The sequence below is a fragment of the Flavobacterium salmonis genome (genome assembly GCF_903819435.1).
GTDB lineage: Bacteria > Bacteroidota > Bacteroidia > Flavobacteriales > Flavobacteriaceae > Flavobacterium > Flavobacterium chungangense.
Genome location: NZ_CAIJDP010000089.1, coordinates 1 through 230,686 on the forward strand (window position 1 = coordinate 1; position 230,686 = coordinate 230,686).

Annotated in this window: 191 protein-coding genes and 2 pseudogenes (1 of these 193 cut by a window edge); 87 read left to right on the forward strand and 106 right to left on the reverse strand. The window is 32.7% G+C overall.

Going from position 1 to position 230,686, the window contains the following annotated elements; translation table 11 throughout:
• Nucleotides 1–491: 491 nt before the first annotated feature.
• From FLACHUCJ7_RS22215 to FLACHUCJ7_RS22280, 14 genes are all read right to left on the reverse strand, one after another.
• Nucleotides 492–2,735 carry a DUF6055 domain-containing protein gene (locus tag FLACHUCJ7_RS22215; RefSeq protein ID WP_078229271.1) on the reverse strand — a complete coding sequence of 748 codons (2,244 nt, stop codon included), beginning with the start codon at nt 2,733–2,735 and terminating at the stop codon, nt 492–494.
• Nucleotides 2,736–2,926: 191 nt separating this feature from the next.
• The gene (locus FLACHUCJ7_RS22220) at nt 2,927–5,140 is read right to left on the reverse strand and encodes an alpha-galactosidase (protein ID WP_180910506.1); all 2,214 of its coding nucleotides are present in this window, start codon (nt 5,138–5,140) and stop codon (nt 2,927–2,929) included.
• A gap of 18 nt (nt 5,141–5,158) precedes the next feature.
• Nucleotides 5,159–6,370: a M24 family metallopeptidase gene (locus FLACHUCJ7_RS22225; protein ID WP_180910507.1), complete on the reverse strand. Its 1,212-nt coding sequence runs from the start codon at nt 6,368–6,370 to the stop codon at nt 5,159–5,161.
• Between the two features lie 45 nt (nt 6,371–6,415).
• Nucleotides 6,416–8,551: a family 43 glycosylhydrolase gene (locus FLACHUCJ7_RS22230; RefSeq protein WP_230408896.1), complete on the reverse strand. Its 2,136-nt coding sequence runs from the start codon at nt 8,549–8,551 to the stop codon at nt 6,416–6,418.
• 234 nt (nt 8,552–8,785) lie between these two features.
• Nucleotides 8,786–10,888, reverse strand: a complete 2,103-nt coding sequence (locus tag FLACHUCJ7_RS22235; RefSeq protein ID WP_180910510.1) for a beta-galactosidase — start codon at nt 10,886–10,888, stop codon at nt 8,786–8,788.
• 8 nt (nt 10,889–10,896) lie between these two features.
• Complete coding sequence (locus FLACHUCJ7_RS22240) at nt 10,897–13,587, reverse strand: DUF5695 domain-containing protein (RefSeq protein ID WP_180910512.1); 2,691 nt, start codon at nt 13,585–13,587, stop codon at nt 10,897–10,899.
• Between the two features lie 46 nt (nt 13,588–13,633).
• Nucleotides 13,634–15,328: a DUF885 family protein gene (locus FLACHUCJ7_RS22245; RefSeq protein WP_180910514.1), complete on the reverse strand. Its 1,695-nt coding sequence runs from the start codon at nt 15,326–15,328 to the stop codon at nt 13,634–13,636.
• Nucleotides 15,329–15,364: 36 nt separating this feature from the next.
• On the reverse strand, nt 15,365–18,424 hold the full coding sequence (locus FLACHUCJ7_RS22250) for a beta-L-arabinofuranosidase domain-containing protein (RefSeq protein WP_180910516.1): 3,060 nt from the start codon (nt 18,422–18,424) through the stop codon (nt 15,365–15,367).
• A gap of 59 nt (nt 18,425–18,483) precedes the next feature.
• Nucleotides 18,484–20,733, reverse strand: coding sequence for a S9 family peptidase (locus tag FLACHUCJ7_RS22255; RefSeq protein WP_180910518.1), 2,250 nt, complete (start codon nt 20,731–20,733; stop codon nt 18,484–18,486).
• Between the two features lie 190 nt (nt 20,734–20,923).
• A complete protein-coding gene (locus FLACHUCJ7_RS22260) occupies nt 20,924–22,333 on the reverse strand; it encodes an APC family permease (RefSeq protein WP_180910520.1) in 1,410 nt (469 codons plus the stop codon).
• A 155-nt stretch (nt 22,334–22,488) separates the two neighbouring features.
• A complete protein-coding gene (locus tag FLACHUCJ7_RS22265; protein ID WP_180910522.1) occupies nt 22,489–23,724 on the reverse strand; it encodes an NAD(P)/FAD-dependent oxidoreductase in 1,236 nt (411 codons plus the stop codon).
• 65 nt (nt 23,725–23,789) lie between these two features.
• Nucleotides 23,790–24,800: a 4-hydroxyproline epimerase gene (locus tag FLACHUCJ7_RS22270; RefSeq protein WP_180910523.1), complete on the reverse strand. Its 1,011-nt coding sequence runs from the start codon at nt 24,798–24,800 to the stop codon at nt 23,790–23,792.
• Between the two features lie 3 nt (nt 24,801–24,803).
• Nucleotides 24,804–26,372: an aldehyde dehydrogenase (NADP(+)) gene (locus FLACHUCJ7_RS22275; protein ID WP_180910525.1), complete on the reverse strand. Its 1,569-nt coding sequence runs from the start codon at nt 26,370–26,372 to the stop codon at nt 24,804–24,806.
• A gap of 20 nt (nt 26,373–26,392) precedes the next feature.
• Complete coding sequence (locus FLACHUCJ7_RS22280; protein ID WP_180910527.1) at nt 26,393–27,307, reverse strand: dihydrodipicolinate synthase family protein; 915 nt, start codon at nt 27,305–27,307, stop codon at nt 26,393–26,395.
• A 137-nt stretch (nt 27,308–27,444) separates the two neighbouring features.
• Here FLACHUCJ7_RS22280 and FLACHUCJ7_RS22285 point away from each other — a divergent pair, with 137 nt between their 5' ends.
• Nucleotides 27,445–28,287: an AraC family transcriptional regulator gene (locus FLACHUCJ7_RS22285; RefSeq protein ID WP_078229284.1), complete on the forward strand. Its 843-nt coding sequence runs from the start codon at nt 27,445–27,447 to the stop codon at nt 28,285–28,287.
• Nucleotides 28,288–28,342: 55 nt separating this feature from the next.
• Here FLACHUCJ7_RS22285 and FLACHUCJ7_RS22290 read toward each other — a convergent pair whose 3' ends face one another.
• The 3 genes from FLACHUCJ7_RS22290 to FLACHUCJ7_RS22300 form a co-directional block, all read right to left on the reverse strand.
• Nucleotides 28,343–29,932: a M61 family metallopeptidase gene (locus FLACHUCJ7_RS22290; RefSeq protein ID WP_180910529.1), complete on the reverse strand. Its 1,590-nt coding sequence runs from the start codon at nt 29,930–29,932 to the stop codon at nt 28,343–28,345.
• 96 nt (nt 29,933–30,028) lie between these two features.
• Complete coding sequence (locus FLACHUCJ7_RS22295; RefSeq protein WP_180910530.1) at nt 30,029–31,645, reverse strand: RagB/SusD family nutrient uptake outer membrane protein; 1,617 nt, start codon at nt 31,643–31,645, stop codon at nt 30,029–30,031.
• An 11-nt stretch (nt 31,646–31,656) separates the two neighbouring features.
• Entirely contained in the window at nt 31,657–34,653 is a 2,997-nt protein-coding gene (locus FLACHUCJ7_RS22300; RefSeq protein WP_219634157.1) for a SusC/RagA family TonB-linked outer membrane protein, read from the reverse strand.
• Nucleotides 34,654–34,931: 278 nt separating this feature from the next.
• Here FLACHUCJ7_RS22300 and FLACHUCJ7_RS22305 point away from each other — a divergent pair, with 278 nt between their 5' ends.
• Complete coding sequence (locus FLACHUCJ7_RS22305) at nt 34,932–35,093, forward strand: hypothetical protein (protein WP_180910532.1); 162 nt, start codon at nt 34,932–34,934, stop codon at nt 35,091–35,093.
• Between the two features lie 135 nt (nt 35,094–35,228).
• Here the strand turns inward: FLACHUCJ7_RS22305 and FLACHUCJ7_RS22310 are convergent, their stop codons facing one another.
• From FLACHUCJ7_RS22310 to FLACHUCJ7_RS22340, 7 genes are all read right to left on the reverse strand, one after another.
• Nucleotides 35,229–36,455: a DUF4998 domain-containing protein gene (locus tag FLACHUCJ7_RS22310; RefSeq protein ID WP_180910533.1), complete on the reverse strand. Its 1,227-nt coding sequence runs from the start codon at nt 36,453–36,455 to the stop codon at nt 35,229–35,231.
• A gap of 16 nt (nt 36,456–36,471) precedes the next feature.
• On the reverse strand, nt 36,472–37,686 hold the full coding sequence (locus tag FLACHUCJ7_RS22315; protein WP_180910535.1) for a DUF4959 domain-containing protein: 1,215 nt from the start codon (nt 37,684–37,686) through the stop codon (nt 36,472–36,474).
• A gap of 21 nt (nt 37,687–37,707) precedes the next feature.
• Nucleotides 37,708–39,681, reverse strand: coding sequence for a RagB/SusD family nutrient uptake outer membrane protein (locus FLACHUCJ7_RS22320; RefSeq protein ID WP_078229289.1), 1,974 nt, complete (start codon nt 39,679–39,681; stop codon nt 37,708–37,710).
• Nucleotides 39,682–39,693: 12 nt separating this feature from the next.
• A complete protein-coding gene (locus FLACHUCJ7_RS22325) occupies nt 39,694–42,933 on the reverse strand; it encodes a SusC/RagA family TonB-linked outer membrane protein (RefSeq protein WP_180910537.1) in 3,240 nt (1,079 codons plus the stop codon).
• A gap of 622 nt (nt 42,934–43,555) precedes the next feature.
• A complete protein-coding gene (locus FLACHUCJ7_RS22330) occupies nt 43,556–44,611 on the reverse strand; it encodes a cellulase family glycosylhydrolase (RefSeq protein ID WP_078229291.1) in 1,056 nt (351 codons plus the stop codon).
• 548 nt (nt 44,612–45,159) lie between these two features.
• Complete coding sequence (locus FLACHUCJ7_RS22335) at nt 45,160–45,849, reverse strand: SIMPL domain-containing protein (protein WP_180910539.1); 690 nt, start codon at nt 45,847–45,849, stop codon at nt 45,160–45,162.
• A 52-nt stretch (nt 45,850–45,901) separates the two neighbouring features.
• Nucleotides 45,902–46,540 carry a rhomboid family intramembrane serine protease gene (locus tag FLACHUCJ7_RS22340; protein ID WP_180910548.1) on the reverse strand — a complete coding sequence of 213 codons (639 nt, stop codon included), beginning with the start codon at nt 46,538–46,540 and terminating at the stop codon, nt 45,902–45,904.
• Between the two features lie 115 nt (nt 46,541–46,655).
• On the opposite strand from FLACHUCJ7_RS22340, the gene FLACHUCJ7_RS22345 reads away from it, so the two are divergent.
• A complete protein-coding gene (locus FLACHUCJ7_RS22345; protein ID WP_078229294.1) occupies nt 46,656–47,543 on the forward strand; it encodes a lysophospholipid acyltransferase family protein in 888 nt (295 codons plus the stop codon).
• Nucleotides 47,544–47,579: 36 nt separating this feature from the next.
• On the opposite strand, the gene FLACHUCJ7_RS22350 is transcribed toward FLACHUCJ7_RS22345, so the two are convergent.
• Together FLACHUCJ7_RS22350 and menD are read right to left on the reverse strand one after the other, a co-directional pair.
• A complete protein-coding gene (locus tag FLACHUCJ7_RS22350; protein WP_031456522.1) occupies nt 47,580–48,434 on the reverse strand; it encodes a CvfB family protein in 855 nt (284 codons plus the stop codon).
• An 82-nt stretch (nt 48,435–48,516) separates the two neighbouring features.
• The gene (gene menD / locus FLACHUCJ7_RS22355; protein ID WP_180910550.1) at nt 48,517–50,178 is read right to left on the reverse strand and encodes a 2-succinyl-5-enolpyruvyl-6-hydroxy-3-cyclohexene-1-carboxylic-acid synthase; all 1,662 of its coding nucleotides are present in this window, start codon (nt 50,176–50,178) and stop codon (nt 48,517–48,519) included.
• Nucleotides 50,179–50,354: 176 nt separating this feature from the next.
• Between menD and FLACHUCJ7_RS22360 the strand changes: the two genes are divergently transcribed.
• Together FLACHUCJ7_RS22360 and FLACHUCJ7_RS22365 are read left to right on the forward strand one after the other, a co-directional pair.
• Complete coding sequence (locus FLACHUCJ7_RS22360) at nt 50,355–50,852, forward strand: GNAT family N-acetyltransferase (RefSeq protein WP_078229296.1); 498 nt, start codon at nt 50,355–50,357, stop codon at nt 50,850–50,852.
• A gap of 70 nt (nt 50,853–50,922) precedes the next feature.
• The gene (locus tag FLACHUCJ7_RS22365; protein ID WP_078229297.1) at nt 50,923–51,870 is read left to right on the forward strand and encodes a tRNA dihydrouridine synthase; all 948 of its coding nucleotides are present in this window, start codon (nt 50,923–50,925) and stop codon (nt 51,868–51,870) included.
• A gap of 47 nt (nt 51,871–51,917) precedes the next feature.
• Here the strand turns inward: FLACHUCJ7_RS22365 and FLACHUCJ7_RS22370 are convergent, their stop codons facing one another.
• A complete protein-coding gene (locus FLACHUCJ7_RS22370; protein ID WP_078229298.1) occupies nt 51,918–52,502 on the reverse strand; it encodes a glutathione peroxidase in 585 nt (194 codons plus the stop codon).
• 704 nt (nt 52,503–53,206) lie between these two features.
• Here FLACHUCJ7_RS22370 and FLACHUCJ7_RS22375 point away from each other — a divergent pair.
• From FLACHUCJ7_RS22375 to FLACHUCJ7_RS22390, 4 genes and pseudogenes are all read left to right on the forward strand, one after another.
• Nucleotides 53,207–53,737, forward strand: a complete 531-nt coding sequence (locus FLACHUCJ7_RS22375) for an RNA polymerase sigma factor (RefSeq protein WP_031456527.1) — start codon at nt 53,207–53,209, stop codon at nt 53,735–53,737.
• The gene (locus FLACHUCJ7_RS22380) at nt 53,737–54,525 is read left to right on the forward strand and encodes an anti-sigma factor (RefSeq protein ID WP_078229300.1); all 789 of its coding nucleotides are present in this window, start codon (nt 53,737–53,739) and stop codon (nt 54,523–54,525) included. The genes FLACHUCJ7_RS22375 and FLACHUCJ7_RS22380 overlap by 1 nt, the downstream gene beginning before the upstream one ends.
• Before the next feature lie 105 nt (nt 54,526–54,630).
• Nucleotides 54,631–56,151 (forward strand): annotated as a pseudogene (locus FLACHUCJ7_RS22385) (IS1182 family transposase); the annotation flags it as partial.
• A 471-nt stretch (nt 56,152–56,622) separates the two neighbouring features.
• Nucleotides 56,623–57,996: a pectate lyase family protein gene (locus tag FLACHUCJ7_RS22390; RefSeq protein ID WP_180910560.1), complete on the forward strand. Its 1,374-nt coding sequence runs from the start codon at nt 56,623–56,625 to the stop codon at nt 57,994–57,996.
• 108 nt (nt 57,997–58,104) lie between these two features.
• On the opposite strand, the gene FLACHUCJ7_RS22395 is transcribed toward FLACHUCJ7_RS22390, so the two are convergent.
• The 13 genes from FLACHUCJ7_RS22395 to FLACHUCJ7_RS22455 form a co-directional block, all read right to left on the reverse strand.
• Nucleotides 58,105–59,277, reverse strand: a complete 1,173-nt coding sequence (locus FLACHUCJ7_RS22395; RefSeq protein WP_180910563.1) for a hypothetical protein — start codon at nt 59,275–59,277, stop codon at nt 58,105–58,107.
• A complete protein-coding gene (locus FLACHUCJ7_RS22400) occupies nt 59,274–60,269 on the reverse strand; it encodes a DUF2157 domain-containing protein (protein WP_180910565.1) in 996 nt (331 codons plus the stop codon). Before FLACHUCJ7_RS22400 ends, FLACHUCJ7_RS22395 begins: the two co-directional genes overlap by 4 nt.
• Nucleotides 60,270–60,401: 132 nt before the next feature.
• Nucleotides 60,402–61,682: an argininosuccinate lyase gene (gene argH / locus FLACHUCJ7_RS22405; protein WP_078229304.1), complete on the reverse strand. Its 1,281-nt coding sequence runs from the start codon at nt 61,680–61,682 to the stop codon at nt 60,402–60,404.
• A 231-nt stretch (nt 61,683–61,913) separates the two neighbouring features.
• Nucleotides 61,914–62,984 carry a M20 family metallo-hydrolase gene (locus FLACHUCJ7_RS22410; RefSeq protein ID WP_078229305.1) on the reverse strand — a complete coding sequence of 357 codons (1,071 nt, stop codon included), beginning with the start codon at nt 62,982–62,984 and terminating at the stop codon, nt 61,914–61,916.
• Between the two features lie 85 nt (nt 62,985–63,069).
• Nucleotides 63,070–63,843 (reverse strand): acetylglutamate kinase, encoded by a 774-nt coding sequence (gene argB / locus FLACHUCJ7_RS22415; RefSeq protein WP_180910567.1) that lies wholly within the window; start codon nt 63,841–63,843, stop codon nt 63,070–63,072.
• A gap of 80 nt (nt 63,844–63,923) precedes the next feature.
• Complete coding sequence (locus tag FLACHUCJ7_RS22420) at nt 63,924–64,871, reverse strand: N-acetylornithine carbamoyltransferase (protein ID WP_078229307.1); 948 nt, start codon at nt 64,869–64,871, stop codon at nt 63,924–63,926.
• 87 nt (nt 64,872–64,958) lie between these two features.
• Entirely contained in the window at nt 64,959–65,720 is a 762-nt protein-coding gene (gene proB, locus FLACHUCJ7_RS22425; protein ID WP_078229308.1) for a glutamate 5-kinase, read from the reverse strand.
• 168 nt (nt 65,721–65,888) lie between these two features.
• Nucleotides 65,889–67,085, reverse strand: coding sequence for a glutamate-5-semialdehyde dehydrogenase (locus FLACHUCJ7_RS22430; RefSeq protein ID WP_078229309.1), 1,197 nt, complete (start codon nt 67,083–67,085; stop codon nt 65,889–65,891).
• A 26-nt stretch (nt 67,086–67,111) separates the two neighbouring features.
• On the reverse strand, nt 67,112–68,251 hold the full coding sequence (locus FLACHUCJ7_RS22435) for an aspartate aminotransferase family protein (RefSeq protein ID WP_180910570.1): 1,140 nt from the start codon (nt 68,249–68,251) through the stop codon (nt 67,112–67,114).
• Nucleotides 68,252–68,337: 86 nt separating this feature from the next.
• Entirely contained in the window at nt 68,338–69,315 is a 978-nt protein-coding gene (gene argC / locus FLACHUCJ7_RS22440; protein ID WP_180910573.1) for an N-acetyl-gamma-glutamyl-phosphate reductase, read from the reverse strand.
• Nucleotides 69,308–70,501 carry an argininosuccinate synthase gene (locus FLACHUCJ7_RS22445; protein ID WP_180910575.1) on the reverse strand — a complete coding sequence of 398 codons (1,194 nt, stop codon included), beginning with the start codon at nt 70,499–70,501 and terminating at the stop codon, nt 69,308–69,310. Before FLACHUCJ7_RS22445 ends, argC begins: the two co-directional genes overlap by 8 nt.
• A gap of 54 nt (nt 70,502–70,555) precedes the next feature.
• Nucleotides 70,556–71,203: a GNAT family N-acetyltransferase gene (locus tag FLACHUCJ7_RS22450; RefSeq protein WP_180910578.1), complete on the reverse strand. Its 648-nt coding sequence runs from the start codon at nt 71,201–71,203 to the stop codon at nt 70,556–70,558.
• Nucleotides 71,204–71,669: 466 nt separating this feature from the next.
• Nucleotides 71,670–73,937: a M1 family metallopeptidase gene (locus tag FLACHUCJ7_RS22455; RefSeq protein ID WP_180910580.1), complete on the reverse strand. Its 2,268-nt coding sequence runs from the start codon at nt 73,935–73,937 to the stop codon at nt 71,670–71,672.
• A gap of 184 nt (nt 73,938–74,121) precedes the next feature.
• On the opposite strand from FLACHUCJ7_RS22455, the gene FLACHUCJ7_RS22460 reads away from it, so the two are divergent.
• On the forward strand, nt 74,122–74,976 hold the full coding sequence (locus tag FLACHUCJ7_RS22460; protein ID WP_180910582.1) for an aldose 1-epimerase family protein: 855 nt from the start codon (nt 74,122–74,124) through the stop codon (nt 74,974–74,976).
• Between the two features lie 62 nt (nt 74,977–75,038).
• Here the strand turns inward: FLACHUCJ7_RS22460 and FLACHUCJ7_RS22465 are convergent, their stop codons facing one another.
• The 5 genes from FLACHUCJ7_RS22465 to FLACHUCJ7_RS22485 form a co-directional block, all read right to left on the reverse strand.
• Nucleotides 75,039–75,881 (reverse strand): DUF2911 domain-containing protein, encoded by an 843-nt coding sequence (locus tag FLACHUCJ7_RS22465; RefSeq protein WP_180910583.1) that lies wholly within the window; start codon nt 75,879–75,881, stop codon nt 75,039–75,041.
• Nucleotides 75,882–75,954: 73 nt separating this feature from the next.
• Nucleotides 75,955–76,617, reverse strand: a complete 663-nt coding sequence (locus FLACHUCJ7_RS22470) for an HAD family hydrolase (RefSeq protein ID WP_180910585.1) — start codon at nt 76,615–76,617, stop codon at nt 75,955–75,957.
• A 22-nt stretch (nt 76,618–76,639) separates the two neighbouring features.
• Nucleotides 76,640–77,359, reverse strand: a complete 720-nt coding sequence (locus FLACHUCJ7_RS22475; protein ID WP_180910588.1) for a tRNA threonylcarbamoyladenosine dehydratase — start codon at nt 77,357–77,359, stop codon at nt 76,640–76,642.
• A 24-nt stretch (nt 77,360–77,383) separates the two neighbouring features.
• Entirely contained in the window at nt 77,384–78,040 is a 657-nt protein-coding gene (locus FLACHUCJ7_RS22480; RefSeq protein ID WP_180910590.1) for a TatD family hydrolase, read from the reverse strand.
• Nucleotides 78,040–78,639, reverse strand: a complete 600-nt coding sequence (locus FLACHUCJ7_RS22485) for a DUF1684 domain-containing protein (RefSeq protein WP_180910759.1) — start codon at nt 78,637–78,639, stop codon at nt 78,040–78,042. The genes FLACHUCJ7_RS22480 and FLACHUCJ7_RS22485 overlap by 1 nt, the downstream gene beginning before the upstream one ends.
• 382 nt (nt 78,640–79,021) lie before the next feature.
• Here FLACHUCJ7_RS22485 and FLACHUCJ7_RS22490 point away from each other — a divergent pair, with 382 nt between their 5' ends.
• The 4 genes from FLACHUCJ7_RS22490 (at nt 79,022) to FLACHUCJ7_RS22505 (ending at nt 82,433) form a co-directional block, all read left to right on the forward strand.
• A complete protein-coding gene (locus tag FLACHUCJ7_RS22490) occupies nt 79,022–79,924 on the forward strand; it encodes a right-handed parallel beta-helix repeat-containing protein (RefSeq protein WP_078229319.1) in 903 nt (300 codons plus the stop codon).
• Nucleotides 79,925–80,107: 183 nt separating this feature from the next.
• Nucleotides 80,108–80,479, forward strand: coding sequence for a BlaI/MecI/CopY family transcriptional regulator (locus FLACHUCJ7_RS22495; protein ID WP_031456550.1), 372 nt, complete (start codon nt 80,108–80,110; stop codon nt 80,477–80,479).
• Nucleotides 80,480–80,484: 5 nt separating this feature from the next.
• Nucleotides 80,485–82,212, forward strand: a complete 1,728-nt coding sequence (locus FLACHUCJ7_RS22500; protein ID WP_078229321.1) for a M56 family metallopeptidase — start codon at nt 80,485–80,487, stop codon at nt 82,210–82,212.
• Between the two features lie 80 nt (nt 82,213–82,292).
• Nucleotides 82,293–82,433: an SsrA-binding protein gene (locus FLACHUCJ7_RS22505; RefSeq protein ID WP_078229322.1), complete on the forward strand. Its 141-nt coding sequence runs from the start codon at nt 82,293–82,295 to the stop codon at nt 82,431–82,433.
• A gap of 1 nt (nt 82,434) precedes the next feature.
• Here the strand turns inward: FLACHUCJ7_RS22505 and FLACHUCJ7_RS22510 are convergent, their stop codons facing one another.
• The 4 genes from FLACHUCJ7_RS22510 to FLACHUCJ7_RS22525 form a co-directional block, all read right to left on the reverse strand.
• Nucleotides 82,435–82,950: a DinB family protein gene (locus FLACHUCJ7_RS22510; RefSeq protein WP_180910593.1), complete on the reverse strand. Its 516-nt coding sequence runs from the start codon at nt 82,948–82,950 to the stop codon at nt 82,435–82,437.
• 10 nt (nt 82,951–82,960) lie between these two features.
• Nucleotides 82,961–85,546, reverse strand: a complete 2,586-nt coding sequence (locus FLACHUCJ7_RS22515) for a phosphoenolpyruvate carboxylase (protein WP_078229323.1) — start codon at nt 85,544–85,546, stop codon at nt 82,961–82,963.
• Between the two features lie 90 nt (nt 85,547–85,636).
• Complete coding sequence (locus FLACHUCJ7_RS22520) at nt 85,637–86,116, reverse strand: Lrp/AsnC family transcriptional regulator (protein WP_007805990.1); 480 nt, start codon at nt 86,114–86,116, stop codon at nt 85,637–85,639.
• A gap of 77 nt (nt 86,117–86,193) precedes the next feature.
• Nucleotides 86,194–87,348: a M14 family metallopeptidase gene (locus tag FLACHUCJ7_RS22525; protein ID WP_180910596.1), complete on the reverse strand. Its 1,155-nt coding sequence runs from the start codon at nt 87,346–87,348 to the stop codon at nt 86,194–86,196.
• A gap of 312 nt (nt 87,349–87,660) precedes the next feature.
• On the opposite strand from FLACHUCJ7_RS22525, the gene FLACHUCJ7_RS22530 reads away from it, so the two are divergent.
• Nucleotides 87,661–88,098 (forward strand): helix-turn-helix domain-containing protein, encoded by a 438-nt coding sequence (locus FLACHUCJ7_RS22530; protein WP_180910599.1) that lies wholly within the window; start codon nt 87,661–87,663, stop codon nt 88,096–88,098.
• Between the two features lie 51 nt (nt 88,099–88,149).
• On the opposite strand, the gene FLACHUCJ7_RS22535 is transcribed toward FLACHUCJ7_RS22530, so the two are convergent.
• Nucleotides 88,150–88,701, reverse strand: a complete 552-nt coding sequence (locus FLACHUCJ7_RS22535) for a 1-acyl-sn-glycerol-3-phosphate acyltransferase (RefSeq protein WP_180910601.1) — start codon at nt 88,699–88,701, stop codon at nt 88,150–88,152.
• Between the two features lie 63 nt (nt 88,702–88,764).
• Here FLACHUCJ7_RS22535 and FLACHUCJ7_RS22540 point away from each other — a divergent pair, with 63 nt between their 5' ends.
• The 5 genes from FLACHUCJ7_RS22540 to FLACHUCJ7_RS22560 are packed head-to-tail and all read left to right on the forward strand — an operon-like array spanning nt 88,765 to nt 91,660.
• A complete protein-coding gene (locus FLACHUCJ7_RS22540) occupies nt 88,765–89,430 on the forward strand; it encodes a spermidine synthase (RefSeq protein ID WP_078229326.1) in 666 nt (221 codons plus the stop codon).
• 6 nt (nt 89,431–89,436) lie between these two features.
• Nucleotides 89,437–90,114, forward strand: coding sequence for a peptidoglycan DD-metalloendopeptidase family protein (locus tag FLACHUCJ7_RS22545; protein WP_078229327.1), 678 nt, complete (start codon nt 89,437–89,439; stop codon nt 90,112–90,114).
• 6 nt (nt 90,115–90,120) lie between these two features.
• Nucleotides 90,121–90,591 carry a hypothetical protein gene (locus FLACHUCJ7_RS22550; RefSeq protein WP_078229328.1) on the forward strand — a complete coding sequence of 157 codons (471 nt, stop codon included), beginning with the start codon at nt 90,121–90,123 and terminating at the stop codon, nt 90,589–90,591.
• 20 nt (nt 90,592–90,611) lie between these two features.
• A complete protein-coding gene (locus tag FLACHUCJ7_RS22555; protein WP_078229329.1) occupies nt 90,612–91,136 on the forward strand; it encodes a hypothetical protein in 525 nt (174 codons plus the stop codon).
• A 50-nt stretch (nt 91,137–91,186) separates the two neighbouring features.
• Nucleotides 91,187–91,660, forward strand: a complete 474-nt coding sequence (locus FLACHUCJ7_RS22560) for a nuclear transport factor 2 family protein (protein ID WP_180910603.1) — start codon at nt 91,187–91,189, stop codon at nt 91,658–91,660.
• Nucleotides 91,661–91,717: 57 nt separating this feature from the next.
• Here the strand turns inward: FLACHUCJ7_RS22560 and FLACHUCJ7_RS22565 are convergent, their stop codons facing one another.
• From FLACHUCJ7_RS22565 to FLACHUCJ7_RS22590, 6 genes are all read right to left on the reverse strand, one after another.
• The gene (locus FLACHUCJ7_RS22565) at nt 91,718–92,980 is read right to left on the reverse strand and encodes a nucleoside permease (RefSeq protein ID WP_180910604.1); all 1,263 of its coding nucleotides are present in this window, start codon (nt 92,978–92,980) and stop codon (nt 91,718–91,720) included.
• A gap of 64 nt (nt 92,981–93,044) precedes the next feature.
• Nucleotides 93,045–93,737: a (d)CMP kinase gene (gene cmk, locus FLACHUCJ7_RS22570; protein ID WP_180910606.1), complete on the reverse strand. Its 693-nt coding sequence runs from the start codon at nt 93,735–93,737 to the stop codon at nt 93,045–93,047.
• 34 nt (nt 93,738–93,771) lie between these two features.
• A complete protein-coding gene (locus FLACHUCJ7_RS22575) occupies nt 93,772–94,371 on the reverse strand; it encodes a murein L,D-transpeptidase catalytic domain-containing protein (RefSeq protein WP_078229332.1) in 600 nt (199 codons plus the stop codon).
• Nucleotides 94,372–94,380: 9 nt separating this feature from the next.
• The gene (gene porQ, locus FLACHUCJ7_RS22580) at nt 94,381–95,400 is read right to left on the reverse strand and encodes a type IX secretion system protein PorQ (protein WP_180910608.1); all 1,020 of its coding nucleotides are present in this window, start codon (nt 95,398–95,400) and stop codon (nt 94,381–94,383) included.
• A gap of 195 nt (nt 95,401–95,595) precedes the next feature.
• Entirely contained in the window at nt 95,596–96,696 is a 1,101-nt protein-coding gene (locus FLACHUCJ7_RS22585) for a BT_3928 family protein (protein WP_180910609.1), read from the reverse strand.
• A 58-nt stretch (nt 96,697–96,754) separates the two neighbouring features.
• A complete protein-coding gene (locus tag FLACHUCJ7_RS22590; protein WP_180910611.1) occupies nt 96,755–97,297 on the reverse strand; it encodes a DUF1599 domain-containing protein in 543 nt (180 codons plus the stop codon).
• Nucleotides 97,298–97,452: 155 nt separating this feature from the next.
• Here FLACHUCJ7_RS22590 and folP point away from each other — a divergent pair, with 155 nt between their 5' ends.
• Both folP and FLACHUCJ7_RS22600 read left to right on the forward strand, forming a co-directional pair.
• Nucleotides 97,453–98,274: a dihydropteroate synthase gene (folP, locus tag FLACHUCJ7_RS22595; RefSeq protein WP_078229335.1), complete on the forward strand. Its 822-nt coding sequence runs from the start codon at nt 97,453–97,455 to the stop codon at nt 98,272–98,274.
• Nucleotides 98,275–98,280: 6 nt separating this feature from the next.
• Entirely contained in the window at nt 98,281–98,907 is a 627-nt protein-coding gene (locus FLACHUCJ7_RS22600; RefSeq protein WP_180910612.1) for a hypothetical protein, read from the forward strand.
• Nucleotide 98,908: 1 nt separating this feature from the next.
• On the opposite strand, the gene FLACHUCJ7_RS22605 is transcribed toward FLACHUCJ7_RS22600, so the two are convergent.
• Complete coding sequence (locus tag FLACHUCJ7_RS22605) at nt 98,909–99,721, reverse strand: M48 family metallopeptidase (RefSeq protein ID WP_180910614.1); 813 nt, start codon at nt 99,719–99,721, stop codon at nt 98,909–98,911.
• A gap of 284 nt (nt 99,722–100,005) precedes the next feature.
• On the opposite strand from FLACHUCJ7_RS22605, the gene FLACHUCJ7_RS22610 reads away from it, so the two are divergent.
• On the forward strand, nt 100,006–102,207 hold the full coding sequence (locus FLACHUCJ7_RS22610) for a histidine kinase (protein ID WP_078229497.1): 2,202 nt from the start codon (nt 100,006–100,008) through the stop codon (nt 102,205–102,207).
• A gap of 18 nt (nt 102,208–102,225) precedes the next feature.
• Nucleotides 102,226–102,867 (forward strand): response regulator, encoded by a 642-nt coding sequence (locus FLACHUCJ7_RS22615; RefSeq protein ID WP_031456574.1) that lies wholly within the window; start codon nt 102,226–102,228, stop codon nt 102,865–102,867.
• A 34-nt stretch (nt 102,868–102,901) separates the two neighbouring features.
• Here the strand turns inward: FLACHUCJ7_RS22615 and FLACHUCJ7_RS22620 are convergent, their stop codons facing one another.
• The 14 genes from FLACHUCJ7_RS22620 to FLACHUCJ7_RS22685 form a co-directional block, all read right to left on the reverse strand.
• Complete coding sequence (locus FLACHUCJ7_RS22620) at nt 102,902–103,414, reverse strand: hypothetical protein (protein ID WP_145953339.1); 513 nt, start codon at nt 103,412–103,414, stop codon at nt 102,902–102,904.
• A gap of 148 nt (nt 103,415–103,562) precedes the next feature.
• A complete protein-coding gene (locus tag FLACHUCJ7_RS22625) occupies nt 103,563–104,225 on the reverse strand; it encodes a hypothetical protein (protein ID WP_180910616.1) in 663 nt (220 codons plus the stop codon).
• The gene (locus FLACHUCJ7_RS22630) at nt 104,226–104,618 is read right to left on the reverse strand and encodes a hypothetical protein (protein ID WP_078229341.1); all 393 of its coding nucleotides are present in this window, start codon (nt 104,616–104,618) and stop codon (nt 104,226–104,228) included.
• Nucleotides 104,619–104,809: 191 nt separating this feature from the next.
• A complete protein-coding gene (locus tag FLACHUCJ7_RS22635; protein WP_180910618.1) occupies nt 104,810–106,519 on the reverse strand; it encodes a leucine-rich repeat domain-containing protein in 1,710 nt (569 codons plus the stop codon).
• Nucleotides 106,520–106,758: 239 nt separating this feature from the next.
• The gene (locus FLACHUCJ7_RS22640) at nt 106,759–107,766 is read right to left on the reverse strand and encodes a hypothetical protein (RefSeq protein ID WP_180910620.1); all 1,008 of its coding nucleotides are present in this window, start codon (nt 107,764–107,766) and stop codon (nt 106,759–106,761) included.
• A gap of 16 nt (nt 107,767–107,782) precedes the next feature.
• Nucleotides 107,783–108,433, reverse strand: coding sequence for a hypothetical protein (locus tag FLACHUCJ7_RS22645; protein WP_180910621.1), 651 nt, complete (start codon nt 108,431–108,433; stop codon nt 107,783–107,785).
• A 68-nt stretch (nt 108,434–108,501) separates the two neighbouring features.
• Nucleotides 108,502–110,415: a tetratricopeptide repeat protein gene (locus tag FLACHUCJ7_RS22650; protein WP_180910622.1), complete on the reverse strand. Its 1,914-nt coding sequence runs from the start codon at nt 110,413–110,415 to the stop codon at nt 108,502–108,504.
• A gap of 3 nt (nt 110,416–110,418) precedes the next feature.
• Nucleotides 110,419–111,495, reverse strand: a complete 1,077-nt coding sequence (locus tag FLACHUCJ7_RS22655; RefSeq protein WP_180910623.1) for a hypothetical protein — start codon at nt 111,493–111,495, stop codon at nt 110,419–110,421.
• Between the two features lie 90 nt (nt 111,496–111,585).
• On the reverse strand, nt 111,586–112,737 hold the full coding sequence (locus FLACHUCJ7_RS22660) for a hypothetical protein (protein WP_180910624.1): 1,152 nt from the start codon (nt 112,735–112,737) through the stop codon (nt 111,586–111,588).
• A 4-nt stretch (nt 112,738–112,741) separates the two neighbouring features.
• Nucleotides 112,742–113,908: a hypothetical protein gene (locus FLACHUCJ7_RS22665; RefSeq protein ID WP_219634159.1), complete on the reverse strand. Its 1,167-nt coding sequence runs from the start codon at nt 113,906–113,908 to the stop codon at nt 112,742–112,744.
• Between the two features lie 82 nt (nt 113,909–113,990).
• Nucleotides 113,991–115,499: a leucine-rich repeat domain-containing protein gene (locus FLACHUCJ7_RS22670; RefSeq protein WP_180910626.1), complete on the reverse strand. Its 1,509-nt coding sequence runs from the start codon at nt 115,497–115,499 to the stop codon at nt 113,991–113,993.
• A 97-nt stretch (nt 115,500–115,596) separates the two neighbouring features.
• Nucleotides 115,597–117,474 carry a T9SS type A sorting domain-containing protein gene (locus FLACHUCJ7_RS22675; RefSeq protein ID WP_180910627.1) on the reverse strand — a complete coding sequence of 626 codons (1,878 nt, stop codon included), beginning with the start codon at nt 117,472–117,474 and terminating at the stop codon, nt 115,597–115,599.
• A gap of 281 nt (nt 117,475–117,755) precedes the next feature.
• Nucleotides 117,756–120,350, reverse strand: coding sequence for a T9SS type A sorting domain-containing protein (locus FLACHUCJ7_RS22680; RefSeq protein ID WP_180910628.1), 2,595 nt, complete (start codon nt 120,348–120,350; stop codon nt 117,756–117,758).
• Nucleotides 120,351–120,486: 136 nt separating this feature from the next.
• Entirely contained in the window at nt 120,487–122,676 is a 2,190-nt protein-coding gene (locus FLACHUCJ7_RS22685; protein WP_180910629.1) for a glutamine synthetase III family protein, read from the reverse strand.
• Between the two features lie 427 nt (nt 122,677–123,103).
• On the opposite strand from FLACHUCJ7_RS22685, the gene FLACHUCJ7_RS22690 reads away from it, so the two are divergent.
• Both FLACHUCJ7_RS22690 and FLACHUCJ7_RS22695 read left to right on the forward strand, forming a co-directional pair.
• Nucleotides 123,104–124,120 (forward strand): glutamine synthetase beta-grasp domain-containing protein, encoded by a 1,017-nt coding sequence (locus FLACHUCJ7_RS22690; protein WP_031456589.1) that lies wholly within the window; start codon nt 123,104–123,106, stop codon nt 124,118–124,120.
• A gap of 238 nt (nt 124,121–124,358) precedes the next feature.
• Nucleotides 124,359–125,327, forward strand: coding sequence for a TerC/Alx family metal homeostasis membrane protein (locus tag FLACHUCJ7_RS22695; RefSeq protein ID WP_180910630.1), 969 nt, complete (start codon nt 124,359–124,361; stop codon nt 125,325–125,327).
• A 73-nt stretch (nt 125,328–125,400) separates the two neighbouring features.
• Here the strand turns inward: FLACHUCJ7_RS22695 and FLACHUCJ7_RS22700 are convergent, their stop codons facing one another.
• The 3 genes from FLACHUCJ7_RS22700 to FLACHUCJ7_RS22710 form a co-directional block, all read right to left on the reverse strand.
• Nucleotides 125,401–125,919, reverse strand: a complete 519-nt coding sequence (locus tag FLACHUCJ7_RS22700) for a hypothetical protein (RefSeq protein ID WP_180910631.1) — start codon at nt 125,917–125,919, stop codon at nt 125,401–125,403.
• A 91-nt stretch (nt 125,920–126,010) separates the two neighbouring features.
• Entirely contained in the window at nt 126,011–126,877 is an 867-nt protein-coding gene (locus FLACHUCJ7_RS22705; protein ID WP_180910632.1) for an alpha/beta hydrolase, read from the reverse strand.
• Nucleotides 126,878–126,996: 119 nt separating this feature from the next.
• Nucleotides 126,997–127,869: an AraC family transcriptional regulator gene (locus FLACHUCJ7_RS22710; protein ID WP_031456594.1), complete on the reverse strand. Its 873-nt coding sequence runs from the start codon at nt 127,867–127,869 to the stop codon at nt 126,997–126,999.
• Between the two features lie 895 nt (nt 127,870–128,764).
• On the opposite strand from FLACHUCJ7_RS22710, the gene FLACHUCJ7_RS22715 reads away from it, so the two are divergent.
• The 4 genes from FLACHUCJ7_RS22715 (at nt 128,765) to FLACHUCJ7_RS22730 (ending at nt 131,680) form a co-directional block, all read left to right on the forward strand.
• Nucleotides 128,765–129,166 (forward strand): T9SS type A sorting domain-containing protein, encoded by a 402-nt coding sequence (locus tag FLACHUCJ7_RS22715; RefSeq protein WP_078229357.1) that lies wholly within the window; start codon nt 128,765–128,767, stop codon nt 129,164–129,166.
• 361 nt (nt 129,167–129,527) lie between these two features.
• The gene (locus tag FLACHUCJ7_RS22720) at nt 129,528–129,932 is read left to right on the forward strand and encodes a T9SS type A sorting domain-containing protein (RefSeq protein WP_031456596.1); all 405 of its coding nucleotides are present in this window, start codon (nt 129,528–129,530) and stop codon (nt 129,930–129,932) included.
• Between the two features lie 348 nt (nt 129,933–130,280).
• Nucleotides 130,281–130,682, forward strand: a complete 402-nt coding sequence (locus FLACHUCJ7_RS22725; protein ID WP_180910633.1) for a secretion protein — start codon at nt 130,281–130,283, stop codon at nt 130,680–130,682.
• A gap of 593 nt (nt 130,683–131,275) precedes the next feature.
• Nucleotides 131,276–131,680 carry a T9SS type A sorting domain-containing protein gene (locus FLACHUCJ7_RS22730; protein WP_180910634.1) on the forward strand — a complete coding sequence of 135 codons (405 nt, stop codon included), beginning with the start codon at nt 131,276–131,278 and terminating at the stop codon, nt 131,678–131,680.
• An 827-nt stretch (nt 131,681–132,507) separates the two neighbouring features.
• On the opposite strand, the gene FLACHUCJ7_RS22735 is transcribed toward FLACHUCJ7_RS22730, so the two are convergent.
• Entirely contained in the window at nt 132,508–133,002 is a 495-nt protein-coding gene (locus FLACHUCJ7_RS22735; protein ID WP_180910635.1) for a hypothetical protein, read from the reverse strand.
• Between the two features lie 164 nt (nt 133,003–133,166).
• Between FLACHUCJ7_RS22735 and FLACHUCJ7_RS22740 the strand changes: the two genes are divergently transcribed.
• A complete protein-coding gene (locus tag FLACHUCJ7_RS22740) occupies nt 133,167–133,547 on the forward strand; it encodes a flagellar motor protein MotB (RefSeq protein ID WP_180910636.1) in 381 nt (126 codons plus the stop codon).
• Between the two features lie 39 nt (nt 133,548–133,586).
• Here the strand turns inward: FLACHUCJ7_RS22740 and FLACHUCJ7_RS22745 are convergent, their stop codons facing one another.
• From FLACHUCJ7_RS22745 to FLACHUCJ7_RS22760, 4 genes are all read right to left on the reverse strand, one after another.
• On the reverse strand, nt 133,587–134,210 hold the full coding sequence (locus FLACHUCJ7_RS22745; RefSeq protein ID WP_180910637.1) for a murein L,D-transpeptidase catalytic domain-containing protein: 624 nt from the start codon (nt 134,208–134,210) through the stop codon (nt 133,587–133,589).
• 75 nt (nt 134,211–134,285) lie between these two features.
• A complete protein-coding gene (locus FLACHUCJ7_RS22750; RefSeq protein WP_180910638.1) occupies nt 134,286–134,945 on the reverse strand; it encodes a hypothetical protein in 660 nt (219 codons plus the stop codon).
• Between the two features lie 70 nt (nt 134,946–135,015).
• A complete protein-coding gene (locus tag FLACHUCJ7_RS22755) occupies nt 135,016–135,816 on the reverse strand; it encodes a hypothetical protein (protein WP_180910639.1) in 801 nt (266 codons plus the stop codon).
• 72 nt (nt 135,817–135,888) lie between these two features.
• On the reverse strand, nt 135,889–136,302 hold the full coding sequence (locus FLACHUCJ7_RS22760) for a helix-turn-helix domain-containing protein (RefSeq protein ID WP_078229364.1): 414 nt from the start codon (nt 136,300–136,302) through the stop codon (nt 135,889–135,891).
• A gap of 198 nt (nt 136,303–136,500) precedes the next feature.
• Here FLACHUCJ7_RS22760 and FLACHUCJ7_RS22765 point away from each other — a divergent pair, with 198 nt between their 5' ends.
• A complete protein-coding gene (locus FLACHUCJ7_RS22765) occupies nt 136,501–136,821 on the forward strand; it encodes a hypothetical protein (RefSeq protein WP_180910640.1) in 321 nt (106 codons plus the stop codon).
• Nucleotides 136,822–137,008: 187 nt separating this feature from the next.
• On the opposite strand, the gene FLACHUCJ7_RS22770 is transcribed toward FLACHUCJ7_RS22765, so the two are convergent.
• Both FLACHUCJ7_RS22770 and FLACHUCJ7_RS22775 read right to left on the reverse strand, forming a co-directional pair.
• Nucleotides 137,009–138,937, reverse strand: a complete 1,929-nt coding sequence (locus FLACHUCJ7_RS22770; protein ID WP_180910641.1) for an AAA family ATPase — start codon at nt 138,935–138,937, stop codon at nt 137,009–137,011.
• Nucleotides 138,938–139,218: 281 nt separating this feature from the next.
• A complete protein-coding gene (locus FLACHUCJ7_RS22775; RefSeq protein ID WP_180910642.1) occupies nt 139,219–139,488 on the reverse strand; it encodes a helix-turn-helix domain-containing protein in 270 nt (89 codons plus the stop codon).
• A gap of 106 nt (nt 139,489–139,594) precedes the next feature.
• On the opposite strand from FLACHUCJ7_RS22775, the gene FLACHUCJ7_RS22780 reads away from it, so the two are divergent.
• Entirely contained in the window at nt 139,595–141,040 is a 1,446-nt protein-coding gene (locus tag FLACHUCJ7_RS22780) for a hypothetical protein (RefSeq protein WP_180910643.1), read from the forward strand.
• A gap of 113 nt (nt 141,041–141,153) precedes the next feature.
• Here the strand turns inward: FLACHUCJ7_RS22780 and FLACHUCJ7_RS22785 are convergent, their stop codons facing one another.
• On the reverse strand, nt 141,154–141,717 hold the full coding sequence (locus tag FLACHUCJ7_RS22785; protein WP_180910644.1) for a tyrosine-type recombinase/integrase: 564 nt from the start codon (nt 141,715–141,717) through the stop codon (nt 141,154–141,156).
• 373 nt (nt 141,718–142,090) lie between these two features.
• Here FLACHUCJ7_RS22785 and FLACHUCJ7_RS22790 point away from each other — a divergent pair, with 373 nt between their 5' ends.
• A complete protein-coding gene (locus tag FLACHUCJ7_RS22790) occupies nt 142,091–143,146 on the forward strand; it encodes a tetratricopeptide repeat protein (RefSeq protein ID WP_180910645.1) in 1,056 nt (351 codons plus the stop codon).
• A 626-nt stretch (nt 143,147–143,772) separates the two neighbouring features.
• On the opposite strand, the gene FLACHUCJ7_RS22795 is transcribed toward FLACHUCJ7_RS22790, so the two are convergent.
• The 3 genes from FLACHUCJ7_RS22795 to FLACHUCJ7_RS22805 are packed head-to-tail and all read right to left on the reverse strand — an operon-like array spanning nt 143,773 to nt 144,701.
• A complete protein-coding gene (locus tag FLACHUCJ7_RS22795) occupies nt 143,773–143,928 on the reverse strand; it encodes a hypothetical protein (protein ID WP_180910646.1) in 156 nt (51 codons plus the stop codon).
• Nucleotides 143,921–144,121 (reverse strand): hypothetical protein, encoded by a 201-nt coding sequence (locus tag FLACHUCJ7_RS22800; RefSeq protein WP_180910647.1) that lies wholly within the window; start codon nt 144,119–144,121, stop codon nt 143,921–143,923. Before FLACHUCJ7_RS22800 ends, FLACHUCJ7_RS22795 begins: the two co-directional genes overlap by 8 nt.
• Nucleotides 144,122–144,128: 7 nt before the next feature.
• On the reverse strand, nt 144,129–144,701 hold the full coding sequence (locus FLACHUCJ7_RS22805; protein ID WP_180910648.1) for a hypothetical protein: 573 nt from the start codon (nt 144,699–144,701) through the stop codon (nt 144,129–144,131).
• Between the two features lie 299 nt (nt 144,702–145,000).
• On the opposite strand from FLACHUCJ7_RS22805, the gene FLACHUCJ7_RS22810 reads away from it, so the two are divergent.
• From FLACHUCJ7_RS22810 to FLACHUCJ7_RS22820, 3 genes are all read left to right on the forward strand, one after another.
• A complete protein-coding gene (locus tag FLACHUCJ7_RS22810) occupies nt 145,001–145,267 on the forward strand; it encodes a helix-turn-helix domain-containing protein (protein WP_230408897.1) in 267 nt (88 codons plus the stop codon).
• A 3-nt stretch (nt 145,268–145,270) separates the two neighbouring features.
• Nucleotides 145,271–146,305, forward strand: coding sequence for an AAA family ATPase (locus FLACHUCJ7_RS22815; RefSeq protein WP_180910650.1), 1,035 nt, complete (start codon nt 145,271–145,273; stop codon nt 146,303–146,305).
• A gap of 81 nt (nt 146,306–146,386) precedes the next feature.
• The gene (locus tag FLACHUCJ7_RS22820) at nt 146,387–147,280 is read left to right on the forward strand and encodes a DUF6371 domain-containing protein (protein ID WP_230408898.1); all 894 of its coding nucleotides are present in this window, start codon (nt 146,387–146,389) and stop codon (nt 147,278–147,280) included.
• Nucleotides 147,281–147,305: 25 nt separating this feature from the next.
• Here the strand turns inward: FLACHUCJ7_RS22820 and FLACHUCJ7_RS22825 are convergent, their stop codons facing one another.
• The 4 genes from FLACHUCJ7_RS22825 to FLACHUCJ7_RS22840 form a co-directional block, all read right to left on the reverse strand.
• Nucleotides 147,306–148,034, reverse strand: coding sequence for a hypothetical protein (locus FLACHUCJ7_RS22825; RefSeq protein WP_180910652.1), 729 nt, complete (start codon nt 148,032–148,034; stop codon nt 147,306–147,308).
• Nucleotides 148,031–149,290 (reverse strand): tyrosine-type recombinase/integrase, encoded by a 1,260-nt coding sequence (locus FLACHUCJ7_RS22830; RefSeq protein ID WP_180910653.1) that lies wholly within the window; start codon nt 149,288–149,290, stop codon nt 148,031–148,033. Before FLACHUCJ7_RS22830 ends, FLACHUCJ7_RS22825 begins: the two co-directional genes overlap by 4 nt.
• Before the next feature lie 161 nt (nt 149,291–149,451).
• A complete protein-coding gene (locus tag FLACHUCJ7_RS22835) occupies nt 149,452–152,892 on the reverse strand; it encodes a methylmalonyl-CoA mutase family protein (protein ID WP_180910654.1) in 3,441 nt (1,146 codons plus the stop codon).
• 197 nt (nt 152,893–153,089) lie between these two features.
• Nucleotides 153,090–153,659, reverse strand: a complete 570-nt coding sequence (locus FLACHUCJ7_RS22840; RefSeq protein WP_031456609.1) for a Crp/Fnr family transcriptional regulator — start codon at nt 153,657–153,659, stop codon at nt 153,090–153,092.
• Nucleotides 153,660–153,899: 240 nt separating this feature from the next.
• Between FLACHUCJ7_RS22840 and FLACHUCJ7_RS22845 the strand changes: the two genes are divergently transcribed.
• The 3 genes from FLACHUCJ7_RS22845 (at nt 153,900) to purU (ending at nt 156,849) form a co-directional block, all read left to right on the forward strand.
• Nucleotides 153,900–155,000, forward strand: coding sequence for a pectate lyase family protein (locus FLACHUCJ7_RS22845; RefSeq protein WP_180910655.1), 1,101 nt, complete (start codon nt 153,900–153,902; stop codon nt 154,998–155,000).
• Between the two features lie 248 nt (nt 155,001–155,248).
• Nucleotides 155,249–155,965 (forward strand): DUF4197 domain-containing protein, encoded by a 717-nt coding sequence (locus FLACHUCJ7_RS22850; protein ID WP_078229371.1) that lies wholly within the window; start codon nt 155,249–155,251, stop codon nt 155,963–155,965.
• 29 nt (nt 155,966–155,994) lie between these two features.
• Nucleotides 155,995–156,849 (forward strand): formyltetrahydrofolate deformylase, encoded by an 855-nt coding sequence (gene purU / locus FLACHUCJ7_RS22855; RefSeq protein ID WP_180910656.1) that lies wholly within the window; start codon nt 155,995–155,997, stop codon nt 156,847–156,849.
• Nucleotides 156,850–156,928: 79 nt separating this feature from the next.
• Here purU and FLACHUCJ7_RS22860 read toward each other — a convergent pair whose 3' ends face one another.
• Nucleotides 156,929–159,625 (reverse strand): SdiA-regulated domain-containing protein, encoded by a 2,697-nt coding sequence (locus tag FLACHUCJ7_RS22860; protein ID WP_180910657.1) that lies wholly within the window; start codon nt 159,623–159,625, stop codon nt 156,929–156,931.
• A gap of 187 nt (nt 159,626–159,812) precedes the next feature.
• The gene (locus FLACHUCJ7_RS22865) at nt 159,813–160,982 is read right to left on the reverse strand and encodes a proline dehydrogenase family protein (RefSeq protein ID WP_180910658.1); all 1,170 of its coding nucleotides are present in this window, start codon (nt 160,980–160,982) and stop codon (nt 159,813–159,815) included.
• Nucleotides 160,983–161,267: 285 nt separating this feature from the next.
• On the opposite strand from FLACHUCJ7_RS22865, the gene aroB reads away from it, so the two are divergent.
• The 5 genes from aroB to recQ all read left to right on the forward strand — a co-directional run bounded on the left by aroB (nt 161,268) and on the right by recQ (nt 167,769).
• Complete coding sequence (gene aroB / locus FLACHUCJ7_RS22870; RefSeq protein ID WP_180910659.1) at nt 161,268–162,335, forward strand: 3-dehydroquinate synthase; 1,068 nt, start codon at nt 161,268–161,270, stop codon at nt 162,333–162,335.
• Between the two features lie 294 nt (nt 162,336–162,629).
• Entirely contained in the window at nt 162,630–164,033 is a 1,404-nt protein-coding gene (locus FLACHUCJ7_RS22875; RefSeq protein WP_031457675.1) for a type III PLP-dependent enzyme domain-containing protein, read from the forward strand.
• Nucleotides 164,034–164,144: 111 nt separating this feature from the next.
• Nucleotides 164,145–165,113 (forward strand): deoxyhypusine synthase family protein, encoded by a 969-nt coding sequence (locus FLACHUCJ7_RS22880; RefSeq protein WP_031457674.1) that lies wholly within the window; start codon nt 164,145–164,147, stop codon nt 165,111–165,113.
• Nucleotides 165,114–165,120: 7 nt separating this feature from the next.
• Complete coding sequence (locus FLACHUCJ7_RS22885) at nt 165,121–165,525, forward strand: DNA primase (RefSeq protein ID WP_180910660.1); 405 nt, start codon at nt 165,121–165,123, stop codon at nt 165,523–165,525.
• 126 nt (nt 165,526–165,651) lie between these two features.
• A complete protein-coding gene (gene recQ, locus FLACHUCJ7_RS22890) occupies nt 165,652–167,769 on the forward strand; it encodes a DNA helicase RecQ (protein ID WP_180910661.1) in 2,118 nt (705 codons plus the stop codon).
• 55 nt (nt 167,770–167,824) lie between these two features.
• Here the strand turns inward: recQ and FLACHUCJ7_RS22895 are convergent, their stop codons facing one another.
• The 3 genes from FLACHUCJ7_RS22895 to lon all read right to left on the reverse strand — a co-directional run bounded on the left by FLACHUCJ7_RS22895 (nt 167,825) and on the right by lon (nt 171,759).
• Complete coding sequence (locus tag FLACHUCJ7_RS22895) at nt 167,825–168,247, reverse strand: SRPBCC family protein (RefSeq protein WP_180910662.1); 423 nt, start codon at nt 168,245–168,247, stop codon at nt 167,825–167,827.
• Nucleotides 168,248–168,319: 72 nt separating this feature from the next.
• Nucleotides 168,320–169,198 carry a helix-turn-helix domain-containing protein gene (locus FLACHUCJ7_RS22900; protein WP_180910663.1) on the reverse strand — a complete coding sequence of 293 codons (879 nt, stop codon included), beginning with the start codon at nt 169,196–169,198 and terminating at the stop codon, nt 168,320–168,322.
• Nucleotides 169,199–169,305: 107 nt separating this feature from the next.
• Nucleotides 169,306–171,759 (reverse strand): endopeptidase La, encoded by a 2,454-nt coding sequence (gene lon, locus FLACHUCJ7_RS22905; protein ID WP_180910664.1) that lies wholly within the window; start codon nt 171,757–171,759, stop codon nt 169,306–169,308.
• Between the two features lie 285 nt (nt 171,760–172,044).
• On the opposite strand from lon, the gene FLACHUCJ7_RS22910 reads away from it, so the two are divergent.
• The 4 genes from FLACHUCJ7_RS22910 to FLACHUCJ7_RS22925 all read left to right on the forward strand — a co-directional run bounded on the left by FLACHUCJ7_RS22910 (nt 172,045) and on the right by FLACHUCJ7_RS22925 (nt 175,225).
• The gene (locus tag FLACHUCJ7_RS22910) at nt 172,045–172,602 is read left to right on the forward strand and encodes an RNA polymerase sigma factor (RefSeq protein WP_180910665.1); all 558 of its coding nucleotides are present in this window, start codon (nt 172,045–172,047) and stop codon (nt 172,600–172,602) included.
• Nucleotides 172,599–173,135: an anti-sigma factor gene (locus tag FLACHUCJ7_RS22915; protein WP_078229382.1), complete on the forward strand. Its 537-nt coding sequence runs from the start codon at nt 172,599–172,601 to the stop codon at nt 173,133–173,135. Before FLACHUCJ7_RS22910 ends, FLACHUCJ7_RS22915 begins: the two co-directional genes overlap by 4 nt.
• A complete protein-coding gene (locus FLACHUCJ7_RS22920; protein ID WP_180910666.1) occupies nt 173,119–174,180 on the forward strand; it encodes a DUF4097 family beta strand repeat-containing protein in 1,062 nt (353 codons plus the stop codon). Before FLACHUCJ7_RS22915 ends, FLACHUCJ7_RS22920 begins: the two co-directional genes overlap by 17 nt.
• A gap of 157 nt (nt 174,181–174,337) precedes the next feature.
• Complete coding sequence (locus tag FLACHUCJ7_RS22925) at nt 174,338–175,225, forward strand: carbon-nitrogen hydrolase (RefSeq protein WP_031457665.1); 888 nt, start codon at nt 174,338–174,340, stop codon at nt 175,223–175,225.
• 71 nt (nt 175,226–175,296) lie between these two features.
• Here the strand turns inward: FLACHUCJ7_RS22925 and FLACHUCJ7_RS22930 are convergent, their stop codons facing one another.
• Nucleotides 175,297–176,559 carry an OmpA family protein gene (locus FLACHUCJ7_RS22930; RefSeq protein ID WP_180910667.1) on the reverse strand — a complete coding sequence of 421 codons (1,263 nt, stop codon included), beginning with the start codon at nt 176,557–176,559 and terminating at the stop codon, nt 175,297–175,299.
• Nucleotides 176,560–176,885: 326 nt separating this feature from the next.
• On the opposite strand from FLACHUCJ7_RS22930, the gene FLACHUCJ7_RS22935 reads away from it, so the two are divergent.
• Nucleotides 176,886–177,926: an agmatine deiminase family protein gene (locus FLACHUCJ7_RS22935; protein WP_180910668.1), complete on the forward strand. Its 1,041-nt coding sequence runs from the start codon at nt 176,886–176,888 to the stop codon at nt 177,924–177,926.
• 279 nt (nt 177,927–178,205) lie between these two features.
• On the opposite strand, the gene FLACHUCJ7_RS22940 is transcribed toward FLACHUCJ7_RS22935, so the two are convergent.
• Together FLACHUCJ7_RS22940 and fahA are read right to left on the reverse strand one after the other, a co-directional pair.
• Nucleotides 178,206–179,654 carry an IS1182 family transposase gene (locus tag FLACHUCJ7_RS22940; protein WP_180910669.1) on the reverse strand — a complete coding sequence of 483 codons (1,449 nt, stop codon included), beginning with the start codon at nt 179,652–179,654 and terminating at the stop codon, nt 178,206–178,208.
• A 167-nt stretch (nt 179,655–179,821) separates the two neighbouring features.
• Nucleotides 179,822–181,105: a fumarylacetoacetase gene (gene fahA / locus FLACHUCJ7_RS22945; RefSeq protein ID WP_078229387.1), complete on the reverse strand. Its 1,284-nt coding sequence runs from the start codon at nt 181,103–181,105 to the stop codon at nt 179,822–179,824.
• 108 nt (nt 181,106–181,213) lie between these two features.
• Here fahA and glyA point away from each other — a divergent pair, with 108 nt between their 5' ends.
• The 7 genes and pseudogenes from glyA to FLACHUCJ7_RS22980 all read left to right on the forward strand — a co-directional run bounded on the left by glyA (nt 181,214) and on the right by FLACHUCJ7_RS22980 (nt 187,635).
• The gene (gene glyA, locus FLACHUCJ7_RS22950; protein ID WP_180910670.1) at nt 181,214–182,488 is read left to right on the forward strand and encodes a serine hydroxymethyltransferase; all 1,275 of its coding nucleotides are present in this window, start codon (nt 181,214–181,216) and stop codon (nt 182,486–182,488) included.
• A 125-nt stretch (nt 182,489–182,613) separates the two neighbouring features.
• Nucleotides 182,614–183,207, forward strand: coding sequence for a tRNA-(ms[2]io[6]A)-hydroxylase (gene miaE, locus FLACHUCJ7_RS22955; RefSeq protein WP_031457660.1), 594 nt, complete (start codon nt 182,614–182,616; stop codon nt 183,205–183,207).
• A 121-nt stretch (nt 183,208–183,328) separates the two neighbouring features.
• Nucleotides 183,329–184,883 (forward strand): annotated as a pseudogene (gene porX, locus FLACHUCJ7_RS22960) (T9SS response regulator signal transducer PorX).
• A 63-nt stretch (nt 184,884–184,946) separates the two neighbouring features.
• A complete protein-coding gene (tsaE, locus tag FLACHUCJ7_RS22965; protein WP_078229389.1) occupies nt 184,947–185,354 on the forward strand; it encodes a tRNA (adenosine(37)-N6)-threonylcarbamoyltransferase complex ATPase subunit type 1 TsaE in 408 nt (135 codons plus the stop codon).
• A 113-nt stretch (nt 185,355–185,467) separates the two neighbouring features.
• On the forward strand, nt 185,468–185,941 hold the full coding sequence (locus FLACHUCJ7_RS22970; RefSeq protein ID WP_078229390.1) for a GNAT family N-acetyltransferase: 474 nt from the start codon (nt 185,468–185,470) through the stop codon (nt 185,939–185,941).
• Between the two features lie 83 nt (nt 185,942–186,024).
• Nucleotides 186,025–187,224 (forward strand): alanine dehydrogenase, encoded by a 1,200-nt coding sequence (locus FLACHUCJ7_RS22975; protein WP_180910671.1) that lies wholly within the window; start codon nt 186,025–186,027, stop codon nt 187,222–187,224.
• Nucleotides 187,225–187,260: 36 nt separating this feature from the next.
• Nucleotides 187,261–187,635 (forward strand): DUF4258 domain-containing protein, encoded by a 375-nt coding sequence (locus tag FLACHUCJ7_RS22980; protein ID WP_180910672.1) that lies wholly within the window; start codon nt 187,261–187,263, stop codon nt 187,633–187,635.
• Between the two features lie 251 nt (nt 187,636–187,886).
• Here FLACHUCJ7_RS22980 and ccsA read toward each other — a convergent pair whose 3' ends face one another.
• Nucleotides 187,887–191,171 carry a cytochrome c biogenesis protein CcsA gene (ccsA, locus tag FLACHUCJ7_RS22985; RefSeq protein ID WP_180910673.1) on the reverse strand — a complete coding sequence of 1,095 codons (3,285 nt, stop codon included), beginning with the start codon at nt 191,169–191,171 and terminating at the stop codon, nt 187,887–187,889.
• A 244-nt stretch (nt 191,172–191,415) separates the two neighbouring features.
• On the opposite strand from ccsA, the gene FLACHUCJ7_RS22990 reads away from it, so the two are divergent.
• The 8 genes from FLACHUCJ7_RS22990 to FLACHUCJ7_RS23025 all read left to right on the forward strand — a co-directional run bounded on the left by FLACHUCJ7_RS22990 (nt 191,416) and on the right by FLACHUCJ7_RS23025 (nt 198,616).
• Nucleotides 191,416–192,177 carry a Rossmann-like and DUF2520 domain-containing protein gene (locus FLACHUCJ7_RS22990; RefSeq protein ID WP_180910674.1) on the forward strand — a complete coding sequence of 254 codons (762 nt, stop codon included), beginning with the start codon at nt 191,416–191,418 and terminating at the stop codon, nt 192,175–192,177.
• Nucleotides 192,161–192,688, forward strand: a complete 528-nt coding sequence (locus FLACHUCJ7_RS22995; protein WP_078229394.1) for a KdsC family phosphatase — start codon at nt 192,161–192,163, stop codon at nt 192,686–192,688. Before FLACHUCJ7_RS22990 ends, FLACHUCJ7_RS22995 begins: the two co-directional genes overlap by 17 nt.
• Before the next feature lie 47 nt (nt 192,689–192,735).
• On the forward strand, nt 192,736–193,662 hold the full coding sequence (locus FLACHUCJ7_RS23000) for a geranylgeranylglycerol-phosphate geranylgeranyltransferase (protein ID WP_180910675.1): 927 nt from the start codon (nt 192,736–192,738) through the stop codon (nt 193,660–193,662).
• Nucleotides 193,655–194,239 (forward strand): Maf-like protein, encoded by a 585-nt coding sequence (locus tag FLACHUCJ7_RS23005; protein ID WP_180910676.1) that lies wholly within the window; start codon nt 193,655–193,657, stop codon nt 194,237–194,239. The genes FLACHUCJ7_RS23000 and FLACHUCJ7_RS23005 overlap by 8 nt, the downstream gene beginning before the upstream one ends.
• A 10-nt stretch (nt 194,240–194,249) precedes the next feature.
• Nucleotides 194,250–194,780 carry a mechanosensitive ion channel domain-containing protein gene (locus FLACHUCJ7_RS23010; RefSeq protein ID WP_180910677.1) on the forward strand — a complete coding sequence of 177 codons (531 nt, stop codon included), beginning with the start codon at nt 194,250–194,252 and terminating at the stop codon, nt 194,778–194,780.
• Nucleotides 194,781–194,885: 105 nt separating this feature from the next.
• Nucleotides 194,886–195,986, forward strand: coding sequence for an AI-2E family transporter (locus FLACHUCJ7_RS23015; RefSeq protein WP_180910678.1), 1,101 nt, complete (start codon nt 194,886–194,888; stop codon nt 195,984–195,986).
• Between the two features lie 73 nt (nt 195,987–196,059).
• Nucleotides 196,060–197,889 carry a BamA/TamA family outer membrane protein gene (locus FLACHUCJ7_RS23020; protein WP_180910679.1) on the forward strand — a complete coding sequence of 610 codons (1,830 nt, stop codon included), beginning with the start codon at nt 196,060–196,062 and terminating at the stop codon, nt 197,887–197,889.
• A gap of 196 nt (nt 197,890–198,085) precedes the next feature.
• Nucleotides 198,086–198,616, forward strand: a complete 531-nt coding sequence (locus FLACHUCJ7_RS23025) for a hypothetical protein (protein ID WP_078229400.1) — start codon at nt 198,086–198,088, stop codon at nt 198,614–198,616.
• A 183-nt stretch (nt 198,617–198,799) separates the two neighbouring features.
• On the opposite strand, the gene FLACHUCJ7_RS23030 is transcribed toward FLACHUCJ7_RS23025, so the two are convergent.
• Together FLACHUCJ7_RS23030 and gyrA are read right to left on the reverse strand one after the other, a co-directional pair.
• Nucleotides 198,800–200,068, reverse strand: coding sequence for a tetratricopeptide repeat protein (locus FLACHUCJ7_RS23030; protein ID WP_078229401.1), 1,269 nt, complete (start codon nt 200,066–200,068; stop codon nt 198,800–198,802).
• 46 nt (nt 200,069–200,114) lie between these two features.
• A complete protein-coding gene (gyrA, locus tag FLACHUCJ7_RS23035) occupies nt 200,115–202,757 on the reverse strand; it encodes a DNA gyrase subunit A (protein ID WP_180910680.1) in 2,643 nt (880 codons plus the stop codon).
• Between the two features lie 257 nt (nt 202,758–203,014).
• Here gyrA and FLACHUCJ7_RS23040 point away from each other — a divergent pair, with 257 nt between their 5' ends.
• From FLACHUCJ7_RS23040 to FLACHUCJ7_RS23050, 3 genes are all read left to right on the forward strand, one after another.
• A complete protein-coding gene (locus FLACHUCJ7_RS23040; protein ID WP_180910681.1) occupies nt 203,015–205,561 on the forward strand; it encodes an ATP-dependent Clp protease ATP-binding subunit in 2,547 nt (848 codons plus the stop codon).
• A 141-nt stretch (nt 205,562–205,702) separates the two neighbouring features.
• Nucleotides 205,703–207,070, forward strand: a complete 1,368-nt coding sequence (gene rimK / locus FLACHUCJ7_RS23045; protein WP_078229404.1) for a 30S ribosomal protein S6--L-glutamate ligase — start codon at nt 205,703–205,705, stop codon at nt 207,068–207,070.
• Nucleotides 207,071–207,173: 103 nt separating this feature from the next.
• Nucleotides 207,174–207,689, forward strand: coding sequence for a DUF421 domain-containing protein (locus FLACHUCJ7_RS23050; RefSeq protein WP_180910682.1), 516 nt, complete (start codon nt 207,174–207,176; stop codon nt 207,687–207,689).
• A gap of 65 nt (nt 207,690–207,754) precedes the next feature.
• Here the strand turns inward: FLACHUCJ7_RS23050 and FLACHUCJ7_RS23055 are convergent, their stop codons facing one another.
• Nucleotides 207,755–208,204 carry a hypothetical protein gene (locus FLACHUCJ7_RS23055; protein WP_031457282.1) on the reverse strand — a complete coding sequence of 150 codons (450 nt, stop codon included), beginning with the start codon at nt 208,202–208,204 and terminating at the stop codon, nt 207,755–207,757.
• A gap of 225 nt (nt 208,205–208,429) precedes the next feature.
• Complete coding sequence (locus tag FLACHUCJ7_RS23060; protein WP_180910683.1) at nt 208,430–209,779, reverse strand: DEAD/DEAH box helicase; 1,350 nt, start codon at nt 209,777–209,779, stop codon at nt 208,430–208,432.
• A gap of 369 nt (nt 209,780–210,148) precedes the next feature.
• On the opposite strand from FLACHUCJ7_RS23060, the gene FLACHUCJ7_RS23065 reads away from it, so the two are divergent.
• Nucleotides 210,149–210,586 (forward strand): hypothetical protein, encoded by a 438-nt coding sequence (locus FLACHUCJ7_RS23065; RefSeq protein ID WP_180910684.1) that lies wholly within the window; start codon nt 210,149–210,151, stop codon nt 210,584–210,586.
• A 128-nt stretch (nt 210,587–210,714) separates the two neighbouring features.
• On the opposite strand, the gene FLACHUCJ7_RS23070 is transcribed toward FLACHUCJ7_RS23065, so the two are convergent.
• The gene (locus tag FLACHUCJ7_RS23070) at nt 210,715–211,134 is read right to left on the reverse strand and encodes a helix-turn-helix domain-containing protein (protein ID WP_180910685.1); all 420 of its coding nucleotides are present in this window, start codon (nt 211,132–211,134) and stop codon (nt 210,715–210,717) included.
• 207 nt (nt 211,135–211,341) lie between these two features.
• On the opposite strand from FLACHUCJ7_RS23070, the gene FLACHUCJ7_RS23075 reads away from it, so the two are divergent.
• The 4 genes from FLACHUCJ7_RS23075 to FLACHUCJ7_RS23090 all read left to right on the forward strand — a co-directional run bounded on the left by FLACHUCJ7_RS23075 (nt 211,342) and on the right by FLACHUCJ7_RS23090 (nt 214,274).
• Nucleotides 211,342–211,686, forward strand: coding sequence for a cyclic-phosphate processing receiver domain-containing protein (locus FLACHUCJ7_RS23075; RefSeq protein WP_180910686.1), 345 nt, complete (start codon nt 211,342–211,344; stop codon nt 211,684–211,686).
• 12 nt (nt 211,687–211,698) lie between these two features.
• A complete protein-coding gene (locus FLACHUCJ7_RS23080) occupies nt 211,699–212,295 on the forward strand; it encodes a hypothetical protein (protein WP_180910687.1) in 597 nt (198 codons plus the stop codon).
• 132 nt (nt 212,296–212,427) lie between these two features.
• The gene (locus FLACHUCJ7_RS23085; protein WP_180910688.1) at nt 212,428–213,819 is read left to right on the forward strand and encodes an energy transducer TonB; all 1,392 of its coding nucleotides are present in this window, start codon (nt 212,428–212,430) and stop codon (nt 213,817–213,819) included.
• Nucleotides 213,819–214,274 carry a hypothetical protein gene (locus tag FLACHUCJ7_RS23090; protein WP_180910689.1) on the forward strand — a complete coding sequence of 152 codons (456 nt, stop codon included), beginning with the start codon at nt 213,819–213,821 and terminating at the stop codon, nt 214,272–214,274. The genes FLACHUCJ7_RS23085 and FLACHUCJ7_RS23090 overlap by 1 nt, the downstream gene beginning before the upstream one ends.
• A gap of 224 nt (nt 214,275–214,498) precedes the next feature.
• Here FLACHUCJ7_RS23090 and FLACHUCJ7_RS23095 read toward each other — a convergent pair whose 3' ends face one another.
• Complete coding sequence (locus FLACHUCJ7_RS23095) at nt 214,499–215,104, reverse strand: NUDIX hydrolase (RefSeq protein ID WP_180910690.1); 606 nt, start codon at nt 215,102–215,104, stop codon at nt 214,499–214,501.
• 7 nt (nt 215,105–215,111) lie between these two features.
• On the opposite strand from FLACHUCJ7_RS23095, the gene pyrE reads away from it, so the two are divergent.
• On the forward strand, nt 215,112–215,756 hold the full coding sequence (gene pyrE / locus FLACHUCJ7_RS23100) for an orotate phosphoribosyltransferase (RefSeq protein WP_078229411.1): 645 nt from the start codon (nt 215,112–215,114) through the stop codon (nt 215,754–215,756).
• Nucleotides 215,757–215,809: 53 nt separating this feature from the next.
• A complete protein-coding gene (locus tag FLACHUCJ7_RS23105; RefSeq protein WP_031457271.1) occupies nt 215,810–216,202 on the forward strand; it encodes a hypothetical protein in 393 nt (130 codons plus the stop codon).
• Nucleotides 216,203–216,312: 110 nt separating this feature from the next.
• Here FLACHUCJ7_RS23105 and FLACHUCJ7_RS23110 read toward each other — a convergent pair whose 3' ends face one another.
• Nucleotides 216,313–217,041, reverse strand: a complete 729-nt coding sequence (locus FLACHUCJ7_RS23110) for a biotin--[acetyl-CoA-carboxylase] ligase (RefSeq protein WP_078229412.1) — start codon at nt 217,039–217,041, stop codon at nt 216,313–216,315.
• 91 nt (nt 217,042–217,132) lie between these two features.
• Between FLACHUCJ7_RS23110 and rsfS the strand changes: the two genes are divergently transcribed.
• From rsfS to FLACHUCJ7_RS23145, 7 genes are all read left to right on the forward strand, one after another.
• Nucleotides 217,133–217,504, forward strand: a complete 372-nt coding sequence (gene rsfS, locus FLACHUCJ7_RS23115) for a ribosome silencing factor (RefSeq protein WP_007809313.1) — start codon at nt 217,133–217,135, stop codon at nt 217,502–217,504.
• A 15-nt stretch (nt 217,505–217,519) separates the two neighbouring features.
• A complete protein-coding gene (ftsH, locus tag FLACHUCJ7_RS23120; protein WP_078229413.1) occupies nt 217,520–219,445 on the forward strand; it encodes an ATP-dependent zinc metalloprotease FtsH in 1,926 nt (641 codons plus the stop codon).
• 113 nt (nt 219,446–219,558) lie between these two features.
• The gene (locus tag FLACHUCJ7_RS23125) at nt 219,559–220,164 is read left to right on the forward strand and encodes a lactate utilization protein B/C (RefSeq protein ID WP_180910691.1); all 606 of its coding nucleotides are present in this window, start codon (nt 219,559–219,561) and stop codon (nt 220,162–220,164) included.
• 1 nt (nt 220,165) lies between these two features.
• On the forward strand, nt 220,166–221,044 hold the full coding sequence (locus FLACHUCJ7_RS23130) for a phosphatidate cytidylyltransferase (RefSeq protein WP_180910692.1): 879 nt from the start codon (nt 220,166–220,168) through the stop codon (nt 221,042–221,044).
• Nucleotides 221,034–221,687 carry a phosphatidylserine decarboxylase family protein gene (locus FLACHUCJ7_RS23135; RefSeq protein WP_180910693.1) on the forward strand — a complete coding sequence of 218 codons (654 nt, stop codon included), beginning with the start codon at nt 221,034–221,036 and terminating at the stop codon, nt 221,685–221,687. Before FLACHUCJ7_RS23130 ends, FLACHUCJ7_RS23135 begins: the two co-directional genes overlap by 11 nt.
• Nucleotides 221,688–221,957: an acyl-CoA-binding protein gene (locus tag FLACHUCJ7_RS23140; protein ID WP_031457264.1), complete on the forward strand. Its 270-nt coding sequence runs from the start codon at nt 221,688–221,690 to the stop codon at nt 221,955–221,957.
• A gap of 7 nt (nt 221,958–221,964) precedes the next feature.
• The gene (locus tag FLACHUCJ7_RS23145) at nt 221,965–222,744 is read left to right on the forward strand and encodes a superoxide dismutase (RefSeq protein WP_180910694.1); all 780 of its coding nucleotides are present in this window, start codon (nt 221,965–221,967) and stop codon (nt 222,742–222,744) included.
• Nucleotides 222,745–222,825: 81 nt separating this feature from the next.
• On the opposite strand, the gene glmM is transcribed toward FLACHUCJ7_RS23145, so the two are convergent.
• Complete coding sequence (glmM, locus tag FLACHUCJ7_RS23150; RefSeq protein ID WP_078229418.1) at nt 222,826–224,214, reverse strand: phosphoglucosamine mutase; 1,389 nt, start codon at nt 224,212–224,214, stop codon at nt 222,826–222,828.
• A 205-nt stretch (nt 224,215–224,419) separates the two neighbouring features.
• Here glmM and FLACHUCJ7_RS23155 point away from each other — a divergent pair, with 205 nt between their 5' ends.
• The 5 genes from FLACHUCJ7_RS23155 to uvrA form a co-directional block, all read left to right on the forward strand.
• Entirely contained in the window at nt 224,420–225,004 is a 585-nt protein-coding gene (locus tag FLACHUCJ7_RS23155; protein WP_180910695.1) for an acyl carrier protein phosphodiesterase, read from the forward strand.
• 20 nt (nt 225,005–225,024) lie between these two features.
• Nucleotides 225,025–226,707 carry a gamma-glutamyltransferase gene (ggt, locus tag FLACHUCJ7_RS23160; RefSeq protein WP_180910696.1) on the forward strand — a complete coding sequence of 561 codons (1,683 nt, stop codon included), beginning with the start codon at nt 225,025–225,027 and terminating at the stop codon, nt 226,705–226,707.
• Nucleotides 226,708–226,792: 85 nt separating this feature from the next.
• The gene (locus tag FLACHUCJ7_RS23165) at nt 226,793–228,577 is read left to right on the forward strand and encodes a chloride channel protein (RefSeq protein ID WP_078229421.1); all 1,785 of its coding nucleotides are present in this window, start codon (nt 226,793–226,795) and stop codon (nt 228,575–228,577) included.
• 61 nt (nt 228,578–228,638) lie between these two features.
• A complete protein-coding gene (locus tag FLACHUCJ7_RS23170) occupies nt 228,639–229,592 on the forward strand; it encodes a Fic family protein (RefSeq protein WP_180910697.1) in 954 nt (317 codons plus the stop codon).
• 101 nt (nt 229,593–229,693) lie between these two features.
• On the forward strand, nt 229,694–230,686 hold the beginning of the coding sequence (gene uvrA, locus FLACHUCJ7_RS23175) for an excinuclease ABC subunit UvrA (RefSeq protein ID WP_180910698.1). 1,839 nt of this gene lie beyond the right edge of the window; 993 of the gene's 2,832 nt are visible here — the first part of the coding sequence; it begins with the start codon at nt 229,694–229,696; the stop codon falls past the right edge of the window.

A 230,686-nucleotide genomic window follows, 5' to 3' on the forward strand; every position in this document is an offset into this window, starting at 1 on the left:
TATTACTCTTATTCTTTTGCCCTAACATCTCTGTTAAAGCGGCTGTCAATTCAATATGTCTACGAACGTAATATTTATTATTCTTTTCGCCTATCGTTTGTCTCTCAAATCGGGTGCAAAAGTAGGCACTTTATTGAGATATCCAATACTTATTATCGGTTTTTTTTCAATATTTTTCATTTTTTTTTCTTAAACTACTGATAATATAAATTTTACATTTTTTAAAAATTTAATAAATAATAGGTTTTTTCTTATTTTAATTATTTTTTTAAATAAAATACAATTTTTAAAGTGGAATTTTAAGGGACATGCTTTCCTGTATTTTCTATTATTGAAATGCCATTACATACATGCTAATTGTAAAAACTTAAAATAACTAAGAACTTGTAATAATAAAACTTAAATAAAAAACAAAAAAGGCATCTACTGATAAGATGCCTTAATTTACAAGATAACAAATAAGTTAAAATTAACAGAGTATACTATTCTTGTTAGTTTTTAATAATTGACTTGTTTATAATCGAATTTCCGGTTTGAATACTTAGCAAGTAAACGCCTGAAATTAAATGACTACAATTATAAGAAAGATCAATTCTACCAATATCATATATTTTATCTGTGATTACGTCTAATTTACGTCCATTGATATCAAATAATGAAACAGTAACTTTTTCATGCTCTGTTTGCATAAAAGAAATAATAAGATTATCTCCTGTTGGATTTGGATAAATATTTAAACTCACATCAGAAGAAGGATCTTCATCCTGAGTTGCTTTTTTAGCGGTAACTGTAGTAACTGTACAATTTGGAGTTGTGCTAAATGCCATCGTCGCTGCCGAAAAATTGGTGAATGAAGCATTGATGTCAACGTTAGAAGTATCACTGGCACCTTTACCATCACAATCTGTTCTGCCATTTCTCCAGTAAGGAAATTGCAGATAAACACCCGAAGTTGAGCAGCTGCCAATCTCTGCATCTCCGCCAACTACAACTGAACTTCCAAAATTTCCGGCAAAAAGCATTGCATTTCCTTTAATATTAGCTGTATTTGAAACTGATCCTCCTTCCATCCAGGCGTTTCCTTCTACTATTGCACTATTTGATATAGTTGCATTGTAAACACAGGCATTTCCTCTTACAATAGCATTTCCATTTATTGTTCCTCCATCTACCATAGCATAATCTTCTATACGGGCATTTCCTGAAACAGTACCGGCTCTGACCACTGCATAAGGACCAACATAAACTGTCGATGCAACATTCGCATTATTGGACACCCATCCTCCCCCGTTAGTGTGTATGTGCCCATTTGTTTTAAGAAAACTTCTAAAATTAGCAGAAGGCTGAAATCCTTCGGGAGTTGCATTTGCAATTTTAAGCTCATAAGGATATCTTCTTTGTTTAGGATAACCTACATCCATATTGTAATTGACATGAACTTTAGGTGCTGCAAAAACTACAAGAAAAATATTTGCTTCTGTAGACGTATTAAGTGTAAAAGAAGCTTCACCATCTGTTTTGTACATTGGACTATAACGAGATATTGTCCCATCTGTCTTTGTGGTAACAAAACCATATCTCCATCCGGCCTGGGTAGTATTAACCTCTGTATGCCCTTTGAATTTAATGGTGACTTTCTTTTGGGTTCCACTGCAAGTTGGATATAGAGGAATAACATTCATACCATAATCCTGTGGAGCCCAGTCATTATTAGTATAAAATTGATCTGTGGTCCCTGTAACTTTAGTAAGAAGCGTATATTGTCTGCTGGTATAACGTGGCATATTGGTCTTTATACTATTGTACACGTTTCTAATTGTCTTTCCAAAATTACTGGTTGCATTTATTTGTGAATTCCATTGAATAGGATAGTCGAATGCAGGCTGTCTTTGAGCATATCCCCAGAGATAATCATCGAGTTGGTCCTGTGTAAAGCCTTTTAGTCGCTTAATTGTCTGAAGCGGGTGTTCTTCATTGATAGATTCTGCCCACATTCTTCTTGTAAAATCAAATCCTTCCTTTTCCTGAACATAATACATCAAGTGAAAGTTTGTGTAGTGATGTCTATTCGATGACCACATAAAATGTTTGGTCTGTATCCACCTGGTTAAAGTACCATCAATCTCTGCCCATTGGGGATAGGCCTGAGCTCTCATAAAATTGGCATGTCCTTCAAAAAATGGACCGCCCCAGTCATATCCTGCAAATGCAGTTCCGTTGCCCGGATTTTCCTGAATACGCATCATCATTTGCAGCGTATGCGCAAATTCATGCGATAATGCCCCTCCATCTCTGGTGGCTTCCGGATGTACAAACATAGCACCAATAGTATTACTAAATGAACTTGCCTGTGCAAATGCCTCTAATCGCGGATCTGTAGAATTCCAGGTATTCATCATCATGATAATGATTTTGTACTTGCCTAAGTTTGTCGTTGGGGCATTATTGACAAAATGCAAATCGGTTATAAAACGTTTAAAACTGGTTTCAAGCGTATCTGCCACAGATTTTGGGGTAAACCTTAATGCAGTATTAGAATAAGTAGCAGGATTGGTACCTACTTTATCTCCCCAATAGAGAACAAAATTGGTCGATTCATATTTTCTTGAGTTTGATACTTTATTGTAAAACTCATTATTGGGGTCGCTCCATTCTGTTGGAGTAAATAGGGTTTTCTGGGCTATTGCAAAATAACTGCACAGAAAAAGGGTAACTAGAAAGAAAAGTTTTTTCATGTTAACTAATTTTGTAGGTTAAGAACTTATGTTCTCTGCAAATGTAATATTAAATTATAAGTTTTGTAATACAATATTAACCATATTTAATACTATTTTACCTAATTAATATTCACATATCTATCTACTAAACAAGAACTTAACAAAAACAATAATACTTTAAAGCTAAAAAAACAAAAGATTCCTGAGAATTAATTCTTCAATTCAATATCAGTGATTTCCAAAATAACACTATATTCTGGTTTGGAAGAAGAAACTTTCAGTCCAATTTTCATCAGGAAATCACCAGAGTAAATAGCTGCAGATTCTTCAAATGTATTTTTACTTTGAGGCATTATATTAATCTCTTTTACAATATATTTCTTTGAAGAATCTAGTCCTTCTAGCCTTACTAAACTATAATTAGGATCTACAAGCGGATGCAAAGTATATGAAAAAAGCACCGAGCGGGTTTTATCTTCATTAACATACATTAGTACTGCCCTGCTGTCTTCATACGGTGATACCAATCGATATAAATCTCCCTGCCAGATTACAGGAGCTAATCTTTTGTAATTGGCAACTGCCTGTTGACAAAATTTTAATTCGTCTTCCCTAAGTCCGCCAACATGAATATCAAAACCTAATTTTCCCATCATAGCAACATCGGTTCTGAATTTAATAGACTGATTTCCCATTGAAGTAACGTGATTGCAGGTTGCCAAAGCGGGATAAAAATTCGAATATCCCCATTGAATTAAAATCCGATCGAAAGGATCTGTATTGTCGCTTGCCCAAAATTCTGTAAAATAGTTCAGTAGTCTGTAATCAACCCTTCCACCTCCGCCCGCACAAAGCATCATCGGAAGATTTGGATATTTATTTTTTATTCGATCCAAAACTTTATATAATCCTTTTGTATAGTCAATAAATAAATGCGATTGCTGATTTTTTAAATAATTAGAATAAGCGCTTGTCATCATTCGGTTGCAGTCCCATTTAAAAAAAGCAACCCCCGATTTGGTCTGCATAATATCATCAACTACCTTAAAGACAAAATCCTGCACTTTTGGATTGCATAAATCCAGAACCAACTGTGTCCTGTAGATACTTTTTTCACGATTGGGCAAACTTAAAACCCAATCCGAATGTTTTTCATACAGTTCGCTTTTTTCATTAATCATTTCGGGTTCAATCCAAATACCAAATTTGACATTGGTTTCTTTTGCCTTTTCCATCAGAAAACCAATTCCATCCCGCAATTTTGATTTTGTGGCTTCCCAATCTCCCAAACCAGAAACAGAACCACTTCTCGGATATTTATTCCCAAACCAGCCGTCATCGAGTAAAAACATATCAACGCCCAATGTTTTGGCATCTACAAACATGTTTGCTAATTTAGCCTGGTCAAAATCAAAAAAAGTAGTTTCCCAATTATTTAATAATGTCAAGCGTGGCTTTTCTCCGTCTTTCAATCCATATTTTCTAGCCCAGGCGTGTAAATTTCTGCTGGCTTGCCCCTTTCCTTTATTAGAAAATGTATAAATAAAGACTGGTGTTTTAAATACTTCCTGCGGTTTTAGATTGTATTCTGAAGCAAATTCATTTATCCCAGAAATGATTCGCAATTCGTTATTATTATCAATCTCAAAAGTATACTTAAAATTTCCTGACCATGCTATCGAACCTGCAATAACTTCTCCCGTTTTTTCTGTTGATTTTGAATTTAATGAAAGAAAAAAACTTGGTGCGGCAAACATATTGGTTCGGACTCCCAGTTTTGAATCGATAACTTTTGAGCCTCTTGTAAGCTGGCTTTCTTCCATTCGCATTTCTTCGACAACATCACTGTAAAATTGAGTCAGCCAATATTTATCAGCATCTAAATGCAAAGCTGATGATGCATAGTTATAAAGTGTCAGCACCTTTTTTTCATGATGCTGAATTTCTGTCCAGGACTCAATTACATTTTCTTTAGCAAATGTTTTATAATGAAGCGAAACATAAACAGGATACTGAGGATCTTTTAACTTAATAATGGTTTCTGCTGTATTTGAATCAATTTTATCTGTTGTATGATTTTGATATTCTAATTCTAAAGAAGGATTTCCGTCATTGTGCGTCATTCGAATAGCGGGTTCAAACAAATTATCAGTTCCAAAAGTCGGATATGCTAAATGCCGTAAATCAATTAGAGGATTTCCATCATTTATGGCAAACTTTTTTGTATTTTCTTTTGAGATAAATTCATACTCCTGATTATTATTAAGCTTTGAACCAAAATATGTTTGATACACTTTTTTGTTTTTACCTACTTTAAAAACCAAAGCAGCACTTTTAGTTTCAACACAAATCAAAGGGTTTTCTTGTGCGTGGCCTATGCAGTACACAATACTCAGAATTAAAAGTAATAAACGTTTCATCATTTATTTTAGATAATAAAATTAATACCCAAACGGATTGTCAACACTATGCATTGGAGTTGTAAACCATTTTGGTCCCTTTTCGGTCATGTAAAAATGATCTTCATGTCTAATTCCGAATTTACCCGGTATACAAATCATAGGCTCATTACTGACCACCATTCCTTCCAGCAGTTTTATCTTGCTACCGCGGACTAAATACGGGTATTCATGAATATCAAGTCCGGTGCCATGTCCTACTCTGTGTGGCAATCCGGGTAAATCATAATCAGGGCTTAATCCGGCTTCGGCCAATGTTTTACGGGCAGCATCATCTACAGATCCGCATTCAGTACCAATTTGTGCAGCTTCAAAAGCAGTTTGCTGTACCTTTTTTTCCAGATTCCAAATCGTTTTATATTCTTCTGAAGGAGTTCCAAAAACGTACGATCTTGTAATATCAGAAAGATAGCCTTCTAACCTGCAGCCTGTATCAACAATCACAGCCTGATTTTCTTTTAAAAGCTGAGGAACTGCTACTCCGTGAGGATATTGGGTATCATCACCAAACAAAATAATACAGAAGTAAGCTCCTGAAGTTATTCCTGCTTTTATATGTGCTTTATTTACAAAATCTGTCACTTCGCTTACGCTGATTCCGGGCCTTAAGATTCTGGCAGCGGCTCGTTGAACCTCCATTGTTATGTCTTTAGCTTTTTGAATGATAGCAATTTCGTTTTTAGATTTTTGCATTCGGCATGATGATGTAATGTTTTGTGCCGTTACAAAATCATAAACATTATTGGTTTTTGAAATTCCGTCAACTAAAAAATAAGCTGCCGATTCATCTATAGAAACAGTTCCGTTAGTCAAATTCTTTTTATTCAGTAATTTTCCGAATAAAACGTAGGGAGATTCATGTTCTTCCCAACAATTAATCGTTGATTCGACTTTCCTATATTTTTTAAAAGTCCCTTCCTCAAATTTTGGCACTATGTATTCTAAAGAACCGTCTTCAAAAAGTATTGCTCCAACCATTCGTTCAGAAGCACTCCAAAGTGTTCCTGTAAAATAATACAAATTTGTTCCCGCGTTAAGATACATTGCTTTAACAGAAAGTTGTTTCATTAAGTTTACCGCCTTTTTGATACGTTCCTGATATTCTTCTAATTGAATAGGTTGAACATCGAGTATTCTGTTTTCTATTTTTTCTAGTTCAATTGCAGCGCTTGAACCGCCTACACCTATTGTCATTTTTTTCTAATTTTACGTTAACCCGCTAAATTAATCAATCTTATTTTATTCTTTTTTAGGTTTTGTCTGGTTCATCATTTTTACTACTTCATCCTGATTTAAAGCATAATCATACATTCGTAATGAAGCGATAAATCCTGAAAAATTCTCTCCAATATCTGAAGCACCAATTATAATTTTAGCTTTATCGATGGCCGAAGATAAAAGCATATTTTGCGAATTATTTAAAACTCCGTCTACGTATACTTTCTCAACAACACCATCAAAAGTCAGAACCAGATAATGCCATTCATTTGCTTCAGGAAGTTTGTTGAATTTCATATCAAAATGTCCGTCTAAATGTACTCCTGCGCCATAAGGCCCACTGTTGTAAGTTAGGGCATTATATGAATTTGCCAGACCAAATTGGGCTCTGTCACACCATGAAGCCAGAATTTCTCCTTCTTTTGCTATTTCCGGATTTTTAACCCACGTTGCTACGGTATAAGAACCATTCCAGGCTAAGGATTTTGGCACTGATTTATCTAATGTAAGAGCACCTTTTTTGAAATTTAATGCTTTTATTCCTTCGGTTTTTTCTAAAAATACTTCTCCACTTTTACTGAATATTCCCCCAATAGTTCCTTTATTTTTTATAGTAGCAATTGGTGTTTTATCAGCAATAGTAGCAGCGTCAAGATCAACCAATAATTTCTTAGTGCTTTTTGCTGCAGAAACTGTATTGGATTCTTTGTTTTTTAAATTTAACGGAACATCAAATAAGGAGCTGTATACTTTTATATTCCAGACTGCAGCATAAAGCCCGGTTTTTTCGGTTCCTAAAACAGTCAGTTTTATATAACGAGTCGTTACATCATGATCATCAATCATTGGGCTGCCGGCTGTTTTATTTTTGGATTTATCCGCATATTGCAACCATTTTATTCCATTTAATGAATATTCTAATTTATATTGATAATAATAACTTGCAAATTCAAATTGGGTCATTACTCTTTTTACTTTTTTCTCTGAACCTAAATCTATAATTAAATGTTGTGGCGTTGAATTGTCGGCTGCTTTCCACATAGTGGCATTATTATCATCAGTCGCGTATGAAGTTTTATATTCATAATCGTATTGAGTCGATTTTAAATGATAAAACGACGAAGCCGCTGTTTTTGCTCCAAAAGCGATGTCTTCAGGAACCTCCGATTTTACCAAATCTTTTATTCCTCTACTTGAAGGAACAACCGTTTTGATTGTTGAATCGTTTTCAAATACCATCTTATCCATGCAAACCTGCCTGGCAAGTCCGCCTCTGGTCATTGGATAATCGTGTTTATGATAAACAATATAATAATCGTTATTCTCTTTCAAAACCGAATGATGTCCCGGGCCATGTACCGTTTGATCGTTATTGGTACTCAAAATCGGATTATTTTTTCCTGGAATAAAAGGTCCATATGGTGAATCAGAATATGAATAGCGAACATTGTAAGTTTCATCATGACAGGATGCACCGGAATACATTAAAATGTATTTTGATCCTTTTTTCATCATGTAAGCTGCTTCAAATGGTGCCGGGGTTTGTTCAAGTGGAATGTTGGTTGAGTTTTTCATTTTACTCATCGAGTCTTTATCTAATTCACCCACTGCATAACCTCCGTTATAATGCACCCATGTACCCCAATAACTGTAGATTTTACCATCTGTATCTGTAAAAAACTGTGCATCAAGAGATGGGAAATTTTCTCTCGGATAACCATTTGAAATTACCGGAACATCTTTTTCGCTTAATTTTTTCCATGGACCAACAGGAGAATCTGAAACATAACCGTAGATATTACAGCCAATTTCGCAATTTCCAAAATACAAATAATATTTTCCATTATCTCCTTCTATAATATCAGGAGCCCAAAAATTTGTAATTGACTGGGCTGAAAAGGATGGGATTTCCATGATATAATTATACCAGTTTTTAAAGTCTTTGCTATACCAGACCGTTGGAGCTCCAGATGCGAGCATTTCATTATCTGTTGTCGCATATATATAATAAATGTCTCCAAACTTTTTAATTGTAGGATCGGCAAACCAACCCGGTAAAATTGGATTTTTTGCTCCGGGGGCATTTACATCAACATCTTTTTGTGCAAAAATAGTTCCTGCAAATACAAAGATAATTAGGCTGTAAAATAGTTTCATTTTCAACATTTCATTGTATGAGTTAAATTGAATTAAATCTGTGGCTATATTTTATTCTCACTCTGATTTTGCAGATTCAGCGGATTTATTTTTAATGTTGTGATATAAAAAGACGCTTGCTTTTATAACTAAATATACCCCTGACTATGTTTGAGAAACGAGTTTTTTTTCAAACTGATGCATAAAATCTATACGCTGTGTGTTAGCAATTATTAGATTCCAAATAAGTCCTGTTTAATATTTCCAAACCAATACACCAGTGGTTTTTATTGAAGGATTTCCAATAAAAACTTTAGCGTTTTTTGGTAAATTGATATTATAAACCTTATCCGAATAATTAACTGCTATCCCAAAACCATCACGATAATCAACCATTATTCCTTCAGGATAATCTTCTATTGCAACATTTTGTTTTTGGTATAGTTTTCTTAAAACCTGTTTTTCCAGATCACCATTTTTAGAATCTACTCCAATATAGGTAACAGTTCCTTTTCCTAATTTGTGAGAAATAACGGCCGGTGTCCCTGCATAAAAATCACCTTCGTAGGTTGCCCAGATTTCGGTTTCTTTATTCGGTTTTAACAAATCTCCCCAACTTGTCCATCCAAATTCCTGATTATCAAGCTTTATTATTCCCGGAGATTGTGGCATTAGCAGATCGTACGATTCTATTTGAGAACCAATTAAATTCCACATGGGCTCATAAAATTTAGCTTCCCAAAGGTGTCCCTGACGATTTTGAATTCCGGACCGGCAACTCAAAACTAAATTCCCGCCATTTTTGGCATACAACGTTAGTTTATCAATCATTTTTTGATCAATCATCTGATAAGCGGGAACAATTAAAAATGGATAATTCATAAAATTCGTAGTATCACGAACAAAATCGGTCGGTGTACCAAAAGATTTTACTGCTTTGTAATATTTTAAAAAATGTCCAATAGTGTTCCACTCTTTTGTTTGCTTGTTCAATTCAATTCCCATGACATTATCACCATTGAACAGAATTCCTGTTTTACGTTTTAGATAATAATCCGGTAATGTTGCTTTTGCGTCGTATTTTTTTCGCAGCGTATCAATTTCTTTTATAAACTGCTTAAATTCTTCACCGCCCGGAGTTGGTGTAACACCATCTGTACCTACAATTCCATAGTGAAATTGCTCATACCCATACAATGGCGCACGATACCGATAGGTACATGCAAATTTACTTCCTCCCGCAAAAACGTGCCAGAGCCACATGCGTACACTTCCCGGTAACGGCTGCGGATTTATGCTTCCCCAGTTTACTTGTCCAGGCTGTAATTCCATACAGCCATACATACCTTTTAAGGGACGGAAAAAATCATTCGACATTCCGATAGCAGTATAATCGCCAAGGCGATACCCTCTTGAACCAATACCGGGACTTCCGCCATAAACTAAATAACGGGTGTAACAATCAAAGTCCAGTTCTTTACTCATCCCAACAAAACTTTCATTATAATTAGACCTGTAATTAGAAGTAATCCATTGGTCTTTACTTACAAACTGGCGTATAGTAACTGCCTGTTCATCCAGAAAAGTGGCTGTTTCCTCATCGGCAAAACGATAATGATCTAATTGCGAATGTAAATTCATTCCCCATTCTTTGTGCAATGGAATATTAATCTGAGTAAAATCACTGTACGTTCCGCTCCAGAAATTGTTTCCCCAAGCCTGATTTAAGGTGGCGATATTTTTATATTTCGCTTTAAGCCAATTGCGGTAACGCTGTTGTGCATCAGCACCATAATCCAGAAAACGCGACGGTTCGTTATCTACCTGCCAGCCTATTATATTTTTATTCTGTCCATACTTTTTTGCTAGTTGCTCAATCATCTTCATGGAATACGATCGATAATAATTGCTTGAAAATGAAGCGTGCTGCCTTGAACCATGATCAGTTTTGGTACCGTCCTCATAAGTAGCCAGGATATCCGGATGTTTGCGAACGAGCCATACGGGAGGCGTGGCTGTCGAGGTACACATCACAATTTTTAATTTATACTTTGTGGCAATTTCTACAGCTTTATCAAGCCATTTAAAATCATAAACACCTTCCTGAGGCTCTAATTCGGCCCATGCAAATTCACCAAAATGAGTAAACTCAAAACCCATTGCAGCAATATTTTTCAAATCACGATCCCATTGCGACGGATCCCAATGTTCCGGATAATAATATACTCCTACTGTGGTCAGGTCTTTTTTGGGAAAAAATTTGTCGAACTTTTGAGCCGTCAGATTTAAACTTAACAATAGGCCAAATACCGTAAATAGTATTTTTTTGAAAAAATGTTTTGGTGATCTTTGCTTCATTTGATACTCTATAATTTAATTTGAATGGCTTTGCTTTTTAAAGCGATTTTGTATGCGCCTCTTACTTTTTCGTAAGGTAATTTTACATCCTGATCCACTCTTAAATATGCATTTAGCGTGTATGCTGTTTTAGGATCTAAAGTAATACTCACTACCCCGGTTTTAGTATTGTAATTTACTTTATTAAAAGTTCCCGCATCCAATGTTAACCATAGTTTTTTGGGTGCAATAAATACTTTAGATTTTGCCGCAGTTGTAATGGTTACTTCAATCTCATCTTCTTTTTCTTTTAAGTTTCCTCCAAAAGCCAGCCATCCGTATTCTTTTTCATTGGTAATAAAAGTAGCTGTATTGACCGCATAACCAAAGAAACCGGATCCGTAATCTCCGGATAAATAATCGATTCTTAAAGTTTCTGGATAAGAATGAAATGCAGCCGCCCCGAAACCATCTTCTGTAATATTTGAAATTCCGCCTAGCAGTCCGCCGTAACCCACTTTTAGTAAATGAAAATCATCAGGTGTTTTTCTGAATTGTTCCAGCACAGGAATAGCATTCAAAGTCGACCCATAATGATGAATCTGACGTTCTACTCTTGATAATTTTCCTCCGTATAAAAAGTCCCAGTATCTGCGGGCGTTTCCGTTGTAAGCCCAGTGCGGCATTGTAGGCATGTAAGCTAAAATGGCGTCCAGAGTAACTTTTGCCTTATCGTTATATCCAAAATAATCCGACCACATATAAACTTCTTCCTGACCTGTAGAATCCCAAGGCATTTCACTTCCAAAAGGATAATTTAATGTTCTCCAATGGTCTGCTCTTTCTTTCATTTTTGCTTCCAGATTATTCGCCATTTCCGTATAACCTTCTGCTTTTAAATCTTTCAGAATCAGTAAAAAAACAGTGCCTTCCATTTGTCCAAACTGAGCGTAATAAGGTGCTAATGTGGTCATGGCGATACTGGTTTCGTACGCATTTTTCAAATACCATTCCCACGGATGATTTGTAACCAGACCTTCATGATATCTTGCTAAACGATACATCGTCCAGTGCGCCGCTGCAACATGTGGATAATTATAAGATCTTCCCGGATCATCAGAACCTTTTTTATCCCAGGCCGCCCATGTTTTATAATTTACATCTTTGCTGTAAGTTCCTTCCGGCATTAACTTTGGTTCGTAATAAAAGACACTTTTTTTGACTCCGTATTTAAGCGTATCCGCTGTATTATACTGAATTCCGCCCCATAGTGTTTTGTCGACAAACTGTTCCAGTTTCTGAATTTCTTCTTTATTTGGAGCAATTAATTCTTTCATCATAGCCCCCAGCCATCCGCCTGCTCCACCTTCGTCGCTTAAACCGGCAATCCAGACACGACTGTCCTGACTTACCTGTTTTTTGGTTTCATAATCATAAGAAATCACCGAAGGATTTCTGTGAAAAGGATCATTTTTTTCATCAAACCATTGTGCTGTGGTCAGGAAATGCCCAAAATCATTAATTACGTTTGTTTCTGATTTTATTATTTTATAATTAATCGTTTGCTCCAGTCCGTCTTCATAAATCACGGTTAATCTTGCTCTCCCCCATTTTTTTCCATGAATAGTGTATTGAAAATATCCGTTTTTCTTTTTTGATTTTTCTTTTACAACTAAAGCTCCTTCTGGTTCAATTTTAATAGATTTTACTGCCCTTTTGTATTTCATAAAAAGCTGCCCATCAACATCTTCTGGCAAAACATAACCCGGAACTCCAACAGCTACAGGACGTTGGTTTTGAATTAAGGATTTCTGAATATTTTCTATTTCGTCAACCAATACAAATCTCAAAGAAAAACTTTTAGACTCCCCGGCTTTTAATACTAATGAAGTAGGTGTATTCCATTGGTCGGCGTTTTTCCATTCCTGATCTGCGTACGCTTTACTGAAAGGCATCCATTCGTGGAAACCTTCAAAGACAATACTCCTTGGAGTTTCATCATCCAATAAAGGGCGATAAGCTTCAAAAGGCATATTTTCCTCAGGAAGTAATAACAATGCCGGTCCGTGACCGCTTAATCTTTTTACTTCCAGATAACCCGCATCTTTTCCAATATAAGGATCAAAAAATACATTGTGAAGGTGTGTTTCGTCTAATGTTTTTCCTTCCAGGATGTTATTAAAAATCATTGGAACTCCCAAAGCTCCTATTTCCTGAGTGGAATTTGATTTGTTTGTAATTTCGAAACGCAGAATTAAGTTTCCATCTTTTTCTTCATAAAAACGTTTTATGGTCAAAGGAATATCAGCAGGCAAAGTATTCGAAAGATCGGCTGCTGCCAGAACATTTCCCGAAGCATTTAAAGCCGTTACCGAGGCGCGTTTTACAGCCGTTGAATAGCTTTTCCAGCTTCCGTCTGCTGCTTTTATGCGGAGATTGATATCTCCCAATTGATACAAACCATCTTTATCGCGAATCGACAGTCGGTCTCCCGGTGTAAAATCAAAAGTTTTATCTGAAAGCGGAGATAAGGCTGCCACCGTTTGTGATGCTTTTACTAATTTCAATTCAAAAGCTTTTGTGTTCAGATTAATAAATCCCTTGTCTGTTTCCAGTGTTGATTTTTTTGCTTTAATCTTATCCCAATATTCCTGTGCCTGTACATTATCTGAAGCAATTAAGCAGCAAATCGTCAAAGCCAATACTTTTATTTTTTTCATAATTTGATATTTTAAAACCTGAATAAAAGCTATTCAGCATTACTTTTTATTTTTTAAAATCAGTCGAAAACTTCCAGTTTGTTTTATAATCTTCTGCCACAGGCAAATCCTCCAATAAAATCCGGAGCATCTCTACCGGCATGATATTCTCTTTTAAAACCCGGTCATGAAACTGTTTTTCTGTCCATCCTTTGACTAACAATTCATTTCTTAAAGCATAAAACTGCAAACCTCCAGTCATGTAGGCAACCTGGTATAATGGTGCATCTCCGCTGGCAAAAGAACGTCTTACTTCTGCTTCTGCGTTTGCATACTCATGACCTACTTCATTGACTAACAAATTAATACATTGCTGCGGGGTCATTTCTCCCAAATGATATTTTAATGAAAAAATGATTCGGGCACAACGGTGGATTCTCCAGAACAGCATGCCTAATTTTTGTTCGGGCGTTTGGGGAAATTCTTTGTTCCAAAGATTGATTTCCCAATACAAAGCCCAGCCTTCCATCCAGAAAGGAGTATCAAAAGGCTGACGATATGATTTGTAACGACTGTTCATGAAAAACTGCAGGTTATGTCCCGGAAGCAGTTCATGCTGTACTGTTCCAAAAGAAAAATTAGGATTGTTACCACGCATGCTCATCAATTTGTCTTTCTGATCCATATCTTCAGTTGGGTACGAAATACTGATCTCCCAGCCTCCGGTAAAAAAAGGATTCACTTTCTGACGTTCCGGAGTCATCATAATCATCTCCCAGGTTTCTTTTGTCAAATCAGGTAAGGTGATCAAATCGCGGTCTTCTATAAATTTTACCGATTGATTGTAGAGATTCGTAATGGCCTGTGGCTGCTCGCCTGCCGGAACATAAGTATCTTTAACGTGTTCCAGTGCCTTCTTCCAGTCATTCCCATAACCTAATTCTGTAGCTGCTTTGATCATTTCTTTTTTGCACCACTCAAACTGATTTTGCGCAGTCGCAATCAACTCTTCCGGAGAATATGGAATGTATTCGAATTCCAGACTTTTAATGATGGCTTCTCTGCCAATCGGTTTTCCAATAATCCCGCTTCCATCATCTTTTAAACTTGTTTTGGAATAATTGTTTCTTAAAAAATCTTCGTAAGCTTTTAGTTTTTCAGATAGTTTCTTATACGGTTTTTCCATCCACCAGGTAAAATCGGGATCATAACTGTAATAGAAATCATACCCTTCTTTTACTGATTTCTCAAATGAAGCTGCCGATTTTGCGGCTTTGTCTGCTGCAAACCAGTCTTTAAAGGGTTTATTTTTAAGCTGTTCTGTTTTTTTATCGATTGTAATTGCGGCAATATCAAATGCTTTGGCCAATTGACTGGCAACTGGGCGTTTTCCTCTTCTTCTTTCCTGAATAAAAAGATTGATATCTGCAGAAAAATCTAAAACTAAAGCTATTTCTTTATACGATTTGTATTCAATCTGCAAAAAATAATCTTCCCTGCTAATTAGATTTTTCAGTAACAGATAATCTACTTTTCCGTCTTTAGACAAATTTTTAAAATCAATACTTTTTACCTTTTTTTCCCACTCTCCGTAAAATTTAGAAAACCGCATATAATATTCTTCGGATTCCCTATTGGAATAAAAATTTTGCAGCGCTGTTTTGTCTGCCTGAAAAGTATTCACTACGTCGATAAGTTCACTGGAGAAGGAAGGTGTTACTATAAATAAAAATAATATCAGGCCTAGAATTAATTTTTTCATGCTTTAGTTTTGATGATTTTAAATGCTATTTTACTATTATTTTAAAGTCACATCCAGATAAACAGAATGACGTCCATAGGTTTCGTAAAATGGCTTGTACAGCGTTCCGTCGATTTTAAACTCTAATTTCGTCGGATCACCTTCTATTGTTTTTCCAATATTTTTTACATCTAATGTTACTTTGCGCCAGTCTTTTCTTGGTTCTGTTTCCTCCGCTGCGAGCAATATTGGTCCGTAAAACAAACTGGCGATATTCTGTTGATCCATTACGGGTTCTAAGTGAAAATCAAATGGCATTTGCAATTCGATTGTATCACCATCTTTCCATTTTTTATTTAGCCTGAGATAGCTTCCTGGCGTTGCTTTTATTTTTTCGGGTTTTCCATTTATCTTCACAAAAAATCCTTTATTTGCCCAATGTGGTACACGAACATTAATGGTAAAATTTCCATTTCCTTTTATAGTCAGTTGTGTATGATCTTCGTTTGGGAAAGAAGTTTTTTGCTCTATTGTAACATTCTTTTCTGTCCATTTTAATGTTGACGGAATATAAAGATTTACATAAAGCGCATCATTTGCAGCACTTTTAAAATAAATTGAATTCTGAAATTTCGTATTGCTTTCAATTGCTGTTCCGTTGCAGCAGGTAAAACCAGTCATGTGGGGATTTCCAAACTGTTTTAAAGCACCCGGCCTTAACGGAACATGATACGTATTTGCCGGACTATTTTCTGCAACCGAAGAAAGAATGTGATTGTAAAGTCCACGTTCGTAATAATCCATCAATTCTCCACGCTGATCGTACAAAAATAAGTCTCCGGTTAATTTAAGCATATTGTACGTAGCACAGGTTTCGTTTTGGCCTCCGGATGAAAAACCATTTTCATAAATCGTTGCCGGCTGGCTGATAAAACATTCTGCATTTGCAGGGTTTCGAGCTCCGGCTACTCCACCAATACTGTACATATAATCGTTTACGGTTTTGTTCCAAAAATTATCGGCAACATGGTAATAATCTGCAGTGTCTGAGTCACGGTACATTTCAAGCGCTCCCATAATCTGCGGAATATGCTGATTAGCATGTAATCCTCTAAAAGTATCTACATTTTTTGCCAGCCCATGTGAATGGTTAGCATCACCGTAAAATACTTTGATATTATCGAACAATTGGGCTACTTCTAAGTAATGAGAGTCTTTTGTAATCCTGTACAATCTTGCCATAGCTTCGTTCATTCCGCCAAATTCTCCTGCAATATATCGGTTCCACATACTGATAAGGGTTTCGGTTGGCAATTTTTTCATACGGGCATATACCCAGTCTCCCATTCCTTTGGCTGTTGCAAGTGCTTTTTCATTGCCGCTTACTTCATAGACATCCATCAATCCGGCAAGAATTTTATGAAGCGTATAATAAGGTGCCCAAATTTGGGTTTTCTGACCTCCATAAGTTGCTCCTTTTTCCAGCATGATAAATTGGTCCGGCGGATAGGCGCTAATAAATCCTTTTCCCCAATTTTGGTAATCTGTACGAATTGCTTCCGGACTCAAATCTGAATCATAAGTTGTTTTGCCCGGGCCAGGCGATACTTCTGTTGGATCTGCTATAAATTTCCCTCCGGCTTCTCTTGGATTTCCGGAAAGTTGTTCTAATTGATACAATGTGTTGACCATATATTCCATTTTTCCGGCAAAATTGGCCTGTAGTGTTTTATCATAACCGGTACTTGCATACGCCTGAGCAATTGCAGTCAGGTAATGTCCTGTTGCGTGTCCGCGCAATTTGGTTTCCTGTGTATCCCAAACACCAAGTGGTTCGGCTTCTTTGGGCTGTTCTTGTCCAAAAGCATTACGAAACATATACAAAAATGAATCCGGATCTGTTGTGGCCAGTGTTGTCAGGAACTTATCGCGATTTTCAATGAATTTGTTCTGGCTACCTTTAGAATCTTTATTTAAAACCACCTGATCTAATTTGAAAGTTTCCAGATTGCGATCCGGTGTTTTTGTTTCCTTGCCCTCTTTTACGCTTACAATCGCTTTTGGTTTTAAATCAGTCCCAGGAATAGTTCCGGTTATGATATATTGTCCACTTTTCAGTACCTGAGTGTTATCTTTTGGCGATGGCCAAATAACGCGAACTTCAGGACCTTGAATACCATTTTTATAAACTCCTTTTATATAACCCGGTAATCTTGGAAGTGATCCTACAACGGTTTGTGCTTTGACATCCGAAACACTTGTTAAAAATTGATTGTAAAGTTGAGGAGTTGTACTGGCAAACTTTGGCAAATCTGCTGTTTGTTCTTCCCCGGACTCCTCTTCTTCCTGGCCTTCTTTTAATGCATTGTTGTAAATTCTGGTAATTTGTTTGTCTGTCAAAGGAACTCTGTAAATTCTGAAATCGTGTAATTTTGCATTCAGATAAATGTTATCCTCTGCTAAATATTTTCCTATATAAAGCCTGTTTTTTTCGGCTGAATTGTAATCGAATAATTTTGCCAAATCTAATGCTGCATTCTTGGTTTCACATGCAAGTACGCCATTCACGTAAGTACTGATTGATTTTGACGGAAAATTGATTACAACTGTAACATGATTCCATTTCCCTGTTTCTAAAGCTTTTGCTGTTGATTTAAATTTAGCTCCCGATTCAGTTACGACTTCAGTCTGGATTCCATCTTCTTTTTCTGTTCCTGCCGATGCAAAAAACAAATGTGAATTGTTATTTTTTCCAAAGTCAAAAAATCGCTGCCCTTTTTGTGCAGAACGTAAATAAATCCATCCTGATATACTTAAAGATTCTTCACCTATTAATCCGTCAGCCGGAATTGAAACAAATGCTTTACTGTCTGCAGACAAAGAAAGTACGGTACCAAATTGATCGTCATTTACAAACTTTGCTTTTACATCCTGAATTTTACCGTGTAAATTATTCCGGGACCAGTCTTTAGCATCGCCAGCAAAAACATAGCGGGCAATTAGTCCCGTTTCTCCAATTCCGTCTAAAATCTGATCGCCGTTTTGTGCACGTATCGTTGTTGTACATGATGCCCAAAAACTGAATACGAAACAAATAAATAACTGATGTTTTTTCATCGTGAATTCTTTTTCTGTTGATTTACAAAATCTCTTTTTTTTTTCTTTTCAGAAATTTTCTACTTATAAATTTCTTCCCAGGCTGGCGGTATAACTCCTAATAAATGCTGTACAAAATAATCCCTGCGTTTGCGTTCACCAAAATCGCCTCCGGCAGAATGCCCCATTCCCGGAACTGTTACCAATTCAAAATTTTTATTGGCTTTGATTAAAGCATTTGCAAACTGCATGGTTGAAGCAGGATCTACATTATCGTCTAATTCTCCAAGAATCAACATTAAATTTCCGTTCAATTGTGCCGCATTAGCAGTATTCGAGCAAGCTTCATATTCTGGCCCAACCGGGTATCCCATCCATTGTTCGTTCCACCACATTTTATCCATTCGATTATCGTGACAGCCACAAGACGCTACGGCAACATCATAAAAATCAGAATTAAAGACCAAAGCAGCACCGGCATTTTGTCCTCCGGCTGATGTTCCGTGGATGCCTACTTTATCAATATTCATATAAGGATATTTGGCAGCAGCCGCTTTCATCCAGAGCTTTCTATCGGGAAAACCGGCATCTTTGAGGTTTTTATAACAAACATCATGAAAAGCTTTTGAACGGTTTGAAGTTCCCATTCCGTCAATCTGAACTACAATAAATCCTAATTCAGCCAAAGATGACATGGCCCAATAGTAGGATTGAAAATTCTTTGGAACAAATGAATCCTGAGGACCTGCATAAATGTATTCAATGACTGGATATTTACGATTTGAGTCAAAAGTCGTTGGACGTACAATTACGCCCCAAATATCGGTTTTACCGTCTCTTCCTTTGGCTGTAAAAACTTCCGGAGCTATCCATCCTGTTTTTTGTAATGCCGAAATATCTGCCTTTTGCATTTCTACAATCGTTTTTTGTGTATCGATGCTTTTCAAAACGGTAATCGGGGGTAAATCTACTCTTGAATACTGATCGACATAATATTTATAATCAGGTGAAAAAGTAACTTTATGATTGCCGTTTTCAGTCGTTAACCGGGTAAAGTTTTTGCCATTAAAATCGATTCGGCAAAATTGTAACAAATATGGGTCCTGATTGCTGTCTAAACCGCTGGCCGTAAAATAGATTTGTTTTTTCTCTTCATCGACTTTTAGTACTTCCCGAATGGGCCAGCTTCCTTTTGTAATTTGATTTTTGACTTTTCCCGTAAGGGCATCATACAAATACAAATGATTCCATCCATCACGTTCTGATGCCCAAATGATTTCATTGTTTTTTTTGATGTCGTAACGGTATCTTTTGCCGCTGTATTCTACAAATGTTGGACTTGTTTCTTCTATAATAACTTTAACTCTTCCGGTTGTTGCATTGACCTCCAAAACACGATACACCTGATGTCCTCTTTGATTGTATTCAAAAGTGAAAGCGCTGCTGTCGTCTTTCCATTCAATTCCAGAAATGTCATATTGCTCCTGAAATAAATCGGTTGCCACCGGAATTTGCTTTTTTGAAGCCACTACAAACAATTGCGGACTTTTAAAAGGCAGCTGATCACCCGGTTTTAAATAATCACGGGTTTGTAATTTTGGCTGAAACTGATCTTTTGGGCTTGATTCAACAAAATAGATTTTATGATCCTCGCCCGGACGTACTTTATAAGTCATAATAGTTTTGCTGTTTGGCGACCATTGCAAATATGACGAATAATAAAATCCTTTTGAACCGTCGTAACTCAGTTGGGTTTCTGTTTTTGTTTTTTTGTCTTTAATAAATAAATTATAGTTTTTTATAAACCCAACATACAAGGAATCCGGAGAACCAACAGGTTTATTGCCCAATTCATCAAAGTTATCTCCCCAATAATCCTCTTTTTTTAACGGCTTTTTATAGTCGCCGGTTTTGGTTAATTCACTCGTATTCAGATTATATAAAAATTTCAATGCTTCGGTTGTAAAAACTAATGTTGACAGGTTTTTATCAAATTCCAAATTTTCAATCGGAAGATCTTTATAATTTACTTCTTTACCTAAAATCTTTGATAATGACTGTGCTAATTTAGTATGATCAAAAGCTAATGCCTGCTTGTGATTTTTCGTATCAGCCAAAATAAATTCTTTTCCTTTCAATACATTATTACTGTACCATATGTAATCATTTCCAATCCAATGAAATTCTTTTGGTGTATGGATTACTTTGTTCTTAAATAAAGAATCGACGGCATTCGCTCTCTTGTACTCCTTTAACGTACCCTGAGCCTGAGCGATGAAACACCACGAAAGTGTTAAAAACACACTTATTTTTTTATTAGTTGTCTTCATAATTTTAATAATAATAAAAATATGTATTATTTATTGATGAATATGGGTTAATATTAGCACATAGTAAGATTATATTACCCATAGAAATAAGAATGTGATAAAAAACAGTTATTAAATACTAATTTGTATTGAAACGATAGACCTAACAGGTTTTAAAAACCTGTTAGGTCTCCACTAAACGTCAAATTAATTAGTAATTTTTTTCTTTTATCAAATAGTAAATCGGAATCCCAATTAGCATAATCAAAACACCCCATCCACAAGTAGAAAATTTTGTAAACAATAATGAAACACAGACTGCTGAGGCTATTATAATGTACAATAAAGGTAAAAAGGGATAGCCTAAAGCTTTATAAGGACGAACTGCATCGGGCATTTTTTTGCGGAGAATGATAATTCCGTAAATGGTCAGGATATAAAAGATAAGTACGATGATAATTACAAAGTCTAATAAATCACCGTATTTACCGGTAAGACACAATACAGAAGCCCATAAACATTGTGCCCAAAGTGCCCACGAAGGAACACTATTGCCATTAAGATGAGCTGCTTTTTTAAAAAACAAACCATCTTTTGCCATTGTATAATAGACTCTTGCTCCTGCCATAATCAATCCGTTGTTACAGGCGAATGTTGAAATCATAATCATGAGTGCAATAATCAGTGTTCCGATGTCTCCAAAAATATATTGAGCAGCCACCACCGCTACCCTGTCTGATTTTGCTCCGGCTACTTCGTTTAGCGGAATTACGGCAACGTACATTAAATTGGTCAATACATAAATTATAGTCACAATGAAAGTTCCTAAGAGCATGCTTAATCCCACATTGCGCTTTGGATTTTTAATTTCTCCGGCAATGAAGGTTACACCTGTCCAGGAATCGCTGGAAAACAAAGTTCCGACCATAGCTGCAGAAATTCCGGAAATTAAAGCTGAAGTACCAATTGGCATCCATGAACCTGATTCGGTATTAAACGCATGCGGTGTCCAGGCATCTGTCCAGTTGGCATTCCAAACAGAAGCTTTAGCGGCTAAAGTAAATCCGAAAATAATTAATCCTGAAATTGACAGAATTTTTATAATGGTTAAAATCGTTTGCAGAATTTTGCTGTTTTTTACACCCCGCGTATTCAGATAAGTTAGAAAAACGATCGTTATTATCGAAACAATCTGAGCAACATTAAGCTTGAAACTTCCTAGTTTATATAAGATATTTTCATCACTGACTGCGGGAATCAAATACGCTGCAAATTTAGAAAAGGCAACTCCCACTGCTGCAATTGTTCCGGTTTGTATAACGGCAAAAAAACTCCAGCCGTACAAAAACGCTATTAATTTATTGTAAGCCTCTTTTAAATACACATATTGTCCGCCTGCATTTGGAAACATGGCGCTTAATTCACCATAACTTACAGCGGCAATCATGGTAATTAATCCTGAAATCAGCCAGATTAAAACGAGCCACCCCGTAGAACCGACCTGTCTGGCAATATCAGCACTCACGATGAATATTCCTGAGCCAATCATGGAGCCTACTACAAGCATAGTTCCGTCTAAAAGGCCGAGTTCTTTTTTAAATTCTTCCTGGTTATTTGTCATTTTTGGTTTGTTTGTTTGGTTGTTTTTTGTTTAGGTATGCCGAATTCTATTTTTAAAATCTAAATCTGGTTATAATTTAGGTTTTTGAATCATAGTGTAAAAATGGTATGCAAAAAAAATCAGCTTCATTTTTGATTAAACATGAAGCTGACTTTTTAGAGTTGAAACATTTGAGTATTGACAGAAGTTGGCTTTTCAGAAATAATCTCGGCCACTATTTTTCCCGTTGCCGGAGCCAGACTTAATCCCATCATTGCATGTCCTGTTACTACTGTCAAATTTTTAAGTTTTTTATCCCTGGCTATAATTGGCATTCCCGAAGGTGTACAAGGTCTGAAGCCAAACCATGTATCTTCTTCTTTTGGCATTTCTATTTTTAAATCAGGATAGAAATCATTGATCGAATTTACAATTCCCTGTAACCTGTTTTGATTAATTTTGGTATCGTTAGTATGTGTAATTTCCATAGTTCCGCCAAAACGAATATCATTGTTCATAGGTGTAACAGCCACTTTTCCTTCACATAAAATACTTGGGATTGATGGCTTGTGATTCTGGTCTTTTAACGTAAAACTATATCCTTTTCCCGGCAAAATTGAAATATTGACATTCAGTTTCTTAGCAATATTAGGGCTCCAGGAACCGGTTGCCAAAACTATTTCATCTGTTGTAAAATTGCCTTTGTCGGTAATAATTTCTACAATAGTATTATTCTTTATAACAAAATCTATTACCCTTGTCTGCGAATGAATTTCTACACTCAGTATCTTCAGTTCGTCTTTTAAAAACTGCATAAACTTTTGCGGATAGATGTGTGCATCGCTTTTGTAATGAACACCGCCAATAACATTTGTAGCAGTTCCTTTCTCTAAATTTGAAACTTCCTCTTTGGAAATAAAATCAACTTCTAAACCTAAATCTTCTGCCAGCTTTCCTTCGTGATGAATTTCTTCTGCGGTTTTATCCGTTTTATAAAGCATCAAAAGCCCTTTTTCTTCATAGAAAAAAGAATTATTCTGTTTTGCCAGATCCTGATAGAGTTCCTTACTTAGAAGTGATAAATCACAAAGTGCGGGCATCGCTTTTTCTACATGTTTCAAATTGGCATGTTTGTAAAACTTTAAGCCCCAATTCATTAAATCCAAATTTAATCTGGGTTTTACATAGAACGGACTGTGGCTATCAAACATCCATTTTATTCCCTGTGCAATCATTCCAGGCTGAGCCAGTGGGATGATGTGCGACGGAACAATCATGCCTGCATTTCCGTAAGAACAGCCATCATTCATATCTGATTTATCAAAAACAACTACTTCATAACCTTCTTTAGCCAAATAATAAGCTGAACATAAGCCTATTATTCCTCCGCCAATTATACTTACTTTTTTCATTATTATTCTAAATTTAAAATTTGGCGATAAGATTTTTTTCAACCTTTGAATTATAGTTTATTTTTTTAAATCACCTGAAATCCAAATGCATACGGATCATCCTCTTCGTCAATGATAATATTGTTATAACCGTAGACTTTTGCCCAGCCCTGAATACTTGGCACAATGGCTTTTATATCTCCAATCTCGGTTTCTTCTTCGACTCGTCCAATAAACTTGCTTCCAATAAAACTTTCGTGAATATAATCTTCTCCCTTTTTAAGTTTTCCTTTGGCATGAAGCTGTGCAATTCTGGCTGAAGTTCCGGTTCCGCAAGGTGAGCGATCGATAGCTTTATCGCCATAAAACACGGCATTTCTGCCTGACGAAGCGGGATCGATTGGATAGCCTGTCCAGAGCATATGACTTACATCGCGAATCGTATCATTTTCAGGATGAATGAAAAGATTTGGGTATTTCTCGTTAATTCGTTTACGTACTTCCTGGCTGTATTGCACAATTTTTCCGGCTGTAAAATCCTGAATCCCTGAAAAATGAGGCTGTGGGTCTACAATGGCGTAATAATTTCCCCCGTAAGCCACATCAAAAACAATCTCGCCCAGTTCCGGACAATCAACTGTCAGACCTTCAGCTGCCAGATACGATTTTACGTTTGTCAAACGTACCCAGTCTACTTTCTTTCCCGTTTGCTGGTATTCAATCTGAACTAAACCTGCTGGTGCTTCCATTTTTATTTTACCGGGAATTTTAGGAACAACTAATCCTTCTTCGATAGCAATTGTGATGGTTCCAATGGTTCCGTGTCCACACATTGGCAGACAGCCTGAAGTTTCGATAAACAAAATTCCAAAATCATTTTCAGGATTGCTTGGCGGATACAAAATACTCCCGCTCATCATGTCATGTCCTCTCGGTTCAAACATAAGTCCTTTGCGAATCCAGTCATATTCTTTTAAGAAGTGCTGCCGTTTTTCGCTCATATTGTCTCCAACGAGATTTGGACCTCCACCGGCAACTACTCGCACGGGATTTCCACAAGTATGTGCATCAACGCAAAAAAAGGTTTTTCTGGGCATATATTAAATAGGATTCTGGGTTACTATATCATTTACTGTTCTGTTAATTCCTAAAAGGTTTTCATCCTGCAAAGCAACGGGCAATAATTTATTTGGCCAGTCCTGAAACGTAACCGGACGAACCCATCTTTTTACTGCCGTTAATCCTACCGAAGTAAATTTACTGTCAGAACTGGCAGGAAAAGGTCCGCTATGTGTCATTCCCGAGCAAACCTCAACTCCTGTGGGTACATTGTTAAAGATTAATCTACCTACCTTATTTTTAAGGTTTTGGATTACTTCTTTGAAATCTTTTAATTCACTTTCATCCGAATTTAAAATAGTACCGGTGAGCTGTCCTTCCAGATTTTCAATAATTGTATTCAATTGCTGAATATCATCACATTTAACAACCACAGAAAAAGGCCCAAAAACCTCCTTATGAAATGTTTTATTTTTTAAAAAGGTATTTCCATTTACCGTGATTACATTTTGCAGAGCATAGTTTGGCTTTACCTCTTTCTTTAAATTTGTCTGCTGCGTATAACCTTCCTGTCCAAGAACTTCTGATTTCAGGCTTTCATATTTAGCTTTAATATCGGGATGCAGCATACAGGCTGGCTCTAATTTGTCTGTCTCTAAAGCTAAAATAGTAATAAAATTCTCTAATTCATTACTATTTATTCCTAAAATAAGTCCAGGATTGGTGCAAAACTGACCTGTTCCTGCTACAATTGATGCAGCGTAGTTTTTAGCCCATTTTTCACTCTCCAGTTTTAAGGCCGATGGTAAAATTACCACTGGATTAATGCTTCCCATCTCTGCATAAACCGGAATCGGAACAGGTCTGTTGGCTGCAATTTTACAAAGAGCAGTTCCACCTGTAATACTTCCTGTAAAACCAACCGCTTTTACAGAGGAATGTTCAACTAAAGCTTTTCCTACCTCGATACCGCTGCTGTTTAGGTTCGAAAAAACACCATTTGGCATTCCGGTTCTTTGAGCTGCTTTGATAATTGCCGAAGATACCAACTCGCCCGTTCCCGCATGAAGTGGATGTGATTTTACAATGACCGGACAACCAGCAGCCAAAGCACTCGACGTATCACCACCAGCGGTCGAGAAAGCCAGCGGAAAATTACTGGCTCCAAAAACCACTACAGGCCCAAGTGGAATCTGCATTCTTCGAATATCAGGTTTGTCTTCTGTTTTGTTGATGATGGCTTCTACCCATGAGCCTTCTCTCAACATCGTAGCAAAGGCCCTCAACTGTCCGGTTGTTCTTCCGCGTTCCCCATTGGCTCTGCCAACAGGAAGTCCAGATTCCTGAATATAAGTCGTTAATAAATCATCCCCTAAAACTTCAATTTCATCAGCAATAGCTTCCAGAAAATCTGCTTTTTTTACGTCCACAATTGTTCCGTATGTTTTAAAAGCTTCTTCAGCTAAAGCTACAGCCTGAGTAATTTCGTCTTGGGTAGCTTCATAAAAAACAGTTTTATTCTCTGTATTTAGTTCCGGATTGATCGTCTTATAAGTCGTTTTACCTTTTGCGGAAAGCGTTTCTCCAATATAATTTTGTCCAGTAGTCATAGCTTACTTTTTACCTTTAGTTAAATGTTTTTGTAATCAGGCAAAATGGGTCTGTTTTTCATTGCAACATCGATAATAGTCAAAACGCGTTCTCTTTCAACTCCCTGCAATGGAAGTCTTGGAGCTCTTACGTTTTCTGTACCAAGTCCAGTGGCAACCTCAGCCAATTTGATGTTTTGTACCAATTGCGGAGAAATATCCAGTTCTAATAGTGGCATAAACCATCTGTAAATGGCTACCGCTTCCTCAATTCTTCCAGCTTTTACAAGTTTATAAATGGCCACAGTTTCTGCCGGATATGCTACTACTAAACCGGCAACCCAGCCATCTGCTCCTGTCACCAAACTTTCTAATGCCAGAGTATCAACACCACAAAGTACTTTTAAACGGTTTCCAAAACGGTTTATAATTCTTACTACATTGCTAATATCGCGCGTAGACTCTTTTACTGCCTGGATATTGTCTAATTTTAAAAGTTCTTCAAACATGTCCAGCGTTACCTCAATTTTATAATCTACAGGATTATTGTAAATCATAATCGGTAGCGATGTACTTTTTGCGATTTCCTTAAAATAAACAACCGTTTCGTAATCTGTAGCTTTATAGCGCATTGGAGGCAGTAACATCAAACCGTTTACACCTAATTCTTCGGCACGTTTGGCCAAAGTAATGGCTTCGCTGGTGGTCTGTTCTGCAATGTTTACAATAACCGGAATTTTTCCTGCTGTGATTCTTAACGTGTTGTTAATTAAAACCTCTTTTTCTTCTTTAGTCAATGTACTAGCTTCTCCAAGGGTTCCGCCAAGTATGATTCCGTTAACTCCAGCTTCAATTTGTGCTTTAATATTTTTTTCGAACATTACGAGGTCTAATTGACCTTCTTCTGTAAACTTAGTCGTTACAGCCGGCATTACGCCTTCCCAATTTATATTCATATTATAATTTTTATCAAAAATAAAACTTATAAAAAGAGACGTCTTTGTCATTATTAGCCGTTATCAGGACTATATTACCCCATCTATTGTATAATCTGATTTTTTTGATAATATTTACATAACTAAAAAACAATCCTTTGAAAATCTTACCTTTTAAAATCCCAAAAACCGAGAGAGAAGCACTCATATATCAAGAGGATATTGAACGTGTTTTCTATGATCAGCTGCACCAGCATGAAGAAATTCAGATCAGTTATATCGTGAAAGGTGCCGGAACACTGATTGTTGGAGATTCTATTAATGATTATAAAGAAGACGATGTTTTAATAATTGGTGAAAACGTACCGCATGTTTTCAGGAGTAATGTAGAAGCCAGCCCGGAGTCTGTAATGCTAACTTTATTTTTTACCAAAACTTCTTTCGGGAAAGATTTTTTCAGTCTGAATGATATGAGCAGTGTAGATGATTTTTTTAAGGAATCTGAATATGGAATGAAAATACTGTCGAACCACAAAAAAATCATCCATCATTTTGAGAAGCTGAAAAAGCAGAATAAATTACAGCGAATCGCCTCGTTTTTAAAAATTATAAACATTATTATTTCTTCTGAAAAAACACCGCTTTCTTCTTTTGTTTACAAAAAAAAATATACTGATGATGAAGGAAGAAGAATGAGTGCTGTTTTTGAATATGCTATTGAGTTTTACCATCAGAATATTACATTGGAAGAAGTGGCGGAGAAAGCCAATATGAGCAAAAATGCCTTTTGCAGATACTTTAAAAAACGTACTAATAAAACCTTCTTTCAGTTTTTGATTGAAATCAGAATTGAAAATGCGTGCAAATTACTGTACCATAAAAAAGACCTTTCGATTGCCTCCATATCTGAACTCTGCGGTTTTCAGGATATTGCCAACTTCAACAGGAAGTTTAAGGAACTAAAGGGAATTTCCCCTTCCCATTATCGCGCCCAATTTTAATTTTTTTAGCTTACAAACTCAGCAGTTTTTTTTCTAATCTTTCTAATCTGTGGCTTTAAATTTTAAAAATAGATTTTCTGATTTCTAATTGCAGTTCTGACGCTTCCGAAATTTTTTTGATTTCAAAACTTCTTTCGAAAAAATAATCTTTTTTAACTGAAGATTTTATCGGACTCAAATCGATTTGAAGTCCTGCGTATTTTAAATATTTTGGGTAATCTATTTCAGCCGTAGTGTCTACATAGTTTTTTATTTCAGCTAGAGATTTTCCTGCGATTTGTTCAGAAGTCTGCCAAAACTCGGCTTCGGTAAATCCTCTTCCTTTTTTTTCATAATATTCATTGTATAGAAAACGCATTACATCGTCTAATGATTTTTGATTATGTGTATTGTTTCTGATTTCAAGATCTAATAAAAAACCAATAACCGGTCCTTTATTGTAATAGGAAATCGTAGTTTGTTGAGCATTACTTTCGTTGTTGAAGAAATTCAGCCAAATATCAAAACTCGATCTGGATAAGGACATGTGTTTATTGCCTTCAATATTTTCGTATCGTTTTATAGATTCTGTAATATACTTTAAAGCTTCATTGCCATCAAGCAAACCGGCTTTCATCATAATAATGTATTCGTAATAAACCGTCAAGCCTTCGGAGACCCATAACATAGAAGTATAATTTTCTTTATTGTAATCAAACGGCCCCAATTCTATTGGACGAATGGCTTTTACATTATAAAGATGGAAATATTCATGTGTGACAAAATTTAAAAAATCGGTATACTCTTCATCAGATTTAAAATCGAAAGTTCCATTGGTAAAAATAGCCTGCGAATTCCAGTGCTCCAATCCTCCGCCTCCTGCTTCCATCATAATGTAGCTGTAATCATCATAAGGCACTTTTTTCATGATGGCAGTTGTTGCCGTCATTATTTTTTTAAGATCTGAAGTGAATTTTTCTTCGTTTAACCCTTGCGGAGTTGCAATTCCTAAAGAATATGATTTTTCTTCATGCTTAAAATTAATTACTTTTTGATTGCCCAGATAAATTGGACTGTCGTAAAAAATATCCACATTTTTTGCAGCAAAAGTGAAACCGCTTTCATCAGTTGGCTTTAATCCCGTTGAGACTTTTTTCCAGTTTTTGTATGGATTCACAGTCAGTTTTATCGGATTTTGAAGAGCATTTTCTACGTGCATAAAAATAGTATTAGGCATTAAAAAAGCTTTATCTGCATCTACTAATGATTCTGCTACCGATTTTTTATTGGCAAAAACCCTGTACTTTACCTGTATTTTAGAGGCTTTTCCGTTTTCTGCCACCCAGCAGTTTTTAGTTTTTTTATGCCAGTTTATTTTGTTACCATTGGCATCTGTTACGTCAAAATCTACAATATAGCGCGGTGTATCTAAAATCAAATAATATCCAGGCGTCCAGACCGGAAGTACTAAATTAGTTTGTGCCGATGAAAGGTTTTCAAAATCTAAAACCACTTCGAGATAATGCGATTCCGGATCTTTAAAGGAAACTGAATAATTTTGTTTTATCTCTGCATTGACTGCTTTTTCGGCTGTTTTACAAGAAATTGCGATTTGAAAAACAAGCAGACAAAAACAAATTTTTATGATTTCAATTGTATATTTCATATTGATCTTACTTTAAAATGAAAAGCCATCCCTGAACAGGAACAGCTTTTCACACACTTATAATTACAAGTAACCAACTTGTAAAAGTTTAATATTTTATGGCAGGTACCCCGGATTTTGTTTTAAATTGCTGTTTCTTTCCAATTGAACTTTCGGTATTGGAAGAATAGCTCTAAAAGCACCGGCAGGATTAGCTACTTTTGAAAACCATGATTTTTTTGAATATACTCCAAATCGTATTAAATCTTGTTTTCTATGGGCTTCACCAACGAATTCCCAAGCTAATTCATCAAGAAAACCTCCGTAAGGAATATCCGCTCCTCCTTCGTAATTTGTAATTACTCCTGCTTTATAAGTACCGTATTGATAAACACTTCCTCCTAACAGTTTGGCTCCTGTAACAGTGGCTTTGGCCGGATTAGTCTTTCTAAAATTTCTTTCTCTTACTTTTGTTACAATTTCTGCAGCACCGGCGGCATCTCCTGTTCTTAATAAACACTCTGCTTTAATCATCATAGCATCGGCTAATCTATAAAAAGGAACATCATTACTTAATTGTGCAATTTGACCTTTACCAATTTCATATTTAACCATTCTATACCCTTCGTTAGGTTCGCAGCCATTAACATCTGTCAAGTAGTTAAGATACTCAAATTGTGCTCCATTTTTTAGCATAATAGGTTCTCCTTTACTATCAAACTGTTTTCCTCCTAACCAGGAATCTTTTAATCTTTGATCATCAGGATCATAAGTATCTATAAATTGAGGTATTCCGCCAGAACCATTCCAGGGTCCTCCAGCTAATTCATAAGTTACCTGACTTTCAGCTGCTAATGTTTTAAATGGCCAGTAACTTCCCCCTGCTTTTTTTTGATCAAAAGGAATAGAAAATATCTGTTCTGAAGAAGATTGATTTTCTATTATGAAATTATCCAAATAATTAGTTGTCAAAGCAAACCCACCATTATTTATAACATCATTAACTTCAGCTAAAGCTTCGTTCCATTTTGGCGTTCCTATATAAACCTCAGCATTTAGATACAGTTTTGCCAAAGTCATCTCAGCAGCCCATTTTGTAACTTTTCCATAATACTTAGTTTCTCTCTTATTATTATCATTCAAATAAGGTAAAGCTCCTTTTAGTTCACTTTCTACAAAATCATATACTTCTTTACCTGTGTTTTGTTCTGGCAAATATCCTTTAGGTAAATCATATTTGGTTACAATAGGAACATTTCTAAAATTATCTAATAATAAATAATAATAAATAGCTCTTAAAGCTCTTAGTTCCTGAAAAATAGCTTCTTTATTTTCAAGATCCGGTATTTGTTCTATCTGAAAAATAGCTTTATTGACATTATTTACACCACCAAACAAATAAGCCCAATTCCCTTCTGCATGAGGTAGCGGAGCCTCATACGTGTGTTGGTGCATTGTAATGTAATAATCTCCCCAGCCAATACCGTTTCTTAATGGCGTTACTATTAAATCTGATGATTCTTCGTATAAACAAAACGCCGCATCCCAGCCCCAATAAACGTCTCTAAATGACGTATAAGCTGGTGCCATAAGACTTGCCAAATCTTCTGCCTTAAATTTAGTTTCCTCACCAATTACTTTATCATAAACATTCTCATCTAAATTGGTGCATCCTGTTCCTAAAAGCAGTAAGCCCGAAGCAAGGATTTTATATATTATATTTTTATTTTTCATTTTGAATTAATTTAAAAAGTTACATTTAATCCCAAAGTCATACCTGTTGTACTTGGATATTTATCCCTATTATCCATTCCTTGAAACGTAGGATCATCTCTTTTTATCTCCGGATCTAAACCTTTGTATTTTGTAAACGTGGCTAAATTATTTCCAGACACATACAATCGCATTGCATTGATGAATTTAAACGGCTTAACATCAAAATTATAGGATAAAGTTATGTTGTCAATCTTTACATAATCTCCTTGTTCAATATAATAACTTACATAAGTTGGATTATAATTTAATACCGCCTTACCATACACTTTGTCAGATGCACTGGACAGCATATTATAATCAGTTTTAGAATTTCCATAAAACATACGTTGACTATTTAGTATTTGAAAATCGAAAGCTCCTGTGAGCACCATACTTAAATCAAATTTTTTGTAGCTAAAAGTATTGGTCCAACCTGCATAATATTGCGGAATACCATTTCCTAAATATTGCTTATTCGTATCATTGTACATAGAAGGATCAAGTGTTTTCCTTGTACCGTCTGGCAATTCAACAATCCATTTTCCATCATCAGTAATATCTACCGATTTTAAACCCCAAAAATTACCTAATGATTGTCCAACTTCTAATCTATGCGTATCGAATGAAATAGGATCTCCAGTGTTTCCTATATTTATATAATCTCCTTCAATTTGATATAAATTATTAGAAAGACTTGTTAACTTATTTTTATTGTGTGAAAAAGTCATTGAGGAATTCCAAACAAAATTATCCGTTTTGACAGGAATTGTATTAAGAAGAATCTCAAATCCTTTATTTTCCATTTTCCCAACATTGGCAATAGTCGAGTCATATACATTAGGAGGTTTTGGCACAGCGTATCTCCATAACATATCACTTGTTTTTTTACTATACACATCAACGCTTCCGCTAATTCTATTATTGAAAAATCCAAAATCAAGACCTATATTTACTTCTGCTGTTTTCTCCCAACGCAAATCAGGATTAGGATTACTTACTGGTACCAATCCTCTCACCCATTTTCCATCATTATAAAAATAGCCTTCATAATTGTACAATGTCAGTGACATATAAGGATCATTAGGAATTACTCCTGTTACTCCATAACCTGCTCTTAATTTTAAAATATTTACAGTTTCTACATCTTTTAAGAAAGACTCCTTATTAATACTCCATCCTGCAGAAACCGCAGGGAAATTTCCCCATTGGTAATTTGCACCAAATTTAGAAGAACCTTCTCTCCTGATACTAACTAATAAATCGTATTTACTATTAAAGTTATAGTTAACTCTACCAAAGAATCCAATTAATGTATTATCATCTTTATAACTTCCCATCCTTGCTAATCCATCCGTCAAAGCATTTCCTGAAGTCAAATTATTATAGGAAAAAGCATCGGTAGGAAAATCAGAATTACTAGCCGAAAATCCTTCATTTACAATATATTGATAACTATATCCTCCTAATACTGTAAACTCATGCTTATCTAAAATTTTATGGTATTTGGATGTTATCTCAACTAAATCGGTATCCGTCGTACCTGTATTCCTGGAAGCCACACCATTTCGCGAATTTATCGTATTTGAATAATGTTTTTTGGTTTCTGCATATCCGTTTAAAGATGTGTCTTTATTTTTTGAAAATTGTGCCCCTACATCCCATCCTGGCAATAAATCAAGTGTCAGATTGGCTGTAAATCTTTGCCATGTCCTATTTCTATCTTCTATTGTTTCATTTATAATACCTACAGGATTATAATATTGAAACTTACCTTTATCTGTATAATTCTCATCATAAGTCACTCCATCAGGCTCATAAACAGGAGCTGTAGGATTTCTTATCATAGCTTGTCTGTAGGCGTAAGCTACTGTTCCTTCTGAAAGTCCCATATTTTGGGTTCCATTTAGTAAGTTCAAATTAATTTTTAGCTTATCATTGAACATACTATGATTAACATCAAATGAAAATCGATACTCTTTATTAAATGTATTATTAAAAACACCTGTTTCATCTATATAATTAAGATTCACAGTATAGTTTGTTTTAACATTTCCTCCTTTTAAAGCTAAATTATGATTTTGAGCAAATCCACTTCCTGAAATTTGATCCAGCCAATTGGTATCAGCACCACCTTCTTCATAAGGTATTCTTAATCCTTGAGAGCGAAAATTTCTTTGTTGTGTGGCATCTAAAAAATCAGCCTTATTATAAAAATTACTTATTGTAGCAAATGTTGAATAGGTAATAGTTGGTGCAATGTCTTTGTTTACCGTTTTTGTGGTAATAAGAATAACCCCATTTGCACCTCTTGTTCCATAAATTGCAGCTGCTGAAGCATCTTTCAATATATCGATAGAAGCAATGTCATTTGGTGCAACGGTATTCATACCTCCCGGCACACCATTAATTAAGACCAAAGGAGCAGCGTTTCCTTGTAAAGTAGAAACTCCACGCAATGAAATATTAGATGATGAACTCGGATCACCGGAACCATTACTAATTGTTAGACCTGCTGCTTTACCTCTAATAAGATCCGAAGCATCTCTAATAGCACCTCTTGTAAAATTCTCTTCTTTTATACTGGCAATAGCGGTAGTAACCCTTGATTTTTTCTGGGTTCCGTATCCTACGACCACTACTTCATTTAATTCATTTAAGTCCGATTCTAAAATTACATTGAGAGTATTACCATCTGGTTTTAGCTCTTTAGTTTTTAATCCTACATAAGAAAAAACTAATATTACGTTGTTTCCTTTAGTAGTAATTTCAAATTTACCGTCGAAATCACTTGTAACTGCATTGGTTGTGTTTTTCTCTAAAACTGATACCCCTGGCAGAGGAAGATTATTTGAATCTGTAATTTTACCACTAATTTTCTGTTGAGAAAAAGAGCAAAAAACAACAAACAAAAACAAAATAGTAAAGAACATCTTATTTCTGGAATAAGATATCTCTGTACTTTTAAAAGCTTGTGTGGTTGGTTTCATAATTTAAACAGTTTGGTTTGTGTATTATTAACACTTGTAAAATTATGTTAAAACCGAGTTAAGGAAAATGCTTATATTACCACATGATAATACTATATTATCCTGTTTTTATTGTTTTTTCTTATTAAGCAACAATTTGCACAAACATTTGACATAGTTATACATATAAAAGTATGTTATACATAATTTAAATGCCAAATTAATAAATTTAATACATTGCTAATTCAGGAAAGAGATACTGCTATAGTTAATAAAAATGCATATCTAAAAAACTTCCATTGTCTTTAGTATGGGAGAATTTGGGGCAGGAATATAATAAAAATCAGAAATTGATTATTCCTATTAATGTGATACCTAATTTTAAAAACGATTCAGTTTATATTGAAATGTTTTACCAATTAGAAAGTGACTCAGATACATATCTATTTGGAGATTATTAAGGCATAAAAAAACCTCCAAAATCAATGACTTTGGAGGTTATACATTCTGATGATTCATATTATAAATAGAATATCATTCAGTTTGATTTTCTATTTCAATGTTTTGAGAAATCAACTTATACTTTATATAAAAGTCTATTTTACTACAATTTCAAAAGAACTTATTGTACAAAATCTTCCCCAATCAGGTTGCGAAGTTGATATTCCAACAGTAATTGGAGTAGTCTGATCAATAGTAAATTCTAAAATATATTCTGCTTTACCTATTCCATTGCTAAGGACTCTTTTATACTTTAAAACTTCTGTCGCAGTACCAACAGATTCTACATTAGGCAATTCTACATCACCTTTAGAAACGATAATGTAAAATCCGCCCGGATCACTTTCTAGATGATTAGATTCAAATACAACGACCTTTAATTGATAGGTTGCCGGTTCAGCCGTAACGCTCTGATAAAGCTTACCATTAGTGATGGCAGGCGCTCCCCAGCCTGATTCAAAATTTACAGTTGCATTATTTGCTTTACCACAGCATCCACCATCATATCCACCATAACCATTATGATTTTTGGCTGCAGCATTCGTTGTCCAATTTGCAATTACGCCCCATCTGCCACCATCGTATGATGAATAGTTAAAAGGCTGTTTTGCATTCACTAAAACCGGTGTAGGAACTGGTCTCACGTCTTTATAAACCGCATAAAAAGTATCAATTGATTTTACCACAGGTTTATAAAGGGTTGTATACCTGTAAGTAGAACCACTTTTAAAATCATTGATAACAACACTGCCTTTGCTAATGTCAGTAAATACAGTTTTTAGCTGATTAGAAGAATTGGTATATTCTATTTCTGTCCCCAAAGCTCCGGAATCTGCATTTAAATTTATGAAATTTACTGTCAGCTCACTACCAATAAGCACGTTATTAAGAATTGGTCTGTTGATCAATGAGCTTATATATCGATCTCCATAAACCTCCGCAGAAGCTGTTACAGCTATTGATGAATTGCCTTTTGCATCGAAGGTTCTAAACTCAAAATTATAAATATTCTCTTCTAAATTATCTATAATTTTTGAAACGGCATCTATTCCGGAAGTTCTGGTAATGGGTACCACAACAGAATCTTTTTTATTATTCCAATAAATTCGGAGTTCCGTAACCTTAGGGTCTGATATTATAAGTCCCTGAACTTCCAGACGATTTCTTCCAGGAAATAATTTTAATGAATCTATTTTTCCTGTATATGAAATCGCTCCGCCTTTGGTAAACTTCAGATACTCATCACCACTTGTACAAGAATTTATAATGAGAACTGACAAAACCACAAAAATTGCGACTAAAATATTCCTTAAATTTTTCATTGTTTTAGTTTTAGTATTAAAAATTAGGATTACCATATACCTGCACTTCAGAAACAGCCATAAACTTACCTCCTACCCAGTTTTCTAAACATTCAATTCTAAGATATCGAACAGCAGGTTTTTCTAAAGCAATTTCATAATCTGCACCATCTCTGGCTGCTAAAAGATCATCGTTATTTTCCTGTCCATAAGGTAACCCTGAAGGTTTTTTGATTTCATATTCTCCCATCAAAGTCCAATTGCTATTTAAAGTACCATCATTCAGGGTATTACTACCCCAGATTCTAAACTTTTTTACAGCTCCCAGATAGTAATACATTCTCTGGCCTCCAATAGGTTCCGAAAAATTCCACATTCTCATACGGCTTAATTTAGTGGTCTTTCCGATATCAAAAGTCACCAAATGATTGCCTACATCTACAGTTCTGTCTGTAAAATAAGAGCCCCAATATTCTAAAAACTGACCATCCCACAAATTTGTAACCGGGTAAGCATTATTAATTGTTTTGGTGTCATTATTAAGATGCACGGTTACAAAACCAGATTTTGGCATCATAACTTCAAAAAACGGTTCAATATTAGTAAATAAAGTATCTGTATAGTTGAGCCAGCGATCTCTCACAACTACAGCAAAATCTTGTTTTACAGGTTCCATCCCTCTCAAACTTTGTCCGATATGATCTACAGAAGTATAGATGCTTGTAGGTAACGGCACCCAGTCTCCCTTGATATCTTTTTGCATTACTAAAATACCTATTTCTTCTTTTGTAATATTATCTGCGGTAATGCGAATACCTCCAAAATCAGGCTGAACTTCTAATGAGTCAAAAACATCATAAATTGGGGCCTTGGTTGGTGTTACTGTAACGGTAACAGGTTTAGATTCTGTTTCGCTTTTATTAACTGCATAAATTTTAACCTCAGTAGCAGACTGACCGGCAAAACCTTCTAAAAGCATTGAATTAGAATAGTAGGAAGATTTAACTTCCATAGGTTTACCATTTTCTAAAGTATAACGGGCAACAATATACAAAAGGTCTTCATCTGAAGGCAATGTATAAGTTAGTTTCGCTTTTCCCTGCAAATTTTGTACTATAACATTGGTTACTTCGGCTGGTGCTTTTGAATTGTTCTCTAAAGGTTCAGGTTCCTGATTATCATTACAAGATACAATAGCCAGAATTAAAGACACTACAAGTACCCTTACGGATGATTTTATAATTCGTTTCATAATTTTATTTTTTTATGATTACTACCAACCTGGATTCTGAATCAGATTTGGATTTTGAATAAGTGTTGTTTCGTCAAGTGGCCAAAAATAATCCCTTGGTGCAACAAAACGTTGCTGGTTTAGAGTGCGTACCTGATAATAGGCTCCTTCGGTAACTCCAAAAACATTCCACCCTTTTACTGGCTCATTGAATTCCTGGTTTGCTTTTTTCCATCGTCTGATATCCCAGTAATTCTTGCCTTCATAAGCCATTTCAATACTGCGTTCTCTATGAATAATTTCACGCAAACCTTCCTGAGTAGTATATTTACCTGGATTACTGGAAAAATTTGTCCAGGACTCCACCACTCCTTTTAATCCTGCACGCTGACGAATAACATCCAAGTATTGCAATACTTCACCAGAAGCCGCAATTCCATCAGCTTCATTAAGTGCTTCGGCGTACATTAGATATAAATCAGCCAAACGTAATTCTGGCCAGGCATATTCTTTGTATAAACTTCCGTTTCCAAAATGTTGCTCCCAATTCACCAGTTTTTTAATGTAGTAACCTGTAATATTAAAATCAAAAGCATCTGCGCTTCCTGCATAATCCTGATATTTTGCTTTGATATAATATTTCGTCTCATCAGAACCGCTGTCATATTTATAGAAAATAGCTCCGTCAAAACCTAAATCAGCATAAAAACGAGGCTCTCTGTTGAAATTTAAAACTGAAGTACGGTAGCCTTCTTTAATGTCGAATTTATCAGCTGCCGTTGCTTCTCTTATTTCTGTAATATCACCAAAGGTTAAGGTTTTATCCTCCTCAATAGGCACTCCATTTTTAGTGTAGAAATTAGATGCAGATTCAATGGTAGGCGAAAATACTTTTCTGGCCTGAGTATGCGCAATAGTATTGTCTAAAGGCATCATACAAAGTCGCTGTAATTCGTAAGTACGACTGTTAGGATTTGCCCAGATAACTTCATCGTTCCAGGGTTCAGTTATTGCTTGTGTGATATTCAGTTTAGTTTTTGCAGTCTGAGAAATAGTAAAGGCAACATCGTTCTTATAGAAAATTTTATGCCCGCCACTTTCAGCAGCTATTATAGCTTCTTTGGCTGCATTTGCTGCTTTTTTCCATTTGGTTACATCGTAAGTCGTATTAAACAATGGGGTTCCGTTTTTTGTATTAAATCCTGCCATATCCGAATTTCCATTAAATAATGGACTGGCAGCCATAAGTAACAATTCGGCCTTGATTCCTAAAACTATAGGTTTTGTAATTCTTCCTAATTCATTTTGAGTATCTGTAATTTGTGGTGGTACTGCAACCGAGGCTTCATCTAATAAACTTACCAAATAATCAACAGTAGCATCAATAGGCTCTCTTGCTACCTGAATTTGTTCTACAGGAGCATCAATAGGCAGACTAACTCGAATCACCGGAATTGGCCCATACATTCTCATTAAATAATAATGATAATATGCTTTTAAAAATTTAGCCTCACCTATCCATCTTAAACGCTCTGCTTCTGTTAAATCTGCAACTTTAGTTCTGTCTTCTACATTTTCAAGAAAAACATTGCAATGTCTGATTCCATCAAAAAGCGGATAACGATCTGATGGTCCGGCTGCCTGATAGTTTCCTTCCCAGGCATTCATATAAGGACTTGCTTTTCTTTGCGTACCGGTTGCAATATTAAAAGCATAACTTGTTATAGCAGCACGATTTGGTGCAACCCATGTTTCATCTCCGGCCAGCATTCCTATATTATACACTCCATCTCCGTTTTTAGGAATATAAGAATAGCAGGTAAACAAATATTTTTGAGCTTCATTTCTCAGTTTAAAGGCATTTTCTAATGTCGTTACATTGTCCGGAACTACATCCAGGAAATCTTTTTCACATGATTGCAAACCTACCAGACAAATTATCGTCATTACTATCCCGAAAAACTTTCTTCCTTTCTGGAGGCTTATTTTTACTGAAATTATATTTTTAATTTTCATGATTTTATCTTTTTAAAAATTAACCTTAAGTCCTACATTGTAAACCGACTGAATTGGGTATCCTAAACCACTTCCGCCCATTTCCGGATCCCACATTTTGAAAGCGCTCCAAACTGCAATATTACTTCCGTTAATATAAATTCGAAGGTCTTGCAAACCAAGTTTGGTATTAAAATTTTTAGGAGCATTGTACCCAATTTCAATAGATTTTAATCTTAAAAAAGAGCCGTCCCTCATCCACCAGGTTGATACCTGATTGTTATTTTCAACAAATTTGTCACTTAGTCTTGGCCAGAAAGCATAGGAGTCTCTATTGTCCTCAGACCAGTGATCCTGTGCAATAACATTGAGTAAATTATTCTGATAGGTCAACTTTTTATTGTTGTCATCATTTAAAACAAATGGGGCAATGTTTTCGGGATTAATAAAGAAGGAAGTTCGGGCTGCCCCCTGAAAGAAAATACTAAAATCAAACTTTTTGTAACCAATTGTACCCCCAAAGCCATAAACAATTTCAGGGGCTGTAGGATATCCCAAAGGAACCATATCGCTCCGAGAGATAACACCATCTCCATTCACATCGCGATATTTAATATCTCCTCCTGTGTAATCTCCAAATTGCGTTGGTGAATTATCAACTTCATTTTGATCTACAAACAACCGTTCTGCTATATAACCGTATGCCTGATTAAAATTCTGCCCTACTCTTGAACGATATTTCATATTCTCAGGAAAGTTAATCTCATCGAATACTAATACCTTATTGGTTGAAAACGTAAAATTTCCTCGTAATTCGGTATACCAATCCTGATTCAGTTGTTTATTAAAAGTAACAGCTAAGTCCAGTCCTTTACTTTCAATTTCTCCAAAATTAGTTGACGGCACTGCGGTAAGTCCCATTGTTGAACCTATATTACTTCTTGTCTGAAGAATATTGGTGCGATGCTGTTTGTAAATATCTACAACAAAATTTAGGGAGTTAAAAAATTGCACATCTAATCCTAAATTGATCTGCGTAGATTCTTCCCATCCAATATTTTCATTAGCATAACGGTTAATATAAACTCCTGGACGGTAATAACCATATTGCTCTCCAAAAGCTGCTCCGTAATTATTATTTCCAATTTCAACATTGGCTAAGTAAAAAAAACGCTGATTAATATCTCCGATCTGATCGTTACCCACTAAACCGTAAGTAGACCGTATTTTAAAATTTGTTACCACATCTTTAATAGGTTCCCAAAACTTTTCATTAGAAATATTATAAGCTAAACCAACTGAAGGGAAAAAGCCATAACGATGTCCATCAGCAAATCGTTCAGAACCATTATATCCAAAATTAAATTCGGCAAGATATCTATTATCATATGCATAAGTAAATCTTCCTGAAACTCCAAGATTTCTAGATGGTAAAGAACTTTCTAAAGAACCTGCGTTTCCTTGTTCATAACTGGACATCAAACCAGTTACCATACCTGTCACTGCATGTTTATCATTAAAAGTTCTATTATAGTTAATGGTTGCCTGTGCATAGATACGTGAATCTAACAGTTTGTTTCCCTTATCCTTAGGATAATCTAAATATTCTGTTCCTATAGGCTCTGCTTTCCCCTCATCACCATCATTTAATACCTGCAACGCTAACTCTCCTGTTTCGGGATTTATATATGATTTATAATAAAACGGATTATATTGTCTGGGAATATCAAAATAAGAATATCTTCTAATATACCCCATTGCGTTGACACTTAGTCCAGGGGTCAGAGCTTTTAAATCCTGCTGTAATTCTATTTGAGTTTGAATCGTTGAGGCCTTTGCAACCTGATATCCTTTAACCATTTGTGCATAAGGATTTACCAACACATAACCTGTTGTCCCTCCGGACAAAGTCCCTCCAAATAGAGGATGTTCAACATAAGGTAAATAACTGGAAGGGTATACTTTAGCAAATGCAACCGGATTAGACCACATGGTAAGGTTAAAAATATTTGCACCGCCATCTATGGGTCCATTATAATCATCAAACTGACCATAAAAACGAATAATTGCTTTTGTTGTTGGCGTTAATGACATATCGACATTTGACCGCATGGAGTAATTCCTTAATTTAATATTACTATTAAAATCATTCATACCGTCAACTTTCAAAACCCCATTGTCTACATTATAGGTACCAGCAACATAGTATCTTGCTTTTTCTCCACCTCCACTAACATTCAGATTATATCCCTGATTAATGGTATATGGCTTGATTAATTCATCAATCCAGTTGTTACTTGGGTACAAATAAGGGTCGTCTCCGGCGGCAGTTCTTGCAATTTTATTTTGATTGTAAATGTCCCCTCGTTCCGGATTTCGGGTTCTAACGGCTTCATTAGCTAATTTCATATAAGTGATATTGTCTGCAAAATCGAAATTTTTGGTATTAGAGGACACTCTTGATTCGACTCTAAAATTAAATTTCGTAACACCATTTTTCCCCATCTTTGTAGTAACCAACACAACACCATTAGCTCCTCGGGCTCCATAAACTGCTGCTGCTGCTGCATCTTTCAGTACCGAAAAACTGTCTATATCATCAGGCTGCAAACGTGCCAAATCATCTGTGGTAGATTCTATTCCGTCAACTAATATCAAGGGATTAGAGGCACCTGAACCAAAAGAACCTAAACCACGAATAAAAAAATTCGCATTATCTTTTCCCGGTTCACCACTTCGCTGATAAGCGATCAAACCTGAAATCCTTCCTGCTAACATAGTGGTTAAGTTACTGGTTGGCCCTTTTAGCTCTTTGGGTTTAATTGTTGTAATAGAACTCACCATACTGGCTTTTTTCTGAGTTCCAAAACCAACAATAACTACCTCTTTAAGACTATTATCGGTAGCAATTAATTTTACATTTATAACACTCTCACTACCCACTTTGATTTCCTGAGTATTGTACCCTACAAATGAAAACATTAATACATCTTCATTTGAATTGACTTCAATTGAATAATTCCCGTCCATATCTGTAACGACTGACTTTTTGGTTCCTTTTATTATTACATTGGCACCAGGGACACCCATCCCTTCATCTGACGAAACTACTTTTCCTGTTATTAATCGCTGCTGTTGAAATATACTTTCAACTGAAGTCGAAAAGGTTAAATTTTTCTTTGCATAACTTGCATTTGTGCTGAAGACTATCATTATAGCCATTAAAAATTCAATCCTGATCGTAAGAGACTGAATTAAATAGTTTTTTTTCATTTTGGTTGTGGTTAAAGGTTAGTAAAATTGCTGACAACATTTAGCTGTCAAGGTTTCTTCATACTTAATTATTTTTTATGATTATTATAAGTGTGTTTTATACATTTTTAAAATTGAGCAAATTTTTTTTACTTCATTACACTACTGAAAAGAAATCTTAAACCCAATAAGATAGTTCCGAAGTGATTTTTTTTTAATAAAAACTAAATCTTAAAAACAGTAAATGGAATTTGGTATTTTTTATAACACTCTCTTTAAATTAGTTATTACCAATTAACATAAGTGTGTTTTATACATTTTTAAAATTGAGCAAAATTTTTTGTCTATTGTAAAATAAATGTAAAATAGAAGATTTAAAGGGGGGCAAATTCGCAAAAAAGAATGGTCAAATCAGAAATTAAACAGCTATTTAACCAAAATACAAAAGAAAATTAGTAAATTAATTTAAAAAAATTAATAATAACTAGTTTTATTTCACAAAATAAAGAGCTAATTATTTTTTATAATACCATATTTATATCAACAAATAATGATAATTTCATAATAAATAGGTAGGTATTTTAAAATATAAAGATCTCATTACAGAAGCAAAAAACTTTCCATAATGAGATCCTGATTATTACTAATTTAATCCCCATCCGTATCTCAGACGAAATACTCCTGTAGTACTAACAGTAGATAAGGTAATATTATTTCCGATGCCGCCACGGGTTTGAATACTATAACTATCACCATCTCTTAATCCTGGCCAATAAACACTGGCAATTTTATCATTTCTACAAACATCACTTGTAGCCACTATATATGCTATTTCGTTATCTGATTGTGGTCCGTTTTGATAGTCCTTACCGCTATTCATCGTAGCTCCAAATTCAGTAATAACAGTACGGGAGCCATAGCTTCCTATTCTGCTTCGCCAGTCTGCCTGCCATTGAGCTGCAGTACGTGTTGCCCAAAAAGCATAATTATGCAATGATAACAAACAGCCAGTAAAACGACTATCTGCACCAACACCTGTCACATTTTCACTGTATCCTGTGCCTGATAATAATATCCTGCCTTTAGGAACACCAGAGTAATTTACTATAAAGGTGTTGTAAATTGTCGTCAATTGGCTTAAAGTATATCCATAAGGCTCATTGAAAACTTCAAAGTATACTTTGCTATTTGCACTGTATTTATTTACAACGGTTGTCCACATTGCCCAAAATTTGGCCGTATCATCTATTTTTCCATCTCTGGCTGAAGAAGATTCCCAACAACAGATAATAACATTCCAGCCTTTGCTTGTTGCCTTATCAATAACAGCAGAATAACTATTCCACCAGCTTTCAGAAACAGACGAAGGATTGATTGGAATACGAACGGTATTCACACCGTTTATATTCGCAGTAAATGAATCAAGGATAGAATTTGTCTTTGCTTCAACTGTAGCATAACTATCAGCAGCTGTCAAACCAGAAGGAATGACCCATCCATCAACAAAATTATCCCTGCCATCAGCCCAGTTGACTCCTGCTATACCACTGGGTGCTGTTGACTTAGCTGTAGAAGCGCTTACTTTTGCCAGAAGATTTTCATTTTGTTCATTGGTAGTGTCAGATTCATCAGAGTTACATGAATTTAGCATTCCAATAAGAATCAATCCTACTAGTAATAAAGAATTTAATTTTTTCATAAATAAGGTTTTTTAGGTTAAAATAAGACTCAAAATTATACCTCTTTTACTTACAAATAAGGGTGTAAATTGGATAAAATAAGGGGGCTTTTTTGCATTCGTTAAATAATTAACCTTTTTAATGTTAAATTAATGTTGTTTTAAAATTATTAATGAGTATATACAAGAATTACATCTTTTTATTATTACAATATAAAATACCGAAAATTAATATTCTATCATAATTTAAAATACTACTTTTAAATTATACAAATATCAGTAATAAAGATATAAAGATCATTCTATTTTTAGAATGATCTTAGCGTATACGAATTATCAGGGATATTGTTTTATTCTAATACTTAAAATAAATTGTAAACATAAAATGGAAGATTATGTTTATATGGACGCTCGTCTTATGCGCAAGTATTTGACGGGTTTTCCATTTTATTTCATCCCGTTTCATCTATATCAAGCAATAAGATTTATTCAATCATTCTTCCCTATCAAAACAAAAAAGTCCTGAAAAATATTTCAGGACTTTCAAAACTTATTATTTTAATTTATTTCTAATCTAAAACAAAACTTACGCTTACGTTTGCCGTTATTTCGATTTCTCCTATTGCTAATGTCTCGTTTGAAGGCGCATTGTCTGCAGATTCCTTCATTCGCATAGCTGCATACATAGGCTGAGGATGATAAATCTGTGAATTATCAGAGATAACAAAAGCTTTACCTACTTTTTGTCCCAATACCGAAACATAATCATCTGCTTTAGCTTTAGCATCTTTCATCGCTAATTTTCTGGCCTCAGACTGTAATTGTAATTCTTTAGAAGATTCAAAAGTAACAAGATCAATACGATTAATGCCCTGTTGTACTAAACCTTCCATTAGTTCGTCATATTTAGACAAATCTTTTACTACAATCTCTATAGTTTGTGTTGCATTATAATTTGTTTTCTTTTTTTCATAATCATATTGCGGATTAAGCGCAACTTGTTTTGTTTTGAAATCTGCTGCAGGAACATTCATTTTTTTAATGAATTTTAAAACAGCGTCAATTTTTTCATCGTTTTGCTTTTTAACCTCTTTAGCATTATTCCCTTTTGTTTCAACTGTAGCTGAAATACAAACCCGATCAGGCGCTACTTTAACTTTTCCTTCCCCATTAACATTAATTAGAGGAATTTGTTTGGTTTCCTGGCTATAAGACATCGTTATAAACATGATTGTTAAAAATAATACTAGTTTTTTCATTTTTGTTATATTTTAAATTATTGATAAGGGCATTTCAAAAGTTATGCCAGCATTATAATTTATCCATTTTAGCCATTACAAAAAGTATTACAATAGGAATTGCCAGTAAAATAGTCATCAAACTATGATCTGTAATTAATGACGGCTCTCTTAACAGAGTAATCAAATAACCTCCTACTGCACCTCCAAAATGGGCTGTATGTCCAATATTGTCATTTTTGGCTTTCATTCCATAAATAGAATATAATAGATACAAAATTCCAAAGACATAACCCGGAATGCCTATGAAAAAATATAAATAGATATCTTTGTCAGGGTGAAGCAAAATTGCAGAATACAAAATTCCCGTAACAGCTCCTGAAGCACCTACAGCACGATAACTATAGTCATTTTTATGAAATACCATTGTGAGTAAACTTCCGAAAATCAAACTCCCAAAATAAACTAAAATGAATGAAAAGTTTCCTAGATAGTCAATAACAGTTGGCGCAAAGAAATAGAGTGTAAGCATATTAAATATCAAATGCATCATATCAACATGCAAAAAGCCCGATGAAACCATCCTTACTTGTTCTCCCGAACGAATGCTTCCAACATGAAATTCGTATTTTCTAAAAAACATAAGATCGCTAAAACCTTTATAACTAATCAAAACATTGGCAATGATAATTCCTATCAAAATGAGATTCATAAACTTTATTTTATTTGAATTGTAAATATAGTTAATCTTACAGACAACTTTCAAACTGTGTAAAATATATGGCGCTATTCATTTTTACTTTATCTTTGCCAAAAAAAAAAATTAGATGCAGTTTTTCGTTTATATCCTGGCCTATCCATTACTTTGGCTTATTTCAATACTTCCTTTTAGAATATTTTATTGGTTTTCAGATTGCGTTTATTTACTCGTATATTATATTATTGGATACCGCAAAAAAGTTGTCAGTGCGAATCTGGCACTCGCTTTACCTTATTTAAGTGATGCTGAACGAAAAAAAATACAAAAGAAATTTTATCAGCATATGTGCGATATGTTTTTAGAAATGATCAAAACGATGAGTATTTCTGCTGAAGAAATGGAAAAAAGATTTCATGTAACCAACTTGGATTTGATATTGGATTATGCAAAAAAAGGGAAAAGTGTAATTCTTGTAGCCTCACATTATGCAAGCTATGAATGGCTTTTGACCATTAATCCAAAAATTGGCTTTCAGGGTGTAGCTGTTTATAAAAAACTTGCTAATCCGTATTTTGATAAATTGATTCGAAAAATTCGTTCAAAGTACAATACTGAATTAATCGAAACCAAAAAAGCAATTCCACTGATGGCGCAAAACCAGCGTGAAGGAATATTAAGTTTATATGGATTAGCAAGCGATCAATCGCCAAAATTAGACCGCATTTTTCATTCCAGTAAATTTATGGGAATTGAAGTTCCCGTGCATACCGGTGCTGAAATGCTGGCAAAAAAATACAATTTAAGTGTAGTTTTTGTAAAAGTCGAAAAAGTCAAAAGGGGATATTATGAAGCTACTTTTGTTTCACTTGCCGACAATCCTAAAGATTTTGGAGATTTTAAAATTACAGAATTATATTTAAAAGAAGTCGAAAAACAAATTCTTGAAAAACCGGAATATTATTTATGGACTCATAAAAGATGGAAACACAAAAATAAAAAAAGCTCAAAAGTATAATAACTTTTGAGCTTTTTTGTGAAACCAAATTTTACTTTATTCTTTTATTATATAAATTCCGTCTTCCTTAATTTCAATTAGTTTGTCTTTATACAAAGCTCCAATTGCTTTCTTGAAGGTCTTTTTACTCATCTTTAATACTGTTTTAATATCTTCTGGATGAGAGTTATCATTTAAACGTAAAAAACCTCGATTCGCTCTTAATTCATCTAAAATTTTCTCTGCATTAGGCTCAATACTTTGATATCCCTGAATTTGTAAAGCTACATCTATTTTATTATCAGGACGAATGTTTTTAATATAACCTCTCATCCTGTCTCCGGTTCTTATCGCATCATCATATACTTCATCTTTATAAAGCAATCCTTTATGCTGTTCGTTGATAATAACGTTGATTCCTAATTCGGTAATATGTGAAACGATCAAATCAACTTCTTCTCCTTTTTCAACTGTAAGGTGATCGTTATTCAAAAACTGGTTTAGTTTACTGGAAGCCACCAAACGCTTAGTCTTTTCATCCATATAAAGATATACGAGATAACGTTTTCCTTTTTCCATAGGACGCGCCTGTTCTTTAAACGGAACAAGGATATCTTTTTCCATTCCCCAATCCATAAAAGCTCCCACCTGATTGATATAATTCACTCTTAATAGCGCAAATTCATTCAATAATATATAAGGCTCAAGTGTTGTTGCAACAGGGCGCTGTTCGTGATCTAAATAAACAAAAACAATAAGTTCTTCGCCTATTTCAAATTCATTAGGAACGTATTTATTTGGTAATAATATATCATGAATTCCTTCCGGGTCTTTTTCAGGATTTCCTAAAAACAAACCAACTTTGGTGTCACGTAATATGCTAAGTGCATTGTATTTTCCTATTTCAATCATATTTTAAGTGCTAAGCTGCAAAGTTTCTAAGCGGCAAAGGTACGAAGTTTGAAAGTGTTTAATCAAAAACTCGAAATTTTATTTAAACCAATTCTTTAAAAAACTGTTTTAAAACAACATCATTTTCAGTAGTTGGAGTAAATATTTCTAAAATACCCGGTGCATCATTTATTTCATAAAATGATGTTATGCTTTTTTCTAATGAATCCAAATCTGTTGCAGTAAAATAATTGAGTTGATACATTTTAGCTAAATGTTCTGCTGTTAAATGATGCGAAGTTTCAAAAAAAGTATTAAAAACGGGTTTTTCCTCATGTCCTGGTAAAATCCTAAAAATACCCCCTCCTCCATTATTAATTAAGATAATTTTGAAATTTTTAGGAATATAAGAATTCCACAAAGCATTGCTGTCATATAAAAAGCCAATATCACCGGTAATAAAAACGGTTGGTTTTAGAGTTCCTACAGAAGCGCCTATTGCTGTTGATGTGCTTCCATCGATTCCACTTGTACCTCTGTTGCAAAAAACTTCAATTGACTGTTCGATATCAATCAATTGTGCATATCGAATAGCTGAACTGTTGCTTACTTGTAACTGGCTATTTTTAGGTAAAGATCCTATTACTTTTTCAAATACTTTAAAATCAGAAAATGGTATTTTTTCTAAATATTTTTCCTTTTTAATTTTTCGCAACTCATAAACCTGATTAATTTGTTGAAAATAGTCGCTCTTTACAAAAACTGTTTTAGATAATAAAGCATTGAAAAAATCATTTGGCTGCATCACAAAATGTTTTGTTAAAGCATTGAATGTATTGTAAGCACGTAAAGTATCAATATGCCAATGATGTAATGGTTTGTACTTTCTCAAAAAACCTTTAATACGTTTCGACACGACCATTCCTCCAAAAGTTATTAAAATTTCTGGTTCAAACTCTTTAAAATCAATATCATCAAAAGGGGTAATTAAAGTATCAATACTATTAATAAAACCTGGATGATGTAAATTAGAAGTCGTTTCTGTGAGAACCACAATTGATGGGTCATTCGCCAGATTTTCTACTGTTTTTTTGTCGATTGAATTTGCTTCGTTTACACCAACCAAAACTAGCTTGCGCTTAGCTGAATTCCAAATTGAAACAAAATCTTCTATATTTTCAATGATTTTAGTTTTCGGAGTTTCTTCGGAATGAGTTATTTTTGGTTGAACTGAAAGACTCTCTACAGTTTCATACAAAGGCTCTTCAAAAGGAGCATTAATATGAGCAGGTCCCTTTTGAAGAATCGCTGTTTCTATGGCTTTATTTATTTTTAAATCATTTTCTTCAGAAGCATTTTCTGTTAAATTGGCATTGAAAACCGAATGATTTTGAAAAACATTTTGCTGACGAATGGTTTGTCCATCACCAATATCTACTTTGTTTTGCGGACGATCTGCAGAAATAATAATTAACGGAATCTGACTGTAATATGCTTCTGCAATAGCCGGATAATAGTTCAATAGCGCTGATCCTGATGTACAAACGATTGCCGTTGGTTTTTTTGTTTGCTGGGCAATTCCCAAAGCAAAAAATGCAGCACAACGCTCATCTGCGATACTATAGCATTTAAAATTAGAATTTTGGGCGAAACCAATTGTTAAAGGAGCATTTCTGGATCCTGGTGAAATTATAATATTATGAATTCCTTTTACTGAACAAATTTCGATAATGCTTTGTGCAAGCGGTATTTTAGGGTAAATCATTCTAATGTCTATTATTTTAAAGAAATCAAAAGTTCAGAATTTCTTTTGGCTTTACAAAGTTACAAACTTCACTCCTGATTTAGCTTATAAATATAAAAGATATTAAGCCGAGTTTAGAAAAAGACAATATCTTTGCAAAGCTCATTACTCCAACAAAAATATGTATTTGTATCCTTATGAACTTAACACTGAGACCTGCAACATCAAACGATTTGGAAAAAATCTTGGAAATCGTTAATCACTCTATTTTGTATACGACAGCAAATTATAGTTATGAAGTTCAAAATTTAGAAGTCCAGACAAAGTGGTTCGAAGACAAGAAAAACAAGAATCTGCCAGTAATTGTGGCTGATTTGGGTGGTGAAGTTGTTGGTTTTGGAAGTTACGGACAATTCAGAGAAAAAATTGGTTATCAATATACGGTAGAACACTCAGTATATGTTGTAGATAATAGTATTGGAAAAGGTATTGGGTCAAAATTATTAACCGAATTGATTCGATTGGCAAAAACGCAAGGTTATCATGTTATGATTGGTGCTATTGATGCTGATAATGCAGGAAGTATTGCCTTCCATGAAAAATTTGGATTTATTACTGCAGGGACAATTCGTGAGGTAGGCTATAAATTTGATCATTGGCTTGATTTGGTTTTTATGCAATTGATTTTAGAATAATTATTAAAGAAAAGAATAATATAAATTCATAACCGTTTACAAATAGTATCTTTGCCGCATTTCAAATACTATGGACTTTACATTACTCTCTTCGCCCTTACAAGGATTTACCGATTTTCGTTTTAGAAATGCTCAAAACAAACTTTTTGGAGGAATAGACACTTTTTACTCTCCCTATATTCGCTTAAACGGAAAATTGGTTATAAAATCATCTTACGAAAGAGATTTACTTCCTGAAAACAATTTAGATTTAGAGGTAATTCCACAAGTAATTACAAACGATGCAGATGAATTTTTATTTGTTGCTAAATATGTTCGGGAATTAGGATACAAAGAATTAAACTGGAATTTAGGCTGTCCCTATCCTATGGTTACCAAGTCCGGAATGGGTTCAGGTTTAATAAGTAATACTGAAAAAATCAATCATATTTTAGACAGAGCACATTCTGAAACCGATATTATTGTATCCATGAAAATGCGTCTTGGATATGATACTACTGAAGAAATTCTGGACGTTTTACCAATTTTAGACACTTATCCACTTAAAAACATTGCTATTCACGCCCGTATTGGCAAGCAATTATACAAAGGCGGCGTTCATCTGGATGCGTTTCAGCAGTGTATTGACAATACGAAACATAAATTGTATTACAATGGAGACATTACTTCGGTAGCTAAATTTCACGAAATGCAGCAGCGTTTCCCAACAATCGACCACTGGATGATTGGACGAGGCTTAATCTCGGATCCATTTTTGCCTACAATGATAAAAAATAATACATCAGAATATCCTAAAAATAAAATAGAGTTATTCAGTGCATTTCACGATACCCTTTATGCAATTTATAGTGAATCGTTATCCGGACAAACCCATATTTTACTAAAGATGTATCATTTATGGGAATATTTCTCGGCAACTTTTTCAAATCCTCATAAAATATTAAAACAAATAAAAAAGGCAAAAAGCATTCGAAATTACGAAGCAGCAGTTGCATCCATTTTCAAAAACGAAAAATGAGATTTTTAGTAATCTAAAAATCTCATTTCGAATTATTTTTTAATACATTATCCTTTAATCCAATTCACAATTTCTGAATCTGTAGGCAATGTTCGTGGCTTAATTACTTTAACCAATTCTCCTTTTTCATTAATTAGATATTTCTGAAAATTCCATTCTACTTCTGAATCCTGTAAACCATTTTTAGATTTCTGTGTAAGAAATTTATAAATTTCACACATATCATCTCCTTTTACAGAAACTTTATCCATCATTGGAAAAGTTACACCATAATTTTGCTGACAAAAAGCACCAATTTCTTCATTTGTTCCAGGTTCCTGGGAGGCAAAATTATTAGCCGGAAATCCAACAATTACGAAGCCTTTATCTTTGTATTGTTTGTAAATAGCTTCCAGATCTTTATATTGAGGAGTTAATCCGCATTTTGAAGCGGTGTTTACAATCATAATTTTTTTCCCTTTTAGAGAAGAAAAATCAAAAGTTTTACCCGATAAATCTTCTACTTTATACTGGTATATTGTTTCTTTGGTCATAACATTATCTGTTTTAGGCGATTTTGTTTTATTCGTTTGTGCCTGATTTTGGCAACTAAACAATACGACAGCCCATGTTATAAATAATAATTTTTTCATCGTTTATATTTTTTATAAAATTAATTAAATTATAAATGAAACCAAGAATATACAATGCCTAATTTTGCTAAACAAAAGTTAAATAAATAGTGAAGCCTAACGTTAATCAGGCGTTAGGCTTCTACCATACAAACAAATCAAACCCATGTCTTAATATTAACGAAAAACAGAACTTCTGCTCTGTCCACAATATTTTATTTATAATTTACTAAATCAAATGTATTATGATTAATATGGTTGACGCTTCGGGAGCAAAAAGTTATTATAACTAAAACATTTTTTCAAAGACTTATAATATTGTGGTATTTTAAATAATAAATCCTGATTGTTAAAAGTGTTTTTATATTATTATAAATTTTGAACTGGAAGACCGAAGTCATCAACCATTACATTTTAAAAGAAATTTATTTTATTTCATAAAAATGTAGAATTTATTTTCTCCCCCTTAAAACGTGATTTCGAAAAAACATTTCATTTTTGCTATTATAAATAAATATTAACTTTTATGTTATAATAGCATATACGTAAGATGATTATCTATGGTTTTAAAAAAGACTAAAAAAATCATTTTTTTTTCACAATCTCTTATTTCACTGATGGTTGAAAGGATAAAAAAAATAGAAAATAAAGTAAAAAATAAATTATCTTTATCTTTAGATACAAAAAAAGTAAATTAAATTTTGTTAAAACTTAAATCTAAATTTATGAGTCAGGAAGAATTATTAGTTTTAATCTACAAGAAAGATGAAAGGGCTTTTACCCACTTGTATGATATGTATTCCAAAAGTTTGTTTTCGGTTATCAATGTTTTAATAAAAAACAGAGAGGAAGCTGAAGATGTTTTACAGGAAGTTTTTGTAAAAATCTGGAAAAATATTGATTCATATAATGAAGGCAAAGGACGTTTTTATACCTGGATACTTAATATTGCCCGAAATACTTCTATTGATAAATTGCGATCTAAGAATTTTAATAACAGTCAAAAAAACCTTTCCTCAGATAATTTCGTACATCTGTTAGACGACAGTAATAAACTGACTAACAAAATTGACACTATTGGAATTCAGGAATTTGTAAAAAAATTAAAGCCAAAATGTATCGAGATTATCGATTTGTTATTCTTTAAGGGATATACCCAGCAAGAAGCTTCAGATGAACTCGCAATGCCTTTGGGAACTATCAAAACACAAAACAGAAACTGTATTAACGATTTACGTAATTATTTAAAAATATAATGGAAGCAAAAGAGTATATAGAATCAGGAATTTTAGAACTATATGTTTATGGTTTAGTAACCGAATCTGAAAACCTGGAAGTAGCCGAAATGGCAAAAAACAATCCCGAAATTGAACAGGAGATTCTTTCGATAGAAAAAGCTATCTTGGCATTATCATCGAGTTTTTCTCCCTTTCATTCGGTTGCAAATTTTGAGAATATAAAAGCCCGTTTAGAACTGAAACACGGCAAAATTGTCGATTTCAAACCCGCATCAAACAGAACTCAGTACATAGGCTGGGCTGCTGCAGTATTATTGCTATTGGGATTAGGTTATCAAACTTTAGAACTAACCAAAACAAAAGGTGCTATTACTACCATTGGAAATGAAAAAAACAAAATTGAAAGAGAATTTGCTTACTTAGACCAGGAAAATAAGAAAACAGAAAAAAGCTTAACGATTGTCAGGGACATTAAAAATACCAATGTTACGCTTGGAGGCCAGGCTGTTTCTCCAACATCATTTGCAAAAGTGTATTGGAACAAAGAAACCAAAACAACCTACATTGATGCCGCCGGTCTTCCAAAACCTCCCAAAGGAAAAGTGTATCAGGTCTGGGCACTTAAATTAAGTCCTACTTTAACCCCAACAAGTATTGGTTTGTTAAGTAATTTTGAGAGTAATTCTCAAAAGATATTTGCAGTAAATCAAACTGTTTATGCAGAAGCATTTGGTATTACTCTGGAGCCTGAAGGAGGAAGCTTATCGCCTACTATGGAACAATTATATACTTTAGGAAAAGTCTAAAAAAATAAATTTCAACTTATGGAGGCTGTCCGAAAAGTAAGGACAGCCTTTTTTTTGCTGTTTTTAATCTAAAATAGTATCTTAGAGTTGTACAAAAAACGAGCAATGGCTAAAGTAATATTTAAATCGCAATCGATCAATACTCCGGAACTTTTTCCGGTGAATATTTTTGATAAAATCCCAGAAAACCATCCTGTTCGCTTAGTTGACCAGGTTGTCAATTCACTGGACATCAACACTCTTCTTAAGAAATACAAAGGAGGCGGTACTTCGGCTTACCATCCTAGAATGATGCTTAAAGTTTTGTTTTACAGTTATTTGAGCAACACTTACTCTTGCCGAAAAATAGCAAAAGCACTCACCGAGAACATTCATTTTATGTTTATTTCAGGCAACTCAACCCCTGATTTTAGAACAATCAACGATTTTAGAGGAAAGATTTTAAAAGAAAACATCAAAGATTTATTTGCAGAAGTGGTCAAAATGCTTGTGGAAATGGGCTTTGTCAGTCTGGATATCCAATACATCGACGGAACAAAAATTGAAGCCAAATCCAACAAATACAGCTTTGTGTGGCGGGGTTCTATAGAGAAATACAAAGAAAAACTCGAAGTAAAAATCAATAGTATTTTATCCGATATCGAAAACAGTATTTTATCAGACAATCAAGAAGTTAACAAGGAAGAATTACCAAAAAAAATAAACTCGGAAGAGCTGAAAGAAAAATTATCAGAACTAAATAAAAAACTCAAAGAGCCCAACAAGAAGATAACCAAAGAGCTTCAAAAACTTCAGGAAGAACACCTGCCAAAGCTCGAAAAATACGAAAAAGATTTAGTGGTTTTAGGCAATAGAAACTCCTACAGTAAGACAGATCCTGACGCTACCTTTATGAGAATGAAGGAAGATCATATGAAAAACGGACAGTTAAAACCTGCATACAATCCTCAGATATCCACAGAAAATCAATTCATTACCAACGTAACAATCCATCAGACACCTAACGACACTACGACTTTAAAATCCCATCTGGAGGAATTTGAAAAAAGGTATCAAAAACAAAGCAAAACAGTTGTAGCCGATGCTGGTTATGGAAGCGAAGAAAACTACGAAATGCTTGAAAATAAAGACATAACGGCTTATGTGAAGTATAATTATTTTCACAAAGAGCAAAAGAAAAAAATCAAGGACAACCCGTTTCTTGTCCAGAATTTGTTCTACAATATACAGCAGGATTTTTATGTGTGTCAAATGGGACAAAGAATGGAAAAGATTGGCAGTGGAAAACGGACATCGGCCAACCGATACGAATCACAAGTATCTTATTATCAAGCAAAAAGATGTGATGGATGTCCACTTAGAAGTTTATGCCATCAAGCCAAAGGAAACAGAACAATAGAAGTAAACCACCGTCTGAACCAATTAAGAGCCAAAGCAAAAGAACTCCTTAGCAGTGAAAAAGGACTTGAGCATCGAAGTAAACGCCCAATAGAAGTTGAAGCCGTCTTTGGACAGCTAAAAAGTAACAATAAATTTAATCAATTCACTTTCATAGGCTTAGATAAAGCAGAAATGGAATTTCTATTGATGGCTATCGGACATAATTTCAGAAAAATGATTGCAAAGAATAATAACGCATCGAAAACTCCTCTAAAAGTCTCCATCACAGGTCTAAATAGAGTTGTAAAAGCCAGAATTTACTTTTTAAATACTGTGATGCAATATTTTTTCATAAATCAACCAACGCAAAACCAATCCGTAAAATTTGCTGCATAAAAAAAGCTGCCCTTTTCGGACAGCCTCTTTTTTTAATGCATATAGATTTTTCAGACAAAAAATTTGAATTCTACTACATCAAAACCTATTATATAAGTAAAAACTCTTGTTGAATTTTCAGGTTTTTAAAAAAAATGTAATAAAAATTAATTTATTCTTATAAATACACAATTAAAGCATGCATTCACTTAAAACTCAATTAAAAAATTATAATTATTATATAAAATTATTTGTTTTAAATTTTAATAAATTAAATTTGTGCAATCGATTACATTAACCACTTTGTAGTAAAATTTTAAAACAACTAAATTAATTTTTAAAATGAAAAAAACATTACCCCTTCTCTTTTTCCTGCTAGGTTTATCCACTATGTTTGGACAAAACTATTATATGTCTGCTCCTGAAGGTTTTGGTGCTGCAGCTACAGGAGGTGGAACTCCAACTGCTTCTAATACTGTAACAGTTTCAAATTATACAGATTTAAAAAATGCTCTTAATTCAACTGCAACTACCAGCTCGGTTATTTTAGTAAATGGAGTAATTGACTGTACTTATACCAGCGTATTATTAAATAATAAAACTATTATTGGATTGCCAGGAGCAAAACTTAGAAATCTCCAAATTACAGTTGGTAATTCTACTACATCAGCAGCAAATTCTGGAATACTATATATAAAACCTGCTTCAAATAATGTCATCATCAGAAATTTAATTTTTGAAGGACCTGGAGCATATGATGTTGATGGACGTGATAATCTTACTAACGAAGGTACTAATGTATGGGTTGATCACTGTGAATTTCAAGACGGAATGGACGGTAATTTTGATATCAAAGGTAGTGCTGACAATACGACTGTGTCATGGTGTAAATTTACTTACCTGAAAGCTCCAACAGCTGGAGGTTCTGGAGGTTCTGCTGATCACCGTTTTACAGATTTGATAGGATCTAGTATAACAGATTTCCCTGCTGACGGGAGATTTAGTGTTACGTTAAAAAACTGTTATTGGGCAGAAGGTTGTAAAGAAAGAATGCCTAGAGCAAGAAATGCCGAATTACATATACTGAATTGTTATTACAAAACTAGTGTGGGAAGTGCAAAGGCTATTGGTCTAGGTGCTGGTAACAGCGGATCTACTTGTTATGTAGAGAATTCTAATTTTGAACAAATAGCGACTATTTCGAGCCCAGTCACCGAAGGTTCAGGAACTGCAGCGTTAATATTCGATAATTGTATCAAAGGAACAACTTCTACAGCTGTTACTGGTCTGAACTACGGAACAGCACCTACAAAACCTTCTTATAACTATACGGTACTTCCTGTAGCAGATGTAGCCACTTATGTACCAAATGCAAATTGTGGCGCAGGAGCTACACTTCAGGTTACGGCAACGGGTGTAATTTCTTCAAGTTGTGATACAAATTTAGGTGTTAATGATAATGTAGTTAATTTAGACATTAAATATTATCCAACAGTAATTGATAATGTTTTAAATATTGAATTTTCAAATATTGATAATGGTAAAGCTACTGTAGAAATTTTCTCTCCTAATGGGTCTAAAGTTTATACGACTTCTAAAAACGTTACAGGTAGCGAAAAATTAGAATTAAACATTGCAAATATTACCAGAGGAATTTATATCTGCAAAGTGCAAATTGGAAATAAAGTAAAAACTTTTAAAATTTTAAAAAGTTAATTTTATAAGTCATAAGGAACAATTATAGTTACTAAATTACAATTTAAAAACAGCGGTAAACTTAAATTTACAGCTGTTTTTTTTTATTTCTTTTACCTATCGAAAGTATTAAAAACTTCCTCCTGATCCCCCTCCACTAAAATCTCCACCACCAAATTCCATTGGGGATTCAGATGATTTTACTTCAGGTTTGATTCCGAATGTTGAGGCGATTATTAATGCTTCTGCATTCAAAAAAGTATTTGGATTTGATATTCTGTCTGGTTTAAAGGTAATACCAGCTTCTTTATTTTTAAGTTTTCGTATTGAGAAGTAAGCAATAGCAAATAAAATTAGCCCGCCTAATGTTAAAGCAACTTCAGGAGGCAAAACATGGTGATAAGTTCGAAATGTGAAAAATGAAAAACAAAGGCAAAATAGACCAATCCACAATAAAATTTTTTCTTTGCTTTTGAGTGCAAAAAACAAATATAAAGCAGGAACTATAAATGTAAAAATCCAAAAGAACCAAGCAAGTGGAATTTCAAGACTTTCACCATAATAATTTTCTATTAAAAGAGCCGAAAATTCACGTACAACATAATAATTTCCTGAAAAATATAACAGTACTAAACTTGTACTTTTTACCAAAAGAATCCCATTATTATAGAAAGTAATTCTTAGATTATTTATAAGATTTTGACAAAAATAATAAGTTCCAATACTAAAAAGCATCATAAGAAATGGTAAAATCATTTTTGCTGATTCTCTAAAATCAATTATTGCATAGCCTATCGTTAGTGTTAATGCCAAATAGAAAACCAGAACAGATAACAAATGCAAATAACGCAAAAACAAAATAAGCGAAACTATTGCTACAGTTATTGAAACAGCTAAAAAATTATTTCCATCTGTAGAAACTCCAACCGCTATACCTGCATTTAATATTGTTCCAAAAACAAAAGCCTCGTCTAAACCGTTTCTGTAATAATTATTTCTTGCCAAAAATTCACACCCTGCCAATCCTACGATAGCAAAAATATAACAACACATATCAAGATAATCGCTGGGTGAATTATTATATCCAACAATTGAAATAGCACCCCCGATAGAAAAATACAGCAATATCCCTAAAAGCAAAAATCCTATGCGGATTAAAATATTATTATGAATTTTAAAAGATGGCAGCTCTTTTTCTATTAAATTCTTTTGAGCTTTATTTATAAAACCTCCTTTAAGTAAAGAATCAGCCTGTTCATGTAATTGCAGATTCTCTAATAATGCTTTATCATATACTATCATTGTGCTATTCTCTTATTAAAATCCTTAATTAATTTGATAAATAATAGTATCGAAACTGTTATATAAATGGGAGATGTAAACAAAATAAAATCATCCATCCTGTTCGCTTCCATAATATCTATAATTCTGAAAAGAAAAATTGATACTCCGATAAAAGCATAAATAATCATAAAAACATATATTGAAATTGCCTTTAATGATAAACTTACTTTGTAAAAATAGAAAGATGAAAACGCTATTGGAATCATAACAAGCAACCAAATATCCGAATACCATTTTAATAAATTATTAATTAATGCAATACTAATTATATGCAGTGCAAATGTTTGAAAAATTAAATTAAAGTGAATTTTAAGAGCAGTTCTGGTACTGTAGATTGTCCAAAAAATTAACAACAACCCTAACATGATTGCCGAATAACTTAAATTTTCATTAGAATAAAAGTCATTATCAAGTAAATCCTGTGGTGTCACAGAAAAACCGACATAAGCCGCTAAACCAGTAATAGCAATAGTTAGAACACTTTTATTATCAAAATAATAAGCACAAAAGAAACTGATAATGGTAGGAATCAAAGTTGCCAGACCATAATTTGTTCCAAAAAATTCATATTGAAATTGCAAATAACCAATAAAAATGCAGGTTAGAATATTGGCAACAAGTACTAAATACTCTAAAACCGGATTCTCAAAAATAGTTTCTGACTTTTGAAAACCTTTTGAATTTTTAAAACAAAAATAAAAACTGACAATGACAACGATTAACAATAAAGATAAAATTGCAATATGCCCAATTGTATCAATGTTTTTATAAATTAAAATTCCGACACCAGAGGTAAAAAGTAAAACAGATATATACAGAAACATTTTCAACTCTGCATTTAATGAAAAAACATCTAAACTTCGATAATTTTTTATTTGGTTCAATTGTTCTTCCGTGATGAACTTTTTCTCAAAAAGATTTTGAGTTTGTTCTTCTTCAAATTTTCTCATATTTAATACTATTAACTACACTTCAAATTTAATATATTTTAGGTCGAAATTTCTTAAAAAATAATCTCTGTGATCAAAAAAACCGATTTGTATGGATGCCAAATCGGTTTTGCAATTTTTTCAAGATAAGATTTAAAATGCTGCACTCATTTTGTCTTTTATATTCGCTAAACACAAATTATTAATACTTCCCTCATGAGTATGCTTTGTTTCTCTTGGAGATTTGTAAGTTCCTGCTTCTAACTGTTCAGCAACTGCTTTGTAGGCATCTCTAAAAGGCATTCCAGCAACTACCATTTCGTTTAAAGTGTCTACTGTAAACAAATAATCATATTTTTTATCTTCTAAAATATGATCTTTTACGGTAATGTCTTTTATTGAAAAGATAGCAATATCCAGACATGCTTTCAGGTTTTGAATCGCAGGAAACAAACCTTCTTTTAAAAGCTGTAAATCCCTGTGATAACCACTTGGCAGATTATTGGTAATTAAAGTGATTTCGTATGGAAGTGCCTGAATCTTATTGCATTTTCCTCTGATTAATTCGAAAACATCCGGATTTTTCTTGTGAGGCATGATACTCGAACCCGTTGTAAGATGCGCCGGAAGACCAATAAAATCAAAGTTCTGGCTCATATACAAACAAACGTCCATGGCGAATTTTGATAACGTTCCTGCAACACTTGTCATGGCAAAAGCAACTGTTTTTTCTGCTTTTCCACGGCTCATCTGAGCTGCAACGGCATTGTATTTTAAGGTTTCAAAACCTAATTCGTGGGTTGTAAAGGTTCTGTTGATTGGGAATGAACTTCCGTAACCTGCAGCAGATCCTAACGGATTCTGATCTACAATTTTTGAAGCTGCATTTAGCATGGTTACATCATCGATTAAGCTTTCTGCGTAAGCCGAAAACCACATTCCGAATGACGATGGCATTGCGATTTGCAAATGCGTATATCCCGGTAATAATACATTTTGATGCTTTTCTGCTGATTCCATTAGCAAATCAAAAAGTGTTTTTACCTGCTCTTTTATCGCTTTTAATTCATCTTTCAAATATAAATGAACATCTACTAAAACCTGATCGTTACGGGAACGCGCGGTGTGGATTTTTTTTCCTGCATCACCTAGTTTTACCGTTAATAAATACTCGATTTTAGAGTGTACATCTTCAAAACTGTCTTCGATTTCGAAATTTCCAACAACGACATCAGCGATGATTTCATTTAATGCATCAACTAAAGAAGTAGTTTCTTCCTGAGTCAGTAAACCAATCTGACCTAACATTTTGGCGTGTGCAATTGAACCTAAAGCATCGTATTTTGCTAAAACCAGATCTAATTCACGATCGTTTCCTACTGTAAATTGCTCGATTTGCTTATCTGTTGGTATTCCTTTTTCCCAAAGTTTCATAACTTAGATTTTTTAGACTTCTTAGATAGTTAGATTATTAGACTTCTTAGATTATTAGACTTCTTAGATTATTCTCTTTGTCGAATCTTTGAAGTTATTTTCTAACTTATTTCTAATGTCATTGTTTATATTGATAATATTCCTAGCCCCGATAGTAGTGGAAATCCTTTTTCTGGCTTCTTTAGACAGAAAAAGATTGTAACGGATAGCGGGAATAGCTCCTGAATAATTTTATAATTTAAAGAAATCGGTTAGTATTTTGATATACAAATCGACTCCTTCTTCAATTTCATTTACAAAAATAAATTCGTCTGCTGAATGTGAACGTAACGTTTCTCCTGGTCCTAATTTCAAGGACTGACAGCTTAAAACTGACTGATCAGAAAGCGTTGGAGATCCATAAGTTGTTCTTCCTAAAGCGATTCCGGCCTGAACTAAGCCGTGATCAATTGGAATAGACGATGCGTTCAAATGCATGGATCTTGGTTTCACTTCGGCATTTACATTATCAGTAACAACCTCTAAAATTTCAGAATTGGTGTAACAGTCGTTCACACGTATATCAACTACCAAATCACATTCTGAAGGCACTACATTATGCTGTTTCCCTGCGTTGATCTGGGTTACCGTCATTTTTACCGGACCTAAAACGTCTGAGATTTTGTCGAATTTATAGTTTTTAAACCATTCCATTACCGGAATTGATTTGTATAAAGCGTTATCATCGTTTTGATGTGCAGCGTGGCTTGCGGTTCCTTTTACTTTTACATCTAAAACTAAAAGGCCTTTCTCTGCAACAGCTAATTGCATTAAAGTTGGTTCACCAACAATTGCGCAATCCAGTTCCGGTAAATGTTTTAAAACACTGTTTAAACCATTTTTCCCACTGCTTTCCTCTTCTGCCGAAGCAACAATAACGATATTATGTGATAAATTTTGGTTTTCGTAAAAATGTACAAACGTTGCCAATAACGAAACCAGACAGCCTCCGGCATCATTACTTCCTAATCCGAATAGTTTACCGTCTTTTTCGATTGCTTTGAACGGATCGTTGGTGTAAGCCTGATTTGGCCTTACAGTATCATGATGAGAATTTAATAAAAGTGTTGGTTTGTTTTCGTCAAAATATTTATTGAAAGCCCACACATTGTTATTTTCTCTTTTAAAAGGAATCTCATTTTGACTGAACCAATTTTCTATTAAAAGAGCCGTTTGATCTTCTTCACTTGAAAATGAAGGGGTTTCAATCAGACTTCTTAATAAATCAATTGCTTCCTGAGTAAGCGTTTCTTTATTTTTCATTTTAATTAGGTAATGAGATGCTAAAATTCTGAAATTCTAAGACTGCAAAAGTCTTGGTTTCTTTGAAACTTAGCAACTTTTTCTTTTATAAAGTAATGGTTGTATGCAGAAGATCTGAATTTTGAAGCATTCTGTGATGCCCAATTTTAATTTTCTGAACACCTCGTGATAAACTATTGAAACAGTTATCCAGTTTCGGAATCATTCCAGAATGGATTACTTTTTCTTCTTTTAGTTTGTTGTATAATGTTTCGTTGATTTCTGTAATTACAGACGAATCGTCTTCTGAATCTTGTAAAACTCCTTGTTTTTCAAAACAATATATTAGTGTTACATCAAAAACTTCAGATAATGCGATTGATAATTCACTTGCAATGGTATCAGCATTTGTGTTTAATAACTGACCTTTTTTATCGTGTGTAATCGCACAGAAAACCGGTACAACTCCAGCTTCTAACAGAGTTGCCAGTAATTTTGTATTTACTTGTTTTACATCACCAACAAACCCGTAATCGATAGTTGGGTGATTTCTTTTTACAGATTGAATTAAATTTCCGTCAGCTCCTGAAAAACCGATAGCATTATTGTCTTTTGCCTGTAGTTGTGCCACAATGTGCTTGTTGATCTGACCCGCGTAAATCATGACCACAATATCCAGCATTGGAGCATCTGTAATTCGGCGTCCGTCAATCATTTGCGGAACCAGACCAATACTCTGTGCCATTTTTGTAGCCGATTTTCCACCGCCGTGCACTAGAACTTTATATCCTTCAATTTTAGAAAAATCAGTTAAAAATTGTTCTAATTCCGTTGGATTGTCAATGATGTTTCCACCTATTTTGATTACTGATACTTGCATAAGATTCTAAGCTGCTAAGTTTTTTTTAGATTCTGAAATACTTAGCAGCTTAGCACCTCAGAATCTTAGAAGCTTTTTTTTTACAATTTCTTCAAAATTTTCTGTAACACTAATTGCGCAGAATACGTTCTATTGTTTGCCTGTTCAATTACAATAGAATTTTCACTATCGATTACTTCATCGCTAACAATTACGTTACGACGAACCGGAAGACAGTGCATGAATTTTCCGTTGTTGGTCAAAGCCATTTTTTCAGCTGTAACTGTCCAGTTTGGGTCACTGTTGGTTACTTTTCCGTAGTCATTGAAATTACTCCAGTTTTTTACGTAAACAAAATCAGCATTTTCGAAAGCTTTGTTTTGATCGTATTCGATTTTACTATCTTTTGTAATTTCCGGACTTAATTCATAACCTTCAGGATGTGTAATGACAAAATCCATATCTTTTTGCATTTGCATCATTTCTACAAATGAATTAGCAACAGCCTGAGGCAAAGCTCTTGGATGCGGAGCCCACGAAAGTACTACTTTTGGTTTGTGTTTCGTTTTGTATTCTTCCATCGTAATCGCATCTGCCAATGACTGTAATGGATGACGCACAGCACTTTCCATATTTACGATTGGTACCGTAGCATGTTTTAAAAATCCTGAAATCACAGTTTCTGCATAATCTTTTTCTTTGTCAACCAGACCTGCAAAAGCACGGATGGCGATGATATCACCATATTGAGAAACTACTTCAGCAGCTTCTTTAATGTGTTCTGAAGCACCTGAATTCATTACGGCTCCATCTTCAAACTCCAAAGTCCAGCCTTCGCTGCCAAAGTTCATCACCATAACATTCATTCCTAAATTTATGGCCGCTTTTTGTGTACTTAAACGAGTTCTCAGACTAGAGTTGAAAAACAACATTATTAAAGTTTTATTCTTTCCTAATTTCTTGTTCTTAAGCGGATTCTTTTTAATTTTGATCGCGCTTTTAACCCATTTTGATAATGAGTCGATATCTTTTATTGAAATGTAGTTCATTTTTTTTAAAATTAATTTAGATAATGTGATAATTAGAAAATTGGATAATTGTGCATTATCTAATTAACTAATTTTCTAATTGACTCATTAGATTATTTTAGTAAATGGAATTTCATCCTTTAGTGCTTTTAAAATAAAATTATCATTTAGTCCGTTGACTATCCACGTTTCAATATTGGCCGCTTTTGCAATTCCTGCAGCTTCTATTTTAGACTGCATCCCTCCTGTTCCGTGTGATGATTTTGAATCTCCGATTTCTTTTTCGAGCGATTTCAGGTCATTTACTAAAGAAATTGTTTCCGGATTTTCATTGCAAATTGAATCTTTCGTATAAATCCCGTTTGTATTGGTTGCAATTATCAGAATGTCAACATCTAAAAGAACAGCCGTTAAAGCTGCTAATTTGTCGTTATCTCCAAACCGAATCTCATCTGTTGCTACAGTATCATTTTCATTGATAATCGGAATGTAATTGTTTCTAACCAATACATTAATTGTGTTTACAATGTTCTTTTTGGTCTGCTCTTTTTCGAAATCAGAATAAGAAAGCAAACACTGCGAGGTATTTAATCCTAAATCCTTAAAATTTTCATTGTAAATCCGCATTAAATGTGGCTGTCCAATAGATGCCAACGCCTGTTTTACGAAAACATCTTTATCCTGGTTATCCAGCTTTACAAATTGCTTTGCCGCCGCAATTGCCCCGGAGCTCACTATGATGAATTCATATTCGTCGTTTAAAGCTGCAATCTGTATTCCAAGATCTTCAATCTTTCCTCTCGAAATATGATTGGTTTCTTTGGTTAAGGTATTACTTCCTATTTTTAATAAAATCCGTTTTTTAGCCATGTCTTGTTTTTTAACCGCAAAGGGCGCAAGGTTTTTAATGTTGTTTGCGTTTACAAAACGCTAAGTTCGCAAGCTAAATCTTTAAATAAATTCCAATAATCTAAAATCAAAAAATCGTTAATCATCAATCTAAAATTCTAAGAAGTCTAACAATCTAAGAAAGTCTAACTATCTAATCTGTCCTTCTCCGTACACATACCATTTATTGGTAACCAGATGCTGTAAACCAATTGGTCCTCTCTGATGCAATTTATCGGTACTGATTGCTAATTCGCCACCAAGACCGAACTGTCCACCATCCGTAAAACGGGTCGAAGCATTATGGTACACAGATGAAGCATCAACATTATCCATAAATTCCTGTGCCAAAGCTTCACTTTCAGTAATGATGGAAGCCGAATGACCTCCGCAATATTTATTGATTTTGGCAATTGCTTCGTGATTTGAATTTATCGTTCCGATTACAATTTTATAATCTAAAAACTCTTCATACCAAATCAATTCATTTTCAATAGCAGGAACTCCTGTTGCTTTTGCAAAAGCCTCATCTCCTAAAACAGTAACTTTGAATTTTTCCAGTTCAGTCACTAATTGTTTAGCAAATACTTCCCAATTTGGCAAATTCGTATCAATCAATACTTTATCCAAAGCATTGCAAACTGATATATTTGATGTTTTTCCGTTAATGATAATCGCCATTGCTTTTTCTAAATCAGCATCTGAGTTTACATACACAAAATTATTTCCGCGTCCACTTACAATTACAGGACAAGTAGCATGTTTTTTGGTAAATTCAATCAGTTTTTCACCACCTCGAGGTACAATTAAATCTACTTTTTGTGTTGGTTTTTCAAGAAATTCCTGTGTCTGAGCCCTATCATAATTCAAGTATTCAACCCAATCAGTTGAAACGCCATTATTTTCCAATGCCTGATGCCAAAGACTTACAATTTTCTGATTCGAAAGCAAGGATTCTTTACCGCCTTTCAAAAGAATTTTATTTCCCGATTTAAATGCAATTCCTCCCGCTTCTACAGTTACATCCGGACGAGATTCATATATAATTAAAATAGTTCCAAAAGCAGCTGTTTTATTGCTGATTTTCATTCCGTTTTCATGGGTGAAAGTAAAACGAACCTGCCCTACCGGATCTTCCTGACTCGCTAATTGCTGCAGGGAAAGAATCATAGCATTTACTTTAGCATCATCTACCAGCAAACGCTTTTCCATTGCCAGATCTTCGCCCGAATAATTGGCTAAATCCTGTTGGTTGATGCTTTTAAGTGCTTCTCTTTCCTGCTCTAATAAACTCGCCATTGTAGTTAAAACAGCATTCCTTTTTTCGATTGGAAGTATTGTATTCATTGTTATTAATATTTAGCCAATGACAATTAATTTTTAAGCTCTTCTAAACTTTCTTTTAAAGCTTTCACAAACGTATCGATATCTCCTTTTTTCACTGTTAAAGGCGGTAAAATTCTTAATAGATTTTTGTTGTTTGCGCTTCCTGTAAAAATGTGTTTTTCGATAATTAATTTTTTTCTCAATGCTGCTACGTCAAAATCAAACTCAACACCAAGCATTAAGCCTTTTCCTTTTACTTGTTTGATTCCGTCTACTTCTTTGATTTTTTCTAAGAAATATTCATAAACTTCATTTACGTTCTTTTGTAAATCTAATTTTTCGATTACATCCAGAACTGCGATTCCTGCTGCACAAGACAAGTGGCTTCCGCCGAAAGTAGTTCCTAATAATCCGAAACTTGCCTCGAATTTTGGAGAAATCAAAATCGCTCCAACAGGAAAACCATTCCCCATTCCTTTTGCAACTGAAATAATATCAGCATTGATTCCGTGGTGTTGGAAAGCGAAGAATTTCCCACTTCTTCCGTATCCAGATTGCACTTCGTCTAAGATTAAAACAACATCATGTTTTTTACATGCTTTTTCTAAAGCCTGAAAAAAATCAGTTGTTCCCTGGTCTAAACCTCCAACTCCCTGAATTCCTTCGATAATTACTGCTGTAACATCGCCTTTTACTAATTCAGCTTCAACCAATTCGATTTGGTTTAAAGGTAAAAATGTAACTTCCTGCTGTGCATTTATTGGTGCAACGATCTTTTTATTATCTGTAACGGCAACTGCTGCAGAAGTTCTTCCGTGGAAAGAATTATGAAAAGCCACAACTCTTGATTTTCCGTTATGGAAAGAAGCTAATTTTAAAGCATTTTCGTTTGCTTCAGCTCCGGAACTGCACAAAAACAATTCATAATCTTCTAATCCTGAAAGTTTTCCTAATTTCTGTGCCAATTCAACCTGCAGAGGATTCTGAATTGCATTTGAATAAAATCCTAAATGGTCTAATTGATTTTTAAGTTTTGCTACATAATCCGGCTGCGTGTGTCCGATAGAAATCACACCATGACCGCTGTATAAATCTAAATATTCTACTCCTTTGTCGTCGATAATGGTACAATCAATTGCTTTTACCGGAGTAATGTCGTATAATGGGTAAACGTTGAATAAGTTCATGTGTTTTTTGTTTAAAGTTTCAGGTTCAGGTTCAGGTTACGTACTGGACGTGAAACCTGAAACTTTAAACCTGAAACAAATTTTTTCTAAAATCCGCTTGGTTTCAAATTTAAACCTGTGGTTTCTTCTAATCCGAACATTAAATTCATGTTTTGAATTGCCTGTCCTGAAGCACCTTTGGTTAAGTTATCGATAATTGATGTTATGAGAACCCGGTTTCCTTTTTTCAATAAACTAATGATACATTTATTCGTCTGAACCACTTGTTTCATGTTGATGTTAGTTGTTGTAACGGTTACAAACGGTTCATTTTTATAGAACTCTTGATATTTTTCAACTAATTGTTCTAAACTGTCATCGCACAATGTGTAAAGTGTTGCAAAAATTCCTCTTGGAAAATCTCCTCTGTTTGGAATAAAAAGCAATTCGCTGTCGAAGTCATCCTGCAACTGAACCAGACTTTCAGAAATTTCACCTAAATGCTGATGTTCAAAAGCTTTATAATGAGAAAAATTATTATTTCTCCAGCTGAAATGAGAAGTTTCAGAAAGGCTTACACCTGCACCTGTACTTCCGGTTGTGGCATTTATATGAACATCATTATTCAGTAAATTATGTTTTGCTAAAGGCAGTAAAGCCAACTGAATAGCAGTTGCAAAACAACCCGGATTTGCAATATAATCTGCTTTTTTAATTTCTGCTTTATTAATTTCAGGCAACCCGTAAATGAAATCTTTTCCTTCAAAATGTGCATCTTTATTCAATCTGAAATCATTTCCTAAATCGATGATTTTGGTATGACTGCCAAACTGATTTTCCTCTAAAAAAGAAATTGATTTACCGTGACCCAAACATAAAAAAACAACATTTACATCTGGATTGATTTTATCCGTAAAATTCATTTCAATATCCCCCATCAAATCGTGGTGCGCTACAGAAAGTGGTTTTCCTGCATTTGTTGTACTGTAAACAAAATCGATGTTTACATTTGGATGATACATTAAAATTCTGATGAGTTCTCCGGCCGTGTAACCCGAACCACCAATAATTCCGATATTAATCATGATCTAAATGATTTACAGATGAAAATATGTTTTGTGCATTTCCAAGAATTTTAATAAATCCTTTTGCATCATCAGATGTCCAGGCATTATTCATTTCACCGTATTGACCAAAACCTGTGTTCATTAAATCGTTTTTAGATTCAATTCCGTCAAGCGAAAAATGATATGGTTTTAAAGAAACTGTAACAGTTCCGTTTACTGTTTTTTGAGTATCCTGAAGAAAAGTCTCAATGTTTCTCATCACCGGATCTAAAAACTGACCTTCGTGAAATAACATTCCGTACCAGTTTCCTAATTGTTCTTTCCAGTATTGCTGCCATTTTCCTAGAGTATGTTTCTCTAATAAATGGTGCGCTTTGATGATAATTAATGGTGCAGCAGCTTCAAAACCAACTCTTCCTTTAATTCCGATAATGGTGTCTCCAACGTGAATATCTCTACCAATTGCATATGCATTTGCCAGTTTTTCAAGTTTTACAATATTTTTTTCAGGAACATCTTTTTTTCCATTTAATGCAACTAATTCTCCTTGCTCAAAATGAAGAGTAACTTTTTCTTCCCCATCTTTTTGCAATTGTGAAGGATAAGCTTCACTTGGCAAGGGCTGGCTTGAAGTTAGCGTTTCCTTACCTCCAACACTTGTTCCCCAAAGTCCTTTATTGATAGAATATTGTGCTTTTTCCCAAGAATAATGTACTCCGTTTTGAGCTAAATAATCAACTTCTTCTTGTCTTGATAATTTTAAATCTCTAATTGGGGTAATAATTTCAATTTCCGGAGCAATAGTCTGGAAAATTAAATCAAAACGAATCTGGTCATTTCCAGCACCCGTACTTCCGTGTGCAATTGCGCTTGCTCCTACTTTTTTAGCATATTTAATTGCTTCAATGGCCTGAAAAACACGCTCTGCACTTACTGATAACGGGTAGGTATTGTTTTTTAATACATTACCGAAAATCAAATATTTTATAGCTTTATCATAATATTTGTCTACGATTGTAAGGTTGGCATGTTGTGCACTTCCTAACTCGTAAGCTCTCTTTTCAATGGCAGATAATTCCTCTTCATCAAATCCTCCTGTATCCACAAGTACGGTATGAACCTCGTATCCTTTTTCATTTTTTAAATATTTCAAACAATACGAGGTATCTAATCCTCCGCTATAAGCTAATACTACTTTTTTCATTTTTTATAATTTAGGCTAATACTTTCGTATGTAGCAGTTTGAGATTTCTTTTAATTAAATTTTAAATAAAAAAATAAATGACAATAATTTGTTTAAAAATAAAGCTTGCTTAATTTTTTTAAGTCTGCTTAAAACAGCCTCATTAAAAGGATGTCTTGGTGGATCTTTGGGTTTATCTTTTGGGTCATATAACATTCCTGTACAAAGACACATTTTATTTTCTTTACTTTGCAGAATTTGAAAGTTAGTACAGGTTTTACATCCTGCCCAAAAACTTGGATCAGTAGTTAATTCTGAAAAAGGAACAGGTTTATAACCCAAATCAGAATTGATTTTCATTACAGCTAAACCAGTTGTAATACCAAATATTTTTGCATCCGGATACTTTTGTAATGAATATTCAAAAACCTTAGATTTTATCTTTTTCGCTAAACCTAAATTTCTATAATCTGGGTGTACAATTAACCCTGAATGTGCCACGAATTGTCCGTGCTGCCAGCTTTCTATATAACAAAAACCTGCAAATTTTCCGTCTGCCAGAGCAATCATCGCATCGCCATTAGACATTTTTTTCTGAATATACTCAGGCGTTCTTTTAGCAATCCCCGTACCTCTTAACAAGGCCGATGATTCTATCGTATCGCAAATTTCCTGTGCGAATTTGAAGTGTTCTTCCTGAGTAACAACAATAGAGATCTTCATTTCAATAATTGAAGTTTAGCGTTAACATTAAAAAATATTGTTTGGTTTGAAATCTAAAATACCAGCTAATAAAATTAAAAGCTGTTGAAGCAGTATTCTCAAAATCAAAAACTTGATTAAGGAACTTTCTAAATAAATAAATGTTTTTTGTATATGTTTGTCCGATGGACAACTTATGTGATTTCAAAATGAAAAATGAATATAAATAAATACGCGACGAAAAACTCTTTGAATACTATATAGATAGCATCCGTACTTCGGGAGAAGTACCAGGAGAGATTGTCCGTGACAAAGAAGTTATATGTAAACTTATTTTATTCATTGGTGCAAAAGTACACTATTTTTTTATTTAGAAAACTAATTTTTAAAATTCTAACATTTTTTTAATTGTATGTTGTTTTTTAAACAAAAAAAGTCCGATAGATTTTCATAAACCTATCGGAAAGAGTTATTTACAAAATTTATTTTAGTTTTTAGTAAACGGTATTACTTGTCCGTTCCCCAAAACAGTCATATCAAAAGCCGTTTTTGCTTCATTAAATTTGAATTTCAAACCTGCTCTATTAGATATAAAAGTATCTTTTTCTCCTGCAACAGGATCAACTGTAAACTTTGGGAAATCTGTAATCTCTACATTCAAAACACTACTTTTCTCAGTTAATTCAATTTTCAAAGGTGCATTCTTTGTAGAATAAATCCCTAAATAACTGTCCAGAATAATGTCTTTTTCAATTTTTCCTTTACCTGCAGTCCAAACATTGTTACTTTCATTATTATCCGGAAACACGTGATCAGGATCTAAAGTAATGCTTTCTATTACTTCAGTAGAATTATGTTTGAAAGACCAGTCATTATTACGCTGCCAAATTTCTACAGGTAATTTAACTCTTGTAACCTTTCCGCTTTTTGCCTTAACATCTAAAACAATTGGCATTGGCATTTTATCAAAATTTTCAATATTGATGATGACACCTTTTGCAGGATCATTTTTCACATATTTGATAGAATTAATTCCCTGATCAAAACGCCAGTTGTTTACATACCAGCTTCTCCAGAACCAGCTTAAATCTTCGCCTGCAACATTTTCCATAGATCTAAAGAAATCATCCGGCGTTGGGTGCTTGTAAGCCCAACGTTCTATATAAGTTCTAAATGCAGTATCAAAACGTTCTTTTCCTAAAACCTGCTCTCTTAAAAGTATCAGACCTGCACTTGGTTTAAAATAACACAACATACCAATATTAGCTTCTTTCATATTATCCGGAGAACTCATAATGGTTTCTAAATCAGGTCTTGTAAAAGATTCTGCTTCTTCATGCAAATCAGTTGCTTTTTCTTTATACTCACCATTATTAAAAGCTGTAGTACTCAATGAATTAATAAAAGTATTAAAACCTTCATCCATCCATGCAAATAATCGTTCATTAGAGCCTACAATCATAGGAAACCAAATGTGACCAAATTCATGATCTGTAACTCCCCATAAATCCTGGCCTTTTGATTTCCATCCACAAAAAACAATTCCGGGATATTCCATCCCTCCTTCGTTTCCTGCCACATTGGTAGCAACCGGATAAGGATATTCAAACCATTGTTTAGAATAATGTTCAATAGATGCTTTTACATATTCCGTAGAACGTCCATAAGCATCTTTTCCTGCACTTTCAACAGGATAGGCAGATAAAGCCAAAGCCTTTTTACCGCTTGGCAGGTTTATTTTTGCTCCATCTAAAATAAAAGCCGGAGATGATGCCCATGAAAAATCACGTGCATTTTTAATTTGGTAGTGCCATGTTTTTTCTGCTGACGCATTTGCATTTGCAGTAGCTGCAACCTCTTCTGCAGAGCGAATTACAACTGTTTTATCACTTTGAGAAGCATCTTTGTAACGTTTAAATTGCTCAGCAGGTAAAACCTCTGATCCATTTACCAATTCTCCTGAACCAACAACATAATGATTTGAAGGTACTGTAAGTTTTACATCAAAATTACCATATTCCAAATAAAATTCTGAAGCTCCAAGATACGGAGCCGTATTCCATCCTCTTACATCATCATAAACACACATGCGAGGATACCACTGTGCAATTGTAAATATCTTTCCGTTTTTAGTTTCCAAAACTCCCATTCTGTCTGAACCTTCAAATGGGGCAATGAATGAAAACTCAATTTTAATTTTTACAGAAGCCCCTTTGGAAGCTAATTCCTTTGGAAGGAAAATTTGCATTCTGGTATCTGTAACTATATATTTCGCTTCAACTTCAGTTTTTTCCTTACCGCCAGAAATCACTTTTACTGATTTTATTTTATTTCCACCATCAAAAACCTGTCCCTGAGCACCATTTCGGCTACCTGTTAAAGGCACAACAGCATTTCCTCTTGAATCATTTTTAAATAAATTCTGATCTAAATTAAGCCATAGAAATGACAACTTATCAGGACTATTATTGGTATATGTAATTTCATCTGTACCAACAATTTCATTTGTATTTGCATTTAACTTTGCTGTAATTTGATAATCAGCCCTGTTTTGCCAGTATTCAACTCCCGGCTGGCCGCTTGCTGTACGGGTTGGAGAACCATTTTTTGTGTAAAAGTGCGGTGCAAAAGCATCATGATAATTGTAATTATTAACGGGAGTTACTGCTGTTGATGGTGCTTGTTGTGCCCAAACAGAAGAAATTCCTCCAAACAAAGCTATTGTCAGTAAGGCTTTAGAGAACTGTTTTTTCATATTTATATCTGTTTATATAGCAAATTAATGAAAAAAAAAGCTATTTGCAGAGAAAAGCCAAAGCATATATTTAATTTTAGCAAAATATTATCAAAAAAATAATTTAAGCGATTTTCTTAAGAAAATAAAATTTATAAAATTATATTTATAATGAACACAAAATTAATCTTTTAAAAATTCTATTTTGAACACAATAATATCAAATTCAAAACTTAAAGCTTCTATTAAACTTCACGGAGCTGAATTATTCTCCCTTCTTGACAATGGAAACAAAGAATATATGTGGAATGGCGATCCAAATTTCTGGCCAAAACATTCTCCAATTCTCTTTCCAATTGTAGGAAGCTTAAAAAATGAAAGTTATACTTTTAACGAAAAGGAATATAATTTAGGGAGACATGGCTTTGCCCGCGACATGGAATTTCAATTGATCAAAAAAACGGAATCTTCAGCTACTTTTTCTTTATCTTATAATGAAGAAACGCTTCAAAAATATCCCTTTAAATTTGAATTACAGATTATTTACAAACTTGAAGAACACAAACTAAATATTGAATACAAAGTAATCAATAAAGGAGAAACAAAACTCCCTTTTTCTATAGGTGCTCATCCTGCCTTTTCTTTACCTGAAAAATTTTCAAATTACAGTATTCAGTTCGAAAAAGAAGAAAAATTAAAATATTCACTTCTTGAAGATGGATTAATTTCTAATACAACTAAAATTTTAGAAACTGTAAATAATGAAGTGTCATTAAATTATAAATTATTTGAAAACGATGCTTTGGTTTTTAAAAGGCTCAAATCAAATTCATTAACTATTTTTCAAAATTCAAAGCCATATATTAAAGTAGATTTTAAAGGCTTTCCAAATTTAGGAATCTGGACTAAGGAAAATGCTCCTTTTATTTGCATTGAACCTTGGTTTGGTTATTCTGATACTGTTGAAAAATTTGGTGATTTGTTTAAAAAAGAGGGAATCTTAATTCTGGAAGCAAATCAAACTTTCAATACCTCATTTGAAATAGAAATCTTTAATTAAAACAATAAAACCCTTTTTGACAAACATTCAAAATGGGTTTTATTTTACAAAAAAGATAAGGATTATCTACTCCATTCTGAAATACTATCCTTATTCATTTTTACATAATCCTGATTATTTGCAGCTTCTGAAGCAGCCAAAGAAATTTTAGCCGTTTCAATAGCACCTGCTTTATCTCCTTGTTTTGCCTGAATTAATGATTTCAATCTTGATAAATAATAAGGCTTATCTGTACTTAATTCCAAAGCTTTATCAACATATTCTCTTGCACTGATCATATCGCCATTTGATTGAAATAAATATTGTGATGCCGCATAATAATCATTCCATGTTGGTCCTGCCAATGTTTTTTTAATACTTGCAGTTGCTATTTTTGCAGTAGGAACTTCAAATTTCAAGGCGATATGAGAGTTTTCCCAAGCCATCTCTAAATAAGCTGAATTTTGCTCCAAACCATTTATACCAATTGTAAAAGTTTCAACCGGAGTTGGCAGGCCATCTTCTTTTACGGTTGTTCGTAAAGCTACATAAGCATCGCTCCAGTTTTCAGGCAATCCCCAATTATCTGTAGAAAGATAAAAAATCACTTCCCAGCTTTCAATTTTCGGAATCGTATAAATTGAATATTTCCCTTTTTTTAAAGTTTTCCCATCAATAACCACATCATCTCCAAAATTGATGATTGTATTTTCGTTAGCACCTGTTCTCCATAACTTCCCAAACGGAACTAAATTTCCAAATACTGCCCTGCCTCTGGCACCTGGTCTTGAATATGTAACTTCAACATCCGTTAATCCAACAGTTTGTTTGATATATCCTTTTGGACTAGCCTGTGGAGTTTTTATTTGTGCTTCTACAGCAAAAGGCGCCAAAATAATGGCTAATGCAATAAGTATTTTTTTCATTTTTTATAACTCTATTTTTGTTTTTTTCAAATTTACAAATTCAAAAAGGGGAAAAAGTTAAATTTTACTTAATTCAGACTATTAGTTGTGATATTTTTTCTGCGCTTAATTCATTAAAATGATTGATAATCAAATTAGCTTCGGATAAATCCTGTCCTTTAGAATTTTCACTTTTGTAACCAACACAAAAAATACCTGCACCCTTTGCCGCTTTTACACCATTGGTACTATCTTCAATTATAATACAATTTTCTTTTGGTGCGACTGATAAAGAAGCTGCATGCACAAAAATTGCAGGATTTGGTTTTGATTGAGGAAAATCTTCACCACTTACAATTGCAGAAAAAAATTGGTATAAATTAAATCGGGTAAAAACGCGATCAATAGTTACTTTCGAAGCAGATGAGGCCAAGATTAGCTGAATTCCGTTAGCGTGCAAATCTTTTATTAAGTCCTCAACACCTTCTAATAAATACAAATCTTCTTTTGTATCAAAAGCATCATTAAAAATGCTTCTCTTTCTTTGAATTAAATCTTCAATTCCGTGTTCAATTGTTGGAAAAAAATCTTTTAATGTCTGAAAAGTATTTCGTGTCGAAAAACCTGTGAACGAGGTATACATTTCTTCTGTCACAGTAATTTTTAACTCCGAAAATTGTTTGTAATAGGCATAGCGGTGAACAGGTTCTGTGTCTACTATTACACCGTCCATATCAAAAATTACAGTTTTTATCATTACTTTATAAGCTCTTAAATTATTATTTATTTTTCTTTATCAAATAACGAATTACTGTTTCAGCTGCGTATAATCCAAATAAACCTGGCATGTAACTATTGGTTCCGTAAAAAGATTTTTTATAATTGGATCCGTCAGTCATTCTTAAACTTGATTCGTCCTGAATTTCCGAAGAAAAAACCACTTTTAATTTGTCAATTTTAGATTCTTTCAAACGTCTGCGAATGGTTTTTGCAAAGAAACAATTTACAGTATTTGTAATATCTGTTACTTTGACTTTTGAAGCCTCCATTTTTCCTCCAGCACCCATACTGCTAATAATTTTAACTCTTTTACGCTTAGCTGCAATAATTAAATTTAGCTTTGGAGTAACACTGTCAATACAGTCTAAAACATAATCAAACTCATCAGAAACAATTTCGAAAGCACGTTCAGGAGACAAAAATTCCTGTATACGGGTGAGTTTTAGTTCCGGATTAATATCCTGTAAACGGTCACCCACAATAGTAATTTTTGGTTGTCCAACAGTCGAATGCAAAGCTGGCAATTGCCTGTTTATATTGGTAATATCAACCACATCACCATCAACAATTGTCATTTTTCCAACTCCTGCTCTTGCTAAAAATTCTGCTGCAAACGAGCCAACCCCGCCTAAACCTACTACCAAAACATTTGCGTTTTGTAAATTATTTAAACCTTCTTTTTTAAATAAAAGCTCAGCTCTTTCTGTCCATTCTGCCATATATTTAGTATTTATTTTTATTCATTAAATTTTACTCGCGTTAAAAACCACCTCAAAATTGCTTGTGATGATTGATTTTAATTCTCTTATTGTTAATTGCTTATATTTAGAAGCTAAATCATAAACTTTATCAATATTTTCTTCAATTGTATCTGTTTCCAAAAAAAATCTATCATTTGGAACATTCTGAAAAATTGTTTTTAAATCAGAATTTCTAAGTAAACTTTTTCCAAATGAAAGATAAAATCCTTCCTTAATAAGTTGATTAGAAATCTGGATATTTTTTGAAAATCCATGTATAATCATAGGAACAGAGATTTTCATTTTTTTCTTAATTGCAATTATTTCCTGAAAAGCCGCTACGCAATGTATTACAACCGGTTTTTTATTTTTTTCGGCTAAATATAATTGTTTTTCAAAAACAATTATTTGCTGATCAAACGGAATTTCTATTCTTTTATCCAAACCGCATTCACCAATAGCCAGACATTTATTCTGTTTTAATTTTTCTTCAATAATTTTTAAATGCGCATCAATTCTGTTTTCAACAATATACCACGGATGAATTCCAATAGAATAAAACGGAATTGAAGCATCAAAATCTTGAGGATATTGATTAACTAATTCTAAAATATCAGGATTATTTGTAAACTGATGTGTATGAAAATTAAAAAACTCCATTAATGAAAAGTTTTGACACCCGCTCTGATTGCAACATTTAAATCATTTTCTAATGGGACTATTGGGCATGAATATTTATGATTATAAGCACAATATGGATTATAGGCTTGGTTAAAATCTATTGAAATTGTATTTCCTGTCGGAATTTTCAAATCAATATATCTTCCACCAATATAACTTTCCTTTCCACAGGTCAAATCTGAAAAAGGCAAAAACAGATAATCTTTATATTCATTTGTATTAGAGAGTGCAACATCCTGATAAACATTTAATTTTAGTAATATTCCATCAACTACAAACGAAACAGTACCATATTTAATATATTTAGGCCTTCTGCTTGTAGAGGTTTTCATTTCAAAAATTTTTTCGTTTTTTGCTTTTACAAATTTTGCATTCACAAAATATTTACTTTTTACAGGATAAAACTCTAGCGTTTTAAAAGTTTTTAAATCCTCTTCCATTAATGGACTCGTCTTAGCATCAGCATATTCAGAATTAATCTTTTTCTGAAATTTTTCAACATCTGAAGGATTAATTTTTTTTTGGCAAAAGCCTGTAGTTAAAAATAAAAACGAAATAAAAACTAAGATTTTTTTCATCATAAAAATTTTTGGCAAAATTAACCAAAAACAACAAATTAATTGTTGTCCTCCTGATTTATTGTCTGATATGTTTAAAGTTGCGGATAAATCTTATACGGATTTTTTAAAAGCTTTATTCACTTCATAAAAAAACAACATTGTAAAATAAATTTATATTTTAGTTAATTTATTGAACTAATTCAATTTTTTAATTAATATTTTTTACTAATAATCATTTTTTTTATATTTTTTTAAATAATAATCAATTTATATTATTTTTTTTACATAAGTTTGCGTAATCGATTACACACTGGTAATCAGTATTTTAATTTTAAGCGCTTAGAATTAGATAATAACATTTTTTAACCTCATTATTAACCACTAATCAAACTTTATTATTATGAAAACAAATTTTAGATTGCTTTTTTTATGTTCGATCCTTTCTTTTACCGCTTGCGAAACCAGCGACACACCAGTAACAGAAAATGAAACTGCGATTGATAAACAGGAAACTACACCAACAAGCACTTCTCTTACTGCCAAAACCACTACAGTTACAACGGAGGCAGCTTTAAGATCAGCTGTATCATCTGCAGTGGCCGGTGACGTTATTAAAATTAGCGGTACAATAAACCTTACACAAACTCTTGAGCTTGCAAAAAGCGGTACTTCAAGTTCGAAAATAAGTTTTACAGGAGGTACATTAAATTGCTCAGGTCTGCCATCTGGAAGCTGGGGGGTAAAAGTAAACGGAAGTTATTGGAACATTACAAGTATGACAATCAAAAATGCACCTGATTGCGGTTTGGTATTTCAATCTGGAGGATACAACTATGTTAATAATGTAAGTACTTTAGCAAACGGGGATTCAGGTTTACAAATTTATAATGGAGGACACGATAACTACATTCTTTCCTGCAAGTCAAACGACAATTATGATGCTGCAAATGCAGGAGAAAATGCAGATGGTTTTGCCTGCAAATTATCAGCCGGAAAAAACAATGTATTTGAAAACTGTACAGCAAACCATAATTCTGATGACGGGTGGGATCTTTATGGACAACCTTATACTGTAACAATAAAAGGTTGTACAGCCAGTAATAACGGTTTTGGAACAAATGGAGATGGAAACGGGTTTAAATTAGGAAGTGCCGGACAAAACGTTGCTCACACTGTAACTAATAACACTGCTACAAACAATCTTGCCTGGGGTTATGATGGTAATGGAAACACGGGGCACATTACTATTACTGGCAGCGGAGGTTCCGGTAATAAAAAAGGATTATTTACCCGATTGTATTAATTTACAAAACAAAAATTCTCAAAGGCTGTCTAAAACTTAGACAGCCTTTTTTTTATTTAAAATACTGATTATAAAATAAATAACCTAAACAAACCACTTTAAAACTATAAAAGACGTTACAAAACTATTTTTTTAGTTGTGCAACTAAAAAAATAGTTGTAGATTTGATTAAAATAAAACAACATGCAAAAATTAACCAACAAGGAAGAAGAAATAATGCACATTTTATGGAAGCTAAAAAAAGCTTTTGTAAAAGAAGTTCAGGCTGAAATAAAAGAAGACCAACCACATTATAACACGCTTTCGACAATTATTCGCAATCTGGAAGAAAAAGGATTTGTTGCACACAACGCTTTTGGGAACACACATCAATATTATCCGATAATAACTTTGGAAGCATATAGTAAAAAGTATATGAAAACTGCAATTGATAATTATTTCAACAGTTCTTATAAAAATATGGTTTCCTTTTTTGCAAAAGAAGAAAAAATATCTGCAGCTGAATTACGTGAAATCTTAGCTATGATTGAAACTCCAAAAGAAGAAGAAAAATAATTACTATGGAAGCACTTTTTATTTATATTGCAAAATCATCCGGATTAGTTATATTGTTTTATTGTGCCTATTATTTTTTATTACGCAAAGAAACATTTTTCAACAGTAACAGATGGTTTTTACTGACAGGTTTAGTAACGTCACTAATTCTACCTTTTTTGTTTTACACAAAAATTGTCTGGATAGATCCTGTTCCAGTCTCAAGTGCTAATTATTCACAAAGTTTTATATCCCAAACTATTCAACAGGAATCATTTGAAATCAATTGGAATTACGTGATAATTTCTACTTATTGTATTGGATTCTTTATACTTATAATGAAATTTGCTGCTGATTTTTATAGTTTAAATTCAGTCCTGAAAGGAAAAAAAATACAACAGCAAGCTGACTTTAAATTCATTGATGTATCCGAAAACATTGCTCCATTTTCTTATTTTGATTATATCGTATACAACTCATCAATGTATACAAGTGCAGAATTAGAAAACATTATTGAGCACGAAAAGGTACATAGCGATCAGAATCATACTATAGACGTATTAATTTCCAGAGTGTTTTGCCTCCTGTTTTGGTTCAATCCAATTATTTGGCTGTATAAAAAAGCCATTTTACAAAATCTTGAATTTATTGCCGATAACGAAGCCTCTAAAAAAATATCAGACAAAAAAGCGTATCAATACACACTTTTAAAAATAACTACATATGAAAGCTGTGTAGCCATTACCAATCATTTTTATCAATCATTAATCAAAAAACGAATTGTCATGTTAAACAAAAATCAATCAAAAAAGAGAAATTATTGGAAGTATTATGCCATACTTCCGGCACTTGTAGCATTTGTATTTTTATTTCAAATTAAAACTATTGCACAAGAGAAAAAAGAAGCTCAGCAAATTTCTAAAAACCCAACTTCTGTTGACGTTTATAAAATTAAAAAAAGCACGACCGATCAGGAGTTAAAAGAATTTACTGAAAAATTAAAACAAAATCATAATGTAGATGTTGTTATATCTGATATTAAAAGGAATACCAAAAACGAATTAACAGCAATTAAAGTAGAAATCCAAAAAGGAACCGGTGAAGATCAAACCATACAAATTGAAGGAGACAAACCTATTAAAAGCTGTGGAATTGTTATTACAACAGAAAACGGATCTAAAAAAATCAATGTGGTTACCGACGGCGGAATGGATAAACCAATAGTTGTTGGTGATAATCTTATCATAAATGGTAAAAGCAATTCAACTAAGATAAATACAATTTCAACAATTACACCTCCTGTTCCTCCTACTCCGCCTACATTTCCAACAGGTCCAATGCCGCAAGCTCCTGCTCCAGATATGTCAAAAATGCCAAAACCACCAGTTCCTCCATCAAATCCAAAGGATAAAGCAGCCATGAGTAAATTTGAAAAAGAAATGGCTGAATTTGAAAAAAAAATGGAGTCTTTTGAACCGGATATGTCTGCGTACGAAAAACAAGTTGAAGAAATCATGTCTAAACGCGAAGCCCTTTTTGAAAAAGAAATGGAAAAATATGAAGTAGCAATGGATAAATTCAATGCTGACATGGAGAAATATACTGAAGAAATTGAAATAAAATATGGTAAAGATTCGAAAGAGTATGAAGTAAACATGAAACAATTCGAGAAAGACATGAAGCAATTCGAAAAAAACATGAAACTTCATGAAAAAGAAATGAAAGAAATGGAGAAAGAAAGCCAAAAATCTTAAATCGATTATCTAAAACGTAAAAAAGACTTTGCCATTACAGCAAAGTCTTTTTTTATATCTTTGAAAAAAATAATTCACTTATGTATAAAATACTAGCCAAAATAAATAAAATTATTTTACCAAGTTTTACCAAACAAGGTCTCGATATTTCGAAAGCAAAAAAATGGCAAATGGCAATTATTGGTTATCGCTATTTTATCACTATTCGTGCTTTAGATTAAATTACAAATACCGCTCTGAAATTACTCTTAAATGATGATTTTGATGACCTGTAATAATAAACCCAATTGCTCTTACTGAAATAGCTGTATTTGAAGCTCTGCCCATAAATAAAAACTGTTCTTCATTTAGACCCTCAAAAAAACTGATTGTTGCTTTTCTGGTATTTTCATATTCAGCCAATAAACTTTCTATTGAACGAGAATTAGCAAATGCAAATGGCACATAATCATTTTCTTCAAATCCGGGTAAAGGCGTTTGATCTCCCCTACTGATTCTTAAGGCGCGATATGCAAAAATACGCTCCGTGTCTATCATATGCAGTACAATATCTTTGATTGTCCATTTTCCTTCTGCATAACGATATTCTAATTTTTCAGCTGGAATATTTTTTACAAAATTAACCAGCTGAGACAAGCCCTCTATTAAGCCTTGCACTAATGTTTTATCACCAGCAGCTTTAATATAAATCGCATTAAAAATAGAATACTCATTTGTTTGTAAATCTGAAGCTATCATAATTTTAGATTTAAGCAGAGTTTCTACTAGCATTTGTATTTCCGAACAATGAACGGGTTACAATTTTTTCATACACTTTAATCAAATCCTGATCAATTATTTTTTCTTTGTTCAGTTCATTAATTCTTAATAATGCATATTGTTGTATAGTCAACAATGGCAATACGATACGTTCTCTAACTTGAATTGATGCTATACCATCAGGGTAATTTTCCATTAAGGTTTTATGACCTGCAATTTTTAATAAAAGACGTTTTGTTTCTGAGAATTCATCGTAAATAATCTGCCAGAATTCACCAAACTCAGGATCTTTTCTCATGTAAGCTGTTAATGGTAAAAATGATTTTGCCAATGACATCATACTATTTTCCAAAAGGGTCTTAAAAAATAAAGAATTATGATATAAATCGCTCACTTTCTCCCATTGATTAGTCTCTTCAAAATATTTTAGAGCTGATCCTACACCAAAAAATCCTGGTACATTTTGCTTTAATTGACTCCATGAACCCACAAAAGGAATTGCTCTTAAATCGGCAAAATCCAATTGTTCAGATTTGCTTCTTTTAGATGGACGGCTTCCAATATTGGTTTTAGAATAGTATTTTAACGTACTCATCTTCTCCAAATATGGTATAAACTTAGGATGATTTTTAAAGCTTAAATATTTATCATATCCCAAACCTGCCAATTGAGTCAAAATTGCTGTTTCCTCAACAGTCAGTTCATTTTTCTCTTTACTAAAAACCTGATTTGTCACTCCGGCACTTAATAAATTTTCTATATTGTAACGGCAAGAATCTAAAGTTCCAAAATTAGAGCTAATAGTTTGTCCCTGTACTGTAATTTGAATTTCGTTGTTCTCGATTTTAGGCCCTAAGGATGCGTAAAATTTATGCGTTTTTCCACCACCACGAGCAGGCGGACCTCCACGTCCATCAAAGAAAATAGCTTTTATACCATACTTTCTTGAAATTTCGGTAAGCTCAATTTTTGCCTGATAGATGCTCCAGTTTGCCATTAAATAACCACCATCTTTTGTTCCGTCAGAGAAACCAAGCATAATAGTTTGTTTATTATCACGGGATTTCAAATGTGCTGCATATTCAGGATTCGTATATAACTGCTCCATTATTGAATGCGCATTTTGCAAATCATCAACTGATTCGAAAAGTGGAATAATATCAACCGTAGGGTTTTCCCAATTATTTAAGCGAATCATGGCAAAAGTCTCCATTACATTCAATGCACTTTCATTGTTACTAATGATGTAACGATTTGCACCAAATTCACCATTGTTTTCCTGAATCGTTTTGATTGCCTGAACAGACTCTAAAGTCAGTTTGGTAATTTCATTGTCAAAATCTGCAGGATTTAAATCACCTTTAACTTTTGACAGAACAACTAACTTTTCATCCTCGGATAAATCAAAATAATTTTCAGGGAATATTTTTGAATCTGAATTTAAATAATAACTTACAACATCATGAAAAACTGCATTGTGAATTTTACTGTTCTGACGAATATCTAAAGTAGCAAAATGAAACCCAAACAAATTAATTTTAACCAATAATGCTTCTAATTCATCCAGATATAAAGATTGATGCTTTTCTATAATTATATTTCTGATTTTATTTAGCTGAGTTAGCAATTCATCTAAAGTAATATAAATTTCACCTTTAGAATAAAAAACAGACCTATAAAGTTTATATTCAAGTTCAGCCACCAAAGTATCTACACCTGAGAAAGTTAACTTTCTTTTCAGGTTTCGCATTTCAACATAATAACATTTCAAAATTGAAGTACGTAGACGTTCTGCAACTTTTAATGTAATATCTGTAGTTACAAAAGGATTTCCATCACGATCACCTCCCGGCCAGAAACCAAGTTTTATCAACTGATTTTGAATCGCTTCTCCCTGAAGAATATTTTTCTGTAAATAATGAACTATTTCTCCTGCAGTTTCATAAAATACATTTTCCAAATACCAAATCAAACTAACTGCTTCATCATATGGATTTGGCTTTTCATTTTGTATAAATGGAGTTTTTCCCAACTGCGCCAACAACTGTTTTATTTTCAATAAATCGTTTTGCCTGATTGCCTCAGTTAAATCATTTATAATACCAAGAACAGGCCCAGGATAAAATTGTGTAGGATGAGCAGTTAAAACAGTTCTAACGTTGAAATTTTCAAGAAACTCAATCAATTCATCGTCTTTTTCTTTTGCATCTGATTTTTCCTTAATATCACGAAGCGAACCTCGCCCTTCCATGTTATTCACCACTGGAAAAGCAGCATCTTCAATTGCATCAAACAATACAATCTGACGTTCGATATACTGTATAAATCGAAACATTAAATCTATCTTTTCTGTCTCTGAAGCGTTATTCAAAAATTTATTTGAAAAAAAGTCAAAAATCTCCTTAGGAGTTTCCTGTTTTTTAAAGCCTGTTTCGCAGGTTTCTGTAAACAAAGGAAGCAAAACCCCTGTATTATCAATAGAATCAAAAGGTAATGTTATAAAAACACTATTATAAATATGGTATTTAGAGAGAACATCCTGATTAAAACGCTCTATTTTAGGTAACGTGTACATAATCCTTTTATAGTTGATTGGTTATTTAGTCATAAAAAAACCCCAAGAAAACTTGAGGTTATATTTTTTAATATAGCATTCAAGAAAATATTACATATTTTTAAAAATAGTATGCATCAAACGCTTCTTATCGTTAATACTTTCTTCTAATGAAATCATTGTTTCAGTTCTGTAAACTCCTTCGATATCATCAATCATAAAGATAACTTCTTTTGCATGTTTAGTGTCTTTCGCTCTAATTTTGCAAAAAATATTAAATTTTCCTGTAGTTACTGAAGCTACAGTTACGAAAGGAATTTGATTAATTCGCTCTAATACAAATTTTGTTTGAGATGTATTATTAAGAAACACCCCTACATACGCAATAAATGAATACCCTAATTTATCATAATCTAAGGCTAATGAAGATCCCATGATTATCCCGGCATCTTCCATTTTTTTTACTCTAACATGTACAGTTCCGGCAGAAATCAACAATTTTTTTGCAATGTCAGTAAACGGAACTCTCGTGTTATCTATTAACATATCTAAAATCTGGTGATCTACTTCATCTAAACGAAATTTACTCATAATTCTTTAATTAATATTACTAATTTGTATTACAAAGTATAAAAATATATATAAAAAACAAGAAATTCACATAAAATTTAACTTTTTATCAATCCGTTAACAAATTTAACGTTTTTATTTAAATAAAAATTTGCTTTTTGATCAGTCTTCGGAAAATTGGTAAAATCATCTGAGTACGCAGCGCCTTTTGCATCGTAGACATAATGTCCAAAATAATTTTCTAACTCCCCTACTTCAACTATATAAGCATTAAATTGAATCTTGCTGTCAATTAATTCCTCTTTGTATTGAGCGACAAAATTCGTAATAATTTCGATACCATCATAATTTATTTTGATATTTTTATACATAAAATCATAAAAAACCACTTTATTTTGTGAAATATTCAAATAATCAACAATCCTATTATTAACTATATCGTTTTCGAAAAGCACTTTAAAACCTGCAATTAGCGAAAAGAAGATAAACTTTCTGGTAACTTCTCTCTGGTAATCATTTTGAAAATGACCAGCTTCGAACAAAATTGTCGGTACACCTAAATACTGAAAAGTATCTCCTATACAATTAATATTAAACGAATCATCGAAACGTCCTACCTGTCCGGGTATGTATTTCTGCAGTTCATCATTAATCGCAGCAATTAAATTAATTGCCTTTAATCTATTCTCATTAATTTCCCGTTCTTCATTATAAGAAGGAGCTAAAAATGAAACAGTAGCTGGTTTTCCTGTTTCGCCAGCTCCAAAAATAGTGCGCTGATCATGTAGATTAAAACAAAAATGAGGGTTAAATCCTTCGAAAACCTCTCTTAAAACTCTGCTTTCCGGTTGTGTCAGATTTTGCGAATCTCTATTCAAGTCAATTTCATTTGCATTGGCACGAGTATACAATTCTGCTCCGTCAGGATTCAGTATCGGTATGCACAAAAAAGTAAAAGATGAAAGCATATTTTCAGCAAACTCAGAACCACTATTCAAAACATTAATAAAATCAAACAATGCTTTAGTGGTTGTACTTTCATTTCCATGCATTTGAGACCACAAATAAATTCGCGTTTCTCCTGAACCAATTTCATAACTATATATAGATTTACCTAAAACTGATTCCCCAACAACCTTAACCTGATTGTTTGTATTTATTCTTTCTAATATCGGTCGAATATGTTCTACTGTCAGGTAACGACCTTCAATAGACTGCTCTTTGTATTGGTTAAATAATTCTTCTAAATTCATTGTCTTTCTAATTAGTTCACAAAAGTAAATATCTTTATTTTTACAATTGTAAATCGTTTAAAATTTTAATAATTTAATATTGTAAACAACTTCTTTAAGCCCTTATCAATTATCTCTATAGCTCAGACGCACTAATACAAATTATTAGTAAAAAACAAATAAAATATTTAATTTTCAGTAATTTAATACAATTTATTTATTATTTTAATTTAACAAAAAAGGAGTCGTTTATTAAATTTACAAATGTAAAATTGCATTATATAATCTTTTGTTTACATTTGTGACTATGCAATTTTAAAACAAAAATTTACAATGGTAAACATAGAGGAATTTGTAAAAAGACTTGAAATTGTTATGGATTATTATAGTTTAAACGCTTCGGCTTTTGCAGATAAAATTGGGGTTCAGCGTTCAAGTATGTCTCATCTTTTATCAGGACGAAACAAACCCAGTCTGGATTTTGTAATGAAAGTTTTAGAAGTTTTTCCTGATGTAGACTTATATTGGATTTTGACAGGAAGAGGGAATTTTCCAAAAAATCATGATGAAGATTCTTCAGAAATTTCAAGATCTTCACCTCCTATTTTATCAGATGAAACTTCTTTTTCTACAAACGAATCAAATAATAAAAAAAACACAGTACAAAGTTCATCAGGAGCAAAATATTCAGGTTTTAATCTGGATGATAGTGAAATTGAAAAAATTGTGCTTTTTTATAAAAATGGAACATTTAAAGCCTATTCTACTTAAATCAAATAATTTTCATTTACGTAATTCTCTTCTACTTGAAAAAAAATTCTATTATAATCGAAATCCATTTTTAGGAATCTTACCCAAAACTCCTTCGTAATGTCTTTTCAAAATTTTTAAATCTTCCTCGTAATTGCCGGTTGGAAAAAATGGTTTGCCCAAATTAACTTCTTTTTTACCCCAATCAAAAGCTACAGGAATAATTGGTACTTTAACTTTAAGCGCAATATAATAAAAACCACTTCTGATTTCCGAAACTTTTTTACGTGTTCCTTCAGGAGCAACCGCTAAACGAAAAATTTCTTTCCTCTCAAAAATAGACGCAATTGCATCAACTTTATTCAAGCCACCGGATCTGTCTAATGGCTCACCTCCTACACTTCTAAAATAATAACCAAACGGAAATTTAAATAATTCTTTCTTTCCTACCCAGTTCATTTCTAAACCTGATATCCCTCTTGTAAAAATTCCTAAATAAAAATCATGATTACTTGTATGCGGCATTACCATCATCACGCATTTTTTCACTTCAGCATTCTCAATCCCAACTATCTTCCAGCCCATTAGCTTAAAAAATAGAAATTTATACAACTGTTTTTTCATTAAATTCCATATTTCGCACAAAATAAAAAAATATAATGCTAAATTTGGGTAAAAGCATAAAAAATGATTCAAAAAATATTTAGTTATTTAATACCAATTAAAGTATTCAAAAAAAAATCGAGTCGCAGTAAGACGATTGAAGTAACCTGGAATAATGGAGAGTTAGTTTTAGATTCAGAAAACACAAATTACTCATATGGCAGTTTACAACGTATATTAAGATATGGATTAAGAAATATTGGTTTTAAAACTATTCAGAAAATGAATCATATTTTGGTTTTAGGAGTTGCGGGAGGAAGTGTCATAAAAACTCTTGTTGATGAAATTGAATTTAAAGGCAAAATAACAGGAGTAGAAATCGATTCTGATATGATTCAGATTGCAAATGAATATTTTAACCTTTCTGAAATTAAACAATTAGAAATTATTATTGATGATGCTTTTGAATTTGTTTTGAAAACCAAAAACCAATACGATCTAATTATCATTGATATTTTTGAAGACACTAATATGCCAAATTTTTTATTTGAACGTTTTTTTAGCGAAAGAATCTGTTCCATATTAAAAGATCAGGGATTTGTTCTTTTTAATACCATGATCCTTAATGAAAAAGATAATGTTAGAAATCGTAAATACATTTCAGAAATTAATACTAAATTATACATTACTAAAATGCTACCTCGGGTAGAGCATCATAATGAATTGATTATTATTGAAAAAGTTGCTTAATCTATTATGAAACCTCTTTCTTCTATATTAAAAAGTATTCCACCATCAAAAGTTATTGATTCAGATATTGATCATTCAAAATATATAACTTTAGATTTATCTATAAACAACCAGGATTTAGCGGGAAACAAAACCGGAAATTCTGCTGATTTTGAAGAATATATCACTCATTATTTAAAAAAAAATAATGCCGAAGTAGCTTTTGGCGGTTATATTGAAGGACGGACTTTGTATCAACGAAGTTCTATTTTTAAAAATGATTTAATTTCTGAACGTAATATCCATATTGGTCTTGATTTATGGATAAAAGCAGGGACTTCTGTTTTAGCCGCTCTTGATGGGAAAATCCATAGTTTCAAAAACAATGTTGGTTTAGGCGACTATGGTCCAACCATAATTTTGGAACATGAAATTGAAAATCAAAAATTTTATACTTTATACGGGCATTTATCGTTAGAAAGTATAGAAGGGATTAGCATTGGTGATTTTTTTAAAAAAGGAGAATATCTGGCTAGCATCGGGAATTCAGAAGTAAATGGCGATTATGCCCCACACTTACATTTCCAAATTATTAAAAATATAGAAAACTATTGGGGTGATTACCCTGGTGTATGTAACACAAAAGACTTAAATTTCTATATAGAAAACTGCCCGGATCCCAATTTATTATTAAAAATAACATAAATAATTATGAAGAAAGCAGGATTGATTATATGTTTGTTACTGTTAATAGGCTGTAAATCTAAAACAGTCAGCAGAAGTACTGAAGATCTAAAAATTAAAAAAGTTTTAGAAGCCGAAATAAATTCAAATCAGCAAAATAAGGCCTATTCATTAGGAAAAAGAGTTCTTGAAACATGCAATACATCAAAGTTTAAGCCTTTTAATGAAACTGAAGTAACTAAATCAGTTATGGAGAACACGACTGAAGAACGCCTGACCAAAACCTGTTTGAGATTTCGCCAATATTATGGAAGTTTTGTAGATTTAAAACTAGACGGAGTTTACAAAACCAAAGAGGAGACTATTTACCGCTATCGTGCTTTGTATACAAAAAAGGTAGCCAATAAGGAACTTAGGATTTTTGTAAATGAAGAAAATTTGATTTCTGCCATAAAATCAATGGATTGGGATGAGAAATTTGATGCTAAAAATAATTAAACAAATAACTTGATACACTTATGACTTTAAAATTATCCTTCTTTTCGTTTCTTTTGATTTCATTTTTTGCAAGCGCCCAGCAAACTATAAGTATAAAAGGCTCAAAACCATTTCCTGCAACTGAAAATTATACTTTTATTTGTGAAAAATATATTCTTACCGGAGAAATAGATGTGCAGATTGCAAAAACTGACAAAGGAGGGATTTTAAAACTTACAATTGCTACTGCAAATGATAAAACGAGAATTTCAGGAGGTGTATATGTTGATTTAGCCAATGCTGATGTAATTGCATGTGTAGACAAAAATATTAAGGAAACTGAAGAAGGAAAAACAACTTCTTATTATTATTTTACCCCAGCTGAATTTTTAAAACTAAAGAAAACAGATATAAAAGCAATTAGATTTATACTTACAGGGAATTCAAACACTTTTGGAAATCAGACAGGTTATTTCACAGCTATAAGCAGAAAAAATTATTTTTCGACTGCTTTTGACAAATCCAAAAAAACTTTTGATACTGCTGCAGCAATTAGTATTCTATAAAGTTTATTTAACCAAAAATAATCTTACTTTTATAGTCTAATTTTGTTAAAATGAATTCAAACGAAAATTTAATTTCTAAATTTTATACTGCATTTGCAAATGCAGATGCTAAAACAATGTGCGAATGTTATCATCCTAAAGTTCACTTTGTAGACCCTGCTTTTGGCCTTTTAAAGGAAAAACAGGTTTCTAAAATGTGGGAAATGCTAATTTCAAAAAGCAAAGGAGATATCAAAATTGAATTTTCAAATATAAAAGCAGATGAATTTTCAGGATCTGCCCGTTGGGTTGCTACTTATAATTTTAGTAAAACGAATAGAAAAGTAATCAATCGAATTTCTGCTGAATTTCTTTTTCAGGATGGACTAATCATAAAACATACAGATAATTTTGATGTTTGGAAATGGGCAAAGCAAGCTTTCGGAATTACCGGTTATTTATTAGGATGGACCGGTTTTTTTCAAAATAAAATAAAAGAACAAGCATTGCTATCGCTTAAAAAGTTCCAACAGACTAATACCTAGAGAATATATTTTTATAAAAAAATCCCACCTGTTATGGTGGGATTTTTTGTCTCTATATTAATGCTCTAAACTTTCTAACTCCTTTGGATCGTGTTTATATTTAAACAAAATTGCAAAAGCTATTGCAATAACAAACGCATAAGCCGCAAATGAAAACCATACATTTGGCCATTGTATTTTATTTCCAATGGTAAAATAACTTACTGTTCGTCCTGCCAGCTCACCACCAATTATAGCTCCTATACCATTAGTCATTAACATAAAAAGCCCCTGAGCACTGGATCTGATTTTGCTGTCTGTTTGTTTTTCAACAAATAGTGATCCTGAAATATTAAAAAAGTCAAATGCCATTCCGTATACTATCATTGATAATATGAGAAAAATAACTCCTGAACCTGGATTCCCTATTCCAAATAATGCAAAACGTAAAACCCATGCAATCATACTAAAAATCATCACTTGTTTAATTCCGAAGCGCTTTAAGAAAAATGGAATCGTTAAAATAAACAGCGTTTCTGAAATTTGCGATAGCGAAATAATAAAAACAGAATGTTCTACTCCAAAAGTCCCCTGATATTCCGGATTAGAGCCAAAATCCCTTATGAAGGTATCACCAAACATATTCGTAATTTGTAATGCAGCACCGAGTAACATAGCAAAGACAAAGAATATTGCCATTTTCTTTTGTTTAAAAAGTACAAAACTATCTAAGCCAAATTTACTTGTCAGCGACTGATTACTATTTTTGTTTTCTGCAGGAACATCGGGTAACGTAAAACAAAAAAGACCTGTAATAATCATAGATACCGAGGCAAAAACAAATTGAAGCGTATTCGATTTCCAATCCGTTAAATCAGTTATCCACATGGCTATTACAAAACCTACAGTTCCCCATACACGAATTGGGGTAAAAGTTTTTTGAACATCAAAATTGAATTTATTTAAAACGGCATAACTTACAGAATTGTTTAACGCTATAGTTGGCATATAAAAACAACTTGTTGCAAAAATAATCCAGTACATTTCTGTTGAATTGGTTGCTCTGGTTGCAAAATATATGGCAACTCCGGCAATAATATGTGAAATTCCCAATACTTTTTGTGCACTGAGATATTTATCTGCAATAATACCAAGTAAAGCCGGCATAAATAAACTTGCCCAGCCCATTGAACCATATGTTCTGCCAATAGACAAACCAATACTACTTCCTTCTAAAGGACCAAAAACCTGCCCCATATATCCCCCTAATGAAATCAACCATATTCCCCATACAAAAAACTGGAAAAAATTCATGATTGTAAGCCTTAGTTTTATACTCATAATAGTATTTGTCTTTAAATGATTAAGCGGTAAAACTACTATTAAAAATGAAATCTACAAAGAATTAAACTTTTTTAACAACTTCATTTACTAATTCTAAAACTGCGGTAAATTGTTCTTCCTTATTTAGGTAAGAATTATCAATTTCTATTGCATCTTCAGCAATTACCAATGGAGAATCTTCACGGTGTGTATCTATATAATCTCTTTCGACAACGTTTTTTAAAACCTCGTCATAAGATACTTTATCACCTTTTTGTTGTAGTTCATCAAAACGTCTTTGTGCACGGGTTTCTGCACTAGCTGTCATGAAAATTTTGAGTTCTGCAGCAGGGAAAACTACAGTTCCAATATCCCTTCCGTCCATGACGATAGCTTTATTAGTTCCCATTTCCTTTTGTTGTTCTACTAATTTAGAACGAACTTCAGAAACTTCTGCAACTTTACTCACAAAACTGGAAACTTCTATAGTACGGATTTGTTTTTCAACATTTTCACCATTCAGATACATTTCTGCAAAACCTAAATCAGAATTGTATTTAAACTCCAATTGAATTTTAGGAAGTGAATCAATTAAAGCTTTTTTATCAAAAAAATCGGCTTTAATAAAATTATTATTCATTGCAAAAAAAGCAACCGCCCGGTACATTGCTCCAGTATCTACATAAACATAAGCAAGTTCCTTAGCTAATTGTTTTGCTAAAGTGCTTTTCCCGGTTGATGAAAAGCCATCAATAGCAATGGTAATATTTCTCAAAGTGGTGGTTTTAAATTATGGAGTTTTATTAATTTTAATAATAAATATCTAAAAGTATGTTTGATTTTGAAGAATCAATAATTTTTTCAATTCTTTTAAAAAATTGCTCATTCACCATTGGGCAACCATGGCTGCGGCTGATGTAACGATCTTGTTCTTCGTATGGCACCGCCGAATAATAATGCAGAACAATAGCTCTCTTGAATGCATTACTATTGGTTTCATCCAGACCAGAGAGTCGATATGCTTTTCCGAAAATTCCATTATAATTATTTCCAATAGAATATCTTCCCAGCGAAGTGCAATTTGAATTTGGCACATTGCTAAATTTTAAGTTGCCTATAATTCCGGTTTCAGAACCACATCCATGGGCAACAAGCCCCTGATCTAAAATTTTATTGTTCTGTAAATCATAAACAAAAAAACGATTTTTCCCGGATGGAATTCTCATATCAATAAAAAATGCAATTTTAGAGTTGTATTTAGAACTGGCATTCAACATTGATTTCATTTCATCAATTCTAAAATTAATTCTTTCAATTTCCAGACTATTAGGTTCATCTTTAAAAAAAGGTTTAGCGCTGATAAATAAACCAGAAATAATTACAATTAAAATTAAATTAAATATTTTCATATAAAATTATTATTGAAGATTAATATTTAAACCAAAAAGACTTGTATTTGCTGCTAACGTGTATTTAGAATACGAATAATTAAATTTTAATCGATTCATTTTTAATCCAAAACCTAACGAAACCCCTGAGAAATTACGTTGTTCTTCAATTCTTAATTCTTCAGCTCTTCGAAAATTGTATCCTAATCGAATGTTGAATGCTTTTTTAGGAAAAAGTTCTATTCCAAAAACCACATGTCTCAAAGCATTATTTACGAATGAAACCTTATCTTCCTGCGTTGAACCATCTATATTGCCTTCTCCTCTCACAGGGTTCGAAAAAGAGATGTTCCATTGTTGCAAATTTTCTAAAGAAAGATGCCATCTGATTGGCACGTGATCCAATTCCTGAGAAACCCCTGCGATAATCTCAAGCGGTAATTTTTCCTTAATCCCTGAATAAGTCGTAAACTGAGTCCCAATATTACGAATTGACAAAGCCCAATTTACATCATTCTTCTCATCAATGAACAAAAAACCTAAATCTAACGCACCACCAATAGAATTATAACTCTCTAAAGTTGATGTGATTAATTTTGCATTTGCACCAATATGTATGTCTGTATATGGAATATTATATGCATAACCTACTGCAAGAGCTCCCTCACTTCCTGTAAAATCTGAAGTAGCCTGGCCATTTTCATCATATCCCTCAAAAGTACCATAATTTATGTAGCTTATACCCGCATAAAATGTTTGCAAATGCCTGTCGTACGTATAGGCATACGAAGCTGTTCCGTAAGTTGCTTCACCATAATAATTACCATAATTCATTGCTAAATGATTATCCATATCTGCATTTAATGTTGCCGGGTTAAACATTACCTGATTTACATCTTCATCATAAATGGTAATTGCTTTTCCGCCCAATGCTGCCTGTCTTGGCGAACTTGTCAAATTTAAAAACTGATAAGCATACCTCCCGCCTATTTGTCCATAAGAGAAGGAAACATTTAAAAACAAAAAAAACAGAGTAATTTTTTTCAACATGTATGTTAAGGGCTTAATCTGCATTAGAACGTAAATATGAAGATAAAATTATAATTCTGAAACATTTATATTTTAAAATATAACTCAAAATCTACATATATTTTGTTAACTGCAGCAAAAGTACAAAAAAACAAATTGCAATAACAACTTAATTATGAAACATTTATGGCTTTAAATTCTTTTTAAACAGTAGGATTACAATATCAATTTCTCAATATCATTATAATGTACTTTTTGAATAATAGTACCATTTTGAATAACAACAATACTTGGATTAGACCTTTCAATTGTTTTTAAAGCGATTGCATCACAAAAGTAAAAATCAACGTTTAAGCCATATTGTTTTTTAGTTTTTGCAATTATTTCATCAGTTGATGCAGTCATTGCAATTACTTTATATCCTTTAGATTTGGCTTCGACATTTAATTTTTCTAAGTTTTTCATGCCATCAGGATTAGACAATGCCAAATCATATGTTACAAAAACCAGTAATTTTGGCTCTTTCAGCAATTCTTCTTTATAATCAGAACCCTCTTTGGTCATTGTAAAATCATGAATAGGTGGTACGTAACCTTCTGTTATTACTTTATCTTTTCGGTCAACAAATATTGCCCCTTCAGGGATGTTCATTAAATCTTTTTCGGTGAATTCCTTATCAACACCGTTTACTTTATAGATAAAAATCATTTCAACTACAGATTTTGGGGCACCCTCCGGAATTTCCATTCCTTTTTCGATGTTTGTTCCTACTTTATAAGGTCGGAAATCTTTTATTGGATTATGATTTAAAACCCATACAGCCATAAATGCACATAAAACGACACTTAAATAAACTGCAAAATTGGTTTTTGGAGTTGCAAATAGTGGTTTTATTAATTTCTGATTGAAGAATAAAATCAGAATAAAGAATAACAAAACAACATCTTTGGTAAATGATTCCCAAGGAGTTAAATGCAAGGCATCACCAAAACAACCACAATCTTTAACTACATCAAAGTAAGCAGAATAAAAAGTTAAGAAAGTAAAGAAAATTATTAAAAGTAGTAAACTCCAGATTGTAGTTTTTGTTTTATAACCAACTAATAACATTACACCCAAAACAACTTCAAAAATCACCAAAAAGATTGCTAACCCTAAAGCAAGAGGCGTTAAAAAGGGCATGTTAAAAACCGGCTCGCTAAAATACTCGGCTAATTTATAAGAGAAACCAACCGGATCATTCAGTTTAATTAATCCAGAGATGATAAAAAGTACGCCGACAAATATTCTTGAGAATTGAGTAATGAAATTTTTCATAATTTAAAGTAGGTATATCTATATCCAAATGAATCTGGATTGGATTTATTTGAGGTTTTTATTTTTTAATTGGGTTTAAAATCAATGCAAAAACAGCATAATTGATCATATCCTGATAATTAGCATCAATACCTTCAGAAACCAAAGTTTTGCCTTTATTATCTTCAATTTGTTTTACGCGAAGTAGTTTTTGAAGAATCAAATCAGTCAGTGAGCTTACACGCATTTCACGCCAAGCCTCACCGTAATCATGATTTTTGGCTTCCATTAATTCTTTTGTCAATTTAATTTTAGCATCATATAATTCCGTTGCCTTGTCAATATCCAGATCTGGTTGTTCTACAACTCCCAATTCTAACTGAATTAAGGCCATTATCGAATAATTAATAATTCCGATGAATTCTCCTTTTTCGTCTTCATCAACTTTACGGATTTCGTTTTCCTGTAAACTTCTGATTCTTTGTGCTTTTATAAAAATTTGATCCGTCAGTGATGGCAGTCTTAAAATTCTCCATGCACTACCATAATCTTTCATTTTATTAATAAATAAGGTACGGCAAACCGTAATTACATTATCAAATTCTAAGGAAGTATTCTTCATTTATTGCTGTATATTTGCTAAAATTTGTTCAAAAATAAGGATTAAATTAAATAGTTTCAAGTTTCAGGTTTTCTTTGTTTCAAGTTTTTTCTAAACAAATTGTTAATCGTGCAACCTGAAGCTTAAAACCTGAAACAAATAAAAATAAAAAGAAAATGTTTATTAACTGCAAAAGCCGTTTGATTGATTTAACAATTCCTAAAGTAATGGGGATTTTAAATATAACTCCTAATTCATTTTTTGATGGAGGAAAATATAAAAATGAAGACGACATTATATCGCAAACAGATAAGATGCTTTCTGAAGGCGCAACATTTATAGATATTGGCGCTTACTCCAGCAAACCAAGTGCAGAATTTGTTTCGGAACAAGAAGAAATAGAAAGGATTGTACCTGCAATTAGACTAATTTTAAAACATTTTCCTGATACTTTATTATCAATAGATACATTTAGATCTGAAGTCGCTAAAGCCAGTATAGAAAGTGGTGCGGCAATTATAAATGACATTGCAGCTGGAGAATTAGACGATAAAATGTTTGAGGTTATTTCGCATTATAACGTTCCGTACATTATGATGCACATGCGTGGAAATCCACAAACCATGCAAACTTTTACACAATATGATGACATTGTAAAAGAAATACTTTTCTATTTTTCTGAAAAAGTAAAAAAGGCCCGAAGTTTAGGGATTAACGATTTAATTTTGGATCCCGGTTTTGGTTTTGCTAAGACAACAGATCAAAATTATGAAGTTTTGCAGAAAATGGAACTTTTCAATTTGCTCGAATTACCTGTATTAGCAGGAGTTTCAAGAAAATCAATGATTTATAAAACACTTGATATTACACCACAGGAAGCCTTAAACGGAACAACTTTTCTAAATACAATTGCTTTGACAAAAGGAGCAAAAATTCTTCGGGTTCATGATGTTAAAGAAGCAATGGAATGTGTTACTTTGTTTACTAAAATGAGTTAAATTATTATGAAATACTTCTGTTTAATTTTTATCTGTGTCCTTTTTTCATGTGAAGAAAAAAAGGATGTTTTATTACCACAATCAAATGTTTCAATTGTAAAAGATGTTCAGGACCATTCGCCAATTTATATTTTCTTTAAAATTGAAGGGAAAGATACTTTAGCAGAAGTAAACCGAAAAAACAGCATAATTTCAACTAACTGGATTTTCAATATTGACAAACGTCTGCCTTTAAAATTAGTAATTCCTGAAATTATAAAATTACAGGAAAAGAAACGCAAAGATAGTGCACACAAAAACGAAAAAGCCGAGAATTATTATTCTTATGCCGATTCTGTTGGAAAGAATTTAGCTTTTTTACCTTTCACGAAAGTGTATTATAAAATGAATAAGCCTAAATTTGGCATCTTGATTTATTTCACAAAAAAAAATTCAATATTGGTTAATGGGATTTCCGTTGAAAAATCCAATTTACAAAATTATTTAACTAATCTTGATAGTGATAAACCTAACAAATTCATGTTTTCATTTAGTACAAATATGAGTTTCGAAAATTATATTCAAAACAGAATATTAATTACTAGCTTAAAATTACCGGATTATAATTTAGTAAATGAGGAGTTTATATTTTAAATTAAATTCTAATAACCCCAACTTTTGCAGCTGTTTCTCTTGCCTGCGGAATTAGTGATTTTAAATTAGCAATTCTGGTTGCATCAGACGGGTGAGTGCTTAAAAACTCAGGAGTTCCGGAGCCTCCCGATTTAGCAGACATTCTTGTCCAAAACGCAATTGAATCATCAGGATTATACCCGGCAATCGCCATAAGTGTTAGACCAATTTTGTCGGCCTCACTTTCGTTACTTCTGCTAAAAGGCAGCATCACTCCTACTTCTGATCCTAATCCATAATATTTTTGCCACATTTCCTGATTTTCAGCACTTTGATTTCCAGTAGCCACTGCAACTCCTACTGCTCCTAATTGCTGTAATTGAGCAGCACTCATTCTTTGAGCACCGTGATTTGCCAATGCATGTGAAACTTCATGTCCCATAACAGTAGCTAAACCTGACTCATTTTGTGTAATAGGCAAAATACCCGAATAAACTACAATTTTACCGCCGGGTAAACACCAGGCATTAACTTCTTTGTTTTCTACTAACTTATATTCCCATTGATAATCTTTCAGGTATTGTGTTTGTCCTAAATAAGTTAGGTACTTTTCTGCTGCAGCTTTTATTCTTGCTCCAACAGCACTCACTTTTTGGGCATCTGCAGTTCCCGTAATTACTTTATTTTCTTTTAAAAAGGTATTATATTGTTGAAAAGATGAAGGGAATAGTTCGCTATTGGAAACAAAATTAAGATCCTTTTTTCCTGTAATTGGATTTGTTGCACAGGAAAAAACTATAAACAATGCAGCTAAGATGAATAGTTTTTTTGTCATGATTTCATTAATTTTTGATTACTGTAAATTTATTCTAATACTAACTTTTTTCCTTATAGAATTTATTTAAAAAGTACTATAATTTTAATTTTAAATACAGTTTAAAGTTTTTTTTGACTGAATTATACTGCCTAAATTATTTAACTAATTTAGGCGTTTTTTTTACATAAAATAAAGATTATCAACACTTTTTACCTTATTTTTATATGCTTTATGAAAATTTTCAAAGAACAAATAAACAACAGATATTCAGTACTTTAATTTTATTTTTTCAATTAATTTTAATGGTTATTAACTTTAAATATTTCTTTTTATTACTCTTTTCAGTGATGTCAGTCTGTTTGTCTGCACAAATCGATGGTCATAATAAAAAACAATTTTCTGTTGTAAAAAAATCTCCCGAAGCCGAGGAAAAAACCGTTACAGCCCTCTATAAATTATACAATAGCGGAGATGAAAAAAAAGCGCTCAAAAACACCAAAACTTTTTTAAAAAATGCAACGTATCCCACAAATATATCCAGTGCTATTTTATTACAAGCTTATTATTATAACAAAAGAGATCTTTTAGATTCAGCAAACTACTATACCAATCAGGCACTAAAATACAGTAACAAAATAACCAATGATTCTTTAAAAAACAGACTTCTTTGTTTAGGATACAATTTGTTGGGATTAAATTATAAAAAGCAAGGATTGTTTGATCTAAGCAAAAAATGGCATTTAAAAGGGCTTGACGTTTCTCAAAAATACAAAGAAACCAATTTATACTATACCAACTTACATGGTCTAGCCACTTGTTATAAAGCATTAAGAGATAACAAAAATGCTCTAAAATTATATAAAGAATGTTTAGACTATAAAAAAGATGAAGAAATAACCCTAGGAAGTTATATAAATATTGGTGATATCTATTCTGACTTAGAAGAATATGAAAAAGCCAATTATTATTATAATAAAGGAAAACAACTCAGCGAAAAAACAAATAATAAGCAAGCCGAAGCCTCAATTACCCTTAGTATTGGTGTAAATTATCAATTACAGCAAAAAACAGATGATGCCATCAAAGCTTATAATGAAGTTATATCTATTACTGATAAAAATGAATTAAACCGATTCGGTTTAATTGCCCGTGAAAATATTGGAGACACCTACATTGATTTAAAAAAATACAAGGAAGCAAAAGACGTTTTTTCGCATGCTCTTCAAAAAGCCATCCATTTTGGTTATTTAGATAATCAGGCCTATTGTTATGATGAGCTTAAAAAAATTGCTGTTTTACAGGAAGATTATAAAAGTGCTTTCGATTATCTGACTAAATCAACCAAAGTAAAGGATTCGATAAGTAAAATTGAGCAAGCAAAGGAGATCAAAGAGCTCGAGATTAAATACAAAACAGCTCAAAGGGAAAAAGAAATACGTTTTTTACAACTTGATAATACAACCAAGAAATTAAAACTCGAAAAACAGGAAGAAGCTATTGAGAACATGAATCTTCAGGAAGAAATTTCTCAAAAGATAACTGAAAATACTATACTTTTTTTTCAAAATTCATCTCAAAAAAAACTAAGCGAAATATCTCTGTTAAAAAAAGACCAACAGCTAAAATCACTTCAAATTAAACAGGAAAAAGAAACCAAATTGTTAACTGTTTTTGGATTTCTTATTGTCTTGATTCCTATTATTGGCTTATTGCTGCAATATTATAAACGACTTAAAACGCAACGATTATTAAATATTCAGCAGGCTGAGATAAGTAGTCAAAATATCAATAATCTCCTGAAAGATCAGGAATTAAAATTGATAAAGGCAGCTATTAGCGGGCAGGATAAAGAAAGACAACGTATTTCACAGGAATTACACGACAGCATTGGCGGTAATCTTGCTGCCATAAAACTTCAATTGAATCATTTAGTAATTTCAAATTCTCCAAAAATTAAAAATCTTACTGCCTTATTAGATGAAACTTACCAGCAGGTCAGAAATTTATCGCATACATTGATTCCCAAGAAATTTACACATCACAAATTTTGCGAAGTTTTAGAATCCTATTTTAATAATATTGGTGAAGCCAGTAATATCAAAACGGATTTTACAGTATACCCGAAAAAAGAAATTGATGCTTTAAATGAAGAAATACAGATCGAGATTTTTAAGATAATTCAGGAACTTCTGACCAATACCATAAAACATGCAAAAGCTTCAAAAATTGACTTACAGCTCAACCTTATTGAAAATGTCCTGAATATTTTATTTGAAGATAACGGTATTGGATTTAATCCGGAAAATTACAAGCCCGGCATTGGATTTATAAATTTAGAAAACCGAATAGCTAAATTAAATGGCTCTTTTGTATTAGACTCTAAACCTAAAAGAGGTACGATTGCCAATATTGAAATTCCTGTTTTATTAATATCAAACACGGAGAATGATATCACAAAAGGAATTAACGTAAAAAAACAACTTGATAATCTAACCAAATTATAACCCCAAATTATTGAATTAATGGAAAAATTAAAACTTATTATTGCTGATGACCATACGATGTTCCTGCAAGGAATTGTATCACTAATTGAACATGAATCGGGGATAAAAATAATTGGCAAAGCGGTAAATGGCATTGAAGTTTTGAATATTTTAAAAATTCAAAATGCAGATATGGTAATTCTGGATATCAGTATGCCAGAAATGGACGGAATTGAATTAAGCAAAATATTAAAAAAAGAATATCCTTTTATAAAAATTATAATTGTGAGTACACACAGTAACGCTAAAATAATTTCAAGATTAATCAGAATTGGTGTAAATGGTTATTTATTGAAAAATGCTGAAAAGGCAGAATTATTAGAAGCAATTTACAGTGTTGCTGATGGCAAAAATTATTTTTCTAAAGAAGTAGAAGAGCAATATTTGAATAACAGCCAAAAAATAGAAAAACAAATCTCTACTATTACTGAACTAAGTTCTAGAGAGAAAGAGATTTTAGTTTTGATTGCGCAAGAATATAATACAGCCGAAATTGCCGAAAAAACCTTTATCAGTTTTAACACAGTTAATACGCATCGACGTAATTTATTATCCAAGCTGAATGCCAAAAATACGGCTGGACTTGTAAAATATGCAGTCGAAAACGGATTAGTTGATTGATTATAGCTAGTAATAAAACCTTTATTATATGCTTTTACACTCCTTCATAATCCTCGGTTTTTTGCAATAAAATTCCTGACCAGGACTCAGTTTTAAGTGCATCGGCAATATTTTTAGAAATAACTATAAATCCTGGACCATATAATGTGCGAAAAAAAGTTAAATCACGTACTTTCAGCTCATCTATAACAATCGCACCAGTAAAATATGGTTCTCCAAATCTAAGGCGATATTCTGAACCTTCAAGTTTTTCTGCATCAATACAACCAATAACATTTACTGCGGAATACCCAAACACATCTTGTCCAGAAACATTGTTATGCAGTACAACAGGATAAGTATCCATATTATCAACACCGAGAGTAACCAAAGAAGCTATTAATCGATTAGACATTATCGGTACAGTGGTATCAAAAAAATCTGGAAAATTATTGCCATGCTTAGAATCAATCATTAAGCTTTGAGGTTTCAACGGTGCCGCAAACTTATGACCGGCTATCCAGCTCAGCACTCCTGTTTCTGAAGTATGGCCAACAAGCTGTACCATATTCTGTTGTTCAAAAAGATTTTGTCTTAGGAAATAAAACATATTGTATTATTGTGATAACCATTAGAATTAAAAAGGGTTATTCCAAAATATTTCAGAATAACCCTTTATTTTTGGGTAGTGTCTTATTTTGAATTGAAAAAAATCATTACAAAGCGTTCTCAATTTGTTTTTTGATTCTTTCTTTTTCTTTGTATGGAAACTTGTATACAGAACTTATTTTGATATGAAGTTCCTTATTTTCTAAAACAATTGAATCATCTTCTGCTATTGAAATTTTAATATTCTTTATGTTTTCAATAACTGCTTTTTTTCCTAACTCATCTTCAATTAAAGATTCAAAAATTGAGGGTAACAGTTTTATGGTTTCCAGAACAATTTTTCTGTTATTTTCAGGGTAATTATCAGTATCTAAAACCAAATTGATTTTTTCTGTTGTACTTTTTTCTAAATCTTCTTCGGCTTTTTTGGCGGTACGCTTTAATTCTAAAGTGCTGACTACAGAATTAGGCTCAAGAACCCTTAGCGTAGTATCGGCATCCATAAAAGTTATCGCTGCAACCTGAGAACCCGGAACCAATGTGATTTCAGATTTTGGATTAGCATCTGGAATTCCTATAACCATCAATAGTTTTTCCTGTCTGGTTCTGTCATATCCTATAATACAGCCCCGAATAACATTTCCAGTATGCAATAACAATTCTAATTTAGGCAAACTGTAAACGTCCTCTGCCTTATCAGCAAAATCAGCAAGTTTTATAAACCAGCCTGAAAATTCTATAAACAGATTCTTTTTATAAGATTGAATCATTTACAATAACTTTTCTACGTAATCTGCAATTTGAGAATCGGTTTGAGAACTAAAAGATCCCTGAACCAACTGAACTGTTAAAGATAATGTATTGTCTTTAAGTTCCATTTTTACATCATCATTGTTATCTGAATTTGTTAAATGAATAGTTGACATTTTTTCCTGTAAAGCCTCTTTTCCCATGTCATCAGAACATATTCTTTTCACGAATGATTCCAAATCATCAAAAACGATGTCTAATCTAGAAAGCGGATATTCATCATATGCTGTAAATGTATTCCAATCCACATCTACTTTGATATCATATCCGGCTTTGTCTTTTAATTTTGCTTCAAAAGCCGGAATTTTTTCTACTTTAATTGATTCTGCTAAACGTTTTTCTGCTAAACCCATGATTTAATTTTTTATTATTAATTACTTTTTAAAACTTATTGTGCAAATCTAATGCTGCGTTTTTTATCAGTAATCACTATAAATGATGATTTTACATTTTAAGAAAGTATTCGTCGAAATTATTCTAACCAAAAAATATCAGCTAAATTTTTACCAATGATTTTTATTTTATCTTAGAAACTGTTTAAGATTTAATGAGTATTTTTTAAATAATCAGGCAATGTTTTCTTATAATCAAATAAATGATTGTACGATTTCGGTAATTTATCTTGTATTTTAGTATCGCTGGCAACATATAATTTTTTCATCCCAATCATTGATTCGGGAAGTGTTGCAACATGGGTTGAGGTTATATTGAGATGCTCTAATTGTTCTAAAATAGTAATATCATCGGGGATATTTGAAATTTCGTTGTCTCCAATATCCAGTCTTTTTAGTTTTTTGAGTTCCAAAACTATTTCCGGAAACTGAGTCAGTTTATTTGAAGATAAATCCAACTCGTTTAGTTCTGTAAGTTGGACCAGCTGAGGCGAGATTTTTTGAATTTTGCAGTTCAAAAACTTCAAATGCTGCAATTTGGGAAGTTTGGAAATGGCATCAGGAATTTCGTCCATTGTAATGCTTATTTCTAAATGAGTAAGGTTTTTCAATCTTTCAATTTCAGGAATCCATCCAATATGTTTATGATCAACTATTTTTAATGATGTTGTTTCAGGATGCAAAAGTGCTTCCTGCAGAGTAAAGGGTAATGTATTAAAATGATCTTCTGTCATGTCTGACGGAATATCGCCCGATGCATTCCTATTTGTAGTGGGACGAACCACAAATACACCTCCGCCTAAACGGTTATCTCCACAATTTTGTACAGATTCCATAAACACCAGCGAATTCTTTGCACGGAGGTTTTTCGGCACCTTAAAGGTTCGGAGACCTAAATTATAGACTGGTCCGAATTTTTCAACATTTAAAATTTTTATTCGAAAAGATTCCCCTTTAGTTCTAAAACGTACATATACCGTACCCGAAGTTTCACCGGGTACGTAAATTGGGATACCTGCAAGCTTCATAATACCCTGCCAGCCGGAATTATAAGTATTAATGTATTTTTTTATACGAAACTCATAATGTAAACCTGTACGCCAATGCACAAAAGGATTTGTGTCATTTGTACGCATCCAAATCATCTCAATGGACGGATTCGATTGTGGAAAAGTTTCTACACCTGGAATATCGGGAAGGTAATAATCACCGAAATTATTAATTGTCTTGTCTTCCTGAAACTTACGGATCATGCGACTATCATTGACACCCGATAATAAAATTTCAACCTTACCTCCTATTTTAAAAATAATCCCTGCTTCATGAATTTGATCTCCTAAAACCCGAAGATTTACAAACTCTACATATTCAGCAGCTGCGTATAATTTTATAAAAAGCTTTTCAAAATCCCTTCGTCCTAAATCCAAAGCTGAATTATGTATTTGATGATAAGGATGTTCTTCTTTTTTTCCGGTCTCTAAAAACGGAATATAGGAAGCAGATCCGTAAAAATAACCGCTTCGGTAAGAAAAACTTAGAGGTGTTTCGAAGGTAATAATATTGTTTCCATTTTCGTCCAGTAGAGAATAAGCCTTTCCGTAAGGCTTACTTGTCATTTGGTAAATTCTAAAAGAACCGCTTTCGTCCAAATCTGAATACACCATGTATTGTTTTAACGACGGAATGTAAAAATACTTAGGATAATAAACTCGTCCCCGAAGTACAGGAGATAACTCATACTTTTTGGAACTGCCTAATATATTATTCCGAAAAAGGTATTTGTACTTTGATGAATTGTGAATTCGTCCAAAAAGAAATAATACCAATAATAAAACGGTAATTAAAATATAAATGTTTTGCATAAAAAATATTTAGTCTAACCCTTTGGGTGAAATTGATTAAAAAAATTGATTTGATTATAAAAAGTATAAAATCGGGAGTAAAACATCATTTATAACTTAAGGAATTGATGTGATCCTGAGCGGAGTCGAAGGCTTTTGAACACCAAAGGGCTTCGACTAAGTTTATCCTGAGCGAAGACGAATGGACTCAGCCTGAGACTTATTTTTAATTTAATCCAACGGTATCTGTTCTTATGATTCTATCTCAAATTTCTATTGTATTTTATGTAGGACTCTTTAATCGTTTCATTCAAATCAAAAAAATCCTTTTTATCTTTACCATTAACTGCACTTTCATTATTCACCGGAATGTCTACTAATATTACATTCTTATAAAAAAATCTGATTCCTCCATTCAAATAAAGATGGAGATATAAAGGTTCTGTTTCCCTGGGTCTAAATATTTTAAATTTATCTGTCGAACATTTTTCCTGCTCTGCAATAAACTTCTCAAAAGGAAAAGGAAATTCTACAGCATAATATTTATTTTCAGTGTATGAAAACCACGATAATAAAAAGGCATTTGCATTAAAAGGAATCTGAACCGTCTCTCTAAAACCTTCTTTATTAACATAATAATGTCTGGTTTTTGTCTTCAATGCAATAAATTCTTTTTGAGAATATGATTGTATGTTATTCGTAATTTTTATATCAGAAGAATTCCTATTTGCCGTATTTACAAACTGAATATTGTCTATAGCCAGAAAAAGATCCAGATCATGATTAATAACTAACACTATATTTACAAAGTGTTCGTCCTGCTGTTTTTTTATGTAATAATACCGAACTGATCTAAAGGCATAATAAAATAGCGGAAAACCAAATAAAATTAGCAGCCATAAATAAAAATGAAAGATGTTGAATTCATTATTTTTTTGATACAAAACCAATAAATAAAATCCGAAACCGGTAATTAATAAACTGCTTAATATGATTAAAAAAGAAACAAAAGAGTAAAAAACCGATTTAAAACCTGTTGTATCCCTGTCATTTAATATTGGTATGAATTTCTTCAAACCATCAAAGAAATAAGTCGCAATAACAGCAAGAATACTATTATAAACAAGGGCAGACTCAAGACCCAGAAAGTATAAAAACGGATAAGAAGCATAAGAAGCTATAACTAATGGCAAAATAATATGGCTCAGTAATTCTTCAAAATTGCAACAGACAGGTTCTGCTTTTTTATATAATTTATATCTTTTCATAATTTTGCATTATTAATCAAGATTGACTTATATATTCCTGAATTCCGGAATACAAGTGTCCAAATAGAGCAACACAAAAATAACCGGGCTTCACTCCTGTTATATTTGAGTAAGCAGTATCTAATAAGCTAAAGAATTTTAATTTAAATAATTCATCAAACATTAGCATATAGGGATTATCGTAATCATCAGCTTCATATTCTGGTTTCTGATTCTCTGCTAACAATTCACCATACCAGAATTTCATTACAAGATAAGCTGATAAACTTTTTAGATACAACGGTTCGCCAGTTAGTACAGGTTTGTCAGAATCAAGAACAATCCAGTTATTATCTGGTCCGGTATCGGAATTTAACAAAAAATTATACGTACATTTTTCATATGCATTTCCAATAGCACGATTTTCTAAATCATAACTGTCATACCTCCATTCATAATTTACGGCTTCATATGTTTTGGACTGGCTGCTTATCTGGTCAAATGCTTCCTTAAGTTCATTTGTAAGCTGATTTAATATAGCCTCATCATCAATCTCATTCAGTTTCTTTTGTACATCCGCAGGTGAAACCAGTAAACTGTCAATTATTTCTGAATCGGCTTTATTTATTTGTTCCCAGATATTTTTATTACGGGCTTCAATCTTAGAAAGCATTTTTGACTTCTCCATATTTTACAATTTGAAATCAAATTTAGATCTATTGATTTTCTTAATTGTCACTATTTGTAGTGATTTTGCTATACATAACGTGTGCCTTTGCTTTCTAAAATTGCATTTAATGTAGTAGACTGGTGACCTGCTTTTTTAGATTTTTCTGCAGCTTCAAGAGCTTTTTTGGGATTATTCAATTTGCAATAAATCTCTGCAAGATTGCAGGTATAAATTCCTTCTTTAGGATTGTTTGAAATTGCTTTTTCAAACTCAGCCAGGGATTCTTCATATCGGGATTCCTGATCATATAAACATCCGTAGTTATTGTGCATATGTGCCAGAGCAGCCGGTTCATGCTGCGTTTTTGCAATAAAATAATCTTTTTTGGCATAACAGGCTTTCGATCCTTCTTTATACCACAATAATCTGACTTCCAGAAAATAAGCAAAACCATACCTTGGATCTATTGCCTTAATCATGTCACATTTTTCCTGAGCCTGATCGTATTGTTTATCAAACACCAAATCCCAGGCTTCTTTATATAGCGATCGCTTTTGCTGGTCTTCATCACTATCAAGCAAATGATCCACCATATCTTGTTTGCGGTCTTTTTTAACCTGAATCTCCCAATCACCAAATAATATGGATTTATCATTTGCAATGATTCTAAATTGTAAATCTGTCTCGTCTCCGTTTTCAAAATTAAGATCAAACCTAACAGCAACCTCATCATTTCCGTCTGTCAGTTTTTGTATACTTTGAAAGAGTTTCTGGCTATTGAAGATTAGAGTGAGCCAATCGTACAGATAATTTCCTCTGTACACAATTCCGATTTTTTTGGGCAGAAATCGCAATTTATCTATTTCCATTTCAGCGATTTCACTTTTGTATTCACTAAATGAAACATCATCAACATCCAGATAATTATTCCCTCTAAGGCCAGAGATAGTCATTCGCCAGGGAATCAATTTGTTTTGTATCAAAAATCGCTCTTCAATTCCTCCTGAAGTTTTAATTTTTTCTATCAAATTCAAAAAAGCTTTGGGATTGCTGTAATAATCATGTGACTGGCGGTGAAGGTCTATTTTTTCATTTCGTACCTCCTCTGAAATAACAGTTGGAATGTTGTCCTGAAGATAAATTAAAACCATATCATCGTTAAAAAGACGGATTCCACCATTGGCATGTATATGCAGATTTAACCTTTTGGTTTTCTTGCCACGCAAAACTTTGGAGACATTTGTGGGATATTTTTCCTGTTCGATTGTGAGTTTCTCAAATGGAAAAGGTAATTCAATATCATAATATTTATCTTCAATAACAGAATACCAGGACATCAAAAGAGAATCTGCACTAAAAGGCATATGTATCATCTCGCTATAAATAATTTCTACGAGATAATAGTTTCTATTGCTGCTATCCATTTTATTTAATTCAGATTCCGAATAAAAACAATTAGGCTTCTCTAATTTAATATCTGACATGGTTCGCCTTGAAGTATTAACAAACTGAATATTGTCAATATACATAAGCAATTCCCTGTCATGACGTATTTTGAGTGGTACTCTTAAATATTCTGTTGCCATGGATCTTTCTGCCAAATAATAACTTCCATGACGAAAAGCATAATAGGCTATTGGAATACTAAATAAAACACAGAGCCATAACTGAAAGTAAAATTTATTAAACATCCCTGTTTTTTGATAAACAACCAATGTATAAACTCCATAATCAACAAATAGAAGCACTCCGGATATAAAGGCTACACCTAATAAAAAATCAAAAGTTATTCCTGTATTTGATTTTCCAAAATAATATATGAAAAAATAGAGGCACCAGGAAATAACCACATTAAAAATAATTCCAACTGTAATACCAAAAAAATAGAATAATCCATACGTGATAAGAGCAGCCAGTAATACTACTGCAACAGGAAAAGCAAGGTCTCCACCAAAATAAACCTCTTTTGTTTTTTTATAAGAACTGTAATTTTTAGTCATTTTTTAATTATTTATTTCTGTAAATATATTCAAATCTTCAAATCCGTTTGGTGCTGGCATTGGCACATAAGATCCTTGCAACATTGCCTTTTTTTCACCTGTTTCTTTATTTAGAACATATTTCCCGTATGAATATTTATTTGTACTGGTTATAGAATAGTCTTTTTCGCCTTCGTGAATTGTATTTTCAAAACTGGCAGAAAACCCTCCAAAATTTTTCTTTATAAATTCAATTGCCTTTTTATCTTCTTCGGTTTCAATATAAAACTCCGACTTAAAATAATCATCAAAAGGAGCAATTTCGTTCGTATTTAAATTAACTGCTATATCGTACGAAAAACGTTTTTCAGGATCCGTTCTAAAAGGGACATAGCGTATAATCCTTTTAAATTCAACAAGAGTGTTTTTACTGTCACCTAAAACGTTACTTTCATAATCATCCAAATTCAATGTCAATGAAGGATGTTTTTCCTTCAGTAACGTAATTCCCATCTCAATAATGGCTTTTTTTGTTTTTTGAGTCGTTTCTTCTTCGTCAAAAAATTGAATCTTTTCTTCCTGTTCATAAATAGATTCCAAAACTGCTTTAGGACGAAATTCTGAAAATGTATTTTGCATTATAGCCGATTTAAAGCGGTTACCCTTTTTTATAAAAAACTTATTTAAGGAAGTCTTACTAAAATTACTTATCCAATAATAATCCATGTTTTCGGTAATGGTTATTTCAGAATAGGGATCTTTTTGAAAATCTGTTTTTTGTTTGATAAAATTCAGTTTCTTTTTATCTTCTTCTGATGGAATGTAAAAACTAAAATTATAACCGGATTCAAACGGCAAAATCTGTTTTGTGATTAGGTTAATGGTGATGTCATAATATTGATTCGGCTCAGCATTTAATGCAATAAACCGAATGTATCTTCTAAATTTGATTAGTATTTCTGTACCGTTTTTCCATGCAGTAGTTTCAAAATCATCAGAATTAAGTACTAAAGAAGGCTGTTTTTCCTTTAGAATATCAAGTGAAATATCAATCAGTTCTTGTTTTGGCTTAGATTTTAATTCTTCTAAAGTATATTTCATTTTTGCTTGCTGGGAGAAAGAAGTAATCATATTCAGAATTAAAATAAGTTTCAAGAGGAGAATTATATTTCTTCTTTTTTTTTTCACAAATTAGTCTTCATCAGTTTCATATACCGTATCATCAATAGCTATTTTTTGTTTTGCACGTTCTACAAAAACATTATCATTTTCTGCACCCAGAACCCTTTGTGCAGGAGTCAGGTTTCCGTTTAGCCAAATCATTCTGTCTTCCTTCTTTTTGGGAATATAACCGGACTGAAGCCTTTGAATAGCTTCATTATAAATTTCCCACATTACAGGATTTTCTTCTTCTTTTTTCTTTTCGATAAATAATGGAAGTGCCTCTTTAAAACCTAAATCTGTTAAAGCAAAAACGGCGAATATTGGATTGCTGTTTTTTTGAAAATAAAGGAATGCTTCTTTTGTGTTTTCTTCAAAAAACCATTTTGCATACCAAGTCTGTTTTACGAAGGTATCATCAGCAGAATGTTTACCTGTTATTTCAATAGCATCTATTATAACATTAATATCAAAAGTGGTTTGAAAATAAGTTAACTGAATTGCCATAAAGCCCGATGCCTGGTTCATTTCGTACCTTCTTTTTTTATGGGAGCTGTAGGTATAAATTTCAAATACAATACCGGCAAATTGTTCTTTGTCTTCATCATTAAAAGACGAAATAGCCTGAACCAGTTCTAATAAGGTTTCTCCATCTGGATCTGCACTTGTGCTTGTACCTAATTTATCATTGTCTCTGGCGTAATTTTTAGCATAATCAAACGCTGTTTTAAAAAACAAAACCACATCACTCTTAAATTTTGGATTGTAATACGCTTTTACCAATGCATAAAGTGATTGACTGTTTACATATAATTTTTGAAAATATAAAAAGTCTCCACCTTTCAAAAAATCAGTTGCATATCCCAAAACCTTTTGAAAAGCTTCATCCTCATCCAAAGAAATCATTACATCATAACGCCTGTCAAGCATATAATCTGCAATCTCGATGATTTGCATCCTAAGATTTTTGCTTTTTGAAATTTTGTATTCCTCAATGGCCTGATCTATGTATTTTTTTATTAAGCCTTCTATAAACGATTTAAAATAATAGAAGTCAACTCCCTTTGAGTAACTACTCCCAAAGTATGATCTTATTTTATCGGCAATTAAATTATAGTTACCTGTATTATCTTTTGCAAAATCCAGTACTTCCTGATCGATTATTTTTTCAAAATTTTTCATGTTATTATTGCTTTGCGTTTAGAATTAATTTTTTCAGGGATTCTAAAGTCAATGAATCCTTTTTGGAAACTATTTTAGAATCTTCATACTGGGTGTATTTATACTTATCAGACTGCTGTTCGATTAAAAATCCTCTGACTGGATTTCCTTTTTCGTCAACATATAGCGCTACATGGGTATTGATGCTTTCATCTAATTCTAAAACGAGCGAATAATCATTTTTGCCTTCATTAGAAAAATAAGGAATTGGCTGATTGTTCATCATTAAAAAAACCTGCAAAATTAAATTAGAATTTGGTCCGTAAGCTTCCTTATATAACTCTTTATTGGTTTCCAGAGTAACATTTTGAGCCATAAGAATTTGGTCATCATTGAAGAAAAAGTAAGATATAAATCCTTTTGAAGGTTTTATTTTTTGAGATATATCAGAATAACTGAATTGAGATTTTGCTATTAATTTATTCTCTACCTCAAAAAGTACATTTCCATTTTTTGAGTCTTCAAATTCAACCGTAATACTTCTAAATTTATTGTCAATTGCTTCATCCTCTGCGTTTGGTAAACTTTCTTTATAAATTGTATAACCTTTTGGCAAAAACTTAAGTTTAATCAATTCGGCATAATGCATCGCCATAATCCAGAAATCTGCGTTTGTAATTTTGCCATCCGTATAATATTCAGATACTAAAAGATGAGCTTCTCCCAAACGAAATTCATCCTTATGAACTAATCCATTATCAGGTTTGTTGTTTTTATAAGTTGTTTTAGTGAATTTTAAATTAAATTCCTGCCCTTCATATTGCATTAAATCAAGCAAAGAACAAGTATATTGGGCTTTAAATATTCCGTTTTCATAATAATCAATAAGTGGAATTTCTAATTCATTGCTGTAAACAAAGTATCCTTCAAAAGGTTTTTCGTTCTTGTATTTGCCAATCAAAGGTTTGATTCCCTCAAGATTATAACGATAATTTTCTGCTTGAATTAATTTTCCTTCTTTATACAAATGTTTATATTCTGTCATTTCATTATAAGAAGTATGAATTAATTCGCCTTCACGCTGCCCGGCACCATTTAATTTTTCCTGATCGTATTCGTATTTCATATTTTTGTTTTGGGAGTGAGAGATTACAGCGTTAAAAAGTAAAAAGAGTAAAATGATTTTCTTCATCTGAATCCGGTATTAATAATATAGTTTGTTTTTGATCCCGAAGATGACCTTCATTTTCAAAATCCCTATTTTCCTGCTAATTCTAATGGATGATAATTTTTCGCCTTGCTGCTTTATTGTCCTTTTCCAAAACAACTATATAAGCTCCTTTTGTCAGTTCAGATAAATCGATGGTATGGTCTTCAGTATTGTTTAAAAACACAAATGTTTTTTGTAATTGTCCTAAAACATTATATACTATGACTTTGTCTAAAATTCCATTTTTAATAGTAAGCCAACCACGGGTTGGATTAGGGTAAAGAATCGTTTCCTGAAAAACAGAATTATCCGTTCCAAGACTACAATTTTCTGAATAGTTAGATGTTTGGTCTTTTTTAGTATTCCAATTGGCATCAGAATAGCTTTGGTTATCGACTAAAATACAGCTTAGATCAGGATTGTTTTTAAAATTGGGATAATTACTAAACGAATAGGAAATTTTTGCATTATTTGTATTCTTCAAATTCAATGTGGTTAGTTTGTTGTTTTCACATTTTAAAAATTCCAAAATCTTATTTTGAGAAAGATCAAGACTTGTCAATAGATTATCCCCGCACTCTAATCGGTTTAAATTTAATTGTTTAGAAACATCAAGAGCAGTAATTTGATTACTCGAAATGATTAAATTGATTAAAGCTTTATTATTCTGAATATCTAAAACACTCAGTTTATTTAAATTACATTGTAATGTTTCGAGCTTGTCATTCTTAGAAATATTGATTGAAGTAAGCAGATTTGATGAAAAAGATAAATTTTTCAGCATCAAATTTTGCGAAACATCCAGACTTACCAATTCATTTGTTGGACAGCTCAGATAGGTTAACATTTTACAGCCGCTGACATCTATGCTTTTTAATGTATTATTTCCCAGCACTACATAATCTAATTGGGTATTATTAGAAATATTTATAGCGGTTAATTGGTTTTTAGAACAGTCCAGTCTTTTTAGCAAAGTAGCAGTTGAAACATCTAAACTTGACAAATTATTAGTGTAACAAGATAGATTTAGCAGTTTTGCCGATTTTAACAAATCTAAAGTATTTAATAGGTTTCTGTGACATAGCAGTTCTTCCAGAATACCATTTTGAGGTAATGTTATATTTGTAATTTGATTTAAAACACATTGCAGTGTCTTCAATTCATTATTAGCAGAAACATCCAGACTTGTTAAATTATTCCCTGAACAATCTAAATAATTCAAACTTACATTTTTTGTAACATTCAAATTATTCAAACTGTTGTTATAACACTGCAAAATAGTTAAGTTGGTATTTTTTGAAAGATCCAGACTTTCTAATGAATTATAATAACAATAAAGCTCCTTTAGTGCCGTAAAAGCTTCAATCCCTGTTAAGTCTGCTATGCTGCTATTGTCTACAGACAGTGAGGTTACAGCTGTAACAGCCGTGGTTAAAACTCTGGAATCAGGATTTCCGCTATCGATTCCTAAGGATATGAGTTTTTTTTCAAAATTTACATCAGGAATCTTGGTGTATTGACCGTAATTTGAAATACTAAAAGACAGAAATAAAACTAGTACAATATTTTTCATTAAATAAAAATTGAAATTAGATTGAAACACTTGATTTATAAACCTGCGATACTTTGATTTTTTTAAATATCGAAGGAAGATTATCATCTTAACTAAATTATGGAACCATAATCTTAAAAGTTTCTGTTCTTGAATTCTGACTTACGCACAGTATATAAGTTCCACTTGATTTCAAAATTGATCTATCTATTTTAAAATCATCACTTTTAGTTTGTGTCTGATATAATAATTGTCCTTGCAGGTTTAAAACTTTAATAATAGTATTTGAAGAATCATCCAATCCTTCAATTGTCAAATTTTTATCCTTCCATGGATTTGGATACACGTTGAACTTTTTTAAAGTATTTGTGGCTACAGATAAAACCGGATCCTGAACCGATAGAATTTCGAATCCATTTTTCCCGGCATACAAAGCCCGTTTACCTGCAGAATTATTGATTGTTCCATCAGAATTAAGATCTGTGGCCAGAAGTTTAACATTTACCGGAGCTATCTCTTCATATCCTACGCCTCCAAATAAAAAATTTGCAGAAACATAAGCATTCCCTGAAAGTTTTACTTTATCACCTCCGTTCCATGATCTTGTAGAAACGGCAAAATTCGGGCAAACAATTGTGTTTCTGTAACAATGTGTATTACTGGCATTATTGGTTTCTGTAGCATTTTGATTCCAAATAATCAAACCTGCTTCCCACTCTATTATATCTGATTTCAAAAAATTATAACAAACTTCCTGATTAAAAGCAAGCATCCCTGCATGTTGTTGGTTGCTCATTCTGATGATGCCGGATGGGGCTTTACCAGAAAGCTGATTAAACCGAACGGTTACATTTTTTGAGTCATCCTTAATATGAATAAAAGTTGAGCCGTTTGATAATGACTGATTTACATTAGTAACCTTATTGTTTTCTACAAGTATTCCATCACAAGCAAAAGTACAGATGAGCTGTATAGCAGATGTAGGCAGTAATTCGCAATCTACAACTGCTATATTATGACTATATACATTGTCGTCCATAAATACAATACAGGATGGATTGTCATTAGCTACTGTTCCATCGGTTTGATTACTAAACTTCAGGTTCCAGAACAAGTAATTTGAATCTTTTTCAGATACTTGTATAATTCTGTTATTTTCGACATTCGTTTTGGATCCTCTAAATTCAATACCAACAAAAGCTACATTACCCGTATTTACATAAAAATGCCCTCCGTTTGTATCGAAAACAACACCGTTTTCAACTGCCAGAAAAGATCTTGGTTTTACGCCTGCATTAATAGAACAATCTGTATTGTATGCTGTACTATATACAGGATAAGTTCCTTTTTTAAAAACAGCTATTTTATTTGCATAAGTAGCATCAGTGTCACTATTTTTCCATAATCCTTCCGGTATACTTGCTAACGGACTATTCCATGTTCCTGCGTTTGCATCATTTCCGTTCTCCTGATCGAGAATCACAAAGGCTGATTCATCAGTTTGTACTGTCCATTTAACATCTGTAACTGCTCCTGACTGATCAGTTACTTTTACATAAAAAGTACCAGCATTACTTGGATTTGTCCAGAAAACTGTAGCGTAATCTGTTGGTATTTTGTGAGAAATAAGTCCGGTAACAGGATCCTGAGTACGATCCGTTTCACCTACAATAGTAGCCGAAGCCGGTCCCGAAATTAGTTCATATTTAAAAGGTGCTTCGCCACCCTGAATACAAATTCTTGTTTTATATGTCCATTTAGAACTTGCTTTTCTGTGCAATGCATAAACAGGAGTTTCTGCATCTGGTCTGGGATATATGAGCCGCATGGGTAATTTTTGACCCGTTCTGTGGTCAGGGTCAATGTTCCAACTGTAAATATTTGCAGTTGCAAAGGTTTTAGAATCATTATTTCCTTCAGTAGTTACTTGTGAAAATACGGAGATTCCAATGAAAAAAAAAAGAAAGGAAAAGAAAATCGGTTTACTGTAATTCATAAATTAATTTTATTAGTTAATGGGTAGTATTTGGGGTAATGTCACAACTATTTATTTTTCTTTCAGTTATTATGTATCATATTTATTCATATCAATATGCTTTTTTAACACTAGATTTCTAAACTGCAAATACATGTGATTATACTAATAACATTCTGTGAGCAAATGTAATTTTTACCAAAACGAAGGGAATCACTATAAATAATGATTTTGCATTTCATAAGAAAAATGGGCTATCTAAAGAATTATAGATAGCCCATTTTATAATAAAACTAAATGTTTTAATCTTTAATCAGTTTAGATAAATAGGTGTTTTTATCACTTATTACTTTAACAAAATACAGTCCCTGATTTAAGCTTGAAACATTGATTTTTTCAATACTATTCTGAGATCTGAAAGATTGTTTTTTAACTATTTTACCCGCCGAATCTGAAATAACTACTTCTGTAATTACCTCGTTTAAAGCTGAAACGGTCAATTCATTCATTACAGGATTAGGATAAAGCTGAACATTATCTTTGGTTTCAGTACCCAAATTATCTGTATCCGAAGAATCTGTTTTTCCTGGCTTTAATCCATTTAGGATAGCATCAATAATTTCTGCTTTTTGCTCTTCTGTAATACCGGCAGCATTTGCGGATTTAGCTGTAGTGTTAAAGGTCAATTGGTACGTAAAACCACTATCATAACAATCACATTCAGGTGTGTACATTCCAATTATATACAATTTATTATTTACAAAAGTATAACCAGGGAAAGTAGTGGTCAAATCCCATGTTGTAGCCGATGAGGTTCCCGCAAATGGAGGCAGATTGCTTCCCGCATTATTTCCGTGTGCAAAAGTACTCCAGTTAATCACGACAGAAGGATATGAAGTTACCTCGGCTACATACCAGTGGTATTTTCTGCAATTTCCTTTAATACTGTCATCTGACGTTGCAATACTATTAACCGATGCAATAATTGCATTGTTTGTGCCATTGTGCTGTACGGTAATCGCAAGTCCCGGATCTCCCAAAGCACCAACATAAATATCATCTATTGCTAAGTCATTTCCGTCACCATTACCAGTTTCGTCTAAATAAATCCGAACGGTTTCGCTGGTTCCTGTTGCCGTGAAAACTACATCTGCATTTTGCCAGTCACAAGCATTAGCTGTCGCCACATTTACTGTAAATACCGCTGAAGTTGTAGCCCCTGCTTCTATTCTGACTTTCGGAAGAATATCAAAAGTACATTCCTTCATGTTTTTGAAATTGGCACAGAAACGATACTTTTCTCCTCTTCTTAATCCTGTTATTGTTTGCTCCCAAACTACAGAAGAGCCGGATTGCTGTGTTTTTCCGTTTACCGTCAAATAATTATCATTTGAAGCATACGTTACAGGATCAACACAAAACGAATGATCGGTTACTGTTGCTCCAAAAGCTGCTGCAGAATTCGTTACATTATATTGTCCCGGATAAGTAGATGAATCCAGAGTATAGGCGCTGGTAAAACCTGTATTTCCAGCTTCAAAATTACCGTTGACAACTAAATTCTCAGAATCACAACAATAGGCGCCTAAATTATTAATACAGAAACAGATGTCATTATCAAAACCCGCCGTTTGTCCGTATTGCACTCCTAAAACCGGATTTGCAGAATACTGAACAACTGTTTGTACGTTTCCGTTTAAGTCCACTAAATTAAAGGTCAGTTTTGCTACTACGTCATAACAAGTCCCCGGTGTCTGATTTGGGAAATCTGTTGCTGCTACATCAACTGAATAATTAGAGCCTGAAATTGTGGACGCCGCTAAAGTATTCAATAATGTTCCGTTTTGATAAATTTCAAAACTGATCTGAACATTGGTTGCCGCTGCAGGAACAGTAAATGTTCCATTAAAAGTTTGTTTCGGTTTTATACAATCATGTCCTTTTAAATCTAAATCAATAACGCCCTCTGAAGTATTTTTACAACTCGTACAGGTGTCATCAATATAGGTATATCCATTATGACCTCCAGCAGAACAATCTGAGTTTATAAGCATAATTACTACTTCTCTTCCAATATGGCTTGATAAGTCCAGATAGGCGCAACGCCAGTCTCTGTAATACTTTATTCCTTCACCTGGAGCATTAGTTGCACTGATAAATGGGTTAGACGGAGCAGCAATATCCACCATTTTATCAACAGTTACTCCGGCCATATCTACAGCTTCTGCAACAAAAAAGACTTCAGAACCATTTACGCTCCCATCTGCATTTGAATGGCTTCTATCCATTACCAAGGCATATTGAAAATAGTATTTTGCATTCGCTGCCGTTACCACAAAACGCTTGGCAATCCCTTCTGCACCATAACCCGGCTGATCATTTCCTAAACGAATTGATTGTGTGCCTGAGGATCCCGGAGCAGTTTTAGACATTGAAAAAGAAGGACTGGAAGCCAATAAAAGAGCATCTGTTCCTGTTGTTTCGATAGAAGTGAAATTTTGTCCAGATGCCGTACCAGTAAAAGGTAAGGATAAAACACCCGGATTTAGTGTTAAGCCATTTTCAATAGGAAGTGTCGTAACTCCGTGTTTCAGGCTCAAACCGGTCCATCCGCTGTAACCACTTTCAAATCCGGAATTAACACATGGCTCTTTTGATAATTCTATATTCTGTAAAATAGACTGAATTTTTGTAGAAGATTTAATCGAGGGTTCTGATTGATTTTTAATAAATTGTTCAATGTTTCTCGCTTTAACTTCTTTAGTCCAGCTCATATCATATTCGTAATGCAGTCTGACATTTTTGACCGTTATTAATGTGTCCTGATATTTTTGTGCAGAAACAGAGCCACACATTAAAAGGAACAATCCCGTAATTAGATGTACAATTGTTTTCATAATAAAATATTTTGAGGTTAATAAAGTTGTATATACACACTTATATCAGATTCTATTTACAATTGTTACCTCTAAACATAAAAAAATGCCTCTCCATAAAATGGAAAGGCATTTATATATATTACAAAAACTTATTCTATTTCGTAAGTAAAAGCTCTCTGTATTTAGTTAAAGTCCAGCTTTCATCATCAACCAATAATTCCAATTTATCACAATGATTACGAATATCCTCAAAATAAGGTATTACTTTATTACAATAGGCCTCAGCCATTTTTTGAGCATCTGTTAAATGGTTTGCTGTTCTTCTTTCGTTTGTCATAGCCTCCACTTTTGAACTGATACCTTCTATATGACCTGAAATTTCCTTGATCAGAATAATTTGTTCTTTAGCAATAGTTTCAAATGCTGCGCCAAAAATTTCTTTTAGGCCTTTTACATTTTCAATTAAGGCATTTTGGTAACGTATTGCGGTTGGAATAACATGATTTTTTGAAATATCTCCCAAAACTCTTCCTTCAATCTGAATCTTTTTAGTATACTCCTCCAATTCTATTTCATAACGAGCTTCTGCTTCAACATGATTCAAAATTCCTAATTCGGCAAATAAATCTAAAGCTTGTTTAGAAACTTTGGCTTTAATGGCTTCCGGAGTAGTTTTAAAGTTGCTTAAACCTCTTTTGGCTGCTTCTTTTTCCCAGGCATCACTATAGCCGTCTCCTTCAAAAAGTATTTTTTTCGATTGTTTGATGTACTCCCTTAAAACATTGAAAATTGCTTCATCTTTTTTCAAACCTTTGGTATCAATCAAAGTATCTACTTCAATTTTAAAATCCTTTAATTGCTTGGCTACAATAGCATTTAAAGTAGTCATTGCATTCGAGCAGTTCGAATTTGAACCAACAGCCCTGAATTCGAATTTATTTCCTGTAAAAGCAAACGGTGACGTTCTGTTTCTGTCGGTATTATCCAAAAGAACATCCGGAATTTTACCAACCACGTTTAGTTTTAAATCTGTTTTTTCTTCTGGAGATAATTTACCAGTAGTTACACTTTCCAGTTCCGTTAAAACTTTTGTCAACTGCTCGCCAATAAAAACCGAAATAATTGCCGGAGGTGCTTCATTTGCTCCTAACCTGTGGTCATTACTGGCTGTTGCAATAGAAGCTCTTAACAAGGTTTCGTAATCGTTAACTGCTTTTATGGTATTAATAAAGAACGTTAAAAACTGTAAATTACTCATTGGTGTTTTACTCGGACTCAATAAATTAACTCCTGTATCTGTTGCCAGTGACCAGTTATTATGCTTTCCTGAACCGTTTACGCCTTTAAAAGGTTTTTCGTGAAATAGAACTTTAAAATCATGACGCTCTGCTACTTTTTGCATAACATCCATCAACAAAGAATTATGATCGACAGCAAGATTGGTTTCTTCAAATATTGGAGCCAATTCAAATTGATTTGGTGCTACTTCATTATGACGCGTTTTTACCGGAATTCCTAATAACATACATTCCTGCTCTAAATCTCTCATATAAGTTAAGGCACGTGTTGGAATGGATCCGAAATAATGATCGTCTAACTGTTGTCCTTTTGCCGAAGTATGCCCCAATAAAGTTCTCCCGGTCATCATTAAATCAGGACGGGAATTTGCCAAGGCTTTGTCAATCAAAAAGTATTCTTGCTCCCAACCTAAAGTAGCTGTTACTTTTTTTACGTTTTTGTCAAAATATTTACAAACCTCTGTTGCTGCTTCATCCATTGCTGATAAAGCTCTTAACAACGGAATCTTATTATCTAAAGCTTCTCCTGTGTAAGCAATAAATACGGTAGGAATACATAAAGTTGTACCATATATAAATGCCGGAGAAGTTGGGTCCCAGGCTGTATATCCTCTGGCTTCGAAGGTATTTCTGATTCCGCCATTCGGAAAACTTGATGCATCAGGCTCCTGCTGAACCAATTGTGCTCCTCCAAATTTCTCTACAGGGTCGCTTCCGTCATATGATATATCAAAAAATGCATCGTGTTTTTCTGCTGTAGTTCCGGTAAGCGGCTGAAACCAATGCGTATAATGTGTAACTCCTTTTGCAAGAGCCCATTCTTTCATTCCCATGGCAATATAATCTGCCAGCTTTCTGTCTATTTTAGTTCCGTGCTGAATGGCATCCCTCACTCCTTTAAAAGCATCTGAAGTTAAATATTGCTTCATCGCTTTTTCATTAAAAACATTCGCCCCAAAAATAGTTGACTTTCTGTCAATTTCTTCAAAATGTACCGGCTTTCTTGAAGAAGCTTCCTTTAAGGCTTGAAAACGTAGTGTTGACATGTATATAAGTTTAAAAATTCGTACTAATTTTGATTAAATAAAGAAGAACAAATATAAACAATAAAAAAGCCTTTTTTAATCATAAGTTTTAGATTTTTGAAAAGCATTTTAGCAATAAAAGGTTCATTTTGTAAAGAATTCTGAAATGCTTTTTAAAAAATATAACAAAACATACGAATATTACTAAGTAAATCAACAATTTTTCATAATTTGGATAGAAATAAATTTAAAAAACAAAGGTGTTTATTACGAATTTATATTTAAAACATTAAAAAATTGCTATTTTTTAAATATACCCCTACCTAAATTGCGCTTATGTAAAAAATTATATCTATTGAAACAAAATATACCCCCTAATTTTTACGACTTAAAAAATAAATCTATATTTGACCCAGCGAAAAAACAAAAAAAATTAATTTATATTATTATGGCTAAAATTAAGTTAGAGTACATTTGGTTAGATGGATACGAACCAACTCAAAATCTTAGAAGTAAAACTAAAGTTGAAGAGCACGAAAATTTCAAAGGAACATTAGAAGAACTTGGGAACTGGTCATTTGATGGTTCATCAACAAAACAAGCTGAAGGCGGTTCTTCTGACTGTTTATTAGTTCCAGTTGCAATCTATCCGGATCCAACTCGTATTAATGGATACTTAGTAATGTCTGAAGTTATGTACGCTGACGGAACTCCACACCCATCTAACGGAAGAGCTACAATTGATGATGATAATGATGATTTCTGGTTTGGTTTTGAACAAGAGTATTTCATCATGGATACTAAAACTTTATTGCCATTAGGTTTCCCTGTTGGAGGTTATCCTGCTCCACAAGGTATGTACTACTGTTCTGTAGGTGGAAAAAACACTCACGGAAGAAAATTAGTAGAAGAGCATGCTGATTTATGTATCGCTGCAGGAATCAACTTTGAAGGTATTAACCAGGAGGTTGCTTGTGGACAATGGGAATTCCAATTATTCGCTAAAGGTGCTAAAAAAGCCGGAGACGAAATCTGGGTTGCTCGTTACCTTTTAGATCGTTTGACTGAAAAATATGGTTACTATATTGAATACCACCCAAAACCACTAGGAGATACAGACTGGAATGGTTCAGGTATGCATGCTAACTTCTCAAACAACATCTTAAGAACATGCGGAGACCAGGCTACTTACGAAAGAATCTGTGAAGCTTTCCGTCCTGTTACTGCTGAGCACATTGCAGTTTACGGAGCTTACAATGACCAACGTTTAACTGGTAAACACGAAACTGCTTCTATCCATGATTTCTCTTACGGAATTTCAGATAGAGGAGCTTCAATCAGAATTCCTTTAATTACTGTTCAAAAAGGATGGAAAGGATGGTTGGAAGACAGAAGACCTGCTTCAAACGGTGATCCATACAAAATTGCTGCAAGAATTATCAAAACTGTAAAATCAGCGCTATAATTCAAAGCTTAGGTTATATACTAAAAAGTGCCATCATTAGATGGCACTTTTTTTTATTTAACAATCCGACAAACTTTTAACTTCTGCTGCTTTATCGCCATAACGATTAAAAACCTTAACATTTCTATTTTCTGACATAACAAATCACGAACTTCAAAAGAAACATTCTTATAAAATTAACTTTTTAAGTTAATTTTCAAGACCTATCTTTGTATATACACTTTAAATACAGAGCATTATGATAGTCTGGACTTTATTTTTATTATCTGTTATTTTTATTCTTGCCTTGGATTTAGGTGTGTTCAACAAAACACCACATATCATTAGCACCAAAGAAGCCAGCAAATGGACATTGATTTGGGTAACATTGTCATTTCTTTTTTCAGGAGTTATTTACTGGCTATACACAACAGATTACATTGCAAACCCGGATAATCTAAAACCTGCAGTTGCTTCAATGAAGTTCATTACAGGATATTTAATAGAACTTTCGTTAAGCGTTGATAACATTTTTGTAATCGCCATCATTTTTGCTTCTTTCAAAATACCTCAAAAATACCAGCATCGTGTTTTATTCTGGGGAATTCTGGGAGCAATTGTTTTTCGTGGCCTTATGATTTTCTTTGGTGTCTTACTAATCAATAAATTTAGCTGGACAACTTATATATTTGGAATTTTCCTGATTTTTACCGCTATAAAAATGCTGTTTTCAGGAGAAGATGAAGATTTTCATCCAAAAGATTCTTTTGTATACAAAACATTAGGAAAAATTATTCCGATTACATCCGAAATGGAGGGAGAAAATTTTTTCGTTACAACTAAAACTGCAAAAAAAGCAGCAACTCCCCTATTTGTTGCCTTAATAGTAATTGAGGTTATGGATGTTTTATTTGCCGTTGACAGTGTTCCGGCAATTCTCGCCATTACATCAGACCCGTTTTTGGTATTTAGCTCTAATATTTTTGCCATTTTAGGATTGCGTTCTATGTATTTCTTTTTAGCCAATATGCTGGCAAAATTCAGTTATCTGGAATATAGTTTAGTCGCTATTTTAGCTTTCGTAGGATTAAAAATGCTGCTTCACGATTATATACAAGTTCCGGAATGGGCTTCTTTAGGATTTATCGCCCTTTCACTTTTAGTTGGAATTTTGGTTTCTTTAAAATTTGGAAAAGAAAAAGAACTTACGGATGTTGATTTGGATTAAATTCTGAAAAACATATATCCATAAAAAAAGGAAATCGTAAGATTTCCTTTTTTTATAAAATAAATTATTGCTATTATAATTTTCGAATATTGCTAACATCAATATTATATTTATTGATAACTTCATAGTAATTTGAATAGTCAGGTTTATTGGCTGATTTATTAGTATTAATTCCATCATCACCAGGAACAATTACGATACGAAATATTTGATCAACCACAAAATCTGACGGTATAGGATTAGTATTTAACCCAAATCCTTGAGTATAAATTCTAACATTATCTTGAGTAAAATCATATTTATAAGCAAAATGAAGTGAACCATTACTATAATAATGAGATTCTGGAAGCGGAGTCCAAATATCGCGTCCAGTATCAGGATCAGGTCCATCATATCTGAAAATCAAAATAACATCACCAGAATATATCCTAGAATTGAAATTTTCATATATTTCAGACTCAACGGTTGAACTGAAGTTAACTTTAGTAATTTCATAAACATAACTAATAGTATCATTATCCTCTTCATCATCCGAACAACCAGAGAATGCAAATAATCCAACAACTGCGAAAAGTGTCAATATCTTTTTCATAATATATTTTATTTTAAAGGTTTATATATTAAAGGTATTCCAAAAATCAAACCAAAAAAAATAATTGAATGCCTTTTGGTATTATTTTTTATTATTTCCCTACAACTACCTGATTTTTAAGCACTATTTTATTGAAAAATAATACATGAAATGGCAATGCATTTTCCCAATATTCCCAAGTGTGCGCTCCCGGTCTTTCACTATAATCGTGTTCTACCTTATTATATACTAATCTTCTATGCAATTCCTTATTTGGCTCAATTAAAAAATCATCTATGCCACAGTCAATAATCAGTGGCAGTTTATTGGCTTTTATTTTATCCATCATATTTAATACCGCATGCTGCTCATACATTTTTATATCATTACTCTTGTCGCCAAAAACAGGTTCAATTAATTTAAGAACCTGAGCAGAAGAATCACGATTGAGCATTACACTCATATCAACTGCGCCACTCATGCTTCCGGCTGCACAAAATAAATCAGGATTTCTGGCAGACAAGTACAATGCTCCATGGCCTCCCATAGAAAGTCCGGTAATGACACGCCCATTTTTATTCGCGATAGTTCTGTATGTTTTGTCTACTTTCTGAATTACTTCCTTAGTCACAAAGGTTTCAAACTGGCTTCCTGTATTTACCGGACTGTCGATATAAAAACTAAATGTTTCACCTTCGGGCATTACGATAATCAAATTATACTGATCCGCTAAGTTCTTTACAAGTTCACTGTCCGGCGTCTTTTTTAACCAGTCATCAAAATGTCCGTAAGCGCCATGCAATAAATACATTACCGGAAATGCCGATTTGCTTTTGGCATATGAATTAGGCAACACAATAGCAGCCTTGTATGTTTTACTCATTGCCGTACTGGCAATTTGCAGCGTATCTACTTTTGCAGCATGCGAAATTCCGGAAGACAGTACACATAGAAATAGTAAAATTTTAAAATACTTCATGATTTTATTTTTTTTAAAAGAACATAAATATACTTTTTAAGAATCAGATAATCCCAAAACAGCATAAAAAAACCATCAACAAAATTGATGGTTTTCTATTAAAAATAAGTACAATCTGTTTACATGATCATCGCCCGATGCTCTTGTCTGTATTCTGAAGCACTTTTGCCGGTATATTGTTTAAATGACTTGCTGAAATGACTGAAATTATTAAATCCGCTTTCATAACATACTTCATTTATACTAATAGGTTTCTCTGCCAGAAGTTTGGAAGCATGTACCAAACGGTACTCATTGACGAATTCAGTGAATGTTTTATTTGATATTTTTTTAAAATAACGACAGAAAGACGGCGTGGTCATACTGACCAATTTAGAGACTTCGTCTATTGAAATTGGCTCCTGAAAATGATCTTTTACATAACTAAACACAACATTAATCCTATCATTATCCGGTACCTGCATTTCGAGTATAAACCCATCTGCATTTAAAACAGTATATTCTTCTGAAGTCGCTAAATCCTTTAAAATACTCAAAAGAGTCAGGAAACGCTCAAACGGAGATTTGTTCTCCATCAATTCCATTTTAGTTCCAATTCTTTTTTTAGTTTCACCTCCAAATGCTATACCCGCTTTTGCCTGATCAAGAAGTTGTTGAATTTTTTTCATTTCAGGAATTCCAAAAAAATCTCCTCCCAGAAAATCAGGTTTAAAATGAATTACGGTTTCATCTGTATTACCCGTTTTTTCGTTTGTGAATCCGCAATGCGGCAAATTAGAACCTATCAAAATCAGGGAACCGTTCGTATAATACGAAATATGACTCCCTATTTGTCTCTTTCCCGCTCCTCCATTAACAAAAACAATTTCAATTTCAGGATGGTAATGTAATAAATGGGATTTACTATTAGTCTTTTGAGCATGCTTAGTGTAAGTAAACGAGCTTCCGTATGAGTTTGATATTATTTCAAGAGCTGGGGCAATTGGTTTCATTTCGTAATGATTAAATAATAAGAGCAAATTTAACAAAAATACCTAAAAAAATTTAAATTTTAACCTACAACGCTTTCGTAACTAAGAATAACACATAGTATTCAATAAAAAACCGAATTGTTTTTAACAGAATAAAATTAGACATTAATTTTAAAAATCAATGTTATTAAAAAGGTAAAATTAAAGTAATGAATTTGACTCTCTTAAACAATAAAAGTGAAAAGGAATATTTGAAAAAGGAGTTTAAAAAATTACTAAAAAAATCTTTCACTATTAAATAAGAGATATAATATTCGTGTTTTATATGTAAACCATTGAATATTATTTCAAAAAAAGAAACTAAATACTTTATAAAATTATCAAATCGTTTCACAACAACCTCTCACCGATTCCTGATCTATTTTTATGTCTTCTTTCGGAATTGGAATCATGCAAATTTGAAGCCACAAATAAAATTCTATTTTTAAACCGATAGAGTTGTTAATTCAGCATCGATACAGTAAATCCGGAAGAATCCATTTTTGGTCATTTTACCCTCGTTTTCCTTGTTTTTACTATTTATTTTCAATAAAACATGTTTTAGAAGGTACAAAATTAAACTTTTAGGAATTATCAACTACCCAAAAATTATAATAATCCTATTTTTTTCCTACAAAAATTACACAATTAAAACAAAAACAAACCAAAGAACATCATATTCATAATTGAAAGATATATTTTGAAAAATAATAACCAAATTCGCCAAAACTCCAAGAATAATTCAAATTTTAACATATAACGGTTTCGTAAATGAGAATACAGCATATATAATAGCAAATAGAGTTGTGCTCTTTGCCCTACAGTTGAAGTAATTTAGCAGTATAGAATTAGAAGAAATAATTTAAAAAAATATATCATGAAAAAGACATTAAAATTAAGTTTAGTATGTGCAGTACTTTTTGGAACAAGTACTTATGCAATCGACGGAAATGAAGATTCTTCTCTTCATGTAATTAAAGAAAAAGGTAATGAAGTTACTTTTGGATTAAATGTAACTGAAGCAAAATTAATGATATACGATCAGGATGGTACTGTACTTTATTCTGAAAAAGCTTCAGGAAAAGATGGAATCCTAAAAAAAATCACTTTTGAAGATTTTCCGGAAGGAACTTACATATTAAAGATAGAAGATAAAGAAAAAACAACAAAACATCAAATCACTGTTACTTATAACAAGATAGTTTTATCATCTAAAGCAATATCATCAGTTTATAAAACAGAAATTTCTGGTAATAATACAGGCGTAGCAGTACGCTAAAAAGTTTATGCTTTCATAAGTATAAAAATGAGGTTAGATAGTTAGTAAAGTTTAAAACCTTACGGTTTTCAAAACAGCTCTTGGTGGTTCTTGAGCTGTTTTTTTTTGCTTTTTTTCAGTTCAATATTTTTTATAAATATCATAAATCAGCATCTTTTTCAATACTGTCATTCATTTAAACAAATTATCAAATAACAATCAAATTAACGTTAACAATAATTATAATTCAAATTTTAACCTATAACGGTTTCGTAAATGAGAATACAGCATATATATCAGCAAACAGAGTTGTACACATTACCGTATAGTTGAAGTAATTTAGCAGTATCAAATAAGAAGAAATAATTTAAAAATATACATCATGAAAAAGACATTAAAATTAAGTTTAGTATGTGCAGTACTTTTTGGAACAAGTACTTATGCAATTGATGGAAATGGAGATTTTGCTCTTCATGTAATTAAAGGGAACGGGAACCAGGTAACTTTTGCATTAAACAATGTAAAAAAAGCACACTTATCAATCTACGATACAGATGGCAACCTTATCTATTCTGAAAGTGCTTCAGGCAAAAGCGGAATCCTAAGAACATTCAGCTTTGAAGAATTCCCGGAAGGAACTTATTTCTTAGAAGTAGAAGATAGTGTAAAAACTACAAAACATGAAATTACGATTACAGCCGGTGTTGCAACATTATCATCAAAAGCAATTTCATCAGTTTACAAAGCAGGTTATTCTGCCAACAATACAAGTGTAGCAGTACGCTAAAAAAGTTTATACTTTCATAAGTATAAAATGAGGTTAGATAGTTAGTAAAGTTTAAAACTTAACGGTTTTCAAAACAGCTCCTGGTGGTTCTTGAGCTGTTTTTTTTGTTCCATATTTTGATCAATAGCGAGATAAACCCCTTTTTTTATGCCTGTCAATTATTTAAATAAATTATCAAATCACAATCAAATTAACGTCAACAGTGATAATAATTTAAATTTTAACCTATAACGGTTTCGTAAATGAGAATACAGCACATATATCGGCAAATAGGGTTATGCAAAATAACATATTTCGTAAGTAATTTAGCATCAGATAATTAGAACTAACAATTTAAAAACTATTGTCATGAAAAAGATTTCAAAATTAAGTTTAGTATTAGCAGTACTTTTTGGAACAAGTACTTATGCAATCGATGGTAATGAAGACTTCAATCTTCATGTATTAAAAGCGAACGGAAAACTGATCACTTTTGCTTTAAACAATGTAAAAAAAGCAAAATTAACAATCTACGACCAGGACGGTACTCTGATTTATTCTGAAAGTGCTTCAGGTAAAGATGGAATTTTGAGAACATTTAGCCTGGAAGAATTTCCTGAAGGAACTTATTTCCTTGAAGCAGAAGACAGCATAAAAATAGTAAGACATGAAATTACAATTACAGATAACAAAACAGTTTTGTCTGCAAAAGCAATTTCATCATTTTACAAAACAAATAATGCTAAAAATGCAACTGTAGCCGCTCGTTAAAACTGTTTACAATTTTAATAATTGTATAAAAATGGTTAGATAGTAAAAGATTAAAACTTAATTGTTTTCAGAAACAGCTCTTTGTGGTTATGGAGCTGTTTTTTTTATTTCTTTTTTTTTTAGAAAATCTATCAGATCTCTAAAATACTTTTTGAAAATAAATTAAATGACAGCATTGATAAATTTCCACAAATTTGTAATTTCTGGCAAAATTCATTTCTACCGATTTATATCCTATTTTCGTCTTTTTACATACTTTTTAACAACAGAAGCAACAAATCTTACTCCTAAATTATACTTTATGCAATTTCAAAGTAGGTAAAAATTATTATAAGCTAATTTTTTCCTACTTAAAATTACCACATCCTAACAAAAACAATGCAATGATTTTTATATTCGTAATTTGAAGTGAAATTTTAAAAAATTATAATCAAATCGATCAAAACTCCAACAATAATTTAAAATTTAACATATAACGGTTTCGTAAATGAGAATATAGCATATATATCAGCAAATAGGGTTGTGTACTTTACCTTACATCTGCAGTAATTTAGCAGTATAGAAATAGACGAAATAATTTAAAAAAATATATCATGAAAAAGACATTAAAATTAAGTTTAGTATGTGCAGTACTTTTTGGAACAAGTACTTATGCAATCGACGGAAATGGAGATTTTGCTCTTCATGTAATTAAAGGAAACGGTAGTGAAGTAACTTTTGCATTAAACAATGTAAAAAAAGCACACTTATCAATATACGATGTAGATGGTAATCTTATCTATTCTGAAAGTGCTTCTGGCAAAAGCGGAATCCTAAGAACATTCAGCTTCGAAGAATTTCCAACAGGAACTTATTTCTTACAGGTAGAAGACAGTGTAAAAACTACAAGACACCAAATTACTATAAAAGACAATGTTGCTGTGATATCAAGACAAGCAGTTACATCAATATATAAAGCAGGTTCTTCTGCAAACAATACAAGCGTAGCAGTACGCTAAAAAAGTTTATGCTTTTCATAAGTATAAAAATGAGGTTAGATAGTTAGTAAAGTTTAAAACCTTACGGTTTTTAAAACAGCTCTTGGTGGTTCTTGAGCTGTTTTTTTTGTTATATATTTCTCACATCTCAGAAATAAATGCAAAAAGCAAAAAAAATTCAACAAAATATCACTTAACAAACACAAGTAACTGAATGTTAAAACTTTAAAAATAATTTAAAAAAACAAATTCAAAACATCAATAAACACGTAAGTATCTTAGTAAAACAATGGAAAACCTTTGAATTCAACAACTTACTATTGAAAAATAAAACAGTAAAAATTTTGAAATAAGAGAACTATTTGTAGTTTCGCCAATACCACGAATTAGAAATTAAAATTAAAATTAGAAAAAGAGATGAAACAAATTTTAAGACTGAGCTTTGTTGTAGCTGTATTATTAACAGCATTAAGTACGTATGCAAGTAATGAAAAAAGTGATTATGTACGTATATCAAAACCGGAAATGGAAAAGTAGTAAGCTTTACATTAAACGCTGACGAAAAATCAAATTTTTCAATTCTTGACGAAAAACAAAACTTACTTTACACAGGAGAATTTTCTACAAACGAATTAGAAGTTTCAAAAACCCTAAACCTTGAAAGTTATCCTGCCGGAACTTATTATCTAAAAGTTTTGGAAAACAACAAAATAGTAAATCATAAAATTACTGTTTCTAATAAAAAATCAAAAACAATTGCGTTAGACCAATCAGTAAACGAAAGCCCGGCTTTTCGTCGTTAATCATATTGCCCCCTATTTAAGAACAGCTCCATATGAGCTGTTTTTTTATTTAATTTCTTTCCTTAAACCGGCTCCAATTTTTACCAGTTCCCAAAAAATATCAGCTTCTGATGTAATAGCTATTTTTTGAAATTCTTTATAAAAAGAAGAATGTACAAATGCATAAATATAATCTAACAACTCTATGGCCATGAAACTTTGCCTGAATTCAGGACGTAATTCGCTGCTATTGGCAAAACAAACATTTCCGGCTTCTCTTTCACTCAGAAACAGCAAGCCCAAATGATCTGCAAATAGTTTTACAATTTCGTTATTTAGAATAACAGTTTCAGGAACAGATTGATTACAAATGGCTTCAGTAGTAAAATAAGTTTGCGTAGTATTTTGTAAAATTTTTAAAACACTGTTTTCTAAATCTATACCATCAAATAGCGGAGAAATATTTTCATCTGCTTTTAAAGCGTTGATTTTGTTACAATACTCCTGGATAGTCATAATGATACTGGTTGAATCCATAAAATTAGACCATATAGTTTTCATTGAACATTTTTCTCCATTAAAAATGTCTGAAAACTTTTAGATAACACGCTTGAAATAGTTAAAATTCATAAAAAACCACCCAAACACACCTTATATCACTGACTTAGATATATTTGCGAAACAAAAAAAACAAAAAATCCAGATATTCTCTTAAACCAATGGGTATGCAAAACAGACTTGTTATTTTAATATTAGGGACTTTTTTTTCATTCAGTGCTGCTGCCCAAAATGAAAAAGTCTTTATTACTGACAAAGTAAGCGACACTTATGCTTATGTTGATGTAATGAAAACCTATGAAAGAGTTGCTGCAAAAGGCTACAAGTCTGTAGATTTATTTCAAAAATTAGGAGATTCGTCTTATTCACATTTTAAACTCGAAAAAGCAGCCGAATGGTACGATAAACTATTTGCCATGACTGCCGATTTAGAACCTGTATATTATTACCGTTATGCAGAATCCCTAAGATTCATCTGCGAAAACGAAAAAGCCGATGCTATTCTTGAAAAGCTGAAAACAAAAGGAACGGTAAAAAAGAAGGTTTGATTTTTTAACAAATTTCTTCGATACTGCAACCGGTAACATTCAATAATAAATGTCCAAAACAATTCTTTTATCAGAACTGTCAATCAGTTTCTCTATCCTCGCATAGTATTTTTCATTTACCATCGGACAGCCATAGCTGTTGCAAATTGGATTGTCTTGTTCTTCGTACGGAACTTTGCTGTATTTATGCAAAACAATATTCCTTAAAAAAGCATTATCATTGGTTTTGTCTAAGCCATAAAGTTTATATGCTTTTCCAAAATCTCCATTATAACTGTATCCGATATAATATTTCCCTAATGCTGTACAAAGTGAATTATTGACATTGCTGAATCGCAGTTTATCCTTTATTCCGGTTTCAGATCCGGAGCCATGTGCAAACAATCCCTGATCAATTATTTTATTCTTTTTTAAATCGTATATAAAAAATCTGTTTTTCCCAGACTTGATTTTCATGTCTATAAAAAAGGCTATCTTATTATTGTATTTGGAGTTATTGCCTATAAGCTGTTTTACGGCATCTACTCTTTTGGTCAGTTTGTGTGGTGTTTTTTTATTGAATTCAGAAGCTTTAAAAACGTTTTCTTTAGAATTTTCTAATAGGATTATCGTACCCAAAAGCACTATTGTAAATAATAAAAGAAAAAGAATTATTTTTCGCATAGATTAATGATTGATAAAACTATATTATTTTTTGGCAATCGCTTTACCACAAATTGCGTAATCTATTTATTGCAATTAAATATTCATAACTGTAAACTGAATAAATAACATTCCGATTATAAAAGCAGTTAAATATATAAATTTCTTAATATCATCAAATTCTCTTCCTTCTTTTAGAATCAGCCCTCTGAATTTCTCTGAAACTAATGCTAAAATTGAGCTTATAAAAACCAGACCAAGAGCTAGTTTCACACCAATTCCAATCGGAAGTCCTTCTTTTTTATCCTGCAGCATAAAGGGAATTATATCAGACAAAAAAAGCAAGTTCCATGCTATTATAAAAAACACAGCAACCGGTTTTTTAATTGGAAATCCTCCTTGATTTTGCCTTTCAAGAATTTTCAAATCTTCTGTACTTATTTCTGAATTTGTATTTTCTAAAAATCCCGTCTTTTTAATTTCATTTATAACTGTGGTCGGATTCTTAAAAGTCCAGAATATAACTTTTGAATTGTATTTTTCTATTCTGTGGTTTATTTTAATTCCGTTTCCAATTATCGGGACCGAACTGTACGCTTCTATAGAAATAATGTCTTTTGGCTGAAATACCAAATTACCAACAATTGATGCGTTAATTTTTAAAACCTCTTTGTCAACATATAAATCGGCCAAAGGAAAACTGGCATTTGCCATTCCGATTCTTGCTCCGCCGGTAAGCGTAAATTTTTCAGTCATAACTTAATTTCTAATTTTAGATAGGCAAAAATAAGTACAAAGAAACATCTTTTTTAATAAAAACTATTAGCTAAAAAAGTCGCTCAATTTCATTTTGTATCTCAAATATATCCATAACGGCATACAGCCCTACAGATTCTTCCAGATGAGCATTAGAAGGCGAAGTTTCAACATTTGAATGTATAAGTTTGATTTGATTTGCCAAATCGGGCAAAAACTTGATTCCTGAAACGGCATATTTAGAAACACGTTTACTGCCATCATTGTACAATTTTCCTTTTGCAGGCAACTTTTCTAATTCCTGAATTTCAGGAACTTTATCAAATATTGTATCGTAAAACTCTATTATAGGGCTTTCGTTGGGGCGTGAAAGCTTGTGTACATAAGCACAATAAAAATGTTTATCGAGCTGAATAGCAATTACATCCTTTGGTCTGTAGAAAGTAATATTATCAGGCAATGATGGTTTGCGCCTGAGCGGAACGGGTTCTGAACAAATTAGTTTTTTTATCTGATCTGATTTTCTAAAAAAGTCATCGCTTAAAACAACATCGCGGTTTAAAGCATCAATTGCGTCTATTGCTTTTTCTGTAATTTCAGAATCTTTGAGTCCGTATTTATGAAGAATTACCGCTAACGCCACAAATGTTGTACGTTTATAATTATCTGTAACTTCTGTATGATCGGCATTTAGAACACAATTCCAGCGCAATAAGATTTTAGGAAGAATATAACCTGTAAGATTTTCAGCAATTTTTGCGTCATGTTTGGCATACGCCATCGCTTTTGCAGTGAGCCTTGCAAAATCATCATCGATATTTTGTACTAATGCTTTTGATGCTAATTTATCCAGTATTTGCTGATGCGTCATTTTTATTTTGAAATTAAAAAGACAGCTTTTTGGAGCTGTCTTTTGTTGTTTATCAATACCTTTTTAGGAATATTATTTCCCTTTAAGTAATTTTTCTAAATATTCGATCTTATCTTTTTCTGCCTGAAGCAAACGTTCGTAAAGGTTTTTATTTTCTTCTACAGTTTCCATTAATTTATCTAATGGATTGAAAGTGCAATTATTATTATTTCCAAAATGGCTATTATTTACAACTTCATTAAAACTATTAAAATAATTGATTACACTTTCTTCAGAAAAATTCTTAATGGCTTCAACCGTTACACCAAGCGCTTTTGCAACTTCAATAAGCTTTTGCTCATCAATGGTTTCACTGTTTTCTAAAGCCGAAACAGCTTGCTGGTTTGTTCCTAAAGCCTGTGCCAAAGCTTCCTGTTTCATATCACGAAGTTCACGAATGCGGCTTATTTTTCGCCCTATATGATTTGGTTTTGTAAGTGTGCTCATAATTCAAAGATAACAATTAAGTTCATTAACAAGAAATATGTAAAAAACATATTTAGTGCCGTATCATACGGCAAAAAATGATTTGATACCGTGTAATCTATTTCTTTCTTGCAGTGTGAAACAAAAATACATTTTTTCTGATAATAACAAATTCTAAAAGTCAAATTCTAAAACAATTCACACTCAAAAACCAACGAAATGGAAACCACTGAAATTATAAATTTAGAAATTCTCAAAAAATTATCTGCCCGGTCTTTTCAAACACTAAAACCGACTCCTGACAATTCAAAAGCCTACATCGCTCAAATTAAGGTTTCTAATTATGTCGAACTCGGCGGCTTAATTACCGACCTGCTTAAATTGTGTATTTTGGCGCTGGATCCGGAAACACCTAAAATTGTTGAAAAAAACAATGAACCTATTAATGTGGGACTTATTTTAGAAACTGTGCTTCAGCTGTTTCCTTTGGAGGAAATGGAGTTTTTGAGTAATGTTGGAAAGATTATTGGTAAAGATTGAGTTCTTTAAAGATAACCATAATATTGTCATTTCGACGGAGGAGAAATCTTCACGAGAAACTCTACAAAGATGGGCGACATTCTGTACGGAGCTACTTACGGAGATTTCTCCTTACGTCGAAATGACAAATTGGAGAGGGGAAACTTTGGGTTCGTGGGGGGAACGTTCGCTTTATCAAAAAAGTATTTTAACTTAATTCTTCTAATGCTAATGAAGCATTTGCTAATTGTTGAGACCAAAAACCATGTCTTTTACCATTCTTAAATGTTGGTTCAGTAGTTTTTCTTAATTCTTTAATTGCATCCTTTGAGTTTTGAATTAATACTTCTAATGATTCTATTTTTGATTTAGCATCTATTCTAGTTATACACTTTTTAGGAATATGATGTGATTTTAATCGTCCATCCTTTCTATAGTCTGTAGATACATAGCCATCTTCCGAAGTAATTTTAAATAATTTTTTGAATTCAAGTTGATCAAAAACTAAAAATCCTTTTGCATGTGCTTTTTCTCCAATTGCTAAAAACTGATCTTCTACAATCAATAAATAGCCTTCCTCTTTAAGCAATTTAAAAGGAGACTTTATAGAATTGAATAAATTTAACCATTCATTTGGCTCTATTTCATGAAATACATTACACATTACAATAATATCGAAGGTATTTTCATCATGCGTTGATAACAGTTGTGTTGTATCATTAAAATATCTATTATCTGAACTACCATAAATATCTTCAAATACTTTAATGCAAATATCTTTATTACCATCAAATTTATCGTATCCATAAAAATCCAACCACTCAGTGATATCTGAATTTCTTAACCTTTCATTCTCATATATAGTAGAAAGCAATCTTCCTTTTCCAATCCCAAAATCAAGAACTTTTAATTTTTCTTTTGATTCAGCGCGTTTTTTTATAATGTCATGAATCTGTGCTACCTGAGGATCTTTTAAACCAGTTATTAATACTTCAGGATAAAACAAACTTTCATATGCAAATTTATTACTCCCCATTTGAGCAGGCAAAGATAAAAAATGCGATAATTTTTCGATTTCTTCCTCAGTTCCCAATAAACCTGCTAAAACTGTTTCAGGTATATCGCCTGCATAAGAAATCTTACCTTTTTCAATATACCAAATGCAAGATGGGTCAAAATGAGCTAATACATTAATTGAATGAGTTGCAATCCATAACTGTCCATTTTTGATATGAGGAATAATTTTATCAAGAACTTCAATTAAAGCTGCTGGATGTAAGTGATTTTCTGGCTCATCCATAAATATGACTACATTTTCTAAATTAACTTCTTGTCCATAAAGCGCCATACAAAATTGTAATAGAATTATTTGCCCATTTGAAAGGTTTGCTTCACCTATACGCTTGCCAAAAATTTCAGGATAACCATCTTTAGTTCTTTTTAAATCAGTGTTTAGAAATAATTTTATGTAGCTTTTTAATTTTTCATATTGAAATAATATATCTTTTCTTTCCTCTTCACTTATATTTGAATCATCCGGAACACTTGCATCTACAAAATTCCTTTGAATCTTTTCAATTGCTGAAATAGCTCCAAGCGAAACATTATTCATACCAATATTATAAATTAATTTAGCATGACCGTCACGTTGTTGCGGAGAAATAGTAAAACTATCAACTAGGTTTAAAGATTGAGGTACAAAATCAACTAGTAAACCATCTTTTTTTTCTGGAAAAATCAAAAAATTATTTTTGTTTTGTAGTTTTTCGCTCCAAGATTTAACGTTTCTCTTTGCAATATCTATATTTGATAAAATATTTGATTTAGTTTCATTTATCGGATTAGTCTGTTCCTTGGATAAAATTTCATTAGTTAATTTCGAATCTATACGCTTAATATCAAGATCAAATTTTAAAATACTTTCATTATGATTTTTGATTCCGTCTTCCAATCTTTTAATTTCTTCATTATCAGGAAAAATATTAATTTGTTGCTTAATTAATTGAAGTGTTCTACTTTTTCCAGAACCATTTTTTCCTGCTAATAAAACAACATTACCTAAACGATCCATCAAAATTGGTTGAAGATCTAATTTTGATGTGATTTCTTCTTCAAAATTTATTTTTTGTATTTTCATATTAACTAGGTTATGTAATTAGGGTACTAATTATTTAGGTTTAAACGAAAATAAGAAAATTAATTTAATCGATTTATTTTCAATACAGTATTTCTAAATGCAAAACGCATTCGATCATTAACCAAATGCGTTTAAAAATTATAAAAAGTAAATTTTACATATTCCTTCTATACTGATTTAACCATGTTTTGTTGGTATTAGAACGTTTTTAGTCAACCTTTAGACAACAAAATAAAATTTATATCGATAAAATGAAGTAATATAAGTCAGCCAAGAATTTTTTATTTCGATGTTTTAGTTAATTCGAAATCAAACAACTCTTTAGGTGAAACATCCAGACCTCTAGCAATTTTAAATATTGTACTAACGGTTGGATTTATTATTGCGGTTTCAATTCTTGCAATCTGTGACAAAGTAATTTCTGACTTATCAGCAAGTTCTTCCTGAGACATCATTTTTTCAGAACGTAGCTCTTTTAGTCGTCTAGCCAACAACATTAATCCTTCTTTATCGAAGATTAGTATTCTAGTTTTTTTATCATTCTTTTCCACTTATCAAAAAGAAGATATTTACATGAAAATTGTTATAGCACTTGTGCTATAAATATATATATTTGTGAAAAAATTCATGTTCACTAATAAGTAAATACTCTAAAAAATGAAAAAAAACATCGTTCTATTCTGTGCTATTAAATTTCTCTTTTTGGGATGTATTCTGAGTCCCATTAAAATAAGTGCTCAAACTTCCTTTTCTCTTGAAAACCTAAAAGAATCAAATTTTGAGCCTTTCCCCTCTTTTTTAGACGCAATAAAAAATGATGCACAGGCAAAGAGTAGAAATAAAGCTCAACATTGGAAAGATGAACTTTTCATTAAAGATGGATTATTATTTGTACCTCGAAGTAGTAATGGTGGTCAACATTGGCAACTTGACGGTTTTTCTGTTTATGACTTAAATAAAAAACAATTTGGTACAATTGAATATTTAGATGGAACTAATTCTAATGCTAGTAAGCTAGGAGCTTTAAATATTTTACGACCAGATTTTGATGAGAATTTATTTTTTACTTTTCGCAATTCGAAGGTGTATAAATCATCATATTCTGTAAAAGATTATAGCATGTTTGAATACTACAATTATCCTCGTTATAAAAACGAACAGTGGAGCTATTATTCACCAAATGCCATGTGCGAATTTACGAAAGTTGGTACATACGTTGATATAGAAGAAGACGGTAAGATTTATAGATTTCAAGTTACAAAAAATACGCTTAATGAAGACCAATCATATTTTTTCAGTATTGACAAAAATAGAAATTATGCAATGAGTTCCAAAGCTATAGATATACAAAATCAAAATGGTTTTGTATATATTCAGTTATTCAATAGTTCACAAGCATTTATTAATATGAAAATGCTAAATGTAAGTAACATTATTGAAAATAGTGATATGCCAAAAATGATAAATCGAGGTAATGGTATTGTTGAAACTAAAGTTGGGCGTAGAGCATATACATGGGACATTGATTCAATGGATTATCTGAATAATGGAAATATTCTGTTAAATATTAACTTGTATGACCAATATAAAGTTCATTATCCCACTAGCCTACCAATGGCTTCATCTCATAAATATCAATTAGCAATTATTCTGAATCCTAAGCTAGAGCTTGTAAAATACAATTTTATTGTGGATGCTGATTACAAATTATTTAGTAAAAACAATAACGATTTTTTTGAAATTATTTCAGATGGAGGAAAAATAATTTGTTATGATGAAAACCTAAATATAAAATGGTACAAAGAATTAGCTATGGAAAATAGCAAATCAGTGGGGCAAATTTCATATTTTAAGCAGATAAATAACTATTTATACTTAATGGGAACTGCTACAAATAAATATCATGTTGGCTTAAATGACCCAATTATTTGGAAAGTCGATAGTCAAAATGGAAAACTAATTGTTGAAGAAGTTATTAAACTCACTCAGTCTCCATCTTTTTGCAACGGTTTTACGTATTATAACAACAAACTATACTTATTAGTTAATGATGGAAGTAGTAATAGTCAAATTTTAAAAAAATCGAACTTAAATATTGATTAGAATACATTTCTTATTGCTTGAACAACTATTAGGCAAGAATTAAATTGTCTAGTATTTTTGTTCATGTTCACGGTGTTCATATTTTAAAAGCGTGAACACCGTGAACATGAACACTACAAACTCATGTATATATCATCCAATTCCTCTTGTCTGATTCCTAAGTACCTTTTTGTTATCGCTGGGGATGAGTGATTGAATAATTCACTCAGGTATAAAAGGGCTTTATCACTTTCTCCATTGTTAGCCCAAACTTGACGACCAAACGTCTTTCTGAGGGAGTGACTACTAATTGCAACGTTTTTAGTAGCAAACATTTCTTTTAGTTTACGGTTGACATATTGCACCGTTATTACTGTTGATTGATTTGAAGTGAAAACATGACCACTTCTTATATCTGTTCTTGTTTTAAGAACTTCGTAAGCATTCTTAATATTGTCGTTTAATCTAATAACACGCTTCTTATTCGTTTTAGATTCTACTAATGAAATTGAGTCATTTTCTAAATCTTCAAATTTCAATTTTAGAATATCAGAAATTCGCAATCCAGCATTTATGCCAAAAACGACTAGAAAACCTAATTTATAGTTTTTTTCAGTTTTGATGATTTTCATTGCTTTGTTCAGAGTTGAATCAAAATTTAGATAGTCGCTAGTAGTGATTGAATTTTTAAGGCTCATGACTGTGATTTTTATTACTGTAAAGATAGTGTTAAAAGTTTCAAAAACAATTAAATTGAATTAAAAGTGAAACTATTTTAATTGTAAAATTCATCAAAACATTATTAATCACTCATTATCAATGTTTTAGCTAAAATAAAAAGTATTACTATTGTTAGAAGTGAAACTTTTATGATTCTCCTCTTTTGAGTATTCCATAAATTTTATCCTGAGCGCAATTTACAATAATATTTTTTCTATTTTTGTATAAAGGCAATACACAATAGCGCGACTATACATCCAAAATCGGACAGCTTGTCGTAGTTTATGGCGAGTATGCACAAGTTGTAGGTAATTAGACCGAAAATAGCCAAGAAAAATAAAAAACGAAAAAATGGGAATATTTGACCTTTTAAAATCGGACTCTGATAAGAATCCGTCAATTGATTTAACTGATTTCAAATTTTTATCAGACGACCATACACGAATCCAAAATGGGCAATCAACTAATGCAAATAACAAAGGCGCTTGGAGAGGAATTAGAGTGAAAACTTCTAACAATAAAACCTTCTATGTTACAATGTATAATATGAATGAAAATCATCCAGTTTGGGGCGATAATATTCAAATGGCTGAAAAGCAAATGAAAATGTTGGAAGAAACAGATAGTAAAATTATTTTAAGAGGTTTTGGTAATGACATAATGGGCTCGTCTTTTGCTGATTATGGTCTTACCCTCCATAAATTTAATGGAAATATAAATAAAGTTTCAATTCATATGTACGACAGAAATGTTGATATAATCTATGTAAAGGCTGAAAATAATGACCAGAAAAAGAAATTAGATAATTATTCAAATACTGATAGTTTTGAAGATTTTATGCGAAAATTCCAGTCAATGTCAATGTCCGAAAAAATGCAAATTGCATCGCAAACTGATGCGTTTAATAATCAAGGAGCAAATGCATATAGAAATGATAACATAGAACTTGCAATAGAAAATTTTGAAAAAGCATTAAAAATAATGCCAATTAATGATGATGCTTTAATCAATTTGGCAAGATGTTACACAATGCTTGGGGAATATGAAAAAACCTTTGAACCATTAAATAAACTCTATCGATTAAATTCTAACAACAGAAATAAAATTATAGCATACAGTTTACTAATGCATCTACTCGAAGATTTTGACTCTGATGGTGGAGCTGTTAGTCCATCAACTTTAATAAATTATATTAAGGCGAAATATAATATATCAACTAACGATGATGAAATTAAAAGTATTATAAGAAGAATAAACGAACCATATAATAGAGATATTTTGGTGTATATGATTGGTGGTGGTTTTGGGTTTGGAATGGGTTCAGGAGGAAGTCCATATATGACTTCAGACGGAACTATAAAATCAGTCATTAGTGACGAAATTGAAGACGTCTTAAATTGGGACTAAAAAAACTAACTACCTACAACAGTCGTTCCAAGATATTTGGGCATTTGGCTGAATTTAAAAATGGTTTTGTACTTGTAAAACTTGTACATAATGGAAAAAACTCGCATCTTTAATCCCAAACCTCTTGTAACGTCAAGATGTTACTGGAGACATGAACCGAAATTACGCAGAAGAAAATAATCAAAAAATAAGCGTTAGTAAACTTTTAAAAAGTAGATATTCTTTATACAAAATTCGGATTTAGATTAACGAAAGAAAAGGAAACTAACGTTTTTGGTATTTCTTTGCAAGAACAACGTTATGACCTAGTAACCTTTAGTGAAGATAATCTGCAATCAAAAATAACAAGACCGCATTCAACACATCATTAAAAAAGCCTCTATTTCTTGTAAATAGAGGCTTTTTATTGTGAAAACACTTGAGTAAAGACAGGAGCATTTAGGTACGAATTAGAACCGTTTAGTACCTATAAATTGCACTTTTGGAACTATTATTTGCGATTTTGGTGTCGAAATTTTGAAAGCCAATCTGATGTAAGGGATTTCACTTAGCTAAAAATTGTTACCTAGGAGGCGGATAACTAGAGCACATGTATTTTGGAACAGGGGGAGGAAGAAGAGGGAGGGCTATCCTAACTGCTCTATTTTTTTTCTTATTACAGCAATTTCTTTTTGAAGTTGTAATTTGGTCATTTGTTTATGTAATTCAGCTTTTCTTTCTGGATTTTCTTCAATACTCATTTCCATTTGTTTGATTCTTATTTTTTCGTCAATGTTATCCATTTTTCCATGAGTTTAAAAGATATTCAACTACAAAAAGTTCGTTCAATTTATTGTTTTTTAATAATTGATACTCTTGCCACAAGTGCCAATCATCGGTTATTGAATTTTCTTCATATTTCATTTCACAATAGTTTTTCAGTAATTCTCGTAAGTGTGGACTGAAATCAAAATTTGTTATTTCATATTCGTTCATCTGGTTGTTATATTATTTCTGTTATTATTGGTGCTTTATTAGCGTAGTTTACGCTGTTATATTTGTTTGTTATGCTTGTAGCTTCAAAAGATATTTCGTTCCAGGAAAAGTACTTGTAAATCACATTTTCAACTATTGTTTTTACTTCTGGTAATTTCCCATCTGTGATAAAGTGAACATGGTTAAATCCTCTTCCATCCAGTTCTATTGTATACTTAATGTATTTGTCTGGCATTTCATTTTTTATCTGGTAAATCAGTTCTTGATGGTATTCCTTGTCATAGTTTTCAAAAGGATTCCAACTCACGAAAGTTTGCCAATCATAGTTGCTCTCAGTATAAATTTTTCTTTTGTTGATTGGCATAAATTCGTTAATGATTGAGTAGTGTATTTTCCATTGCTTACCGTCTTTATCTAATAAACTGGTCACTCCAGCATATTTTTCTTTGATTCTAATCATTTTGTATTTCAGCATTCTTATTGATAGACCTGTTATTTCTGGTAACTGGTTAAGCTTATAATAGGTCTTATATCTTTTACTATTTGCATTGTTGATTAATTCATTAAACTTTTCTTTCATTCTAATTTGGATATAATAAGGTCAAGAGAGGTTACTAATCTCTTGGTTATGTCTGTTGTCTATTTATAAATATGTGAAACTTTTGAAAAAGATGCACTTTGACTAAAAAAAAAGTGTTTTTATTTCAAGAATGGTCTTAGTAAAGTTCATTTTTACCCCAGCATCGAACCAATTGCAAAACAAATTATTGCACCTATTTTGTATAAAATCAAGTGATTAAGTTTTTGCTATTCGAATTAGGGAAACCCTAAAAAATCCCTAATCTTCATTTGTACCATCAAATAACAAACATGGTAATTATGAACAATCAAATTTTTTTAAACGGTATCACAATTGAGCAACTCGCAGAAATATTAAAACCAATGCTAGCTGTTAACGCTCAGGAACAAATCCAATCAGGCAACCCATTTCTAACTAGAGATGAGGTTTGTGAGCTTCTTTCTTTTAACAAAACAAGTCTTTGGAAACATACAAAAAGTGGAAGGCTTAAAAGCTATGGTATTGGAAATCGTGTGTACTATAAAAGAGATGAAGTATTAGAAGCTGTTAAACCTATCAATTCATAAGCTATGGAAAATGTAAACAACGGATTAGAAGTATTAAGTAACGTAATTGATAAAGCAATGACTGCAAGTAATAATATAGTTAAAAATAAAAATATTGGTTTATTCACAATTAAAACTGGTAATGAATGGATACAAGAAGCAAAAAATAAACCTATGCCGAAAATGCTTTTTGGTGAGTTTTGGTTCGAGGGAGAATTATGCATTCTGTTTGCTGATTCCAATGTGGGAAAATCAATTCTAGCTGTACAAATAGCTGACAGTATAAGTAAAAATAAGGAGATAACACCTTTTAAATTAGAAGCAGAAAAGCACCATGTTTTATATCTTGATTTTGAGTTATCCGCTAAACAATTTGAAAATAGATATTCTAAGGATTATGATGAGCATTATTTTTTCGATAATGGTTTTAGCCGAATAGAAATCAATAGTGATGCGGACTTACCACCGAATACAGATTTTGAGACTTACCTTTTGAAATCATTAGAGTTGTCAATTGCTAGTACAGGTGCTAAAACTATAATAGTTGATAATCTAACATATCTTAAAAGTGGTAATGAATCCGCAAAAGATGCACTTCCTTTAATGAAAGAATTGAAGGCATTGAAAACTAAATACGATTTATCCATGTTAGTTTTAGCGCATACCCCTAAAAGAGATATGTCCAAAGCGATAACTAAAAATGATTTGGCAGGAAGTAGGATGTTAATGAATTTTTGTGATAGTTCATTTACTATTGGTCAAAGTTCGGGAGATTCCAGTTTAAGATACATCAAACAGATAAAACAACGAAATACCGAAGAGATTTATGGAGCTGAAAATGTGTGCGTTTGTCAAATAGTAAAACCTCACAATTTTCTAGAGTTTGAGTTTGTGGATTTTGATGAAGAAAAAACTCATTTAAAAGAATCAAATAAAGCAGATAGAGATGAGGTTATTGAACTGGCTAAGGAATTGAGTGATAATGGTAAAAGTCAAAGAGAAATTTCTAGAGAGTTGAATATTTCATTAGGAGCAGTAAATAAGTATCTCAAACTATAAAATGTTCATGATGTTCATTATTAAAAGAGTGAACACCATGAACACAGTGAATAAATAATAATAATAATAATAATAATAATAATGAGAGAGTATAAATATAGCCTAGACAGGAGCAGTAAAAAGTTTATTTGCCCAAAGTGTTTAAAGAAGACGTTCGTTAAGTTCGTTGAAAGTGAAAGCCGAATGTATATGAGTGATGATTTGGGTAGATGTGACCGTGAAAGTAGGTGTGGTTATTTTAGCTCTCCTACAGGTTCAATAATCACTATAAATGAAAAGCCGTCATTACCATTAGCGAAAAGCTTTCATGGTTTGGAATTGGTAGAGAAAAGTATGATGGTAAATTTTGAGAATAATTTTGTTCAATTTTTAAAAACTCTTTTCTCTGAAGAGCAAGTGAAAGAAGCAGTACTAAAGTATCTTATTTGTAATTCTAAGCGTTGGATTGGTGCTACTATTTTTTGGCAAATTGATAACTATGAACGTGTTCATGCTGGCAAAATATTAGCTTATAATCAAGAAACGGGAAAACGAAGTAAAAGTGATGATGGTAAAGCTTTGATTGATTGGGTGCATAGTATATTGAAAAGGAAAGGAATTGTAAACCAATTCAACCTTAACCAATGCTTATTTGGGTTACACCTTATTAAAGATACTGAAGTACAAGTAATTGGATTGGTGGAAAGTGAAAAAACAGCAGTAATAATGAGTATTTTTAAGCCAGACTATGTCTGGATGGCTACTGGTAGTAAAAGTGGTTTTAAATATGAGTTCTTGAAGCCTATTCAGCAATACAAAATTATTGCATTTCCTGACAAAAGCGAGTACAATGATTGGTCTATAATTGCAAAGCGATTAAACATGTTTGGCTTTAGTATCATAGTAAATGACTGGTTGGAAAATACATCCTATAAAGATGGAATTGATTTAGCAGATGTTTACATTGATGCAAAGTTTCAAAAAATTAGAAGTTGATTATTTCTTCAAATAATATTAAAAGTTAAATATCAACATTAGTAGCATTCTTTACAGAATAACCGATTTTCATTAAATGGGTTTCAACAGCCATTACATTTTTAGCTGAATTTAACGGATTGTTTTTATTGTCTAAATCGTTGCCTAAAAGCGGATTCAACAATGGTTGAATTGAACTTGGTTTTGCATCAATAATATGACCCAAAATATTTGCCATGCTGTTTATAGATGTATTAAAAGGTCTCTCCTTTTTAAGGAAATCAATAACGCCAAGTTTTTCAAGATATAAAATTCTTCTAATTATTGGAATATTGTACTCCTCCATTAATTCATCATAAGGTTCTGATGGCAACTTTTCATCTCCGAATTGGGTTCGCTTTATTTTAGTATAGCTAATACGAGTCAACATGTTAAGCTCAGGAAAGAAGTGGGTTATCTTATCTATAAATTCATTAATAAAACTTTTATCAATATACTCACAAAACGTATCTATTGTATCTTCTATATAGTACATATAATAGTCTCCGTCCAAAAGTGTATCGTAAACATGTTCGATATCTTTACTGTCCACATCACTATGAAGATATACTTCTGCTTTTATTTTTAACAAATGATACATAAAAAAATCTTTTCTTAGAAAACGTAAAAGATTTATATCCAAATCATTTGTCAAGTCATAGACGGTTCTAATTCTTTTAAAAGAAGTTAGTTTATCGATATTTTCGTAAAATTCAATTATTTCGCTATTAGTCACTTTTCTATTGATTTAGTTGGTTTTGTTTCGGGAGACAATCTACTAAAATAATCTAACATTTGAAAAGCATTGTCATAAGTCGTTTTGCCAATATATTTTAAAAACATTTGCTCTGTTCCATGACCAGTTACTCCCATCAAAACTGAAGTTGGAATATGACCATAAAAATTAGTCGCAAAAGAACGTCTACAAACATGAGAACTAATAACTTGCCATTTTTCATACTCTCCAAAAGTTAAAGTCCTTTTATCATCAATACGCATCTTACCTTTTACCTTCGTATTAATTTTAGCTTCTTTACATACTTCTTTACTGTAATGATTAAAATGCTCTAGGTTTATTTTATATGGCAACCCATTTTCAATTATTTCTAATGCCTTTGGAAGTAATGGAATAACAACCAATTTACCAGTTTTCTGTTGTCTTAATTCTATAATTTTCGACCCTTTTATAATCTTAATATTTTTGTCTGTAATATTAAGTAAATCACCAGCTCTTTGTCCAATTAAACAGCCTAACAATAGCCATTTTCTAGCGTTAATGTGTGCTTCACGTACTAACTCTGCATTCTTTATAAGCTCTTGTTCTGCTTCTGTCAGTATTATAATCTCCTCAGATTCTTTGACTTCTTTTATAGATTTGATTTGTTTAAACTGTGGATGCGTCAGAATTCCATTAAATGATGCCTTATTAACAACTGCTCGTAATATTGAAATGTAAGTGCCTATATAATTCACAGAACGACCTTTGGCTTTATGGTACTTTTTAAACGTATCAATAAAATCCAAACCAATATCTCTAATAATTACTGGTTTACCTTTTAAATGGTCAACTTCGTAATTAATAATAAATTTTTTTAGGTTTTCTAAATTTTTGATAGAACCTCTAGTTAAATTATCTCCACTATCAATATAATAATCTATAGAGTTAGTTAATACATCTAAGTCAACAACAACAACTTTATTATTGAATAAGTCTATTTGATATTGTAACCATTCACCAGTAAATATTATTCCTTTATCTACATCATTGTTATAAGCATCATTAATAAAGACAGACAATTTATCCAACTTAAATTTAATTGCTTTCAACTCCTGATTTTTCTGAATTGGTTGACCTTTGTCTTTATTCCAATCATTTGGATTAACTACAAAACCAGTCTTACGCTTCCATACAGATTCTCTATTCAATGAATAACGAACGTAAATGTTTGCATTTTCATTCTTACTTTGAATTAAATATTTAATAGTTGCCATGTTTAATTTTTTTGAAATCAAATGTAAATAAAAAATACACTTTTAGCTAACAATTAGTCAACCAAAAGTGTATTCCGATAAATTCATTAAAACCTAAACAACAATTAAAGTACCGAAAACACTAGATTTTTATTCATTTTGATTTAGGCAAATTATTCATTTTACATATTCCTTCTATACTGCCCACCAACCTCAAATAACGCCGAAGTAATCTGACCCAAAGAACAAACTTTTGTAGCTTCCATTAAATGATCGAATAAATTTTCATTTTTAATAGCCGCTTGCTGCAAATTATTTAAATGCTCAGTAACTTTTGCTTCGTGAAATTGATGCAAATTATCCAGCATCGTAATCTGGTATTGTTTTTCTTCTTCGGTAGCTCGGATAACTTCTGCCGGAATTACCGTTGGCGAACCTTTTGAACTCAGGAACGTATTTACGCCCACAATTGGGAAATCGCCGTTGTGTTTTAAGGTTTCGTAATACAAACTTTCTTCCTGAATTTTAGAACGCTGGTACATGGTTTCCATTGCTCCCAAAACTCCGCCGCGTTCTGTGATTCTGTCGAATTCTTGTAAAACGGCAGCTTCAACTAAATCGGTTAATTCTTCGATGATGAAGGATCCCTGAATTGGGTTTTCGTTTTTTGCCAAACCTAATTCTTTATTGATAATCAACTGAATCGCCATGGCACGACGTACAGATTCTTCTGTTGGCGTTGTAATCGCTTCGTCATACGCATTGGTATGCAACGAATTACAGTTATCATAAATGGCATACAAAGCTTGCAACGTTGTTCTGATATCGTTAAAATCAATTTCCTGTGCGTGTAACGAACGTCCGGATGTCTGAATATGGTATTTCAGCATTTGTGCTCTTTCGTTGGCTCCGTATTTGTTTTTCATGGCTTTCGCCCAAATTTTACGCGCCACACGACCAATAACCGAATATTCCGGATCTACTCCGTTGGAGAAGAAGAACGATAAATTTGGACCAAAATCGTTGATGTTCATGCCGCGGCTCAAATAATATTCTACGTAAGTGAAACCATTTGAAAGCGTAAACGCCAATTGCGTAATTGGATTCGCTCCCGCCTCTGCAATATGGTATCCTGAAATCGAAACCGAATAGAAATTACGAACGTTTTTAGTAATAAAATATTCCTGAACGTCGCCCATTAATCGCAAAGCAAATTCAGTTGAGAAAATACAGGTATTCTGCGCCTGGTCTTCTTTTAAAATATCTGCCTGAACTGTTCCACGAACCTGAGATAAAGTTCTGCTTTTGATTTCGTTATAAATATGCAAAGGTAAAACCTGATCGCCGGTAACACCCAAAAGCATTAATCCTAAACCATTGTTTCCTTCAGGCAAATCGCCTTGATAATGCGGGCGCTTTACTCCTTTTTCTTTGTAAATTTTGTTGATTTTGGCTTCAACTTCTTTTTCTAATTCATTGGCTTTAATGTACAATTCGCATTGCTGATCGATTGCAGCGTTCATAAAGAAACCTAACAACATTGGCGCAGGCCCATTAATCGTCATACTTACCGAAGTTAATGCATGAACCAAATCGAAACCTGAATACAATTTTTTGGCATCGTCTAAACAGCAGATTGAAACGCCTGCATTACCGATTTTACCGTAAATATCAGGGCGAATATCGGGATCGTTTCCGTACAAAGTTACACTGTCAAAAGCGGTCGAAAGTCGTTTTGCAGGCAATCCTGCACTTACGTAATGAAAACGTTTGTTTGTTCTTTCCGGTCCACCCTCGCCTGCAAACATTCTCGACGGATCTTCGCCTTCACGTTTAAACGGATACAATCCCGAAGCAAAAGGAAATTCGCCGGGAACATTTTCCTGTAAATTCCATCGCAGGATATCACCCCAGCCTTCGTATTTAGGCAAAGCAATTTTTGGGATTTGTAAATGCGATAAACTTTCAGAATGTGTCGCAATTTTAATTTCTTTATCACGAACTTTAAACGAGTAAACCGGATTTTTATATTTCGCAACCTTATCAGCCCAATTCAGGATAATTTCCCAATTGTAGGGATCTAAATCCATTTTTACTTTATCAAACTGATTTAGTAAAAGGTTTAAAAAGATTCGGTTTTCGTCATGTTCTGTGATGCCAATTGGCAAAACAGTAGAGTCGTCTATTCCTGCTTTTATAATTTGAGGCACTTTTCCCGAAACCGATTCTATGGTTTTATAAATTCCGTATAATTTCTGCGCTACTTTTTGCTGTGCAATTGCCGTTTCATCATAAGATCTGTTATTCTCGGCAATTTCAGATAAATAACGTGTTCTGTGTGGCGGAATCACGAAGATTTTTTCGCTCATTTCTTTTGTGATTTCAAAAGTCGATTTCAAGTCCGAGTCTGTTTTTTCTGCCACTTTATCCATAATCGCTTTGTACAGCGTGTTCATTCCCGGATCGTTAAACTGCGAAGCAATGGTTCCGAAGACCGGCATTTCGTCCGGATTTTTATCCCAAAGATTATGATTTCTTTGATATTGTTTTTTTACATCGCGCAACGCATCAAGCGCACCACGTTTGTCAAATTTGTTTAAAGCCACTAAATCGGCAAAATCAAGCATGTCGATTTTCTCCAATTGCGTTGCAGCTCCAAACTCAGGTGTCATTACATATAAAGAAACATCAGAATGATCCATAATTTCGGTATCCGACTGCCCAATTCCTGAAGTTTCTAAAATAATCAAATCGTATTTCGCGGCTTTTAAAACCTGAATGGCTTCGGCTACATATTTAGACAAAGCCAAATTCGACTGACGCGTTGCCAGCGAACGCATATATACACGAGGATTATTAATCGCATTCATACGTATTCTGTCGCCTAAAAGCGCTCCTCCGGTTTTTCTTTTCGAAGGATCGACAGAAATTAATCCGATTGTTTTTTCTGGAAAATCAATTAAAAAACGACGAACCAATTCATCCACCAAAGATGATTTTCCTGCTCCGCCCGTTCCTGTAATTCCCAAAACCGGAATTTTAGAATTGGAATTTATTTTGTGAATTGTATCAAAAGCCGATTTTGCAATTTCAGGGAAATTCTCTGCAGCGGAAATTAAACGTGCAATTGCAGTTGGCGTTTTGTTTTCGATATGATCGATTTCTCCGTTTAATTGGTCTCCAACAGGAAAATCGGCACGTTCCACCAAATCATTAATCATACCCTGAAGTCCTAAAGAACGACCATCATCTGGTGAATATATTCTGGTAATACCATATCCGTGTAATTCTTGGATTTCGCTAGGCAGAATTACTCCGCCTCCGCCACCAAAAATTTTAATATGCCCCGCTCCTTTTTCATGAAGCAAATCATACATATATTTAAAGTATTCATTGTGTCCGCCCTGATAAGAAGTCATTGCAATAGCATTTGCATCTTCCTGAATAGCAGTATTTACCACCTCTTCAACACTTCGGTCATGTCCTAAATGAATCACTTCAACACCGGTCGACTGAATAATACGGCGCATAATATTAATGGCTGCATCGTGTCCGTCAAAAAGCGAAGCGGCTGTGACAATTCTTACTTTATTTTTAGGAATATATATATTTTGTTGTTCCATTTTGCGAATATGATAATTTTATAGCGCAATTTACAAAATATTTCAACAATTCAATGAACAGATAGCTTTATGTTAACAAAAAATAATTAGTTCGCAGACATACAGATTTCTATCATCTTAAATTATATATTCAGATAATAAAATGATGCAATGCTTTAAGGGAATTTAATAACCCAAAAAGAGAGATTTAATTTGAGTTAAAAACTCTTTTTGATTTTTGATAAAAATTCGTGAGTAACGCCTAAATAAGAAGACAAATTTTTATTATTTATTTTTTTTGTTTTATGAGGATACTTTTCTACAAACTCAATATATCGCTGTTTTGAAGTCTTGTTCAAAACATCCAAAAGCCTTTCCTGTATAGCAATATTGGCTCTTTCTACCATTAAGATATGAAACTGTATAAGTTTAGGCACCTGTTTGAATAACAATGCTTTGTTTAATTTATTAATTACTAATATCTCACTGTCTTCAATGGCTTTTATATTGTATTTTGTCAGTTTTTGGTAATAAAAACTCTCCAGATCACACATCCATTCATTTTCAAATGAAAAGAAAATAACAGTTTCTGTGCCATTTTCATTCAAAATATAGGTTTTAAAAGCACCTTTGAGTATAAAACCTTCATAAGAATTGTTAGAATCCTGAATCTGTAAAAATTCATTTTTTTTCAATTTAATAAACTCTGTTTTATCTAGTATGAAAGCCCACTCCTGATCTGTAAGAGTGATTTTTCTTTCTATATTTTGTCTTAGTGCTTCGTACATAATTTTTAATTATTTCTTAATTAAAATTTCTAAATTTCATAACATTGGGGAGTGAATTTAAATAATGTAATCGATTACGCAAAAATACTAAAATTATATTATATTCAAATTAAATATCTAAAAAAAATTAAATATTCAAATTAATTACAAATTTATTGAACAAGTTCAATATTACTGTAGGATTTAATAAACATATTTGCATCGCTATAAAAATTAGTTTTTAACCAAACAAAAACCATTATGAAATTTAAAACCAAACTAACTATTTCATTATTTACAATTGCTTTGGCTTTTACAAGCTGTAATACAGAAGATACTTCAGACAGTACTGAAAATGCAAGTGCCGCTGCGAGTCAAAATGTTTCAACCTCAAAAGTTGGAGTTTGCTCAGAAGTTCCCGGATGGGCATCTCAAAACGGAGGAACAACCGGAGGAGGAACATCAGCAGAAACACCAGTGACTACTTATGCCCAATTAAAGTCGGCGATTGAGAATACTTCTGTAAAAGTGATAAAAGTGTCCGGAACTATTACTGTTTCTGCAAGATTATCATTTCAAAACCAAACCGGAAAAACAATTTACGGTACCAGCGGTGCAAAAATTGTTTCAACAAATCAGACTAAAGATGGTTCTGGTATCATTTACTTTAAAGGTTGTAAAAACATCATTATCAGAAACCTGATTTTTGAAGGTCCGGGAGCTTATGATACAGATGGCTGGGACAATGCAACTTTAGACAACTGCCAGAATGTATGGGTTGACCACTGCGAATTCAGAGATGGAGTTGATGGAAACTTTGATATCAAAAACAAATCTGATTATGTAACTGTTTCTTATACAAAATTCACTTATTTAAAAGCCCCTAAAGCAGGAGGATCAGGAGGTTCTGACGATCACAGATACTCAAATTTAATTGGTTCAAGCGATAGCGCTACAGGAGACCGTGGAACATTAAGAATTACATTTGCACGTTGCTGGTGGGCAAGCGGATGTAAAGAAAGAATGCCAAGAGTTAGATTTGGAAAAATCCACATCATAAACAGTTATTTCAATAGTTCTGCCAGCAACAAATGTATTGCTGCAGGTTTTGAAGCTGATATAAAAGTAGAAAACAACCTTTTTGAAAATGTAAAAACACCAATTGACTTAATGACAGGTCTTACAGCAGTAACTGTTACATCAGGAAATGTTTTCACTAATACAAGTGGTAATATTGCAGGAAAAAACACTTCATTTACTCCTCCTTATACTATCCCAACTCTTGCAGCATCTGCTGTTAAAGCAGACATCTCTGCCGGTGCCGGTGCTACATTTGCAGGTAATACCTGTGGTTCATTCTAAATTTAAAAAATTGTTTTTAAAGAAGAGCTATCCAGTTTTGGGTAGCTCTTTTGTTTTTAGGTCTTATAAAGTCTAAATTTCTAAAATAGCCCTGATGGAAGCGGTATCCCGCACTTTTTCTGTGCGGAATTTAGCGGACAGCAGGACAAAAGTTAACTATGAAACAAAATGTTTGTGCTCCTGAAATAAAATTGTGGCTTTGTTTTTGAATAAGTAGTATTTTTGAAACTTATAAAAACCCCATTTTAATGAAAAAGATTATACTTCTGTCATTGGCATTTTCTCTTAACTCCTGTGCGCAGGTACAACAAACACTAAATCAGTTACCACAATTATCTTCACAAATTCCAAATCTGGGTGTTGATATCTCTGCTGGTCTAAAAGAAGCTTTAAATAAAGGAATAACGCAACAGGTAAGCAAATTGACTGCTGTCGATGGTTTCTATAAAAATGAAGCGGTAAAAATACTTATGCCTGCAGAGCTTCAAAAAGTAGATGCAACTTTGAGAAAAGTGGGACTTGGTTCTCTTGCAGATGAAGGAATAAAAGTATTGAACCGTGCGGCTGAAGATGCCGTAAAGGAGGCAACGCCAATATTTGTCTCAGCTGTTAAAAACATGTCTTTTACTGATGCTAAAAACATTTTGTTAGGAAATGACAGTGCTGCAACAAGTTATTTACAAGGAAGCACCACAACTCCTTTGTACGCAAAATTTAATCCTGTAATTAAAAGTTCGTTTGAAAAAGTGGGTGCTGATGTTATCTGGACAAAAATTATTAACAAATACAACACTATTCCGCTGGTAAAAAAAGTAAATCCTGATTTAACTGATTACACTACGAATCAGGCTTTGGCAGGTGTTTTTAAAATGATTGCCGTAGAAGAAAAAGAAATCCGAAATAATATCAGTGCAAGAACAACTCCGTTGTTAAAAAGTGTTTTTGCCATGCAGGATAACAAATAAGCAAATAACCGATTAACTAAAAAATTATAATGCAAAAAATCACCATTCTGATTCACTGTAAAGACCAAAAAGGAATTATTGCAGCAGTGACTACTTTTATCGCTAAAGTTGAAGGAAACATTATTTATATCGATCAGCATGTTGATACAGAACAAAATGTATTTTTTATGCGATTAGAATGTGAATTAACCAACCATCACATTACAATTGAAAATCTAAAAGATGATTTTAACCAGACCATTGCCGCTGATTTTGATATGTCCTGGGACTTGTATAATCAGGAGCAAAAGCCTAAAATGGCTTTGTTTGTATCTAAATATGATCATTGTTTATTTGATATTTTAGGAAGATACAGTGCGGGTGAGTTGAATGTTGAAATTCCGTTAATCATTAGTAATCACAATGATCTGCGTTCTATAGCAGAGCGCTTTGATATTCCGTTTCATTGTGTTCCTTTTACAAAAGACAATAAGGAAGAAGGTGAAGCTAAGCAAATCGAATTATTAAAAAGATATCAAATTAATTTTATTGTTCTGGCGCGTTATATGCAAATTATTACGCCTGGATTGATTTCGCTTTACGAAAATAAGATTATAAACATCCATCACTCTTTTTTACCTGCTTTTCCTGGTGCAAAACCGTATCATTCAGCATTTAAAAGAGGAGTGAAAATTATTGGTGCAACGAGCCATTACGTAACAGAAGAGTTAGATGAAGGCCCAATTATTGAACAGGACATTGCACGTGTTTCACATATACATTCGGTAGAAGATTTTATAATGAAAGGTCGTGATTTGGAACGTATTGTTCTGGCAAGAGCCATAAAATTACATGCTGAGCGTAAGACAATGGTTTACAGCAATAAAACAGTTGTTTTTTCTTAAAAGATCAAGAATTATAAAATTAAAGAAGCCGTTTCAAGTTATTTTGAAACGGCTTCTTCTTTTAGAAAATATTCTAATATTATTTCTTAATCACACGGATTGTTTTTCTGTTTCCTCCCTGAATTACAACTACATTGTAAACACCAGTTGCGTAATCATTTCCTATTCTTTGGCTTTGCGCTTCATCAGCATTACTGAACTCAAAAGCATCTACCTGTTTTCCGTTCATGTCATATACATTTATTACAACGCTATCATTACTAAGTGTTCCTAAATCTAACTGAAAAACTGAACTGTAAGGAACCGGATAAGCTACTACTTTAAAAGTATTTATTTCTGAAGGATTCTCAATACCTAAATTAGGGCTTGTTTTAACAAAAACACCCGGAGAACCAATTTCAGTACTGCTGTTAGCGGCAAAAAATGCACCATTAGTACCTACTGCACTCAATTGCGTAATTGGTGTAGTTATAGTAGTTACCCCTTCAGTATTATCAAATGTTTTGAAAGTTCCTGTAGATGAAGCCCCGAACAATACAGAAGTTACTGGTGTGCTGCTTGTAGCATTATATAGATTCACCTGATCACCACTTGTCCCTAAACCAATTCCGGAACCAGTATAATTCCCAATTCTCAAACCTGCCGGAGGATTTGCTCCAAACCAGTTATTTAAAAATGTCGTAGTTTTTCCGGCTAAATCATTAGTTTCAATAAAGATTACAGATTCTCCCGGATTAATGCTTGTAATTCCGTTTAAAGCTACGGCTGCTGCAGGTGATTGTGAATTATCATCAACTTTCCAGCCTGTAATATCAACCGCTACTCCTTTAGTATTCGTAATTTCAAACCAGTCAGCTGCTACAGGACTGTCACCGCTTGACCATGGTGCCACTTCAGAGATAAATAATTTTCCTGTAGTTCCAGGAGAGCCTATTTGATTCGCATCATTTTTAGCTGCAAAGGCATCGTTAACACCAACCTGACTTAATGTTGAAATAGTCGCATTGTTAAGACTGGCTGCGTTATTAAATGTTACATTAGTAGTTGATGTTCCAAAAATGACATTTGCTTTTAGATTTCCACTCGCATCAAATAAGTTTACCTGATCACCTCCTGAACTTAGACCTATTGAACCGCCACTATAACTTCCAACTTGTAAACCTGCCGGTATAGTATTTCCAAACCAGGTAGACTTAAAGTTAGCGATAACAGTTGCATTATTTGCAGCCGTTGTTTCTAAGAAAATTACAGATTCTCCAGCCTTAATAGTGGTGATTCCATTCAAAGTTAAAGCTGAAGAAAATGTCTTAGAATCATCATCTACTTTCCAGCCTGTAATATCAAGATCAGTAGTTCCGTTGTTTGTTACTTCAAACCAATCAGCTTTAATTGGATCAACACTGCTGGACCAGGGTGCTACTTCTGTAATGCTTACTGTTGCAATTGGTGCTACTTCATTAGTTACATCTGTAATTGACAAGGTAAAGTTAACAGAAGCATCAGGAGTAGAACCAACAGTTGTGTCATCTACATTTATAGTCACACTGTAACTCGTTTTAGTTTCATAATCCAATACCTTTCCTGCTTTGATATATAAAGTTGAACCAATGATTTGAAAAGAACCTGCATCTGCACCTGATAATGATAAGGTGTTTGTACCTAATCCATCATCTGTAACCAAAATATCTGAAATTTTAACTGCAGGTGTAGTCGTTGTATTTTCTAAAACGGAATTTATTGTATTTGCCAAAGCAACAGCTGTTGGAGCCTGATTTGGTAAAGCTGAAGGAGCATACACCCAAAGCTGCGGGTGATCGATATCACCACCTCCATTTTCGTTGACGATATATAAATTACCATTACGATCCATAGTCATTCCTTCGTGTTGCTGATTAGCAGCATCTAAAGGATTTCCTGGATCTGACACGATAGTTAAAGTACTTGAAATTACTCCATTTCGGTCTATATTTACTACTTTGGCATTTTCTTGGCTCAATACCAATAAATTGTTATACAAAGGCTGACCATTTAGTGCCGGCAAATTAGATAAAGCAAAAACATCAGCAACATCTGAAAAACCTAGCAATGCAGGATCGAAAAGATTAACAGAGTTATCTGTTGTAGGCGAACCATTAGTTGCTGTTCCTGCATCAAAATCAATTCCTGTCTGGAAAATTCCCATTGGAGATATCTCTTTTAAAACAATATAACCATTCGTAAGCGGATCATAAGAAAGTCCTTCTGTTCCTGTATTATTAACGAATGCTCCTAGTTTTACCGTTTTTGTATTACTTCTCGTAAGTGTTGTTCCCGCAGCATACGTAAACAAAACGACTTGTCTGTCACGCTCTTCAGTCATTACAAACTGACCATTACCAATGTAAGTAATCCCCTCGGAGTCATAAAAATCACTTCCTTGTGGGCTGCTTCCCTGAGCTAATGTCATCGTATCGATAAACTGTCCTGTCAGTGATACCTGAGTGACTGAAGTAGTTCCGTCACCCACAATAAAAAGCGTATTGGTATCCCAGTTGTAAGTTACTCCCGAAGCTTCCTGAGCCAGTAAATTATTCAAAGGATGTGCGGTTCTTGTTGGCTCCGGCAAATCGTATCGTCCTAATCTGACATAAGTCGAAAGATCTACAGTCTGAGCCACATTATTTTGACTAAAACCTAGTATTGCCATAATTGATAATAATCCTGTTCTTAGATTAAATAATTCTGACTTAAAATTGGTTGTAGCGTTGTGTGGATTTAGTAGTAAAGATTTTATCATATTGGTAAATTTTAATTTGGTACAAATCTATTTAACAGCAAAATTTTGTAATTAATGTAATAGTTACTTTATGATTAACTCTTTGTTTTTATTGTTTAGTGAATGTTATGAGAAAAAAATAAACTCAAAAAAAACCGCCTCAGGTTATGAGACGGTTTTGTTTAAGATAGTAGTATATTGAAAAATTTTATTTCCCTTTTCTTCTTTTACGTTCTGCTTTAATCATTGACAATTCACGGCTCGTTTGCCCAGCCACAGAGGTATTTTCTTCTGCACGTCGAATCAGGTACGGCATCACGTCTTTTACAGGTCCGAAAGGCAAATATTTTGCAACATTATATCCATTCTCTGCAAGATTATAACTGATGTTATCGCTCATTCCGTATAATTGCCCAAACCAGATTCTGTTGTCATTTTTGGCGATTGCTTTTTGTTCCATCAGCTCCATGAGTTTATAAGAGCTCAATTCATTGTGGGTTCCTGCAAAAATTGACATCGTGTCTAAATGATCCAGCATATAAAGTACAGCAGCATCATAATTCTCATCAGTCGCTTCTTTAGAAACACATATTGGAGAAATATATCCTTTTTCTTCTGCTCTTTTATTCTCTTTCTCCATATAAGCGCCGCGAACTAATTTTATTCCAATAAAGAAACCTTCTTTTTTAGCAATTTCATGAAGCCTTTTCAGATAATCCAAACGATCCCAACGATACATTTGTAAAGTATTAAAAACTATGGCTTTTTCTTTATTATATTTGCGCATCATCTCAGTTACCAGATCATCGGCGGCATCCTGCATCCAGCTTTCTTCTCCATCAATTAGTAATGCCACATCTTTCTTATGTGCTTCACTGCAAACATGATCAAAACGAGCTACAACTCTACTCCATTCTTCTTGTTCTGATGGGGTTAAAACTTGTTTTTCTCCTAATTTTTCATACAATTCAAAACGTCCCAAACCAGTTGGTTTAAAAACTGCAAACGGAATTGCCAGACGCTCTTTGGCGAATTCAATAGTTTTTAAAGTCATTTCCAGTGCAGCATTAAACTGCTCTTCCTCTTCTTTTCCTTCAACAGAATAATCCAAAACAGACGAAACTCCTTTGGTAAACATTTTGTCAACAACTGTAATACAATCGTCTTCATTAATACCACCACAAAAATGGTCAAATACAGTGGCACGAATAAGCCCTTCAACAGGAAGATGTGCCTTTATGGCAAAATTGGTAACAGCTGTACCAATCCTTACCAAAGGTTCGCTGTCAATCATTTTAAAAAGAAAATAAGCCCTGTCAAGTTCTGTATCGCTTTTTAACGAAAATGCAACCTGAGTATTGTCGAATATTTTTTCCATTAAGTTAGTTTTTAGGCAAAGATAAAGAGTGTTTTGAATATTATTTAACAAAAGAGGGATATTTTTAAAAATTCATAACATTAAATAATCAGATGAAGAGTCCGACTAAAATTAGTATTAAAGAAGGAATTAGAACTTAATGAGGGTTAAATACCGTATAATTTAATCAAATAAATTTATTTTTAACGATTATAAAAACTTATTTTTAAAACAAATTAGAATCGGGATTTGAATATTATTTAGTTAAAAATGCCTTATTTTGCCGATTCAATTAACCGAAGAATTATGCAATCTATTCAAGCAAATAATTATTTAGTACATTTTAACCAAAATGCATACGAAGCCTTAAACAATCACTTAAAGGAGACGAAATATTCCAATGTTTTTATTATAGTTGATGATAAAACAAATGAGCATTGTTTACCTAAATTTTTACCTTTATTAGAAACCGATTTAACTATTGAAATTATAGAATTCGAATCTGGGGAAGCAAATAAAAATATAGAAACCTGTATTCAAATCTGGAATGTACTTACTGAATTAGGAGCCGATAGAAAATCATTGGTAATTAATCTGGGTGGAGGAGTTGTTACTGATTTGGGAGGCTTTGTAGCCTCTACATTTAAGCGTGGAGTAGATTTCATCAATATTCCGACAACTCTATTATCTATGGTAGATGCTTCTGTAGGAGGAAAAACCGGTGTTGATTTAGGAAATCTTAAAAACCAGATTGGGGTAATTAATGTACCACAGATGGTTTTAATTGATACCCAATATTTAGAAACCTTACCACAAAGTGAAATGCGTTCGGGCCTTGCCGAAATGCTGAAACACGGTTTAATTTATGATGCCTCTTATTGGAGACAGTTTTTAAATTTAAAATCCATTGACTATGCAGACTTTGATGAATTGATTTACCGCTCGGTTGAAATTAAAAACGATATTGTAATTCAGGACCCAACGGAAAAAAACATTCGTAAAGCATTGAATTTCGGACATACTTTAGGTCACGCTATCGAAAGTTACTTTTTAGAAAGCGAGGCTAAAACTACCTTATTACACGGTGAGGCTATTGCTGTCGGAATGATTTTGGAAAGCTACATTTCCTTACATAAAGACCTTATTTCACCTGAAGAATATGCTGAAATCAAAACTGCTATCAAAGGCATTTATGATGATGTCCAATTTGAAGAAAACGACATCGATCCAATATTAGAATTACTTGTTCACGACAAAAAAAACGAGTATGGTCTGATTCAATTTGCATTGATTGAAGGGATCGGGAAAATAAAAATTAATCAATCAGTTGAAAATAAATTGATTCTGGACGCGTTTCAGGATTATAAGTCTTAAACATTTTTTTAATAAAAAGCATTGCATTAGGTATATATTATTTTTTACATTTGCCACAATGAAAACAAACAATAAACAAAGACATTTTAGTTCTTATAGAAACCGTCTCAATAGTTCTTTATTAAGAATATTGAACCGTCTTTATAATAGTAAAAGTCCGTTTTGTTTAGACGTTTTTTTATGTTCAAAGGCAGAACACGAAAAACTGGAAATTGTATTTGCCAATATCAGGGTTTGAATTTAAGATTTAGAGACGTTTACTAAATTTAAAAATACATGCTAAAATATTGCTAAATGAATACAAAATATTCTGACCTAATCAATCAAACCTATTATTTCCCTCAGGAAGAGTTCAAACTGAATAAAGACAACTTACAATTTCACAATATCGATTTGATGAAATTGGTTGAGCAATATGGTACTCCATTAAAATTCACCTACTTACCACAGATTTCTGAAAATATCAACAAAGCAAAAGCCTGGTTCAGAAAATCAATGGAAAAAAACAAATACGAAGCAAAATATTACTATTGTTATTGTACAAAAAGCTCTCATTTTGAATACATTATGAATGAAGCTTTCAAAAATAACATTCACGTTGAAACTTCATCTGCTTTTGACATTAATATTGTTGAAAATTTACTAGAAAACGGTAAAATCAACAAGAGTACTTATGTTATTTGTAATGGTTTCAAAAGAGACGAATACATTACCAACATCGCAAGATTAATCAATAACGGACATAAAAATACTATTCCGATTATCGATAATTATGAAGAATTAGATTTACTTCAGGCAGAAATCAAAGGAAAATTCAAAATCGGAATTCGTATTGCTGCGGAGGAAGAGCCTAAATTTGAATTTTACACTTCAAGATTAGGTATCGGATACAAAAACATAGTTTCTTTTTACAAAAAACAAATTCAGGAAAATGATAAGTTAGAGCTTAAAATGCTTCACTTTTTCATTAATACCGGAATAAATGATACCGCATATTACTGGAACGAATTGGTAAAATGTATCAAAGTATACATTGCACTTAAAAAGGAATGTCCTAGTCTTGATGGCCTGAACATTGGAGGTGGTTTCCCTATTAAAAACTCATTGGCATTTGAATATGATTACCAATATATGATTGATGAAATTATCAATCAGATTAAAATTGCCTGTGACGAAGCCGAAGTTGATGTCCCGAATATTTTTACAGAATTTGGATCATTCACAGTTGGAGAAAGTGGCGGTGCTATCTATCAGATTTTATATCAAAAGCAACAAAATGACAGAGAAAAATGGAATATGATCGACTCGTCTTTCATTACCACTTTACCTGACACATGGGCTATAAACAAGCGTTTTATCATGCTGGCGGTGAACCGTTGGAATGATACTTACGAACGGGTTTTATTAGGCGGATTGACTTGCGATAGTGATGACTATTACAACTCTGAACAAAATATGAACGCGATTTATTTACCTAAATACAACAAAGAAAAACCATTGTATATTGGTTTCTTTAATACGGGAGCGTATCAGGAAACTATTGGAGGCTACGGAGGTTTACACCACTGCTTGATTCCACAACCGAAACATATTTTAATCGATCGTGACGAAAACGGAATTTTAGCCACTGAAGTTTTCTCAGAACAACAAACTTCTGACGATGTTTTAAAAATTTTAGGTTATACTAAAAAAGCATAAAAAAAATCTGCAAATTAAAAGGTAATAACTTTAAAATTATTAATTTGCAGTATCACAAAAAGGTAACTTTTAATTCAAAAAACAAAAAAACAAAAAAAAAACAAACAACAAATGAAAGGACCAATCAGTCAGTTTATTGAAAAACATTATTTGCACTTTAACTCTGCTGCCCTGGTTGATGCTGCAAAAGCATACGAACAGCAATTGGCAAGTGGAGCTAAAATGTTGGTAAGTATGGCTGGCGCAATGAGTACAGCAGAAATTGGCAAAATTTTTGCCGAAATAATAAGACAGGACAAAGTTCAGATTATTTCATGTACCGGAGCTAACTTAGAAGAAGACATCATGAATTTAGTAGCACACTCTCATTATGAAAGAGTGCCAAACTATCGTGATTTAACCCCGGAAGACGAATGGGCCTTACTTGAAAGAGGACTGAATCGTGTTACCGACACCTGTATTCCTGAACATGAAGCTTTCCGTCGTTTACAAAAACACATTTACAAAATCTGGAAAGATGCTGATGATAAAGGAGAACGTTATTTTCCACATGAATTCATGTATAAAATGTTGTTGTCCGGTGTTTTGGAAGAATATTACGAAATTGATTTAAAGGACAGCTGGATGTATGCAGCTGCCGAGAAAAATTTACCTATTATTGTTCCGGGATGGGAAGATAGTACAATGGGTAATATTTTTGCATCATACGTAATTAAAGGAGAGTTAAAAGCTTCAACCATGAAATCCGGTATAGAATACATGACATTCCTTGCTGACTGGTATACCAAAAACAGTGAAAACGGAATCGGATTTTTTCAAATTGGCGGTGGTATTGCAGGAGATTTTCCTATTTGTGTGGTACCAATGCTGTATCAGGATATGGAAATGCATGATGTTCCGTTTTGGAGTTATTTCTGCCAGATTTCAGATTCAACAACTAGTTACGGATCCTATTCCGGAGCTGTTCCAAACGAGAAAATCACTTGGGGTAAATTAGATATTAAAACCCCTAAATTTATTATTGAGTCGGATGCAACAATTGTTGCCCCATTAATTTTTGCTTACTTATTAGATTTATAGGATATTTATGAAAAGAGTTATAGTAGACTACGCCAAACTTACCAACGAAATTTTAAACCTTTTGGTAGAAAAATTTCCTGACGGTTATGATGATTCGGATGTTATCCGTTTTAGAAATGCTAAAAACGAATTGATCGAAGCTGTTGAAGTTCGTACAGAAGACACTATTTATTTAGTAAAAATTAGTACAAAACTTGCTGACAGAATTGAAAATTATGATGAAGATGACGATATAGATCTTGATGTTGATACAATCGAACCTGTAAAAGGAATTGATCTTGATGATGATAGTGATGATGACGATGATGATGATAACCAGGACAAACCTGATACAGATGGTGATGATGACGATGATGATGAGGACAAAGACGACATCAGTGATGAAGATGATGATGAAGACGATGAAGATTAATTCATATTTAAATAAAATAAAGGAACTCTAAATCAGGGTTCCTTTTTTTATAATCTAACATGAAATATTTTTAATTATAAGAAAAATATTATAATTTATTATATCTTTGAAAAAAATATAAGCCAAATGAATTCAGAAATATTACATGCCAAACTAAAAGAAAATTTCGGTTTTGAAAAATTCAGACCAAATCAGGAAAATATAATAAATACGATTCTTTCAGGCCAGGATACGCTGGCTATAATGCCAACAGGAGGAGGAAAATCTATATGCTTTCAGTTACCTGCTTTAATTCTGCCGGGAATTACTGTTGTTATTTCTCCATTAATAGCTTTGATGAAGGATCAGGTTGATAGCTTAAAAACCAACGGAATTTCTGCTTGTTATATCAATAGCAGTCAATCAAGTGATGAACAGCAATTTTATATTGAGAATTTAAAATCGAATAATTTTAAACTTGTCTACATCGCTCCTGAAAGTTTGTCTTACCTGGACATTGTATTTAATGATCTAACAATCAGTCTAATTGCAATTGATGAAGCACATTGTATTTCGTCATGGGGACATGATTTTCGACCAGCTTATACTAATCTGGGATATTTAAAAAACCGCTTCCCCTCTACTCCTATTCTTGCTTTGACCGCAACAGCAGACAAAGCAACACGTACCGATATTACAAAGCAATTAAATTTAAAAAACTCAAAGACTTTCATTGCTTCTTTCGATAGAATAAATTTGAGCCTCGAAGTTCGTCCGGCACTTGACCGTGTCAAACAAATTATTGATTTTGTAGAAAACAAACCGAATGAATCAGGTATCATTTATTGTCTAAGCAGGAAAACCACTGAAGAACTTGCTCAAAAACTTCAAAAAAGCGGAATGACTGCAAAAGCATATCATGCCGGACTGGATAATACTATTCGCGCTAAAACACAGGATGAATTTATAAATGATGACTGTCAGGTAGTTTGTGCTACGATTGCTTTTGGAATGGGGATTGACAAATCGAATGTGCGTTGGGTCATTCATTATAATTTACCAAAAAACATTGAAGGTTATTATCAGGAAATTGGCAGGGCAGGTCGTGATGGATTACCGGCAGAAACTGTTTTGTTTGAAAGTTATGCCGATGTGATTCAACTACAAAAATTTGCTTCAGAAGGTTTGAACTCTGATGTACAGCTGGCAAAATTAGACCGAATGAAACAATATGCCGATGCATTGAGCTGCAGAAGGAAAATTCTACTTTCTTATTTTGGGGAGTTGGTTACTGAAAATTGCGGCAATTGTGATATATGCAAAAATCCGCCAACATTTTTCGACGGCACAATTTTGGCACAAAAGGCATTATCTGCAATTACCCGTTTAAAAGAATCTGAGCCTTTAGCTGTAATTGTTGATTTTTTAAGAGGTTCAAAAAATGCATATATCTACGAAAAAAATTATCAGGAATTAAAAACCTACGGAATTGGTGCTGACATTTCCTGGTACGACTGGAATCAATATCTAATTCAGTTAATTAATTTAGGATATTGCGAAATTGCTTTTCATCAGCACAACAAAATTTTACTGACTCCTTTTGCCAAAAAAGTATTGTTTGAAGGCGAAAAAGTAAAATTAACTACGGTTGTTAAAAAAGTAATCGATAAAAACGAAATTAAGGAAGCAAAAACTAAACCGAAACCTGCCACAAACTCACTTTTTGAAACCCTCAGAAAATTGCGTTATGAAATTGCCAAGCAAGATGAAGTTCCTGCGTATGTCATTTTCAGTGATGCAGCATTAAGGCAAATGGAAACTTTACGACCAATGAGTGATGAAGAATTTCTGGCAATTGATGGTGTTGGAAAAACGAAACTCGAAAAATATGGTTCTGAATTTATAAATGCGATTATTGAATTTCAAAAGAGTAAAGTTTCAAATACTAAAATAAAAAAGGAAAGCGCTACTTATAAAACAACCTTAGAAATGTTTGAAAACGGAAATTCTGTACAAGAAATTGCGAAAACAAGAAAATTAGGCCTCTCGACAGTTATTTCTCATCTGGCTAAATTATATTTAGACGGAGTTGATATTGATGTCAGCCAATTTATTTCGGATGAAGAAGTCTTACAATTAGAAAAAGCCAGGACTGAACTTGAAAATCCAAATGCTTTAAAACCTTATTTTGACCATTTTGAAGAAAAAATGGGATATGATAAAATTAGGTTTGGTCTTGCAGTTTTAGAAAAAAAGAAGCAATAAAAAATAAATTCCGATACTGTGATTTACAGATCGGAATTTAGATTTTTCACCATAACTATTTATCTAAATTTGATAAGAAGGTTTCCTGAAAATTTTTAATTACTGTATTAATTTCTTCTCTCTCCTGAATTGCAACTTCATATATAGATTCGAACTTCACACTACATTTATCACCATCTTTAGGATCCATTTGAAAGATACCTTCATAATTATACACAGGCATTGGCGGCGATAAAATAATAAATTTCATTTCTAATTTGTTTCGATTAATTGATGTTAGCCTTTCTAAGATATCACCTCCGCCTTTTATATAAGTTGTCCTGAGAGCACCTACCCCATTTCCTTCTAAAATTACTTTTTCAATAAGATCTGGTACAAATTTTTCTGTTGCTCCAAAATCAACTAATTTTTCCCAAACTTTATCGGCATCAAGATTTACAATCGCTTCTGATGTCTGACTAACTTTTACTTTACTCATTTTAATATTTTTAAATTCTCTTCCAAAATAAAACGACAGGAAAAAGTAAAATTTAGATTTTTCTCAAAAGTATCAATATTGATTCAAAAGTTTATCAGCTCTTTTTTTTAAAAGAAACTGTTTCGGAGAAACACCAAACTGTTTCCCAAACAAATTGATAAAATAAGAGACATTTTCGTAACCCACTTCTAACGAAATTTGCGCAATGTTTAAATTTGTATCGGTCAAAAGTTCAACAGCCTTTTCAAGCCGTTTCTGAATAATCCACTTTTTAGGAGGTATTTCAAATTTTCTTTGAAAATCCCTGTTAAATAAAGAAATACTTCTTCCTGCTAAAAATGCATAATCCTCAACAGATAGAGGTTTATCAAAGTTTTCGAGCATTAATCCTTCGAGATTTCTTTTTTTTCTGGTATTTAAGGAAAGTAAAATTTGAATTAAATGATTCTGTTGTGGTGAATGATAAATTAAATATAATAATTCTAAAAGTTTAAGTTTTACAACTTCCTTATTTGCATTTTCTGTATATACTTTCAAAATTGATTCTGTAAAAATTCTAATACTTTCGGCATATCCCAAAAGCAAGGAAGGGGGTGGTCCTAAAGTTTTGACCGGATTAATTTTTGTCAAAAATTCATTGATAATATTTTCTTCAAAAAAATAAAAAACAGCCTCGAATTCTCCATTTTCAGGCAGAACATCCGAAATCATATACCTTCCTTTTGGTATAAAAACCAATTGATTCTGATTAAGACAAAACCTTTCTTCCTCGTAATACGTTTCAATATTAAGTGTTCCTTTTAAAACTACAGACAAAACATGTGAAGAAACATAATGGTCTGTATTCAAATCTATTGTATCCATGGTTTTATGGACGATACAAGACAAACCATTAACCATAATTTTTCTAACATTTTTATGGTGGTATAAAAGCTGAGGAACTACTTTCATTTTCTTCTAATTTAAAATTCCAAACTCCAAAACTGAAAATTCAGATTGAAATTTGGAATTTATATTTCAGCATGCAAAAATGCTTTTTTTAAATAATAAAAAATATTTTATTTCAATTGTTTTGCATTCTTTACATTTTGATCTGTCAATGCAAGAGCCAGAACTTCACTCATTTCTTTCACATAATGAAAACTCAGACCTTCTAAATATTCTGCTTTGATTTCATCAATATCAGATTTATTTTCGTGACATAAGATGATTTCTTTAATACCAGCTCTCTTTGCCGCTAAGATTTTTTCTTTAATGCCACCAACTGGTAAAACTTTTCCACGAAGGGTAATTTCGCCTGTCATGGCTAAACTTTTCTTCACTTTCTTTTGAGTCAATAAAGAAACCAAAGAAGTCAGCATTGCAATACCGGCACTTGGTCCGTCTTTTGGTGTAGCCCCCTCAGGAACATGCAGGTGAATATTGTATTTTTGAAACAAAGTTGAATCAAGTCCAAGCTTTTTAGCATTTGCTTTAATATATTCTAAAGCAATCGTAGCCGATTCTTTCATTACAGTACCAAGATTTCCTGTAATACTCAAGGCTCCTTTTCCTTCAGAAATCAACGATTCTATAAACAAAATATCGCCACCTACACTCGTCCAGGCAAGACCTGTAACTACTCCGGCAACATCATTATTTTCATATTTATCACGCTCCAATCTTGGAACACCTAAAACTTTTACAATATCCTCGTCAGTAACTTTTTTGTTATACTCCTCTTCCATCGCAACTGCTTTTGCAGCGTTACGAATTACCTGAGCAATTTTAGTTTCTAAATTACGAACACCGGATTCCCGTGTATAACCTTCAACAATTTTTTCTAATTGTTTTTTGCCAATTATCAAATCTTTAGCCGTTAATCCGTGAGCTTCTAATTGTTTTGGAAAAAGGTGTCGTTTTGCAATTTCTACCTTTTCTTCAATTGTATAACCTGACATTTTGATTACTTCCATCCTGTCACGCAAAGCTGGCTGAATAGCAGCCATATTATTTGATGTTGCAATGAACATTACTTTAGATAAATCATACCCCATTTCAAGGAAATTATCATAAAAAGCACTGTTTTGCTCTGGGTCTAAAACTTCTAATAAAGCTGAAGAAGGATCACCACTATTTCCGTTTGATAATTTATCAATTTCATCTAAAATAAAAACAGGATTTGAAGTTCCGGCTTTTTTCAAACTCTGAATAATTCGTCCCGGCATGGCTCCAATATACGTTTTTCTATGTCCTCGAATTTCTGCTTCATCACGCAAGCCTCCTAAAGAAATACGTACATATTCACGTCCAAGAGCTTCGGCAACAGAACGTCCAATAGAAGTTTTACCAACACCCGGAGGCCCTGTTAAACAAATAATTGGAGATTTCATATCGTTACGAAGTTTCAGTACCGCCAAATGTTCAATCATTCTTTTCTTAACTTCTTCAAGTCCAAAATGATCTTTATCTAAAACTTTCTGAGCAAATTTTAAATCAAATTTATCTTTAGAATATTCCCCCCAAGGCAATTCCAAAAACAACTCTAAATAGTTACGCTGAATTCCAAAATCAGGCGATTGTGGATTCATTCTGCGCATTTTTGACAACTCTTTTTCGAAATGTTTCTGCGTTTTTTCGTCCCATTTTTTGGTTTTCGCTTTCTGTCCCATTTCGTCCATTTCTTCTTCCTGCGAAACACCTCCCAATTCTTCCTGAATGGTTTTCATTTGCTGATGAAGGAAATACTCACGTTGTTGCTGATCTAAATCAAAACGAACTTTTGACTGAATGTCATTTTTCAGTTCTAATTTCTGAAGCTCAATATTCATATAACGCAGCGTTTCTAAAGCACGCTCTTTCAATCCATTTATCGATAAAAGATCTTGTTTTTCTTTTACAGACAAATTCATATTAGAAGAAACAAAATTGATTAGAAACGATTGGCTTTCAATATTTTTGATTGCGAAAGTTGCTTCTGATGGAATGTTTGGACTTTCCTTAATAATCTGAATCGCCAATTCTTTTACAGAATCTAAAATGGCAGTAAATTCACTATCGTTTTCTGCTGGACGCTCTTCGTTAACTTCTTTAATAGTTGCTGTAATATAAGGCTCTTCAGAAACTACGTCCTCTATTTCAAAACGTTTTTTTCCTTGCAGAATTACAGTAACATTTCCGTCCGGCATTTTCAAAACACGCAGAATCCTGGCTACTGTTCCTATTTTATGAATATCATCTTTAGAAGGATCTTCATCTTCTTCATTAATTTGCGAAACTACACCAATGATTTTTTCACCGGCATTGGCATCGTTGATTAATTTTATTGATTTATCCCTTCCTGCCGAAATTGGAATCACAACTCCGGGAAATAAAACAGTATTACGTAAAGGTAAAATGGGTAACGAAAGTGGAAGCTCTTCATTGTTCATTTCCTCTTCATCTTCGGGAGTTAATAATGGAATTAATTCTGCCTCCGAGTCAAATTCCTGAAGTGACAGATTGTCAATAGTAAGTATTTTATGGTTTGACATAATAATATATAAGTCGTTTTGTCATTAAAAGGTTTGTTCTAATCTCAAATACTAACTACGAAAGCTGTGTTTTAATAAAATCAGGCTAAAAATTATCTTTGAAAGTTAGGCCATAAAAATAGACAATCATTATGCCAAAAACAAAGACATTGCAATTGAAATTTTAATGTCCAAAACTATTTTATATAAGTATGACAGGCATTTCAAAAAAAATACAATTATTTTTATCAAAAGTGTAACAAACCGAAAAAAGCGAAGTCCTTATAAGAAACAAGCAATCATTACTTGAATACAACCAATCAAAATATCGAAGAGTTAATCAAACTTTGTAAAGAAAATAATCAAAAAGCACAATTTGAAGTTTACAATCGTTACTGCAAAGCTATGTATAATGTGGCTTACAGAATTGTAAAAGATGAACATTTTGCACAAGACGTCATGCAGGAAGGTTTTTTGAAAGCTTTTACAAAAATAAACGACTACAGGCAAGAAGTTGCTTTTGGTGCGTGGCTAAAGAAAATTATTGTGAATTACAGCATTGATTTTTATAAAAAGAATAATGCTTTTCAGATGGAAGACCTAAACAAAACACTTTATAAAATTGAAGAAAACGACACTATTCTTTCTGACAATATCGATCTGAATTCACTTAAGGTAAAACAGGTAATCGATGCCATATCAGGCTTAAAAGATAATTATAGAATGGTCTTAACTCTTTTTTATATTGAAGGTTATGATCAGGAAGAAATTAGCGAAATCTTAAATATAAGTTATCCTAACTGCAGAACTACATTAAGCAGGGCTAAGGAAAGTTTACGAAAAAAATTAGAAGAAGATTTATGAAAAAGGAAAATGACAAATTAGACGAGTTATTTAAAAAATTTGAAAAACAATGGGATGTTGAGGAAATGAATACAAACCATCAATTAGATTTCTTAAATAAACTGAACAAAAAACAGCCAAAGAAAAAGAATTATTCTTTTTGGGCCATTGCTGCTTCAATAGTCCTATTATTAGGCATATCCGTTTTCTACAATAGTAATGCAAAACCTCAGGAACTTAAATTTGCATCAAAAGAAACCAAACGAACGGATTCTATTTTCAGTATTTTAATTGAAAATGAACTGGTTAAACTGAAAGAAAAAAGTTCTCCGGAAAATGAGCAAATCATAAACGATGCTTTAAAACAAATGAAAGTTTTTGATGCCGATTATGAAAAAATTATAAAAGAGGTTCAGAAAAACGGTGAAAACAAACAAATTATTTACGCAATGATCAGCAACCTGCAGACCCGAATATCCTTTTTACAAACGGTTTTGCAGCGTATTGAAGAAAATGAAAACTTAAAAAATACCACAAATGAAGAAACACTATAACATACTGATTTTATTTATTTTAATTCCTTTTTTAGGGTTTTCAAATGATGATACTTTTATTTCAAAACAAAAAAGCATCAAAAAAACCTATATCGTTAATTCGAATGCAGGAATAGATATCGACAACAAATACGGAAACATCACAGTATCGACTTGGGATGAAGATAAAATCGACCTCGACATTACTATAAAAGTTACCGGAGGAAACGAAAATTGGGTCAACGAAAAACTGAATAGTATTGATGTTGATATTACAGCTCTTAAATCAATGGTTACAGCAAATACCAAAATTGGGAGCTCGTCCTTAAAAGGCAAAGGAAGCAGCAACAGTTTCGAAATCAATTATGTAATTAAAATCCCAAAAAGCGGAACAGTAAAATTAAATAATAAATATGGCAATATCACTGCTCTTGCTTTAGAGTCAACTACTGATATTTCCTGTAAATATGGAAAAGTTATGCTTGGGAAATTAAACGGACAAAGCAATCGCATTCAGATAGAATATTGCCAAAACTCAGCTATTGATTATATTAAAAACGGAATAATTGAAGCACGCTATTCAGGTTTAAAAATAAATGACTCCGGAAATCTGATTTTAGATACAAATTATACAGATTTAGTTATTTCTGATGGTCAAAACGTTAAATATGAGTGTAATTACGGAAATATTAAATTTCAGAAAATAAACTCACTTTCAGGGTCCGGTAATTATCTAACAATCAATGTTGCCGAAATTTCAAACAATATAAATATTGATACCAATTACAGCAAAATAAATATTGGAAACATAACGGAACAAGCCAATAACATTAATATTAATTCCGGTTACTCTGATATATATCTGGGGTATGACACCAATTATACATTTGATTTTAATATAAACACCAAATACGGAAATATTAAAAAAGACAATTCATTAGATATTTCCTTAACCGAAAACAAATCTGCTTCAAAAAAAATAAGTGGTTATAACAAAAGAAAAGGCCAAAATAAAGTCACCGTAAACTCGAATTACGGAAATGTAAGCTTAATCAAAAAACAATAAATACTTTAAGAACAGTTTTCAATCACTAAAACACCGGTATATCAGTACAGGTGTTTTTTTTTATATATAATCATGAAATGAAGTTTTAACAGGAACAATGAACAGCCTTTGCCTTTCGCTTAAAAAATTACTATTTTTGCACTCTAAATTTTATGTCATGCCGAAAAGAAAATATAAAATAGCCGTTATTCAGTTAAACCTTAATGACGTTGCCGAAAATAATCTTAAAAAATGCATTAGCTGGGTGAAAGATGCTGCAGGTAAAGGTGCAGAAGTTATCCTGCTTCCTGAATTATATAGCAGTCACTATTTTTGTCAAAGCGAAGATGTAGATAATTTTGCATTAGCAGAACCACTTTACAGTACATCATTTATTGCTTTTAGTGAATTAGCAAAAGAATTAGGAGTTGTTATAATTGTTCCTTTCTTCGAAAAAAGAATGGCAGGAATTTACCATAATAGTGCCTACATTATTGATACTGATGGAACTGAAGCCGGTTTATACCGCAAAATGCATATTCCTGATGATCCGCACTTTTATGAAAAATTCTATTTCACTCCGGGTGATTTAGGTTTTCAGGCAATCGAAACTAAAAAAGGAACTATAGGAACGCTTATCTGCTGGGATCAATGGTATCCTGAAGCAGCCCGTATTACAGCTTTAAAAGGTGCAGAAGTATTATTCTACCCTACAGCAATCGGATGGCATCCAAAAGAAAAAGAACAATACGGAGAAAATCAATATGGCGCCTGGATGAATGTTATGAAAGGACATGCTGTTGCAAATGGTGTTTTCGTTGCTGCAGCAAACCGAATTGGTCTAGAACAATATATTGAAGGAACTGAAGGAATTCAGTTTTGGGGAGCATCATTTATTGCAGGTCCTCAGGGCGAAATTTTAGCGCAGGCTTCACATGATCAGGAAGAAATTTTAATTGCCGAAGTAGATTTGGATTTACAGGAAAATGTACGTCAGAATTGGCCATTTTTTAGAGACAGAAGAATTGATGCATTTGGGGATATTACAAAAAGAGCAATTGATTAATTTAGTTTGTTATAAAAAAAGGCCGTTTCAAATATTTGAAACGGCCTTTTTAGTATAATTTTTTAAAATATTTATTTCACCTGAAAAGAAACTCTTCGCACAATTTGACGTGCTTCTTTTGAGTTTTTATTTACTGAAGTATCTTCTCCGTTGGCAATTACATTTAATCTTGAAGCATCAATTCCTGCATTTATTGCCACTTGCTTAACAGCTTCAGCTCTTTTTCTTGACAATTCAATATTATAACTTGAACTTCCAATTTCGTCAGCATACCCTACTACATCTGCAGTTTTATCCGGATTATTTTTCAAATATTTAACCAGGAAGTCAATACCAGATAAAGATGCATTTGTTGGTTTAGAAGAATTAAACTCAAAGTATACATTTACATATCCATCGTTAATTAGTTGCTGAACCGTACTATTTGTAGCAATTTTATCGCTTTTTTGACCATACGTTTTTTCTAAGTAACTTTCTAATTCATCCGGAACTCCATTTTGGTTATTATCAATTGATTGTCCTTTTGTATTTACAGCAACACCAGTAATAGAATTTGGCTCTAAATCATACAAATCAGCTACACCATCCTTATCAGTATCTAGAAGACCACTTTCAATCAATTCAACTCTTCGTTCTAATTTATCATATTTATCCACTTCTCCAACCCAGTCAGCATGTTTTTGATTTTTACCTAAGTACACTGTCAAACCTACGGAAGCATTTATCAAAACACCGTCAAAAGCACCAGTTTGAACTTTCTCCATTCCATCAAAATTCCAATTCTGTTGAGCATTAACAATTCCTGTTAAATCACCTGTCAATACAACTCTATTACTTAATTTCACCTGACCTGTTAAACCCAAAATTCCATTAACCATATAATCTTCATCGTCAAAACCAGTTTTACTTGTAATTTGAGAAGCACCAAATCCACCATGAACCAATATCCCAATGGTATTTGTCCAGGTCTCAAAGTTCAGGGCTCTACTAAGATTTACAACACCTTGTAAACTAGTTCTCAAATACTTGCTATCGAATTTAAGAGAGTTGTCTCCTTCATAAAATTTATCATACCCAAAATCTAATTTTAGACCAAATTTTGGATTAAACATATACCTTACACCCAAATCAGCATGAAGAGAATTAAAAACTTGGGTATAATAGCCCGCTGTCATTGTTCTTGCTGGCTTATTTAAACCACCATTTAATTCTATAGACCATTTATTATAAGCGGACTCATCAATAGACGGTTCGTTTGAAGGAGTAGTTACATTTTGTGCGCTTGCTACAAATGACAGCACAAAAAATGTTAAGGAAGTTAATTTCTTTTTCATAATATCTACGTGTTTTAAAATTTATGTTTTATTAGGTTGTTTTTATTGTAAACTCACAACAAACTTATACTAAGAGTAATAAAAAGCTGTTCTATACATACATTTGAATTTTATATAATTTCCATATGTTACGTTTTTTGTAAGAATTATTTAATAAAATTTTACTTTTTTTAAAAAAAATAATTAGAAATATCTCACATTTAATCTCTCTTTCATTCAATAAAATTATCTCCTCAACTCTTATTTATTTTTATAACAGGACTACTCTTTATGTTTATAAATCCTAATGAATGCTTATCTTTGCAGTCTTTAATTAGAAACTTTTTATGACAGCAAATAATAGAAGATTTCCTGCAGAATGGGAGAAACAACAAGGAATCGTATTATGTTTTCCTCATAATGGAAATGATTGGCCGGGAAAATATGAAGCAGTTCAGTGGGCATTTATTGAATTCATTAAAAAGGTAGCAACCTATGAAACTGTATTCTTGGTCGTAGCCGATGAAAAATTAAAAGAAAAAGTTGCCGAAATGTTAGAAAGAGCACGTGTTAACATTGCTAATATTTCTTTTATCATTCACAAAACAAACAGAAGCTGGATGCGTGATTCCGGTCCAATTATTGTGAAAAATGGTTCAAAAAGAGAGGCTCTAAACTTCAATTTTAATGGCTGGGCAAAATATAAAAACTATCAGTTAGATAAGTTTGTTCCTGGCAAAATAGCTAATTTTATTGATGTTCCTTTGACCCAGGTACTATATAAAGGAAAACCTGTAATTGTTGAAGGAGGCGCAATTGATGTTAACGGAAAAGGCACTTTACTAACTTCTGAAGAATGCCTGATGCATCCAACAATTCAGGTTAGAAATCAAGGTTTTACCAAAGAAGATTATGAAGCCGTTTTTAAAGAATATCTTGGGGTTACAAATGTTATCTGGCTTGGAGACGGAATCGAAGGTGATGACACACACGGACACATTGACGATTTATGCCGATTTGTAAATGAAGATACTATTGTAACGATAGTTGAAACAGATAAAAACGATTCAAACTACAAGCCTTTACAGGATAATTTGAAACGTTTGCAAAACGCAAAATTAGAAGATGGAAAATCGCCAACTATTGTTGCGCTTCCAATGCCAAAACGAGTTGATTTTGAAGATTTAAGATTACCGGCAAGTTATGCCAATTTCTTAATTCTGAATAATTGTGTTTTAGTACCAACATTTAACGACAGTAACGATCGTGTTGCTTTAAATATATTATCAGAATGTTTCCCAGAAAGAGAAGTAATCGGAATAAGCTGTATCGATTTCATCTGGGGATTCGGTACACTACATTGTTTGAGTCAACAGATTACTGAATGATTTTTCTCTTTAAAAAGGCACAAATCGCAACGTTTTTTTGCGAAATTCAAGCATGAAATAATAGTACAAAAAAACCTTGGCTATCACGAGGGCACTGAAAAACATCCCTTATTTTGATCAGGCATATTTTTTAGACAATAAAAAACGCTTATAACAGGATTTAAAAATATCCGTTGTAAGCGTTTTTCTTTTTATAACTGTTTTTTTTTGCGGTTATATGAGTCGATTTTTGATTTATAGAAGGGTATTTTGTATAAGCATACTTATTTTTATAATTTCTTACATTAATTTCAGTATTCTTTTTAAGTTGACTGTAAAAATAGCCATTGCTCCTTGCATTTGCATATTGGTGATGCCATACGATAGTGCTCTATCATAACCATGTACGTTTTTTAATTCACTGTTTTTGGCTTCTATTTTGTACCGGTGTTTGGCCTTTTCTTTATAATAGTCGGTTTCTTGGAAAGCAATTTGTTCTTGGTGTAATTCTGATTTTATCGATACCGAATATGTTTTTGTCTTTGATCCTTCTTTGTAACATCCTTCTTTTAAAGGACAAGACTTGCATTTTTCAAGATCAAAATAGTATGTATCTACTTGATTATTTCCAACATTCTTTTTGCCTTGATGAGCTTTTCTTATAGCCATGTGGCCTGCAGGACAAACAAACCTGTCGGCATCTTTATTGTAATCAAATTTATCTTCTTCTTTTCTAATACCTTGTGTTATTGTAGTATTTAGTTTGGCTACTATTTTAATGTTTTGTTCATTTGTGAGCTTTAGATTTTCTTTTCCTGCATAAGTCGCATCGCCAATAATGGCAGTAACATTAATTCCGTTTTCCTGACTAATCTCCAAAAGTTTAGGTAATTCCGCCCCATCTCCTTTCTCTGCGGAGGTTATTACAGCTGCGGTAATAATACGCTCTTCTGTAATCGCTAAATGAGTCTTATATCCAAAGAAAGAACTCTCAGCAGATTTATGATCTATTTTAGCATCTGTATCCTTTGAGAAGTTAAAGTTTTCTTGGATGTCTTCTATAGTTTCTTTAAGCAGGTTAAGCTTTTCTTTTACAGCAGGTATAGAACTCAAAGATTCTTCTTTTTCTATACGCTGCTCAAGTTCTCTACAATAGACTAGTTCTTTTTCTACTTCATTGGTGTGACTCTTCTTTGGCATATGTTCTTTGAATTGATCATCAAATAGATATACCGATTTTCGAAGTAGTTTAGAATGCTCTCTTAATACTTCAATTGCTGAAAATGGATTAGATCTCGATAAAGTATGTGTCGCATCCACTATAATACACCTGGATTTAATGATTCCCTTTTCAACAGCAATATTCACTGTTTTACCAATGAGTAGATTTAATAAGTCTGTATCTTTAAGACGAAGTTTACGAAATTTAGTTAAAGAACTTGGATTAATAACGTCCTCTTCTGGCGTCATTTCTAAGAAATACTTAAAAGACATATCAAAAAGTGAACGTTCTACTACATCAACATCCGATACGTCATAAATTGTCTTTAGAAGCAAATACTTAAACATACCCACCGGACTTTCTGCTGTGCGACCATTATTTGTACAATATTTATTTAGCAACTCATCATAGATGAATGAAAAATCTATAAGTTCGTTGATTTTTCTAAGGAGATTATCCTGAGCAACAATTAAATCATATAATGAAGAGTAGGGACTAAACTGAATTTGTTGCTGTTGAATTAACATCTAAAAAAACTTATTATTGCACTGAAAAGATACAAAAAAAAGGAGCAGAAAACTTTTAGCCTCTGCTCCTTTTAATTAACAATTTATTTATGAAAAGACTTTTTCAGTGCCCTCGCTATCACCAAGGTTTTTCTTTTTTATATTCTTTCAGATAATCTATCTGTTCTTCATTGTCTGATGAATGGTGGCAGAAGCTGATTAGCAACTTCTCCAAAACCAATTCGAACTTCAGCATTTTCACAGAATCCTCTCATAATAACCGTGTCATTATCTTCAATGAATTTACGTTCGCTTCCGTCTTTTAATTTTAAAGGATTTTTCCCTCCCCATGTCAATTCTAACATCGATCCAAAACTATCAGGAGTTGGTCCTGAAATAGTGCCGGAACCCATCATATCACCAGAATTTACACGACATCCGTTTGAAGTATGATGTGCCAATTGCTGAGTCATTGACCAGTATAAATATTTAAAATTAGATCTGGAAACAATAGTTTCTTCTTGCTCTTCTGGTTTAATGGCAACTTCCAGATGAATATCAAATGCTTTTTTTCCTTTTGTCTGTAAATATGGAAGTGGAGTTGGATCCTGCTTTGGTCCCTTTGTTCTAAAAGGTTCTAAAGCATCCATAGTTACAATCCACGGAGAAATTGATGTGGCAAAGTTTTTAGCTAAAAAAGGCCCAAGCGGTACATATTCCCATTTTTGAATATCACGTGCACTCCAGTCATTCAGCAAAACCATTCCGAAAATATAATCTTCTGCTTCATAAGTCGAAATATTTTCGCCCATAACATTCACATCAGTAGTAATAAAAGCGGTTTCTAATTCAAAATCCACTAATCGTGAAGGACCAAAAACCGGGTATTTCTCACCAGCCGGCAGAGTTTGCCCCATTGGCCTGTGTACAGGAATCCCTGAGGGAACGATCGTAGAACTTCTACCATGATATCCTACCGGAATGTGAAGCCAGTTTGGTAATAATGCATTTTCTGGATCACGAAACATTTTACCAACATTGGTAGCATGTTCTTTACTGGAATAAAAATCGGTATAATCCCCTATCAATACGGGTAATTGCATCTCTACATCATCAATCTTGAAAATAACAATATCTCTGTCTTTTGTTGAATCCCGAAGTTGTGGGTTTTCTGCATCGAAAATATCAGCGATGCGATTGCGAACTAAACGCCATGTTTTTTTTCCATCAGAAATAAAATCATTAAGCGTGTCCTGCATAAACATATCATCAGTCAATTCTATCCCTGAAAAATAGTTCAATTGTTGTAAAGCTCCTAAATCTATAGCGAAATCGCCAATTCTGGTTCCTACTGTAACGACATTTTCTTTGGTAAGAAATACACCGAAAGGGATATTCTGAATAGGAAAATCACTATTCTCTGGTACTTCTAACCATGATTTTCTTTTGGTATCGTTGGCGGTTATTGGCATGTGAATGTTAATTATTTGTTGAAAAATTCTATGTCAAATATATCATAATCTAACAGTATCACAAACGTTTTTTTGTATTTTTGCAGGAAATTAACGAAAAACGAAAAAATGCAACGCGACGAACAAATTTTTGACCTTATACTAGAGGAACAAGACAGACAAATTCACGGATTAGAACTTATTGCTTCAGAAAACTTCGTAAGTGATGAAGTAATGGAAGCAGCTGGTTCTGTTTTAACTAATAAATATGCTGAGGGATATCCTGGCAAAAGATACTACGGCGGTTGCGAAGTAGTTGACGTTATTGAGCAAATTGCTATTGACAGAGCAAAGGAATTATTTGGAGCTGAATATGCTAACGTACAGCCTCACTCAGGTTCTCAGGCAAATGCTTCTGTTTTTCACGCTTGTTTACAACCGGGAGATAAAATTTTAGGATTCGATTTATCACATGGAGGTCACCTTACTCACGGTTCTCCTGTAAATTTTTCAGGACGTGTTTACAATCCGGTTTTTTATGGCGTAGACAAAGAAACAGGAAGATTGGATTATGATAAAATTCAGGAAATAGCAACTAAAGAACAGCCAAAATTAATCATCGCAGGAGCTTCTGCTTACTCTCGCGATATGGATTTTGCACGTTTCAGACAAATTGCTGACAGTGTTGGAGCAATATTATTTGCTGATATTTCTCACCCTGCAGGTCTTATTGCCAAAGGATTATTGAACGACCCAATTCCACATTGCCATGTTGTTTCAACAACAACTCACAAAACATTACGCGGACCACGTGGAGGTTTGATTTTGATGGGGAAAGATTTCCCAAATCCTATGGGTTTAACTACTCCAAAAGGAGAAATCAGAATGATGTCATCTTTATTGGATTTAGCTGTTTTTCCTGGAAATCAAGGTGGACCTTTAATGCATATTATTGCTGCTAAAGCGGTTGCTTTTGGTGAAGCTCTTAAAGATGAGTTCTTTACTTATGCGATGCAATTGCAAAAAAATGCAAACGCAATGGCGGATGCTTTTGTAAAAAGAGGTTACAATATTATCTCTGGAGGAACTGATAATCACATGATGCTGATTGACTTAAGAAATAAAAATATCTCAGGAAAAGATGCTGAAAATGCATTAGTAAAAGCCGAAATTACTGTAAATAAAAACATGGTTCCTTTCGATGATAAATCACCGTTTGTAACTTCTGGAATTCGTGTTGGTACAGCTGCTATCACTACTCGTGGTTTGGTTGAGGCTGACATGGAAACTATTGTAGCATTAATTGATAAAGTATTGGCAGATCACACAAATGAAGCTGTTATCGAAGAAGTTGCTAATGAAGTGGACGAAATGATGAGCGAAAAACCGATTTTCGTATATTAATATAGTTTCAAGTCTAAAGTTTCAAGTTTAAAGTTTTGTAATGCGCGAGAAAAACGCAGAACAGAACTTTAAACTTTTTTCATTCCTAAGAACCTGAAACCTGAAACAAAATAAACAAAAAGACCATGGGCGTATTAAGATTACAATTGCCAACTGACCCAAGATGGGTAAATATTGTTGAAAAAAATATCGAAGAAATCCTGACTGACCATGCGTGGTGCGAACAAAAAGCCGCTACAAATGCAATTACAATTATAACCAATAATTCTGAGCATCAGGATTTAGTGAAAGATTTATTGGCTTTAGCCAAAGAAGAAATTGATCATTTCGAGCAAGTTCATAATATTATTATCAAGAGAGGATTAAAACTTGGCCGTGAGCGCAAAGATGATTATGTAAACGAACTTTACTTATACATGAAAAAAAGCGGTGATGGAAGCCGTGTCTCTGGTCTAGTTGAAAGATTATTATTTTCAGCAATGATTGAAGCCAGAAGCTGTGAGCGTTTCAAAGTTTTATCTGAAAACATTCAGGATGAAGAATTAGCTGTTTTTTACAGAGAATTAATGGAAAGCGAAGCAGGACATTATACTACTTTCATCACATACGCAAGAAAATACGGCGTAGGAATTGATGTTGAAAAACGCTGGAGAGAATGGTTGGCTTTTGAAGAATCTATTATTACGAATTATGGCAAAGGTGAAACAATTCACGGATAGTTTTCCCCTCTCCTGTTTTCAAACGCGATAATTACAACTGAACCTTTAATTTTATACTATTTTTAATAGTTTTTAAGTTCTAGACTTTTAAATTGCAGTAAAATTAAAGTCAATTATGATTATGGATAAGATAAAAATACTCTGGGTCGATGATGAAATCGATCTTTTAAAACCTCATATATTATTTCTGGAGAAAAAAAACTATTCAGTTACAACCTGCAACAACGGTCTGGATGCCATTGGTCTTTTTGAAGAAGAAAATTTCGACATTGTTTTTTTAGATGAAAATATGCCTGGAATGAGTGGTTTAGAAACTCTTTCTGAAATGAAAGAAAAAAAATCAGCCATCCCTATGATTATGATTACCAAAAGTGAAGAGGAATATATAATGGAAGAAGCGATTGGTTCTAAAATTGCCGATTATCTGATAAAACCCGTAAATCCTAATCAAATTCTGTTGAGCTTAAAGAAAAATCTGGATCATTCCAGATTAATTTCTGAAAAAACTACTTTAGATTACCAAAAGGAATTTAGAAAAATTTCAATGGAATTAGCCATGGTCAATTCTTTTGAAGACTGGATTGAATTATACAAAAAGTTAATTTTCTGGGAATTAGAATTAGAAAACATCAACGATCAGGCCATGATCGAAATTTTAGAATCACAAAAAGTCGAGGCCAACTCACAGTTTGGAAAATATATCGAACGGAATTACGAAGACTGGTTTGCTCCAAAAGCAGACAAACCTATTCAGTCACATAATTTATTCAAGGAATTGGTTGTTCCGGAAATTAAAAAGAAAGACAAACCTATTTTGTTTGTTGTTATTGACAATCTGCGTTATGACCAATGGAAATCTTTTGAAACCGTAGTCTCAAATTATTATAAATTAGAAAAAGAAGTTCCTTATTTTTCAATACTTCCAACCGCTACACAATATGCCAGAAATGCAATTTTCTCAGGTTTACTGCCCGTGGAAATGGAAAAACAGTTTCCTGAATATTGGAAAAATGATGTCGAAGACGGTGGAAAAAACCTTTATGAAGCTGAATTTTTAAGTGCTCAATTGAAACGCCTGGGGTTAAATATTAAGGAAGATTATTTTAAAATCACTAATTATTCCGGGGGGGAAAAAGCTGGCAGAAAATTTCAAAGCTTTAAAAGGTAACGATCTGGTAACAGTAGTCTATAATTTTGTTGACATGTTGTCTCATGCCAAAACCGAAATGGAGGTTGTAAAAGAATTAGCTTCAGACGATAAAGCCTATCGTTCACTAACTTTGAGCTGGTTTAAAAATTCGCCTTTGCTGGAAATCATTCAGCAGGCACAACTTTTAGGCTTCAAATTAATCCTGACAACAGATCACGGAACCATAAACGTAAAAAACCCATCGAAAGTGGTTGGAGACAAAAACACAAGTCTGAATTTACGATACAAAACCGGTCGCAGCTTAACGTACGAACAAAAAGATGTATATGTAGTAAAAGAACCAAAAACTATTGGTCTGCCAGCCATAAACATGAGCAGTTCATTTATTTTTGCGAAAAATGATTTGTTTTTAGCTTATGTAAACAACTACAATCATTATGTAAGTTATTATAAAAACACCTACCAGCATGGCGGAATTTCGCTCGAAGAAATGATTATTCCGTTTTTGGTATTCAACCCAAAATAAACAATTTTAGTCCCGGTTTTATAATTACATTCCGGGACTGATTTAAATTAAAGAAACAAACCAATGAATATCGTTTTTTCATTAGATCAGATTCAGGAAGTAGCAGAAAAAATTATTGCTCAAAATCCAAAAAAAATAATCCTTTTTAACGGAGAAATGGGTGTTGGAAAAACTACTCTTATTAAACAATTATGCAAAACTTTAGGAGTTGAAGATGCTACAAGCAGCCCTACTTTTTCTTTAGTAAACGAATATTATACTTCTAACAATCAAACCGTTTATCATTTTGATTTTTACCGATTAAATAAAGAAACCGAAGCACTCGATATGGGCGTTGACGATTATCTATATTCGGGAAATTGGTGTTTTATCGAATGGTCTGAGAAAATTGCCAATCTGATTCCTGAAGAACATTCTGCAGTTACAATTGAATTACAGGCTGATGGAAAAAGAAATTTAGAGCTGGTTTAAAAAAAATATAAAAGATGTCACAAAAACCAAACATAGAATCAAAAAAAAAAAAACGATTGGAACATTTCTAAAATCTTCCTGAATCTCTGTGAACTTATATTTTTTTATTTACTATGAAAACCCAAAATAACGTAGAAATTATCCCTTTTTCATCAGATTTGAAAGATCACATTAAAATTTTAAATCTTGCATGGCTTACAAAATATTTCAAAGTAGAAGAAAAAGATGATCTCGTGCTTTCAAATCCACAGGAAGAAATAATTAATAAGGGCGGATTTATTTTTTATGCTAAAAATAATAATGAAATTTTAGGAACTGCTTCTTTAATGAAAATTGATGATCTCACCTATGAATTGAGTAAAATGGCAGTTTCAGATAAAGCTCAAGGATCTGGAATTGGAAATAAATTACTGGATCATTGTTTGGCTGTTGCTCAGGAAAATAATATTAAAAGACTTATTCTTTATTCAAATCGAATTTTACTTCCAGCAATTCATTTATATAAAAAATTCGGCTTTACTGAAATTGTTCTGGAAGAAGGACTTTATGAAAGAGCAGACATAAAAATGGAAAAAATAATACCTTAATTATTACAGCAGTATTAGCAGAATTTTTATATGATTTTAAAACTTTTTACGTAATTTGTACTCTTAATTATTTTGCGTACCCCATGTCAATAACCTTAACTCCATTTACGAAACAACAATTGTTGCCACAAGAAGAAAAACTTGAAATTGGCCGCAAAAAAAGAGAACTTTTTATCGGTATCCCCAAAGAGACAAGTTATCAGGAACGCCGTATTTGTTTAACTCCCGATGCAGTAAATTCCTTAACATATGCGGGACATCGTGTTATGATTGAATCCGGGGCAGGAGAAAGTTCCAGTTACTCTGACAAGGAATACAGTGATGCCGGAGCAGAAGTCACAAAAGACACTAAAAAAGTTTTTGGTTGTCCGTTATTGCTAAAAGTTGAGCCGCCTACTTTGGCAGAAATCAAAATGATTAATCCTGAAACGACAATCATATCTGCGATTCAGTTGAAAACAAAAAAGAAAGCTTATTTCGAAGCTTTAGCTCAAAAAAAAATCACTGCACTTGCTTTTGAATATATTAAAGACGAAGACGGCTCCTATCCTGCCGTAAAATCATTAAGCGAAATTGCCGGAACAGCTTCTATTCTGGTTGCTGCAGAGCTCATGATTACAAATGAATTTGGAAAAGGACTTTTATTTGGAAACATTACTGGTGTCCCTCCTACTGATGTTGTTATTTTAGGTGCTGGAACCGTAGGTGAATTTGCTGCAAAAACCGCTATTGGGTTAGGCGCAAATGTAAAAGTATTTGATAATTCTATTACCAAATTACGTCGTTTACAAAACAATCTGAACCAGAGAATTTTTACATCCACTATTCAACAGAAAGCATTACTTAAAGCTTTAAGACGTTGTGATGTTGCCATAGGTGCTATGCGAGGAAAAGAACGCTGTCCGATTGTTGTTACTGAAACTATGGTAGAACATATGAAAAAAGGTGCTGTAATTGTTGATGTAAGTATTGATACCGGAGGTTGTTTTGAGACTTCTGAGGTAACAACCCACGAAAAACCAACTTTTATAAAAAGTAATGTTTTGCATTATTGTGTACCTAATATTCCATCCAGATATTCTAAAACGGCGTCACTTTCCATAAGCAATATAATCACTCCTTATCTCTTGCAGATAGCTGAAGATGGTGGTTTGGAAAGTGCGATAAGATGTAATAAAGGTTTAAAAAACGGAATCTATTTATACCATGGAATTCTAACTAACAAAGCTATTGGAGAATGGTTTGATTTACCTGATAACGATATTAATTTACTTGTTTTCTAAAGCAACTTTAGCTTACCTTTGCAAAAAAATTAATTCATGAAGTTTGTACATCGTTTTGCTTATTATTTAGTTGGTTTAGTTATGGGATGCTTTTTTGTAGCGCTCGTTTTTAGTGGAAAAGATACTCGATGCAACTACTTTCCAAATGCTCGGGTTTTGAATAGCTTAAGAACCAAACCATTTCAATATTCTGAGAAAGCAATTCAAACCCTGAACGATAAATGGGTTGATACTGCTGATATTAAAAATACACTGCAATTTGGTGATGTAGATTTTGATCAAAGCAATGTTCCTTTCAAAAAGGGAAAATTATACATCATAGAAGGAAAAACGATTAAAAACCAAGAGATTATTCTTAAAGTGACCAACTACGAAAACAAAGCTGTTCTAGAGGAAATCATTAAAAAATAATCTAATAAAATATATTTATAAAAAAAGGATAGTAAAAGCTATCCTTTTTTTATGCCTTAAATTTTATAATGAAAACTAAAAGCCCTAGCCCTGATGGAAACGGCATCCTTTTGTGGCGGGGTTCGCCACAAAAGATATAGTGGACAGCAGGAACAGCTTCTAAATTTAAACTTACTAAATTACAAACCAATTCTTCTAAAGAAAAAAAGGTTCAACCGTAAAGCTGAACCTTCTATGTGAATTAATAACTATTATTTTTTATAATATTTTCGATATTTAGGATATGTTATGGCTCCAATTATTGAAATCGTCCCTAATGAATACCAGATCCAGTTTAACGAATGTGCCTCTCCGCTTGCGTATGAGTGAAGACCTACCAAGTGGAAATTTACACCATAATAAGTAAACAAAATAGATAAAAAAGCAAACATACTCATTAAATTAAAAAACCATTTTCCGCGTAAAGCTGGTACAAAACGAGCGTGAATTACAAATGCGTAGACCATAATCGAGATTAAAGCCCAGGTTTCTTTTGGATCCCATCCCCAGTAACGTCCCCAGCTTTCGTTGGCCCATTGGCCTCCAAGGAAGTTTCCTATCGACAACATGATTAAACCAATTGTCAATGCCATTTCGTTGATGTATGTGATCTCTTTGATGTTCAAATCCATTTTGGCTTTGTTGTTTTTGTTGGTAAAGAAAATCAGCACCAAAGACACAAAACCAAGTATAAATCCTAATGCAAATGGGCCGTAACTCGCTACGATTACCGCAACGTGAATCATTAACCAATAGGAATTAAGAACAGGCTGTAAATTGGCAATTTCCGGATCAATCCAGTTCATGTAGGCCGCCATTAAAATCATTGCACTTACAAAGGCACATGATGCAACGGTCAGTTTTGATTTACTTTCCGTTTTAATAGCAGACAAATGGAATAAAAGCCATAATATAGACATATTAGGAAAAATAATTCCGAAATCAAAAGCTAATCCGAAGAACATCGCTGCCCAAGCCACATAAACTATAGATTCGTAAGCATTACTCCACGGAGCGTGACCTGAAATATACCAGCGTGCAATCAATCCCAATGTGTGAAGCAAAAATAATAATGCTACAATTATATGGAAACCATTTACCGTTATGCGAATCCATTTTTTCTCAAAAAAGATATTTAAGATGGTAAAAAACAACATCAAAATTGAAGCCGTTATATACCAATATGGCAGTACTTTGAAAACATCATATTTATTATAGGCGATTTCGGCATCAATTTTTTGCTCGCTTGGACGAACTTTTGCTCCAAATTTCTTTTGAAAACCATTGATACTTTCTACCAAATCATCTGCAGTTTTAAAATCTTTAGAAATTGAACCGTTATTTAAAGCATTAAAATACAATGGGATTATTTGCTTTACATAAGTTTCATCCATTCCTTTTAAACCAGCGTTGCCAATTTCTAAATAAGAAATCCATTTATTATTTGGATCATTCGGAATTGGAAAAATCCTTAATATACTGCCGCTTAAAGCAGATTCCATCAGGTTTACTTTCTTATCTGTTTCTACAAAATCTTTCTCAAAATTATTCGGATTTGCAGCTTTATAAGCATCATCTAAATAAGGAGATAATTTGTAATTTCCGTTTTCATCAAAAAACTTCACAAATGGAGCAAATTCTGCGTCTTTGTCAACTCCTATGATTTTACGGATACTGTCGTTTCCACTCTTAATATAAATTAGCGGAACCTGAATCCAAACCTGGGCATACTGTGTCATCGACAAAAATACCTGATCAGAATTCATACCGTTGTAAGTATCGCTGTGGCTTACTTTTCTCAATAACTCTGACGAAAAAGTATTAATAGGCTTCATTCTTCCTCCGGCATCCTGAATAATCAAACGACCAAATTTAGCAGCATGAGCTTCCGGTGCTTTGTAGATAGTCAACAATGAATCTATTTGTTTCTGGCTTGGCGGGCGTGTTACGTGATTGGCATGATCATTAGGATCATCGTTATGAGTGTGTGTATGATTGTGGTTATGATTGTCTCCAGGTGTATGAACATGTGGCTCTTGTGCAAAACCGTTAAAGCTCAACATTAAAACTAAAATCGTAATTAATTTTGCTTTTTTCTCTTTTACTTTTTCAAGTTTTCGTTTTAAATCTGTAAAACGGGAACCTTTGGTAAACATGATAGCCATAAGCCCAAAAAACAACATGAAATATCCTAAATAAGTAATCGAAGTTCCCCACCAATCGTGATTTACAGACAACACAGTCCCTTTTTCATCGGGGGCAAACGAAGACTGGAAAAACCTGTATCCTTTATGATCTAAAACGTGATTCATATAAATATCAGCATCAAAAGTTTCTGCAGAATCCTGAACAGTAACCTTACTTTCAAATGCGGAATAACTTTTCTCTGTTCCTGGATATTTTGTTGCAATAAAATCATTTAGTTTTACTTTAAAAGGTAAAATATAGGCTTTACTTCCGTAAAATAAACTGTATTCAATTTTTCCGATTTTAACGGTCTGTGGCTCTCCCACACTTCCTTTAGACCCCATAAGACGTACTTCTTTTTCCTGACCTTCCGCTTTAACTTTTACGATTAAAGCATCAGTATGAGATTTAGCTTTATAGTCATTATTCGATACATAGTCCACAATTCCTCTTATGGCCGGATCCGGGAAAACAATTCGGATATCGCCAATACTGTACAAAGAACGCATCATTAAAGGTTGTACATTATCTTTGGTTACTTTTCCTTTAAACTGATCTGCCATTCGCATAAAGTCCCCTTCAAAAGGAGTCTGAATAGTATATTTATCTCCAGTTGTATTTATATTAATTGCACCATCGGTTGGTTTATTCAAGGCGAATAAAACGTTGTGAATATTTTGAACTTCACCTTCTTTCAGAAAATGTTCCTCACGTCCACCGGCTCCTGCTTCAACTAATTTAATGTATAAGACTCCTTTTGTATCCGGCTTTATAGTTTCTTTTGCTCCCATGATGTATTTAACGTAACTTACTTCGAAAGGAGTTTGGTCAAATTTACCCGAAAGTGTAAAATCATTATTGGTAACAGGCGAAAACAAATAGCTTTCCTCAAAAGTTCTGCGTTTCATTTCTCCTTTATATTCTCCGTCTGCAAAAACGGTTAAAAATGTTTTTTCTGAAAGAATTTGGTTTTCTGCAGCACCTTCACGGATTGGCATTACACCTTCATAACTGATATAACGAGTAATAAAAGCTCCTAAAAGAATAAAAATAAAAGCAACGTGAAGTAATAAAGTTGCCCATTTTTCTTTTTTCAATAATTGATAACGTTTAATGTTTCCAAAGAAATTTATCATAAAAAAGACCATTATAGCCTCGAACCACCATGTGTTATAAATCAAAATTCGGGCGGTATCCGTATTGTATTTACTTTCGATAAAAGTCCCAATACCCATTGCGACTGCAAATGTTAAAAAAAGAACGGCCATTAATCGTGTAGAAAACAAAAAAGAGAATATTTTTTTATCCATTTTTGAAGGAATTACTGTGTATAAAAGTGGCACAAAAGTACTTAAAAATGTTGAGTTGCAGTATTTGTCTTTTGTTAATAAAAACCAAAAAGAGTTCATTTAAACTTAGTTAAATCTTAATTAAACAGGTTTTCTATTACAATTCAATTTTAATGACTCCTTATACCATTCAAGTACAAATTTCACATAATGAATTCAAAACTCTAACATTTCTATATCTTTAAAAAAATGCTAATTTTGCGACATGATTGAAACAACAATAATCGGTTCAGGAAATGTCGCTCAGCATTTGATAAAAGCTTTCACTAAAAGTGAATCAGTCAAAATTGGACAAGTATTTTGCAGAAAAAAAGAAGCCTTATTACATCTGGTTGATTCTGAAAAAATTGTAACTGATTTTTCAGATTTAAAAGAAGCCGATTTGTATATTATTTCGATTACAGATGATGCCATTTCTGAAGTATCAGAACAATTACCTTTTCAAAATAAATTAGTAGCTCATACATCAGGAACTTCTTCAATTAATCTTTTAAATTTGAAAAACCGAAGAAGCGTTTTTTATCCGTTACAAACTTTTTCCAAAACCAAGCCTGTTGATTTTTCAATTATTCCGATTTGTCTGGAAGCAGAAAATGAAGCGGATTACAGTATTTTGGAAACGGTTGCTAAAAGCATTTCGAATACTGTTTTTTCAATCAGTTCAGAACAAAGAAAAGCATTACATGTTTCAGCTGTTTTTGTCAACAATTTCACAAATCATTTGTTTCAAATTGGACAAGAAATTTGTGAAGAACACCAGGTTCCTTTCGAAATTTTAAAACCCCTCATTCTCGAAACTGCAGAAAAAATAAAAACCCTTACACCCGTTGACGCCCAAACAGGTCCGGCAAAACGCAATGATTCTGTCACAATTGAGGCGCATCTGAATTATTTAACTAATGAAAATCAGAGAAACATCTATAAAATCCTAACACAATCTATACAAAATAATGGCAAAACACTTTAAAGAAATAATGAATGACATCACAACGTTTGTTTTTGATGTCGATGGCGTACTTACAGACAGTTCTGTTTTTGTAACCAACGAAGGCGAAATGCTTCGTACAATGAACATCCGTGACGGATATGCTATGAAAGCAGCTGTAGAAAGTGGTTTTAAAGTATGTATTATTTCCGGCGGAAGCAATGAAGGCGTTCGCATCAGATTGCGTAATTTAGGAGTAACGGATATATATTTAGGAACTCCTGATAAAGTACAAACTTTTAAGGAATATACTGAAAATAATAGCATTAAACCTGAAAATGTATTATATATGGGGGATGATATTCCTGATTTTCATGTTATGAAACTTGTTGGTTTACCAACCTGCCCTCAGGATGCAAGTCCTGAAATTAAAAATATTTGCCGTTATGTTTCACATGTTAAAGGCGGAAGAGGTGCTGTTCGTGATGTAATCGAACAAGTCATGAAAGTACAGGGAAAATGGATGGAATATTTTAATGGTCAACACGATTAGTTTAATTAACAAAATCCCTAACAATTAACTACTTAGAATATTATAAAATGAAATATCTTAAACTCATTCGCTATCAAAACCTATTAATGCTTGCATTTATGCAGTTTTTATTCCGTTATGCCTTTTTAAAAGGACAGAATATTCCTTTGGCCTTATCAGACTGGCAATATGGTTTATTGGTTTTAAGTACCGTTTTAATTGCTGCTGCAGGTTATGTAATTAATAATATTTTTGATACTGAAACTGATAGAATCAATAAACCAAACGATGTTATAATTGGTAAAGGAATTTCTGAAGCCAGGGGTTATAACATTTATATTGCCCTGAATATTACGGGTGTTGCAATTGGATTTTATTTATCAAATGTTATTCAGAGACCGGGTTTTGCTACTATTTTTATATTAATTGCTTCAATGCTTTATTTTTATTCCACAACCCTGAAACAAATTATGATTTTAGGAAACATTATTGTGGCTTTGGTATTGGCACTGAGTGTAATTATTATTGGGATTTTCGATGTTTTTCCTGCAATAATACCCGAAAACAAAGCACAAATGACCAGTTTGTTTTCCATTTTAACCGATTATGCTCTATTTGCTTTCATGATTAATTTTATCCGGGAAATAATCAAAGACATAGAAGATGTTAATGGAGATTACAACCAGGGGATGAATACGCTTCCTATTGCTATTGGTGTTAGCCGGACGACAAAAATTGCTTCAATTATTTCCATTATTCCTTTTGTTCTATTGCTTTTTTACATTAAAAACTATTTTGTTGAAAATGGTCTTTTTATAGCTACCTTATATTCATTTATATTCGTTTTGGCGCCGCTCCTTTATTTTATAATTAAAGCATTTACTGCTAAATCACAAAAAGAGTTTCATCATTTGAGTATTGTTTTAAAATTAATTTTACTTTTCGGAATTTTATCAATTGTGGTCATTACCTTAAACATTCATTATAATGCTTAAAGAAAAACTAAAAAAATATACCTTAATTCTGGCTTCGGGTTCGCCTAGAAGACAGCAATTTTTTAAGGATTTGGATTTGGAGTTTGAAATTCGTTTAAAAGATATTGAAGAAATATATCCTCCAGAATTAAAGGCTATAGAAATTACAGACTTTTTAGCACTTTTGAAAGCAAATGCATTTGAAGGAGAATTGAAAGAAAACGAAATTTTAGTTACCAGCGATACTATTGTATGGCACCAAAATAAAGCATTAGGCAAACCTAAAGATGCTAAAGAAGCTTTTGAAATGATAAAATCTATGTCCGGTACTACTCATGAAGTTATAACATCGGTTTGTTTTAAAACCAGCTCTTCTTCTACAATTTTAAATGATATTACAAAAGTTACTTTCAATAATTTATCTGATGAAGCTATTTTATACTATATAGCAAACTATAAACCTTATGATAAAGCCGGCGCTTATGGCATACAGGAATGGTTTGGTTTTATGGCTGTTGCTAAAGTCGAAGGTTCATATACCAATGTTATGGGATTACCAACATCAAAAGTTTATAATTATTTAAGTATATTAGAGTAAAAATTTAATTATGTTTTCTTTCAAGGAATATTCAAAAGAAATATTAGCAACAATAGTCCTCTTTATAGTATTAATATTGCTTAGAATAATAGTAGCTAAACTAATTCGAAAATTTGCAAAAACCAGTGAAAGACTTGAACACAGAACAAACCTTATTATTAAATACATTCATTTACTAATGAATACACTGGTGATTATTAGTTTAATCATCATTTGGGGAGTCGATACTAAGGATATATTTATAACCGTTTCATCAATTACAACTGTAATTGGCGTTGCTATGTTTGCACAATGGTCAATTTTAAGCAATATCACTTCCGGAATGATTTTGTTTTTTTCCTTTCCTTTCCGAATTGGAGACACTATAAAAATTCATGACAAAGATTTCCCGATTGAAGCAGAAATTGAAGACATAAGTGCTTTTCATGTAAATTTAAGGACAAAAGAAGGCGAGAAAATCATCTTCCCTAATAATCTCTTACTACAGAAAGGAATCTCTATAATGACCAGCACGTATGAAGAGAAAGAATTTTTTGATTAGCACTTAATGGAAATTTTATAAACTATTTTTTAAAAGCTAAAACAATATAAAGTAAATAAAGTTTAATATTTGATTAGCCTAATTTTAGTTTTAAATTCCAATAAAATGAATCAACCTGTCACACTCCCTTTTTATGCCAAATTAACCTTTATATTATTATCTGTAATTTGTATTGGTATCATAACTTACATTGGGAGTAATATAATCACTCCTGTAATGTTAGCCTTTTTATTTACAGTTTTGTTATTGCCTCTGCACACTTTATTACATCACAAAATACATATTCCTATATATCTTGCTTCATTTATCACTGTAGTGATTTTTGTTCTTTGTATAGCAGCAATTTTAGCTTTCATATCTTATCAGGTAACAGATATTGCCAATGATTTTGATATTATTAAAAAAAATGCGATAGCTTTTTTTAATAATGCGCAATCCTATATTCATGAAAAGTTTCAAATAAGTATTTGGGAGCAAAAAAAATATATTGAAAAAGTAACGAACGATTCTGTACAAAATGGCTCTGGAACTATAGGAACTGCAATTGGTTCACTAAGCGATATATTATTCAATGGCATGCTTGTGGTCGTTTTTACATTTTTGTTTCTTTTATACAAAACTCACTTTATTCTCTTTTTGGCTAAATTATTTAACAAGGAAGATCATGCAAAATTGAAAGAGATCATTACTCAAATAAAAATTTCTATAAACAATTATATCCTGGGACTTATTTTCGAAATGTTTGTAGTTTCTATTTTAACAGGTCTTGGCCTATGGATTATAGGAGCCAAATATTTCATTCTACTTGGACTTATGACAGGAATTTTAAATTTAATCCCATACATCGGAATTATGATTGCGGGCATTCTAACTATTCTATCTTCACTTACCGGAACTCCTGATTTGTCTATAATTATAAGTATTCTTATTGTAAATATTATTGTACAACTCATAGATAACAATATACTTGTTCCCCTAATTATAAATTCAAAAGTTGAAATTAATGCTTTAGTTTCAATAATTGGAATTATCATAGGCGGGGGTATTGCAGGAATTTCAGGAATGTTTTTGGCAATTCCGCTTTTGGCTATTTTAAAAATTATTTTTGACAGAATCGAACCCTTAGAACCTTGGGGCTACGTTATGGGTAATCATATGCCGAAAAAATTTACATGGCGAATCAGAAAATTAAAAACTGAAAATTAAAATTGTTTTTTTTATCTTCTGCATATTATTTTAAATTATAGAATCACCAATAATTTACGCTAACTTTATTTGCATGTCTCGAAACTTTATCAAAATCTTTTTGCTTTTTCTTTTCCTTTGGAATTTTTCCCAAAGCGCTTCTTCACAAGAAAAACAGACTAAAAAAGATAGTATTGAGAAATATGATAAAATAAAAAAACTTTCAGAAAAAAGAAAATTCACAACTTTTTTAAAGAGAATCATTTTCAAACCTTCCAAAATAAAAAAGAAAAATGAAACTTTGGTCAAAAAAGAATCTCTTCCGAATGTTGATGGAAAAATTATTCGAAAAATCAGAATTATTACCTTAGACCCTTTTGGTCGATCAGATACTGACTCTACAATGGCACCAAAGAATTGGGGACAGAGAACAGGAAATAAATTACACCTTAAAACTAAAAAATTCGCTATACAAAATTTATTACTCTTTAGACGTAATTCACCGTATGATACCTATAAAATAAAAGAAACAGAACGTATTATCAGATCTCAAAGATATGTCAGCAAAGTTACAATTTCAGGAGAACTAGTTTCAACAAGCAATGATTCTATTGATATTACTGTCCGGGTTTTAGATTCGTGGAGCTTACTTCCAAAATTCTCAATATCGAGTTCAAGAGTTGGTGTTGGATTTAACGACCGCAATATTTTAGGTTCAGGACAACAACTCGAATATAAATTTACCAATAGATTTGACGATGGACATAATGCACATGATGCCTTATACACTATTCCGAATATCAAAAATACTTTTATCACTACTAAATTAAGATATTACAATGATTTAGATGATAACTATATAAAAAGTATCTCTATGGAGCGTCCTTTTTATTCACCTTTAACTAAATGGGCGGGCGGTTTTATTTTAGGACAGCAATTTAAACGGGACACTTTACAAGATGCAAATTTAAAATATGAATTTCAGCCCTTCAAATACAACACTCATGATTTTTGGGTTGGTAAAGCTTTTAATATTACAGGTGTAAGTCCAAAAAAAGAAAGAACAACTAACCTTATTGTTTCGGGCCGTTTTTTAAACATCGATTACACTGAAAAACCTAGCCTGGCATTTGATACAATCAATTTTTTTTCAGACGAAAAAATGGTTTTACTGGGTCTTGGAATAAATACACGGGAATTCGTCAAAGACAATTATATTTTTAGAAATGGAAATACTGAAGACATTCCTATTGGAAGAATTTACGGAATAACGGCCGGTTATCAGTATAAAAATAAAATATGGCGACCATATATAGGAGCACAAGCCTCTTTTGGCGACTATTATAAATGGGGATTTTTGAGTACTAATTTCGAGATTGGCACTTTTTTTCATCAAGCAAAAACCTATCAGACTTCTATTTCCTTTCAAGCCAATTATTTTACAAATTTATTGACATTTGGGGACTGGAAATTAAGGCAATTTATTAAACCCGAAGTAATGATCGGAATTAACAGGGCTAATTCTATAGGTGATCAGCTCACCATAAACGAAAATTACGGAATTCAGGGATTTAATACAGCTCATTACGGCAAAAGCAAAATGGTATTAACATTACAAACGCAAACATATGCTCCGAAAGAAATTTTAGGTTTTAGATTAAATCCCTACCTAAATTATTCAATTGCCGTTCTGGGAAACAGTACGTCAGGTTTACTTCAAAACAAATATTATTCAAAAGTTAGTATGGGTGTTTTAATAAGTAATGATTATCTCGTCTTCAGTTCATTTCAGCTTTCTGTTTCATATTATCCAACTATACCTTTTCAGGGCGAAAATATTTTCAAAACAAATACTTTTCAAACTTCAGATATAGGCCTTCACTCTTTTGAATTAGGAAAACCGAAAATTGTAGAATATAAATAATCTAATCCAAAATTATCTAATTTTTGATTCTGTTGTTTTAATTTCATAAGATTCTAAAAATCAGCAAAATCAAGCATTACAGCATATTTTACTTTTCAAAAAAAATATTTTTACAGACATAATTCATTCTAGAATATTATTTTTGGCACAGTATATGGATATCCATACACAGATTAACAATTAAATTTTATTAAAAATGAAAACTATAAAATTAGCAATCGCTGGATTATTTCTAATAGTTGCAAATACGACACAAGCTCAGGTATCAATAAACGTTAATATAGGAACTCCGCCTGCATGGGGACCTGCAGGATATTCAGAAATGGAATATTATTATCTTCCTGATATTGAAGCTTATTATGATGTACGTGCTTCACAATTTATTTATTTCGGAGGAGGAAGATGGGTTAGAACAACATATTTACCAAGAGCATACAGAAATTATGATTTATATGGAGGCTACAAGGTGGTACTAACAGATTACCACGGAAGAACTCCCTATAAATACTTTGATCGCCATAAAGTAAAATACTATAAAGGATACCATGGCGCTCCTCAAAGATGTTACAAACCGAGAGCTGCTTACAGTTACAATGACCGTCGTCATGATAATCGTAAAAATTACAAACATTATGACAAACATGATAGACACGAGAAACATGATAGACATGACCAAGACGATAGAAATGACAGACACGATGATCATCATGGTCACGGAAGAAGATAAGTATTAATTTACAACACAAAAGAGTATCAAAAAAATTGATACTCTTTTTTTTTATAGATATCGAAATAAATTTATCCGACAGTAATGAAAAAATAATTATCTTTAATATTTAAATTACGGTATAAAAAAAAAACCGTCTAAATATTTAGACGGTTTTACTTTATTGTTAACTCATTTCAAATACTACATTGTAGCTTTTAATGCTTTAGCTTCAGCAGTCATTTCAAGTGCTTTATATACACCTAACAATGTTTTAGAAACATCTTGGTTTTTAGGATCTAACTCATTTGCTTTTTTAAGATAAGGAATAACACTCTTAAATACAGCTTCTCTCTGTCCTTTAAGTACATCGTAACGTTTCATATCCTTTGCAGAAGTACCTAATTTATTCATTTCATCAATAATTGGTTTCTCTGCCTCTAATTTCAATGCTGCAAGATTAAGATAAGCATTTGCATAGTTAGGATCGATTTCAATAACCTTTAAATAGTACTTCTCAGCATCTACAGCGTTTTTTGCATTTGCACTAAGTACGCCAAGATTGAAAATTAATTCTTTATTATTTGGATCTTTTTGTAAAGCTTCTCCAACTAATTTTTTATATGTATCAAAATCTTTAGTTTCTAAATACAAGTTAGCCTCAGACAGAATTAAAGAACTATCGTCTGGATTTGCTTTTCTTGCATCTGAAATTGCTTTTTTTGCATCTTCAGTACGTCCTTTTTGAAGCAAAATTAAAGCATAATTTTTATAAACTTCACCTCTTTTAGAAGGAATTGTTTCAGTTTTAGGTTTCTCGTGGGTACCTAATTTCACTGCCATATCTCTTTCATTTGCCGTATTGAAGCCATCCTCATTACCGGAAATTTTATTTAGGGCAGTATAGCTAGTTCCTTTTCCTGAATAATTTAGTTTTTTCAATTGTTCATACAATGGCAAAGCTGCATCATAATCCTGAGCGTTTACATATGTTGATGCTGCATAATATAAATTGATTGTGTCTTTTTGATCTAATAAATAAGCATCATACAATTTTTTTGCACCCTCTGCTGCTTTATTTGACTGAGTATCGGCAATAGCAGCATTAATCAATTTACCCTTAATTTGCGTAATTGATGTAGCTGCCTGAGTTGAATACTTTTGCTTACCTGATGCTTTTTCCAAATCAATTAGTTTTTTATAACTTTCTGCTGATAAAGACAGGTTTTTACCCGTTTCTACACTTTTGTTTGCAAGCTCTAAATAAGCATTACCTTGTACAAAATAGTATTGAGCCTGCTCAACATCTTTTGCATTTACTACCATATTTTCAGCATCTTTCAATATTGAAATTGCTCCTTGAGCATCACCACCTTTTAATGCTTTTTCAGCACTTTTTATTTGATCTTTTTGAGCAAAAGTAGCTACTGAAATCAATAATGCTGATGCAAGTATTACATATTTACTTTTCATAATATTCAATTTGTGTATTTAATTTTAATTTGTGTGGATAAATTTTCTATTCTTCAGATTCTTCTTCTTCAGAATCATCCTCGTCTTCAATTTCTTCCTCAGAATCATCATCTTCATCATCTTCTACAACACCATCATCTTCAAGAACTTCTAAATCTGGTTTAACTCTTTCGATTACTGATTCTATTACATTTCCATCTTCATCTACTACAACTTCTTCCGCATCATCTTTCATTACTTTCGTAACCGCTGCAATTGAATCTTTACCTTTTAGGTTAATCAATCTTACACCCTGAGTTGCACGTCCCATGACACGTAAGTCTTCAATAGCCATTCTGATAGTTAATCCTGATTTATTGATAATCATTAAATCATCAGAGTCGGTCACAGCATTAATCGATATTAATTTACCAGTTTTCTCAGTAATATTAAGAGTTTTAACTCCTTTACCACCTCGGTTTGTAATTCTGTACACATCTTCTCCATCGTCATCAACTAATTTTGTACGTTTTCCATAACCGTTTTCTGTAACAACTAAAATTTGTGAATCATGAATATCGTTTTTATCGACAGTAACCATACCAATTACTTCATCAGTATCATCTTTTAAAGTAATCCCGCGAACTCCGGAAGCTGTTCTTCCCATTGGACGCGTTTTTGTTTCTTCAAAACGAACCAGTTTACCTGATTTTACTGCTAAGATAATCTGGCTTTCACCATTAGTTAATTGTGCTCCCATTAACTCATCACCTTCTTTAATAGTAATAGCAGCAACACCATTTACCCTAGGTTTAGAATATTTCTCTAAAGATGTTTTCTTAACCTGACCTTGCTTAGTAACCATTACAAGGTTATGACTGTTGATATAATCTTTGTCCTTCAAATCTTGTGTACAAATGAAAGCTTTTACCTTATCATCACTTTCAATGTTCACTAAGTTTTGAATTGCTCTACCTTTTGCCGTTTTACTTCCTTCCGGAATTTCGTAAACACGCATCCAAAAACATTTTCCTTTTTGCGTAAAGAACATCATATATTGGTGATTGGTAGCAACAAACATGTGTTCAAGGAAATCCTGATCTCTTGTTCCTGCACTTTTTTGACCAACTCCTCCTCTATTTTGAGTTTTGTATTCTGTAAGATTTGTACGTTTTATGTAACCTGCATGAGAAATTGTAATAACAACATTTTCATCGGCAATCAAATCTTCAATACTTACATCACCACCCGAATATTCAATTTGGGAACGACGTTCGTCACCATACTTATCACGGATTTCAACAAGTTCTTCCTTAATTAAATTGGTTCTTAAATTTACATCTGCTAATAAAGCTTTCAAATGATCGATTAATTTCATCAATTCTTCATATTCAGCTCTTAATTTATCCTGCTCCAGTCCAGTTAATTGGCGTAGACGCATTTCAACAATTGCACGAGCCTGAATATCTGATAATTTAAATCTTTCAATTAATTTTTCACGGGCTTCTTCTGTATTTTTCGAACCTCTGATTAACGCAATTACTTCATCAATATTGTCTGAAGCAATAATTAATCCTTCTAAAATATGTGCTCTTTCTTCAGCTTTACGTAATTCAAACTGAGTTCTTCTAACTACAACATCATGACGGTGCTCAATAAAATAATGAATCATATCTTTCAGATTCAGCATTTGTGGGCGGCCTTTTACTAATGCAATATTGTTTACACTGAAAGAAGACTGCAATTGTGTAAACTTATATAAGGTGTTTAAAACTACATTTGGAGTTGCATCACGCTTTAGGATATAAACGATACGCATACCGTTTCTGTCTGATTCGTCACGAATATTAGCTATACCATCGATTTTCTTTTCGTTAACGAGGTCTGCTGTACGTTTGATCATATCAGCTTTATTAACCTGATACGGAATTTCAGTAACAATAATCGATTCTCTTCCATCAACTTCTTCAAAACCAACTTTAGCACGCATTACGATACGACCTCTACCGGTTTTAAATGCTTCACGAACGCCTTCATAACCATATATTATACCTCCTGTTGGAAAATCCGGAGCTTTAATATGCGTCATTAATTCGTCTACCTCAATATAGTTATTGTCTAGGTATGCTAAAGTACCATTAATAACTTCAGTTAAATTATGTGGAGGCATATTTGTCGCCATACCAACAGCAATACCCGTTGCCCCGTTCACTAATAAAGTAGGAACCCTGGTAGGCATAACTTTTGGCTCATATAATGTATCGTCAAAGTTCAATTGAAAATCAACTGTTTCTTTTTCGATATCTGCCATAATTTCTTCCGAAATCTTTTTCATTCTGGCCTCGGTATAACGCATTGCAGCCGGACTGTCTCCATCTACAGAACCAAAGTTACCCTGACCATCTACCAAAAGATAACGCAAACTCCATTCCTGAGCCATACGTACCATGGCATCATAAACAGATGTATCTCCGTGTGGGTGATACTTACCCAAAACCTCTCCTACGATTCTCGCAGATTTTTTGTGGGCTGATCTTGATGTTACTCCTAAGTCATACATTCCGTAAAGAACTCTTCGATGCACTGGTTTCAAGCCATCTCTAACATCTGGAAGTGCTCTTGATACGATTACTGACATCGAATAATCGATGTAAGCTGATTTCATTTCATCTTCGATGTTAATAGGAATTAACTTTTCTCCTTCAGACATAAGTTGTTATATTAAATAATTATTTTAGTTTCAAAGCGTGCCAAGATACGTTTTTTTGAAATTTTTATAACTATTTTCACACACTTATTTCAATGATTTATTAACAACTTTATTTTATGCTTTAGTTAATAAATTAAGCGTTTTTTAACGTTTTTATTGTTATTTTTTTTGTCTATTAGCTGACACGAGATTTCAAAGGGTATGGTTTTTGTTTTTCAAAAACTAAATCATTAAATTTACAATACCAATTATATATTATGGATGATAATTTTTCACCAAGAGTAAAAGATGTTATTACATACAGTAAAGAAGAAGCCCTACGTCTAGGACATGACTTTATTGGTACTGAACATCTAATGCTGGGCATTTTAAGAGATGGTAACGGAAAAGCTATTCATATTCTTAATAACCTGGCAGTCGATTTAGATCATTTACGCAGGAAGGTAGAAATACTGAGTCCAGCCAACCAGAGCGTTGAAGTAAATACAGAAAAGAAGAATCTTCATCTTACCCGACAGGCCGAAAGAGCCCTGAAGACAACTTTCTTAGAAGCTAAAGTATTTCAAAGTTCATCAATAAGCACGGCGCACCTGCTTTTATGTATCTTACGAAACGAAAATGATCCAACAACCAAGTTATTGAATAAGCTGAAAATAGATTATGATATAGCTAAAGAACAATATTTAAATATGACTCCAAACGAAGAAGAATTCTTAGAAAACTTGCCAAAAAACGAATCATATAATGATGATTCAGGACAAGATGACAGTCTAAAAGAAAGTAGTTTCAACAATCCAGCCAATAAGTCAAACAAAAAATCTAAGACTCCTGTATTAGATAATTTTGGGAGAGATTTAACAGAAATGGCCGAGGAAGGAAAACTTGATCCTGTTGTAGGTCGCGAAAAAGAAATTGAACGTGTTTCTCAAATTTTAAGCCGCAGAAAAAAGAACAACCCACTCCTTATTGGAGAACCTGGCGTTGGTAAATCTGCTATTGCAGAAGGATTAGCCTTGCGCATTATCCAGAAAAAAGTATCTCGTATACTTTTCAACAAACGCGTGGTTACTTTAGATCTTGCAAGCTTAGTCGCCGGAACAAAGTACCGCGGTCAATTTGAAGAAAGAATGAAGGCTGTAATGAATGAACTTGAGAAAAATGATGATATCATTCTTTTTATTGATGAAATTCACACAATTGTAGGCGCAGGTGGAGCAACTGGTTCTCTTGATGCTTCAAACATGTTCAAACCCGCTTTAGCAAGAGGAGAAATTCAATGTATTGGCGCTACAACTCTTGATGAGTACAGACAATATATTGAAAAAGACGGTGCTTTAGAAAGACGTTTCCAAAAAGTAATTGTAGAACCAACTTCTGTTGAAGAAACAATTGCAATTTTGAATAACGTAAAAGACAAATACGAAGATCATCATAATGTAACTTACACACAAGAAGCCATTGAAGCCTGTGTTAAATTAACAAACAGATATATGTCTGAACGTTTTTTACCAGACAAAGCTATTGATGCACTTGACGAAGCAGGTTCTCGCGTACACATTACTAACATTGATGTTCCAAAACAAATTCTTGATTTGGAACGTCAACTGGAAGAAGTTCGTGAAAACAAAAATATGGTAGTTAAAAAACAAAAATATGAAGAAGCTGCCAAACTTCGTGATGATGAAAAACGTATTGAAAAAGATTTAGCTCTTGCACAGGAACAATGGGAAGAAGATTCTAAAAGCAACAGAATTGAAGTTACAGAAGATAATGTAGCTGATGTTGTTTCTATGATGACCGGAATTCCAGTAAACCGAATTGCACAAACAGAAAGCAACAAACTAGCCAAATTACCTGAATTGATTCAAAACAAAGTAATTGGTCAAAATGATGCTGTTTTAAAAATTGCACGTTCCATACAACGTAACAGAGCCGGACTTAAAGATCCTAACAAACCAATTGGTTCGTTTATTTTCTTAGGTCAGACAGGAGTTGGTAAAACACAATTGGCAAAAGTTTTAGCCAAGGAATTGTTCGATTCTGAAGATGCGTTAGTTCGTATCGACATGAGTGAATACATGGAGAAATTTGCGATCTCACGTTTAGTTGGAGCGCCTCCGGGATATGTTGGTTACGAAGAAGGAGGTCAATTGACTGAAAAAGTTCGTAGAAAACCATACTGTGTTGTACTTTTAGACGAAATCGAAAAAGCACATCCGGATGTATTCAATATGATGCTTCAGGTTTTGGATGACGGTTATTTAACAGACAGTTTAGGTCGTAAAATCGACTTTAAAAACACTATTATTATTATGACATCTAATGTTGGAGCACGCCAGTTGAAAGATTTTGGACAAGGTGTCGGATTTGGAACTGCTGCAAAAGTAGCTCAGGCTGATGAAAATTCGAAAAGCATTATCGAAAATGCTTTGAAGAAAACTTTTGCTCCGGAATTTTTAAACAGAATTGATGACGTAATCGTATTTAACGCATTAGAAAAAGCTGACATTGATCTTATTATTGAAATTGAGCTTAAAAAATTATACGCTCGTATTTCAGAACTTGGCTACAATTTAAGCTTAACTGACAAAGCTAAAGCATTTATTGCTGAAAAAGGTTTTGACAGACAATTTGGCGCAAGACCTCTAAAAAGAGCAATTCAGAAATATGTTGAAGATTTATTAGCTGAAGAAATTATCACTTCAAAAATACATTCAGGTGATGAAATCGTAATGGATTTAAAAGATGACTCTCAGGAACTTTCAGTAGAAATTCACAAAGCAGAAGAGCCGACTAATCAATAAAGTAGTTTAAATTTATAACAGAAATAACACACCCGTTACGTTTTCATAACATAACGGGTGTTTTTTTTAGGTAAATCACTATCTTTAATAAATGCAAATAGCTATTTTTGAATATTAAATTTCTACAATAAAAAACAATATATGCTTCAAAACAAAGTCATTTTAGGTAGTGAAGAATGGTGTGCATTTCCTGATTTGGGAATCCCTACAATCAAAGCCCGTGTGGATTCCGGTGCAAAAACTTCTGCAATGCACGCTATAAACATAGCCCCTTTTATAAAAAATGATGCCAATTGGGTAAAATTCGACATTAATCCAATTCAGAATAATATTAAAACCGTAATTCATTGTGAAGCTCCTTTGGTCGACAAAAGAATTGTAAAAAGTTCAAGCGGCTTCAGAGAACATCGTTATGTAATTCAGACCAGCATTAAACTTGGTGAAATAAAATGGCCAATCGAAATGACATTGACCAATCGCGATTCAATGGGTTTCCGTATGCTTTTAGGCAGAGAAGCTATGAGCGGGCGTGTCTTGGTAGATCCTGAAGAAAAATATATGTTGGGGCAGCCTTCTACCGAAACATTAAAAGAATTATACCAAAACTCTGAAAAAGCAACTTCAGGCTTACGAATTGGACTTTTAGCCAGCAATCCAGAATTATACAGCAATAAAAGAATTATGGAGGCAGGCGAAATGCGCGGTCATGAAATGCATTTTTTGAACATCAAAGAATGCTACATGAAACTTGATGCAAAGACTCCGGAGATTCATTACAGAGGCGGAAAAATATTAAATCAATTTGATGCTATAATTCCCAGAATTAGACCAAGTATCACTTTTTACGGCTGTGCGTTAACACGCCAGTTTGAAGCACTGAAAGTTTTTGTTTTAAATTCGGCTACAGCCATAACGCAGTCACGCGATAAATTATACTCTTTGCAACTACTTTTAAACAGTGGTATTGATATTCCAACAACCGGTTTTGCAAATTCGCCTTTAGATACTGACAACTTAATTAAAATGGTTGGAGGTTCGCCTTTAATTGTAAAATTACTTGAAGGAACACAAGGAAAAGGCGTTGTATTAGCCGAAACAAAAAAAGCAGCAGAAAGTGTTATCAATGCCTTTAAAAGCCTAAATGCAAATATTTTAGTCCAGGAATTCATTAAAGAAGCAAACGGAAAAGATATTCGTTGTTTTGTCATCGATGGTAAAGTGGTTGCTGCCATTCAGCGAGAAGCCATGCCTGGCGAATTCAGAGCCAATATTCACCTTGGAGGAACTGCTTCTGTAATAAAAGTAACATCAGAAGAAAAAAAGATCGCCATTAAAGCAGCAAAAGCGATGGATTTGAAAGTAGCTGGTGTTGACATTATTCGTTCGTCTAAAGGGCCGTTATTACTAGAAGTAAATTCATCTCCTGGCCTTGAAGGAATCGAAGGCGCTACAAACAAGGATGTTGCAGGAGAAATGATAAAGGCGATTGAAAAGAATTTTAAGTTATAGTGTTAAATCAGTTTTTCCAAATCACTAATTTTAATTAATACCTTATATTTAAAGCTTCATCAAAATATTGATGGAGCTTTTTTTAAACTTTAAAATAAAAAATATGCTTTTCCCTTATTTAGATATCATTTTAAGAAGTGCAGCCGTCTATTTTTTTATGACAATTGCTTTGCGAATATTCGGTAAAAAAGAACTTTCTCAGCTAAATACCGCCGACATTATCCTGATTTTACTAATTAGCAATTCGGTTCAAAATGCAATGGTTGGTCTGGATACAAGTCTCTGGGGAGGTTTGATTGCTGCTTTGGTTTTATTTGTAATTAATTTTATAATCAAAAAACTGACACACAAATACAAAATTCTTAATGATTTACTTTTAGACAAACCAGAAGTCTTAATTCATGATGGAAAGTTAGATTTCAAAACTTTAAGCAAATTAGATATTTCTAACAACGAGTTGAAAGAAGCTATGCGAGAACATGGTTTGGAGCATTTTACAGATGTAAAACTTTGTATGTTAGAAATGGATGGTACGATAAGTGTTATTTCTGAAGACAAAAAGCTCTTAAAACAAACTCATTACAAGCGAAAACATAATCATAAGAATTTTAGAAAATAAGCTCTAAATACAAAAACGGCTATTCAATTTCTGAATAGCCGTTTTTGTTCTATATTTTTAATAAATTATTTTTGAAATAATTTATTGATCTGATCTTTCACTAAAGGCTCAGAAACATTACTTGAACCTGAAGAAGCATCTTTGCTTGAAACCATAAACTGAACAGTAGATTTTTCCGGAAGAGTACTTCCTGTATAATGCAACCAAATGTAATTATTAGGCAACTCTAATTTAATATCATACAATGGAGTAGCATTAAAACCATTCATAATAATATTGTAAAGACTTGTATAATCGTTATTAACGTTTTTGAAAGAGAATTTTCTTAAGCTTGAAGAATCATCATCATCACTCACAATACTAGTATAGTAAACAGTGTATTCATCTCCAATTTTTTGAATATAATTGTTATTTACTTTTCCTAATTTTTCAACCGGTACAGTTTCAAGAACTTTGATCTGTGCAACTGAAACAAAACTAAAGAATAAAATGGCAAGGGTAATAATCTTTTTCATAATGAATTTGGGGTTAATTTTTACTACTATTAATAATCGCCGAAATTATGAAAAATTACTTCTAAATCTAAGCATTGGTTAACATTAAATTGTGAATTTTATGCAAATCTATTTAAATCAAAAACAAAAAAATCACAAATATTTAATAATCAACAAATTACATAAAAAATAAAATTCTTTTATTCGACATTTTTTTTAATCAAGGTCTAAAAAATTCTCATAAAATCATCTTTCCTCCTCTTTTTTTACTACTTTTCTGGCAACTTCAATCTTAAATTTCTTCCCTTTCATCTTCTCCTCTTTTACATTTTTAAGCAAGTCTTTCACTTTATTGTATTTTACTGCTGCAAACGAAATAAAATCTTTCACTTCAATCAAACCCAAATCGTCTTTCTCGAGTTTACCTTTTTGAGAAAAGAATCCTACAATGTCAATTTTATTCAATTTCGTTTTTTTTCCGCCACTAATGTAAATGGTTTGAAATTGTGGAGGTTTTGGCAAATTGATTTCATCTTCAACTCTTAGAATTTCCATTTCATAGTCAATGTAATCTAATTGTTTTTCACTTTCATGTACAATAATATATGCTGTTCCAGAAGCCTGCATACGCGCTGTACGACCATTTCGATGCGTAAACTCATCTTCTTTTAATGGCAAATGATAATGAATTACATGTTTCATCTCCGGAATATCTAAACCACGGGCTGCCAGATCAGTTGTAATTAAGTAACTCATGCTTCCGTTTCTAAACTGAATGAGAGCACGCTCACGCTCATCCTGATCCATTCCGCCGTGATAATAAACCGAATAAATTCCTTTTTCGTTTAAAGTATCACTGATACGTTCTGCCGCATCACGATGATTGCAAAATATAATAGCAGACTCCGATTTTAAGGAGCAAATCAGCTTGAATAAGCTTTCCAGTTTATCTTTTATAGGCGAAACTACCATCTTTATCGAAAGATTCGCTTTTTCTTCTTCTTCCGGAATGAAATCCAAAACGGTGGGATCAACTACTCTTGTATACTTTGGAATCTCAATATCTGAAGTAGCGGAAACTAAAACACGTTTGTTCAGTTTCGTAAGTTTTCCAATTATATATGACATTTGCTCATGAAATCCCAATTGAAGTGACTTATCAAATTCATCTAAAATTAAAGTCTGAATTTTATCTGTCCTAAAAGTTTGCCTGTCAATATGATCTGCAATTCTTCCGGGAGTTCCAATCAAAACCGCCGGCGGATTACTTAAATTTTTAATTTCAGTATCGATTGAATGTCCGCCATAGCAAATATTAACTTTGTATTGCGTCCCCATCTTTTTCCAAACTTGTTCAATCTGTAATCCAAGCTCTCGGGACGGCACCAAAATCAGACACTGTACTGATAAAATTTCAGGCTGTAATAGTTCTAAAACAGGAAGCAAGAAAGCCAATGTCTTCCCGGAACCGGTTGGAGAAAGCAATAAAACATTGTTTTCGTTTAAAATAGCATCTTGTGCCATTTCCTGCATTTCGTTTAGGCTCTGAATTCCTAAATTCGAAAGTATGTTGTTGGAATGGTGTTTTTTATTCATTTTGCAAAAGTAGGGAAAATTTGTTTCAGGTTTTTCTTGTTTGATGTTTCAGGTTTAAATGCTGATGATTTTAACCTTAATGCACATTATTCAGCTTATATTTTTGAAGATACTGCGGGACCTAGATCTAAAATAAGAATTAGAAGCTAAAAACTAATACTATTTTGCTGAAAATCCGGAAGTACAATTGGATTAGATTTATAAACATTCTGTATATTTATGAAAAAACTCATATCAGTATGCTGTTTATCGGGTGCTTTAACACAACTCAAATGAACTCATAATAAGCACTAATTTCTCTTTACGGTTTTACATAAAAGAAATGTCAGGGAGTTTTTAATTTTGAAAAAATAAAAAATTATAATGATTATGAAAAAAATATTATTCTTAGGAGTTTTGTTTTTAACTATTTCTTGTAAAAAAAGCAAACAAGAAAATTTACAAAACGAAATTGAAAACAAAATAAAGGCACAACTAAATGACCCCAACAGTTATAATTTTAATTATTTCTATTTAGATTCTTTAGAATACATGACAAATAGAGAAGAAACCAAAACAATTTTAAAAGACATTCAAACTCTTAACAGCCAAAAAGATTCAAAATCCCAAAAAATGGTTTCTCTTTTAAAATCAAAAAGCAAATTTCTACAATCTTTAAATAAAAATAAATACAATGGAATATTTTCATTTAGAGCAAATAATAAATTTGGAGCTAAAATTTTAGCCGAATATTCTTTTGAGGCTGATAGTACTTACAAAATATTATACATATTAGATAACAATAAAGATACAATATACAAAGATTAAGAAATTATAAACAATGAATTAGCTAAAATACGGGAATGAGATTTTTTACACTTCCTAAAACCAAACAAAAAAGCCTAATAAAACATTACATTCAATTAGGCTTTTCCATTATAAACAAGAATAAAAAACTATTTATCCTTCAATATTTTCTCCAAAAACTCAACTTTATCTTTTTCAGCCTGAACTAAACGTTCGTACAATTTTTTATTTTCTTCATAAGCTTCAACTAACTTATCGAGTGGATTAAAATTACATGTATTATTTGTTCCGAAATTAGTGCCATGACTTCCACTATTATCATAGAAATTATTAAAAAAATTAATTGCAGCTTCGTCTGAAAAATTTTTCAAAGCTTCAACACTTACTCCCAAAGCTTTTGCAACAGCTTTAAGTTTTTCATCATCTATAGTTTCACTATTTTCCAAAGCAGATATAGCTTGTTGGTTTGTTCCTAAAGCTTGCGCCAAAGCTTCTTGCTTCATGTCTCTAAGTTCACGAATTCGGCTTATTTTTCGTCCTATGTGATTTGGTTTTGTTAGTGTGCTCATAATTCAAAGATAAGTGTAAGAGTAATAAAAAGCAATCTGTAAAAACAATTTTTATAAATACAATATAAGCAAAATAATTAGATTCGTTTATTCTCTATTTTACTTATTGCTTCTCTGACAAAAGTACGATTTTTGAGATATAAAATAATCAGCATGAAAAATATTGATTTGTATTTTTATATTTGAGTCTTCTTAAACCGCAAAACTATGTCTTACAAACTTTTTCTAGACGATTTACGAGATGTCAAAATGGTTTACAAAGATCTGACAGATGACGATTTTGTAATCGTTAGAAATTTTCATGATTTTAAAAAAGTAATTCTCGAAAAAGGGCTTCCCGAATTTATAAGTTTTGATAATGATTTAGGACTTGATGAAAACGATCTCATTGCCGAAGATGGTTATGCTTGTGCGAAATGGCTGGTTTACGATTCCGGGATAAACTTAAGAGATTTAACCTTTTACGTACATTCTGCAAATCCTGTGGCAAGTCAGCAAATACAAAGTCTACTCGATAATTATATTAAACATTTGAAGAATCATAAATCTTAGTAAAAAAACAGCATGAAAAATCTTTTTTTAATTCTCTTATTAACATCATCAAACTTATTCTTCGGACAAAAAGTAATTTCTGGCGAATACGAAATGGGTTTAAAACTTTCGTATGACGCCTCTAAAAACCTGCTGACAGGTTATTTTGAAAGTTATACAGGCTGGGATGAACAAACACAGAATTCTCAATTCTCTTGTATTTTTTATATTGAAGGAAAAGTAACAGGAAATAAATTCAACGTTAAAACCTATTATCCCGAAGACAAAAAAGAAGATTTGATTTTAGGAACAGTTGAAATTGTAAACAACAAAACCATCAAAATAAAACTGCCGGAAGAACATGGCGGTTGTTGGAACGTAATGCATTTTGTAGAGAATCCGAAGTTTGATTTAGAAAAGAAATCCAATTGGATACAGATTCGATATGTAGATAAAGTAAAAGCTTATTTTTATAAGAATAAATCAGACCAAAATCCGTCAAAAATATATCTTGTAAAAGGCGATGCGGTCTGCATTGATAAAATGGAAAACGGAAAAGCTTTTTGTACATATTTTGGAAAAAAGACTTCAAAAGGATGGATTAATGTAGCGGAGCTGAATAAGATTTAAGGTTCTAAGATGCTAAGATACTTAGGTTCTAAGGTTATTTTTTTAGGCATTTCATTTTTGGAATTTAAATTTCAAAAATGATAAGAAATAATTTATATTTGAAACATCGCTCATCCAAAACCAAAACCTCAAATGACGCCAAAACGACTGCTTTCTCTTGCTTTTATTTTGATTTTTATTGCTTGTAAAAATGATAATAAAGAAAATAAGCCCGCTGTAGAATCTCAAAAAACAATTACAGATACGGTTACAACCGAGAGTACGAAAAACGATTCTTCAAAAGTTGTTATTTCAACCGAAAATTTAGAAGCAGACAAAAAACTACTGGCTGATTTTTATTTAAAAAATGATAAAAAACCACAATTCTTTACGATTAACAACACAAAAGACACAACAATTATCTGTGTTCAAAAAACTAAAATTACGATTCGTGCCAACAGTTTTATAATCTCAAATTCTAAAAATGCCGTTACGGGAAAAATCAAAATTTCGGTTAAAGAATATTATAGTATTTCGGATATTTTACTAGGAAGACTTTCGACGGCCTCTAACGGAAAATTGCTAGAAACGGCTGGTATGCTGGAAATTAATGCTTTTTCTAACAATGAAAAATGTGAGTTAAAATCTGGCAAAGCGATCGAAATTGGGTTTCCAAGAAAAAAAGAAAAAGAAGGCATGCAGCTTTTTTCTGGAAGCTGGAAAAACAATCAGATTAATTGGGAAGTTGCTCAAAATTCAATTAATTTAAATCAGATTTATACCAAGGTTGACGAACCTCCTTTTTTTCCTGGCGGAATTAACAAATTTTATAAGCTCTTGGGCAATTATATTAGACAGCCTGAAGAAAGCGTTTCTGGAAAGGTTTATACTTCATTTATCGTTGATAAAGAAGGAAATATAACCAATGTAAAAATTACTAAAGGTCTTACAATAGATATTAATACTGCTGCTGTAGACGCATTTAAAAAAATTCCAAAATTTATTCCCGGCAAAGTAAATGGTATTCCTGTCAATACAACTTATCATTTGCCTATTACTTTTACAGGTGTAGATGAAGAAGATGTTCCATCACGAAAATTAACTTCTTTTACTAATGAGTTTAGAACAACTAATTATACTGAAAAAACAATACTAGAAGAAAAAACATTGAAAATCGATTATTATTTGTTTAGCAGTGTTAAAATGGGAATGATCAATTGCGACCGATTCTTAAATCTAAGCGAAAATTCAGCAACAAACTTTGCTATTAAATTTGATAACAATAGCGATACAACCGTTAGCATTGTCTTTCATGATATTAAATCAATAATTACTAAGAACACAACAGATAATGTGGTTACTTTCAAAAACATTCCACTCGAAAAAAAAATTACCATAATTGCGATTAAATATTTTGACGGAAAACCTTTTATTGCAACCAAAGAAACAACAACATCTTCGATGGGCGAAAAGAATCTTGCTTTTCAACAAATAAGTCTTCAAGTTATAAAGAGTGAAATAGAAAAACTAAATAGTATTAATTAATGATGAAAAGTGTTTTTAACTATTTTGCCGTTTTATTTTCGATTTGTTGTTTTTCGCAAACCAATGAAAATATCCCAACTAATAAAGAAATTGTTCATTTTCTGGAAAACTTAGAGGTTCCTGGAAAAGAAATCAAAAAAATTGATCGTAAAATTATTTTATGGACCGATTATGATATTTATGGAGAACAGAATTTTGCAGTAGAAATAGGTTCATTTATAAGCGGGATTTTAAGATATAAAGCGCTTCGAAATTACTTTAAATCTGAAGATTTAAAGTTTATTGAAAAACAATATTTAAACCAAAAAGATTCGGTCTGGCAGAAAAACGATTTTAAAAAATTCAACATAACAGATTCGGCGGAACAAAAGAAAATCGTCGAACACAGTAAAAAAGGCAAAAAAAATGGGATCAAACTATTCGTATTCTTTTTCGATGCCGCTTTTTTCACTTGACAAAAAATATACTCTTGTTACACAGCAGTTTTTCTGTGGTTTAATGTGTTCAGATCAATGCATTTACGTTTACGAACGCGACAGTCAATCAAATAATTGGAAAGCAATTTTTAGCTGGAATTGCTGGGCTACGTAGGGTAATAAATTTCAATATTAAATAAAAAATTCCAAATTCCAACTTAGAAATCGAGTTGGAATTTTAAATACTTGGATTTCCAACAACTTTATTGATACTTCACTTTTTCCTCTTCAAACAACAATTTGATGTTTTCGTAGGAGTTGGCAAGTGCTTCTTTGATTTGCTCTGGATTTAGCCAGGCTACTTTTTCGATACCTTCTTCAAGCTGTCCTTGTGGAGTCCCCTCAAAATCAGTGTGCATTTCGAACCAATGCGTTATTTTTAGTTTGTATTTTCCGTTACGTTTAAAGACATGATAAGTTTTTTGGAGTTTATTTGTAATTCTGAGTTTACCAACACCTGTCTCTTCTTCAACTTCGCGCATGGCAGTATCTTCAATTTCCTCTCCTTTTTCAGTTCCGCCCTTTGGCAAATCCCATTTCCCGTTTCTAAAAATAAATAAAACTTCTCCTTTTTTATTATAGACTAATCCACCACCAGCTTTATTAACCGGTATTTTAGCTTTCAAAGTTTTCATTATTTCCTTTTCATCAGGATGATACAAATAAGCTTTCTGAATTTTATTTTGAAATATTTTCACAATAAGCTGCTCGATATCAATACTTTCTAACAAGAATAATTGAAAATTAGTCTCTCTTGAGATTTCATTTGTCAAAAAAAGTGGTTTGTCGTTCACAAAAACTTTATACATTTGTACTATGATTTTTAATAAAGATACCGCCGAAAAAACAGCAGAATTGCTTTTGCAAATAAATGCAATTAAATTGAATCCAGAAAATCCTTTTACATGGGCTTCAGGATGGAAATCACCTATTTATTGCGATAATAGGTTAATTCTTTCATTTCCTATCATCCGAAATTATGTTCGCGATGAATTTGCAAAGAATATAGAGAAACAATTTGGTAAGCCAGATGTTATTGCCGGAGTTGCAACCGGAGCTATTGGAATTGGAATTCTTGTTGCCGAAAGCCTTGGATTACCGTTTGTATATGTACGCCCGGAACCCAAAAAACACGGAAGACAAAATCAGGTTGAAGGATTTTTACAAAAAGGTCAGAATGTTGTTGTTGTTGAAGATTTAATCAGCACAGGAAACAGCAGTCTTATGGCTGTAGAGGCTTTACGCAATGAAGGTGCTAATATTAAAGGCATGGCAGCAATTTTTACCTACGGCTTTGGTGTTGCCCAGGAAAACTTCAAGAATGCAAACATTGACTTATATACGCTAAGTAATTATGAAAATTTATTAAACTTAGCCGTAGAAAAACAATATATTACCGAAGACCAACAATCTGCTTTGCTGGAGTGGAATGAAATTCCGTCAACCTGGGGGCAACAATAAATTTAGATTATTGATTTAGATTTATAATTAGAATTTTATTTAAATAAAAATATATGAACTTAGAAAGTCCAAAAGTTAATGTACAGAAATCAGCTCAGGAATTATTTGATTTGCTGTCTGATGTAAAGAATTTTGAAAAATTAATGCCGGATAATATTGCTAAATTTGAAGTAATTGGCGAAGACGCTTTTATTTTTGGACTAAAAGGAATGCCGGAGATAAAACTTAAAATGAAAGAAAAAGTGGCACCAAACAAAATTGTTTTAGGGGCTGCAAGCGATAAACTTCCTTTTACTTTAGTTTCAAATATTGATAGTATTTCTGATTCAGAAAGTGCTGTTCAGTTATTTTTTGAAGGAGAATTTAATGCTATGATGGCAATGATGATTAAAGGACCTATAAGTAAGTTTATTGAAACTTTAGCAAATAATATGACTAAATTATGAATTATTAGGCTATTCTGTAATATTATAAAATTAAAAAGCCTGATTGTAAATCAGGCTTTTGCTATAAAAAAACTACCTAAAAAAGGGTATGCTTTATATGATTACTTTCTCTAATAAAGCATCTGTATTTCCTTAATATCAAATTCTGAAACCGAATCATCTTCAAGTAAAACCTGTAACTTACCAACAGATGAAACTCCCTGAATAATTCCCATGAAGTTTTGATTTTGAAGGTTTTTAAAAGGCATCGGAACACCTTTTCTGAATAACGTATTGTAATATTTTTTCCAAAAATCAGTGGATTTTGTTTGCCAGGATTCTATCTTTTGCTGGATTTTTTCAACAATTAGTTCCGGCAAAACATCTTTATCGTATGATTTTCCAGAAATAACTGCCATGGATGAAGCGTTTGGTAAAAATTCAAAATTTACCTGATTAACATTTAAACCTAATCCAACTACTGACACGATTCTGCCATCACTTTTGATTGTATTTTCGATAAGTATGCCACCTATTTTCTTGTTGTATGACATAATGTCGTTAGGCCATTTTATACTTAAATCAGGAATATCAAGTTCTTTTAACGTTTTAATTACAGCTAATGAAACTATAATACTTATATTAAAAACCTGTTCGTTGTCATACAAAAAATCCTTTACCAAAACACTCATAATTAAGTTTTTACCTGATTCCGACTCCCATTTAGAGCCCATCTGCCCCTTTCCTTTTGTCTGATTTTCAGCTGTTACCACTGTAAAATTATCCAGTTCGTCGTGGCTTGATAATGCCTTAAGAAAGTCATTCGTAGAATCTATGGCATCGAGTTTGATTAGTTTCATCTAAATAATTTAATAACTTAATTTAATATTTTGTTAAGGTTCAAAAATAATCACAAATTTTGGTAACTTTACAAATTCATATAAATAATTCATGGCGAAAAAGACTATTAATAATGATGTTCTGTTGGCGAACATAATCAAAGGGATTGAAGAAGTAAAAGGAAATGATATCGATATTCTTGACTTAAGGGAAATAGATACGGCAGTTTGTGACTATTTTGTAATTTGCAACGGAAGTTCAAACACTCAGGTTAATGCCATAGTAAACTCAATACAAAAAACAGTATCTAAAGATTTAAAAGATAAACCCTGGCATGTAGAAGGAACCGATAATGCCGAATGGGTTCTTATGGATTATGTACATATCGTAGTACATGTTTTCCAGAAGCATATTCGCGAATATTACAACATCGAAAGCCTTTGGGGTGACGCCAAAATAACTACAATCGAAAATAAATACTAAAAGAAACTTTCTCTAATGGCTAAAGATAATAATCCAAATCCGAGTAAATTTAAAATAAGTCCCTGGTTAATATACACCGCAATACTTCTGGTTTTTTTATTTATAAGTTTTGCAACAGGAGGTTCTAATATAAGCGAACCAGCTCAATTAAAATCGTCTGATATTGATAATATGCTGTCTAAAGGGCAAATTAAAAATGTTATCATTTTCAATAATAAAGATGCTGAAATTTATCTTTCTGATGCGGCATTAAAAGATCCTGCAAATAAAAAAGTAGCCAAAGATATGTTTAACAGACCTAATAAAGGTCCTCACTACACTACGAAATTTGGTGATCTGAAATCTTTTCAGGAGAAACTTGATAAAGCTAAATCAGAAAAAAAATTAGTTGACTATGATTTTAAAGAGGCAAGCAACTGGAGTGACATCTTAGTTAGCTTACTTCCTATCATTATCATCATTGGTGTTTGGATTTTTATTATGCGTAAAATGTCAGGCGGAGCTAGTGGTGGTGGTGGACAAATTTTCAACATAGGAAAATCGAAAGCTAAACTGTTTGACGAAAAAACAGACATCAAAACAACATTTAAAGATGTTGCCGGTTTAGAAGGGGCAAAAGAAGAAATTCAGGAAATTGTAGAATTTCTTAAAAACCCTGAAAAATACACTAATCTTGGAGGCAAGATTCCAAAAGGAGCTTTACTTGTAGGACCTCCGGGAACTGGTAAAACATTGCTTGCAAAAGCTGTTGCTGGTGAAGCTCAGGTACCATTTTTCTCATTATCAGGTTCTGATTTTGTGGAAATGTTCGTTGGAGTTGGTGCTTCACGTGTTCGTGACTTATTCAAACAAGCAAAGGAAAAATCTCCTGCTATCATTTTTATTGACGAAATTGATGCTGTTGGTAGAGCAAGAGGAAAAAGTAATATGTCTGGAGGAAATGACGAAAGAGAAAATACATTGAACCAATTACTAACAGAAATGGATGGTTTTGGAACAAACTCTAACGTAATCGTTTTGGCAGCAACCAATAGAGCAGACGTATTAGACAAAGCATTAATGCGTGCAGGTCGCTTTGACAGACAAATTTTTGTTGACTTACCAGACATCCGCGAAAGAGCTGAAATTTTTCAGGTACACTTAAAACCTATAAAAAAAGTTGAAGGTCTTGATCTAGATTTCTTAGCCAAACAAACTCCAGGATTCTCAGGTGCTGACATTGCAAATGTTTGTAACGAAGCAGCCTTAATTGCTGCCCGTAATAACAAAGCAGCAGTAGACAGACAAGATTTCTTAGATGCTGTCGACAGAATCATAGGCGGTCTTGAAAAGAAAAATAAAATTATTACTCCTGAAGAAAAAAGAGCAATTGCAATTCATGAAGCAGGTCACGCTACTGTTAGCTGGATGTTAGAACACGCTGCTCCATTAATCAAAGTAACTATCGTTCCTCGTGGACAAAGTTTAGGAGCTGCATGGTACTTACCTGAAGAAAGACAAATCGTTAGAACTGACCAAATGTTAGACGAAATGTGTGCTACCATGGGAGGAAGAGCGGCTGAAAAAGTAACTTTTGACAGAATTTCTACCGGAGCATTAAGCGATTTAGAAAAAGTTACACGTCAGGCGCGTGCTATGGTAACAATTTATGGTTTGAATGACAAAATTGGTAACGTTACTTATTACGATTCAACCGGACAGAGTGAATACAACTTCTCTAAACCATATTCTGATGAAACTGCAAAAATTATTGATGCTGAAATTTCAGAATTAATTGAAGGGCAATACCAAAGAGCTATTCAAATTTTAGAGGATAACAAAGATAAGCTAAACCAACTTGCAGATATATTGATTGAAAAAGAAGTGATTTTTAAGGATGACTTAGAAACTATTTTTGGAAAACGTACTTTTGATAAAAATTTAGGCGAAGTAGTTTCATAAATTTCAACGAAATATTTAATATTTTTCAAAATCTTAATTCAAAAACCTCTTTTGAATTAAGATTTTTTTATCTTTGAACGTTTTCAATTAACATGTAAAGTATTTCATATAAAATGAGTTTTTTCAAAAAAATATTTGGCTCTTCCAATGCTGCATCTGATGAAGAAAATGAGAGTGAGTATGGAAACAACCCAACTCCAAACAGTCATTTATCAATAGATGAACAATTCATTTTTAATTTTAAAAAAAATGGCGGGAAATTTTTATATTGTGAAAACAAACAAGAAATTGAAGAGCAACTTGAAAATATATTAGAAGAAAATGACTGGTTTGAAAGTGAAGCTTTATGTTATGAACCAAGTCTCTTTCATTTGTTGGAAGAAAATAAACTACTTTATATTTCACCTAAAAATCCAAAATTCTTACTGGCTTCCTGTGAAAACCTTATTGCTGATGAAGGCTCAATTTTATTTTCATCAAAACAAATTAGACAAAACAAACCAAATGAGCTTCCGGCAAATATTGTTATTATAGCAACTACCAGCCAAATCCTGCCCGTGAAAAGCGATGGCTTAAGTGCTATTAAAAGAAAATACGAAAGAGATTATCCTACTAATATTACCACAATAAAATATTTCGAAAAAGCAAAAGAGGAAGATTTTACACAATACGGGAGTGTTGCCAAAAATTTATACTTATTGCTCTTAGAAGATCTTTAAGATGAATGAAACACTCAAGAGAACCATTTCTGGTGCTGTTTATATCGCTTTATTACTAACTTCTATTCTGTTTTCTACCGAAAGCTTTATTATTCTTTTTGGCATTTTTTTAATTATTGCTATTTACGAATTTTGCAATTTAGTTAACCTTGGTAAAGTGTTTTCAATTATTTTTGGAATTTTATTATACACAGTTATTATATTGGTTAGTCATTATAACAAAGAGACTACTGCATTTTTTAATGACACATTAAATTTAAATACCAATATTCAGCAATTAGATTTAATACTTCTTGCTGTAACTATTGTTATATCAATTAAATGCATTTTATTTTTATTTTATGATAGTGTACAAAAAATAAGTATTTCTTCAAAATATTTATACTTGTTGGGATATATTACGCTTCCTTTTGTATTCATCGTTAAAATTTCTTTTGGTGCTAATGATTATAACCCCAAAATTATTATAGGTTTATTTATTCTAATCTGGACCAATGATACATTTGCCTATTTAGTTGGAAAATCTATTGGGAAACACAAACTTTTTGAACGTATTTCTCCTAAAAAGACCATAGAAGGATTTCTTGGAGGAACTCTTTTTGCATCTTTTGCAGGTTTTTTAATTTCAAAATTTTATATTCAGCCCAATCCAGAATTCAGTAATAAATCTATTTTAATCTGGATGATTATTGCCTTAATTGTGAGTATCTTTGGTACAACAGGAGATTTGATTGAATCAAAATTTAAAAGAATTGCAGGCGTAAAAGACAGTGGAGCAATAATGCCTGGTCATGGAGGTGTTTTAGATCGATTAGATAGTGTTATATTTGTAGCACCAGTTATATTTTTATTTTATCAAATTTTATATTATGTTTCATAAAGAAGGAGGCCCATCCATTTTATTAGGTACTGTTTTCGCAGTTGCCGTACTTTTAATTGCTGACAAATTCATTGATATTACATGGCTAAGAATGCTTGTACAAATTGCTGGTGTGATAGTTTTGATTATTATCTTACAATTTTTTAGAAACCCAAAAAGAATTGCAATCAAAAACAGCAATCACATTCTTGCTCCTGTAGATGGAAAAGTTGTGGTTATTGAAGAAGTTTATGAAGGTGAGTTTTTTAAAGATAAGCGTTTACAGGTTTCTATATTTATGTCTCCTATAAATGTGCATGTAACACGTTATGCAATGGACGGTATCATAAAATTCAGTAAGTATCATCCTGGAAAGTTTTTAGTTGCCTGGCATCCAAAAGCAAGCGAAGAGAACGAAAGAACCACTGTTGTAATTGAAAACGACACATTTGGACAAATACTTTACCGACAAATTGCCGGTGCATTGGCACGCAGAATTGTAAATTATGCTAAGGAAGGAACTCAGGTTATACAGGGAACTGATGCAGGCTTTATTAAATTTGGTTCAAGAGTAGATTTATTTTTACCTTTAGGCACACCAATTAACGTAGTATTGAACCAGAAAGCTATTGGAGGTAAAACTATTATAGCTACAAAAGCTTAAATGACTAAAAAAGATTTAGATACCCGTTTTTCTGAGGCTGTAGAAATCGCTATGAAAATGACTCAAGCCTCCCTGCCTCAAGATGTGCAGTTAAGACTATATGCCTTTTATAAACAGGCTACATTTGGAACTGCTATTTACAATCAAACTGAAAATTTTGATTTGCGAGATGCATTCAAAACAAATGCATGGATGCAAATTAGTCATATTTCAATTGAAGAAGCAAAAGAGAATTATATTGACATAATCAATTCGCTAACATCAAAATAATTAAATTATGAAGAAAAACATAATCTGTTTTACTTTCACAGCTTCATTACTGATGTTATTTTCCTGTAATGACAATAAGCTAACCGAAGTTGTTGAAGTTCCTTTACCAACAAAGGAAGAAAAAATTACAATTGGAACCCCTGCAGATGTAAAAGCTGATGAAGGTTCTTTTGCTTTGACAAAATTACCTTTTGGCTATGATGCCTTGGCCCCTGCTATACGATCATTAACTTTAGAAACTCATTATTCCAAACATTATTTAACGTATACCAATAATTTAAATAAAGAAATTGCCTCTACCGAATTTGAAAATGCTTCCATTGAAGATATTCTGAAAAAAATGGATATGAACAATGCAAAACTTCGTCAAAATGCAGGCGGTTATTACAATCATACTCTTTATTTTGATATTTTAACACCGAAAGAGCAAACTCCCAAAGATACTTTGGCAGGTTCAATTAATAAAGAATTTGGATCTTTTAACAACCTTACAACTCAATTTAAACATGAGGCTACTAAACAATTCGGTTCAGGATGGGTTTGGCTGGTTGTTGATAAGGCCGGAAAATTACAAATTACAACTACTGAAAACCAGGATAACCCTTTAATGAGGAATGCGTTGATACCAGGAACCCCAATTTTAGGGATAGACTTATGGGAACATGCGTATTATCTGGATTATCAGAACAGAAAAGGAAGTTATATCGATGCTTTTTACAAATTAATCAATTGGGAAAAAGTAAACGAAAATTACAAAACCGCTCTGAGCAAGGTTAAAAAATATTAAAAAAATTCAATTTTAAAATAAAAAAAAAGTTTGATGATTATCTCATCAAACTTTTTTGTTTTATACAAGTAATATTAATTTTTAAATACCAGCAATTGCTTTTATTTCATCTATAATTCGAAGTGCTAAAACATCTGCTTTTTCCTGAGAAGGGGCTTCTGTATATATACGAATAATAGGTTCTGTATTTGATTTTCTTAAATGAACCCATTCTGTTGCGAAATCAATTTTCACACCGTCAATCGTTGAAATATCCTCGTTTTTATATTTATCAGTCATAGCTACTAAAATTGCATCGACATCAATTTGTGGTGTCAGTTCAATTTTATTTTTGCTCATATAATATTCCGGATATGAAGCACGCAATGCAGAAACTGACATATTTTTATTTGCCAAATGTGTTAAAAATAAAGCTACTCCAACCAAACTGTCTCTTCCATAATGTGATTCCGGATAAATAATTCCACCATTTCCTTCTCCGCCAATAATAGCATTATTTTTCTTCATCAATTCTACAACATTCACCTCACCTACTGCACTAGCTTCATAATTTCCATTATGCCCAACGGTTACATCTCTTAACGCACGAGAGGATGACATATTTGAAACCGTATTTCCAGGAGTTTTACTTAAAACATAATCTGCACAAGCTACTAAAGTATATTCTTCTCCAAACATTTCCCCGTCTTCACTAATAAAAGCTAATCGATCAACGTCGGGGTCTACTACAATTCCTAAATGAGCATTTTCTTTTACAACTAATTCAGAGATATCGGTCAAATGTTCTTTTAATGGTTCCGGATTATGAGGGAAATGTCCGTTTGGTTCGCAATATAATTTTACGACTTCAACCCCCATTAATTCTAATAGTTTTGGAATAATGATTCCTCCGGAGGAATTTACCCCATCAACAACAACTTTAAATTTAGCAGCTTTAACAACTTCAACATCCACCAATGGCAAATTCAGTACTTCATCAATATGAATATCCATGTAAGCATCATTTATTGTAATTTCACCTAAACTATCCACATCAGAAAAATCGAAAGCTTCAGCATCTGCAATTTCAAGGATTTTTGCACCTTCAGCACCACTTAAAAACTCTCCTTTTTCATTTAATAATTTCAATGCGTTCCATTGTTTTGGGTTATGAGAAGCTGTTAGGATAATTCCACCATCAGCCTTTTCTAATGGCACAGCAATTTCTACAGTTGGCGTTGTAGAAAGTCCAAGATCAATTACATCAATTCCTAATCCTATCAATGTATTTACCACCAGATTATGAATCATTGGACCGGAAATTCTGGCATCACGACCAATTACCACCGTTAATTTTTCTTTTGGACTATTATTTTTCAGAAAGGTTCCATAAGCCGATGCAAATTTCACAGCATCCACAGGAGTAAGGTTATCTCCTACCTTTCCACCGATTGTTCCTCTTATTCCTGAAATCGATTTTATTAAAGTCATTTTTTTGAGTTATAGTTATTTATTACAAATATAAAAAAGTTGCTGAGTTACTGATATGTTCAAACACTAAGATTTTAAAATAATCGTTAAATAGTATAGATAAACAGCTAGCTTTTTTAACAAAAATGTTTTAAAAAGTTTTTAATACATTTACAATAGCAATTTTTAGCATGTTACAGCACCAGAATCTTAATACCTTCAAACGATGAACTTCCTTGCACATATATATCTTTCAGGTGAAAATGATCTAATCAAAATTGGTAATTTTATGGCTGATGGTATACGCGGAAAACAATTTGAGCATTTTCCCGATGATGTACAAAAAGGAATTATTTTACATCGTTTTATAGACACACACACTGATTCTCACCATGTTTTCAGGCAAAGTACTAAACGATTACACGAAAAATACCATCATTATGCTGGTGTAATTGTGGATATTGTTTACGATCATTTTTTAGCTAAAAACTGGTCAAAATATTCCGATGAAAAACTAGAAGATTTTATCAATCGTTTTTATAATTCATTACATGATAATTATTCTATTCTTACTGAAAAGACAAAGGGTTTAATGCCCTATATGATTGAAAGAAATTGGCTTTTAAGTTACAGAACAGTCGAAGGAATTCACCAGATTTTAACTCAAATGGACCGGCGATCAAAAAATTTATCAAAAATGCAGTTTGCAAGCGAAGAACTAAACGAATTTTACACTGAATTTGAAAAAGAATTCACTACTTTCTTTGAGGACATTCAAAATCAGGCCAAACAAAAATTACTTTCGTTATAAAAATCAAAAATTTTTACTTTATGAAAAAAATTACATTTTTATGCTATTTCATTTTCTCTATTAGTTTTGCACAAGAAAACGTTAATCAAACTGGATTAGTCGCTTCAAAAGCTATGGTGGTTTCGGCAAGAGAAGAAGCCTCAAAAATAGGCGTTGAAATTATGAAAAAAGGCGGAAATGCTTTTGATGCAATGGTTGGAACTGAATTAGCTCTAGCAGTGTCTTTTCCGTTTGCAGGCAATATTGGTGGTGGAGGTTTCATGGTATACCGAAAAGCGAATGGCGAAGTTGGATCGTTAGATTATCGCGAAAAAACCCCTTTGGCAGCTTCAAAAGATATGTTTTTAGATAAAGATGGAAATGTCATAAAAGGAAAAAGTACCGAAACTGCTTTGTCAATTGGTATTCCCGGAACAGTAGCCGGAGTTTTTGCTGTTCATAAAAAATACGGTTCAATGCGAATGTCTGAAATTTTAAAACCTGTTATTGCTTTAGCCGAAAGAGGAGTTGTAGTAACTCAAAAACAAGAAAAAAACCTGAACGATTATCGCGATGCCATTGTAAAAGTAAATGGCGAAACCACACTTTTAGCTGCTAATTTTAAAGAAAAAGACACTATTAAATATCCTGCTCTCGCCAATACTTTAAAACGAATTGCAAAGAACGGAAGAAATGAATTTTACAAAGGAGAAACAGCAAAAATTTTAGTTGATTATCTTCAGAAAAATGGCGGAATCATTACGCTTGAAGATTTAGAAAAATATGAAGCTAAATGGAGAAAACCACTTCAATTTACTTATAAAGATTTAAAAATCACATCCATGTCTCCGCCAAGCAGCGGCGGAATCTGTCTGGCACAAATCATGAAGATGATTACTCCTTATGATTTAGCAAAAATGGGACATAATTCGGCAGAAGCTATTCAGGTAATTGTTGAGGCTGAAAGAAGAGCTTACGCAGACAGAAGCCAGTTTTTAGGTGATCCGGATTTTGTAAAAATTCCTGTAAAAGCATTACTTTCTGAAGATTATTTAAAAGATAGAATGTCAACTTTTAATGTCGACAAAGCCAGTTTATCCTCAGAAATAAAAGAAGGAAATGTAACGTATAATGAAAGTACCGAAACTACACATTATTCTATTGTAGATAAATTTGGAAATGCAATTGCGGCGACCACAACCATAAATGATGGTTATGGATCCAAATATTATTGTGATGAGTTAGGTTTCTTTTTAAACAATGAAATGGATGATTTTAGTGCCAAACCGGGATCTCCAAATATGTTTGGATTAATTGGAAACGAAGCTAATAGTATTGCACCACAAAAACGTATGTTAAGTTCGATGACACCAACAATTGTAGAAAAAGACGGAAAACTTTTTATGGTAGTAGGAACTCCCGGCGGTTCAACAATAATAACATCTGTTTTGCAAACTATTCTAAATGTCTACGAATATAAATTTAGTATGCAGGATGCTGTAAATGCACCTCGTTTTCACCATCAATGGTTACCCGATCTCGTTACTTTTGAGCCCAATACTTTTGATAATAGCACCATTGACACACTTAAGGCAAAAGGATATTTAATCAGCGAAAAAACAACTCCTGTAATTGGTAAAGTTGACGCTATTTTGGTCCTGCCAAACAAAAGTTTGGAAGCAGGAGCAGATTTTCGTGGAGACGATACAGCGGTTGGTTTTTAAATTGAATAGATTTTTAGTAAAAATTATACAAATTTGAATGTTAAAGGCTAAATTTGCAATATCCCCCTAATTTTTTCAAACCCAAATGCTAAAAAAATATTTCAGAAGACTAGAAAGCATTATTGCTTTGGCGCAATCTTTAATGACACCAAAGCAGTTTATTTTTTTATCAAGCGTTTTAATAGGCATATCTTGTTCATTGGCAGTAATCGTTTTAAAAACTTTTGCCCATAGTGTTTTTTCTTTTGCCAATTATATCACCGGAATTTTAAAATGGAGTTTTATAACCAGTATTTTGCCAATTATTGGTATTGTACTAACCGTGTTCGTTGTAAATAGAATATTAAACGGAAGCATTGAAAAAGGAACTTCTCAAATATTATATGCTGTTGCTAAAAAAGCGAGTATCATTCCTAAGAAACAAATGTATGCTCAAATCGTTACGAGCTCATTAACTGTTGGTTTAGGAGGTTCTGCCGGTCTTGAAAGTCCAATTGTAATTACAGGAGCAGCGTTTGGATCGAATTTCGCACAAAACTATAAATTACCTTATAAAGACAGAACTTTACTTATTGGCTGTGGCGTAGCAGCAGGAATTTCAGCAGCTTTTAACGCTCCTATTGCCGGTGTTCTTTTTGCTATTGAAGTTTTACTGGTTGATGTAAGTATTTCTGCCTTCACTCCTATTATGATTTCTGCGGCTACAGGTGCTTTGGTTTCTGCAATTGTATTAGATGAAACCATCTTATTATCTTTTAAAAAACAAGAAGTTTTTAATTATCATAATATTCCTTTTTATGTGCTTTTAGGCGTATTGACTGGGTTTATGGCGGTTTATTACGCAAGAAATTTTCAAAGAGTCGAACATTATTTTTCAAAATTAAAAATGAATCCTTATAAAAAGGCTTTATTTGGCTCATCGCTTTTGGCATTACTGATTTTTGTTTTCCCTACCCTTTTTGGAGAAGGTTACGAAAGTATCAGGACTTTATCAGAAACTGATCCGGGTAAACTATTAGACAATACTTTGTTTGGAGATTTTAGAAACAACCAATGGATTTTGCTTCTTTTTGTAGGATGCACGATGATGATCAAAGTATTTGCTTCGGGTCTTACAATTGGAAGTGGCGGGAATGGAGGAAATTTTGCACCGTCTTTGTTTTTAGGTTCATATTTAGGTTATTTCTTTTCAAAATTTATTACTCTTATTGGTTTATCAAAACTGCCTATTACTAATTTTACCATGGTTGGAATGGCAGGTATTTTGAGTGGACTGTTTCATGCTCCTCTGACAGCAATTTTTTTAATTGCAGAAATAACAGGTGGTTACAGTTTAATGATTCCACTAATGATTGTCTCATCTATAAGTTTCGCGATTTCGAAACGTTTTGAAAGATATTCCCTTGATGTAAAAAATCTTGCCAAAAAAGGTCACGCTTTTACAAGTAATAAAGACTCTAATATCCTTTCAACTTTAGATATTGAAACGATAATTCAGTGCGATTATTTAACCGTTCACCCTGATGATAACTTAAGTAAGCTGGTTGATCTTATCTCACATTCCAATCAGGTTGTTTTTGCTGTTGTAAATAATGAAAAAGATCTCCTTGGTATTGTACATTTTAATGATATCCGAGAGATTATATTTAACTCTTACAGGGTAAAATACACTCAAATAAAAGATGTAATGAAAACACCTTTTGCTATCATTTATTCGTTTGACAGTATGGAAATTGTAATGAGCAAATTTGAAAAATCCAAATCCGCATTTCTTCCCGTAATACGAAATAATAAATACTACGGCTTTATTTCTAAATCTATAGCACTTGAGGCATATAGAACAAAACTTCGGTCTATGACAATTGAGTAAGTAGTATCGGATATGCTTATATTTTTTTTTATCCGATATTAAGAAGTACATTTGTTGTGTAATGTGGAATATAGACTTAACATATAGAACTGAATTTCAATCAACATTTGATCGATTGTATCAAAAAAGGCTGGATTTGCAAAATAGCAGGCCACTGCCAAATATTGCCTTAAATAAGATTCGTGAAAGCTTATCCTTAGAATGGACTTACAATTCGAATAGCATAGAAGGAAATACAATGAGTTTAAGGCAAACCCAAATGGTAATTCAGGAAGGAATCACTATAAAAGGTAAATCGCTTCGGGAACATTTTGAAACTCATAATCATGATAAAGCAATTGACTATTTATATTCGATTGTAGATGACAGTTACAAACTTCGAAGCATCGATATTCTTTCCATTCACGGATTAGTTTTGCGCTCTATTGAAGATGATTTCGCAGGACGATTACGTAATGGAGGTGTTCGAATTTCAGGTGCTAATTTTATGCCTCCAAATGCTAATAAAGTTTCAGATTATCTGGATGAATTAATTGATTTTATCAATACAAATCCATTAAACTTAAACGATATTGAACTGGCTACAATTTACCATCATAAATTAGTTTGGATTCATCCTTTCTTTGATGGAAATGGCCGAACTGTTCGTTTGAGTATGAATTTGTTATTAATGCGTTGTGGTTTCCCTCCAGCCATTATTCTTAAAAATGACAGAAAAAAATATTATGAAGCTCTCAATCAAGCTAATAATGGTAATTATCAAAAATTAACGCTTTTGATGTGTCAGGCTTTAGAACGAACTTTGAATATTTATTTGAGTGCAATGCCCGGCAGTGATTATGATTATCAAAAAATCTCTGATATTGTAAGTGAACCAGAAACTCCTTACGGCCAGGAATATGTTAGTTTATTAGCCCGAACCGGAAAAATAGATGCTTATAAAGAAGGTAGAAATTGGTATACAACCAAAGAAGCTATTGAAGAATATATGTCTGCCAGAAAAAGAAAACGCTAGCTAAAACTGGCGTTTTTTTGTTACAATTTTTAACATAAACTTCTATACTCTAGCTACAAAAGAACAAATCAAAGTGGTAACTTTGCGTTTTGCTCAAATTTATGCTAGATAAAGACAATACTATTGAAGTTCTTGGTGCAAGAGTTCATAATCTAAAAAATATAGACATTTCAATTCCCAGAGAAAAACTTGTAGTAATTACAGGGCTTTCTGGTTCGGGAAAATCATCTTTGGCATTTGATACTATTTATGCCGAAGGACAACGTCGTTATGTAGAAACTTTTTCGGCGTATGCCAGACAATTCCTTGGTGGTTTAGAGCGCCCTGATGTAGATAAAATTGATGGGCTTTCACCAGTTATTGCTATAGAACAAAAAACAACCAGTAAAAGTCCGCGTTCGACTGTTGGAACTATTACTGAAATATATGATTTTCTTAGACTTTTATATGCGCGAGGTGCTGATGCTTACAGTTACAACACAGGCGAAAAAATGGTTTCTTATTCTGATGAACAAATTAAGGATTTGATTATGCAGGATTTTAGCGGAAAACGTATTAATATTCTCGCCCCAATCATTCGTGCCAGAAAAGGACATTATGCCGAGTTATTCCAGCAAATCACTAAACAAGGCTTTCTAAAAGTTCGTGTAAATGGTGAAATTCAGGATTTGGTATCCGGAATGAAACTAGATCGTTATAAAACCCACGATATTGAAATTGTAGTTGACAGAATGTTGATTGAAAATACTGAGGATAATCAAAAGCGTTTATCTGAAAGTATCAATACAGCCATGCATCACGGTGAAAATGTATTGATGATTTTGGATCAGGACTCTAATGAAGTACGTTATTTCAGCAGGAATTTGATGTGTCCTTCAACAGGAATATCTTATCAAAATCCTGAACCGAATTTATTTTCATTTAACTCGCCTAAAGGTGCTTGCCCGCATTGTAACGGATTAGGAACAGTTCATGAAATCAATATTAAAAAGATTATCCCTAATCCGAAATTATCAATTAAAAGTGGCGGTTTTGCTCCACTTGGTGAATATAAATCGTCCTGGATTTTTAAACAATTAGAAGTTATTGGTGAG

Excerpts from the sequence above, each read along its gene's own strand:
- FLACHUCJ7_RS22535 (WP_180910601.1), bottom strand. The coding sequence starts at position 88,701 with ATGAAAAAACAGTTGTATAAATTTCTATTTTTTAAGCTAATGGGCTGG.
- ccsA (WP_180910673.1), bottom strand. The coding sequence starts at position 191,171 with ATGGATAAAAAAATATTCTCTTTTTTGTTTTCTACACGATTAATGGCC.
- FLACHUCJ7_RS22760 (WP_078229364.1), bottom strand. The coding sequence starts at position 136,302 with ATGAGCACACTTACAAAACCAAATCATATAGGGCGAAAAATAAGCCGC.
- FLACHUCJ7_RS22225 (WP_180910507.1), bottom strand. The coding sequence starts at position 6,370 with ATGACAATAGGTGTAGGCGGTTCAAGCGCTGCAATTGAACTAGAAAAA.
- FLACHUCJ7_RS22835 (WP_180910654.1), bottom strand. The coding sequence starts at position 152,892 with ATGGAACAACAAAATATATATATTCCTAAAAATAAAGTAAGAATTGTC.
- FLACHUCJ7_RS22560 (WP_180910603.1), top strand. The coding sequence starts at position 91,187 with ATGAATTCAAACGAAAATTTAATTTCTAAATTTTATACTGCATTTGCA.
- FLACHUCJ7_RS22745 (WP_180910637.1), bottom strand. The coding sequence starts at position 134,210 with ATGCGAAAAATAATTCTTTTTCTTTTATTATTTACAATAGTGCTTTTG.
- FLACHUCJ7_RS23025 (WP_078229400.1), top strand. The coding sequence starts at position 198,086 with ATGAAAACTATAAAATTAGCAATCGCTGGATTATTTCTAATAGTTGCA.
- gyrA (WP_180910680.1), bottom strand. The coding sequence starts at position 202,757 with ATGTCTGAAGGAGAAAAGTTAATTCCTATTAACATCGAAGATGAAATG.
- FLACHUCJ7_RS22540 (WP_078229326.1), top strand. The coding sequence starts at position 88,765 with ATGATTCAAAAAATATTTAGTTATTTAATACCAATTAAAGTATTCAAA.
- FLACHUCJ7_RS23090 (WP_180910689.1), top strand. The coding sequence starts at position 213,819 with ATGATGAAAAGTGTTTTTAACTATTTTGCCGTTTTATTTTCGATTTGT.
- FLACHUCJ7_RS22370 (WP_078229298.1), bottom strand. The coding sequence starts at position 52,502 with ATGAAAAAATTATTATTTATAACATGGGCTGTCGTATTGTTTAGTTGC.
- FLACHUCJ7_RS22655 (WP_180910623.1), bottom strand. The coding sequence starts at position 111,495 with ATGAAATATACTTTAGAAGAATTAAAATCTAAGCCAAAACAAGAACTG.
- FLACHUCJ7_RS23020 (WP_180910679.1), top strand. The coding sequence starts at position 196,060 with ATGTCTCGAAACTTTATCAAAATCTTTTTGCTTTTTCTTTTCCTTTGG.
- FLACHUCJ7_RS22715 (WP_078229357.1), top strand. The coding sequence starts at position 128,765 with ATGAAAAAGACATTAAAATTAAGTTTAGTATGTGCAGTACTTTTTGGA.
- FLACHUCJ7_RS22290 (WP_180910529.1), bottom strand. The coding sequence starts at position 29,932 with ATGAAATATACAATTGAAATCATAAAAATTTGTTTTTGTCTGCTTGTT.
- FLACHUCJ7_RS23070 (WP_180910685.1), bottom strand. The coding sequence starts at position 211,134 with ATGAGCACACTAACAAAACCAAATCACATAGGACGAAAAATAAGCCGA.
- FLACHUCJ7_RS22805 (WP_180910648.1), bottom strand. The coding sequence starts at position 144,701 with ATGAAAGAAAAGTTTAATGAATTAATCAACAATGCAAATAGTAAAAGA.
- FLACHUCJ7_RS22725 (WP_180910633.1), top strand. The coding sequence starts at position 130,281 with ATGAAAAAGATTTCAAAATTAAGTTTAGTATTAGCAGTACTTTTTGGA.
- FLACHUCJ7_RS22495 (WP_031456550.1), top strand. The coding sequence starts at position 80,108 with ATGCAAAAATTAACCAACAAGGAAGAAGAAATAATGCACATTTTATGG.
- FLACHUCJ7_RS23050 (WP_180910682.1), top strand. The coding sequence starts at position 207,174 with ATGCTTTTCCCTTATTTAGATATCATTTTAAGAAGTGCAGCCGTCTAT.
- FLACHUCJ7_RS23130 (WP_180910692.1), top strand. The coding sequence starts at position 220,166 with ATGAATGAAACACTCAAGAGAACCATTTCTGGTGCTGTTTATATCGCT.
- FLACHUCJ7_RS23140 (WP_031457264.1), top strand. The coding sequence starts at position 221,688 with ATGACTAAAAAAGATTTAGATACCCGTTTTTCTGAGGCTGTAGAAATC.
- FLACHUCJ7_RS22995 (WP_078229394.1), top strand. The coding sequence starts at position 192,161 with ATGGCAAAACACTTTAAAGAAATAATGAATGACATCACAACGTTTGTT.
- FLACHUCJ7_RS22520 (WP_007805990.1), bottom strand. The coding sequence starts at position 86,116 with ATGAGTAAATTTCGTTTAGATGAAGTAGATCACCAGATTTTAGATATG.
- rsfS (WP_007809313.1), top strand. The coding sequence starts at position 217,133 with ATGGCGAAAAAGACTATTAATAATGATGTTCTGTTGGCGAACATAATC.
- FLACHUCJ7_RS22685 (WP_180910629.1), bottom strand. The coding sequence starts at position 122,676 with ATGTCAACACTACGTTTTCAAGCCTTAAAGGAAGCTTCTTCAAGAAAG.
- FLACHUCJ7_RS22780 (WP_180910643.1), top strand. The coding sequence starts at position 139,595 with ATGAAAAAAAACATCGTTCTATTCTGTGCTATTAAATTTCTCTTTTTG.
- FLACHUCJ7_RS23080 (WP_180910687.1), top strand. The coding sequence starts at position 211,699 with ATGAAAAATCTTTTTTTAATTCTCTTATTAACATCATCAAACTTATTC.
- glyA (WP_180910670.1), top strand. The coding sequence starts at position 181,214 with ATGCAACGCGACGAACAAATTTTTGACCTTATACTAGAGGAACAAGAC.
- FLACHUCJ7_RS22845 (WP_180910655.1), top strand. The coding sequence starts at position 153,900 with ATGAAATTTAAAACCAAACTAACTATTTCATTATTTACAATTGCTTTG.
- FLACHUCJ7_RS22390 (WP_180910560.1), top strand. The coding sequence starts at position 56,623 with ATGAAAAAAACATTACCCCTTCTCTTTTTCCTGCTAGGTTTATCCACT.
- FLACHUCJ7_RS22720 (WP_031456596.1), top strand. The coding sequence starts at position 129,528 with ATGAAAAAGACATTAAAATTAAGTTTAGTATGTGCAGTACTTTTTGGA.
- argB (WP_180910567.1), bottom strand. The coding sequence starts at position 63,843 with ATGCAAGTATCAGTAATCAAAATAGGTGGAAACATCATTGACAATCCA.
- purU (WP_180910656.1), top strand. The coding sequence starts at position 155,995 with ATGCAAAAAATCACCATTCTGATTCACTGTAAAGACCAAAAAGGAATT.
- FLACHUCJ7_RS22550 (WP_078229328.1), top strand. The coding sequence starts at position 90,121 with ATGAAGAAAGCAGGATTGATTATATGTTTGTTACTGTTAATAGGCTGT.
- FLACHUCJ7_RS22795 (WP_180910646.1), bottom strand. The coding sequence starts at position 143,928 with ATGGATAACATTGACGAAAAAATAAGAATCAAACAAATGGAAATGAGT.
- FLACHUCJ7_RS22515 (WP_078229323.1), bottom strand. The coding sequence starts at position 85,546 with ATGTACACGTTACCTAAAATAGAGCGTTTTAATCAGGATGTTCTCTCT.
- FLACHUCJ7_RS22335 (WP_180910539.1), bottom strand. The coding sequence starts at position 45,849 with ATGAAAAAACTAGTATTATTTTTAACAATCATGTTTATAACGATGTCT.
- menD (WP_180910550.1), bottom strand. The coding sequence starts at position 50,178 with ATGATTTACCCTAAAATACCGCTTGCACAAAGCATTATCGAAATTTGT.
- FLACHUCJ7_RS22770 (WP_180910641.1), bottom strand. The coding sequence starts at position 138,937 with ATGAAAATACAAAAAATAAATTTTGAAGAAGAAATCACATCAAAATTA.
- FLACHUCJ7_RS22980 (WP_180910672.1), top strand. The coding sequence starts at position 187,261 with ATGAAGTTTGTACATCGTTTTGCTTATTATTTAGTTGGTTTAGTTATG.
- FLACHUCJ7_RS23075 (WP_180910686.1), top strand. The coding sequence starts at position 211,342 with ATGTCTTACAAACTTTTTCTAGACGATTTACGAGATGTCAAAATGGTT.
- FLACHUCJ7_RS22240 (WP_180910512.1), bottom strand. The coding sequence starts at position 13,587 with ATGAAAAAAATAAAAGTATTGGCTTTGACGATTTGCTGCTTAATTGCT.
- FLACHUCJ7_RS22690 (WP_031456589.1), top strand. The coding sequence starts at position 123,104 with ATGGCTAAAATTAAGTTAGAGTACATTTGGTTAGATGGATACGAACCA.
- FLACHUCJ7_RS22320 (WP_078229289.1), bottom strand. The coding sequence starts at position 39,681 with ATGAAAATTAAAAATATAATTTCAGTAAAAATAAGCCTCCAGAAAGGA.
- FLACHUCJ7_RS22400 (WP_180910565.1), bottom strand. The coding sequence starts at position 60,269 with ATGAGAAAATTTGAAGAAGAACAAACTCAAAATCTTTTTGAGAAAAAG.
- FLACHUCJ7_RS22860 (WP_180910657.1), bottom strand. The coding sequence starts at position 159,625 with ATGATAAAATCTTTACTACTAAATCCACACAACGCTACAACCAATTTT.
- FLACHUCJ7_RS22260 (WP_180910520.1), bottom strand. The coding sequence starts at position 22,333 with ATGACAAATAACCAGGAAGAATTTAAAAAAGAACTCGGCCTTTTAGAC.
- FLACHUCJ7_RS22575 (WP_078229332.1), bottom strand. The coding sequence starts at position 94,371 with ATGAAAATATTTAATTTAATTTTAATTGTAATTATTTCTGGTTTATTT.
- FLACHUCJ7_RS22380 (WP_078229300.1), top strand. The coding sequence starts at position 53,737 with ATGGAAGCAAAAGAGTATATAGAATCAGGAATTTTAGAACTATATGTT.
- FLACHUCJ7_RS22430 (WP_078229309.1), bottom strand. The coding sequence starts at position 67,085 with ATGAATACAATACTTCCAATCGAAAAAAGGAATGCTGTTTTAACTACA.
- FLACHUCJ7_RS22565 (WP_180910604.1), bottom strand. The coding sequence starts at position 92,980 with ATGAGTATAAAACTAAGGCTTACAATCATGAATTTTTTCCAGTTTTTT.
- FLACHUCJ7_RS22360 (WP_078229296.1), top strand. The coding sequence starts at position 50,355 with ATGAACTTAACACTGAGACCTGCAACATCAAACGATTTGGAAAAAATC.
- FLACHUCJ7_RS22785 (WP_180910644.1), bottom strand. The coding sequence starts at position 141,717 with ATGAGCCTTAAAAATTCAATCACTACTAGCGACTATCTAAATTTTGAT.
- FLACHUCJ7_RS23110 (WP_078229412.1), bottom strand. The coding sequence starts at position 217,041 with ATGAAACTAATCAAACTCGATGCCATAGATTCTACGAATGACTTTCTT.
- FLACHUCJ7_RS22820 (WP_230408898.1), top strand. The coding sequence starts at position 146,387 with ATGAGAGAGTATAAATATAGCCTAGACAGGAGCAGTAAAAAGTTTATT.
- FLACHUCJ7_RS23170 (WP_180910697.1), top strand. The coding sequence starts at position 228,639 with ATGTGGAATATAGACTTAACATATAGAACTGAATTTCAATCAACATTT.
- FLACHUCJ7_RS22810 (WP_230408897.1), top strand. The coding sequence starts at position 145,001 with ATGAACAATCAAATTTTTTTAAACGGTATCACAATTGAGCAACTCGCA.
- FLACHUCJ7_RS23095 (WP_180910690.1), bottom strand. The coding sequence starts at position 215,104 with ATGTATAAAGTTTTTGTGAACGACAAACCACTTTTTTTGACAAATGAA.
- FLACHUCJ7_RS22325 (WP_180910537.1), bottom strand. The coding sequence starts at position 42,933 with ATGAAAAAAAACTATTTAATTCAGTCTCTTACGATCAGGATTGAATTT.
- argC (WP_180910573.1), bottom strand. The coding sequence starts at position 69,315 with ATGATTAATATCGGAATTATTGGTGGTTCGGGTTACACGGCCGGAGAA.
- FLACHUCJ7_RS22395 (WP_180910563.1), bottom strand. The coding sequence starts at position 59,277 with ATGATAGTATATGATAAAGCATTATTAGAGAATCTGCAATTACATGAA.
- FLACHUCJ7_RS22445 (WP_180910575.1), bottom strand. The coding sequence starts at position 70,501 with ATGAAAAAAGTAGTATTAGCTTATAGCGGAGGATTAGATACCTCGTAT.
- FLACHUCJ7_RS22500 (WP_078229321.1), top strand. The coding sequence starts at position 80,485 with ATGGAAGCACTTTTTATTTATATTGCAAAATCATCCGGATTAGTTATA.
- FLACHUCJ7_RS22850 (WP_078229371.1), top strand. The coding sequence starts at position 155,249 with ATGAAAAAGATTATACTTCTGTCATTGGCATTTTCTCTTAACTCCTGT.
- fahA (WP_078229387.1), bottom strand. The coding sequence starts at position 181,105 with ATGCCAATAACCGCCAACGATACCAAAAGAAAATCATGGTTAGAAGTA.
- FLACHUCJ7_RS22800 (WP_180910647.1), bottom strand. The coding sequence starts at position 144,121 with ATGAACGAATATGAAATAACAAATTTTGATTTCAGTCCACACTTACGA.
- FLACHUCJ7_RS22620 (WP_145953339.1), bottom strand. The coding sequence starts at position 103,414 with ATGGTACAGCTTGTTGGCCATACTTCAGAAACAGGAGTGCTGAGCTGG.
- FLACHUCJ7_RS22530 (WP_180910599.1), top strand. The coding sequence starts at position 87,661 with ATGGTAAACATAGAGGAATTTGTAAAAAGACTTGAAATTGTTATGGAT.
- FLACHUCJ7_RS22315 (WP_180910535.1), bottom strand. The coding sequence starts at position 37,686 with ATGAAACGAATTATAAAATCATCCGTAAGGGTACTTGTAGTGTCTTTA.
- FLACHUCJ7_RS22255 (WP_180910518.1), bottom strand. The coding sequence starts at position 20,733 with ATGAAGACAACTAATAAAAAAATAAGTGTGTTTTTAACACTTTCGTGG.
- FLACHUCJ7_RS22475 (WP_180910588.1), bottom strand. The coding sequence starts at position 77,359 with ATGGCAGAATGGACAGAAAGAGCTGAGCTTTTATTTAAAAAAGAAGGT.
- FLACHUCJ7_RS23085 (WP_180910688.1), top strand. The coding sequence starts at position 212,428 with ATGACGCCAAAACGACTGCTTTCTCTTGCTTTTATTTTGATTTTTATT.
- FLACHUCJ7_RS22665 (WP_219634159.1), bottom strand. The coding sequence starts at position 113,908 with ATGAAGAAAATCATTTTACTCTTTTTACTTTTTAACGCTGTAATCTCT.
- FLACHUCJ7_RS22485 (WP_180910759.1), bottom strand. The coding sequence starts at position 78,639 with ATGAAAAAAATCTTAGTTTTTATTTCGTTTTTATTTTTAACTACAGGC.
- FLACHUCJ7_RS22660 (WP_180910624.1), bottom strand. The coding sequence starts at position 112,737 with ATGAAAAATTTTGAAAAAATAATCGATCAGGAAGTACTGGATTTTGCA.
- FLACHUCJ7_RS23135 (WP_180910693.1), top strand. The coding sequence starts at position 221,034 with ATGTTTCATAAAGAAGGAGGCCCATCCATTTTATTAGGTACTGTTTTC.
- FLACHUCJ7_RS23125 (WP_180910691.1), top strand. The coding sequence starts at position 219,559 with ATGAGTTTTTTCAAAAAAATATTTGGCTCTTCCAATGCTGCATCTGAT.
- FLACHUCJ7_RS22615 (WP_031456574.1), top strand. The coding sequence starts at position 102,226 with ATGGAAAAATTAAAACTTATTATTGCTGATGACCATACGATGTTCCTG.
- FLACHUCJ7_RS23060 (WP_180910683.1), bottom strand. The coding sequence starts at position 209,779 with ATGAATAAAAAACACCATTCCAACAACATACTTTCGAATTTAGGAATT.
- FLACHUCJ7_RS22675 (WP_180910627.1), bottom strand. The coding sequence starts at position 117,474 with ATGAATTACAGTAAACCGATTTTCTTTTCCTTTCTTTTTTTTTTCATT.
- FLACHUCJ7_RS22790 (WP_180910645.1), top strand. The coding sequence starts at position 142,091 with ATGGGAATATTTGACCTTTTAAAATCGGACTCTGATAAGAATCCGTCA.
- FLACHUCJ7_RS22990 (WP_180910674.1), top strand. The coding sequence starts at position 191,416 with ATGATTGAAACAACAATAATCGGTTCAGGAAATGTCGCTCAGCATTTG.
- FLACHUCJ7_RS22880 (WP_031457674.1), top strand. The coding sequence starts at position 164,145 with ATGAAAGGACCAATCAGTCAGTTTATTGAAAAACATTATTTGCACTTT.
- FLACHUCJ7_RS22410 (WP_078229305.1), bottom strand. The coding sequence starts at position 62,984 with ATGAAAAATAAAGAAACGCTTACTCAGGAAGCAATTGATTTATTAAGA.
- FLACHUCJ7_RS22885 (WP_180910660.1), top strand. The coding sequence starts at position 165,121 with ATGAAAAGAGTTATAGTAGACTACGCCAAACTTACCAACGAAATTTTA.
- FLACHUCJ7_RS23010 (WP_180910677.1), top strand. The coding sequence starts at position 194,250 with ATGTTTTCTTTCAAGGAATATTCAAAAGAAATATTAGCAACAATAGTC.
- ggt (WP_180910696.1), top strand. The coding sequence starts at position 225,025 with ATGAAAAAAATTACATTTTTATGCTATTTCATTTTCTCTATTAGTTTT.
- FLACHUCJ7_RS22275 (WP_180910525.1), bottom strand. The coding sequence starts at position 26,372 with ATGACTACTGGACAAAATTATATTGGAGAAACGCTTTCCGCAAAAGGT.
- FLACHUCJ7_RS23005 (WP_180910676.1), top strand. The coding sequence starts at position 193,655 with ATGCTTAAAGAAAAACTAAAAAAATATACCTTAATTCTGGCTTCGGGT.
- FLACHUCJ7_RS22935 (WP_180910668.1), top strand. The coding sequence starts at position 176,886 with ATGACAGCAAATAATAGAAGATTTCCTGCAGAATGGGAGAAACAACAA.
- FLACHUCJ7_RS22505 (WP_078229322.1), top strand. The coding sequence starts at position 82,293 with ATGTATAAAATACTAGCCAAAATAAATAAAATTATTTTACCAAGTTTT.
- FLACHUCJ7_RS22450 (WP_180910578.1), bottom strand. The coding sequence starts at position 71,203 with ATGAAGATCTCTATTGTTGTTACTCAGGAAGAACACTTCAAATTCGCA.
- FLACHUCJ7_RS22650 (WP_180910622.1), bottom strand. The coding sequence starts at position 110,415 with ATGACTAAAAATTACAGTTCTTATAAAAAAACAAAAGAGGTTTATTTT.
- FLACHUCJ7_RS22310 (WP_180910533.1), bottom strand. The coding sequence starts at position 36,455 with ATGAAAAATTTAAGGAATATTTTAGTCGCAATTTTTGTGGTTTTGTCA.
- FLACHUCJ7_RS22635 (WP_180910618.1), bottom strand. The coding sequence starts at position 106,519 with ATGCAAAACATTTATATTTTAATTACCGTTTTATTATTGGTATTATTT.
- FLACHUCJ7_RS22815 (WP_180910650.1), top strand. The coding sequence starts at position 145,271 with ATGGAAAATGTAAACAACGGATTAGAAGTATTAAGTAACGTAATTGAT.
- FLACHUCJ7_RS22610 (WP_078229497.1), top strand. The coding sequence starts at position 100,006 with ATGGTTATTAACTTTAAATATTTCTTTTTATTACTCTTTTCAGTGATG.
- argH (WP_078229304.1), bottom strand. The coding sequence starts at position 61,682 with ATGAAACTTTGGGAAAAAGGAATACCAACAGATAAGCAAATCGAGCAA.
- FLACHUCJ7_RS22220 (WP_180910506.1), bottom strand. The coding sequence starts at position 5,140 with ATGATGAAACGTTTATTACTTTTAATTCTGAGTATTGTGTACTGCATA.
- aroB (WP_180910659.1), top strand. The coding sequence starts at position 161,268 with ATGCAATCTATTCAAGCAAATAATTATTTAGTACATTTTAACCAAAAT.
- FLACHUCJ7_RS22270 (WP_180910523.1), bottom strand. The coding sequence starts at position 24,800 with ATGCCCAGAAAAACCTTTTTTTGCGTTGATGCACATACTTGTGGAAAT.
- FLACHUCJ7_RS22930 (WP_180910667.1), bottom strand. The coding sequence starts at position 176,559 with ATGAAAAAGAAATTAACTTCCTTAACATTTTTTGTGCTGTCATTTGTA.
- pyrE (WP_078229411.1), top strand. The coding sequence starts at position 215,112 with ATGATTTTTAATAAAGATACCGCCGAAAAAACAGCAGAATTGCTTTTG.
- folP (WP_078229335.1), top strand. The coding sequence starts at position 97,453 with ATGTTTATTAACTGCAAAAGCCGTTTGATTGATTTAACAATTCCTAAA.
- FLACHUCJ7_RS22915 (WP_078229382.1), top strand. The coding sequence starts at position 172,599 with ATGAAAAAGGAAAATGACAAATTAGACGAGTTATTTAAAAAATTTGAA.
- FLACHUCJ7_RS22350 (WP_031456522.1), bottom strand. The coding sequence starts at position 48,434 with ATGATTGAAATAGGAAAATACAATGCACTTAGCATATTACGTGACACC.
- recQ (WP_180910661.1), top strand. The coding sequence starts at position 165,652 with ATGAATTCAGAAATATTACATGCCAAACTAAAAGAAAATTTCGGTTTT.
- tsaE (WP_078229389.1), top strand. The coding sequence starts at position 184,947 with ATGAATATCGTTTTTTCATTAGATCAGATTCAGGAAGTAGCAGAAAAA.
- miaE (WP_031457660.1), top strand. The coding sequence starts at position 182,614 with ATGGGCGTATTAAGATTACAATTGCCAACTGACCCAAGATGGGTAAAT.
- FLACHUCJ7_RS22365 (WP_078229297.1), top strand. The coding sequence starts at position 50,923 with ATGGACTTTACATTACTCTCTTCGCCCTTACAAGGATTTACCGATTTT.
- FLACHUCJ7_RS22490 (WP_078229319.1), top strand. The coding sequence starts at position 79,022 with ATGAAAACAAATTTTAGATTGCTTTTTTTATGTTCGATCCTTTCTTTT.
- porQ (WP_180910608.1), bottom strand. The coding sequence starts at position 95,400 with ATGTTGAAAAAAATTACTCTGTTTTTTTTGTTTTTAAATGTTTCCTTC.
- FLACHUCJ7_RS22245 (WP_180910514.1), bottom strand. The coding sequence starts at position 15,328 with ATGAAAAAATTAATTCTAGGCCTGATATTATTTTTATTTATAGTAACA.
- FLACHUCJ7_RS22755 (WP_180910639.1), bottom strand. The coding sequence starts at position 135,816 with ATGACGCATCAGCAAATACTGGATAAATTAGCATCAAAAGCATTAGTA.
- FLACHUCJ7_RS22670 (WP_180910626.1), bottom strand. The coding sequence starts at position 115,499 with ATGAAAAATATTGTACTAGTTTTATTTCTGTCTTTTAGTATTTCAAAT.
- FLACHUCJ7_RS22300 (WP_219634157.1), bottom strand. The coding sequence starts at position 34,653 with ATGAAACCAACCACACAAGCTTTTAAAAGTACAGAGATATCTTATTCC.
- FLACHUCJ7_RS22865 (WP_180910658.1), bottom strand. The coding sequence starts at position 160,982 with ATGGAAAAAATATTCGACAATACTCAGGTTGCATTTTCGTTAAAAAGC.
- FLACHUCJ7_RS22730 (WP_180910634.1), top strand. The coding sequence starts at position 131,276 with ATGAAAAAGACATTAAAATTAAGTTTAGTATGTGCAGTACTTTTTGGA.
- FLACHUCJ7_RS23165 (WP_078229421.1), top strand. The coding sequence starts at position 226,793 with ATGCTAAAAAAATATTTCAGAAGACTAGAAAGCATTATTGCTTTGGCG.
- FLACHUCJ7_RS22525 (WP_180910596.1), bottom strand. The coding sequence starts at position 87,348 with ATGAATTTAGAAGAATTATTTAACCAATACAAAGAGCAGTCTATTGAA.
- FLACHUCJ7_RS23040 (WP_180910681.1), top strand. The coding sequence starts at position 203,015 with ATGGATGATAATTTTTCACCAAGAGTAAAAGATGTTATTACATACAGT.
- FLACHUCJ7_RS22375 (WP_031456527.1), top strand. The coding sequence starts at position 53,207 with ATGAGTCAGGAAGAATTATTAGTTTTAATCTACAAGAAAGATGAAAGG.
- FLACHUCJ7_RS22645 (WP_180910621.1), bottom strand. The coding sequence starts at position 108,433 with ATGGAGAAGTCAAAAATGCTTTCTAAGATTGAAGCCCGTAATAAAAAT.
- FLACHUCJ7_RS22895 (WP_180910662.1), bottom strand. The coding sequence starts at position 168,247 with ATGAGTAAAGTAAAAGTTAGTCAGACATCAGAAGCGATTGTAAATCTT.
- FLACHUCJ7_RS22680 (WP_180910628.1), bottom strand. The coding sequence starts at position 120,350 with ATGAAAACAATTGTACATCTAATTACGGGATTGTTCCTTTTAATGTGT.
- FLACHUCJ7_RS23030 (WP_078229401.1), bottom strand. The coding sequence starts at position 200,068 with ATGAAAAGTAAATATGTAATACTTGCATCAGCATTATTGATTTCAGTA.
- FLACHUCJ7_RS22700 (WP_180910631.1), bottom strand. The coding sequence starts at position 125,919 with ATGAAAAAGATATTGACACTTTTCGCAGTTGTTGGATTATTTGCATTC.
- FLACHUCJ7_RS22330 (WP_078229291.1), bottom strand. The coding sequence starts at position 44,611 with ATGAAAAAATTAAATTCTTTATTACTAGTAGGATTGATTCTTATTGGA.
- FLACHUCJ7_RS23015 (WP_180910678.1), top strand. The coding sequence starts at position 194,886 with ATGAATCAACCTGTCACACTCCCTTTTTATGCCAAATTAACCTTTATA.
- FLACHUCJ7_RS22695 (WP_180910630.1), top strand. The coding sequence starts at position 124,359 with ATGATAGTCTGGACTTTATTTTTATTATCTGTTATTTTTATTCTTGCC.
- FLACHUCJ7_RS22705 (WP_180910632.1), bottom strand. The coding sequence starts at position 126,877 with ATGAAGTATTTTAAAATTTTACTATTTCTATGTGTACTGTCTTCCGGA.
- FLACHUCJ7_RS22740 (WP_180910636.1), top strand. The coding sequence starts at position 133,167 with ATGCAAAACAGACTTGTTATTTTAATATTAGGGACTTTTTTTTCATTC.
- FLACHUCJ7_RS22940 (WP_180910669.1), bottom strand. The coding sequence starts at position 179,654 with ATGTTAATTCAACAGCAACAAATTCAGTTTAGTCCCTACTCTTCATTA.
- FLACHUCJ7_RS22840 (WP_031456609.1), bottom strand. The coding sequence starts at position 153,659 with ATGTACGAAGCACTAAGACAAAATATAGAAAGAAAAATCACTCTTACA.
- FLACHUCJ7_RS22295 (WP_180910530.1), bottom strand. The coding sequence starts at position 31,645 with ATGAAAAATAAAAATATAATATATAAAATCCTTGCTTCGGGCTTACTG.
- FLACHUCJ7_RS22970 (WP_078229390.1), top strand. The coding sequence starts at position 185,468 with ATGAAAACCCAAAATAACGTAGAAATTATCCCTTTTTCATCAGATTTG.
- ftsH (WP_078229413.1), top strand. The coding sequence starts at position 217,520 with ATGGCTAAAGATAATAATCCAAATCCGAGTAAATTTAAAATAAGTCCC.
- FLACHUCJ7_RS22280 (WP_180910527.1), bottom strand. The coding sequence starts at position 27,307 with ATGAATATAAATTGGGAAGGCGTAATGCCGGCTGTAACGACTAAGTTT.
- lon (WP_180910664.1), bottom strand. The coding sequence starts at position 171,759 with ATGTCAAACCATAAAATACTTACTATTGACAATCTGTCACTTCAGGAA.
- FLACHUCJ7_RS22625 (WP_180910616.1), bottom strand. The coding sequence starts at position 104,225 with ATGATTCAATCTTATAAAAAGAATCTGTTTATAGAATTTTCAGGCTGG.
- glmM (WP_078229418.1), bottom strand. The coding sequence starts at position 224,214 with ATGACTTTAATAAAATCGATTTCAGGAATAAGAGGAACAATCGGTGGA.
- proB (WP_078229308.1), bottom strand. The coding sequence starts at position 65,720 with ATGGCTAAAAAACGGATTTTATTAAAAATAGGAAGTAATACCTTAACC.
- FLACHUCJ7_RS22605 (WP_180910614.1), bottom strand. The coding sequence starts at position 99,721 with ATGACAAAAAAACTATTCATCTTAGCTGCATTGTTTATAGTTTTTTCC.
- FLACHUCJ7_RS22555 (WP_078229329.1), top strand. The coding sequence starts at position 90,612 with ATGACTTTAAAATTATCCTTCTTTTCGTTTCTTTTGATTTCATTTTTT.
- FLACHUCJ7_RS22545 (WP_078229327.1), top strand. The coding sequence starts at position 89,437 with ATGAAACCTCTTTCTTCTATATTAAAAAGTATTCCACCATCAAAAGTT.
- FLACHUCJ7_RS22455 (WP_180910580.1), bottom strand. The coding sequence starts at position 73,937 with ATGAAAAAACAGTTCTCTAAAGCCTTACTGACAATAGCTTTGTTTGGA.
- FLACHUCJ7_RS23065 (WP_180910684.1), top strand. The coding sequence starts at position 210,149 with ATGAAAAAAATATTATTCTTAGGAGTTTTGTTTTTAACTATTTCTTGT.
- FLACHUCJ7_RS22925 (WP_031457665.1), top strand. The coding sequence starts at position 174,338 with ATGCCGAAAAGAAAATATAAAATAGCCGTTATTCAGTTAAACCTTAAT.
- FLACHUCJ7_RS23145 (WP_180910694.1), top strand. The coding sequence starts at position 221,965 with ATGAAGAAAAACATAATCTGTTTTACTTTCACAGCTTCATTACTGATG.
- FLACHUCJ7_RS22235 (WP_180910510.1), bottom strand. The coding sequence starts at position 10,888 with ATGAAGCAAAGATCACCAAAACATTTTTTCAAAAAAATACTATTTACG.
- FLACHUCJ7_RS22470 (WP_180910585.1), bottom strand. The coding sequence starts at position 76,617 with ATGATAAAAACTGTAATTTTTGATATGGACGGTGTAATAGTAGACACA.
- rimK (WP_078229404.1), top strand. The coding sequence starts at position 205,703 with ATGCTTCAAAACAAAGTCATTTTAGGTAGTGAAGAATGGTGTGCATTT.
- FLACHUCJ7_RS22510 (WP_180910593.1), bottom strand. The coding sequence starts at position 82,950 with ATGATAGCTTCAGATTTACAAACAAATGAGTATTCTATTTTTAATGCG.
- FLACHUCJ7_RS22590 (WP_180910611.1), bottom strand. The coding sequence starts at position 97,297 with ATGAAGAATACTTCCTTAGAATTTGATAATGTAATTACGGTTTGCCGT.
- FLACHUCJ7_RS22265 (WP_180910522.1), bottom strand. The coding sequence starts at position 23,724 with ATGAAAAAAGTAAGTATAATTGGCGGAGGAATAATAGGCTTATGTTCA.
- FLACHUCJ7_RS22600 (WP_180910612.1), top strand. The coding sequence starts at position 98,281 with ATGAAATACTTCTGTTTAATTTTTATCTGTGTCCTTTTTTCATGTGAA.
- FLACHUCJ7_RS22435 (WP_180910570.1), bottom strand. The coding sequence starts at position 68,251 with ATGAACTTATTCAACGTTTACCCATTATACGACATTACTCCGGTAAAA.
- FLACHUCJ7_RS22465 (WP_180910583.1), bottom strand. The coding sequence starts at position 75,881 with ATGAAAAAAATACTTATTGCATTAGCCATTATTTTGGCGCCTTTTGCT.
- FLACHUCJ7_RS22480 (WP_180910590.1), bottom strand. The coding sequence starts at position 78,040 with ATGGAGTTTTTTAATTTTCATACACATCAGTTTACAAATAATCCTGAT.
- FLACHUCJ7_RS22735 (WP_180910635.1), bottom strand. The coding sequence starts at position 133,002 with ATGAAAACTATATGGTCTAATTTTATGGATTCAACCAGTATCATTATG.
- FLACHUCJ7_RS23000 (WP_180910675.1), top strand. The coding sequence starts at position 192,736 with ATGAAATATCTTAAACTCATTCGCTATCAAAACCTATTAATGCTTGCA.
- FLACHUCJ7_RS22215 (WP_078229271.1), bottom strand. The coding sequence starts at position 2,735 with ATGAAAAAACTTTTCTTTCTAGTTACCCTTTTTCTGTGCAGTTATTTT.
- FLACHUCJ7_RS22640 (WP_180910620.1), bottom strand. The coding sequence starts at position 107,766 with ATGAAAAGATATAAATTATATAAAAAAGCAGAACCTGTCTGTTGCAAT.
- FLACHUCJ7_RS22875 (WP_031457675.1), top strand. The coding sequence starts at position 162,630 with ATGAATACAAAATATTCTGACCTAATCAATCAAACCTATTATTTCCCT.
- FLACHUCJ7_RS22250 (WP_180910516.1), bottom strand. The coding sequence starts at position 18,424 with ATGAAAAAACATCAGTTATTTATTTGTTTCGTATTCAGTTTTTGGGCA.
- FLACHUCJ7_RS22710 (WP_031456594.1), bottom strand. The coding sequence starts at position 127,869 with ATGAAACCAATTGCCCCAGCTCTTGAAATAATATCAAACTCATACGGA.
- FLACHUCJ7_RS22630 (WP_078229341.1), bottom strand. The coding sequence starts at position 104,618 with ATGGGTTTAGCAGAAAAACGTTTAGCAGAATCAATTAAAGTAGAAAAA.
- FLACHUCJ7_RS22765 (WP_180910640.1), top strand. The coding sequence starts at position 136,501 with ATGGAAACCACTGAAATTATAAATTTAGAAATTCTCAAAAAATTATCT.
- FLACHUCJ7_RS22345 (WP_078229294.1), top strand. The coding sequence starts at position 46,656 with ATGCAGTTTTTCGTTTATATCCTGGCCTATCCATTACTTTGGCTTATT.
- FLACHUCJ7_RS22585 (WP_180910609.1), bottom strand. The coding sequence starts at position 96,696 with ATGAAAAATTTCATTACTCAATTCTCAAGAATATTTGTCGGCGTACTT.
- FLACHUCJ7_RS23055 (WP_031457282.1), bottom strand. The coding sequence starts at position 208,204 with ATGAAAAAGATTATTACCCTTGCCATTTTATTCTTTAGTTTTGTTTCA.
- FLACHUCJ7_RS22900 (WP_180910663.1), bottom strand. The coding sequence starts at position 169,198 with ATGAAAGTAGTTCCTCAGCTTTTATACCACCATAAAAATGTTAGAAAA.
- FLACHUCJ7_RS22920 (WP_180910666.1), top strand. The coding sequence starts at position 173,119 with ATGAAGAAACACTATAACATACTGATTTTATTTATTTTAATTCCTTTT.
- FLACHUCJ7_RS22420 (WP_078229307.1), bottom strand. The coding sequence starts at position 64,871 with ATGAACTACATTTCAATAAAAGATATCGACTCATTATCAAAATGGGTT.
- FLACHUCJ7_RS23105 (WP_031457271.1), top strand. The coding sequence starts at position 215,810 with ATGAACTTAGAAAGTCCAAAAGTTAATGTACAGAAATCAGCTCAGGAA.
- FLACHUCJ7_RS22750 (WP_180910638.1), bottom strand. The coding sequence starts at position 134,945 with ATGACTGAAAAATTTACGCTTACCGGCGGAGCAAGAATCGGAATGGCA.
- FLACHUCJ7_RS22975 (WP_180910671.1), top strand. The coding sequence starts at position 186,025 with ATGTCAATAACCTTAACTCCATTTACGAAACAACAATTGTTGCCACAA.
- FLACHUCJ7_RS22340 (WP_180910548.1), bottom strand. The coding sequence starts at position 46,540 with ATGAATCTCATTTTGATAGGAATTATCATTGCCAATGTTTTGATTAGT.
- FLACHUCJ7_RS22230 (WP_230408896.1), bottom strand. The coding sequence starts at position 8,551 with ATGAAACTATTTTACAGCCTAATTATCTTTGTATTTGCAGGAACTATT.
- FLACHUCJ7_RS22830 (WP_180910653.1), bottom strand. The coding sequence starts at position 149,290 with ATGGCAACTATTAAATATTTAATTCAAAGTAAGAATGAAAATGCAAAC.
- FLACHUCJ7_RS23155 (WP_180910695.1), top strand. The coding sequence starts at position 224,420 with ATGAACTTCCTTGCACATATATATCTTTCAGGTGAAAATGATCTAATC.